Here is a 161,624-nt window from a genome sequence, read left to right as displayed (position 1 = left end):
GGCACCTCAGATTTGCCGTCAAGGGTTTATTGCGCATTTATTACTGTATTGGCACTTTTAGTTCCAATGCGCGGTAACACCGCAGCGACAACAGGGATGCGCAGACACATCAAGACGGCACCGATCAAGGCATACAGGCTCCACTCCTTGAGATCGGCACGCACCACCCAGAGCATATGCAGCAATCCCAACGCCAGGATGCCGTAAACAGCACGGTGCAGTTTTTTCCAACGCCGCCCTAAACGCCGCTGGCTGTAGCGGTTGGATGTCAACGCAAGCGCCAGCAAACCGATGAAGCCAAGTGCCCCCACTATAATGTAGGGCCGCTTGCTTAACTCCACGCCAAGCTGCGCCCAATCAAGCCCCAGGATAAACACGCAGTAGGCTGTCAAATGTAGCGCTACGAAGGCAAAACACCAGAGACCAAGCTGGCGACGGGTAACTATCCAGCCAGACCACCCCGTTAGCTTCTGCATCGGCGTCATTGCCAAGGTAATAAACAGCAACACCAGTGCACCCAGCCCAAGCCGGTCAACCAGGGTTTTGCCCGGATCGGGCCCAAGAGCGAAAGCCCAGGCTTCATACAGCCAGTAAAGCGGCACGGCTGCGACCACAATAAAGACCATCAAGCGAAATAAGGGGAAGCGCATCAGTAGTTAACCCTCAGATCCATACCCGCGTATAGCGATGCAACCTCATCCCCATAACCGTTGAACATCAATGTATCGCGCACATTTGGGCTGAACAGGCCACTGGGCAGTCGGCGCTCGCGCGCCTGCGACCAACGAGGATGATAAACATTGGGATTAACATTGGCATAAAAGCCGTATTCATCTGCTGGAATCGACTGCCATGTGGTTTTTGGCTGTTTCTCGACCAGGCCGATGCGCACAATCGACTTAATGCTTTTAAAGCCGTACTTCCAGGGCACGACCAGACGCAGCGGCGCACCATTCTGATTGGGCAGCACCCGGCCGTACATACCAACGGCAAGTATCGCCAGCGGGTTCATCGCTTCATCAAGACGCAGACCTTCGACATAGGGCCAGTTGATCAAGCCAAAGCTCGACTGCTGCCCCGGGAGATCCTTGCGATCAACCAGTGTTTCAAAGCGAATGTACTTAGCCTTGCTGGTCGGCTGCACTTGTTTAAGAAGCGCCGAGAGCGGAAAGCCCATCCACGGAATAACCATCGACCAGGCCTCGACACAGCGCAGGCGATAGATCCGCTCTTCAAGCTCATAGGGCTTGATGAAGTCTTCTAGCGCGTAGCGTCCAGGCTTTGCCACTTCACCATCGATAACAACACTCCAGGGCTCGGTCTTCAGCGCCGATGCATTGGCTGAAGGGTCGCCCTTGTCGGCGCCCAGTTCATAAAAGTTGTTGTAGTGAGTTGCATCCTTGAACGGGGTGATTGCTTCCCCCTTGAGGGTAACGGCCTGCCACTGGGTCGTCGGCAACTTTTGTTGAAAACAAGCAGCCCCATCAACCGCCTGGACATCGGGGTAACGCAAAGCATCTTGGGCAAATGCAGCACCTGGCGCCGCAGCCAGCGCCAAACCCGCGATAGAACCCCCAATAAAGGCACGGCGGGAAAGGTAAAATTCTTCAGGGGTTACATCCGACTCTTTGCAAGCGGATGCAGATGGGACCTTGATCAACATGAGGACTCCGCAGCTACAGGTTAGCGATGACCAGTAGACCACGAAGCCCCCATGAAATTACATCACGCAGTTCTATTGCGGCGACGTAACTGCAACAAATATTGAATGGGGCCCGAGAAGGCATAAGCGAGGAAGATAATCAGCAGGATACGTGGCGGATCACTGAAGACCAGGGCAAACCCCAGCACCACGGCCAAGATAGCTACAAAAGGTACGCGCCCCTTTAAATCCAGATCCTTGAAGCTGTGATACTTGATATTGCTGACCATCAACATGCCTGCGGCAGCAACCAGGACAGCGACCACAAAGGCCATCTTGGAACCCTGTATGCCAAAATCGCTAAACGCCCATACCGTACCAGCGACTACACCAGCCGCTGCAGGACTGGCCAGGCCGATGAAGTAGCGCTTATCGGTGCTCCCGATCTGGGTATTGAAACGCGCCAAACGCAGCGCAGCACCTGCCACATAGATAAAGGCAACCATCCAACCGACCTTGCCCAGGCTGCCCAGCGCCCATTCAAACGCCAGCAACGCAGGTGCAACACCAAAGGCAACCATATCGGACAGCGAGTCATACTCGGCACCGAATGCACTCTGGGTATTGGTCATGCGCGCAACTCGGCCATCGAGGCCGTCCAGCACCATGGCCACAAACACCGCCGCAGCCGCAACATAGTAATTGCCGTTCATGGCATTGATGATCGCGTAGAACCCCGCGAACAGATTTGCCGTGGTGAACAGGTTTGGCAACAAATACACACCACGGTGACGGACCTTGCGGCCCTGGTCGTCGTGGCCTTCTTCTTCGTGCTCATCAACCGGCAAAAGACTTTCTGCGTCGGGAGCCGCACTCGGCTCTTCTGGGCGTTCGCTCATGGATGTACCTTAGAACTGGGTTAAAAATTCAGCACCTATGTTACAGCGCTGCGCAGATTATATAAGCCTAATCGTGACGCGCTTTATACCAGATGGATACTTGCAGCATAAAAAAACGCGGCCATTAGCCGCGTTTTTTATGTAAGTCGCCAGGACTTAGTTTTTAGTTTTGTCGACGATCTTGTTCGCGGAAATCCACGGCATCATCGAGCGCAACTGCTCACCCACAACTTCGATGCCATGGGCAGCGTTGTTGCGACGATAAGCGGTCATCGAAGGATAGTTTGCAGCACCTTCCTGGATGAACATCTTGGCGTACTCGCCGTCCTGGATGCGCTTCAGAGCGTTGCGCATGGCTTGGCGCGATTCGGCGTTGATCACTTCCGGACCAGTGACATATTCACCGTACTCGGCGTTGTTCGAGATCGAGTAGTTCATGTTGGCGATACCGCCTTCGTACATGAGGTCAACGATCAGCTTCAGTTCGTGCAAGCACTCGAAGTAAGCCATTTCCGGAGCGTAGCCCGCTTCCACCAGCGTTTCGAAGCCCGCTTTAACCAGCTCAACGCAACCGCCACACAGAACAGCCTGCTCACCGAACAGGTCGGTTTCAGTTTCGTCCTTGAACGTGGTTTCGATAATACCGGTACGGCCGCCGCCCACGCCCGAAGCATAAGACAGCGCGACATTCTTGGCGTTGCCCGAAGCATCTTGGTAGACCGCGATCAGGTCTGGAATACCACCACCTTTGACGAACTCGGAACGTACGGTGTGACCAGGCGCTTTTGGCGCGATCATGATCACGTCCAGATCGCTACGTGGCACGACCTGATTGTAGTGAATCGCGAAGCCGTGGGAGAACGCCAGGGTAGCGCCCTGCTTGATGTTCGGTTCGATTTCATTCTTGTACAGCTGCGACTGGAACTCGTCCGGAGTCAGGATCATGACCAGGTCGGCACCGGCAACAGCGGTCGCGACATCAGCAACTTTCAAGCCGTGGGCTTCAGCCTTGGCGACAGTTGCAGAACCTTTACGCAGGCCAACAGTGACATCAACACCAGAATCTTTCAGGTTGCACGCCTGGGCGTGGCCCTGGGAACCGTAGCCGATAACGGCAACTTTTTTACCTTGGATGATGGAGAGGTCACAGTCTTTATCGTAGAAAACTTTCATGTTCTTGGCTCTTTTAGGCGAAAAGGATGGGTGCATAAGCACCGCGACGAACACACTTTAAGTGATCGTCTCCGTTGCGTAAAATGATATATTTGCAACACAACATGCCGATATATGAAATAACCATGGATAGCCACGCGCTTATGCTTTTCCTGTCTCTGGCGGACAATCTGCACTTTGGCAAAACCAGCCGCGAGCAGCACGTCAGCCCCTCCGCCCTCAGTCGCAGCATCAAGCAACTTGAGGACGAACTCGGCGCCCCGCTATTTCTTCGCGACAACCGCTCCGTGCGCCTGACCCGTGAGGGCCAGCAGTTTCGCGAATACGCCAAGGATGTAATCGGCGGCTTGCAAGCCATGCGCCAAGCCTTCAAGCAAGACCAACTGATCCTGCAGGGCGAGCTTTCTCTGTATTGCTCGGTAACCGCCAGCTACAGCTTTCTCTACGACATTCTCAGCAGCTTTCGCCAGGACTATCCGCGCATTGAAATGAAGCTGCACACAGGTGATGCCGCAAAAGCGGTGGAGCGCATCCAGCAAGGCCTTGAGGATCTTGCCATCGGCGCCCGCCCCGACAACCTGGCCAGTGGAATTGCATTCCAGTCCATTGCACGCTCGGAGTTGTGCTTTATTGGCCCGCAATCCCCTCAATTACTCACTGACGAGCAACTTAAAAGCCCAAGCGCAGCCACCTGGCGCGATGTGCCTATGATTCTCTCCGAAGAGGGGTTGGCGCGCACTCGCACAGACCGCTGGCTTAAAAGCCATAACATCAAACCGCGAATCTACGCTCAGGTCAGCGGTAACGAGGCCATCGTCAGCATGGTAAGCCTGGGTTTTGGCATCGGCGTGGTGCCGCAAATCGTGCTCGACAACAGCCCACTGACAGCCAGCATCCGCACCTACGATATCCAGCCGCCGCTGACCGCTTACGACATTGGCCTGTTTGCCCTGGAAAAACGCCTGAAAGAACCGTTGATCAATGCTTTCTGGAATCGCCAGCGTTAAATAATGGCGAAAAAAAACCTCGCAGAAATGCGAGGTTTTTTAAATCCAGCACACTCAGATGCTGAGTACTTTGTCGCCACGGGCAATGCCGGTAACGCCGCTGCGTACAGTTTCCAGGATCGAGGCGGTGCCTATGGCCTGGATGAAGCTATCGAGCTTGTCGCTGGTACCGGTCAACTGAATGGTGTAGACGCTGGTGGTCACATCGACGATCTGGCCACGGAAGATATCCGTTGTGCGCTTGACCTCGGCGCGCTGTGCGCCTGTTGCCTTGACCTTGACCAGCATCAACTCACGCTCGATGTGCGAGCTCTCAGACAAATCAACCAACTTGACCACCTCGACCAGCTTGTTGAGGTTTTTGGTGATCTGCTCGATGACATCATCGTGGCCAACAGTGGTCAACGTCAGGCGCGACAGGGTCGGGTCTTCGGTTGGCGCAACGGTCAGGCTTTCGATGTTGTAGTTACGCTGGGAAAACAGCCCCACTACACGGGACAGTGCACCCGGCTCGTTTTCCAGCAACAGGGAAATAATGTGTCGCATGATTAAGTCCGCTCCGTCTTGCTCAGCCACATGTCGCGCATAGCACCATCTTTGATATGCATCGGATAGACGTGCTCACTGGTATCAACCTGAATATCGAGGAAAACCAGGCGATCTTTCATCGCAAAGGCTTTCTCCATCATTGGCTTCAGGTCTTTGAGGTCAGTAATGCGCATGCCAACGTGGCCATAGGCCTCGACCAACTTAACGAAGTCCGGCAAGGACTCCATATAAGAGTGCGAGTGACGGCTGTTGTAGTTCATGTCCTGCCATTGGCGCACCATTCCCAGCGCACCGTTGTTCAGGTTGATGATTTTCACTGGCAAGTCGTATTGCAAGCAGGTCGACAGCTCCTGGATATTCATCTGGATGCTGCCTTCACCGGTAACGCAGGCAACATCGTCATCCGGAAAGCTCAGCTTAACGCCCATGGCGGCCGGGAAGCCAAAAACCATGGGGCCCAGGCCGCCGGAGTTAATCCAACGGTTAGGCTTGTTGAACCGATAGTACTGCGCAGCAAACATCTGGTGCTGGCCCACATCGGAGGTGACATAGGCATTGCCATCGGTCACTTCACACAGGGTTTCGATTACGGTCTGCGGCTTTATAATGCTGCCGTCGCCCTTGTCATAAGGGAACACGCCACGATCACCACGCCACTCTTCAATTTGCTTCCACCAACTGGCAAGCGCCTCTTTACTTGGCTTCTCGCCAATTTCCTTGAGGATTGCAACCATTTCGGTCAGCACGCTTTCAACCGGACCAACGATAGGCACATCGGCCTTGATGGTCTTGGAGATCGAAGCCGGGTCGATGTCGATGTGGATGATCTTTGCGTTAGGACAGAACTTGGCCGGACCATTGATAACCCGGTCATCGAAACGCGCGCCAACGGCAAAGATTACATCGGCATGGTGCATGGCCAGGTTTGCCGTGTAGCTACCGTGCATACCAAGCATGCCAAGGAACTGGCGATCAGTGCCAGGGTAGCCGCCAAGGCCCATCAAGGTGTTGGTCACCGGGATATTGAGCATCTGCGCCAACTCGGTCAGCGGCTCGGCTGCGTGCCCCAGGATTACGCCACCACCGGAATAGATTACCGGACGCTTGGCCGCGAGCAGGACTTCAGCCGCCTTGCGAATCTGGCCCGAATGGCCGCGCAATGCGGGGCTGTATGAGCGTAGCTTGACCTTCTTCGGGAAGACGTATTCGAACTTCTCCGCTGGATTGGTCATGTCTTTCGGGATATCGACGACAACAGGACCAGGACGCCCGGACTCGGCCAGGTAGAAGGCTTTCTTGAGCACTTCAGGAATTTCAGAGGCGTGCTTGATCATAAAGCTGTGCTTCACGATAGGACGCGAGATACCGATCATGTCGGTTTCCTGGAAGGGATCGGTACCGACCATGCTGCTCGGCACCTGACCAGACAGGACCACCATAGGAATGGAGTCCATGTAGGCAGTGGCGATACCGGTAATGGCGTTGGTCGCACCAGGACCCGAAGTCACCAGCACGACACCAGCCTTGCCTGTAGCACGTGCGTAGCCATCGGCCATGTGTGTTGCAGCTTGTTCGTGGCGCACCAGGATGTGGTTCACCTCTGGTTCTTTGAACAGCGCATCATAGATATGTAGCAAGGCACCGCCCGGGTACCCATAGATATTTTTAACGCCTTCGTCACGCAAAAAGCGCACGACCATTTCAGCGCCGGATAAAAGCTCCACGTTGATCACCTCTAAACGCCAGAAATCGCCCAAGAGGGGGCGATCTAAAATAGGTTTTACTGCTAAGCAGAGCATGAGCGACGGTGGTCGCCGACTACGTCAGCTACAACTGAGCAAGTATTGGGAATGCCCCAAAGTGTTGCGGGGTCTTCCCACCCAGCGCGAGGTAACGCGTTGCGGGTGTTGCTAGGTCGGCGCGGGTGTGCACCTCATCTCTACTGAGCTAAAGCCTGCTTGCGGCTGACTCCACTACAGCGAATGTTGGATTGTTGGGATTGGAAGCCTTTAAGTCAAGCAATCTGTGCATGAATCGACAATCTTCTGCTCCGATCTGGCGCAGGATGACGCCCGGGCATAATTGGTTATAGTAATCTTAGCTTTCGCAGTACTTCACTAAGGAAACAGCATGCGCCGTATGATTCTCGCCACCAGCCTGCTACTTGCTATCAGCTCGACAGCGATGGCCAGCCAGGTCTATAAGTGGGTTGACGCCCAGGGTGTGACCCATTTTGGCGCGCAACCGCCACAAGGCCAGCAAAGCACAACAATCAATACCGCAGTGCCTACCCCATCGGGCAAGCCCGCGGTAGAAGACCCTGCCCCAACCTTCAACGACATCGCCGACCCCGAGCAGGCCGAAATCGATAAAAAGGTCAAGCAGGAAGTAGCCGCCAAGGAAGCCGAGCGCAAACAGTACTGCACGGACGTGCGAACCAGCCTCGCGCAAATTGAGAACAATCCGCGGGTACGCATTGAAATTGATGGTGAAGTTCGACGCATCACCGAAGAAGAGCGCCAGCAGCGCATTGCTGAAACCAAGAAAGCCATCAGCGAAAACTGCCAATAAGCTTGGCAGTTTTCTTGGTTAACCCAGCGCCGGCGCGACTCAGTTCGTGCCGGTCAGGATTTCGTCAAACTCGCCGAGCAGCTTGATCAGCACACGCGCCTGAGCATTCCCGACGCCATACACCTGCTCTGCCATCGGCTGAATGCCAGAGACGGCTGGCAATGGCGCACCTTGCTCAAGCATGATTTTCATACGCGGCAAGAAGATCCATTGCAGCCACTGCTCAAGCGGCATGCTGTCTACGCAAAATGGCTCTGGACTGGCCATTGCCTTATCGCTTGGTGGCAACTCGGTCCACCAACCTTGCGTGCGCAACTCACGCTCAATCAACAGCAACTGTTCGGCAATTTCAACTGTGCGCGCGTCCATTACAGCGCGACCTTGGCGCGCTCACGGGCTTGCGCAGCGCCAGCAGGATCGCCCTGCTTTTCGCGGGCCTGGGCGACCAGATCCCACAGACTCGCCTGCAACTGAGGACGACCGCCGGCATAGCTCAGGCCGCGACGCGCGAACTGTTCCGCTTGTGCAGCATCACCTTGAGCCAGGCGAACCTCGGCCAGGCGATAAAGCACCTGCGGTTCTCGCGGCGCGATGCGCTGGGCACGCTCCAGGCTTGAGGCTGCGCCATCCAGATCACCACCGCCCTGCTGCTGCTGGGCCGTTGTCAGCAAGGCCAGCACCGGGCCATCCAGCTGCTCGTCTGCCGATAAACCGCCCGCCGCACCTGATGGGGTAGCGCTATTGTCGGTTGGCGCTTGTGGCGCGCTGGGCTGCGAATAGATGTTGCTGCCTGCGGAGTCGTTGGTAATGGGGCCGGTGGTGATTGGCCCCGGGGTAATTGGCGAAGTCGTCAATGGCTGGTTGCCACCCCCGGCACCGGGCACCATCACCACTACACCAGAGTCCTGCGGCTGAGCTTGCGGAGCATTAGCCGGTGCAGCGCCACCGCCGACACGATCCATACGGTTGGCGGAGGCTGGAGCGCCGGCGTCGACCACTGGAATCGAGCCATTGGGAACACTGGCGCAACCTGCCAATACTGCCGAAGCTGTTATTACTGGAATCAACCACTTAATCACGTTACGCCCTCTTGCCTTAATTCATCCAGCCACGAACCCAGTCCATGACTGAGTCAACCGGCGCCTGAATACCACATCCAGGCCCTGGTGCTGGCTCGCTGCCACGAATATACGGCATCTGCACGGCATTCGGGCAGCTGGAATCAGAACCTTGGCCGGTCTTTGCATCTATCCATGCCTGCACTACGTTATCAGGCTGCGGCATGTCCAATGGCAAGGGATCTGCTTTAGCCATAAAGCTGGTCCACACCTGCAACGCCCCGGTCGCGCCGGTGAGCGGCGTTGGGCCGTTATCGTCACGGCCCAGCCAAACAACGGCCAGAACATCCTGGCTGAAACCGGCAAACCAACTGTCACGGGAGTCGTTACTGGTACCAGTCTTGCCCGCCAGGTTCAGCGAACGTGGCAGCCTGCTGTAAACCGAACGTCCGGTCCCTTCACGCATCACGCGCTGCATTGCGCTTTGCAGCAAGTAAATCGAACCGGCATCAAAGCGCTGCTGAATCTGGAATGGGTAGCGCTTGAGTGGCTCACCTTCAGCAGTCAACACGCTTCGAATAGCACGCAATGGCGTATTGAAGCCGCCATTGGCGATGGTCTGGTACATGCCGGCAACTTCCATCGGGCTCAATGAACCTGCCCCAAGCAACATCGAGGGGTAAGCCGGCCACTCACGCTCGACACCAAGGCGCGCTAATGTTTTGAGCACATTGGGCACACCCAGTTCCAACCCCAGCTTGGAAGTCGACAAGTTGTATGAGTTGACCAGGCCCTGATACAGATAAATGGTGCCATGGGATTTGCGGTCATAGTTCTGCGGACGCCACACCTGCCCATCCTGGCCCTTGACCGAGAACGCCTGATCCTTGATGAAGCTGGTCAAGGTGTACTGGCTTGGACGCTCCAGAGCAGTCAGGTAGACAGCGGGCTTGACCAGCGAGCCGATGGGACGCACTGCATCAATCGCACGATTGAATCCGGCAAAGTTACGCTGGCGTCCACCCAGCAAAGCCTGGACTTCACCAGTTTCCGGGTTGGTTACGACCATGCCCGCTTCAACCTTGTCGACCCCTTTGCGTCCAGACAGGCGCTTGAGTGTTTCACTGAGTGAGTCCTCGGCCTTGACCTGCATGATCGGATCGAAACTGGTAAAGATGCGCAGGCCTTCTTCGGTCAAATCCTCATCGCGATAGTCCTGGCGCAACTGGCGCTTAACCAGATCAAGGAATGCCGGGAACGAGCCATTAGACATGTTGCCGCGCGTGGTCACCCCCAAAGGCCGGGCCTTGGCTGCGGCTGCCTGCTCAGGGGTTACCACACCTTGGGCGGCGAGCAGGTCAAGAATCATGTCGCGACGCGTCTTGGCGCGCTCGGGATGGCGACGCGGATTGTAGTAAGTGGGGCCCTTGACCATGCCAACCAGCAACGCGACCTGTTCCAGGTGCAGCTCGGACAATGGCTGGCTGAAAAAGTACTGGCTGGCCAGACCAAAGCCATGGACGGCGCGATTGCCATCCTGGCCGAGGAAGACTTCGTTGAGGTACGCCTCGAGGATGTCTTTCTTGTCGTAATGCAGCTCAAGCAGCACGGCCATCATCGCCTCTACGGCTTTACGCGTGAGGCTGCGCTCGTTGGTCAGGTAGAAGTTTTTCACCAACTGCTGGGTCAGCGTACTGCCGCCCTGACGTAACTGGCCTGAGGAAGCATTGACCCAGATCGCTCGGGCAATGGACTTCGGCGATACACCAAAGTGATTGAAGAACTCGCGATCCTCAACCGCCACCAGGGTTTCCACCAGATAAGGCGGAACCTGATCCAGCTTGATCAACACACGGTCTTCCTGATGCGCCGGATACAAGCCGCCGATCAGCATCGGCTCCAAGCGGGCAACCGCCAGCTTGCCACCATTGGCCTTGGACAGGCCGGCCACATAGTCACCCGAGAAGCGCACCCGCACGTGCTGCGCAGGCTCGGCACCTTCATAGAACTGGAAGCCGCGTGAATACAGTTCGATATTGTTACCCGCGACGGACACGCCACCCGGCCCATCAACGGATTTTTCACGCCGATAGCCCAGCGCGTCCAACTCCTTGAGGAAATCGGTTTTCGCCAGTTTCTCACCGACGAACAACTCCAAAGGCCTGGCATAGACCTTGGCGGGCACGGTCCAGCGCTTGCCGGAGAATTTCTCCTGCACCACTGCATCAAGGTAAACCGCAAAGCCTGCAAACACTACCAAGCCAACCAAACCGAGCTTTACAGCCCAGCCAAGCCAGGGACGAGTGCCGCGAGAGCGACGTTTAGAACGGGAACGGGAAGATTTAGGTCGAGTCATGGCGCGGCATTATACGCATTTTGCCTGCCACAAGCAGGCGCTACCCAGCGGTTTGCAGACTGGCATTCAAAGGCCATAATGAGTGCCACTATTTGTCGTTTAAAACCAAGGACCCTCCGTGAGCCAAGCCCTGATTGAAGCCCTGCAGAACCCGGCCTTGTACCCGCACCCGGTCGGCAGTTTCCAAGTAATAGAGACGCATATTTCCTGGGTTTTGCTCACTGGCGAGTACGCCTACAAGATCAAGAAGCCGGTTAACTTTGGCTTTCTCGACTTCACGCAACTGAGCGACCGCGAGCACTTCTGCGGCGAAGAACTACGCCTCAACCAACGTCTAACCGAAGGTTTGTATCTCGAAGTGATACCGGTTTGCGGCAGTGTCGAGGCGCCCAACCTGGCAAATGACGGCCCTGTTATTGAATACGCGCTGAAAATGCGCCAGTTCCCGCAAGACCAGTTGCTCAGCGAAGTACAGGCTCGTGGCGAGCTCAGCGAGGCGCACATCGACGAACTGGCCGAAAAAATAGCTCAATTTCACCTGAGCGCCCCACAGGTTGCACAGGATCATGACCTGGGAACGCCAGAAGCGGTGATGACCCCGGTGTTACAGAATTTCGAGCAGGCACGCCCAATGCTCTCGGAAAAAGCCGACCTGGAACAACTCGACGCGTTACAGGCCTGGGCTGAAACCAGCTATGAACGACTCAAGCCTTTGCTGGCCAAGCGCAAAGCCGATGGTTTTATTCGTGAATGCCATGGTGATATCCACCTTGGCAACATCGCCATTCTTGATGGTCATGTCACCCTGTTTGATTGCATTGAGTTCAACCAACCCTTTCGCATGACTGATGTCATGGCGGACGTTGGCTTTCTGGTCATGGACCTCGAAGACCGTGGCCTCAAGTGCCTTGCGCGCCGATTTGTCAGCAAATGGCTTGAATACACCGGCGATTACGCATCGCTCGAACTGCTCAACTTCTACAAGGCCTACAGGGCGATGGTCCGCGGCAAAGTCAGCCTGTTCCGCCTGGGGCAAGAGCAAAGCGCGGTGCAACGCAAGGTCATTTTGCGCCAGTACCGCAAATACGCTGCGCTGGCTGAAAGCTACAGCTCTATTCCTTCGCGTTTCCTGGCCATCACCCATGGCGTCTCGGCGGTTGGCAAAAGCCAGGTTGCCATGCGCATGGTCGAAGCGCTTGGCGCCATTCGCCTGCGCTCCGATGTCGAACGCAAACGACTGTTTGGCGAACAAAGCGAGGCCCAAAAAGGCCAGCAGGATCAGGGTATCTACGATCAAGACTCCAGCATTGCCACTTACCGACGCCTGCATGAGATTGCCGATGCGGCTCTGCATGCAGGCTTCCCGGTCGTCATTGATGCGACCTACCTCAAGCTGGAACAACGCCAGGCGGCGATGCAGGTTGCAGAACAAACCGGCGTGCCGTTTTTGATTCTCAGCTGCAACGCCCCCACCGAGGTGATTGCCGGCTGGCTCAAGCATCGCCAGCAGGAAGCCAAGGACCCTTCCGATGCGACTATGCAGGTTATCGAAGCCCAGTTGGCCAACCGTGAAGCGCTAACCGCCACGGAACGGGTCAACGAGCAATGCATTGAAACCAATGACAGTGCCAGCCTGGACAGCTTGGTTGCACGCATCCGCCAGCGCTTGCCTGGCCTGTAGCAAGCAGTCGATTACCGGGGCAAGATGCCCCGGTAAGCAGCAACCAGAACCGCCCCTGCCCCTGACACCGGTTACCTCTTCTGCCCCCTCGCCTGCATGGCATCCAATAAAGGACAGATGTCGCCGCGCGCCCGCACAAGCCCCAAGATGTCAATTCGCCACACATTTCTCAGTGTGCCGCTACACTTTCGTTCAAGTACACAAAGGCGATAGCTGCTAATCGCACATGGGCGGCGCCATGGAGGCTCAATGAACGACGAGCTGCAACACTTGAAAAACTTGGGGAAAACGTCTGCCCAATGGCTACATGCCTCGGGTATCCACAGCGCCAATGACTTGCGCAGGCTCGGTGCAGTCAGTGCATACCGGGCGGTAAAGGCACGGGGTTTCAGGGCGTCCAAAGTGTTGCTTTACTCAATCGAGGGTGCACTGCTGGACGTCTACTGGAACGAACTGCCAGAGGACCACAAAGCCAAATTAAATGGCCAACTAGACGCAGGAAGCTCGCGCAATAAGAGCTAGCTCACAACCTCCGCCAAGAGTGATTTACCAAAACGGCTGCCCAGCATATTGTCGGAGGGATGTTCGTGCGTTTATGCCTGCCAAGCCAGTTCAAGGAATCACATTATGTATCTACTCGGGGAGCAACCCGCTTACGCCGACCAGTTGATCAACCGACTGCAGAGTATTCCCAGTCAATTGCTCGAAGGTTTGGCCCCCTCAGGCGAGATCATCCATGTGGAACAAAGCGATGACTTGAGTGAGCATCTACCCGACAACACACTATTTGTCATTGAAAATGGCTTGCTTCACGCACTGGTAGATGAACGCCCCCTGTTCTACCTGCAAGAAGGCGATCTCCTCGGCCTGCGCCAAGGCCTAGACCTGCCAAGCTGCCGCTATAGCTGCGATGAACCCCTGAGCCTGATCCCCTATTCACGCAGCGAAGCCTTCAAGCACATCCATGCCGACCCGAGTCGCCAGGACTTGCTGATCCAATACCTGATCGGCCACACCGCACTGCTGTCAGATGCCCTGGCGCGCTTGAAGCAGCCGGAAATTCGCCCCTCTACCGGCTTCCAGCATTTTGCCGCCGGCGAAGAACTGATTCACCAGGGCGACGAAGCCGAACATGTATTCGTGATTATCGAAGGCCATGCCGAGGCCTTTGTTGACGGGCAAAAAGTGGGGGATGTGCAGAAAGACGAGATATTCGGTGCCATGGCTGTCTTCACTCACGAACCACGCAGCGCCACGGTTATTGCATCTGAAGCCTGCACCGTCATGCTGATTCCCAAAGACCAGTTCCTCAGCCTGATGCAAAGTAACCCGCGCATTGCCCACAGCCTGATAGAAAACATGGCCAGGCGCATCGACCTGCTTAATAAAGAAGTCACCCAGCTGCGCTTAAGCAACGAAGCCTAGTCTTTCAGGCTAAAGCAAAGCCGGCCAAGCGCCGGCTTTGCTGCATCTGGAACATGCAAAAACACCCACGCCCAAAAAACTGATTGCGACAATTGACATGATAATGAGAATTGTTATTATTAACTCAACTGGTCGCGAGATCAGCCGATACGCTCTAGAGGCCTTCAGTCGGACTCTCCAGCTTATCTCCTCATCAGGCTAATCACGGTTATTGACCCGGCACTTTGCCGGGTCTTTTTTTGCCTGCGCAAAGGCCTTTGAAATTAATTTGCCCAGACTGTTGACTTGATAATGAGAATTGTTATTATTCAAGCATCTGGTCGCGAGATCAGCTGATAAGCTCAGGAGTTCCTCAGTCGGACTCTTCAGATTATCTCCTCATCAGGCTAATCACGGTTATTGACCCGGCACTTTTGCCGGGTCTTTTTTTACCAGGGAAAAAGCGCCCGCATCAGGCTAGCCGTTAAGCCATCAAACGGAGCCTGATCAGGGAATGATTGCCTGGTGGGCAAGCTTCGCGTTGTCGCACCCTACATGCGGATCTCCATGCTAGCGCTTACGCATTTCAGCACAATAGTCCTTATCCTCGACCGCAGCGGTATACCAGACGTAATCCGCCTGTTCGGCGCTAACCGCTTTACCCACTTCACTGAAAATCAGTACTGCGCTGGTCGCGGTATCGCCCAAGTCACGCAAATGCACAGGCACGCCCAGGTCGCGGCGTGCATGGAAGGCTCCGGCCAGCAAGATCGTCGGTTTATCTGCCTGTTGCAGGCCCACGGCCATGCGCCGGTCACGCTGCTGTTGCACCGCCAGCATGGCTGGCAACTGGCTGTCGGGAAGCAAGCCGCAATGGGACTCGCGGATTTGCTCAAGCAATGGCTCCCGCACTGCGGCAGAGCTTGAAGCCGAGCCACTGAGTTGCGGCTGCTTGCGGTAGATCTGCATCATCTCGTCGCGGTTCAGGTTGGCGGCCAGCACAGGCGCAGGTTGCGCCAATGCATAACGCACAATGGGCCCGTACATGGACCAGTCCCAGCCGTCCTGCCAACCCAGGGCTTTGGGCAAGTCCGCTATTGGCTGGCCCTCACCTGAAGCAGCTTGTGCTTGATCAACCGCCTGTTGCTGGCCGCTGGTGAGCATTTCCATGAGGACGCTGCCCTGCTTACGTTGACTGGCGAGAGCACGCAATAGCCACAACTCCAATGCGTGATGGTCGGGATTATCATGCTGCTCGCCAACCAGCACCTGGTCGACGCCCGAGAGCCGCTCAACCAGTTCGCTCGCGGTCAATGTCCGTCCACTGCGCAGATCCTCGATCTGCCCCAGGTTGCTGGCGTCTCGCCCTTGTGGACTTTGCCAGTCAGGCAGCGGTGCCAATGCAGCCTGACAACCGGCAAGCAGGCCGATACAGATCAATAGCCCCAATCGCATACCAGGTCCTTATCGTGCAATCACCAATGGGTGGCCCCGTTCTGGGTGCTGTTGGATCAACACCTCAAGGCCAAATACATCACGTAGCGGCCCGGCCTGGAGCACCTCTGCCGGACTGCCAAGCAAGCAGGCCTGGCCACGGTCGAGCAGTAACAGCTGATCACAATAGCGCGCTGCAAGGTTCAGGTCATGCAAGATCACCATTACCGCTGCGCCGCCTTCGGCAAAGGTGCGCGTGGCCTGCAATGTGGTGTGTTGATGCAGTGGATCAAGCATCGAAGTGGGTTCATCGAGCAGCAGGGTTTGCCCTTCAACACCGGGCCACAACTGGGCGAGCACACGCGCCAAATGCACCCGCTGGCGCTCGCCGCCGGACAACGCCAGGTAACTGCGCCCCGCCAAATGCGCAGCATCCGCAGCGGCCAGGGCCTGGCCGATAATTTCCATATCTCGTGCTGCGCCACTGGCATGTGGCAGACGGCCCATTGCCACAACCTCCTCGACCAGAAAACCAAAGCTCAACGTTGAACTCTGCGGCAGCACGGCCAGGCGCCGCGCCCTCTCGCTACCGGACCATTGCGCCAGGCGCTGCTGGTCGAGGTAAACCTCACCCTGCGCCGCCTCAAGTTCGCCGCTCAATGCGCCGAGCAAAGTACTTTTACCCGCCCCATTGGGGCCAAGCACACCAAGCACCTGGCCAGGTTGCAGCTGCAGGGTAATACCGGATAGCACGGTACAAGGGCCGCGCCTGACCGCTAAATTCTCGGCTCGCAACATCAGGCACGTCCTCTCAACAATAAATACAGGAAGAACGGCGCACCGATCAGCGCGGTCACTATGCCGATCGGCAACTCTGCCGGCGCCAGCACCAGGCGTGCCAACAAGTCGGCAAAGAGCAATAGACTCGCCCCCCGCCAGTGCCGAGGCAGGCAAAAACAGGCGATGGTCCGGCCCAGCCAACAAGCGGACCAGATGCGGAACAACCAGGCCGATAAATCCAATCATTCCAGCCGCCGCCACCGCTGCGCCGACACCAAGGGCGGTACAGAGCACCAGTTCACGCTTGACCCGCTCGACATCAATGCCTAGATGCCGGGCCTCGGACTCTCCGAGCAACAAGGCATTCAATGCACTGGCCCGGCGCGGAAGCCACAAGCCAACGCCAAGGGTGACAACCAGCAATGGCCACAGGCGCGGGTAGCTGGCGCCATTGAGGCTGCCCAGGTTCCAGAATGTCAGGGTGCGCAGCGTTGCGTCATCGGCCAGGTAGGTAAACAGGCCAATGGCTGCGCCAGCCAAGGCAGTCAGGGCAATGCCCGCCAGCAACATGGTGCCGACATGGGTAACGCCATCGCGTCGGCCCAGCCGATAGACCATGGCGGTCACCAGCAAACCGCCAGCGAATGCACAGACCGACAACAGATAGGGGGAAATAGCCGCCGGAATCCCGCCGAGCATGGCACCACCGACAATCGCCACTGCTGCCCCCAGGGCCGCACCACTCGACACACCGACTAAACCGGGGTCGGCCAGGGGGTTGCGAAACAGGCCTTGCATCGCCACCCCGCACAGCGCCAGGACACACCCCACTGCCGCGCCCAACAGGCTGCGCGGCATGCGGATCTGCTCAATGATCAACTGCGCCTGCTCGGCACCTGCGACAGGAAACCCCAGCAGATTAAGCAAGGCTTTAGCGGTATCGGCGAGGGACAGGCTGACCGGCCCCAAAGCCAGGGATAAGCTGAATGCGCACAACAGCAACACGCCCAGTGCGATAAGCAATGGACGCGGTTTGACAACTAGATTCATGGGGTCAACTTGGCGTCGGCGGTCAAAGGTTGGCTCTCAGGATAAAAGGCTGCGGACAAGGCCGCCAGTCCATCCGGCAAACGCGGCCCCAAACCACCCACCAGCAGCGTCGGGTCCAGCCCAATAAGACGCCCATGCCGTGCCGCCCGAGTCGCGGCCAATCCTGGGTTTTGCTTGAGCAAGGCTTGCTTGGCCTGCTCGCCCTCAAGGCTACGGTCGGCAATCACTATAACCTGCGGGTCCAGCCCAACCAGCGCCTCGCTGGACAGGGCCTTATATCCCTGGTGACTGGCCAGATTGATGCCACCCGCCTGCTTGATGAGCCAATCTGCCGAAGTATCGACGCCACCCGCCATTGGGCTGCCGCCGCTATGCCCCAGCAGCAACAATACGGTCGGCGCGGCTTCATGTGCCTGCGCCTGACTCACCCACTGCTGCTGGCGTTGCAGGCGCTGTTGATAAGCGTCGAATACAGACTGCGCACCTTTGGTATCGCCCAATAATTGACCAATACGTTGCAGGTTGGCTTGCAATGCCGGTAACTGCGGACTGACCGATACACGCTCGATATCAACGCCCGCAGCCTGCAACTGAGCAAGCACGGGCGGCGGCCCCATTTCATCGCTCCCGAGCAGTAAGTCCGGTTTCAGCGCGAGAATGCCTTCGGCGGCGAGTTGACGTTGATAACCGATGCTTGGCAGTTCTCGCAACGCAGCCGGATGCTGACTGGTGGTGTCGACCCCGACCAGCTTCGACTCACCGCCCAGCTCGACCACCCACTCGCTGATCGAACCACCCGCACTCACCCAGCGCTGCGGCAATGGCTCTGCCTGGGCGATCCCCCAAAACATAACGCCTGCCGCCACACTCAAAACAAACCCGCCAATACCTATGTTCATAAATCCCATGCCACCTGTCCGCTTGAGGCGCCTGCTGACACCGCTGCCAAAAATCAATGGAAACTAGTGCGTTGCCGCTGGTAGCGACTCAACCAGTTCACGCCAGGTTCTAAGTTCCGGGATGCCCGGCTTGCGTGCGCCAAATAGCTGGATGACCAACTCGCCCTCGGCATCGAAGGCTTCAAGGCTGGTGATAACACCATCGCTGCTGGGTTTACGTACACGCCACAACTCGGTGATAGCTGGCGTTTTGAGGTGCAGATTGAACTCCGGGTCCAGTACATTGAACCAGGTATCCATCCACCGTAACTTGCTGATCGGCCCGGAATGAATCTGGATGCAATGACGGTTGCCAACAAACACCATGATGCCGATGTCGCGCTCCCCCGCCAGCTCCAACGCGCGGGTCAACTCGCTCGGGTCCAGAGATTCAGCCCATTCATTGCCCGCTAGGCGCAGCGCCTGGGTCCGCGCAGCACCGTATTTTTTCAACAAGGCAAAAAAATGGTGGGTGTCTTTAAGTGCAGACCAGCCCTGACGTAACCCTTGCTGATCAATCTCGCTGTCTGGCCTTACAACCAACGGCTCAGGTCGCGCTTGCAGCTGTAGCTCGGCACTTTGTTGCGGGGCTCGGAAACGCTCGACCAAAGGCTCCCAGGCAGCGAGTTCACTGGTATCAGTGAGAAATACCTTGTGGATCGCCATGCCTTGATGGTCGAACACCTGAATACTGCGCTGAATGCCTTTGTCAGTCTGCTCGGCGATAGCAAATACACTGTTCCATCCACCCAGAAACAAGCGCAGATCAATATCCGCCGACACCACCAGGCCCATTTGCCCGCCAGCACTCACGGTCACCTCGCGATAAAAGCCTTTGCGCTCATGCACGCAATGCTCGTTGCGGGTTAAAGCCATCACATAACCCAAGTCGCCCAGTGCCGGCAGCAACTGCGCCCAGTCAGGGCGCAATCGCACGGTATCGACAGCCAATCGGCTGGCAACCAGTTCAGCCTCACTGACACTCAAGTGCGCAGCCGCATCGCGTGCGCGCAGTCGAGGCTGAGCGCCACGTAGTTGTTGCCAGTTTCGATATAGATCACAGACCTGTGACGAGTTGAGATTACTCATGACTGAACGGCTCCTAATGAACGGTTTTTCCACTGCCGCACGACGAATGTCTGCGCCAGCAAAGGACGGTTGGCATTTTTTCTTTACTAACTAGATTTGATAATCATTTGCATTAGCATATCAATCTCATTACTGTTTGCGCAAATTCCAACAAGCACTCACAGAAGCTGCCCAACACACCTTTAGGAGTTTTCATGTTTGCTACAGCACCCTTCCCCTTGCGTTCATACCTGGCGCTTATGTTGCTCGGCCCTTCCTTAAGCCTTGCGGCAACAGAACCGGCCAAACTCGCCGACACAGAGGTCACCGGGACACCCATACAAGCGCCTTTGCCGACCACCACACGCACCGATGCCGAAGCGCTGGACAAGCGTTTTATTCGCAGTTTTGACGACCTGGGGCGGCGCTCGGAACCGGGGGTAAATTTCAACCGCAACAATGAGAGCATCAATATTCGCGGGCTTGACCGCGATCGTGTGCTGACCACAATCGACGGGATTCGCGTGCCCTGGATGACGGATGGCGCACGCAGCCAGGGGCCAACTGGCGGTGCCCAGGGCGGCTTGGATGCAATTGATTTCAACAGTTTGTCGGCGGTGGATATCGTTCGCGGCGCCAACTCCAGCCAGGCAGGCTCAGGCGCCCTCGGTGGTGCAGTGCAACTGTTCACCCTCAACCCGGATGACCTGCTCAGCGAAGGACAAGACTTCGCAACCCTGGCCAAAACCGACTACGACAGCGCAGACAATAGCTGGGGGCTCAATGCAGCGCTGGCGGGCCGCTACAACCACACCAAATGGTTACTGCAAGCAGGCAAACGCCAAGGCGACGAGCTCGAAACCTCGGGGAACGACAACCTGCTGGGCGCCGGACGCACCGAGGCCAACCCGGCAGATGTCGACCGGCACAATGCCTTGCTCAAGCTGCAGCAAGGCTTCGATGGTGGTCACCAGCTAGGCTTCACCGCCGAATACTTCAAGCGCGAAAATGACATCGACACCCGCACTGGCCAAGGCAGTACTTATCTGGCCGGTGAAAACAGTACCCAGGAAGACACCAAGCGCCAACGCCTGTCGCTGGACTATGACTTCAAGGCACAAGACAGCGACGGCTGGCTCGACCGTGCCCATGCAATCACCTACTGGCAGAAAATCGAGCGTGAAGACGACCAGGATGCCGTGCGCGCCCTCGATTCCCGTGCAGGTATTCCCGACTTTGTATTCCAGATGTTTGGCTTGCCAGAAAACCCCTACAAATACCCAAGCGGGGTTTTCCAGCGTAACAACCGTATCGAGAAAACCCTGTATGGCTTCACTGGTGAAGTGGGTAAAAAAAAGCAGTTGGTGGGCCTGGATCATGACTTCAGCCTGGGCGGCGAACTGTATTGGATCGAAACCCAGCAAGCCTCAAAAGGCCAGGATAACTGCCCGGCCAACCTGGTTTCACCCTCACCGAGCTCACCCGTCTACATGGGCCCGAGCGCGTGTGATTTCCTGCACACCAACCAGGCCGACAGCCCTGAAGCCAAAGGCCGCCAATGGGCAGTGTACGCTGCAGATGAAATCAGCTTTGCCGATGGGGTATTCAAGCTGACCCCGGGCTTGCGCTACGACGCCTATAAAGTCGAACCCGACGCAGGCGGCGACTACGCCGATAACGTCAACCCCAATAACAACTCGTCCCTTACCGACAGTGATGACAGCAAGCTGTCCGCCAGCCTGTTGGCCACCTGGCAGGTGGCCGAGCAAGCGCTGCTTTATGCGCAATGGGCGCAAGGTTTCAAAGCACCGGACGCCACCCAGTTGTACATGAACTACGGCGCCTCGGGTACTTATCTGCGCGTGGGCAACCCGGATCTCAAGCCAGAAGAAAGCAACGGTTACGAGGTGGGCGGCCAATTCGGCAACAACCAGTTGGGCGGTTCGCTGAGCCTGTTCGCCAACCATTACAAGAACTTTATTGATGAAGGCGTGCTGCTCGACAGCCAGCAAGTTGCCGATCTTGGCCTGGATGCCGCTGATTATCCATTCGGTGTGACCCGTACTGAAAACCGCGACAAAGTGCGCATCTACGGCGCCGAAGCGACCGCACACTGGGGCTTTAGCAAGGACTGGAAACTTTGGGGTGCAGTGGCCTGGGCGCGTGGCGAAGACCGCAAGACCAATCAAGACCTGAACTCGGTTGCGCCGCTGACCACCACCCTCGGCCTGAGCTACGAGCATGAGCGCTTTGGCAGCGACTTGATGCTGACCGCAGCCAGCGCTCGCGACAAGGTCGAGACAGACGCCGACTTTAAAGCCCCGGGCTACGGTGTCGTTGACATGACCGCCTATTGGCAGCCCGCAGCGTTGGACGGCGTCAAGCTGCAAGCGGGTGTCTTCAACATCCTCGACAAGAAATACTGGAACGCACTGAACGTACCAGACGGCGCGCTCGTCCAACCCGATGACTACTACAGCGAAGTCGGGCGCAGCGTACGGGTGTCGGCCTCCTGGCAGTACTAATGAACCGCGAGAAATGGTGGATAGAAAAGCGTGATCCACCCTACCCGGCTCAACCCAAACGCCGTCAGTAGGCTGTGACAACGCGAAGCTTGCCCACCACGGCGCTACCCAGGCTTTCAAATTGCGCAAGGATGCGCACCCTATTCGCCTCCCCGCTAGATGCGTGATAATGCGCACTAATTGTGGAGAGCCTCATGATCTACCTATGCGCCAGCACGGCGCTTGCAGAAAGCCAGAGCCTTGGTTTTGAAGTGGCAGGGCAACAAATCCTGATCGTGCGCAAGGATGCCCAGCTGTTTGCCTACCGCAACAGCTGCCCCCATCGCGGCGTCCCCCTGGAATGGCAGCCCAACCAGTTTCTCGACAGCAGCGCCAGCTTGATCCAATGCGCAACCCATGGTGCCTTGTTCCTGATCGAGTCGGGCGAATGCGTCACCGGGCCGTGCGAAGGTCAATCATTGGCGACCGTTGACTGCGGTGAAGACGCCCAGGGTATCTGGGTCAAGCTGTGACAGCAGGCTGCGCCAAGACTAAAGCCCAATGACGGGCAAGGGCCGCACCAACGTTATCCCCAAGGGGCTGATATCCACCCCATACGCCAGCACTTCGACGCCAGCCTGCCTGGCTTCAAGCAAAGCAGCGGCATAGGCCGGATCGATTTCACTGGCGGCGCGTACTGCGGTAATACCCGACAGATTGACGCAATAAAGCTGCACCGCACGCACCCCATCCCTGGCCAGGGCGGCTAATTCTCTCAGGTGCTTGGCTCCGCGCTCGGTACGCGCATCTGGAAAAGCCGCCACATCGCTATCGGCAAAGCCCAGGGTAACGCTTTTAACTTCCACGAAGGCAAAGCCTGAAGGGTATTGAAGCCGAAAATCAATCCGACTGCGCTCCTGCCCATAAGGCACTTCGCGCTTGAGCGCTGTAAAACCGCTCAGTTCGGCAATCCGCCCAGCCTGCAGCGCCTCTTCAACCAGGGCATTGGCCCGCGCTGTATTGATACAGGCCAGCCGCCCGTGCGGGGTCTCGCCTATTTCCCAACTACCGGGCAGCTTGCGCTTCGGATCACTGGAGCGGCTAAACCAAATCCGCGCGCCTTCGCTCATGCAATTGAGCATTGAGCCGGTGTTCGCGCAGTGGATGGTCAGCAGCTCGCCGCTGCTGGTTTCGATATCAGCCAAAAAGCGCTTGTACCGGCGCAGCAAGCGCCCTTCCTCAAGCGGCGGATCAAACTGCATGGCCACTCCAGCTTTTTAGGCCACGGCCAATACGTTCGACCGCTTCCTGCAAGCGCGGCAGGCTTTGCGTATAGGCAAAGCGCACATGTTGCGTCGCTTGATGACGGCCAAAGTCCAGGCCGGGCGTAAACGCCACGTGCTCGGAATCAAGAAAGTGCTCGCAAAATGCAAAGGCATCGCCACCAAACGCCGAGATATCTGCATATAGATAGAAGGCGCCTTCGGGCTCTACCGCAATTTTAAAGCCCAGCTCCCGCAATGCCGGCAGCAAGAAATCACGCCGTTTCGCAAACTGTTCGCGGCGTTGCTCGAGAATGTCGATAGTCGCCGGCTCGAAACAGGCAAGCGCGGCATGTTGAGCCATGCTCGGCGCGCTGATGTAGAGGTTTTGCGCCAGCTTCTCAAGCTCGGGCACAGCCGCTTCAGGCGCGACCATCCAGCCCAGGCGCCAGCCGGTCATACCGAAGTATTTTGAGAAGCTGTTAAGCACGAAGGCTTGATCATCGACTTCCAGCACGCTGCTGGCATCCACGCCATAAGTCAGACCGTGGTAAATCTCATCAACCACCAGGTGGCCACCCCGTTGCTTCACCGCTTGCGATAAGCCTGCCAACTCATCGCGCTGCAAGATCGTCCCGGTCGGGTTGGCCGGTGATGCAACCAGGGCCCCGACACTGGAGCTGTCCCAGTGCCGCGCAACCAGCTCGGGCGTCAGTTGATAGCGCACCTCAGGGCCCACCGGAACCAACTGCGCCGCGCCTTCGATCAAACGCAGGAAATGCCGGTTACAGGGATAACCCGGATCAGCCAACAGCCAATGCTTGCCTGGATCGACTAACAGGCTGCTGGTCAATAGCAAGGCACCTGAGCCACCTGGGGTAATCAGGATTCGCTGCGGATCGATATCGAGCCCATAGCGCTGGGCATAGAAACCCGAGATTGCTTCACGCAACTGCACAATGCCCCGGGCCGGGGTATAGCGAGTGTGGCCCGCAGCCAAGGCGGCCTGTCCGGCAGCCACGATAGGCGCGGCCGTGGTGAAGTCGGGCTCGCCAATTTCAAGGTGGATGACATCATGACCCTCCGCCTGCAACTGGTTGGCGCGGGCCAACAGCGCCATCACATGGAAGGGTTCGATCGCGCGACTGCGTGCACTATAGGATTGGGCCATGAAGTTGCCTTGGCAGGTAAACAAACGCTGGAGTCTAACCAACCGACAGGAAAAACGGCAGTGACCTGCGCTGAAAAGCCCTAATACGAAATAAAAACACTTAAATCTTCGGTTTATAAGCTTCTTGTTTAAACAAACGGCGAAAACCGCTGGAAGCCATCTATTACAGGCTTCTACTGCGGATGCAAAAGCGGATTACCAATAAAAACAGAGGCATATATGCCCATCAAGCCCACAAAAGCGTGACGTGCTAGACAACCGGGAGTAGCGCGATGGGTATTGATCTGGTAAGTTCGCCCGCTTGCAGCCGCAGGGCCGACTGAAAGTCGGCAAAGGGATATCATCCTGCGCAGTAGAATTGAGAAAGTGAGAGGCGGTCATCCATGCCCACCAAAGCAAAAGCAAAAAGCGGTCAACTGATCCGTGGCTTCGAACCCTACCAAGAGAGCAAGGGTGAAGAGTACATGGGTGAGCCCATGCGTGCGCATTTTACCGGCATCCTCAACAAGTGGAAGCTGGAACTGATGCAAGAAGTCGATCGCACTGTGCATCACATGCAGGACGAGGCAGCCAACTTTCCTGACCCAGCCGATCGTGCAAGCCAGGAAGAAGAGTTCAGCCTGGAACTGCGCGCGCGTGATCGCGAGCGCAAGCTGATCAAGAAGATTGACGAGACCCTGCAGCTGATCGAAGACGAAGATTACGGCTGGTGTGAGTCCTGCGGCGTTGAAATTGGCATCCGCCGACTTGAAGCCCGCCCAACCGCTACACTTTGCATTGACTGCAAAACCCTAGCGGAAATCAAAGAAAAACAGGTCGGTTCCTGATCTGGAAAACGGGGTGCCAAGGCACCCCGTTTTGATTCTCCCCGTGCCGTTTCCGTCGCGCACACTTGCCTGCATCAGGCTGGCTCGCTCCCATGAATAATCCTGACTACATCGGACGCTTCGCTCCCACTCCAAGCGGTTACCTTCACTTCGGTTCACTGGTCGCAGCCCTGGCGTCCTATCTCGACGCGCGCGCGGTGGGTGGCCGCTGGCTGGTACGGATGGAGGATCTCGATCCGCCCCGTGAAATGCCCGGCGCTCAAGCGGCGATCATGACATCGCTGGAGAACTACGGATTCGAATGGGATGGCGAATTAGTGCGCCAGAGCGAGCGCCATGAACACTACCAGCATGTTCTAGAAAGCCTTTTCAACCAAGGCCTGGCCTACGCCTGCACCTGCTCGCGCAAAGAGTTGGAGGCCTACCAGGGTATCTACCCAGGTTTTTGCCGCAATCTCGGCAAGCCACTCGACAATGCGGCAATCCGCTTGCGCGTACCCGAGCTGAGCTATCACTTTACCGATCGCGTGCAGGGTGAGTTTCGCCAGCATTTGGGCCGGGAAGTCGGCGACATGGTGATTCGCCGCCGCGACAGCTTGTACGCCTACCAACTGGCAGTGGTGATCGATGATGCCTGGCAAGGCATTACCGATGTCGTTCGCGGCGCAGACCTGCTCGACTCAACCCCGCGCCAGTTGTATTTGCAGGAGCTGCTGGGTTTTGCCCAACCGCGTTACTTGCATGTCCCACTGATTATCCAGCCCGATGGCCACAAACTGGGTAAATCCTATCGTTCTCCGCCACTCCAGGCCGAGCAGGCAACCGCCCAGTTGCTTCGCGCCATGCGAACCCTGGGCCAGGCAACGCCGGACGATGCCACGGGCTCCAGCCCCGGCGAATTACTGAAATGGGCGACCCAACACTGGGACAGCAGCCTGATACCGCGCAAGCTAACCTTGGCTGAGGCCCACTTGCGCTAGATACGCCCTATATTCTCAACCACCGCTCTGATACATACACAGGATGCCAGATGAAAACCCAGCTCGAAGAATTGATCAGTAAAATTAGCTCGGGTTGCATGCTCCCTGAAGAAGTGGCAAAGATCGCTGATGAAGCGGCGCAAGCCTATGCCGACCCGCAAGCGTTCCTGGCGGCCAACCCGGACATCAACTATGACGAGAGCTTTCCTATTCCACTGGGCGAATGGGTGGTGATCGGTAGCCTGCCGGAAACCGTGCTGTTTCAGGCCGACAGCTACGACGCGCTGTTCCAGCAGATTGTCGACTCGTTCGGGCCACAGGTCAGCTTTGTACTCAAGCCCAAGCAACTGGTGAAAGTCGAACCGCTGAAAGCGCTTAACCGTATCCAGGTGCAACTCGGCAGCCTCAGCCCGGAAACCAAGGGTTATGTGCTGGTTGACTTGAGCGAGCCGCTGGATGACGAGTTACAGGCAGTACTGGTTTACAGCACTGACCTTGAGCGTGTCATGGCCCTGGCGGTTGAAGTTGGGATCTACGCCGCGCCGTCCTATGAAGCACTGAAAGCGGCGCAAGCCGAACAATAGGCAGCACTGCGCCGATCATTGGTCGGCGCAGCGGTATTGCTAGAAAAGCTATAACTTGCCGTCCAGCGCCCGCAAGAACAATTGACTGTATTGCGCCGCGCTGAATGCAATGGGATTGGTGCCTGCCGAAGCATCAGCCTGGGCCATGCTGCCGACACGCTCGATCTGGGTATCGTCGATACCAATCTCGACCAGGCTGTGCGGAATGCCCAGTTCCTCACGCAGCGCCAGCACCCAGTCAAGCACACCGTTGAACCCCTGCCCCGGCAAATCCAGGTAGCGTGCCAGCTTCTCCATTTGCGGCGCGATCTGGGCCTTGTTCGCCTGCAGCACATAGGGCATCAGCACCGCGTTTAGCAAGCCATGGTGGGCGTCATACAGGGCGCCAAGCGGATGCGCCAGCGCATGCATGGCGCCCAGCCCACGTTGAAATGCCGTCGCGCCCATGCTCGAGGCCACCAGCATCTGCAAACGCGCCTCGACATCATCGCCATGGGCAACCGCTCGCGGCAAAAACTGCTGCACCAGGCGCATGCCTTCGAGCGCAATACCTTCAGCCATTGGGTGAAACAAGGGTGAGCAATAGGCTTCAAGGTTGTGTGACAGCGCATCCATGCCCGTTGCGGCAGTGATCCTGGCGGGCAAGCCCAAGGTCAATTCCGGGTCGAGTATCACCACAGCCGGGAGCATTCGTGCGTGGAAAATGATCCGCTTGATATGAGCCTCGGCATCAGTGATCACCGAGGCACGCCCGACTTCGCTGCCCGTACCGGCGGTGGTCGGTACCGCAACCACCGGCGCCATGCCGGCGACATTCACCCGGTTGCAGTTGTCGCCGATGTCTTCAAAGTCCCACAGTGGTCGGTCTTGCCCAACCATCAGTGCAATGGCTTTACCGGCATCCAAGGCCGAGCCACCGCCAAAGGCAATTACCCCGTCGTGCCCGCCGGCCTTGAACGCTGCAACACCAGCCATGACATTGTCCCCGGTAGGGTTGCCTTTAATGGCCGAGAACACGCCGACATTGAGACCGCTGTCACGGCACTGCGCCCTTGCGGCTTCAATCATCGGCAATGCGGCGAGACCAGGGTCGGTCACTATCAGCGGTGCCTGCATCCCCAAGCTGCTGCAGGCCTGCGCCAATTCGGCGATACGCCCGACACCCACACGCATGGCAGGCGGGTAGTTCCAGTTCATCCGGTACTGATCATGACTCATATCAACCTCACAATTCGGTTTTGAAGTGGAAGGATTTTGCCCGGGTCAGGTGCTCGAAGCCGACACTTGACAAGGTGCAGCCACGCCCTGAGTTTTTCACTCCGGTCCAGGCCAGCGCGGGGTCCAGATAATCACAGCGATTGAGAAATACAGTGCCCGCCTGGACTTGATCGGCCAACGCCATTGCCCCGTCTATATCGCGACTGAAAATTGCCGCAGTCAAGCCAAACTCGCTGTCGTTCATCAGGGCCAGGGCTTCTTCATCATCCTTGACCTTCTGCACCCCCACCACCGGGCCAAAAGATTCCTCGGTCATCACCCGCATGCGGTGGTCGACATCGGTCAGCAGTTGCGGCGCCAGGTAAGCGGTGCCGCGTTTATCCATGGCAAAATCTGCCGGATCAATATGTGCAGTGGCGCCCTGGCGCGCTGCCTCCTCGATTTGCCCACGGACAAAATCAGCGGCCTGGGGCTTGACCAAGGGGCCCAAGGTGGTTTCCGGGTCATCGGAACGGCCCAGCTTGTAGGTTTTGACCAACGCCACCGCCTGTTTGACGAAGTCCTCATACAGCGACTCATGCACATAAATGCGCTCGATCGCGCAACAGGATTGCCCTGAATTGAAAAAGGCCCCGTCGATGGTGGTTTCAACGGCATGGCTCAAGTCTGCATCGGCGCGCACATAAGCCGGGTCTTTCCCGCCCAGTTCCAGCCCGGTGCTGATAAAGCGCCCGGCTGCGGCACGCTCGACCATCGCCCCGCCCGGCACCGAACCGGTAAACGCCACGTGCTGCACGGCGGGAGCCTGTATCAACTTTTCTGTGTCTGCATGGCTCAGGTGCAAATACTGGAAGACCCCTTTCGGCAGCCCGGCCTCATGGAATGCCGCCACCATGCGTTCAGAACACAGTGGCGTCTGCGCGGAATGTTTAAGCAATACCGTGTTACCGGCCAACAATGCCGGGAGCACCGCATTTACAGAAGTGAGGTAAGGGTAATTCCAGGGTGCAATGACCAGCGCGACACCCAGCGGCTCACGACGGATAAACCGAATGAAACCGGCTTTGTCGGGAAGCTGGATATCCGCCAATGCCTGCTCGGCGATATCGGCCATATAACTGGCGCGCTCGACAAAACCTTTGATTTCGCCAGCGGCGTAGCGAATTGGGCGGCCCATCATCCAGCACAACTCTTGCGCCAGCAGGCCTTCTTTAGCGCTAAAGATATCGATCGCCTTGCGGGCAATGGCGATTCGCTCGCTCAAGGGCGTCTGCTTCCAGTGCAGCTGGGCTTTGTCAGCCTGTGCCAAGGCCGCCTCTATTTCATGGGCTGTCGCCAGTTCCCGCTCGACATAGACCGAGCCATCAATCGGTGAAATACATTTCAAGCTAGCCATAAAACACTCCAAAAAGAGGATTCTTAGCGACGGGACGTTGACCCAACGGCGCTAGATAATTTCAAAGTAGCGCTCCAGCTCCCAATCACTGACATGGCGGCGGTATTCACGCTCTTCCCACTCGCGACTCGCCGCAAAGTGCTCGACAAAAGCATCGCCAAACATCTCCCGGGCGGCGCTTGAAGCTCGTAACCGCTGAGCGGCGTCCCACAAGGTGCGTGGCAGGGCCAAATGCTCGGGATGCTTCTGTTCGTAGGCGTTACCCACGATAGGCTCGGGCGGCTGCCACTTTTGCATCACACCATACAGGCCCGATGCCAATGCCACGGATAACGCCAGATAAGGATTGGCGTCCGCCGCGCCGAGGCGGTACTCCTGGCGCTGCGACTTGTCGCTGCCGGGAATGACCCGCAGCGCAGCCGTACGATTCTCGACCCCCCAGGTCGCATCGGTCGGCGCCCAGAAACCCGGGATCATGCGCCGATAGCTATTGAGCGTAGGCGCGACCATGCACAAGAACTCCGGCATCAAGCGCTGTTGGCCTGCCAGGAAGTGGCGTTGCACTTCGCTCATGTTGTGCGCTTGGCTCGGGTCGAAAAAGGCCGACTTGCCATTGCTGCGATTACGCAGCGAAACATGGATATGCCCACTCTGCCCTGGATATTTCCCCGACCACTTGGCCATGAAAGTCGCCATCAAGCCATTGCGCTGGGCCAACACTTTCATAAAGGTCTTGAACAGCGCGCCCTTGTCGGCAGCGTCGGCGGCGTGGTCATAGGCAATTGCAGCCTCAAGCACGCCGGGCCCGGTTTCTGTGTGCAGGCCTTCGATGGGGAAATCCATGATTTCCGACATTTCGAGAATCTGATGGTAAAGCTCGGCATGCACCGAATTGCGAACCATCGAATAGCCAAACCAGTCCGGGGTGAAGGGCTTGAGGTTGCGGTAGCCCTTTTCGCGCACCGACTCGGGTGTTTCATCAAACATGAAAAACTCGTATTCCAGTGCTGCAAATGGGTCATAGCCCATGTCCTGGCAACGCTGGATAACCTTGCGCAAAGTACCGCGCGGGCAGACCGCTTCAGCTTGCTGGTCAAACTCGGCAAGGAACAACAGCATGCCGTTCTCGAACGGAATATCGCGGCAGGTCTGCGGCAGGATCCGCACCGGCGCATCGGGGTAACCCGTATGCCAGCCGGTGTAGCTGGCATTGTCGTAGAGCTGGTCTTTGACATCCCAGCCGAGCACCACATCGCAGAATGCAAAACCATGCTCCAGCGATGAGTAGAATTTGCTGCGGCTCATGTATTTACCGCGCATGACGCCGTCGTTATCGAACAGACCGACTTTGATATGACTCAGGTTTCGCTCCTCGATAATGCGCTTGGCATCCTCGATGGTTTTCACATCCCGCGGATTGAGCATGATGCCCCCTGTCTAATTGTTATGACCGACATCCCTGTCGATTTAGCGAACACATGAACTGGATGGATGATGGATTGCTTTGCCTGGAATCGCTGAAAAGGAGTATTCCAAGCAGCGCGTCAACACACTGATAGCTGGTGCAGTGGTTTTTCAGCGCTTCCCTGAACGCACAACGCCCGAGCCCGCTCGATCTCAGGCTCAGGCGTACCGGCCAAACGGTTATCGATACGGCGAACCGGCCTTGGCCATCAGTGCGTTGTATTTTTTGAATATCTCGACCACCTTGGCGCAGCGCGGGCTGGTCTTGGCAATTTCATCCCAGAACACTTGGGCTTCGTCTTCGACCTTTTTCCACTGTTCAGGTGGAATGCTGGTCAATTGCAACTTGCTGCCCTCGACACGCAACTGCGCCTCGCCGCCCCAATACCAGTGCTGGCGGTAGTAGTTTGAGCTGTCCATGCACAGTTTGAACAAGGTCTGCAGATGCTCCGGCACCTCGGCCCATTTTTCTGAATTAGCGAAGTAGGAACCGCACCAGGCGCCCGAAATATTATTGGTCAGGAAGTACTTGGTGACGTTGGCCCAGCCGACGGTGTAGTCCTCGGTGATGCCTGACCAGGCGATGCCATCGAGCTCGCCGGTTTGCACTGCCACCTCGACATCCTCCCAAGGCAGCGTTACCGGAATCACGCCAAAACGTGCAAGGAACTTGCCTGCGGTTGGAAAGGTGAAAATGCGCTTGCCCTTGAGATCATCAAGGCTCTTGATCGGCTCGACAGTGGCGAAGTTGCACGGGTCCCATGCACCAGCGCCGAGCCAGGTCACGCCCTCCACCTCACCGTAGGCTTCCTCCCAGATTTCCTTGAGGCCGTACTGCTCGAACAACACCGGCACATCCAGGCTGTAGCGCGTTGCAAAGGGAAAGTAACCGCCAAACACCGCAACATCGACCGGTGCTGCAATTGAGTCATCATCGCTTTGCACCGCATCGATGGTGCCGCGCTGCATGGCGCGAAACAGCTCCCCTGTCGGGACCAGTTGATCAGCAAAATACAGCTGAATTTCCATCTGGCCATTGGCTGCTTTATTGAAGGCGTCGATGGACGGCTTGATAACGTGCTCGGCCAGTGCGGGGCCTGCGTAGGTTTGCAATCGCCAGGTGATTTTTTTCGGTTCGGCCGCGTAAATATGCGCCGAACCCAATGCCGTGGCGCCAACTGCGCCGGTGGTCACCGCAGCGGTCTTCAGAAAATCGCGTCTCGTACTCATGCTGTGCTCTCCATAGTGTCGATTCAGATGCAATACAACCGCAGATTGGCGTCCACTCTTAAACAACCTCTGACCACTGCATCAGCTAGCGCCCAACTGACGAGCCGCTTACGACAGACCCTTTGCCAGGGTTTTCAGAGATTCCCTTCGGTGGACACGCTTTATAAGGCTGGCGATCACTCGCTAACCTGGCTGTGCGCACAACTGAACAACGCGCACGGTTTATCTGACACGGGCCTCAACGCGCGTAATGCCATTGCGGCAGCCACAAGGCTATTTGCGGGAACACCATCACCAGGATCAGCGCCAGCATCATGATCAACACGAACGGAGTCACGGAGACATAGATGTCACGCAAGGTGATTTCAGGCGGCGCCATGGCCCGCATCAGAAACAGGTTGTAGCCAAAAGGTGGCGTCATATAGGCGATCTGGCAGGTGATGGTATAGAGCACGCCATACCAGACCAGATCAAAGCCCAAGGCTCCCACCAATGGCACATATAACGGCGCAACGATCACCAGCATCGCCGTGTCGTCGAGAAACATGCCCATGAGGATGAACGAGACCTGCATCATGATCAGCACTTGCCAAGGACTGAGGTCCATGCGGTCGATAAAGAAGCTCTCAATCGCCTTGACCGCGCCCAGGCCATCGAATACGGCGCCAAAGCACAGTGCGGCAAGAATGATCCACATGAACATGCAGCTAATCGCCAGGGTTTTTCGCAGCGTTTCTTCCATCACCACCCGATTCAGACGGCGCTTGAACAGTGCCGCCAGGGTTGCAGCCGCTGCGCCCACGGCAGAGCTTTCGACCAGGCTGGTGATGCCCATCAGGAATAGACCGGTCATGCTGAAAAAGATGAAAAGCGGCACTATCCCGGCTTGCAGCAAGCGAATTTTCTGGCCCCAGGTAATCTCCTTGCGCTCCTCGGCGCTGAGCGCTGGCCCGAGGTCTGGTTGTAGGCGACAACGAATCGCGATGTACAACACAAACAACCCGGCCATCAGCAAGCCAGGAAATACGCCTGCCAGCCAGAGCTGGCCAACGGGTTGGCGGGCAATCATGCCGTAGAGCACCAGCACCACGCTTGGCGGGATCAAAATACCTAATGAACTGCCCGCCTGAATGACGCCGGTGACCATGATCTTGTCGTAGCCCCGGCGCAGCAATTCAGGCAGCGCGATGCTTGCACCAATCGCCATTCCGGCAACACTCAAGCCATTCATGGCCGAAATCGCCACCATCAGGGCGATGGTGCCAATCGCCAGGCCACCATTGAGCGGCCCCATCCACACATGGAACATGCGGTACAGGTCATCCGCCAAGCCAGACTCGGAAAGCATGTAGCCCATGAACACGAACAGCGGCAAGGTCAATAACGGGTACCACTTCATCAGCTTCATGGCAGCGCTGAACGCCACCTCCGAGCCGCCATCGCCCCACAACATCAAGGCGGCCACAACAGCGACGAAGCCAATGGCGCCAAATACGCGTTTACCGGTCAGGAGAAGCAACATCATTGAAGAAAACATCAGCAAGGCGATGAGTTCATACCCCATTACAAGGTCTCCCCACGCGCTGCAGCGACATCTTTGAAAAAGGTGGCGATTGCCTGGAGCAGCATCAGAAAGATGCCAATGCACATGACGATCTTGATCGGCGCCATATATGGCGACCAGGCCGAGTAGCTGGTCTCGCTGTATTCAAGGGCGTACTGGGTTGACGAAATGCCGCCATACAGCAAGAACACCAGATAGAAGATCAGCAAAACCACGGTGAATGCATCAACCAGCGCCCGCGTGGTGGGCGACCAGCGACTGTAGATAAGGTCCATGCGCACATGTGCATCAAGCTGCATCGAGTAGGCGCCGCCCAACAGAAAATAGGCCACCATCAAGAATTGCGCGCTCTCCAGCGTCCATATGGAGGGCTGGAAAAAGGTTTTGCTGATTGATGAGTACAACAAGACGCCCAGCATGGCGAAGATCAAGTACATTGCGAATCGGCCTACCAGCCGGTTGATCTTCTCCACTCCCCGCACAAAGCCACAGATAAGCCTACGCATGGCGATCCCTGCTTTCTGATAGTTATTTAGTCAGACTAGTCGAAGATCAAATAAAACCAACTCCGGCCGCTTTATGCCCCCAGCAGCCTGGAATATCCTCGGCACGCCTCTCGCGCCGGGCACAACTGAATAATTCACCCTAGGATTGAATATAGACGCGAATGCCGCTTGGAGGATGACTCCAGCCTGGCGGGAACTTCACAACCCAGCGTCGCGCAGGCGCTGTGCATGCTCCACATAGAGTCGCACAGGGTCCGCCCCCTTACCGACAAGGCCGAAGGTCTGGTTGATGATGTCGAAGTGATCAAGCGGATAATCATCGCCAATCACCTTGCCCAGATGCGAGCTGTAGCGTCCGACCATGCCGTCACACTGGCCGGCTTCGCGGCGAAAGGTCCTGGCAAATATTCGACACACCAGGTTGGGCCCATCAACCCGGTTGCCACCACGATTGGTGATCCCCGGCTGCAGAGTCCCGGACCACGAGTAGTAGCGAACGCCATTGACCTCGCCAGCGCCTTCGCCACCCCAATGTTCGGGCAAGCCTTGTGGGTACTTGCGATTAAACGCCGCAACCCCTTCGCTGGTGAGTGAGCCGTGTGCAGCCGAAATATCAACAGGCAAAGGCGGGCCTTTGTATCCGAGTTCAAGCCAGGCCATGACCCGCGCAAAACCAGCCAGCAGCAACCTCAGCCCTTTCTCGGCAAGACTGCCACTGGCGGCTTTGCGGGCCAGAAAATCAGCGAGTTCCGAACCATGATTGGGCCCTGCGATCGAAGTCACTGAGGCAACCCACTGTGGCTGCAATGCTGCCGCGTAGCGTGCAGTCAATGCACCTTGGCTATGCCCCAGCAGATGCACCTTCTCGGCACCGGTTTTGGCCAGCACATCACGGATATGCACCAGGAGTTGTTCACCACGTACCTCGCTGGAATTAAGCGGCGAAACCTGGATGGCAAAGACCTTGGCGCCGCTCTTGCGCAATGCCCCGACAATCCCATACCAATAGGGATATCCCAGCAGACTCACATACCCCAACATGCCAGGTACCAATATCAAGGGGTAGCGCACAGCCGCTGCATCACTCATCACCTGACGTCCTTGTTTCCACTGGGTTGAAAGACTCGCGGACCAAAGCCGCGCACTGGCTGTAACTGGGTACACTGCACAAGCACTTTTCGCTGAGAACTTAACAACGAACGTGCCCACCCAGCCTGATGCTGTAGCTTAGCCGCCCCTGGAAAAACAGCACCTCACAAGGACTTCAGGCGTTGCCAGCAGTCACCATCAGCGCAGTCGATGAATACTATTAAAGCGCTCAAGTTCTTATTTTTTGCCACATCTCTAGTATTGACTCCCGTAAGCATCACAACCCAATTCGAGGAGTCAGTCATGAAAAGCAAAGTCGCTATCAGCTTGGTCCTGAGCCTATTCGCCGCACAGGCATTCGCGCTGCCCAGCTTCAGCCCACAGCCATTGTTGAGTGAACTTAAAGGCAGCCAGGAACGAATCGAAGTTCTGGAGCCTTTGGCTGAAAATGGTTCGTCGCGCACCCCAGGCGCACAATTTCGTGTCGCCGAGGGTGGTGCCCAGCGCACCCTGGATGCCCGCACAACTGGCTAAGATCGTGCGATAAGGCGAACCACTAGATGACCAACAGAACCCAAACAGGTAGCGTCAGCGCCCCAAGAACGGTAGATAGAAACACCGTGGAGCTGACGCTACGCACATCATCCTGAGTTTTAGCAAAACCGAGAATATTTACCCCACTCGGGCATGCAGCCATCAATACCAGCACACTCCGTGCACCATCGCTCAATTGTGGCAATAACCCACTGAACCACCAGACCAGAGCAGGAAAAAGCACCAGCTTGGTCAACGTCAGCATCAGCACACTGGTGCTTGGCCGCAATCGAAAACGCGACAGGCTCGCCCCCAATACGATCAACGCGCAGGGCAATGCCGCCTGGCCCAACCAGGTGACCATTTTCCACAGCGGTTCCGGCGCAGCCCAGCCCGACAAGTTAAGCAACGCGCCCAGCAACAGGCCGATGATCATGGGATTGGCCAGGTTTTTCAGCAACGCGGCAACATTGACCCGTTCCGGGCTACCGAACGCGGCGTAGAAGCTCTGCATCGAAAACAATGTCAGGCTGTGGAACACCAGTATGGCGAACAGGTACACCAAGCCGTCATGCCCCATCAAGGTGGTGACGATAGGAATACCGACCAGCACATTATTGGAAAACGCAGCAGCCAGGCCCAGCGGTGTCGCCCCGCCGCGCTGGCGATGGACAATACAGTTGACCACGCCAAACACCAGCACCACGGGGATAAAGTAAGCGAGCAACAAGGTAATGGACAAGCCATCGGCCAGCGGTGCTTTGGCGATGCCGGCAAACAGCAGCGTCGGCATAAACAGCTTGAACGTGATATTGGCCAAGCCAGCGGCGCTCTCGACACTCAACCATTGGCGCCAACCCAACAGGTAGCCGAGTACGATCAGGCCAAAGATCGGCAAAATTGCTAGAACAGCAGGCATAGTCCCAAGGCTCCTCAACTACTTCATAACGGCCTGACGCGCCCTGACGTGCCAGCTAGAGAGCCTGCAAGCATACCTGCCGCGCACTTATAATTCGACGGTATACGCGCCCTGGAACACAACTTCTAAAGCGATCTAGAGTCATAAGAGCCATACACTGAAATGATTGCTGACTTTCAACAGGAGAACACCATGAATAAGAACGTTCTGGGCGTTGCCTTTGTTCTAACCGCCCTCGCAGGATTGTCTGGCTGCGCTGGAGACAAGCCTGAGAACCCGGTTGACTACTTCACCTTCAATGACCAGCCACTGGTCAGGGATGTGGTGGATGACATGACTAAAAAGGAAGTCCTGCAGGTCGGCGGCCAACCCTCATCGGTCATTAACCGCAGTTTTGAACCTGGCACCTTTAACAACTCCATCCTCAACAATGATGACCACCAGCAGCCTTACTATGTGAGTTTCAACTCAGCAGACCGGGTCGACAGCAAAGGCTTTATGACCTGCCAGCAAATGGAAGAAAACGCCCGGGCCCGCGCCCGCGTGCTGGGTTATTGATCCAGCACGCGTGGACAATGCGTCACAGATACTGCGTTTAGTGCCCGCAGCAGGTCCAGGCACGCTAGAATCGACGCCCTTGCGAGCCATTTGTTAAAGTGTGCTGCAATCTTCCGGAAGTCTTGACTGATGCAACCTCGCGCCGAACAAAAACTGCAAACCCGCCACGCCCTGATGGATGCGGCGCGCAGCCTGATGGCCGGAGGTCGTGGCTTTTGCAGCCTGAGCTTGCGTGAAGTCGCACGTTCAGCCGGCATAGTACCGACAGGTTTTTATCGGCACTTCCAGGATATGGACTCACTGGGCTTGGCCCTTGTGGCTGAAGTCGGCGAGACTTTCCGCGGAACCATCCGCAAGGTTCGCCACAACGAGTTCGAGTTGGGCGGACTGATCGACGCCTCGGTGCGCATCTTCCTCGACGCAGTGGATGCAAACCGCCCCCAGTTCATCTTTCTCGCCCGTGAGCAATTTGGCGGTTCGCTGCCTGTGCGCCAGGCAATCGGCGCCTTGCGGGGTCGCATAATGTCCGACCTCGCAGCCGACCTGGCCCTGATGCCCAAACACCAGCACCACGATAGCGAAGAGCTGGAACTGCTCGCCGACATGATCGTGAAAACGGTGTTTGCCACATTGCCCGAGTTGATCGACACCCCGACAAAACCACTGCCGCCTCACCTGCAGCCCGCCGCCAAGATGATCGAGCAGCTACGAGTCATCTTTATCGGTGCCAAGTACTGGCATGTACCCGGCACCCAGCCCTTGGCCAAGCACCTGAGGCGCACCAAAGTGGCGCAATAGACCCTGCATCGCACCAAATAAATCCCAAGCTGCGCCTCAACAACTATCACACAGACGCTACAACCCGCACCATTTCAGCGCTTCACAGCATTGGCAAGCCCCTTGCTCTGTAACGCTGCATTGTCTTGCTGGAACCTAACGCATGCTGGTGATTCATCAACGTATCAAGCCTCAGGAAAAATGGGACGCAGAGCTGCTGCTGACCTTTGAGGCCCGCAGTAAAAGCCGCCTACGCTGCTTTACAACAACCGGTGAGGACGTCGGCCTGTTTCTTGAGCGCGGCCACCCCCCCCTGCACGATGGCGAGTGCCTGCAAGCTCAGGATGGACGAGTTATTCGTGTCGGCGCCCGTGCCGAGCAACTGCTGCACGTGACCTGTGACAGCCCCTTTGAGCTGATGCGCGCCGCCTATCACCTGGGCAACCGCCATGTTGCCTTGCAACTGGGCGAAGGTTGGCTGCGGCTACCCGATGACTACGTACTCAAGGCCATGCTCGAACAGCTTGGGGCCAAGGTTGAGTTGATCGAGGCACCTTACCAGCCCGAGCATGGCGCATACGGCGGCGGTCATCATCACTCACATGCCGGTGATGCCGAATTCAGCTATGCACCGCGCCTGCACCAGTTTGGTGTGCGCAAGTGAACAAAGCCTGGGCGCTGTTACGCCTGGCCAGCCCGCAACTGCCGATCGGCGGCTACAGCTACTCACAAGGCCTGGAAATGGCAGTCGAGCAAGGCATGGTCAAGGACGCGGCCAGCGCACAACGCTGGATCAGCGACCAATTGCTATGCAACCTCGCACGCTTCGAAGCGCCCCTATTGCTTGCCCACTGCCAGGCAGCAGAACGCGACGACTGGGAAACACTGAAACTGCTCGCCGAGCAACATAGTGCCAGCCGCGAGACCCGCGAGTTACGTCTCGAAAGCCGGCAGATGGGTTATTCAATCCAGCAATTATTGCAGGGCCTTCCCGAACTGGACACACCCGCTCGCGAGTTCTTCGAAACGCAGCAAGAGCCAGGGTTGGCGCTCGGCTGGGCCTTGGCTGCGCGGGCCTGGCAAATCACCCCTGACGACGCATTGGCCGCATGGCTCTGGGGCTGGCTGGAAAACCAACTGGCAGTGCTGATGAAAACCCTGCCTTTGGGCCAACAGGCGGCACAACGCCTGACATCGACCCTATTGCCGGTGCTGCAACAGGCACAACAACTCTGCAATCAAGCTGAACCCGCCCACTGGGGCAGTGCCACATTTGGCCTGGCCTTGGCGAGCATGGCGCATGAGCGCCAGTACAGTCGACTATTTCGCTCCTAAAAGGAAACTCCAACATGAATAGCCAACCCTTGCGCGTCGGCATCGGCGGCCCGGTCGGTTCCGGCAAAACAGCCCTGACTCTAGCCCTGTGCCTGGCCTTGCGTGAACGCTACAACATTGCCGTCGTGACCAACGATATCTACACCCAGGAAGATGCCCAGTTCCTGGTGCGCAACGAAGCCCTGGCGCCAGAGCGAATCATCGGTGTTGAAACCGGTGGCTGCCCGCATACCGCAATTCGCGAGGATGCCTCGATCAATCTTGAGGCGGTAGATCAGTTGAACAAACGCTTTCCAGGCCTCGACATCATTCTGGTTGAGTCCGGCGGTGACAACCTGTCGGCCACCTTCAGCCCGGAACTGTCGGACCTGACCATCTACGTAATCGATGTCTCCGCCGGTGACAAATTGCCACGCAAGGGCGGCCCAGGCATATGCAAGTCTGACTTGCTGGTAATCAACAAAATCGACCTCGCCCCGCTGGTTGGCGCATCGCTTGAAATCATGGACCGCGACACCAGAAAAATGCGCGGCGAAAAACCCTTTGTTTTCAGCAACCAGAAAATTGGCCAGGGCCTCGAAGACATCATCGCCTTCATTGAACGCCACGGCATGCTCAACGCCGCCTGACTCGAATATCCACAAGGACGCTTAATCATGAACCTGCGTAAATCCCTGTTTAGCCTTGCTCTGTTCCTCACGCCTGCACTGGCATTTGCCCACCCCGGCCATCACGAATCCGGACTTATGGCCGGTCTGGCCCACCCGGTGTTTGGCCTTGACCATCTGTTGGCCATGCTCGCTGTAGGCCTCTGGGCAGCCCAACAACAAGGCGCGGCACGCTGGGCATTGCCGGTAACCTTCGTCAGCAGCATGCTGTTCGGTGGCGTACTGGGCTTTAGTGGTATCGAGATGCCGTTGATGGAAACCGCCATTGCTGGCTCAGTCCTGGCGTTCGGCGTGCTGGTTGCGGTTGCCGCTCGCCTGCCAGCAGCCTTCGCCCTGACGCTAACCGCAGTCTTTGGCCTGAGCCACGGCATTGCCCACGGCCTTGAACTGCCAGCACTGGCAAGCCCTGCCAGCTACGCAATAGGTTTTATTGTGGCCACGGCGGCGTTGCATGCCAGCGGCTATGCGTTGGTGCGCTTTGTGCCACAAGCAGCCGCGCCACTGATACGTATCGCGGGCGCAGCCTCGGCACTGACCGGCGCCTGGTTGCTTGCCAGCTAGCGACAACCTGCCTATCGCTCCTGAACCTACAGCCTTGCGGCTGTAGGTTCTCCCCAATGCCCGCAACTGTGCTCCAGTTCATCAGCCCGTTCGCTTCTACTCTGTCATAGTCAGTAAGCCCCCGGCCCGGACAGAAAAATCATGTTGCGCCTCGCCCGCTTCCTTATTGCCCCAACCCTGCTTATCGCCGTTGCACTGGCAGTACTGGCGCTCACCAGCAAACCTGCAAAAACACCCAAGGTACTCAGCTCATTTGGCCAGCAGCCCCTGGTCATTGCGCACCGTGGCGGCCGTGGGCTGTGGCCAGAAAACAGCCTGTTCGCCTTCCAGCGCGCCAGTGCACTAGGCGTGGACATGCTGGAAATGGATGTGCGCCTGACAAGCGACGGGCAAGTCGTGGTTATCCACGATGAAAGCGTTGATCGCACGACCGACGGCGAAGGCCTTGTGGATAGTTTTACCCTGGCGCAATTGCAGCAACTGGATGCGGGATACAGATGGACTGCCGATGGCGGGCAGAGCTATCCATATCGCGCCCAGGGCATCGACATCCCGCTATTGGATACAGTGCTGCAGGCTGAACCGCAAATGGCCAAGATCATCGAGTTGAAGCTGGCAGACAATAGCCTTGTGGACAAAGTCTGCCAGAGCCTGGACCGCAACAAGCAGCGCGATCGAGTGATCATTGCCAGCTACTACGAATCCAACCTGGTCCGCCTGCGCCACTACTGCCCCGGGGTCGCAACCTCAGCCAGCCCAAGTTCGATACGCCTCTGGCTCGCGATGGAGTGGCTGGGCCTGGGCCGGGTGCTTTCGCCCTCCTACCAGGTATTGCAGATTCCCCCGCGCCACAGTGGCGTTGAGCTTGCCAGCCGAGCATTGATTGAGTCAGCTAAAGCACGCGGCCTCAACGTACAGCTGTGGACAATCAACGAACAGCCCGCCATGCGCAAGCTGATTGACCTTGGCGCCCAAGGCTTGATCACAGACTACCCTGACCGCGCACTCCAGCTACTGGGCCGCTCTACCCGCATTAGCGCCTTGAGCCAATAACCAAGCGAAGCCCAGAAAACTGGTCAAAAAACGTACAACATCGGCAACACTTAGTCTTGCGTGGCTCACAGGGCTTAACACGCAGGTTATCCACAGAAGCTTGCACAGAGAACTGGGATAACTGAGCCCTCGAAAATAGTAAGCCACTGAAATGGCTGAATAATTTCTTGACTCTTTAGCTTTGCCACAGGCTTTTTTTGAACTGACAAAGGCTGTACAAAAAACAACCACCTCGCGTGAAGCCTTGATTTCATTGGGCTGTAACAATGCATACCCTAGTTATCAACAAGGCTGCCCACAGTAGACGGGGACAACTTCAGAGCCTGTCAAAAACCCCAAACAAAACAGCTAAGCCACTGATTTAACAGTTTAATCTTTACTGATCAAAAAACGTACAGCAGCGCACAAGCCTAGTCTCCCGGGGCATTGCCAACTTAGCACGCAGCTTATCCACAGAGCCCTGCACAGAGAAACTGGATAACTCCTCATAACGCCTCGACCAGATTGTAAATAGTTGATTCTTGGCTTGACGAATGGCTGTTTCCCTCGGGGATTTGTCCTCTGAGAACGACTGTTCAAAAAACAATCAATTCTCTATAACCCCCGGTTCAAAAGGCTTTGCTCAATACATACCCCAGTTATCAACAAGACTGCCCACAATTGCCGTGGACAACTTTCATGACGAGATCGAATAGTTCTGAGTGTGGGACTAACTCATTGATTTAACGGCTAATTAATATTGATCAAAAAACAAACAGAAGGCTAAACACCTAGTGTTTAAAGGCTTTGCTGGCTTAGCACTCAGGTTATACACAGAGCGCTCCACAGAGAAGTTGGATAACTGTGCATAGACCGCTTTCCAGGTGCATAAATAATTAACTTATTGCTTGACTAATCCTCTTGAGAACCCTGCTTTTTACACCTCAAGCGGGCTGATCAAAATTCAACCAATAGCCTGCAAGCCTTTGTTTATATGGCCTTCAGCGATACATCCCCTAGTTATCTACAACCCTACCCACAGTAGTCGTGGACAACTCTATTGCGCTGAAAAAAGCAGGTGGATAACGCCTTAATACACAGCAAGCTGCTTTTGATCAAAAAACGTACAAACATCTGTAAGCCCCGGATGACTAGCCACGCAGACTGATACGCCCACCTTACCCACAGCTCACTCCACAGTCTTTGTGTGCAACTGCTGGTGAATACTATTAAGTCGATCAATTAAATCAAAAAGCCAGTGCCAACCCGCAAGGCTAACCTGACTTCATCAATCAGGAGCCACTTTTATGAACAGCCAACAGAATCATCTAAACCAACTCTTACAAAGCCTGCTGGCAGCCTACGCAGGCGGCAACAGCGGTGTTAGCCCATAGAGCCTGGACAGGCCCAGACGCCGCATAGTCGATTTGAATCCCCCAACAAGGCCGACCTGCGCAGGCAACGAACCCTCGATAAAACATTGCGCTTGGTATTGTGCGGCAGCCGTTGGTGCGGCATCTGTTCTGCGACAGCCTTCGGCTGTTACTCACCTTGGATGTTGCACCTTATACTCTGGTCGCTCGCTAGCTTTTCAGCGATTCCCAAATTGTCCAGGAGCAAATCCATGAGTTTGCGTTCGATCTGCGTGTTCTGTGGTGCCAGTACCGGCGCTAACCCCATCTATCAAGAAGCGGCCGTAAAACTTGGCCAGCACCTTGCCCAACAGAATATCCGCCTGGTGTACGGTGGCGGTGCTGTTGGCTTGATGGGCGTTGTTGCAGATGCCGCGTTGGCGGCAGGCGGTGAAGTGATCGGCATCATTCCACAGAGCCTCAAGCGCGCTGAAGTTGGCCACCAGGGCCTTACCCGGCTCGAAGTGGTCGACGGCATGCACGCGCGCAAAGCACGCATGGCTGAGCTTAGCGATGCCTTTATCGCACTACCCGGCGGGCTTGGCACCCTTGAGGAACTCTTCGAAGTCTGGACCTGGGGGCAGCTTGGCTACCACAACAAGCCCTTGGGCTTGCTCGACGTAAAGGGTTTCTACAGCAAGCTTGGCGCCTTTCTCGACCAGTTGGTGGAGGAGCAGTTCGTGCGCGCCAATCACCGGGCCATGCTGCAACTCAGCGAAACACCAGATGAACTGCTCGCATTGCTGCAAAACTGGCAGCCCCTGGAAGCGCCGCGCTGGCAGGGCAGCAAGCCGGACTAGGCCCGCAACGCCCCGTACTCAAACGGGGCACGAGGTTTACAGGCTATCGGTAGTTAGCCCTGCATACAGCCGAGTCATCTCATTGAGCTGACGAAACATCGAGTCGGCATTGATCGCAACAATTGTCGGAACGAAGTCCTTGGAGGAAAGCGCCTTGCTTGCGAACTGCCACTTAGCGTCGGTCTTGCGAAGCGCTTCTGCGATTTCCGGATTAGGCGCTTTGCTGGCCTGAAGCTCCTGCATGATGCTGCCGAATTCCTTTACCGACGCCTGAAATTCGGCATCCAGGTTCGATGCAGTTACGCCCCAGGCACGGGCCATGTAGAACATTGCCGTACGTTGGGTCAGCACGCGGTTCCAGCCACTGCGATTGATTGCGTGCGAAGCCGCATCACCATTTTGCTTCTCCAACAGATCAACCGTTTGCTGGCATTCCTTGACCAGCTTTTCGGCCGTGGCCAACACAAGCGGGGCCTGGGCTTTATCAGGCTGGGCGGTGATCAGTGGCTTTTACTCTGCCCAGATTGCCTCGACCTTCGCCAGTGACGCTCGGCTCTGTTCATCAGTGGCGTAGTCTTTCAGCTGCTGGTGATGCTTCTCGAACAGCGCGATACTCTCGTCTCGCTGGCGTACGGCAGAAGCCACCTTCACATCGGAGCCGATCATCATGTAGTCCTTGGCGATAATCTGCCCAAGGCTGCGCTGCAGGCCAGCCATGTTCATCGCTTCCAGGGTCGCCATCTGCGCCCAGCTGGTAGAACTGATCAATAGACTGCAACCGAGCAGCAACGCACGCATAAAACCTTTCATAAACAGAAAATTCCTTACATCGCCTTCAAGGCGAACATCAAAAGAACATCGATCACAGCGCAAGCAAGGGCGTCGTGAGGACAGAGGGACGCTGTATTGTTCTTATGAATGGGCGTGCGTGAATGAACGGGAAAGCATTCCGACGCTAGCAGCGGGCAGGCATTCTAATTCATCAAGGTGCCAGCAGTTTGCTACTGTTCACAAAGTTTGAAAGCACTGGTGAGATTTCAGCACAGGCTTAGTGAAGGTATCGCCCAGTGGAGGCAAGCGATGGCGAGCCCGTTAGCGTCGATATTTCCCGAAGGATTCCCAGAAAACAGCGAACGGCGATAGGCGATAGGCGATAGGCCAGGATGCAACTACCAGCGCAAGCAACCCCCAAAGGTTGCCGCAATAATACCGAGCGAGGTTACCTGGGGGTTAGCGAGTACCAGCCTGACAGCTACACACTTTTTTGCTGGGAACATACTTGAAAAGGGTAAAAACCTTTAGAGCCTCCGATAACAGCAGCAAGCCAAGCGTAATAGCAATGCTACGGGAACCTTGAGGGCCTAGCACGCCTAAGGTTGTCAGTGAAACCGAAGGCACATAACAAATAAGCCTTAATGGAATTTGGCAATAATAAAACCATTTGAACCCGGGCTTGCGCGCCAACAATAAAAGCGCACTGACGACAATCGATGCCTGCAACACCCACATAAACATCACATAAATATTAACAACAACACCCTGCTCCGACAGCACCCGAAGTGTTTCAGTAAAGTCAGTCACATAAGGTATGCGATGTTCAGAAAGGCTAGTCACGACAAAGCGAGCCACATAAAAAGCATCAAATGCGCCCCACACCAACAGAACTCGATCTTGCCTGACCAACAAAAAAACGCCCCTTATCAATCAGTATTACATAACAATCTCAATCTATATTCGTTGAGGTTAAAATCAGCCAATTACTCAACCGGTGTAACGCGCAAAAATGCCATAGAGCGCAGCCTGAAAACAAGAATCAGCAGAATGACCAAACCAAGCCTTTCCATTGCAGGAATTATACCCAGTCAATACAGCAACTGACTGGATTCGTTATGTTTGCAGCACATCGATTTTACCAACCGTATACGGCACTTCAGGTCGCAGCCGTTGCTGGATAAGATCATTAACTTCTTGCTTTATTTTTTTATCGAAGAAAACATACATCCGCCCTCTTCCTAGTTCTTTCTGCCCTTCGCTAACCGCCAGATACAAAAGCTCGATCATTGTTCTATTTGTACCCAATGTCATCGCTGTTATCTCAGAGAACTTGAAAAACCTATGATAGTAATCAGACTGCATCTCTTGGTAATTTTTAGAATTCAACATCATCCAAGACATCAGCCCTATCGCCCCCGGCCCCAGTATCCCGGCGAGCAGTGCCGAAGGGTTATCACCGGCCAGGCAGATCACCACCAGTGCAGCTATACCCATAAACCAGTTAAGCCCCACCAGCATCCAGCGAGGCAAGTCTTTCCAATTGCAGCACTCGATGCCTGACTCTGACAATCGATAGGCAAAGTTCATTCGTTGATGGGTCATGGAAACATTTGCAGCCAAAAGCACCACAAATGCCAGAACTGCCGCAGTCACCTTGGATACAATATCACCCTCAAACAAACCAATATAAAAAAAGCATGAAACACAAAGTGTTACAGCCAAATAAATCCAAAAAAGAATATTAGCCACAAACGTATTATAGCTTCTTGCTCTTATTGCCCAGTTGATCAGCTCCGGCTCATGGGCATATTCCCATGTAAGCTGACCAGGTATAACGGGAGGTTTAATAAATTTCATAACAGCCATTAAAAAGATTCTGCCAGCGCAAGCGGATCGTCAAGCGCCCAGATCAGTACTGCAGCACATCAATTTTACCAACCGTATATGGCACTTCAGGTCGCAGCCGCTGCTTGATAAGATCATTAACCTCTTGCTTTATTTTTTTATCGAAAAACACATACATATTCCAATCATCGGTCTCGCCATCTTTATTGGTCACATATAGAAGTTCAATCATTGTTCTATTGCTACCTAAGGTCATCTTATAGATTTCTGACCACTTAATGTAGTTATGCCCATATCTTGACTGCATCTCTTGATAGTTTTTAGAATTCAACATCATCCAAGACATTAGCCCTATCGCCCCTGGCCCCAGTATCCCGGCGAGCAGTGCCGAAGGGTTATCACCGGCCAGGCAGATCAGCACCAGTGCAGCTATACCCATAAACCAGTTCAGCCCCACCAGCATCCAGCGAGGAAAGTCTTTCCATTTACAATATTCGATACCTGACTCTGATAATCGATAGGCAAAGTTCATTCGTTGATGGGTCATTGATAAAGCTACAAGTGTGCTAAGCACGAATACAACCGAAGCTAAAATACCACCAAAAAGATGATTATTTTCAACCATAAAATATAAAAAACAAGCAACACCAAATGACATACATAGATTAATAATTGAAAGAATATTCGCCACAAACGTATTATAGCTTCTTGCTCTTATTGTCCAGCTGATCAGCTCTGGCTCATGTGCATATTCCCATGTAAGCCGATCAGGAATAACGGGAGGTTTAATTAAATTCATCACGACTCTTTATTATCAATTAGGAACAGGCAGCGCTAACTGTTGCGTTGAATTATTTGCTAACACAAGCGCTTTATTTAACGCAGCTTCAAAGGCGTTATTTTGCCGATCGGCCTGGTCAACTGAAGTACCTATGGCCAGTTGCAACATATAGCCACGACCATCTCTACGCCGCATCACTTCAGATGGATAAGTCACTTCCAGCTCTAGCACTGGGCCCCTAAGCGGTGTATCGATCCAGGCTTGCCAGAGGCGATGCGTATCTTCCTCGTTATAACGGTAATCCGCAGGCAGTGTATTACCGCCTTCGGTTGTAGGCAGCGTTTGAAAGGTTTTAGGGTCGGCCCAGAAACCATTAAGAAACTGCTCGCTGTACCCAGCAGGAGTGGCGTGCAAGGTATCCTCAGAAAACCAATTTGTGTCGACCATTGCTGGTTGCAACATGACATCATGGCCGGCAACGAGTTTGGGCAGTAATAGCTGGAGCCAAAAGCCCTTAGGAGTAGAAACCGACACGCCACCACCATAAGGTGTGCTGTATTGATGAACATCCTCAACTGCACGGCTGACCAAGGTGGGTTGTTGCAGCGTTTCAACCAGTGCGTTCATCTGTGCGGCATGCCCGGTATCGGTCTCGACCGACCACTCAGGATTTGGTTCACGGCCCCAGTTGCAATGAAACAACCAGCGTCTGACGCCTTCACGGTGGGCATTATTGATCATCATCGAAAGAATCAAATACGCAGCCCCAAGCACAGCTAGGATAATCCCAATTGGCGTAGCCATTACCCATGCAAAACCAAAGAAAAAGCCAGCTAAAGCACCACCCAATTGAACAACTGCAATCAATCCCATAAAAGCGACCACACCCGTTTTTACATATATCAGTGATCTCTCCTGCTCACTGGTCGCATGCTGACTATCTTTATAAAGCTGCCAGGCCTCCAAACCACAGGCGACAGCCCCAAATACAGCCCATGTTGCAGTGCGTAAAATCAGTGCCTTGGAAAAAGCCGCAAACTCTCCTGCGACAGCTGAACCACCTGCTCTGGCCTTTCCAATCCATGCTTTGTATGAAACCTCCGCAACTTTAGCGACTCGGCTATCAAGCTTTGTCGCCATCCCCGCCGCTCGTTCCCACATGGGCGCCACTGCAAAAGTCATCATGGCGTTGGCGGTAAAGGCCGCGCTTGAACCCATATTGCGCCACTCATCTGCACTGAAGCTGCCGTCGTTCGCCGCTTGCTTGCTGACGCTGTAGAAGTTCCAGGCGTTAAGCCCAACCAGCAAGGCCGGTAGGGATTTACCCAGGTTTTGCCCAACCCAGGCTTTAGCCCGCTGGCTATAAGCGGCAGTGTTGAGTGCTTTAAGCCGCAACTGGGCCGCGACTTCAGCTTGCCCCAAGTCGCTGAGCAGAATTTGCACTTTGTCCGGCCCCAGGCTGATGCGCCCACCGCCTTGCACCTTTGCAAAGGTTTCGAGCGGACGTTGCAGGAACAAGGCATTGAGTTCTTCATCCAGTTTATTCAACTGAATACGAGCCGAGCGCTTTTCGCGCGCCAAACCAGGGCGATAGAGCACCTGCTGCAAAGCAGACTTTTGACGGTTCAAGGGTATTACCTTACGCGTCCAGGCTTGAAACTCGCTTGCATAGTTGGGGTTTTTGACCAGTTGCGTCGCACCGGATATTTCCGTGGAGATCAGTACTTGCAGGGCGCTCAGCTTGATTGCATTAACCTCTTTCATTGCAGGTATCAGCAACTGGCTCAGCCCATGCCAGGCTTCGCTGGCGATATCGTTGGCAACAAGACGCAAGGTGTCGAATGCTTGTTTGGCATCGCTGCTCAGGGCTTTGTAAACCGCTGTTTTTTGCAGAACGCCGGTATCGAGCACGCCTTTCAGCTCGGCAACCCGCGTAGACACATTGGTGATGTCGCCCGGTGACGAAGGGTCAAGCAATGGAGAGCTGCCATCACCCTGGCCTTGATCATCCAGGGAACCTGTCGCGGCAAAGTTGGCAGACACTTGTTTGACCATGGCCTCCAACTCCGGACTGAAGTTGAACAGAGCCATGCCCAGCAGGTTATCAGGCGCTTTACCCTGCTTTAGCAGCCACTCCTTGCCTGCTTCGCAGCCCGACAAGGCCACATAAACCGCATAGGCGAGACCAAGCAGCTCGGTCGATTGCGCAGCATTGCAGCTGTCGTAATAGACCGCCTCGGCATTGGGCTTCAGCGCATTGAGCCAGGAGATCAAGTCATGTTCGCTACGCTGGCAATGTGCTTGCAGGCGCAGCAGTTGCTGGGTGGTTTCAGCATAGAAGCTGACGACATCTTCAAAAAACACATCCTCGCGCCACTTGCTCTTGGAGTTCCAATCCTTGAGGGTGGCTTGCCATTGTTGATCGCTGATATGCGCGCCCCATTTGCTGTTGAATGCAGCCTGGGCAGCTTCGGCGATTTGCTGCGCATCAATGAACCGGGTGTCCGGCATCCCATGCATGCCCTGTGCAATGGGGCTCATGCTGTTACGCAGCGCAGTGGCCTTGTCTTCGGCGCTCAGTCGCTGGTAGATATCCTTGGCACAATCTGCGCGCTGCACCGGATCTTTTACTGAAGCAGGTGTAAGCGCATCAGTGTCCACACCGCACAATTGGATTACAGACTGCGCGCTTTGCAGTTTGTGTTGATGCTGGTTTTCATACAGGCTTTGCTCAGCCAGCCGCCCCATCAGGTTCATGTTGAGGTCTTCTACCAGCGCAATCGGGTCGTCAAGCGCAACAAACAGAGCTGTATCCTGGTCTGGCACCTTGCCTCGAACCAGTGCTTCTTCGAATGTCGCCTTGAAAGGCCCGGCGGGCTCATCATCTCCAGCTTGAGTCGGCAGCGTGGTGGTCGCGAAAGTAGGCTTTTTCGGCGTTGGCAGAATATCTGCCAGGCTTTCGCCCAGCGCCCTGATGGGGCCGCCGTTCGCCACCCGTCCGCTCAGGCAAAAGGCCGGCAGGTTGACTTCACGCATCCACTGGCCTTGCTCTTTGGTGCTGCTGCGCATTAGCTCGCAGATTCGCCATGTCCATTGCACGGGTGAAAAGGCGATGCGTAAACGACTGCGACGTGGATAAAGCAGGTAAGGCAGGCTTTCACCCGGATTGTTACGCACATCCTGGTTCAGTTGCTTGTCAGTCCACTTATGGCGGGTGAATTGTTCACCTTTGACTTCATATTCATGAAATGTCTTGTCGATGCTATCCCAGACGTAGACCCAGCCATCGCGCAATTGACGCAGGGTATAGCTACGAGTCTGCAGCGGTGGCAAGGCACCACCCTGCCAATCGCTTGGAAGCGGGTTGGGGCCTTGGTTGGTGCCTTTTTCTGGGGATTCATCAAGCGCATAACGCACAGGAAAGATCGCGACCTCTCCCGCCATTAATGAACATTGGCCATGAGATAAAGGCGTGTCATCAAATGCCTGGTTGCGCTGCGCCTGTTTAATCTGAGGGGTTGTCGCGGGCTGAGTCATGACACGTCCTTGTTAAATTCAATCGCCAAACAGTCGTTGTCCATCTGCTGGATCCGCATTTCCGGGGCAAGTTTGAGTGCTTCCGGAGTACGTTCCAGCCATTGCTGGTAGGGCCCATTGGCTCGCAGCGTGAAACCCTCGCCCCAACGCAGGCTGTACTCGACCCAAATGGCCAGGCTACGCTCGGTGGCCAAACCCCAGGCTTGTGCCTCGTTGAGACGCTGATCAAACCAATGCGTTCGTTGTTCAGGGGAGATTTGAGCGAGCAACTGTGGATAGTGTTGCTGGAGTATCTCGTTGAGTCGCTCCATAAAACGCCAGCGCGCTGCGCTATCGAGCGCGTCCAGCTGCTCCTGGCCTAGCAGGGCATTGTGTTCCTTCCAGTTTTGCGCGGGTTCAGTGCGAGTGAAGCGCTGCCAGGCAATGGGCGCCACTGGCTCCCAACTGTGATTAAACACGGGGGTCGACCAGGCTTCGATTGGCCCCAACAGGCTGTTTAGCTGCTGCTGGGGATAACTGGCGAGCCAATGCTGAGCCACCAATGGGTCGGCAAAACGCAATAGACCCTCGCCGCCCAATATGTCAGGCGGGCTGATCAAATGACGCAAATGATCGGCCAGGGTTTGAATCGGCGCTGAAGACGAAAGAAAACAGGCATCTTGTAACTCCATTGCCCGTGCAGCCCATTCATCAATGAGGCGACGCCCTCCGTTTGCGCAGACCAAAATAGGCCCAATGTCGTGCAACTCAGCCCAACGGGTACCAATGTACAGAGGCTGGATATCCAGCGCCTCGCCACGCTGATAAAGCGTAACCAGCGCGTCAGGGTTTATCACACCATCAACTAAAAGGTAATTGGCCTCTACAAAGGTAGTCACGCAGCGCCTTCCTCAGCCGCCTTTTCACAAATCGCGCAGCGCGGGGCCTTGCGCATCAAGGCCCGACGCTGTGCAGGCACTAGCAATTCCCCCGGCACGGCCTGGTCTGCCGGCTGGCCGATTTTAGGCAGTAGCAAGGCAATCCCGGAGCCAACGCCCGGGGCGCCGCCGGAATTGATCTTGATGGTCGCGCCGCTGAAGGTAATGCCGCTCGGGTCGACTTTGACAAAGCTGCCACCGCCTTTGGCGGTCAGCTCCATGCCTGCATCGATAACGACCTTGCTGCCCGCGTAATAGTGGATTTCGGTACCGGCTTCGACGAACTGGCCCACACCTATTTTTGCATGTTGAGTCACGCCGACATTCAGGTGATCGCTGGCGTCGACCGCAGTCTTGCGGTCTAAGTGGGTCATGCGGTGTTCTTCGGCCTTGAACTCGCTGTAGCTGTTGGCTTCTACTGTGTCGTGGCGCTCGTTGCCAACATGGATTTTCTGGTCGTTTTCGACCCGCTGATCCCAATCGCGCTGGGCGTGGACGAAGATTTGCTCCTGACCGGCCTTATCCTCGATGCGCAGTTCATTGAACCCGGCGCCACCAAGGCTGCTGTTGGTTTTGAAGGTGCTGCGGGTTTTGTTTTCAGGCAGGGCATAAGGTACGGCGTGTTCCTTGTGATACAGGCAACCGCTGACAATGGGTTGATCGGGATCGCCCTCGAAGAAACTCACCAGCACTTCCATGCCGATGCGCGGGATGGTCACCGCGCCATAAGCATTGCCTGCCCAACTGTTACTCACGCGCAACCAGCAACTGGTTTGCTCATCGGCCTGACCGACGCGGTCCCAGAAGAACTGAACCTTGACGCGGCCGTATTCGTCGCAATGAATCTCTTCGCCCTTGGGGCCGGTGACAATCGCCCGCTGCGCGCCTTGGACCTTGGCTTTGCGGTGTTTGAGCGGCGGACGGGAGGTGATGTCCCAGGGCGTGGCGACAAAGCTGTTGCGATAGCCCTGGATGAAGCCGTCTTCTGCCTTTACATCGCTGCTGACCGACTCCTCAAGCACCTGTGGCTGGCGCCCTTGGTGCTCGACGCTGTGGATCAGCCACAGGTCGTTGTATTGCGCACGCGGATGGTTGCTCAAGCTCAGGAAACTGCCGCTGAGCAGGCTTGCATCACTGCGTCCAGCCGCTATTTCATAACCGGTACGCAAGCGCTCCAAAGCGCGTTTGGCCAGGTGCTTGCCGCGCGCACGCTCGGTAAAGCGCCCCGGATATTCATAGACTTCCAACTCGGGGAGGAACTCGGCCTTGTATTCGCCATCGAGGGTCAGCTTGGGCTTTTCGAAGTTGTAGTCACGAAAGCTGGCAGCGCTGCTGCGGGTTTCCAAGGTGACCAACAGCGACTTGACCACCGCATTGGCCGCCGCCATGCCACTGTCGGGGTGATAGGCCAGCGGCGCCAATGTGGGAAATACGGTTTGGTCATCGCCAAACACCAGCACATGGCTGTCGGCACTGTGCTGGAAGTGGAAACTGATGCCTTCTTCTTCGCACAGGCGCTGAATAAAGTGCAGGTCGGTTTCATTGTATTGCACGCAATACTCGCGCTCAGGGTAGACGTACGAGCCAAGCTGGAAGCGATAGGCATCCGCTTGAATCCCGTTTTTGTTGAGCACGTCGCTGATGATTTGCTGCACGGTCATGTGCTGGAAAATGCGTTGGTCGACGCTGTGCATCAAATAGGCGAGTTGCGGCATTAGGCTGATGCGATAACGGGTCAGGCGCTTGCCGGAATCCCCTTGCTGCGCTGAATAAACAACCCCATGAACGCCCTTCTGCTCAGGCCCAAAGCTCAGGTAGGCGGGCTGATTGATCAGGCTGTCGAGGTCAAGATCAGGCGTTTCGCTCACCAGTTCTATATCAAACTGATACAGTTCGTTAAGTGCTTCCGAGCCATCGAACTTCAGTACTTGCAGGTCTGAGTTGAAACCTGAAACCGTCAGCGAAATATGCGCCTGATTGGCATCCATCGAGCCTAGCCTCCGTCCATGGGTTGTCTGAGAGGCTCAAGAGTGCCGCACCCAGCGCTGTAGGACAATGCTTAGGTGCAATTAGCTTGCGACAGATCACCAATATCCATGAAAAACACATCCAACGGACACTAGATCTCCAAGGAGCCGCTGGGAACGGTAGCCAGCGCAGTCGTTTTCAGAGGTTCGCTAAATGCTTGATTGTTGGGCTAAGGTACTGCTCAGATACTTCAAGCTTCGTAGACCAAAGGAATTCCCTAGATGGCAGGCAGTAGCCTTTTAACCCTTTTAGATGACATCGCAACCGTGCTCGACGATGTGTCGTTGATGACCAAGGTTGCAGCCAAGAAAACCGCAGGCGTCCTGGGCGACGACCTGGCGCTCAATGCCCAGCAGGTTACTGGCGTGCGAGCCGACCGGGAACTGCCGGTGGTGTGGGCTGTTGCCAAGGGCTCACTGCGCAACAAGTTGATTCTGGTGCCTGCAGCCCTGGTCATCAGCGCCCTCGCGCCCTGGGCTGTTACACCGCTGTTGATGCTCGGTGGCGCCTTCCTGTGTTTTGAAGGCTTCGAGAAACTGGCCCACAAGTTTTTGCACTCCAAGGAAGAGGACCAGCAAGAAAAAGCCGAATTGCTTGAAGCGGCGAGCAAATCACCTGAGCAAGTCAAAGCATTCGAGCGAGAAAAAATCGGCGGGGCCATTCGCACAGACTTTATTCTTTCAGCAGAAATTATTGCGATTACCCTGGGCACAGTCACCGGGGCGCCAATGACGCAGCAGATCATAGTGGTCTCGGGCATTGCGTTGGTGATGACTATTGGCGTTTATGGGTTGGTCGCGGGCATCGTCAAACTGGATGACGCCGGGCTCTATTTGAACGAACGCCAAGGCGAAGGTTTGTTCACACGTGCTACGCGCAGTTTTGGCCGGGGTATCTTGTTCACAGCCCCTTACCTGATGAAGAGCCTGTCGGTGATAGGCACCGCCGCAATGTTCCTGGTCGGCGGCGGCATCCTTACCCACGGCGTGCCTGCGGTGCATCACTGGATAGAGCAGGCATCCGAGCACCTGGCCACCAGCTCTGGCTTGGAGTTGATGGGCAGTGCAGCACCTGTGCTGCTAAACGGCGTAGCGGGCATTATCGCGGGTGCGATCGCGCTCGTGGTTGTGACGCTGGGGAGCAAGCTCTGGAAGGCGGTCAAAGGCTCATAAGTTGTATCGCCTACTGACGTTGTAGGGCGGGCAACGCGAAGCTTGCCCGCCCTTGTTCAACCGGCTGAAAGGCCAATAGGCCGCTACACCCAGGCTGGATTCAACCGGCCTGCTGCATGATCACCGTTTGCGCGGGCATTGGTGCCGGGAAGCCCGCCTCGCCCAGCGCATCCTTGATCATTTTGTTGGTGTCGAAAAACCCCTGCCAATAGTGTTGGGTGTGGCAAAAAGGACGCACCGCCATCACCGGCCCGACCAGTTTGAATTAAAGGATTTAAACATCCACGGCGGGTTCGGCCAGCACGTTATCAATCCCGGCAATCCGCTCTCGGAGCAGCGCAGCCGCCGCCTTGTAGTCGGTGGCACCTGAAAGCTGGGCCTTGAGGTCCACCCGGCGGAATGCGTTGTGCGAGAAATTCTGGATGTTGTCACTGAAGATCTTGTTGTTGCCCCCCAGCGTCAGCACATTATCAGGGGTGTTAATGGCGGTGACGAACAAGCCAATCTCGGTAACAGTCCCCGTTACACCGCCGGCACAGATGAAGTCACCAACCTTGAACGGACGCAAGATGATGATAAAGCCGCCTGCCGCCAGGTTTGACAGCAAGCCCGACCAAGCCATGCCGATGGCCAGGCCAATCGCGGCGATCAAGGCAGCAAAGGTTGTGGTCTGCACCCCGAAGAAGCCGAGGATGCCAATGACCAGAAGAATATTCAGGGTAACGGTGATGAAGTTGCCAACGTAGCGCAGAACAGTCGGATCAACATGCTGGCGCCCCAGGCCTTTTTGCACCAAGCCCACTGCAAAGCCAATCAGCCAGCGTCCAATCACCCAGAAGGCGACAGCTGATAGGATCTTTATGGCAAATGCGGCGCCGTACTGCGTCACCAGGTTGTACAGCGCGTTCATTTTTTCCGTGCCAACATTAACGATGGTTGTATCGTCCATGGTCGTGCTCCACTAAGGAATAGGTACAGCGGTCCTTAAAAAAGCTAGCACGGGGAAAAAAACTTGCTGGAATATTGCATTCAGGCCTGTGCGATCGCCCCGTCTTCCGTGAGCGGCAGCACTGTCACCTTCACATCCGGGTCATGGCTTCCGCCCCCCAGGATGACACCATGCAATGGCGAGACATCCGCGAAATCACGGCCCCAGGCCAAGGTAATGTGTTCAAGCGCCGGACGAATGTTATTGGTCGGATCAAAGTCGACCCAGCCCTGGCGCGGGCAATACACCGAAACCCAGGCATGGGAAGCATCGGCCCCAATCAGACGCGGCTGTCCCGGCGGTGGCTGCGTCAGCAAATAACCACTGACATAGCGGGCTGCCACGCCCTGCGAGCGCAAACAGGCCAGCATCAGGTGGGCAAAGTCCTGGCATACGCCCCGGCGCTCTTGCAACACCTGCAACAAAGGCGTCGCCACCTGCGTGGCCACTGCATCAAAGGTGAACTCGGTAAAGATCTTGTTCATAAGCGCCTGAACCGCAAGCAACAGTGGCCTGCGTGGCACAAAGCAATCCGCCGAGTACTTGGCGAAATTGTGCTTTACCTGAACATAAGGCGACTGAAAGCGAAACCTGCTGGCATCCAGCAAATCAGCAGGCAACGCCGTTCCGCTATAACTCAGCGCAGCGCATGCATCTTCCCAGGCTGGAGAGTCTTGCAACACCGCAGCCGGGCGCGCCAGCACGTCCAGGCGCATTTGGGCGCTGACTTTCAATGTGTCGTGCGGACGCTCAAACACCAAACGCGTCAGCGGATTGCCAAACACGTCCAAACCGTCATGGCGCATGCAGGGTTTGGGGCTGACTTCAAGCTGGCATTGATGCTTGACCTGCCAGGCACAATCGCGCGGCACCAAATGCGCCAATTGTTGCGCAAGTGATACAGGGGCCGAGTAACGGTAATGGGTGTCGTGAATCACCTGGTAGCGCGCCAGCTTTACCTCCGCCTCGTCATTGATAACCTGTGGCTTGCTCATGATGATTGCGTCCGCTGGCTGGCATCAACATGGACGAAGAAACGCAACGCCAGTTGATCAGATATCTCGGCACTGGCCTGGGCAATACTCTCGAGCAACTGCGCCAACCCATTCAAGACGGCACGCACGCTGCTGGGTCCGAACAGGGAGTTTTCCAGGGTTGCAAGGCTAAAACCGCTGAGCTGACGCTCCAGGCTGGCCAGCTTCGACGAAGCAGGCAGGTCAAAGCGCTCGACCAGTCGGGCTTGGGAATTCAGTAGGGTTCGCAATTGGAACAACACCGCGTGTGGGTTCTGGTCATCGAGCAATAGCAGGTCGAGAACCGGAATGAGTTGGGCAGTCGCAAGGTAACGGGTACGGTAGGTGATGCTACTGTTACCCAACTCCAGCAGCCACTCCAAAGCCGACTGATCATCGACCATCGGGCTGCGAATAAAACTGGCAATACTCTCGCTCATGAACTGAAGACGTTCAATGCAGCGACCTATCACCAGAAAGCGCCAGCCGTCGTCACGCGTCATGTCGCCCAGGGCAAACCCTGAAAGTGCCGCGAGCGACATCACCAAGCCATTGAGGAAATCCAGCGCCTCGCCAAAGTCCGTCTGCTGAACTTCAAGCTCCTGCGCCTCGATCTGCAACTCCAACAAGGCCTGCCAGTTGGCTTGAGACAGCTTGCCGCGCACGCTGCCCGCGGTCCAGATCAGATGCTGCAGGTTAGTTCGCAGGCTGACCGGCCATTCATCGCCGAGCAATGCCTGTTCCAGGCGCTGCTCCAATGTCTGGCCGCCCCCCCCATCCGGCAACAGGCCAAGGCGCTCGCCCAGGCTCAACACGGCCTCAAGCGCGCGCGGGTCATCGTCATCATCGACATAGCGCGACAGCATGATTCGCAACAACCGTGCATTGCCTTCACAGCGAGAGCTATAACGCCCGAACCAGAACAGGTTTTCGACGATTCGCGACGGGAGATACGGGTCACTGCGGACCAGGTCGGCAACGCCCAAAGGTCGCATGCCCTGCCAGGACTCACTGCCCGTACTACGACTGCCCAGTACCCAAGTGTCTTTACTGGCGCCGCCGCGCTGCATCGAAACGACTTCCGCATCAGCTTGCGCGGCAACTCGGCTCAAGCCTCCCGGCATAACCCGATATCCATTTGGCCCGGCAACCGCAAACACCCGCATGCCAATGGCGCGCGGCGCCAAGCAGCGCTTGTCACTCTGCCAGACCGGGGCCTGCGACAACTGCGCAACTTCTTGCGCAACATAGGCGTAAGGTCGATTCCTAAGGCGCTGCTCCAGGGCTTCGCGCTGCGGTTCGTCGAGGTCACGGGCGAATACCGGATCAAAACTTTGCGAGGGGAAACTCGGGCGAATCAACAACTCAGGTAATTTGCCAAGCGCCTCCTCCAGCACTGGCGGCTCTCCGCACCACCAACTGGCAATGCTCGGCAACAGCAAAGGCTCGCCCAGCAGTTTTTCACTGATAGCGGGCAAGAAGCCAGAGAACCCCGGGGACTCAAGCACGCCACTACCCAATGCGTTGGTGACCAGCACCCGCCCCTGGCGCACGGCATCGAGCAGGCCAGGTACGCCGAGCGCCGAGTCGATACGCAACTCCAGCGGGTCGCAGAAATCATCATCCAGACGCCGTAAAATCGCATGAACCCGGCGCAACCCGGCGAGGGTTTTAAGGTACACCGTGGCATCTCGGACGGTTAAATCGGTACCTTCAACCAATGGATAGCCCAGTTGACGGGCCAGATACAGGTGCTCGAAGTAGCTTTCGTTGAGGCGCCCCGCCGTCAGCACCACGACCAGCGGTGTCTCGCCGTCGGCAGGCGCTTGCCTGGCAATGGTTTCTTGCAGTGTGCGGAAGAAACCAGCGAGATGCTGCACCCGCATGTCACGGTAAAGATCCGGAAAGGCGCGTGAAACAATCTGCCGGTTTTCCAGGGCATAGCCCGCGCCAGATGGCGCCTGGGTTCGGTCTGCGGTGACCCACCAACGTCCATCGGGAGCACGCGCCAGGTCAACCGCATAAATATGCAGGTAGGTTGCGCCTGGTACCTCGATGCCCTGACAGGGCCAGAGAAAATTGTTGTGTCCAAAGACCAGCTCAGCGGGCAGCAAGCCATCAGCGAGCAAGGTTTGCGGCCCGTACAGATCCGCCAGCACCTGATTGAGCAACTCGGCACGCTGGGCGATCCCTTTGGCGATCACCTGCCATTCATCCGCAGCAATTACATTTGGCAGCAGATCCAGCTCCCACGGGCGATCGGCGCCTTCCGGGTCGGCATAAACGTTGTAGGTAATGCCATTTTCCTGGATTTGCCGCGCCAGCAAGTCCTGGCGCAGTTGCAACTGAAACGGCGTGTTACGCTGCAATTGCTCGACAATCCGCCGCCAATGAGGTCGTACCTGCCCGTCGGTGTCGAGCAGCTCGTTGTAGGCAGCATCATTGAGCGAATAGTCGGCAAGCAGGTCAGCCATCAAAATCTCAGACAGTCATTAACATGCGCGAACTTTAGCATTTGCGCGTAGGTATTTTTGAAGCATATCCGTAAATGCACCACCGGCCAGCCCTCGCACGACAGCGAATACAGGCTGAGCCCGGAGCTCCACTGGCGCAATAACCCAAGCCATGGTTGCTGATTCGGGTTATTGCGCGCGGATAAGGCGCCATCAAACTAAAGGTTAGTCTTTGCGACCAGAAGGGATCAGACGCAAGTCCAGCGTCATCGGCAATTCACCATTTGCAATCACCGCCCCTGGCGCGCGCTTGCCTGGACTGTGGCCGAGCCTGAAGAAGCGCGCCAAACGCCGGCTTTCAGCCTCATAGGCATTGACCGGCAGGGTTTCGTAATTTCGCCCGCCAGGATGCGCAACATGGTACTGGCAGCAACCCAGAGAGCGGCTCATCCAGGTATCCAGCACATCAAACACCAAGGGCGCATGCACGCCAATGGTCGGTTGCAGGCAGTTGGCGGGCTGGCAGGCTCGATAACGAACCCCTGCAACGAACTCGCCCACCTTGCCGTTCGAATGCAAAGGAACGGGCACGCCATTGCAGGTAATCACGTAGCGATCCGGCGCCATGCCGCGCACCTTGATCTGCATGCGCTCAAGGGATGAATCGACATAGCGAACAGTACCGCCTGCCGTGCCTTCCTCACCGAGCACATGCCAAGGCTCAAGCGCCTGGCGCAACTCCAGGTCGATGCCTTTGACATTGAAATCACCGGCTTTCGGGAAGCGGAACTCAAAGTGCGGCGCAAACCACTCGGCGCGAAACCTGTAACCCTCGGCGTTCAACTCCTGCAAGACATCATTGAAGTCCTGCTCGACATAATGCGCGAGCATGAACCGATCATGCAGCTCGGTACCCCAGCGCACCAGCCTTGCGGGTTGATAGGGCTGTTTCCAGAAACGTGCGATCAGCGCACGCAGCAAAAGCTGTTGAGCCAGGCTCATTTGCGCATGTGGTGGCATTTCAAAGGCGCGCAGCTCAAGCAAGCCAAGCCGCCCCGAGGCTGAATCCGGTGAATAGAGTTTGTCGATGCAAAACTCGGCACGGTGCGTATTACCGGTAACGTCAACCAGCAAGTTACGCAGCAAGCGATCGACCAGCCACGGCGCGCACTCCTTGCCGGGTTCAGGCATTTGTGCGAAGGCCACTTCCAGTTCATAGAGTGCATCGTTGCGAGCTTCATCCACGCGCGGGGCTTGCGAGGTCGGGCCAATGAACAGCCCTGAAAACAAATACGACAGTGACGGATGATTGTGCCAATAGCTGATCAGGCTGCGCAGCAAATCTGGCCGCCGTAGAAAAGGTGAGTCCGCCGGTGTCGCGCCACCAAGCACGAAATGATTACCGCCTCCAGTTCCGGTGTGGCGACCATCTATCATGAATTTTTCACTGCTCAGGCGGCACTGCCGGGCAGTTTCATAAAGAAACTCGGTACGCTCGACCAATTCATCCCAACTCGCGGATGGGTGAATATTGACCTCAATGACCCCCGGGTCGGGCGTGACCCTGAAAAACTGCAGGCGCGGATCACGCGATGGCTCGTAACCTTCGAGCAACACCGGGCAATCCAGCTCAGCGGCAGTGGCTTCAATGGCTGCAACCAGCTCCAGATAATCTTCCAGGCGGGCCAGGGGCGGCATAAATAGATACAAGCGACCCTCGCGGGGCTCAGCACATAAAGCCGTACGCACAATGTCCTGGGCGGATGTGTGCAATGGCATTGGCTTTGCGGGTGTTCTTTGATTGCCTTGCCAGACGCCACGCACCTGATTTTGAACCTGGGTAGCTTGCGGCAACGGCGCCATTGGCTGTGAAGGATCGACCGGGTTGACGTAGGGATAATCTGCTTTGCTGACCCAAGGCTGGGACTCCAGGGGCAAGCGATAGCCCAACGGCGAATCACCTGGAATCAGCCAGCAATGCTCATCGCGCAGCTGCCAACTGCCGGTCTGCCACTCGGTTTCAGCGGCGTTACGCGCCAAGGGCAAGACATGGCCAATAATCTTATCCAGCCCCTGCTCGAAGACCTTGCGCAGGCGTGCGCGATCCAGTGGGTCGGCCAGGCGCGGATCATCCGGGGTCACGTTGCTGGGTAATTTGCGCTCACGCCACAGGTAATAAAAGCTATCTTCATAGGCGGGAAAGAGGGGCTGGGCTGACAGCCCCAGGCGCCCGGCGAGGGTGTGGAGGAATGTGGCGGCCAAAGCTTCATCGGCGCCGGAATCATTGTGTTCATCAGCATACAACCTGGCATCTTGCCAGATTGGCTGGCCGTCACGCCCCCAGAAGCAGTTCAACGACCAACGCGGCAACTGCTCGCCGGGGTACCACTTGCCCTGGCCAAAATGGACCAGGGCATTGGGCGCGTAATGCTCGCGCAAACGGTGAAACAAATCAGCGGCCAGCAACCGTTTGTTCGGCCCCAACGCCGCAGTATTCCACTCGGCATCGTCGGGGTAATCAAGCGCCACGAATGTTGGTTCACCGCCCATGGTCAAGCGTACATCCACGTCTTTGAGCGCTTGATCGATCTGTTTGCCCAGGCTTTTGATCGCCAGCCACTGCGCTTCGGTATAGGGCTTGGTGACACGTGGTGCCTGCCAGATACGTTCAACGCGCATTTCGTGAGAAAACTCGCATTCACACTCATCAACTCCACCACTGATTGGCGCAGCCGACGAAGGCTCGGGGCTGCAGGCCAGCGGAATGTGACCTTCGCCAGCAAATAAGCCGCTGGTAGGATCCAGGCCAATCCAACCTGCGCCCGGCAAATAAACTTCGCACCAGGCATGCAGGTCCGTGAAATCGACATCGGTGCCCGAGGGCCCATCCAGCGATTTCACATCAGCCGTCAGTTGAATCAGGTAGCCAGAGGCGAAACGCGCGGCCAGGCCCAGCTGACGTAACAGTTGCACCATCAGCCAGGCGGTGTCGCGGCATGAACCCGATGCATTCTCCAGGGTTTGCTCAGGCGTCTGTACACCTGGTTCCATGCGGATCAGGTACTTGATATCGCCCGCCAGGCGCTGGTTGATCGCCACCAGAAAATCAATGCTCGGCAATGGCTCGCGGGAAATACCTGCCAGGTACTTCGCAAATAATGGTGTGCTTGGCAAGGTCACCAAATAAGGCGCCAGCTCGCGCTGCTCGCTTTCGGTGTACTTGAACGGGATTTTTTCCGCGTAGGGTTCCAGAAAGAAATCGAACGGATTAAAGACCGCCATCTCCGCAACCAGGTCGACCTCGACCTTCAGCTCGCGCGTTTTTTCCGGAAACACCAAACGCGCCAGGTAATTGCCCTGCGGGTCCTGCTGCCAGTTGATAAAGTGCTCGTCAGGCTCGACGTTCAGCGCATAGGAAAGCACCCGGGTGCGGCTATGCGGAGCTGGACGTAAACGCACAATCTGCGGGCCCAGGTTAACGGCCCGGTCATACCGGTAATGGGTAACGTGATGTAATGCGATATGGATCGACACAGCGGGCCTCCTGCTAGCCTGAGCGATAAACATGCTGCGCAAAACTTATGCCAGGGCCCTACTCCGTGGGTGTTCGAACCCAGGGCCAAGCGTTGAAGCACCAGAATCGCGCAGCCACGCATCTGCCACCGATCATACGCACAAAATAAGGTCCACAACCGGCGGCTTGGCTCGAAACACAAGATTGGCTGATGGCCATTGCAGTTTAAAGATACAACCCAAGCTGTTATTCGTATCAGGCTGGCGCGCCTTGACGATGTTAACCATCAAGCATTCGCAAACTACGCAGCCGCGCACGCATCCGGTAACATCAGCAGACTCACGAAAAGAGATGCGGCATGTATATCTATCGACTCGTGCTGATTCTGGTGGTGGGAATTTACCTGTTTTCCCCGGCCATCATGGATTGGTGGATTGACCCCAACGGTGCCTGGTACCGACCTTATCTGCTTTGGCTGATTCTGATCGTGGTGACATTTATTCTGCAGAGTCAACGAGATGCCGATGAGCTTTAGTCTTGGCCAGCTGATACTCATCAGTGCCGCTTACCTGCTCATGCTGTTTGGCGTGGCCTGGGCCAGCGAGCACGGTTTGATCCCGCGTAAAATCATCCGCCATCCGCTGACCTATACCCTTTCCCTGGGTGTATACGCCAGCGCCTGGGCGTTCTATGGCACGGTTGGCCTGGCCTACCAATATGGCTATGGTTTTCTCGCCAGCTACCTGGGGGTTTCGGGCGCCTTCCTGCTGGCGCCGGTGCTGCTCTACCCGATATTACGTATCACCCGGACCTACCAGTTGTCCTCGCTTGCCGACTTGTTTGCCTTTCGCTTCCGCAGCACCTGGGCCGGCGCGCTGACCACCATTTTCATGTTTATTGGGGTATTGCCGCTTCTCGCCCTGCAGATCCAGTCAGTGGCCGACACCATCAGCATTCTTACCCACGAGCCCATGCAGGCACGTGTTGCGATCAGTTTCTGCGTGCTGATCATCCTGTTTACCATTCTCTTTGGCGCACGCCACATCGCAACGCGAGAAAAGCATGAAGGCCTGGTTTTCGCCATTGCGTTCGAATCGGTGGTCAAGCTGGTGTCGATCAGCGCCATCGGTCTCTATGCACTCTATGCGGTATTTAACGGCCCCCACGATCTGGAACAGTGGCTGGTGCAGAACCAGGCAGCCCTGACCAGCCTGCATACACCGCTGCAGGAAGGCCCTTGGCGCACCTTGCTGCTGGTGTTTTTCGCCTCTGCGATCGTAATGCCACACATGTACCACATGACCTTTACCGAGAATATCAACCCACGGGCAATGGTTAGCGCCAGCTGGGGCCTGCCGCTGTTTCTACTATTGATGAGCCTGGCCGTCCCCCTGATTCTCTGGGCGGGACTGAAGCTCGGTGCGACCACCAATCCCGAATACTTCACCCTTGGCCTGGGCATGGCGGTCAATAGCCCGACACTGGTACTGATCGCCTATGTCGGTGGTTTATCAGCCTCCAGCGGCCTGATCATTGTCACCACCCTGGCGCTCTCGGGCATGCTGCTCAACCATGTGGTGCTACCGCTGTACCAGCCCCCGGCCGAAGGCAATATCTACCGTTGGCTGAAATGGACCCGACGCGCCCTGATCGTCTTGATCATCATGGCCGGCTACGGTTTCTACGCCCTGCTGCGTGCCGAGCAAGACCTGGCCAACCTGGGCATAGTGGCCTTTGTCGCTACCCTGCAGTTTCTTCCGGGGGTGCTCTCGGTTTTGTACTGGCCAACGGCCAATCGACGCGGTTTTATAGCCGGGTTGCTGGCAGGCATCATCGTCTGGGCCGTCAGCATGCTGATGCCATTGCTCGGCAACCTGCAGAACATCTACCTGCCTGTCGTAGAAATAGTTTATGTGCTCAACGACAGCAGCTGGCACCTTGCCGCAACCGGCTCCCTCGCCGCCAACGTGTTGGTCTTCACCCTGGTCTCGCTGTTCAGCGAAGCCAGCGAGGAAGAAAAAAGTGCCGCACAAGCCTGCGCCGTGGATAACGTACGCCGCCCACAGCGCCGTGAACTGCTGGCTGCATCACCACAAGAATTTGCCACCCAGCTTGCCAAGCCCCTCGGTGCCAAGACTGCTCAACGGGAAATCGAACAGGCGCTGCGCGACCTGCACTTGCCCTTCGATGAAAGCCGCCCGTATGCCCTGCGCCGATTGCGTGACCGTATCGAAGCGAACCTGTCAGGCTTGATGGGGCCCAGCGTGTCACAAGACATAGTCGAGACTTTCCTACCCTTCAAAAGTGGCAGCGAAGCCTATGTGACCGAAGACATACACTTTATAGAGAGCCGCCTTGAGGACTACCACTCACGCCTGACCGGTCTTGCAGCAGAGCTTGATGCACTGCGCCGCTATCACCGCCAGACCCTGCAGGAGCTGCCAATGGGAGTGTGTTCGCTGGCAAAGGATCAGGAAATCCTGATGTGGAACAAAGCCATGGAGGAACTGACCGGTGTGCCCGCACAGCGCGTGGTCGGGTCACGCCTGGGCACCCTGGGCGAGCCTTGGCGCAGCCTGCTGATGGACTTCATCGAACTGCCCGACCAGCACCTGCACAAGCACCGCCTGAGTGAAGACGGCATGATTCGCTGGCTCAGCCTGCATAAAGCCGCCATTATCGAACCCCTCGCGCCCGGCAACAGCGGGCTGGTGATTCTGCTCGAAGACATGACCGACACCCAGGTGCTCGAAGACAAATTGGTGCACTCCGAACGTTTGGCCAGTATTGGTCGGCTCGCCGCCGGCGTGGCCCACGAAATCGGCAACCCGATCACCGGCATCGCCTGCCTGGCGCAAAACCTGCGCGAAGAGCGCGAGGAAGACAGCGAGCTGACCGAAATCAGCCAGCAAATCATCGAGCAAACCAAGCGCGTATCGAGAATTGTCCAATCGTTGATGAGCTTTGCCCACTCGGGCTCCCATCAACACGCCGATGAACCGGTGTGCCTGGCTGAAGTGGCACAAGATGCCATTGGTTTGCTCTCTTTAAACAGGCAAAGTGTCGAAGTACATTTTTATAATTTGTGTGATTGCGATCACTGGGTCGTGGGCGACCCGCAACGTTTGGCACAGGTGTTGATCAATCTGTTGTCCAATGCCCGCGACGCTTCATCCGCGAATACTGCCATCCGGGTCAAGAGCGAGGCTTTCGAGCATACCGTTGACCTGATTGTAGAGGACGAAGGGAGCGGCATTCCCAAGGCGATAATGGACCGTTTATTCGAGCCGTTTTTCACCACAAAAGATCCTGGCAGTGGAACCGGACTCGGCCTTGCGCTGGTCTATTCCATCGTGGAAGAGCATTATGGACAAATAACAATCGACAGCCCGGCTGATACCGAACTGCAACGGGGCACCCGAATCAGGGTGACATTGCCGCGGCATGTTGAAGCGACGTCAATAGCGACTTAAACCAGCGACCTGAGACCGTCGAGAGACCGAATTAATGCCTCATATTTTGATCGTCGAAGACGAAACCATTATCCGCTCTGCCTTGCGCCGCCTGCTTGAGCGCAACCAGTACGAAGTAAGCGAAGCCGGATCCGTACAAGAAGCCCAGGAGCGCTTCAGCATCCCCGGCTTTGACTTGATCGTCAGTGACTTGCGCTTGCCTGGCGCGCCCGGCACCGAACTGATAAAGCTCGGTGAAGGCACGCCTGTACTCATCATGACCAGCTACGCGAGCCTGCGCTCAGCCGTGGATTCGATGAAGATGGGCGCAGTCGACTACATTGCCAAACCATTCGACCATGATGAAATGCTTCAAGCCGTTGCCCGCATCTTGCGTGACCATCAGGCCCTCAAGAGCAACCTGGGTGCAACTCCTGAACGCACGACTGGTGCGCAACCGGTCAGCGACAAGGCAACCGACACCAGCAACGGCGAGATCGGCATCATCGGCTCATCACCGTCAATGCTTGAGCTTTACAGCAAAATCCGCAAAGTCGCCCCGACAGACTCCAATGTCCTGATCCAGGGTGAGTCGGGAACCGGTAAAGAGCTGGTAGCCCGAGCGCTGCACAACCTGTCCAAGCGCGCGAAAGCGCCACTGATCTCGGTCAACTGCGCTGCAATTCCGGAAACCCTGATCGAATCCGAGCTTTTTGGTCACGAAAAAGGCGCCTTTACCGGTGCCAGTGCTGCACGCGCGGGCCTGGTTGAAGCCGCCGATGGCGGTACCTTGTTTCTTGATGAAATTGGCGAGTTGCCACTCGAAGCGCAAGCGCGACTGTTACGCGTATTGCAAGAAGGTGAAATTCGACGGGTTGGCTCGGTGCAATCACAAAAAGTCGACGTCCGCCTGATTGCCGCCACCCACCGCGATGTGAAAACCCTGGCCAAAACAGGGCAATTCCGTGAAGACCTTTATAACCGCCTGCATGTAATCGCGCTCAAGCTTCCAGCCCTGCGCGAACGCGGCAAGGACGTACTGGAAATTGCCCAGGCATTTCTCCAGCGTCAATCGGCGCGCATTGGCCGTAGCGACCTGCACTTCGCCGCAAATGCCGAACATGCAATTCGCCAGTACCCCTGGCCGGGTAATGTGCGCGAACTTGAAAACGCCATCGAGCGTGCGGTGATCCTGTGCGAAAGCCCGCTGATTACCGCCGAGCTGCTGGGTATAGATGTTGAGCTCGATGATATGGAGGACGATGACTTCGACAGCAGCATGTCGAACAGCGCCCAGACCAGCAACAACAGCCATGAGCCGACCGAGGACCTGTCGCTGGAGGACTACTTCCAGCACTTCGTCCTTGAGCATCAGGACCATATGACCGAAACCGAGTTGGCGCGCAAATTGGGCATCAGTCGCAAATGCCTGTGGGAACGCCGCCAGCGCCTGGGGATTCCTCGGCGCAAATCCGGTGCGGTCAACGGCTAAGCGCACCAGGCCTGGAGAGACATTCGAAGGCTGACAGGGTTCCACAGACTGTTACCGTTTCAATACTTAGTAACAAAAGCCGGGAGTTACGGTAACGTCACCCCGGCTTTTTTGTATCTGCCCATGACCTTCAATAATCGTAAGTCGTTGATTTTAAAGGATTCACAAAAGCTGGCACGGCAAATGCTTTATCTATTGCACAACAACAATAACAAGCAGCAAAAAAGATAATAAAAATAAAACGTAACGACTCCAGTACAACAAAAACAACAGGACAGGAGGCGCAGAAAACTGATTCTTTTGGAGAGGATGTGCTTTTGGGGCTTGCCCCGCGACCAGGTAGAGAACAACAAAACTGCTTATAAGCAGCACCTGAACTGGTTGGATCACGGAACGATCATTGCAATGTCAGCATCCAAAGAAATCCGTTTGCTACTAACTCCCGACTTGGGAGATTTTCCTCAGGCCTCAGGCCAAAAGGAACGGGCAATTGAACAAAAACAACAAGCCCGAAATAATAATAACAATAAAGCACGTAACCATTTAAGAGGGAGCTTCGGCTCCCTCAGTGCTTTACGCATTTCGACAATGATTCACCTCCCTCCTACACCATATCCCCGCATAATGCTAGAATCCGCGCCAATCCTGCGGTCAACATTAATTCTGGCCGGCCATTTCGCTATACAGTGCATCCCATGCTGAAAAAGCTGTTCAAGTCGTTACGCCCTCCTGTACGCAATGCAAAGCATGCGCACAGCACTCCTGTTGTGCTCAATAGCAACCAACACCCTATCCAGCGCGGGCAAATCAGTCGCTACGCCATAAGTGTCGTCGAGCGCCTACAAAACGCTGGCTATCAGGCATTCCTGGTCGGCGGCTGTGTCCGTGACCTGCTGCTCGATGTCGAACCGAAAGACTTCGACGTCTCAACCAGTGCCACGCCTGAACAGGTACGCGCCGAATTTCGTAATGCCCGGGTTATCGGGCGCCGCTTCAAACTGGTGCATGTGCATTTTGGTCGCGAGATCATCGAAGTTGCGACCTTTCGCGCCAACCACCCACAGGGTGATGAAGAAGAAAACAGCAACCTGTCTTCACGCAACGAGAACGGTCGGATCCTGCGCGACAACGTATACGGCAATCTGGAAGACGATGCCCAACGCCGCGACTTCACCATCAATGCGCTGTACTACGATCCATCCAACGAGCGCATTCTTGACTACGCCAACGGTGCCCACGACATCCGCAACAACCTGGTACGCCTGATCGGCGACCCGACCCAACGCTATCAGGAAGACCCCGTGCGCATGCTGCGGGCGATTCGCTTCGCGGCAAAGCTCGATTTTGACATTGAGAAACACAGCGCTGCGCCAATCTACAAGCTGGCGCCGCTGCTGAATGAAATTCCTTCTGCCCGCCTGTTTGATGAAGTGCTCAAACTGTTTCTCGCAGGCTATGCGGTCTACACCTACGAACTGCTGGTCGACTACGGCCTGTTTGGCCAACTGTTCCCTGCCTCAGCTGCCGCACTCAAGCAAAACCCGGAGTACACCGACGACCTGATCCACAATGCGTTGGTCAACACCGACCAGCGCATCAAGCAGGGCAAGACCGTAACCCCGGCGTTCATCTTTGCCGCGCTGCTCTGGCCTGCACTGCCCGCCCGGGTTCTTCGCTTGCAGGAACGCGGTATGCCGCCGATCCCGGCCATGCAGGAAGCCGCGCACGAATTGATTGCCGAGCAATGCCAGCGCATCGCTATTCCCAAGCGCTTTACCATGCCTATCCGTGAAATATGGGACATGCAGGAACGTTTGCCGCGCCGCAGCGGAAAACGCGCCGATGCACTGCTGGACAACCCTCGCTTCCGTGCCGGTTATGACTTCCTGTTACTGCGTGAAAGTGCTGGCGAACAAACCAATGGCCTCGGCGATTGGTGGACTCTCTACCAGGACGCCAGTGACAGCGAGCGCCGCAACATGATTCGCGACCTCAGCGCCAAAGATGACAGCGCAGGCGCACCGCGCAAGCGTCGCCGGACCAACAATCGCCGCAAACGCAACCCGGCGGCCGACAACAGTCCCGCCCAAAGCAACGACTAACGACTAATGACACGCGTCTATATTGGCCTGGGCAGCAACCTGGCAACGCCGCAACAGCAACTCAATGCAGCGTTGGCGGCGCTCGCCAGGATTGAGCAAACGCAGTTGGTCGCACAATCGAGCTTCTACGCCAGCGACCCGCTGGGCCCAGCAGATCAGCCACGCTACCTCAATGCAGTGGCGGCGCTCGACACTCAACTGAGCCCGCTGCAGCTACTGGACGCCTTGCAGGCCATAGAGCTCGAACAGGGTCGTGAACGCAAAGATCAGCGCTGGGGGCCTCGAACACTCGACCTGGACATCCTGCTGTTCGGCCAGCAAAGGCTCAACGAACCCCGCCTGACCGTGCCGCACTATCATATGCATGCGCGGGCCTTTGTCCTGTATCCGCTCGCCGAGCTTGCCCCTGAGCTGCGATTGCCGGATGGTCGATCCTTATCCACCTTGCTTGCCCAGTGCCCATTCGAAGGCCTTGAACGCCTGCCAGGCACAGGCCAGTCGTCACCGAAGTAACACCTCTTGATAGCGAGCAAAATCGCGGCTTGGAGGCAGTGTTTACGGGCCCGGCAAGCCATCGAGACCGACATCGCAATACAACCTCGGTAACAAGCGGGTAACACCTGCAATTGACTTAGGGCTTCGTCATCAGGACTATAGGCGTCCCGTTGCCCAGCACCGGTGCAAACCGAGGCCAATGCAGGCCAAATTAGAGCAGCTATCTGCTTGATAATGCCTGAGTGAGGACAATCTAAATGCCTGATATCACCCTGACTACTCTGCAAAGCCTCAAGCAAAGCGGCGAAAAGATCGCCATGCTGACCAGTTACGATGCCACCTTCGCCCATGCGGCCAGCCAGGCTGGTGTGGATGTGATACTGGTTGGCGATTCGCTGGGCATGGTCCTACAAGGCCACGACAGCACACTGCCCGTAACCACAGCTGAAATGGCTTATCACGTGGCCTCTGTCAAACGCGGCAACCAGGGCGCGCTTATCGTTGCTGACTTGCCATTCATGGCCTACGCGACCACTGAACAAACCATGAGCAACGCCGCAAGCCTGATGCAGGCCGGTGCGCACATGGTCAAGCTCGAAGGTGCGCTCTGGCTGGCTGAACCCATCCGCCTGCTGGCCGAACGTGGCATCCCGGTGTGCGCGCACCTGGGCCTGACACCCCAGGCTGTAAATGTGTTGGGTGGCTACAAGGTACAAGGCCGCCAGGAGGCCCAGGCCCGACAAATGCGCGCCGACGCCATGGCCCTCGAACAAGCTGGAGCGGCCATGCTGCTTCTCGAGTGCGTGCCGAGCGAACTGGCGACTGAAATCACCCAGGCGGTCAATATTCCAGTGATAGGTATCGGCGCCGGTGGCGGCACAGACGGCCAGGTACTGGTGGTCCATGACATGCTGGGCCTGTCACTCACTGGCCGTGCGCCCAAATTCGTGAAGAACTTCATGGTCGGACAAAATAGCATCCAGGGTGCCCTGACTGCCTACGTCAGGGCCGTCAAAGACCAAAGCTTCCCAGCTGCCGAACATGGATTCTCTGCATGAACACGGTTAAAACCGTTCGCGAATTACGTGCTGCTGTTGCGGCCGCCCGTGCCGAAGGCAAACACATCAGCCTGGTCCCGACCATGGGCAACCTCCATGCAGGGCACGTGGCACTGGTCGAGAAAGCCGCTCAACGCAGCGACTTCGTGGTGGCGAGCATATTTGTAAACCCGCTGCAATTCGGGGCCAATGAAGACCTCGACAAATACCCGCGCACCTTGGCTGCCGATCAAGAAAAACTGATCAAGGCCGGTTGCAACCTGCTCTTCACCCCTAGCGTTGAAGAGATGTACCCACAAGGCATGAACGAACAAACCCGGGTCAGCGTCCTCGGTGTTTCCGAAGGCCTGTGCGGCGCCAGTCGCCCTGGCCACTTCGACGGCGTGGCGACTGTGGTCAGCAAGCTGTTCAACATGGTCCAGCCTGACCTGGCGATCTTCGGCCAAAAGGACTTCCAGCAACTGGCCGTCATCCGCACCCTGGTCAACGACCTGAACATGCCAATCCAGATTATTGGCGAACCGACGGTCCGCTCGGCCGACGGTTTGGCGCTATCGTCTCGCAACGGTTACCTGAGTGACGAGCAACGCAAGGCCGCAACCGTTCTGTACCGCTCGTTGCAGGAGATGGCCGCGGCACTCAAAGCCGGCGAGCGCGACCTTGAAAAGCTGATCACTCATGCACAAAGCCAGCACACAGCGGCTGGCTTTCGCCCGGACTACCTTGAAGTGCGTGAGGCCAATACTTTGCGCCCGGTCACCGCAGAAGACCGTCATCTGGTTATTCTGGTTGCAGCCTTTATCGGTTACACCCGACTGATCGACAACCTGTTGGTCGATCTCGACACGCCCGCATAAGCATCCCGCTCATGGATGAGCCTGCCCCTGCATCAGTGGCGGGTCTCTAGACAAGTTGCCAGGATAAGCGGCTAAGCTAAAAGCTGCTTGTGCGGCTGGTAACAAGGCCCGTTCTAGCAGTAACGTAGCAACTTGCAGTTGGCTGGGGTCAACGCAGGATGCAATGAACCTGTGACCGCAACCCTGGACAAACCTACAATTCTCCATAAAAGGAAGCCCGCGCCAATGCCGTATTACCAGCAGCCTCTCGATGTTACTGCCCAGCCCATTTGGCAAGCGCTCCAGGCACATCGAACCAGCTTGCAGAACTTCAGCATGCGCGAAGCATTCGCCAACGATCCCCAGCGTTTCTCGACTTTCAGCCTGAGCGGTTGTGGCCTGTTCCTCGACTATTCGAAGAACCTGATGACCACTGAAACCCGCGACCTGCTGGTCAAGCTGGCGCGCGATGTTGACCTGCAAGCCGCCATCGATGCCATGTTCCGCGGCGAACATCTCAATGCCTCCGAAGGCCGTCCCGCCCTGCATACCGCCCTGCGCCGCCCTATCGGAGACAAGGTGCTGGTCGAGGGCGTCGATGTCATGCCTCAGGTCCAACAGGTACTCAACAAGATGACCGCTTTGGTTGGCAGCGTGCATGACGGCCTGTGGCGCGGTTACACCGACAAGCCAATCACCGACGTGGTCAACATCGGCATCGGTGGCTCCTTCCTCGGGCCGCAACTGGTCTCCGAGGCCTTGCTGCCCTTTGCCCAGCGCGGCGTACGCTGTCACTACCTGGCCAATATCGACGGCAGCTCATTTCACGACCTTGCAGCCAAGCTGCGTGCCGAAACCACACTGTTTATCGTCTCGTCAAAATCGTTCAGCACCCTGGAAACCCTGAAGAACGCGCAAGCGGCGCGGGCCTGGTACCTGGCCCAAGGCGGCAGCGAGGCGGAGCTCTACCGCCACTTCATTGCGGTGTCGAGCAACACCACGGCCGCTGTGGCCTTTGGCATTCGCGAAGAAAATATCTTCCCGATGTGGGATTGGGTAGGCGGTCGTTACTCGCTGTGGTCGGCGATTGGCTTGCCGATTGCGATGACCATCGGCATGTCCAACTTCAAGGAATTACTCTCCGGTGCCTACAGCATGGACCGGCACTTCCAGACTGCGCCGTTTGAACAGAACATGCCGGTTCTCATGGCGTTGCTCGGTGTCTGGTATGGCAACTTCTGGGGTGCCCAGAGCCAGGCGATCCTGCCGTACGACCACTATTTGCGCAACATCACCAAGCACTTGCAGCAGCTCGACATGGAGTCCAACGGCAAGTCGGTGATGCAAGATGGCAACCCGGTGAACTGCGCGACAGGTCCGGTGATCTGGGGCGGCGTCGGCTGTAATGGCCAGCATGCCTATCACCAACTATTGCATCAGGGCACCCTACTGATTCCGGCAGACTTCATCGTGCCAGTTGTCAGCTATAACCCCGTGGCCGACCATCACCAATGGCTGTACGCCAACTGCCTGTCGCAAAGCCAGGCACTGATGCTCGGCAAGAGCTTTAGCGAAGCCCAGGCCGAGCTGCGTAACCAGGGCATGGATGAGGCTAAGATCGCCGAACTGGCGCCGCACAAGGTGATTCCCGGCAACCGCCCCAGCAACACCTTGGTGCTGGAGCGTATCAGCCCACGTCGCCTCGGCGCGCTGGTTGCCTTGTATGAACACAAAGTCTTCACCCAAAGCGTTATCTGGGGCATCAACGCCTTCGATCAGTGGGGTGTGGAACTGGGCAAGGAACTGGGCAAGGGGGTTTATTCGCGCCTGACGGGCACCGAGCAGAATGACGCAGAAGACGCCTCGACCCAAGGCTTGATCGACTTCTTCCGCGCCAGGCATCGCGGCTAAATACGTCTTGCAGCTCCCCATAGACCCCGGCAATTGCCGGGGTTTTGCTTATCCGCACAAAGATTGTATGCAGAGGTTACCGCTTGGCCTTGAGCGCCATACCTATCGACAATCACTGCTCATGGGGTGCTAACCTAAAACAATCGCGGATAAAAAAATAAGGAGCCCGCCATGTTTGAAGTCACTCGCCACCCGGTTGCCGATGATGTTCGCCAGCTCGCGCACATCAATAACGACGACTACTTGCGCCTGTACCAGCAATCGATCGAGCAGCCTGAAACCTTCTGGGCCGAACAGGCCAAGGCATTCCTCGTCTGGTTCGAGCCCTGGCAAAGCGTGCGCAAGGTCGACATGCGCAAGGGCCATGCGAGCTGGTTCAAGGGCGGCAAGCTCAACGTCAGCTTCAACTGTATTGATCGTCACCTTGCCGAGCATGGCGAGCAAATTGCGCTGATCTGGGAGGGTGACAACCCGGCAGAGTCGGCCAACATCACCTACTCCAAGCTGCACCACAACGTATGCCGCCTGGCCAACGTGCTGAAAAGCCGTGGCGTGGAAAAAGGTGATCGGGTCTGTATCTATATGCCAATGATCCCGGAAGCCGCCTACGCCATGCTGGCCTGCACACGCATTGGCGCCGTGCACTCGGTGGTGTTCGGTGGTTTCAGCCCCGATGCCCTGCGTGACCGGATTCTCGACGCAGACTGCCGCACCGTGATCACCGCCGATGAAGGGGTACGCGGCGGAAAATACGTGCCGCTCAAGGCCAATGTCGACAAAGCACTGCAAAGCTGCCCGAACGTCTCCACCGTGATCGTTGCCCAGCGCACCGAAGGGGACGTGCAATGGGTTAAAGGTCGTGACATCTGGTATCACGAAGCCATGCACGACGCGAGCGCCGACTGCCCGCCAGAGCCGATGGATGCCGAGGATCCGTTATTCATCCTCTACACCTCCGGCAGTACGGGCAAGCCCAAAGGCGTATTGCACACCACCGGCGGCTACTTTCTACAGGCCGCAATGACCCACAAATATGTGTTCGACTACCATCCGGACGATGTTTACTGGTGCACAGCCGATGTCGGCTGGGTCACGGGCCACAGTTATATCGTGTATGGCCCACTGGCCAATGCCGCAACCAGCCTGATATTCGAAGGCGTGCCCAATTACCCCGATGCCTCGCGTTTCTGGCAGGTGATCGACAAGCATCAGGTCAATATTTTCTACACCGCACCAACGGCCCTGCGCGCGCTAATGCGTGAAGGTAACGACTTGGTCAAAAGCACTTCGCGCAGCAGCCTAAGGTTGCTGGGCAGCGTCGGCGAGCCGATCAACCCGGAAGCCTGGGAGTGGTATTTCAATGTGGTCGGGGACAGGCGCTGCCCGGTAGTGGACACCTGGTGGCAGACCGAGACAGGCGCCATCATGATAACCCCACTGCCAGGTGCCACTGACCTGAAGCCCGGTTCAGCCACTCGCCCATTCTTTGGCGTGCAACCGGTGCTGCTTGATGAGCAGGGCAAGGAAATCGACGGCGCCGGCTCGGGTGTCCTGGCGATAAAAGCCAGTTGGCCAAGCCAGATCCGCAGTATCTACGGCGACCACCAGCGCATGATTGATACCTATTTCTCGGCCTACCCCGGCTATTACTTCAGCGGCGACGGTGCACGCCGTGATGAAGATGGTTACTACTGGATCACCGGACGGGTCGATGACGTCATCAATGTCTCCGGCCACCGCATTGGTACCGCAGAAGTCGAAAGCGCGCTGGTGCTGCATGACGCGCTCGCAGAAGCCGCAGTTGTCGGCTACCCGCATGACCTCAAGGGCCAGGGCATCTATGCCTTCGTCACGCCAATGAATGGGGTGGAAGTCAGCGACGCCCTGCAACAGGAACTACTGGCGCTGGTCAGCAAGGAAATTGGTAGTTTTGCCAAGCCGGAGTTAATGCAGTGGGCGCCCGGCTTGCCGAAAACCCGTTCAGGCAAAATCATGCGCCGCATCCTGCGCAAAATTGCCTGCAACGAGCTCGACACATTGGGCGACACCTCAACCCTGGCGGACCCATCGGTAGTCGACGATCTAATCGACAAGCGCCTCAATCGCTAAAGGTCAGGCGCGCGCCCCGTTGAAACCCATAGCCAGGTTTTAAGGGGGCCAAGCGCCATATTGCCGTCTATCTTGTAGCCCTGGCGGATAAACCGCACACTTGCGCCATGGAATATATTCGCCGAAAAATCGAAACTCAGGTTCTAGGGCTCAGCGGCATAGCGCTGGGGCAAATCGACTTTGAGAATCCCAAGGGCGACCCCGGCCTATTTGGCCCCGAATCGATCAGCTGGCAGGTGCATGGCGACTTCACCAGCATGCTGGTCGGCGGTATCAGTGCCCTGTTATTGCAGGCGCTGCATCCATTGGCCCTGGCTGGGGTGTGGGATCATTCGAACTTTCGTGAAGACTTGCTTGGCCGCTTGCGACGTACCGGCCAGTTCATATCCGGCACCACCTTCGGCGCCAAGGCCGATGCCGACTGGCTGATCGAAAAGGTCAAGACCATTCACTTGCACGTCACAGGTGTTGCCCCTGACGGACGCCCTTACGCGGCCAGCGACCCGCAGCTTCTGACCTGGGTTCACGTGGCCGAAGTGCACAGTTTTCTGCAGTCGCACCTGCGCTACCGCAACCCGTATTTATCCGGCGCGGACCAAGATCGCTACTACGCCGAAGTGGCACTGATTGCCGAACGGCTGGGCGCAACCGAGGTTCCGCGTTCACGTGCAGCAATTACCCAGTACCTCGAAGACATACGACCGCAGTTACTGTGCGATGAGCGCTCACTGGAAATTCTGCGAATCCTGCTCAATGCCCCCGCGCCAAGCGTGCTCGCGGGACTTGCCGCAAAGCTCTTTATGCAAGGCGGCATTGACCTGCTGCCGGGCTGGGCCCAGGACATGCTGGGGCAGTCAGTCAGCAAGCGACGAAGCCGCCTGATTCGTCTGGGCATCCACCGCCTTGCGCCTCTGCTGCGCTGGGCTGTACGCAACGGTTCGATACATCGCGCGCGCCGCCGCCTGGGCATTGCCAACTAAGCTCAAGGCTGGTCGCACTTCCAGGCGATGTGCCAACATAGGGCCCATCCACGCACCAGCGCCCACTACGGCACATGCGTAAATCCGAAATTACGGTGAACAAGCCTCGCCTTGTTCACCCTTTGGAAATGAGGACAGAACCATGCAAGACGTCGTAATTGTCGCCGCCACACGTACAGCCATTGGTAGTTTTCAAGGTGCGCTGTCGGGCATTCCAGCGCCAGAACTGGGCGCAGCAGTGATCCTTCGCCTGATCGAGCAAACCGGACTGCCCGCCGCAGAAGTCGATGAAGTCATCCTCGGCCAAGTGCTGACCGCAGCCTCGGGGCAAAACCCCGCCCGCCAGGCCGCGATCCTTGCCGGGCTGCCAAATGCAGTACCGGCGCTGACCCTGAACAAGGTCTGCGGCTCTGGCCTCAAGGCCCTGCATCTGGGTGCCCAGGCGATTCGCTGCGGTGATGCCGAGGTGATCATTGCCGGCGGCATGGAAAACATGAGCCTGGCGCCGTACGTCATGCCGGGCGCTCGCACTGGCTTGCCCACGGGCCACCCAAAAATTATCGACAGCATTATTACCGACGGTCTTTGGGATGCGTTCAACGACTACCACATGGGTATCACCGCCGAAAACCTGGTCGAGAAATATGACATCAGCCGCGAGCAGCAAGATGCGTTCGCTGCCGCGTCGCAAAAAAAAGCAGTGGCGGCCGCTGAAGCCGGACGCTTTGAGGCTGAAATCACTCCGATCATGATTCCCCAGCGCAAGGGCGATCCAATTGCCTTCGCCAAGGATGAAGGCCCGCGTGACGGAGTGACTGCCGAGTCACTGGGCAAACTCAAGCCCGCGTTCAAAAAGGACGGCACGGTAACAGCAGGCAATGCCTCGAGCCTCAACGATGGCGCGGCAGCGGTCCTGTTGATGAGTGCGGACAAAGCCAAGGCACTGGGCTTGCCTGTGCTGGCACGTATCGCCAGCTATGCCAATGCGGGTGTAGACCCGGCGATCATGGGCATAGGCCCGGTTTCGGCCACCCGTCGCTGCCTGGAGAAAGCCAACTGGGCAATTGAAGACCTCGACCTTGTCGAAGCCAACGAGGCCTTTGCCGCGCAAGCCCTCTCGGTTAACAAGGAGTTGGGCTGGGATGTGCAGAAGATCAACGTTAACGGTGGCGCCATTGCCCTCGGCCATCCGATTGGTGCATCCGGCTGCCGGGTGTTGGTGACCTTGCTGCACGAAATGATCAAGCGTGATGCCAAAAAAGGCCTGGCCACCCTCTGCATTGGTGGCGGCCAGGGTGTTGCCCTTGCCATTGAACGCGATTAAGTAACACCCTTCGCCTAAATGCCGGTGCTGTTGCTCAGCACCGGCATTTTTATTGATAAACTAGCCTACTTCCCTTCTTGAGTCGTCGCGCATGTCCGCTCTCACATTGGCGCTGCGCGCCGCACTGGCAACCCGCCAACCCTTGATCGAACAGCTGCACAGCCAGGGCACCGACTGTTATCGCCTGTTCCACGGCAGCCAGGAAGGCGCCGGTGGCTTGACAATAGACCGCTACGGCCCGCAACTGTTGGTTCAGAGCTTTCATCAGAGTCTGGCGATAGAAGAACTCCTGCAGCTCGCGGATACGTGCAATGATTTTCTCGCCCCAGCCGCTACTGCTGGTCTACAACGACCGCTCGAAGGGTAATTCGCGGATCGACCGCCAGGACCCGGTATATAAGGCCCAAGACGCAGCACTCGAAGATCTGATCGGTCACGAATGGGGGCTTAACTACCGGGTGCGCGGACGCCACGCCGGGCAGGACCCGCTGCTGTTTCTCGACCTGCGCAACACGCGCGGCTGGGTCAAGCAACACAGCGCAAGTAAAAGCGTGCTCAACCTCTTCGCCTACACCTGTGGCGTTGGCTTGGCTGCAGCCGCTGGCGGGGCTAAAAGCGTTACCAACCTGGACTTCGCCGAAGGCAACCTGGCCGTTGGCCGTGAAAATGGTGCGCTCAACCCGCAGTTGCTGCCCATGCAGTTTATTCAATCGGATTATTTCCCGGCTATCCGCCAGCTCGCAGGCTTGCCTATTGCCCAGCGCCGTGGACAAAAACTGCCAAGTTATCCGCGACTCGCCCCACAACAATTCGACCTGGTCTTGCTTGATCCTCCCGCGTGGGCCAAAAGTGCGTTCGGCACGGTCGACCTGCTGCGCGATTACCAAAGCCTGCTCAAGCCTGCGATCCTGGCCACTGCCGACAATGGCGTTCTGATCTGCTGTAACAATCTGGCCAAGGTGGCGATTAGCGACTGGCGCGAGCAAGTGCTGCGTTGCGCAAACAAACTGGGGCGCCCCGTGCGTGACTGCCAAGTAATCAGCCCTGCAGCGGACTTTCCATCGACTGACGGCCAGCCGCCCCTGAAAACCCTGATCCTGCAGTTTTAAGCCATCGGCCGGTGCGGGCGAAAAGACGCACCGATTTCATTGAACCCATTCAGGCGTGCCATACTCATAAGCATTTCTTGACGGGACAGATGACGCTTAGCTATGTACAAAGGACTGAAATACACCGCTGGCACCCTTATCTTTGGCATCGGCCTGTATGCCTTGCTGGGTTTTTTGATCATTCCGGGCGTCGGCCTGCGCGTGATCAATCAACAGCTGGCACAGTACGCCACCCAACCGGCCAAGCTCGAACGCATGCAGTTCAACCCCTTCAGTCTGGAACTGAAGCTCTGGGGCATGAGCATTGGCGCCGGAGAAACCAAGCACATTGCCTTCGAGCGCCTGTATGCCAATGTCGAGACCGACAGTGCCTGGACCAAAGCCCTGCACCTGGCTGACATTGAACTGGACAAAGCCCACAGCGAAATTCTTTTCGACAAGCAAGGCGGGCTGAACCTGACCCAATTGTTCAAGCTGCCGGAAAGCCCACAGCCTGAAGTTCAAGAGCCGCCCAGCGAACCCTTTCCAGTGCGTATCGACAGGATCAAGCTGGTTGACGGCTACCTGCACTTCCAGGATCTGCGCCCCAGCGAGCCGATCAATTTCGTATACGATGCGCTAAACCTTGAGCTGAACAACCTCAGCACCCTGCCCGATGACAACGCCGCGATGACCCTCGCGGCCACGGGCCCGCACGGCGGGCGTATCGACTGGACCGGAAAAGTCAGCCTGGTGCCGATCACATCAACCGGCAGCATCAAGGTCACCGACGCTCAGATGCAAGGCTTCTGGCCCTATGTGCGCGATGCCGTGCCGCTTGATCTTGAAAAAGGCGTGCTCAGCCTGTCGAGCGACTACAGCCTCGACCTGTCCAAAAGTACGGAGCTGCGCCTGGACAAGATCAAGCTGAAAGTCTCACCCTTCGCCATCAAGGCGCCAGACGGCCGTCCACTGGTCAACCTTGAAAACCTTGAAGTCAGCGATACAACCCTCGACCTGGCAAAGCAGGAAGTTGTAGTCGGCAAGATTCGTAGCCAGAAACTTGAAACCTGGGCCAGCCGCGAAGCCGATGGCGAGCTCGATTGGCAAAAACTCTTTGCCAGCCAGCCTGCGCTGAAGAAAACCCCGGAAAAACCAGCAGCTGCGCCAACCGCCGAACCAACTGACACGGCGGCGAGCAAGGCAGAAACCGCACAGTCCGTGGCCGAAGTTGCGCCAAGCAGCGAACCCGCCCCGGCAGACAAGGATGCAGCGAAATCCGCCAACACGCCTGCCACCACAGACAAAGCCAGCCAAGGTGAACAGCTTGCTTCCACCCCGCAAACCAAGCCCGCAGCAAAGGCTGACACCCAGCCCGAAGCAGGCAAGCCCTGGATCGTGCTGCTCAAGGATGTGCAGTTACGCGACTATCAGGTGCATCTGGCCGACAAAGTGCCTGAAAAAGACCTGGCCCTCGAACTTGGCCCGCTCAATCTGGACATCAAGAACTTCAACAGCCAGGGCACCACGCCGTTCGATATCAAGCTCGACACCGGCATAGGCAAGCAAGGCAAGCTCCAGGCAGAAGGTAAGGTTCAGCTGACGCCAACCACCGCCTACCTGAACGTCACCACCAACAATATCGACCTGCGCGTTGCGCAAGCCTACATGGACCCATTTGTGCGCCTGGAACTGCGCAGCGGCATGCTTGGCAGCCAGTTGAATGTTGCGCTGACCAGCACCGACCCATTGCAACTGAGCGTTACCGGTAACGCCCAAGTGACCCAGCTGCACACCCTCGACACCATCAAGCAGCGCGACTTTGTGCGCTGGAAAACCCTTGATCTTACCGGTGTTAATTATCAGCACGGCGACAGCCTGAGCATCGACAAAGTCAGCCTGGACAACCCTTATGCGCGCTTTTTGATCAACGAGGACCTGACCACCAACGTCGGTGAACTGGTGATCCCGCAGCCTGCTGATCCCAATGCCAAAGCCGAACCGGCAGGCAAACCGCTGGGTATCCATATTGGCGCAATCAATATTGCCGATGGCTCGGCCAACTTTGCCGACTTTAGCCTGACACCCAACTTCGCCACAGCTATCCAGCAACTCAACGGCCAGATTGGCACCATCGATAGCCGGGCGCCCAAACCTGCAAAAATCAATATTGCCGGTAAAGTCGACAAATACGCCCCCGTTAGCATCAAAGGCAGCCTGAATCCTTTTGATCCGCTGGCCAGCCTCGATATCGCGACCCAGTTCAAGCGCGTCGAGCTCACCACGCTTACGCCCTACTCCGGCAAGTTTGCCGGTTATCGCATTCGCAAAGGCCGACTCAACCTGGACCTGCATTACAAGATCAATAACGGCAAGCTCAATGCCGAAAACAGCGTGGTCGTAGAGCAACTGCAACTGGGTGAAAAAGTAGACAGCCCAAGCGCCGTGGACCTGCCGATCAAACTGGCGGTGGCGCTGCTCAAAGACAGCGATGGCAAGATATCCCTGGCACTACCGGTTCAGGGCGATCTCAATAACCCGCAGTTCAGTGTGATGCCCATCGTCTGGCAGACCCTGCGCAACCTGGTGGTTCGCGCGGCAACTGCGCCCTTCAAGTTCATTGGCGGCCTGGTTGCCGGCGGCAGTGACGTCGACCTGAGCAATGTGCAGTTCGACGCTGGCAGCAGCGAGCTCGACAAGTCCGCGAAAAGCTCACTCGACACCCTGATCAAGGCCCTCGGCGAACGCCCTGCCTTGCGCCTGGAAGTGGAAGGCATGAGCGCGCAAACCGCTGACGGCCCTCTGCTGGCCGAACAGCGACTGCAAAGAGAATATCAATCGACTTACTACAAAATGCTCCAGCGCCGCGGTGATACCGTGCCTGCCGATCCCGACGAGCTTGAGGTGCCAGATGACATCAAAGGCCCCATGCTCGAAGGCATTTACCGGGCTCGCCTGAAAAAGCAGCCCCCCGCGCAGTGGGCTGAACTGGATGACGAACAGCGCACCAAGATGCTCAGCGACGCAGTTCTCGCGCAATGGAGCACCAGCGAATTGTTGCTGCGCAAACTGGCGCAAGAGCGCGCGGCTAGCATCAAGGATTACCTGGCCCAGAATGGCTTGAGTGATGAGCGTATCTATCTGCTGGACGTTAGCTTGGGCAGTGCCGAAGCAGACGGCCGTGTAGCCACACCACTGCAACTGGGTAGCGAATGACTGGAAAGTTGATGCAAAGCCTGATTCTGCTGGCGCTTGCGCTCAGCGCGGGTGTCGTCCATGCCGACGACACCATGCGTTGCGGCAGCCAATTGATCAGCACCGGGGACCGCGCATTCGAGGTCGAGAGCAAATGCGGAGCCCCGGCCTTTCGCGATGTAGTCGGCTACACCCTGGGCCCTTATGAGCGCCGCGAGATGAAAATCGAGGAATGGGTCTATGGCCCCAACAACGGCGTAAACAGCATCCTCACATTCGAGGGCAGCCGCCTGCTGCGTATTGAGCGCAAGCGCCAATAGAACTGCGCCCAATTTCTGGACAAGGAATATATGTGAAGCGATTTCTGGCAGCCTCGGTGTTACTCAGTTGCAGCAACCTGGTCTTGGCCGACAGCCTGCGTTGCGGCAGCGCTCTGGTCACCACTGACGACACGACCAGCGAAGTCTCCGCCAAGTGCGGCGAACCTGTCAGCCGCGACTTTCTCGGCTATAAACAAATCGTCGACTCATTCGGCTATACCAATGAGGTGGCCATTGAGGAGTGGGCCTACGGGCCGCGCAGCGGCATGTATCATTTTATTCGTTTTGAGGGCAACCGCTTAAAACGCATCACCAGTAAACGCGGTAACTGACAGCATAAACAGCTGGTGGTAGGCTCCAAGCCAAAATGCCATCACGGATCGATTGCTGATGCTAATACTCCCCGCTGAGCACCCGCTGGACTGGAAAAAACCTCCGGTCATGACCTTGCTGCTTATCGCCCTTAATGTGCTGATTTACTTCGGCTACCAAGGGGGCGACAGCGCTCGCGAAGCCAAGGCGGTCGACAGCTACCTGCAAGCAGGCTTGCTGAGCCGTGAGCGTCCACTTTTTGTTGAATCTTTCAGTGCCCGGCATGAACTGAGCGCCAGCGAAACCACACAACTCGAACGCGTACGCCGCAGCCAGATGGCGCGCATGGTGCTCTACGACCTTCAGTTTGAGAACGCTATTCACCACAACCCTGACTATCTGGCCGACAGCAACTGGCAAGCTCAACGCAGCAAGGTCGAGCAACTGCGCGACCAAATCAGCAGCATGCGTTTCGGCTTTATTCCAGCGCGCTTTAGCCTTGAAGGCCTGTTCGGCGCCATGTTCCTGCACGGCAGTTTTTCTCACCTCGCGGGTAATATGCTGTTTCTGTTTATCTTCGGCTTTGCCCTGGAGATCGCCCTTGGTCGCTGGCTCTATCTTGGCCTTTACCTGACTTGCGGCGTCGCCTCCCACCTGCTCTGGTGGATCATGGACCCGGCGTGGGTCACCGGTGTTGGCGCCTCCGGAGCGATTTCAGGCTTGATGGGCATGTACCTGGCAATCTACGGCCTGCGCAGGATCAACTTTTTCTACTGGCTGGGGCCATTGTTTGGCTATTTCCGAGCGCCGGCACTGTGGATTCTACCGGTGTGGATGGGCAAGGAACTCTATGGCTTGCTCATGGCCAACGACAACACCAACTACTATGCACACCTGGGCGGGCTGGGCGCGGGCTTTCTGGCCATCTACCTGAGCCAGCTGGGCGGTAAACTCAGGGTTGATCAAGACTACCTGAATAAAACCGATCCAGACGCACAGTTCAAACGTGAGCTGGGCAGCCTCGACAAGCTCATTGCCGACTTTGAACTGGAACGCGCCAGCACCCGGGGCCTGACACTTGTCGAGCAGTATCCTAACCGCCCCCAATTGCTGGAAAAGCTGTACGCACTGGCTCTCACCCGCCAGGATAAAACCTTACTCAGCGCCGTACTGAAGCAGGCTTTCAAACTGCCTGACTCAGCGCAGAGCCTGGCACTCTTCAAGCGGATGGTGGCTGATAGCAGTGGCACGCAACAGCGCTTGCTCAGGCATCCAAGCGTGCAACTGCATCTATTGCAGCGGCTTCTTTGTGTGGATCAAGGCCCTTGTGCTCTTGGCCCCTGGCGCCTGCTTAGCCAAGCCAAGCAACGCCCACCCATGCTGCCGGCGATGACCCTGCAACTGGCAAAACAACTGGGTCGCCACCAGGACCTCAAGGCACTGGCCGAAGTCTCGCAGTTTCTTAATCGTGTCTACCCCGATGCCGAACAAACAATGCAAGTGCATATCTATCGCCAGCATCTGAATAACCAGCCGAGCTGAAACGACAAAGGCCCAGGGCATTCAACCCTGGGCCTTTGTCGCTAGCCTGACTTACAGCTTGTCGCTGAAGTCACGCAATTCTTGCTGAGCTTTTTCCTTGGTCCAGCCATAACGCTCTTGCAGCTTCCCTGCGAGGTATTCGCTGTGACCTTCAGCTACATCAAGATCATCATCTGTCAGGTTGCCCCAACGCTCTTTGATGCGGCCATTGAGCTGCTTCCACTTACCTTTGATTACATCAGAATTCATGGTGTGCTCCTGTTCGAGACCGCTGAAAAAGCGACTGCACTCCCTGCAGCTCCAGAGGTCTCTAAATTGCGAACATTAACTAGCGTTGAAGACAATTGCACTTGGCAACCTGGCAAGCTGAATTAGTCAGCTGTTTTCAGGCCATCAGCCGAAACGTCTTTAACACCGTTGATTTCCTTGGTTTTGGCCACTGCCAGATCACGCTCTGCATCGCTGGCCACGACGCCGGACAACGACACAACACCTTTGTTGGTCTCGACCTTGATATCCAGGGCGCTGAGGCTATCGTCAGCCAGGAAGGTCGACTTAACTTTGCTGGTGATCCAGGTATCGGTTACAACTTCACCGGCTTGGTCCATGGTGTCGTTGGCGGCCAGCATGGTTGGCTGCATGGCGCTTGAGGTATCGGCAAATGCGGTACCCGCCAGCGGCAAGCTCAGGGCGGTCGCGGTGATAGCGGCAAAGGCGAACTTATTAATTGGCGTTTTCATGGGTATCGCTCCTGTACATTTTGATTATTCTGCATGCCAGATCCTAGCTGCAGTCTCACCAGTACTATTGCAGGCCCTGTGCCAACTTTTTAAACAGATAAAAACCCTTTTAAATCATATACTTAACAATCAAACCAATTTTCAGCTTTCGTGCAATGCGCATGTTCGATCAAATTCTACCGGGCATATTGCACGATATAATCGGATCAACCCGGCATGCCGGATAATTTGGCCAGGGTCGCCTCCAGGTTGGCCACCTCGCCGAGCAAGGGCGACTGTGGATAGCGCAGGCGAACGAACTGCAGCAATTTTTGCGCTTGCTCAACCTGCCCAAGCCCTTCGGCAAAAATGCGTGCCGCCAGCAGATAAGCCCGCGGAATTTGTGGGTAATCAGGTGCCCGTTGATGCAGGTTACGTAGCAGGCTCAAGGCCTCACGATTCTTGTGGCGCATAGCCAGGGCCTCGGCAATACGCTCACAGACCAGAGGATCATCAGGCAGGTAATCGGCCTTGAACCGACGGGCATTAAGCAAGGCCGTCGCTCCCAGTGCCGGGTTAAGCCGCGCAGCCAGCGGCATATAATGCTGAAGATGGCGCAAGCAGCGCTCGCCTGAATTGAGATTGAAAAGCAGTTGGTGAAATCGCTCATTGAGCTTGAGATCGTCAGGATGCTTCTCAAGTGCCGCGGTCAGCGTTTCAAGAGCATTATCACTCTGCCCTTCCTTCAAGCGGATCTCGGTTTCAGCCAGCGCCTTGCGCCGCTGGTATTCATCTGCCGCAAACCCTGCCTGGCTATCTTCATCGACGATCACGTAGCCCAATGCACCTTGGTACTGGAACACGACGTAGCCCATCATCGCGCACATCACCACGCCGAAATAGGCGAAGGCAAAGGCCATGACCGGCAGCAAGATCACTCGGGGCAAGCCATGTGCCAGCATATAAGCGACCCAGCCCGGTGACTGCCAGAGGATGAACAGGAATGCGCAAAGAATCAGATAGCGCCAGCCCATGGCGGTGATGACCTGCCCGACCTGCTCCGGACTCAATGCCGAAGAGAGGTCCTTATCCAGCGCCAAACGTATGATGCTCGCGGGCATAACCAGCAACAGGCCGATGTTCACACACCAATAAAGCGCTTCGCTGTTGAAGTCCGCCGCGAGCCAAAGGATCGCAAAAGCGATGAGGAATACCGCCAGCTGCTTGAAAAACAGGCTGAAGCCCTCGCCAGTAAAAGCACTGGTCAAACTTGGCGCAGCCTTTACCGCAAGGCTGTTGGCCTCAATGACGCTGTGAAAATACTTGGTGGCGATACTGAACAGAATCACCCACAAGATAATCGAACGCGGCATAAAGATGCTGGCAACAGCCAACAGCGCGGCAAATGCCAGCGGCCCGGGCTGCAAGGCGTAGAGGAAAAATGCTGGCAAACGCTGCCAAAACGGCTGCGCAGTATTGGCAGCCCCCAGAAACTCCAGCTGGCTGCTGCACATGGGACAACGTGGCGCGTCATCCGGCGCATCCATATTCAACGGAATACAAAAATCGCCATAGCTGCGCTCGCACGAGCGACACAACTAGGTCGCTGGCTGGTCGGGGTGATAGCGGCAAGCGGTCTTTTCCATAAGTTATATTCCTGAGAGCTCGATATGTACTTAGCCATCCACCGCGATAGCCTAATGCCAGCGGGTATTATCTGCACCTGGAAAACACCAGAGCCATGCAGCGCATCACGCTAGGCACTTGGGTTTGCCCCATTACTGCCTGGTGACTTGAACATTATTCCTGATTGTTCTGAACCTTTGCTCCCGACAAACAGGGCGAATATTGCAAGACCTTGAAAGCATCCAGCCATAGCCAGTATGAACAACTCCCCCGCTCCCCCTGCAAAGAATGATCTGGCCCCGCCAAAAACTACCGGAGCGAAAGCGTAGCAACCTTGTGCAGTCGCAACGATCAGCGTCACCACCCGTTGAATCTGCCGGCGAGCAAACTCAGACTGAGCAATAAGCGGTGGCAAGGACGTTGCATTACCAATGCCCAGGCCGAAAAGGACCATGCCGACCCAAAGCAGCTCTGGAAAAGCACCTATGCCCATCAAGCTCAAGCATCCGGCGAACTGGCAGCCATAGCTCATGCCAGCAACCCTACGGCGACTTGCGCTTGGCGATAGCAGCCAGCTGGACAAAAACCTGCCCGCTATCGCGCTTACCGTTGCCAGCCCCATTGCCAACCCCGCCTGTTGTTCCGCGACGTGACCAACCAATAGCAAGAACAGCTGGCTGATCAGCCCAATCTGAGCGAACAGCCCGAGTGACATTGCCACCGTTAACGTGAGGAACTGCCTATTGTTCCATAGTGATATCACTGCCGGGCTTGACGATTGGGCCTGCTCAATTGGCGCATAAGACTCACCATCCGGGTATTGGCCTATCTGTCCAGGCCGAACCCTGAAAACGTAAAAGCAGAGCAGTGCGATAACGAACACCGACAGAACCCCGACGCCAATTGAGGCCTGTGAAAATCCAAACCGGCCAATTAGATAGACCCAAACAGATGAAAAGATGACACCACCGATGCTCGCGCCGTTGTAGGCCATTGCCAAGGCACCTGGGCGCTTGCTGACGAACCAGGGGGCAATAATTGCATTGACCGCTGCAGCGCCCATGGTGACCCAACCGAACCCGCTGAGGATTGCGGCTATGAAAAACTGATACGGCTGGCTGGCTATCGACCACCCGTACACACCCAAAGCAAGGGTCATCGCGCCGAAAAGCGTCGTTAAGGGAATACCTGCACGTTTATATAGAACAGGTAGCTTCACGACTACCAAGGTGCCTGCCAGAAAGTGCAGGGTCACAGCTGCCGAACACAGCGCCAAGGACCAGCCGGTCCTCTGCATCACGGCAAAAATGAATATCGGCGGGCCATAAAAACCAATACCCCAGCCGAAGACAGCCATCAAAAAAGTTGCAGCCACTACCTTTTTGCCAAAAAAACTCGATGCGTTCATCAACCTGTTCCTTCCTATGCTTTTGCCGAAGTATGATGATTTCGCACATGGACACTTCGGGAAAAGCTGAACTATGGATGCTGAATCTGCAGATCTTTCTCTGGCGGCGGTAGCAGGTGCAATCGCTGACCCTGCCCGCTCAAAAATGCTTTGCGCGCTACTGGACGGCTGTGCTCGCACGGCGACTGAACTGGCCGCGCTGGCCGATGTTGGCGCCTCGACAGCAAGCGCTCACTTTGCGCGACTTCGCGAGCAGGGCTTGGTAGAGATGCATGTTCAAGGTCGCTATCGTTATTACCGGCTAAGCAATGCCCAGGTGGCCAAAGCGTTGGAGTCGTTATTGTCGATAACGGACCACCAGGCAATGAGGTTCAAACCCAGCACGCCTTCAGCCTTGAGGCATGCGAGAACCTGTTATGACCATTGCGCAGGCGAGATTGCGGTCGGGTTGCACGATGCACTGCTGAATGAGGGCTGGATTTATCTACAAGACAAGGATTACTGCCTGAGCGAACAAGGAGCAGACAGCCTTGCCCGACTGGGGCTTGATGTAGACAGCGCATTAAGCCAACGCAGGCGTCTGGCCTACCCCTGCATGGATTGGAGTGAGCGATCTCCACACATCGGCGGTGCATTGGGAGCAGCATTACTTAACTTGATGCTTAAACAAGGCTGGATGAGCCGTCACCTCGACTCAAGGGCGCTCACCTTGACCCCAAAAGGGGCCGCCAAGCTGAGCAAAACATTTGGCATTCAATGCTGAGCAGCCGCGCCCACCCGACACAATCAAAACCACAATTATCACAGCGCAAAAAAAAGGGCCCGCAAGGGGGCCCTTTTCTAGACTACAGACAGCTCGCGATTAAACGCCCGATGCCTTGGCAGCGGCAACGTCCTTGATCGACAGCTTGATACGGCCGCGGTTGTCCACGTCCAGTACCAGCACTTCAACTTCCTGACCTTCCTTCAGAATGTCGGTGACCTTCTCAACGCGAGCATCGCTCAACATCGAGATGTGCACCAGGCCGTCTTTGCCCGGCAGGATGTTTACGAAGGCGCCGAAGTCAACAATACGCTCAACCTTGCCGACATAGATCTTGCCGATTTCAGCTTCTGCGGTGATGCCCAGGACACGCTGCTTAGCGGCTTCAGCTGCGTCCTTGGTTTCGCCGAAGATCTTGATCGAACCGTCGTCTTCGATATCGATCGAGGCTTTGGTTTCTTCACAGATCGCACGGATGGTCGCGCCGCCTTTACCGATCACATCACGGATCTTGTCCTGATCGATCTTCATCGCGATCATGGTTGGGGCATTTGCCGACAACTCAGTACGCGACTGGGCGAGAACCTGGTTCATCTGGCCGAGGATATTCAGGCGCGCTTCCAGGGCTTGGCCCAGAGCGATTTCCATGATTTCTTCGGTGATGCCCTGGATCTTGATGTCCATCTGCAGCGCGGTAACGCCTTTGTCGGTACCCGCTACCTTGAAATCCATGTCGCCCAGGTGATCTTCGTCGCCGAGAATGTCGGTCAGGACTGCGAACTTCTCGCCTTCCTTAACCAGGCCCATGGCGATACCGGCAACCGGAGCCTTCATCGGAACACCGGCATCCATCAGCGCCAGGGAAGCACCGCAGACCGAAGCCATGGAGCTGGAACCGTTGGATTCAGTGATTTCCGATACCACACGGATGGTGTACGGGAACTCATCGGCGTTTGGCAGCATGGCGGGGACCGAACGGCGCGCCAGGCGACCGTGACCGATTTCGCGACGACCCGTAGCGCCCATGCGGCCACACTCGCCAACCGAATACGGTGGGAAGTTGTAGTGCAGCATGAACGGGTCTTTACGCTCGCCTTCAAGGGTGTCGAGCAACTGTGCATCACGGGCGGTACCCAAAGTGGCCACGACCAGCGCCTGGGTTTCGCCACGGGTGAACAAGGCCGAGCCGTGGGTCTTGTCCAGAACACCGACTTCGATGTTCAGGCCACGCACGGTACGGGTGTCACGGCCATCGATACGCGGCTGACCGTTAACGATGTTCTCGCGTACGGTGCGGTATTCGATTTCACCGAAGATGTCTTTGACTTCGCCGGCAGTCGGCTGGTCTTCTTCACCGGAGAACTTGGCAACGACTTCATTGCGCAGCTCGCCCAGGCGCGCATAGCGCTCGTGCTTGACGGTGATGGTGTAAGCCTGGGAGATAGCATCGCCAAACTCGCTACGAATAGCGTTGAGCAGTGCAGTGTTCTCGGCTTTCGGCTGCCAGTCCCAAGTTGGCTTGGCGGCTTCTGCGGCCAGTTCGGCAACAGCGTTGATCACGACCTGGAATTCATCGTGGGCAAAGAGCACAGCGCCCAGCATCTGGTCTTCGGTCAGCTCTTTGGCTTCCGACTCAACCATCAGTACGGCGTCTTTGGTACCGGCTACAACCATGTCCAGGCTCGAAGCCTTGAGCTGCTCGTAGTTAGGGTTCAACAGGTAGCCTGTTTCCGGGTGGAAAGCCACGCGCGCAGCACCGATTGGGCCGTTGAACGGGATGCCCGAAATCGCCAGGGCAGCCGAAGTACCGATCATCGCAGCGATGTCCGGATCAGTCTTCTTGCTGGTGGAGATAACGGTGCAGATTACCTGCACTTCGTTCTGGAAGCCTTCTGGAAACAGCGGGCGGATCGGACGATCGATCAGGCGCGAGGTCAGGGTTTCTTTCTCGGAAGGACGTGCTTCACGCTTGAAGAAACCACCAGGGATTTTACCAGCAGCGTAGGTCTTTTCCTGGTAATGCACGGACAGTGGGAAAAAGCCCTTGCTCGGATCAGCGGTCTTGGCGCCAGTTACAGCAACCAGAACAGTTACGTCGTCATCAACTGTGACCAGCACAGCGCCGGAGGCTTGACGGGCGATACGGCCTGTCTCGAGGGTAACGGTCGATTGACCGAATTGAAATTTCTTGATTACCGGGTTCACGGTGTTTTCCTTCTCTATATTGCCTTGGGGGAAACCTGAAGGGGCTGCGAAAAGCGACGGCGTCAGACACGCACATGGGGCTTTGCGAAACCACCTGAATGTTGCATAAAACAATTCGTGGGCAGCTGCGGGAGTCGGCCCGAGACTGTCCAAAATGCATGTAGCTGAAACACAAAAGCTGGAAGTGGGGTAAACCCACTTCCAGCTTCAGCATTCAGCTACGCGCAAGCATCGCTTAGCGACGCAGACCCAGGCGACCGATCAGGGCGCTGTAACGGCTAACATCTTTACCCTTCAGGTAGTCCAGCAGCTTACGACGCTGGTTAACCATACGGATCAGACCACGACGCGAGTGGTGATCTTTACCGTTGGCCTTGAAGTGGCCTTGCAGCTTGTTGATGTTGGCAGACAGCAGTGCAACTTGCACTTCCGGGCTACCAGTATCAGTTTCAGCTTGCTTGTAGTCGTTTACGATTTGGGCTTTTTCTTCAACGCTGAGTGCCATGTTGGCTTCCTCTCATTCAAGCAACCGCAGAGCGGTCGCAATAGGCTGGGAACTGCTTCCCATGTTTTAAAGTGAGGAGTGACCGTGCCTATTAACAGCCATCCTCGGTGTGAGAGCCCCTTATAGCTAAGCAGCTCTCAAATTCTGTCTCAAACTTAGATCACTAAATTCTCTGGCCGCGCATTCTACTACGGTTTGTTCACTCAGCGCGAATCAACCGACGTGGTGCAATACGGCCATCTTCGCTGACTTCGCCAATCCCGATGAAGCGACCGTTGTGATCCTGAACCCGAACCATGCCGAACTTTGGCGCATCTGGAGCGCGTACCGCCTGGCCCTGTAACCAGTAGAACGCGCTGTGCTCGGAAAACTGCAACAGCGGCCAGTGCTCCAGACCGCTATCGACTGGCTGCAAGAAGCGGTCAACGGCTTCATTACCGCCATCTGCATGGACAGCTTCAAGCTCTTCCAATGTGACGGTTTGAGTCAGATTGAACGGGCCGGCCTTGGTTCTGCGCAATTCGGCAACATGAGCGCCACAGCCCAGCAGATGGCCGATATCCTCGACCAATGTGCGGATGTAGGTGCCCTTGCTGCAATCGACAGCCAGGCGCGCAACTTCTGCCTCGCAGGACAACAACTCCAAGTGGGAGATGGTCACGTCACGCGGTTCACGCTCGACGACCTCACCGGCACGAGCAAGCTTGTACAGCGGCTGGCCATCACGCTTGAGTGCCGAGTACATCGGTGGAATCTGCTTTATGTCACCGCGAAACTGCGGCAATAGCGCTTCAATATCGGCGCCTTGGACATTAACCTGCTTACGCTCGATGACTTCACCCTCGGCATCGGCCGTGGTGGTGGTCACACCCAGTTGCATCAGGGTTTCATAACCCTTGTCGGCATCGAGCAAATACTGCGAAAACTTGGTCGCCTCACCAAAGCACAAGGGCAATACACCCGTAGCCAATGGATCAAGACTGCCGGTGTGGCCAGCTTTCTCGGCATTGAGCAACCAGCGCACCTTTTGCAGGGCTGCATTGGAGCTAAAGCCCTTTGGCTTATCCAGCAGGATGATGCCGTTGACCTTGCGGCGAATACGCTTTACCTGAGCCACGCACTTACTCCTTGGCGTCAGTTGCTTCGTCATCGTGCTGACGATCTTCAGTCACGGCACGCTCGATCAACGCCGACAACTGGGCACCACGAATGACGCTTTCGTCATAGTGGAAGCGCAGGTTTGGCACGCTACGCAATTTCATTGCCTTGCCTAACTGCATCCGCAGAAAACCGCTGGCATCGTTAAGCACCTTGACGCTCTGACGAATGCTCTCGGCATCGATCTCGGCGCCCATCACAGTGACAAATACCTTGGCGTGGCTTGCGTCGCGGCTTACCTCGACGGCGGTCACAGTCACCAGGCCACTGACGCGGGGGTCTTTGACTTCGCGAAGAATTAACTGCGCCAGCTCACGCTGCATCTGGTCGCCGATACGCTGGGCACGGCTGGACTGCATCTGGTCGCCGATACGCTGGGCACGGCTGTATTCTTTTGCCATTTTTACTACCTAATTACCCGCCTGAGGCCACATAAGCATCAGACTCAAAAGCGGCAAACGCCCGGCCGTGCTTGAGCAGGGCCGGGCGTTGCATGTTGCAGCAGGCTGCCTTACAGGCTGCGAGCCACCTGGACTTTCTCGTACACTTCGATCTTGTCGCCGACCTTGACGTCGTTGTAGCTCTTGACGCCAATACCGCACTCCATGCCGTTACGCACTTCGGCCATATCGTCTTTGAAGCGACGCAGCGACTCGAGTTCGCCTTCGTAGATCACAACGTCGTCACGCAGTACACGGATTGGACGGTTACGGTAAACAACACCTTCAATAACCATACAACCGGCAATGGCGCCGAACTTAGGTGAACGGAACACATCACGCACTTCGGCAGTACCGAGGATATTCTCGCGAACATCGCTGCCGAGCATGCCGGTCAGGGCCTTCTTGACGTCTTCGATGATGTCGTAGATCACGTTGTAATAACGCATATCCAGCGACTCTTGCTCGACGATCTTGCGCGCACCTGCGTCGGCACGCACGTTGAAGCCGAACAGTACCGCGTTGGAAGCCAGCGCCAGGTTGGCATCGCTCTCGGTGATACCACCGACGCCGCCGCCAACCACACGCACTTGCACTTCGTCGTTACCCAGGCCGCTAAGCGAGCCTTGCAAGGCTTCCAACGAACCACGAACGTCAGACTTGAGGACGATGTTAAGCGTCTTCTTCTCTTCCTGGCCCATGTTCTCGAAGATGTTTTCCAGCTTGCCTGCGTGAGCACGCGCCAGTTTCACTTCGCGGAACTTGCCTTGACGGAACAGAGCCACTTCACGGGCTTTCTTCTCGTCAGCAACAACAGTCATGTCGTCGCCAGCTTCAGGTGTACCGTCGAGACCGAGGATTTCAACCGGAATCGAAGGACCTGCTTCCTTAATCGATTTGCCGTTCTCGTCGATCATGGCGCGAATGCGGCCGTAGTTCGAACCGACCAGAACCATATCGCCCTGACGCAGCGTACCGTCCTGTACCAGCACGGTTGCAACTGGACCGCGACCTTTATCAAGGCGCGATTCAACCACTACACCGCGACCTGGAGCCGACGGAGTTGCCTTGAGTTCCAACAGCTCGGCCTGCAGCAATACCGCTTCAAGCAGCTCATCGACACCAGTACCTTCTTTAGCCGAAACCGGCACGAATTGAGTGTTGCCACCCCACTCTTCCGGCACAACTTCACGGCCTGCAAGGTCGTTCTTGATACGATCAAGATCAGCGCCCTGCTTGTCGATTTTGTTGACGGCTACAACCAATGGAACGCCAGCAGCTTTAGCGTGCTGAACAGCTTCCTCGGTTTGTGGCATTACGCCGTCGTCGGCAGCAACAACCAGAATCACGATGTCGGTCGCCTTGGCACCACGAGCACGCATTTGGGTAAATGCAGCGTGACCCGGAGTATCGAGGAAGGTCACCATGCCACGATCGGTTTCTACGTGGTAGGCACCGATGTGCTGGGTGATCCCGCCGGCTTCGCCAGAAGCCACCTTGGCACGACGAATGTAGTCGAGCAGCGATGTCTTACCATGGTCAACGTGGCCCATTACGGTCACAACCGGCGCACGAGAGATGGATTCACCGTCGTACTTCAACGATGCGGCCAATTGCTCTTCAAGTGCGTTATCGCTGACCAGCTTGACCTTGTGGCCCAGCTCTTCGGCGATCAACTGGGCAGTTTCCTGGTCCAGTACCTGGTTGATGGTCACCGGAGTGCCCATCTTGAACATGAACTTGATGACTTCAGCGGCTTTAACCGACATCTGCGCAGCGAGTTCGCCAACAGTGATGGTTTCGCCAATGGCAACTTCACGAACAACAGGGCCCATCGGGCTCTGGAAACCGTGCTGATTGCGTTTTTTCAGTTTCGACTTGCCACGACCACCGCGACGGTGACCATCGCTCTCCTCGTCGACTGTACGAGGCGCAACGCGTGGAGCCGGTGCTTTCTCTTTAACAGCTGGACGATGCGAACCGGCCTTACGCTCGGCACGACGGTCATCGTCATTGCGTGTTTTATCTGGACGACGAGGCTCGTCTTTCTTGCGCTCTTCAACCACCGGAACATCGACCGGCATCGGAGTCGCAACAGGCTCAGGCACTTCAGCTGCGGCAGGCGCAGGCGCGTCAGCAACAGTTGGCGTTGCCGTAGGAGCATTCTTGGCTTCTTCGGCAGCTTTACGCTTGGCTTCTTCCTCAGCTTTCAGGCGAGCAGCCTCGGCTGCAGCACGCTGCTCTTCGAGCTCACGCTGCTTCTCGGCTTCGATCTCTTCAGCGCTGCGCTTAACGAAGGTTTTCTTCTTGCGCACTTCAACACTGATGGTCTTGCTGCCAGCTACACGTAGCGTGCTGGTGGTTTTGCATTGCAGAGTAATCTTGCGCGGCTCTTCAGCCTTTTTATCGCCGTGACTACTCTTGAGATGAGCAAGCAATGCTTGCTTCTCGTTATCGGTGACAACTTGCTCGGCACTGCTGTGCGGCAATCCCGCCTCACGCATCTGCTGCAGCAGGCGCTCTACCGGTGTGTCGACCACTTGGGCCAGTTCTTTCACCGTGACTTGCGTCATGCACTTCTCTCCTCAGGCCGTAAAACTACTCGAACCAATGGGCTCGGGCGGCCATGATCAGCTTGCCGGCACGATCTGCGTCGATGCCGTCGATGTCGAGCAGGTCGTCAATCGACTGCTCGGCCAGGTCTTCGCGGGTAACCACACCGCGTACTGCCAGTTCCTGGGCCAGGCCTTTTTCCATACCCTCTAGCGAGAGCAGGTCTTCGGCTGGCTGGGCGTCTGCCAGTTTTTCTTCTGTAGCGATGGCGCGAGTCAGCAGGCGGTCTTTAGCCCGCGAACGCAGCTCATTGACGATTTCTTCATCAAAACCGTCAATGCTGAGCATCTCTTCCATCGGTACATAGGCGATTTCTTCCAGGCTGGTAAAACCTTCTTCAACCAGCACCTGCGCCAACTCCTCATCAACTTCCAACTCATCGATGAAGCGCTGCAGAATATCGCCAGTCTCTGCCTGTTGTTTCTCTTGGATATCCGCCTCGGTCATCACGTTGAGCGTCCAACCAGTCAGCTGACTTGCCAAACGCACGTTCTGACCGCCACGCCCAATTGCTTGAGCGAGGTTGTCTTCGCCGACGGCGATGTCCATGGCATGGGCATCTTCGTCGACAATGATTGCAGCAACTTCGGCAGGAGACATCGCATTGATAACGAACTGCGCAGGATTGTCATCCCACAGCACGATGTCGACACGCTCACCAACCAATTCACCAGATACCGCCTGAACGCGTGAACCACGCATACCAATACAGGCGCCTTGCGGATCAATACGCTTGTCTTTCGAGCGCACTGCAATCTTGGCGCGCGAACCCGGATCACGGGACGCGGCCATTACTTCAATCAACCCTTCGGCGATTTCTGGCACTTCAATGCGGAACAACTCGATCAGCATTTCAGGCGCAGTACGCGAAAGGATCAACTGGGGACCACGGTTCTCGGTGCGAATTTCCTTGAGCAGTGCACGCAGGCGCGCACCGACACGGAAGGTCTCACGCGAGATGATATCTTCGCGAGCCAACAGCGCTTCAGCATTGTTGCCCAGGTCGACAATCACGTTGTCGCGGGTCACTTTCTTGACCGTACCCGAGACGATCTCGCCCAGACGCTCGCGATAGGCTTCAACTACTTGAGCACGTTCTGCTTCGCGAACCTTTTGCACTATGACTTGTTTTGCAGTCTGTGCAGCGATGCGACCGAATTCAATCGACTCAATCTTCTCTTCAAGCACGTCACCGACTTTGGCGTCGGATTTCATTGCCTGCTCCATATCTGGAGTCAGTTGATGTGCCGGATCATCCAGCTCTGCATCTTCAACAACCGTCCAACGACGGAAAGTCTCATAGTTGCCAGTGTGGCGATCAATCGCTACACGCAAGTCGACTTCGTCTTCGAATCGTTTTTTGGTCGCCGTGGCCAAAGCCAACTCCAGCGCTTCAAAAATCACACCGGCCGGTACACCTTTTTCGTTGGATACCGACTCAACAACCAGCAATACTTCTTTGCTCATCGTACGCCTCGCCTTTCGCAATCCATTGGATCCGCGGGATCCGCGTCTCAATCAAACCTAGGGATAATGTTGGCCTTGTCGATCATATCGATCGGCAAAAGGAATTCATGATCATCAACCTGCACCACGACATCCTGCTCTTCAATACCGCGCAGAAGGCCTTGAAAGTTACGGCGCCCTTCGAAAGGCGAACGCAGCTTGATTTTTACTTGTTCACCGGTGAATGCAGCAAACTGCTCCAGGGTGAAAAGTGGTCGATCCATACCTGGAGATGAAACTTCCAAGGTGTATTCAGCCGTGATCGGATCTTCTACATCCAGAACACCACTGACCTGCCGGCTTACTTTCTCGCAGTCTTCGACGAGAACACCATCGGCATGATCAATATAAATTCTTAGCAGCGAATGCCGCCCCTGAGACAGAAACTCAATGCCCCAGCACTGATAGCCGAGTTCCTCGACTATCGGGGCCAGCAAGTCCTGCAACTGTTCTAGCTTGCTCGACACTCGAACCCCTCGCGCATGCTGTGCAAATAAAAAATGGGCGAAACGCCCATCCATTTAGCTTACCTCTTCGCAAGGCAAGTAAAGCTGTCTCTCAGCTAGCAAAAAGCCCCTTGGAAAGGGGCTCAGCTACTACTGGTTGCGGGAGCTGGATTTGAACCAACGACCTTCGGGTTATGAGCCCGACGAGCTACCAGACTGCTCCATCCCGCGTCAAAGGTGGGGGCCGGATTATACGGCTGAACCTTGCTACGGGTCAACCAGAGCCCCATCGACAAGAAAGCCCGCATGTAGCGGGCTTTCTTGAAAATTGGTACCGAGAAGGGGACTCGAACCCCTACACCCTATGGGCACAACCACCTCAAGGTTGCGTGTCTACCAATTCCACCACCTCGGCAAATTACGTTTTACTGCTGCTCTGGAGCTTGAGGTACATCAGCGGCCTTATCGACTGCTTGCGGCTCTTCGAGCACCGGCACATCTTCAACTGCCGGTTTGGTCTGAGGCGTTTCCAAGACTGCCGGATCTGGCAAACCTACCTGGGTCAACGCATCAGCTTTTTCATTAGCTAAGTAGCCTAAGCCCAAGCTAGTTATGAAAAAAGCGGTGGCGAGTATAGCAGTAACTTTACTCAAAAAGGTAGAGGAACCTTGGCTACCGAATACAGTAGCTGAAGCGCCCGAACCAAAAGATGCACCCGCATCGGCACCTTTGCCCTGCTGCAGCAAAACCAGCACAACAACGCCAATAGCGCCCAACAGATGAAGTACTACTATGACTGTTTCCAGCATTTTTCAGTTTCCCGCGGCGCGACAGATCGCACCGAATTCATCCGCATTCAGAGAGGCTCCACCTACAAGCCCCCCATCGATATCTGGCATGCCGAATAACTCGGCTGCATTGGCGGCCTTGACACTGCCGCCATATAAAATTCTTACGCCGCGAGCTACTTCAGCGTTTTCTGCTGCGAGCTGTGCGCGTATCGCCGCATGCACGCTTTGCGCTTCATCCGGCGTAGCCGTCAAGCCGGTGCCAATTGCCCAAACAGGCTCATAAGCGATCACAGCCTGGGCAAAAACCCCAACCCCCAGCGACTCAATAACACTATCAAGCTGGCGACTGACTACTTCCAGCGTCTTGCCTGCCTCACGCTGCTCGCGGGTCTCCCCCACACACAGGATTGGCGTCAAGCCACATGACTGAGCCGCTGCAAACTTGCGCGCCACGGCTTCATCAGATTCACCCAGCAACAAACGCCGCTCGGAGTGCCCAACCAAAACCATCTTGCAACCCGCATCATGCAACTGGCTCGCAGCCACTTCACCTGTCAGCGCGCCTTGCAATGGCTCATACGCACAGTTCTGCGCACCTACAACCATCGACTTACCAGCCAGACCTTCAACAACCTGGCTGACGTACAAACAAGGTGGAAACACCGCGACATCCACGCCAGTCGACAACGCCAACTGACGAAGACCCTTGATCAGCTCTGCGACGCTGGCGCGGGTACCGTGCATTTTCCAGTTACCAGCTACCATGGGGCGACGCATGCAATACCTCGTCGATCAAAGAGGGCGCAGATGATACCCAGCGCGGTCGTGACTGGCAAGCTGTTCAACCACATACTTGTGCAACAATTTTAGATAATTCATCGGCATAGCCGCGAACCAGGGCTTCATCCTCACCCTCGACCATGACTCTAACCAGCGGTTCCGTACCCGATTTGCGCAGCAAAACGCGCCCACGGCCTGCCATTTCCTCGATCACGCGCGCGCAGGCATCCTTAACCAATGGATCCTGCAATGGATCCACACCACCCTTGAAGCGCACATTAATCAAGACCTGAGGGCATTTGCGCATACCTTGACGAACTTGCGCCAGCGGCTGTCCACGTCGACGCACAGCGAGCAATACCTGCAAGGCAGCGATAATGGCGTCCCCGGTCGAGGTGTGCTGGAAACACACAATATGACCCGAGTTTTCGCCACCAAGCACCCAATCGCGCTCAAGCAACTCGGCAATCACATAGCGGTCACCGACATTGGCCCGCTCAAATGGAATATTCAGCTCGGAACAGGCCAGCTCAAGCCCCAGGTTACTCATCAGCGTGCCGACCACACCACCCTGTAGCTTGCCCCGCTCCTGCAGGTCACGGGCGATGATAAACAGCAGCTCGTCACCATCGACCAGAGCACCTGTGTGATCAACCATCAATACGCGATCAGCATCGCCATCGAAGGCAATGCCCAAATCAGCTTCACGGGCTACCACCTCAGCCTGCAGTGCTGAAATATGGGTGGAGCCACAGTTGTGGTTGATGTTCAAACCATTTGGCTCGGCTGAGAGCGTGATCACTTCCGCACCCAGCTCACGAAACACACTCGGCGCAACCTTGTAGGCTGCACCATGGGCGCAGTCGAGCACCACCTTGAGCCCTGCAAAGCTGGTGCTGCTGGGCACACTGCTCTTGCAGAATTCGATATAGCGCCCAGCGGCATCATTGATTCGCGACACCTTGCCCAACTTGGCGGATTCAACCACCGTCATTGGCGTATCCAGCAAATCCTCGATCAACTGTTCGACTTCATCTGGCAGCTTGGTACCCTGCCCCGAGAAAAACTTGATGCCGTTATCGTCGTGCGGATTGTGCGAAGCGCTGATTACGATGCCCGCATCGGCATGAAATGTACGTGTCAGATAGGCAATAGCCGGGGTCGGCATTGGCCCGAGCAGCATTACATCGGCTCCGGCAGCAGAAAATCCCGCCTCCAGCGCCGACTCGAACATATAACCTGAGATACGCGTGTCTTTACCAATCAGGATGCGGCACGCCCCCTGCTTGCGAAAGGCCATGCCAGCCGCCCAGCCAAGCTTGAGCATAAAGTCAGGAGTAATGGGATAGTCACCCACACGGCCACGAATACCATCGGTGCCAAAATATTTACGTGCCATAAATCGTCTTCCCTAAATAGTTATTCTGCAGCCTCAACCGCAGTAATCATCCGCACAACATCAACTGTTTCAGCGACATCGTGTACCCGCAGGATATGCGCGCCCTTGGCAACAGCGAGTGCGGCCAGCGCCAGGCTGCCATGCAAACGCCCATCGACCTCGTGCCCTAGCACCCGACCGATCATACTCTTGCGCGAAACGCCCACCAGCAGAGGGCGCCCCAAAGCATGCAGCGACTCCAAACGCTTGAACAAACCCAGGTTGTGCTCAAGGGTCTTGGCAAAGCCAAAGCCAGGGTCCAGCAACAGTTTATCCTGGCCGATACCAACTGCCGCGCAAGCGGCCATGCGCTCAAGCAGGAAGCCCTCAACCTCGGCAACCACATCAGGATATTGCGGGTTCTGCTGCATGGTCGTCGGCTCGCCACGCATATGCATCAGACACACTGGCAAACCTGTTGCAGCCGCAGCCGCCAAAGCACCTTCACGCTGCAATGAGCGCACATCATTGATCAAGCCTGCGCCCAGGCGCCCTGCCTCGATCATAACCTGCGGGGTTGAAGTATCGACCGAAATAATCACATCCAGCTCGGCCGCAACAGCCTCAACCACCGGCGCAACGCGTTCGAGCTCCTGCTCGACAGAGACAGCCTGCGCTCCGGGGCGAGTTGACTCACCACCAATATCGATCAGCGTAGCGCCTGCGCGCAACATTGCCTCAGCGTGACGCAAGGCTGCATCTCGCTGGCTGAAACGCCCGCCATCTGAAAACGAATCCGGCGTTACATTGAGAATACCCATCACCTGGGTGCGAGTCAGATCAAGAAACCGGCCACCACAAGGCAGCGGGCTAAATTTGTGTTTTAGCGTCATGTATAACCCGAAAACCCCGCGAGCGATTCAAGCCAGGCATTTTACCCAGCCTGCATCAGCGAGCAAATTTTCCTGACCAGCAAAACAAAACGCCGGAATACCCCTCATCGAAGTATTCCGGCGCTATAAACCTAACCGCTATGAAACAGCAACCGAGTCTTAGACTTCTGTTGCGGGTCCACCAATCGGCTTCTCAGGTGTATCTGGCTTGTTATCCGCGCCCAGGGACGGATCAACTGGCGTACCTGCATCACCACCGCCTGTCCAGTCACGAGGCTCACGTGGAGTACGACCACTCATGATGTCCTCAATCTGATCGGCGTCGATGGTCTCGAACTTCATCAGCGCCTCGGCCATCGCCTCGAGCTTGTCACGGTTTTCCTCAAGCAATCGCTTGGCCGTGTCGTAGCAGCCATCAATGATGCTGCGAATTTCCTCGTCAATCAGCTTGGCCGTATCGCCCGAAACGTTGCTGCCCTGGCTGCCCATGCTGCGACCCAGGAAGACTTCACCTTCTTCCTCGGCATACATCAGCGGCCCAAGCTTCTCCGACAAGCCCCACTTGGTCACCATGTTCCGCGCCAACTGCGTGGCACGCATGATGTCGTTGGAAGCGCCGGTGGTAACGCCATCAAAGCCCAGTGTCATTTCTTCGGCAATACGACCACCGAACAACGAGCAGATCTGGCTGATCAAGGCACGCTTGCTCAGGCTGTAGCGATCTTCCTCGGGCAGGAACATGGTCACGCCCAAGGCACGACCACGCGGAATGATCGAAACCTTGTAAACCGGGTCATGCTCAGGCACCAGGCGACCCACGATGGCGTGGCCAGCCTCATGGTATGCCGTGTTGAGCTTTTCTTTATCCGACATGACCATGGTTTTGCGCTCTGCGCCCATCATGATCTTGTCTTTGGCCAGCTCGAATTCCTTCATTTCAACCAGGCGCTTGCCAGCTCGCGCAGCAAACAGCGAGGCTTCGTTGACCAAGTTGGCCAGATCAGCACCGGAGAAGCCTGGAGTACCACGGGCAATAACCGCAGCATTGACATCTTCCCCCATTGGCACTTTGCGCATGTGCACCTTGAGAATCTGCTCACGACCGCGAATGTCCGGCAAGCCCACGACCACCTGACGGTCGAAACGACCTGGGCGCAGCAAGGCAGGGTCGAGCACATCGGGACGGTTGGTCGCGGCAATCACGATGATGCCGTCATTCATCTCAAAGCCATCCATCTCGACCAGCAACTGGTTGAGCGTCTGCTCGCGCTCATCGTGACCGCCACCCATGCCAGCGCCACGGTGACGACCGACCGCATCGATCTCATCGATAAAAATGATGCACGGTGCGTGCTTCTTGGCCTGTTCGAACATGTCACGAACACGCGAGGCACCCACACCGACAAACATCTCGACGAAATCAGAACCGGAAATGGTGAAGAACGGCACCTTTGCCTCACCGGCAACAGCCTTGGCCAGCAGGGTTTTACCCGTACCCGGCGAACCGACCATCAGTACGCCGCGCGGAATACGTCCGCCAAGACGCTGAAACTTGCCCGGGTCACGCAGGAACTCGACTAGTTCACTAACCTCTTCCTTGGCCTCGTCGCAACCGGCAACGTCAGCAAAGGTGGTTTTGACCTGATCTTCGGACAGCAGGCGTGCCTTGCTCTTGCCAAAGCTCATTGGCCCGCCCTTACCGCCGGCACCGCCTTGCATTTGGCGCATGAAGAACATGAACACAGCGATGATGACCAGAATCGGGAAGCTGGCGACCAGCAACTGGGTCCAGATGCTCTGGCGCTCAGGCTGCTTGCCCACGATATCGACCTTGTTGTCGATCAGGTCCTTGATCAGGCCATTGTCCTGAATAGCCGGACGCACGGTTTCAAAGGAGCTGCCATCGGTATGCACGCCGCTGATTATGTAGCCATCAACAGTTACGCGCTTGACCTCGCCCTCTTGAACCTGCTGGATAAACTCAGAGTAATTGAGCTTATTCGACTCGTTCGGACTCGAAAAATTATTCATCACGGTCACAAGGACAGCCGCGATGATCAGCCACAAGATCAGATTCTTTGCCATGTCGTTCAATTACCTACCCTCTGAAGCAAGCCCGTGCGCGAGCATGCCTCGCATGACGACCAGTTATGTACCGATCTAACTTACTACACAACGCGCCTTTCTTGCAGGCACTGTCTGTAACCCTTTATGAGCCGCCAACAGCGACTCGCGAAAACCCAATCCGTAAACCCTTGTAATACCTGGGTTTGGTTAAGACTGGCAAGCCCGACCTAGGTTTCATAGCGCCAGTCTCTCAAGCCGATTAATTACCGCGATAGCCACGCCCGAGCAGGTACTGCTCGCGCGAACGGTCACGCGAAGACAACGGCTTGCGCATTTGTACCTTTTCAAACATCTCGCGCACTTGCTTGTGGTATGCATCAAAACCTTCGCCCTGGAAGATTTTGATCAAGAAATCACCGCCAGGCTTGAGCACGCGCGCGGACAAATCCAGAGCCAGTTCGCACAAATACATTGCACGAGCCTGATCTGCAGTCCTTACCCCACTCATATTGGGGGCCATATCCGAAATCACAAGGTCTACCGGATTATTACCGATGGCATCGAGGATCTGCGCAAACACATCGTCCTCGGTAAAGTCACCCTGAATGAAGGTCACATCAGGGATGCTGTCCATTTCCAGGATATCGGATGCTATCAAAGTGCCCTTGTCGCCAATCACCCGACTGGTCACCTGCGACCAGCCACCCGGCGCCGCACCCAGATCGACCACAGTCATGCCCGGACGCAGGATTCGATCCTTTTCCTGGATTTCCAGCAACTTGTAGCTGGCACGCGAGCGATAGCCGTCCCGTTGCGCCATTTTGACGTAGGGATCATCGAAGTGTTCTTTCAGCCAACGCTGGCTGGTTTTGGAACGCGCCACGTGGCACCTCTAATAACAATCGTGAATTTCTGGGCGAGCATTACAGCGCTCGGGTAAACTGGGCGCCATATTTTCACCAGATCAGACGCAGGGATCAGATTATGCCGCTCACTCAAGAGCAGAAGAAACAGTACAAGTCTATCGGCCACCACCTGAAACCGGTAGTAATGATTGCCGACAATGGTTTGACCGAGGGCGTCTTGGCCGAGCTAGAACGCGCGATTAACGACCATGAACTGATAAAGGTACAGGTTCGCATCACCGAACGCGAAAGCCGCATCAGCGCAATTAATGAGCTATGCAAGTCAGCTAACGCCGAATTGGTGCAGATCATCGGCAAAATGGCGTTGATCTACCGCAAAAATCCAAAAGCGAATAAAAACCTGTCGAACGTCAGCCGCTTTCAAGGTTGATGCATAGAGCCCGGTTGCCCACCGCAGCCTGCGGTGGGTGGGTAGAACCTCACCCACCCTGCCTGGCAGGCACCGGCTGCAGCACCAGCAGCAAGCCACAGAATGCCAGCACCATGTAGTTGAACAGCTGCCAGCGTGGCGCCTCCAGCCCGAGCCAGTGCACGCCAAAGTAGCCAGAAACCATCAGCATTGTCGTCAGCAGCAATTGCCCGCGAATATCGCGCCACAAGGCAGGCAAGCCCAGCGCTGCCACCAGCACAAGCGCCTGCAATCCAGCACAAACTGCCGCCAACCCCAGCAGCAATGGCTTGAGCGTCGCCGCCAAATCATCGACCAGCAATGGCGCCAGCCCCAATTTGCTCAGCGCGGGCAACACCAGGAACTGCAGCAACCAGATACCGCCGACCCAGAAGGTCTGGGCGATCAACCAACTGATCGCCCCCGCACTCAGTCGCGAAGCAGCCCCTTGCGGCACTGCACGCGCATCGCCCGACTTAAATATGACGGACTTCGACAATTTCGTACTCAATCAAGCCGCCAGGTGTCTTGACCACGGCCACATCACCTTCTTCCTTGCCGATCAAGGCACGAGCGATAGGCGAACTGACCGAAATCTTGCCCAGCTTGATATTGGCCTCGTCATCACCAACGATCTGGTAGGTGACGCTTTCGTCAGTTTCGCAGTTTGCGATCTCAACCGTAGTGCCGAAGATTACCTTGCCGGTGTGCGCGATGGTGGTGACATCGATAATCTGTGCGTTCTGCAGGCGGCCTTCAATATCACGAATACGCGCTTCAACCATGCCCTGCTGCTCGCGAGCTGCATGGTATTCAGCGTTTTCCTTGAGGTCCCCCAGCTCACGCGCCGTACCGATGTCTTCACTCAGCTTGGGGCGCACGACCTTGGTCAGGTGCAAATGTTCTTCTTCCAGGGCGCGCGCGCCCTGGACGGTCATTGGGTATTTTGTCATGCCTTGATTCCTGCATGGAGATCCTGCAAGCGGCGCACGGTCTTCTCGGGACCAAACTTCAGCGCTTCACAGATCGCCGCACCCGCCGCCAGGGTGGTTGTGCAGCAAATCCGGTGTTGCAGGGCGTTACGACGGATCGAGTAGGAGTCAGCAATAGACTGACGCCCCTCAGTGGTATTGATGATCAAGGTAACTTCATCGTTCTTGATCATATCGACAACATGCGGACGACCTTCGGTCACCTTGTTGACGCGGCGCACAGGCAAGCCTGCAGCCTCGATCACTTTAGCAGTCCCGGCAGTGGCCACAACCTCGAAGCCCAGCGCAATCAGGTCACGTGCAACATCAGCCGCCTGCGGCTTGTCATCATCACGCACGCTGATAAAGGCACAGCCAGAGTTTGGCAGGATTTCACTGGCACCCAGCTGAGCCTTGCCGAAGGCTTCGCCGAAGCTGTCACCAACGCCCATCACTTCGCCAGTGGACTTCATTTCCGGGCCAAGGATAGGGTCGACACCCGGGAACTTGGCGAATGGGAAGACCGCTTCCTTGACGCTGAAGAACGGCGGAATGATTTCCTTGGTGAAGCCGATCTCGGCCAATGTCTTGCCCGCCATTACCCGGGCAGCCACTTTAGCCAGCGACTCGCCGATGCACTTGGAGACGAACGGCACGGTACGCGATGCACGCGGATTCACTTCGATGACAAAGATGTCTTCGCCCTGCACAGCCATCTGCACGTTCATCAGGCCGACCACGTTGAGTTCGAGGGCCATTTTCTTGACCTGATCACGGATCTCGTCCTGGATGTGCGCAGGCAGCGAGTACGGCGGCAGCGAGCACGCCGAGTCACCGGAGTGAACACCGGCCTGCTCGATGTGCTGCATGATTGCGCCGATTACCACTTGCTCACCATCGCTGACCGCATCGATATCAACTTCGATTGCGCAGTTGAGGAAGTGATCAAGCAATACCGGGCTGTCGTTCGACACCTGAACCGCTTCGCGCATATAACGACGCAGCTCGTCTTCCTGGTAGACAATCTCCATGGCTCGACCACCCAATACATAGGATGGACGCACCACCAGCGGATAACCGATGGCTTTCGAGGCCGCAAAGGCTTCGTCTTCACTGCGCGCAGTGGCATTTGGCGGCTGACGCAGGTTCAGGCGCTCAACCATTTGCTGGAAGCGCTCACGGTCTTCAGCGCGGTCGATGGCATCCGGGCTGGTACCAATGATCGGCACGCCAGCTTCTTCAAGGGCACGGCACAGCTTCAACGGGGTTTGCCCGCCGTACTGCACGATGACGCCTTTAGGCTGCTCGACACGGACGATTTCCAGCACGTCTTCCAGGGTCACTGGCTCGAAGTACAGGCGATCAGAGGTGTCGTAGTCGGTCGATACGGTTTCCGGGTTGCAGTTGACCATGATGGTCTCGTACCCGTCTTCGCGCATCGCCAGGGCCGCATGTACGCAGCAATAGTCGAACTCGATACCCTGGCCAATACGGTTTGGACCGCCACCCAGGATCATGATCTTGTCGCGCGTCGACGGATTCGCTTCGCACTCTTCCTCGTAGGTCGAGTACATGTAGGCGGTGTCGGTGGCGAACTCGGCAGCACAGGTATCAACCCGCTTATACACCGGCAGCACTTTGAGCTTATGGCGGTGGCTGCGCAGGTTTTTCTCGGTTACACCCAGCAGTTTGGCCAGGCGCGCATCCGAGAACCCTTTGCGCTTGAGCTTGAACATCACATCACGGTCGATGCTGGTCAGCCCCTGGGTCTTGATCCGCTCTTCATCCTTGATCAGGTCTTCGATCTGAACCAGGAACCATTCATCGATATTGGTCAGGGCAAAGACTTCTTCAACTGTCTTGCCCGCACGGAAAGCATCACCGATATACCAGATGCGATCCGCACCCGGCACTGTCAGCTCGCGCTTGAGCGTGCCTTCGCTTTCCGGGTCCTTCAGGTCCAGCTTGGGATCAAGCCCGACGACACCCACTTCAAGGCCGCGCAAGGCTTTCTGCAGGGATTCCTGGAAGGTACGGCCAATCGCCATGACTTCGCCCACGGACTTCATCTGGGTCGTCAGGCGCGCGTCGGCTTTCGGGAATTTCTCGAAAGCAAAACGCGGGATCTTGGTCACGACATAGTCGATAGCCGGCTCGAACGAGGCAGGCGTACGACCGCCGGTGATGTCGTTCGACAGCTCGTCGAGGGTGTAGCCGACGGCCAGCTTGGCAGCAATCTTGGCAATCGGGAAGCCAGTAGCTTTCGAGGCCAGAGCCGAGGAACGCGACACGCGCGGGTTCATCTCGATCACGACCATGCGGCCAGTGTTCGGGCAAATACCGAACTGAACGTTGGAGCCCCCGGTTTCCACGCCGATTTCGCGCAGGACAGCCAGGGAGGCGTTACGCAGAATCTGGAATTCTTTGTCGGTCAGGGTCTGTGCCGGCGCCACGGTGATGGAGTCACCGGTGTGCACGCCCATAGGGTCAAAGTTTTCAATGGTACAGACGATGATGCAGTTGTCCTTTTTATCGCGGACAACCTCCATTTCGTACTCTTTCCAGCCGATCAGGGATTCATCGATCAACAGCTCGCGGGTCGGCGACAGGTCCAGGCCCCGGGCGCAGATTTCTTCGAACTCTTCGCGGTTGTAGGCAATACCGCCACCGGTGCCGCCCATGGTGAAGGACGGACGAATGATGCATGGAAAGCCAACCTTTTCCAGCACCGCGTAGGATTCTTCCATGCTGTGCGCGATACCGGAAACCGGGCACGCCAGGCCGATGTCTTTCATCGCCTTGTCGAAGCGCGAGCGGTCTTCTGCCTTGTCGATGGTGTCGGCATTGGCACCGATCATCTCAACGCCGAATTTTTCCAGCACGCCGTGTTTTTCAAGATCCAGCGCGCAGTTCAGTGCAGTCTGGCCGCCCATGGTTGGCAGCAGCGCATCCGGACGCTCCTTCTCGATGATCTTGGCCACGGTCGACCACTTGATCGGCTCGATATAGGTGGCGTCAGCCATCGCCGGATCGGTCATGATCGTCGCTGGGTTGGAGTTCACCAGGATGACCCGGAAACCCTCTTCTTTAAGCGCTTTACAGGCTTGAGCACCCGAATAATCGAACTCACAGGCCTGGCCGATAACAATCGGGCCAGCGCCGAGGATAAGGATGCTTTTTATATCAGTACGTTTTGGCATTTTTACTCACTCGAATCCGTTGGTCACAGTCAGCAGGCTTAGCGGCGCTTGGCCATGGCTTCGATGAAGCGGTCAAACAGAGGCGCGACGTCGTTCGGGCCCGGGCTTGCTTCGGGGTGGCCCTGGAAGCTGAACGCGACCTTGTCGGTACGCTCGATGCCCTGCAGCGTGCCATCAAACAACGATTTGTGAATCGCCCTGACGTTAGTTGGCAAGGTCGCCTCGTCCACAGCAAAACCGTGGTTCTGGCTGGTGATCATCACAACCCCGGTATCGAGGTCCTGTACCGGGTGGTTAGCGCCGTGGTGGCCATGGCCCATTTTCAGGGTCTTGGCGCCCGAAGCCAGGGCCAGCAGTTGGTGACCGAGACAGATACCGAAAACCGGGATTTCGGTTTCCAAGACTTCCTTGATCGCCTGGATCGCGTAGTCGCAAGGCTCTGGATCACCCGGGCCGTTGGACAGGAACACACCATCAGGATTCATTGCCAACACTTCGCTGGCTGGCGTTTGCGCCGGCACAACAGTCACACGGCAGCCGCGAGCCACCAGCATGCGCAGGATGTTCAGCTTGACGCCATAGTCGAAGGCAACCACGTGATAAGGCAATTCACTGGCAGGCACTTCAGCGTGGCTGTCGGTTTTCAGGTTCCAGACGGTTGAGCGCCATTCGTACTGCTCGGTGCAGCTCACCACCTTAGCCAGGTCCATGCCCTTCAGGCCTGGGAAACTGCGCGCCAGCTCCAGGGCTTTTTCCTCGGTGGCATCGTCGCCAACCAGGATGCAGCCATTTTGCGAGCCCTTTTCACGCAGAATACGGGTCAGGCGACGGGTATCGATATTGGCGATTGCGACAGTACCGTTTTCTTTCAAGTAATCAGGCAGCGATTGCTTGTTGCGCCAGTTACTGGCGATCAGCGGCAGGTCACGAATAATCAAACCAGCAGCCCAGACGCGGTTCGACTCGGCATCTTCCGGCGTGGTGCCGGTGTTGCCGATATGCGGATAGGTCAGGGTTACGATTTGCTGGGCATAGGAAGGATCTGTAAGGATTTCCTGATAGCCGGTCATGGCGGTGTTGAAAACCACCTCTCCAATTGTGTGGCCGTCGGCACCGATGGCCTCCCCACGAAAAATGCTGCCATCAGCAAGGGCCAAAATGGCAGCTTTAGGGGCTGGCTTACTCAAGAAAACCTCCGAAAATCAAAGCTTGAAGCAAACGCAGATTGTAAAAAAGCGGGATGACGTGTGAACCGTCATCCCGCTTTTTTTATGAATTCATTCTGCGTAACTTTTAGTGGGCACACTAAAGCAGAAAGCTTACAGGAAACTGCATTTTTGGTCCACCCAACTTGAGCTAAAAACCTCAGGATACAGTCAACTTTTTGCCGACCCCGCCAAAGCGCCTAGTTAAGCTCCAGAACATCCTGCATATCGTAAAGTTTTGCCGGCTTGCCCTGCAGCCACAAAGCTGCCCGAACGGCGCCCTTGGCGAAGGTCATGCGGCTGGATGCCTTGTGGGTAATCTCGACACGCTCGCCTTCTGCGGCAAACAGGACCGTGTGGTCGCCCACCACGTCACCGGCGCGCACAGTGGCAAAACCGATGGTTTCACGATCACGGGCACCCGTCTGGCCTTCACGACCATAAACGGCAACCTTCTGCAGATCACGCCCCAGCGCACTGGCGACAACCTCGCCCATGCGCACCGCAGTTCCAGAGGGTGCATCCACCTTGTGCCGGTGATGCGCCTCGATGATCTCGATATCAACCTCGTCACCCAGCACCCGCGCTGCGGTGTCGAGCAGCTTCAGGCACAGGTTCACACCCACGCTGAAATTTGCCGCGAACACAATGGGAATCTGCTTGCCCGCTTCGCTGAGCAATTGCTTTTCTTCGACGCTGAACCCGGTAGTGCCGATGATCATCGCCTTACCGGCCTGGCGGCAGATTTCGAGGTTTTTCAGGGTGACCGTTGGATGGGTGAAATCGATCAACACGTCGAAATCATCAACGACACTGCTCAAGTCGCCAGACAACTGCACGCCGATCTTGCCCAATGCAACCAATTCGCCGACATCAGCGCCAACCAGACTACTATCCGGACGATCGACAGCAGCACTCAGGCTAGCGCCATCAGCCTGCGACACCGCTTCAATCAGGGTTTTACCCATACGCCCGGCGGCGCCCATCACAGCAATACGTTGCATATCCAACCACTCCAAACTGAAAACCTACGAGCCAGCACCTGCGCGGATGCGGCTCAAACGAAAAAGCCGCTTAACCCGCAGTTTACTGGGTAAACCTGCACATTAAGCAGCTTTTTCAATACCAGCGACAGAGTTACAGGTCGCCAAAGAAACGCTTAACACCCTCAAACCAGCCATTGGCCTTGGGGGAGTGCGACCTGTCCCCGTCTATCGACTTGCGGAACTCCTCAAGCAGCTCACGCTGACGGCGATCCAGGTGCACCGGTGTCTCAACCGCGACACGGCACATCAAGTCACCAGCGCCACCGCCACGTACCGGGGCAACGCCCTTGCCGCGCAGGCGGAACAACTTACCGGTCTGGGTGCCTTCAGGAATCTTCAGCTTGACCCGACCATCCAGCGTCGGCACTTCAAGCTCACCACCCAAGGCCGCATCAGCAAAGCTGATTGGCACTTCACAATACAAATGCTTGCCATCACGCTGGAAAATCGCGTGCTCGCGCACATTCACCACAACGTACAGGTCACCTGCCGGACCACCCATCGCGCCCGCTTCGCCCTCGCCCGAGAGCCGGATACGATCGCCAGTATCAACACCCGCCGGAACCTTGACCGACAAGGTCTTGTGCTCTTCGACACGGCCCTGGCCATGACAAGAATCACATGGATCAGTAATCATCTTGCCGCTGCCGTTACAGCGCGGACAGGTTTGCTGCACCGAGAAGAAGCCCTGCTGCATGCGCACCTGGCCGATACCGCCACAGGTGGTACAGGTCACAGGCGTCGTGCCCTTCTTCGCGCCGGAGCCATCGCAAGTCTTGCAGTTTGCCAGCGTCGGCACGCGAATGGTCACGGTAGTGCCGCGCACGGCTTCTTCAAGATCCAGCTCAAGGGTGTAGCGCAAATCGCTGCCGCGCTGTGCACCACCACGCCCCCGGCCGCCAGCTCCCGCCGCACCGCCGAAGAAGTCGCTGAATACATCACCGAAAATATCGGAGAAGTTGGCACCGCCAAAGCCTGCACCACCAGCACCAGCGCCCCCCATGCTTGGATCAACACCGGCATGGCCGTACTGATCGTAAGCGGCGCGCTTGCTCGAATCGGACAGGACTTCGTAAGCCTCGTTGGCTTCCTTGAACTTTTCTTCCGAGACTTTATCGTCAGGATTACGGTCCGGGTGATGCTTCATCGCCAGGCGTCGGTAAGCTTTCTTCAGCTCAGCTTCGCTGGCGCCGCGCTCAACACCGAGCACCTCGTAATAGTCACGTTTAGACATAAATCCTCAACACCTCGAACAAATCGTTAAAAAGCTATCGCACCTGCGTCTCTGATTAACGCCTTGCAAATCATTCCCTCCAGACACGCCAACGCGGGAGCAAGCTCCCGCGCGGCGGATCATACAGGTTGTGACTCACGCCACAACCGGCTGGAGCCTTAACGCATCGTTGAAACCACCAAGGATGCGCCTAGCAAGCTTGCGCTTACTTGTTGTCTTTAACTTCTTCAAACTCAGCATCAACAACGTCATCGGCAGCGCCTTGATCATTGCCTTCTGGCTGGGCTTCAGCACCAGGCTGTGGCTGCTCGGCATACATCTTCTGCGCCAGTGGTGCAGTCGCTTCCGAGAGTGCCGCCACCTTGGCGTCGATCTCTTCCTTGCTGTCGCCTTTGACTGCAACTTCGAGTTCGCCAATGGCTTTCTCGATAGTCGCTTTTTCTTCCTCGGTGGCCTTGTCGCCAGCCTCGGTGATCATTTTGCGGGTTGCGTGAACCAGTTGGTCGCCCTGGTTACGTGCAGTGGCCAACTCTTCAAACTTGCGATCTTCCTCGGCATTGGCTTCGGCATCACGCACCATTTGCTCGATTTCTTCCTCGGACAGACCCGAGTTAGCCTTGATCACGATCGACTGAGTCTTGCCAGTCGCCTTGTCTTTGGCGCCTACGTGCAGGATACCGTTGGCATCGATGTCGAAGGTTACTTCGATCTGCGGCACGCCACGTGGAGCTGGTGGAATCTCGGCCAGATCGAACTTGCCCAGCGACTTGTTCTGCGAAGCTTGCTTGCGCTCGCCCTGCAGCACGTGAATAGTCACCGCGCTCTGGTTGTCATCAGCAGTCGAGAACACTTGCGATTTCTTGGTCGGAATCGTGGTGTTTTTCTCGATCAAGGCAGTCATCACACCGCCCATGGTTTCGATACCCAGGGTCAGAGGCGATACGTCGAGCAGCAGCACGTCCTTGACGTCGCCAGCCAGAACCGCACCCTGAATTGCCGCGCCCATGGCAACAGCTTCGTCCGGGTTGACGTCCTTGCGCGCTTCTTTACCGAAGAAGTCAGTTACCAACTTCTGTACCAACGGCATGCGAGTCTGGCCACCGACCAGGATCACGTCGTTGATCGCACCGACATCAACGCCTGCGTCTTTCAACGCCATGCGGCAAGGTTCGATGGTGCGCTGAACAAGGTCTTCAACCAGCGACTCGAGCTTGGAGCGCGAGATCTTCACGTTCAAGTGCTTAGGACCGGACGCATCTGCGGTGATGTACGGCAGGTTTACGTCAGTCTGCTGGCTCGAGGACAGCTCGATCTTGGCCTTCTCGGCAGCTTCCTTCAGGCGCTGCATGGCCAGCGGATCACCTTTGAGGTTCATGCCGCTTTCTTTCTTGAATTCGTCGACGAGGTAGTCGATCAAACGAATATCGAAGTCCTCACCACCGAGGAAGGTGTCGCCGTTGGTCGCCAACACTTCGAACTGGTGCTCGCCATCAACCTCGGCAATTTCGATAACCGAAACGTCGAACGTACCACCACCCAAGTCATAAACGATGACAGTGTGGTCGCCCTTGGCCTTGTCCATACCGTAGGCCAGAGCGGCTGCGGTTGGTTCGTTGATGATGCGCTTGACGTCCAGACCCGCAATACGGCCGGCATCTTTGGTCGCCTGGCGCTGGCTGTCGTTGAAGTAGGCCGGAACAGTGATCACGGCTTCAGTGACCGCTTCACCCAGATAGTCTTCGGCAGTCTTCTTCATCTTTTTCAAGATTTCAGCCGAGATCTGTGGCGGCGCCATTTTCTGGTCGTTTACTTCAACCCAGGCGTCCGCATTGTCAGCTTTGACAATTTTGTACGGCACCATCTGGATATCTTTCTGTACAACTTCTTCGTCAAAACGACGACCAATCAAACGCTTGACCGCGTACAGGGTGTTGTGCGGATTGGTCACTGCTTGACGCTTGGCCGACTGGCCCACCAGGATTTCGCCATCGTTTGCATAAGCAATGATCGATGGAGTGGTACGCGCGCCTTCGGCGTTTTCAATAACTTTAGCTTTGCCGTTTTCAAGAACGGAGACGCAGGAGTTGGTTGTCCCCAGGTCAATACCGATAATTTTACCCATGTTTACTCTCCCGAAACTTTGATAATTGCGCACTGGCTCTAAGACAGTTGCGCTAGCACTAAAACGCTTGGTTGTTTAATGGGGGCTTAAAAAATAATTTCAAGCCTTTTCATCGATTGATGGTGTCGGAGCGGCGGGCGCCTTGCTCACTACAACCATCGCTGGACGCAACAAACGACCGTGCAACTGGTAACCCTTCTGGAACACCTGGATCACACTGTTTGGCTCCAGGGTCTCGCTTTCCTGCATCGCCATTGCCTGGTGCAACTCCGGGTTGAACGGCTGGCCATGCGGATCAATCGCTTCCAACTGGTAGCGCGACAGCGTGTCACGGAACAACTTGAGGGTTAACTCCATGCCTTCACGCACTGCCTTGATCGCCTCATCGTCCGGGCTCGACAGCTCAAGGCCGCGTTCCAGACTGTCGACAACCGGTAGCAGGTCGTTGGCAAACTTCTCCAAGGCAAACTTGTGTGCCTTCTCAACATCCTGATCTGCACGACGGCGTACGTTTTGCAAATCAGCAGCCATGCGCAGCGATTGATCCTGCGCAGTAGCCAACTGCTCTTCCAGCGTTTGCACGCGAGCAGCCAACTCATCACCCGGCGTGGCATCCACTGCTGCTTCTGCCTCGGGAATCTGCGTATCCAGGGTCTGTTCGTCAGCCATGCCTCATTTCTCCTCTAAATAACCGGCGTAAGTCTTAATTCACGCTTCTGCCCCTTATATGGGGGCGGTTTTTACTGCTTCAAGGGCAAAACGCCCGCAAATACCAAGATTAAACACAGGCCGCACAAGGATATTGCCAGCAGCGAAAAAACTACTGTATAAATAACCATATCAAACACCTCGGAGACCTCACCATGCTGGTGCACCTGTCCGTACACAATTACGCAATCGTTGAACATCTCGATCTAGAGCTGGAGCGCGGCATGAGCGTAATCAGCGGCGAGACAGGTGCAGGCAAGTCGATCATGCTCGACGCACTCGGCCTGACCCTGGGCGACCGTGCAGACAGCGGCGTCGTGCGTCCCGGCGCAGACAAGGCCGACATACTCGCCAGCTTCGACCTTGATGATATCCCCGAGGCCCGCGCCTGGCTGGCAGAGCGCGACCTGGACAATGACGGCCCCTGCATTTTACGCCGGGTGATCACCGCAGAAGGCCGCTCACGTGGCTACATCAATGGATCACCCTGCCCCCAGGCCGACCTGAAGGCCCTTCGGGAGCTACTGATTGATATTCACAGCCAACACGAACATCAATCACTGCTCAAGGCTGAAACCCATCGCCGCCTGCTCGATGAGTTTGCCGGCAGCCAGGAACTGGCTCGCCAGGTATCACTGGCAGCGCAACGCTGGAAACAAACCCGGAACGAGCTGGAACGCATTTCCAGCATCGGCGATGAACAACGCGCGCGCCACCAGTTGCTCAGCTACCAACTCGAAGAACTGGACAACCTGGGCCTGGTCGACAACGAACTGGAGCAGCTTGAGCAGGAGCACAAGAACCTGACCAACGCCGAAAGCCTGCTCAGCGCCTGCCGCCAGGTATTGGAGCTTTGCAGCGAGAGCGACGCAGGCAACGTACTGTCAGCCCTCACAGGCAGCCTCAACCGCCTGAGCAGTTTTCAGGGCCAGCCCGGGGCACTGACAGAAGCCAGTAATATGCTCGCCAATGCCCAGATTCAAGTCGAAGAAGCCGTTGGCGAACTCAATCGCTTTATTGATCATTTCGATGCCGACCCGGAGCGCCTGCAAACCCTTGAAGAACGCCTCGATGCTATCTATACACTGGCGCGCAAACACCGGATCCAGCCCGACCAGCTGCCGCACATGCAGCAACAGCTGTTCGATGAAATCGAAACCCTCAACGCCGACGACCAGGCAGCAGAGCGCCTGAGCGAGGAACTCAGCGCATTCGAGCGCCATTATCAGGAAAAAGCCGCAGAGCTCAGCCGCCTGCGCAACAAAGGTGCCGACAAGCTCGGCAAGGCGGTCCAAAAGGAAATGCAAACCCTGGGCATGCCCGGTGGACGCTTTAGCATCCAGCTGCATGCCAGCAGCAGCCCCGAACCGCAGGTCAACGGTTTGGAGCAGGTTGAGTTTCTGGTCAGCGCCAACCCGGGCCAGCCACTCAAGGCCCTGGCCAAAGTAGCTTCGGGCGGCGAGCTGTCCCGTATCAGCCTGGCCATCCAGGTCATCACCGCGCAAACGTCACGGGTACCAACCCTGGTATTCGACGAAGTTGACGTGGGCATTGGCGGCCCGACTGCAGAGGTCGTCGGTCAGTTACTGCGCCGCCTGGGCGATCGCGGGCAAGTTCTGACCGTCACCCACCTGCCACAGGTTGCGGCGCAGGGGCACCAGCACCTGTTCGTGCACAAGGCGCGTGGCAATGACGCCACTCGCACAGCAGTGAGCAAATTGAGCAACGATCAACGTGTTGAAGAGATCGCCCGGATGCTTGGCGGCGTCGACCTGACCGATAAATCCATCGCCCACGCCCGAAAAATGGTCAGCAGCGCCCAAGCCTGAGTGCACTCAGTCCATAAAAAAGGCGACCAACGGGTCGCCTTTTTTGCATCACGACGCGAACAAATCGCGCCAGGCAAGGAGCTTCAGGGTTGCCCCGGAAGATCTATCAACGTTTTTTACGTACGTAGAGCACTAGATTGTGGTCTACGAGCTCAAAGCCATGCTCGCTTACAATTTCTTTTTGACGCTTTTCAATCTCGGAGTCGACAAACTCGATCACCTCGCCAGAATCCACACAAACCATATGGTCATGGTGGCCGCCATCGGCTAGTTCAAACAATGCATGGCCGCCATCGAAGTTATGACGATCAACCAGGCCTGCGGCCTCAAATTGCGTCAACACCCGGTAACAGTGGCCAAACCAAAGTCCTCACCCGCCTCCATCAGCGATTTGTAGACATCCTCTGCACTCATGTGGCGCTGACCTGCAGAATCCAGCATTTGCAGGATTTTCACCCGTGGTAGGGTTACTTTCAGGCCAACCTTGCGTAGTTCGTTATTTTCAACCATGGTCTGCTTTCTCGAGGAAGCGGTTTCGCAGCTTCCCTTATTACGGGTATGATCGGGGTTTACGTTGCCCAGCCAAGATAGTGGAAGTCACGCACCGATGCAAAAAAACAAGCTCCTGCTGACCAGCCTCACCTTTACGGGGCTCATCGCACTCGCCGGTTGTTCATTCCCCGGGGTTTATAAAATCGACATTCAACAGGGCAATGTCGTCACACAAGACATGATAGACCAGTTGCGCCCAGGAATGACCCGCAAACAAGTGCGGTTTATCATGGGCAACCCGCTGATCACAGATACCTTCCATGCAAATCGCTGGGATTACCTGTACAGCATGCAACCGGGTGGTCGTCAGCGTTTGCAAGAACGCGTGAGTCTGATGTTTGACGACAACGACCAGCTTATAGGCTTAGCCGGCGACTTTATGCCAGGCGTCAGCCGTGACCAGGAAATCATGGGCGACGAGCCTGCGACTACAGTCACGCCTGCTGACGGCAGAGAAGAGCAGCCGCAAAAGGACACGCCGCAAGTTGACGAAGCGCCACCGGCACCTGGCTCGCTCCTGGAGCAGATCCAGAATGACGTCGACAGTGCGGAGCCTGCTGCCGTGCCGACACCTGAGCCACTGGATACCGAATAAGGGTCTCCAGCTGCCAGCAATAAAAAAACCGGTGAAAACCGGTTTTTTTTATTGCTGGGCACACAGGCAAGACTTTTATCATCTCCCCAGGGGCCTGCGTGTCGAGCGCTGACAGGTGATGCCGTACCTAGTCCTTGGTCTTGGCCTTGGCTGCTTTGGCGGCACGCTGCTTGCGCACCTCCTTGGGGTCGGCAATAAGCGGGCGGTAGATTTCAACTCGCTCCCCCTCCTCCATCACACGCTCTTCAGGCTTGGCCACGGCCTTGCCAAAGATACCCAATGGGCTATTGGCTAGATCGAGGCCCGGAAAATGCGCCTGCATACCCGACATCTCCGCTGCCTGGCGCATGGTGGTGCCGTACGGCAGGCTCAATCTCAGCAGCTTTTGCTTATCAGCCAGGGCATACACCACTTCGACCGCAATGGTTTTGCTATCCATGGGACGGATTATCCATATAAGTTCTTGGCCCGCTGGCAGAATGCATCGACCAGGGTGTTGGCGGCCTGGTTGAACAGCGGTCCAAGGGTTGCGCGGACAATGGAGCCCGCGTAGTCAAAGGTCAGATCAAGACTGATTTTACAAGCCTTGTCGCCCAGAGCCTTGAACTCCCAACGTCCATGAAAATGGTTGAACGGGCCATCTTCAAGGTTCAACTCGATCGACTGCCCCGGGATCAGGGTATTGCGCGTGACAAAGCGCTGGCTGAAGCCGGCCTTGGCCACTTCAAGACTGGCGACCATCAGCTCGTCGGTGACTTCAAGTACCTCACTGGCGGAGCACCAGGGCAGGAACTCTGGGTAGCTCGCCACGTCATTGACCAAGTCGTACAGCGCCTCTGCCGGATAAGGCAACAGCGCCGAACGTTGAATATGCGTACTCATAAATCTGCGACTTCATGCAACACGAACATAATTCTCACTTAGTCAGTTCAGCAACAAACACAATCAAAACACCAATAGGTGCCACGACGCGAATCAACCACAAGGCCATGTTGAACAGCAGCGGGCTTTTGATCGATAACTCATCGCGCACCGAGTCGCGAGTCATGACCCAGCCTGCAAACATGGCGAACGCCAGGCCACCGATGGGCAGCAAGATACGGCTGGTCAGGTAATCGATGCCCTCGAAGAAGTTCTTGCCACCTTCTGCGCCCAACTGGAACAGGTGGAAGCCGTCATTGGCAAATACAAAGAACTTGGCATCGGCGCCGATATTGAACGATAGCACTGTCCCCATGCCCACAACCCAGCAGAACACAGCCAGCATGCTGGTCACCGCCGTGCGACTGCGCCCGGTACGCTCGACAAAGTAGGCAACTGCCGGCTCGAGCATGGAAATAGACGAACTCCAGGCAGCCAGGGCGACCAATACAAAAAACACCAGACCCATGACCTGTCCGAACGCCACATTGCCAAAGGCAATCGGCAAAGTGACGAACATCAGCCCCGGCCCACCACCCGGCTCAAGCCCGGCGGCAAACACTATAGGGAAAAGCGCCAGGCCAGCGGTGAGCGCGACCAGGGTATCAAGCAACCCGACCGTGAGCACCGTTGCCCCAATCGAAGACTTTTTCGGCATGTACGAGCCGTACACCATGATCGAACCCACACCCACGCTGAGCGTGAAGAAGGCATGCCCCATCGCGGCAAGAATCCCGCCCTGGACCTTGCTGGGATCAAAGTGAAACAGGAAGTGGAAGCCTTGCATGAAATGCCCGGTGGTAAAGCTGTAGCCGAGCAGGATCAGCAGCAATACAAACAGCATAGGCATCATGATCCGCAAGCTGCGCTCAAGCCCGGCCACAACGACCTTGGCGATGACAAAGACAGTCCCGAGCATAAACAGCGTATGCCACAGCGCCAGCCGCCACGGTTTATCCGTCAGGCCGCCAAAAGCAGCGCCAGCCCCCTCAGCGCTGATGCCGGAGAAATTACCCTGCCCCATGCCAATAATGTAATCCAGCGACCAGCCTGCAACCACGCTGTAGAACGACAGGATCAGTAGCGCCGCAACCATGCCGATCACCGCTGCGACTGACCAATAACGCGAACCGCCAGACTCTTTGGCCAGGCTGCGCATGGAATTGACCGGGCTTTGCCGGCCACGACGACCGATCAGGGTTTCAGCCAGCATGATTGGCAGTCCAACCAGGGCGATGCACACCAGATACATGGCCACAAAGGCACCGCCACCGTAAAGGCCGGTCATGTAGGGGAATTTCCAGATATTGCCCAATCCAACCGCCGACCCGGTGGCGGCCAGAATAAACACCCAGCGGCTGGCCCAGGCGCCGTGAATCGAGACTTTATCGTTTGCCATGTGCGGCTAGCCTGTTGTGCGGATTAAAAAAGATCGCGCATTGTCCGAGATAACGCGGGGCGGCTCAAGCTCACATGGCACGCGCGCCGAGGAATGGATGCAATGCGAGACAATCAATTAATCAATTGTCATGCATCAGCAGATAGCGCGAGCGCGTGTGACTCCCTATAATGCGCCGCCTATGGCTAAACAAAAGAAACAGAGCGAAAACACCATCGCGCTTAACAAAAAAGCGCTGCATGACTATTTCATCGAAACCAAGTTCGAAGCCGGGCTCGCGCTCGCTGGCTGGGAAGTGAAAAGCATGCGTGCCGGCAAAGCCCAGTTGACCGACAGCTATGTGCTGTTGAAAAACGATGAAGCTTGGCTGATGGGTTGCCACATCACCCCGCTGACCACTGCAAGCACCCATGTGATTGCAGACCCGACACGCACCCGCAAGCTATTGCTCAACAAGCGCGAGCTGGAGAAGCTGTTCGGCGCGGTCAACCAGAAGGGCTATACCTGCGTTGCCTTGTCGATCCAGTGGAAGGCCCACCTGGTCAAGTGCACCATTGCGCTGGTGAAGGGCAAGAAAGACTTCGACAAGCGGCACACCGAGAAAGCACGTGATGCCGACCGTGAAGTTCAGCGCGCCATGCGCACCAAGGGCAAAGAGTAAAACGCGGCTCTCAATGACCGCGACTTGCCCGGCTCGGCGCCGGTCTAGGGATGGCGCGTCGAACGGCGCTGCGCCCTGGCCTCGCGCTGAACTTGCTGCTGCACCTCGGCAAGGACTTCCTGCACGTAATCAATGTGCTGATTGGACAACGCCCGCGCCTCATCCGCACGCCCGCCAATAATCGCCTCATACAACGCCCGGTGCTGGTTGATCAGCATGTCCCGGGTTTCGCTGCGCTGCTCATACATTCCGCCGATATTGGTCACAACGTTGCGCTTGAGCAAATCAAACAGGCCACGAATGGTATGCAGCAGCACCGCATTGTGACTGGCTTCGGCGATAGCCAGGTGAAACTGCGCATCGGCAGCCCCCTCTTCGGCCCGGGTCACCTTGCCACTGCGGTTATAGCAATCCTGTAGAGCATCGAAGGCACTCTTCAAGCGTTCAAGGTCGAGTTCGGTCGCACGTAGCGCGGCGTAATAGGCACAGGAACCTTCCAGGGTATGGCGAAACTCAAGCAGGTCGCGCTGCGCCTCGGGATTGCTCTCCATCAGCAGCAGCAATGGATCACTGAAGGTCGAGCCCAGTGTTTGCGCCACATAGTTACCGCCGCCTTGACGACTGACCAGCAACCCCTTGGCAACCAGCTTCTGGATAGCCTCACGCAGGGACGGCCGCGAGACACCGAACCGCTCGGCCAGCACGCGCTCAGCCGGAAGACGCTCGCCAACCTTCAGCGATCCTTCAAGAATCATGGTTTCCAGTTGCGCCACGATGTCGTCGCTGAGGCCACGCTGGCGCAAAGGCCCAACTTCCATAACTAACCCTCAATGGTTTGACCATTCGTCACTTGGAGCAGTGCGAAGAAACAAGCCTATATCCTGGCCCACAGCCGCACAACAGCAGGCCATCCGACCAAAGTCTTAATCTCGCGGTTTGACAGCCAAGCCCACTACTTTTAACCTGAGCGCTACATTTTGTAAATTGGTATTACCAATTTATCGAATTTTTAATAACAATAACTTTTGAGGTTCGCCATGTTTTGCTGCTGTAAACAGCCAGCTTCGCTCGCACCTCCATGTCACACCTACGCGCTACTGAGCGGAGATTACAGATGACTTCCGGTGTACTCGCTTTACTCGCTTTCTCGCCTATTTTGCTCGCTGCCATTTTGCTGATAGGCCTGCGCTGGCCAGCTAAACGGGCCATGCCTTTGGTTTACCTGCTGACTGCCGCGGTCGGTTTGCTGGCCTGGGACATGAGCTTCACCCGCATCCTGGCCTCAACCCTGCAAGGCCTGCTGATCACTCTTGGCCTGCTGTGGATCATCTTCGGCGCGATCTTGCTGCTCAACACACTCAAGCATTCTGGCGGCATCACCGCGATCCGCGCCGGGTTTGCCACCGTCAGTCCCGACCGCCGCATTCAGGCGATCATCATCGCCTGGCTGTTTGGCTGCTTTATCGAAGGCGCATCAGGCTTTGGCACGCCGGCGGCGATTGCCGCGCCACTGCTGGTTGCCATTGGTTTCCCAGCCATGGCCGCTGTGCTGATGGGCATGCTGGTGCAAAGCACACCCGTGTCATTCGGTGCCGTCGGCACGCCGATTATTGTCGTTGTCAGCACCGGGTTGGACAGCCATGCGATTGGCGCACAACTGCTGGAGCAAGGCTCATCCTGGGCGCAGTTCCTGCAGTTGATCACCAGCGAAGTGGCAATCATCCATGCCATTGTCGGCACTGTGATGCCGCTCTTTATGGCGATGATGCTGACCCGCTTCTTCGGTCGGGAAAAAAGCTGGAAAGCCGGCTTGGAAGTACTGCCGTTTGCGATTTTCGCCGGCCTGGCCTTCACCATCCCCTACGCCTTGACCGGTGTATTCCTCGGCCCTGAATTCCCATCGCTGATTGGTGGCCTTACCGGCTTGGCGATTGTTACCAGCGCTGCGCGCATGGGTTTTCTGGTGCCGAAAACAAGCTGGGATTTTGCCCCGGCCAAAGACTGGCCTGCCGAGTGGATCGGCACGGTCGAAATGAAACTTGATGAACTGGCCAGAAAGCCAATGAGCTCGCTGCGCGCTTGGTTGCCTTATGTGCTGGTTGGCGTATTGCTGGTGATCAGCCGCATATTCCCCGAGGTTGGCAACGCGCTTAAGGCCGTGGTGATCAACTTCCCGGACTTGCTGGGCGAAGCCGGCGTCAGCGCTAACTTCCAGCCACTGTACCTGCCGGGCGGAATCCTGGTTACCGTGGTATTGGCAACCTTCTTCCTGCACGGCATGAAAGTACGCGAACTGACGGCTGCGGTAAAAGAGTCCAGCTCGGTATTGCTCAGCGCGGGTTTTGTCCTGCTGTTCACAGTGCCAATGGTGCGTATCCTCATCAACTCCGGGGTTAACGGCGCGGAACTGGGCAGCATGCCAATCGTCATGGCGCGCTGGGTGGCAGATAGCGTTGGCGGGATTTACCCATTGCTCGCACCAAGCATCGGCGCCCTGGGCGCATTTATTGCTGGCTCCAACACCGTCAGCAATATGATGTTCAGCCAGTTCCAGTTTGGCGTGGCCAGCAGCCTTGGTTTTTCCAGCGCATTGATTGTTGCCGTGCAAGCCATAGGCGCCGCCGCCGGTAACATGGTGGCTATCCATAACGTCGTGGCGGCATCGGCTACCGTTGGCCTGCTCGGCCGCGAAGGCAATACGCTGCGCAAAACCATCTGGCCTACGCTGTACTACGTGCTATTGACCGGCATCATTGCCATGATTGCCATCTATGGCCTGGGTATCAGTGATCCATTGTTGGCCACGCAGTAACAGTTGCCATGCGACATGCCCGGCATTTCCGGGCATGTCGCTGCCAGCAACCCCTATATTCCAGAGCGCGCGCAAGGCTGTGCACGCATCGTTGAGGACAGCGCCCGCCTGGCAAGCTCCTCATAATCAACATCACAGGGTGCTTTATTGATGATTATCTCTGCCTCTACTGATTACCGCGCTGCTGCCCAACGCAAGCTTCCACCATTTTTGTTCCACTACGCCGACGGCGGCGCTTACGCCGAGCACACGCTGCGCCGCAACGTTTCCGACCTGGCCGACATCGCCCTACGCCAACGGGTGCTGCGCAACATGTCCGAACTCAGCCTGGAAACCACGCTGTTCAATGAAACCCTGTCGATGCCCGTGGCGATAGCACCTGTCGGCCTGTGCGGTATGTTCGCCCGTCGCGGCGAGGTTCAAGCGGCGCGCGCGGCCGATGCCAAGGGCATTCCGTTTACCCTGTCGACCGTTTCGGTGTGCCCGATCGAGGAAGTCGCCCCGGCGATCAACCGCCCCATGTGGTTCCAGCTGTATGTATTGAAAGACCGCGGTTTCATGAAAAACGCCCTTGAGCGCGCCAAGGCCGCCGGGGTTACCACCCTGGTGTTTACCGTTGACATGCCAACTCCAGGCGCGCGCTACCGTGATGCCCACTCTGGCATGAGCGGCCCGAACGCAGCGGCACGGCGCATGTTGCAAGCTGTGACTCACCCCTCCTGGGCGCTCGATGTTGGCTTGCTTGGTCGCCCCCATGACCTGGGCAATATCTCGACCTACCGTGGCAACCCAACCGGGTTGGCCGACTATATCGGCTGGCTGGCGAACAACTTCGATCCATCGATCTCCTGGAAAGACTTGGAGTGGATTCGTGATTTCTGGGACGGCCCGATGATCATCAAGGGCATCCTCGACCCGGAAGACGCCAAGGATGCGGTCAAGTTCGGCGCCGACGGCATCGTCGTCTCCAACCACGGCGGTCGCCAGCTCGATGGCGTGCTCTCCAGCGCCCGTGCGCTTCCAGCCATTGCCGACGCGGTCAAGGGCGACCTGAAAATCCTTGCCGACTCGGGCATCCGCAATGGCCTCGATGTAGTACGCATGGTCGCCCTGGGCGCAGATTGCGTAATGCTCGGCCGCGCCTTCCTTTATGCACTGTCGGTAGCGGGTGAAGCTGGCGTACGCAATCTGCTCGACCTGATCGAAAAAGAGATGCGCGTGGCAATGGTGCTCACTGGCGCTAAATCCATCAGCGAGATCAGTGCGGAATCACTGGTGCGTGAACTAGGCCGCTGAAACCTTATAAAAACCCGGCACTGGGGCTCATGCCAGCCCCAATGCCAGCGTTCAACTACCGATGACCCACGGAGCTCGCATGAGCCTGCCTGCTGCATTCCTGACTGAAGTTAAACGCCTGATTCCGACCGAGCGCCTGTTTGATGACCCGCTCTCGACACTGGCATTTGGCACGGACGCCAGTTTCTACCGCCTGGTTCCCAAGCTGGTGGTACGGGTCGAGTCAGAGGCAGAAGTCGTCGAGCTGTTGAAGTCTGCCGCCACGCATCAAGTGGCGGTGACGTTCCGTGCCGCAGGCACCAGCCTTTCCGGCCAGGCCCTTAGCGATTCGGTACTGATCGTATTGGGTGACAACTGGAACGCACGGGAAGTGCGTCAGCAAGGGGCGCAGATTCGCCTGCAGCCCGGCGTCATCGGCGCCCAGGCGAATATGGTCCTGGCGCCATTCCAGCGCAAGATCGGCCCAGACCCGGCCTCAATCAATGCCTGCAAGATCGGTGGCATAGTCGCCAACAACGCCAGCGGCATGTGCTGCGGTACGGCGCAAAATAGTTATCACACACTCGCCGGTATTCGCCTGGTATTGGCTGACGGCAGCGTGTTCGACAGCGAAGACCAGGCCAGTGTTGAGCGCTTTCAACAAAGCCATGCCGAGCTGCTTGCTCAACTTAAAGCGCTAGGCCAACAAACCCGGGCCAATACCGAGCTGGCGGCAAAGATCCGCCACAAGTATCGGCTGAAGAACACCACCGGCCTGTCACTCAACGCACTGGTCGACTTCGATCAGCCGCTCGATATCCTCAGCCACCTGATGGTCGGCTCCGAAGGCACCCTAGGCTTTATCAGTTCAGTCACTTACGACACGGTGCCGGATCATCCGCACAAAGCCAGCGCCTTGATCGTATTCCCGGATGTCGAGACCTGCTGCCGCGCGGTCACTGTCCTGAAAAACCAGCCGGTGTCCGCCGTCGAGCTGCTCGACCGCCGCAGCTTGCGCTCGGTCGAGAACCAAAAAGGCATGCCGGAGTGGGTCAAGGCGCTGTCCGCCAACGCCTGCGCATTATTGATTGAGGCGCGCGCCGCGGGCGAGAGCTTGCTGGCCGAGCAACTGAGCCAGATCAGCGCCTCCATCAGCCATTTCCCGGTGGAAAAACAGGTCGAGTTCAGCAGCGACCCACTGGTCTACAACCAGCTGTGGAAAATCCGCAAAGACACCTTCCCGGCCGTCGGCGCCGTACGCGAGACAGGCACCACTGTCATCATCGAGGACGTCACCTTTCCGGTCGAACAGCTTGCAGAAGGGGTTAATCGCCTGCTTGGGCTGTTCGACAAGCATGCCTACAGCGAAGCCATCATCTTTGGCCACGCACTCGAGGGCAACCTGCACTTCGTCTTCACCCAGGCATTTGATTCACCCGAGCAAGTGGCCCGCTACGAAGCCTTCATGCAAGACGTTGCCCAATTGGTGGCGGTGGAATTCGGCGGCTCGCTCAAGGCAGAACACGGCACCGGCCGCAACATGGCGCCGTTCGTTGAATTGGAATGGGGCCGCGATGCGCATCAATTGATGTGGCAAATCAAGCGCCTGCTCGACCCACAAGGCATCCTCAACCCGGATGTTGTGCTCAGCACCGACCCGCAGATTCACTTGAAGCCCCTCAAGCCATTACCGGCGGCCGATGAAAAAGTCCACAAGTGCATCGAGTGCGGTTTCTGCGAACCGGTTTGCCCCTCAAAAGGCCTGACCCTGAGCCCGCGCCAGCGCATTGTTATCTGGCGTGATATCCAGGCCAAAAAACGTGCAGGCCTCGATACCACGGCGCTTGAGCGGGACTATCACTATCAGGGCATCGACACCGCCGCAGCCACTGGCTTGTGCGCGCAGCGCTGCCCCGTAGGCATCAACACGGGCGACCTTGTGCGTAAGTTGCGCGCCGGAGAGGCCACACATGCCCGCACCGCCAATTGGCTTGCCGATCACTTCGAGACTGCACTCAATGGCACGCGAGCCACGTTGACACTGGCCAACGGTGTTCGCAAGCTTCTCGGAGCGCCACGCCTGCAAAGCCTCTCCACTCGCTTGAGCCATGTATCCAGGCAACGGATTCCACAATGGACGCCAGCCATGCCCCAAGCGGTACGCCCCAAACCCGTCCACCCCCCAGCCAATGACGCCCGCCCTCGCGTGGTCTACCTGGCTGCTTGCGTTTCACGCGCCATGGGTCCGGCATTCAGTGACAGCGAGCAAATGCCACTGATCGACAAGACCCGCAGCCTGCTGGAGAAAGCCGGCTATCAGGTTGTGTTCCCCGACGCCCAGGAAAACCTCTGCTGCGGCCAGCCTTTCGCCTCCAAAGGTTACCCTGAACAAGCCGATCGTAAACGAACTGAGCTGGTAAATGCATTGCTCGAAGCCAGCCGTGGTGGGCTTGATCCAAACTACTGCCACACCAGCCCCTGCACGCTACGCCTGATCCAGGACGGCATCGATCCACGGCTCAATCTGCATGACCCGGTGAAATTCATTCGCGAGCATTTGCTTGATCGCCTGGAAATAACCCCACAAGCCAAGCCCATTGCCTTGCACGTGACCTGCAGCACTCAACACCTGGGGGAGGCCCAGGGCTTGATCGACATTGCCAGGCGCTGCGCAACCCAGGTTGTCATTCCAGAAGGCATTCACTGCTGTGGCTTTGCCGGTGACAAGGGCTTTACGACACCGGAGCTCAACAGCCACTCGCTGCGTGACTTGAAAGACGCTGTGCAGATCTGCGATGAAGGCATTTCGACCAGCCGCACCTGCGAAATTGGCCTGAGCCATCATGCCGGAATTGACTATCACGGCCTGGTCTACCTGGTTGACCGGGTTTCCCGACCACGCTCGATTTAAGCCTTTGCCGCACACTTGCGACCACAAGTGTGCGGCTTTATGTGCTCAATCGTCGCCCCCGCAACCAAAGCCTGGCAATTGGAAAAATCTGAACTTTCGATCAGTGGACAGGGTCATTTTCAGTGAGCTCTTGAAAATTGGCTTGAGAATCTCCGTAGGCGTGACTGAGTCAGCTCACGGGATCAACCACTGAAAAGGATGACTATCATGAAACGTATTTCAGCTTTTGTTATTGCAGCCGCCCTGACAGCACCAGTATTTGCAGCAGATGACCTATGTGACGTTAACCTGCAAAAACTGACCGACAACTCAGCCGTTATCAGCACGCTGGGCTCCCCGCTGAAAGAGCAGGTCGAAGAGCATTTGAAAGCAGCCAAGGAAGCCCAGGCTGCTGGCGATTTGAAAGAATGCGGCAGCCATGCGGAACAAGTACTGCAGATGCTCAAAGGCCCCAATGGCGACACCAATACCGACGCAGGCTAAACACTGCGCCACGACAGGTGGCGGGTTACCCCGCCATCAGCGTTAGAAAGCCAGCTTGAGTGCTGGCTTTTTTATGCCAGCGCCAAACACCTTGCACAGCTGCAGCACCTGCATTACAGGGTTCATAAACGAGTTGCTTGATTTACAAGGTGCAGCGACGACAGCAGCAGACGACGCAAGGTCTTGAGTTCCACCGGCTTGGCCATGCACGCCCCGGCACCCAGCACCCGCGCCTGCGCAAAAAGATGCTCATCAGACTGCCCACTAATCACGATGATCGGCAAACCAGTGAACGCCGGATTACCGTGGATACTGCCGAGCAGCTTCAGCCCTTCGCCTGGAGTGGGTAAATCGAGGTCCAACAGCAGCAGGTCTGGCAGCTCTTCATCGAGCGCAGTCAAGGCCTGCTGGGCACTGCTGGCGCCACGCACATTGGCCAAGCCCTGCAAGACATCATTGGCGAGCTGCGCCATGACCAGGTTGTTATCGACACAGAGCACCAGCGGTATTTGCTGTGCCAGCGAGCCGTCATCCTGGCGCTCGCTCGGCTTTCCGGCGCTCGCTCGGCTTTCCGGCGCTCTGTAGATCAATCCAGAAACAGCTGCCCTGCCCCAGCTCGCTGGTAACGCCGATCTCACCCCCCATCAAATGGGCAAGCTCGCGACAGAGCACCAGCCCTATACCTGTGCCAGGAATGTTCGAGCTTTCTCGACCGAGCCGCTGGAAGGGTTCGAACAGCTGCTTGACCTGCTCCTCGCTCAACCCATCACCGCTGTCGCAAACCCACAACCGCACCGAGTCGGGACGCACCTCGTAGCCAAGCCTGATACTGCCCGGCGGAGCGTTGTACTTGATCGCGTTAGACAAGAAATTGAGCAGTACTTGCCTGGCTCTGCGCACATCTGCGAATACGTACAGCGACACATCCTTGTTAATGTCCACATCGATGTTCAACTCACGACGCCGCGCTTCAGGCTGGAGCAATTCAGCGCAACCATGTAGCAGGGCGGAAACGTCGACAGCCTCCATGCGCAATTGCTGGGTACGACTTTCAATGCTCGACAGATCAAGAATGTCATCAACCAGTGAAGTCAGGTGCCGGCTGGCGTTGACGATTTCCTGCGCGTAGTCAGCCTCTTGCTGACGGCCTGGCTTGCCTTGGGTATCGAGTTCAATCAGTTGGGCAAACCCCTGGATTGCATTGAGCGGCGTTCGCAACTCATGGCTCATGCTCGACAGGAACCGGCTTTTGGCCTGACTGGCAGACTGCGCTTCCAATGTGGCGCTGCGCAGCTCTTCCTGGGCGAGCTTGAGCCGCGTCACATCGACATAGGTACCGGCAATACGAGTGGCATGGCCCTGCTCGTCACGTTCCAGCACCTTGCCGCGGCTGAGCAGCCAGACGTAGTTACCCTGAGCATCGGCATAACGGTATTCCGCCTCAAAATGTTCTTGATCACTTTGGGAAAACCGCTCGCGCAAATGACGCAGGCGCTCAACATCATTAGGGTGCAAGCGCTGGTTGAAATCAGTAAAGGTGACCATCTGAGCCGGCAGCCCAAAACGCTTGCGAAACCGCTCGCTAACCCTGATCGTCAGCATCTGCCTGTCTACTTCCCACAAGCTCTCGGTCGTGCTCTCAAGCACTAGCTGCAGTATGCCTTGAGCTTCCTGGCGCTTGATCTCGCTTGCCTGCAGTTGCTCGGCAGTCTGCAGCACTGCGGTTGAGATTGACTCCAGTTCATTGATTTCACTGTGCACCGCTTGCAGCTTGTATTGCCCGCCACCGAGTTGACGCAGCATTCCTACGATTGCATCAATCGGATCAATCAACAAAGCGCTCAACCGCTTGGAGCGCAGCCACATCCAGCCAAAAAACAACAAGTAGAACAGCAGCAAACCGACAATCATCAGGTAGCCGATACTCTGGTAGTGACTGGCGATACGGTTGGTCTCGCGAAAGATATTGACCTCGTCTACCACCAATAGCAGCTTCCAACCCGTTTGCTTGACCTCACTCCATGCAACCAACTGCTTGCGGCCATTTAAATAGGTCTCGGTCACCGAGCTATCCCCCTGCTCCATGGCTGCCAGCAGAGATTGCATATCTTTGCGGCCAGTCAAGCTGAAGCGCTTGGGCTTCAATACTTCAGCACTTACCGCACCACTGTAGGACGCCTCGGTAAGCTCCTCCAGGCCAAAATCCTGCTCACCCGCCTTGGGCAGCACCATGATGGTGTTTTGCGGCCCGATAAGCACGGAATAGCCATTCCAGGGCACAATCAAATCGCTGACTTCCTCGATCAACTCACTGACAGTGACATCCAGGCCAGCCACGCCCTCAAGAAAGTCGCCGCGATACACCGGCGCAATCGCCGACATCACCCAACCCTGGCCCGCAGGATCGAGATAAATATCGGTCCACACCGTCTTGCGCTGCGGGTTGTGTTCGGCGTCAGCCTTGTAATAGAAGTTGAACTTGGTCATATCGAAGTCACGCGGGTATTGCGCAAGCGTATCGATAGAGGGGTAAATCCGGTTGTAGCTGTCCCAGGGATTGAAATAGGCCGCCCCCACGGTCGGGTTCGCCGCATGAATAGAGCGCAGGAGCGGATCAATCTGGGCGAGTCGCAGGACCTTCTCGTGATCTTGTTGCGCCAAGGGGGTCAGGTTTGAGTAAAACGATGCCGCACGATTTTTCAGTGCTTGGGAGTAGTAAATACCTTCAGGGGTCGTTCGGTAGCGATTAAGCTCAAGGGCATCCGGCTTGAAATCCTTGTCCTGCAGCGCCTGCAGGGTTGCATCGCGTAGCAGTTCAACCTGAACCTGCACGCCCCTCAAGCGACTCTCGATCACCTGCCGCTCGCGGTCGACGGAGGTCGACAACTGGCTAAGTGCATTTTCACGCAGATAGCCCATCTGCGCTTCACGTATTGCCGAATTGCTCAGCATGTAGACAGCAATCAAAACACACTCGACCAGCACCAGCGGAATCAGCGAGCTCTGTACAAATGCCCGCCATATCCATTGGCGCAGCGGATAGGGCGATACCCGTGATGACATACCCTTGCCTCTTCCTGAAGACCCAATGGCTAGCAGTCGCCATCATACATGCATCAGAGCGGGCGACTCAGCAATCAAGTATTGGCGGTCGACGCACACAGGGGCTTTGTCGTACACTAGAGCGGTCTTAGAGACGCACCACCGTTTGGGGCCGATTAGGATTCGACGCCGGTAGCGAAACTCGAGGGGCATGCCGAGTGGGTAACAGAACTCGTAAATCCACTGTTGCAAACTTTATAATTGCCAATGATGACAATTACGGTGCCCAACTAGCTGCGTAAGCAGCCTAGTCGCACTTCTGGTAGCTTCGGCTCCAGCAATCATTAGGGGATGTCTGTAAACCCGAAATGATTGTCATATAGAACAGAATCGCCGCGTAGTACGTTGTGGACGAAGTGGCTAAAACTTACACAACTCGCCCAAAGCACCCTGCCCGTCGGGCGGCCAAGGGTTAACTTAATAGACACGGCTAAGCATGTAGAACCGACAGCGGAGAACTGGCGGACGGGGGGTCAAATACCCCCGGCTCCACCATTTAGTCTTCCCAGGAAGACCCAGAAAAGCCGTAAAGCCTAGAGAAATCACAGCTTTACGGCTTTTTTCTTGCCCGCGTTTTCCCACCTAATCCCAGGGCATCCCACGGTTGACGGGGGCATGTAAGGGGGCATAAAACGCTCATCAACTCGCTCGGAGAGGATGTGCCCCCAATGCCTTTAAAAGACATTAATTGCCGCAACGCCAAGCCCCAAGATAAGCCCTACCGCCTCTATGACGCACAGGGCCTTTACTTGGAAGTGCAGCCCAAAGGTGGCCGTTACTGGCGCTTGAAGTACCGCTTTTTAGGAAAGGAAAAGCGCCTGGCGCTTGGTGTTTATCCTGAGGTAGGCCTGCAGGAGGCACGACGCAAGCGTGATGACGCTCGTGTTCAGCTTGCAGGCGGACAAGACCCTTCGCTGCAAAGGCGTATGGCCAAGGTAGTCAGCCAACTCGATCACCAGCACACCTTTGAATCGGTTGCTACGCAATGGCTCAGTGTTCGCGAGTCCTCATGGGACCCCGAGTACACACGCACGGTCCGGCAGCGCCTTGAGCTCAATGCTTACCCATGGTTGGGCAGACTCCCTATCAGCAGTATCAGCACGCCCATGCTGGTCGAAAACCTCCAGCGCATCATCAAGCGCGGCGCTCGCGAGACGGCGCGCCGTGTTGCCCAGATCTACAAACAGATTTTCGAGTTTTCTGAAGCCGCCGGGATCACCCCTCCGAACCAGATAGGTAATCTGTCGCGCACGCTTCCGAGCAAAAGAGTGAAACACTTTGCTGCCGTAACCGATCCTGAAAAACTCGGCGCACTGCTCAAAGCAATGGACAGCTACACCGGCACGCTGCCTGTTTGCTGTGCGTTAAAACTGGCACCGCTGCTGTTTTGCAGGCCTGGAGATCTGCGACACATGGAATGGTCGGAGGTAGATCTGGATATTGGCGAATGGTTGATTCCCGGCCACAAGATGAAAGGCCTCACCACTACCAAACAGGATCGACCAGACCACCTGGTTCCACTCAGCCGACAGGCCGTCGCCGTTCTAAGCGACTTGAAACCACTTACCGGCCGGCATCGATATGTTTTCCCATCAGCACGAGGAGGTGATCGGCCAATGTCCAACAACGCCGTCCTCAGTGCCTTACGCCGCATGGATATCGGGAGCGACGAGATGACCGGACACGGTTTTCGTGCCACAGCCAGAACTGTTGGTGCTGAAGTGCTGGGATTTCGCCCCGATCTTCTCGAACATCAACTTGCTCACACGGTCAAAAATCCACTGGGACGCGCATATGACCGCACTTCATTTTTGCCTGAGCGCCGCGAGATGATGCAGACTTGGGCTAACTACCTCGACACCATCAAAGTAAAAAGCCACAAAGATAAGAGAATTGTGAAAATTCATGTTTGATGGTTGCAATCTTTGGCTTATTGCTGGTAAAAAATACACAACCTATGCATGTGCCATGCACAACATGGGTTCGCCGAACAGGCACTCTAAATTTACCCTTCTGCGATGGCAGAACGGTTTCACGCTTGTCTTATGACTAGCGACAAATACAAAGTGACAGTGACGCCAATAATCCGTCCTGTTGCAGTTAGATTTTCTCACGTCTAACTCCGCGCATTCGCGTTAGCCTTCCCCAGGCTATCTGCCGACCACAAAACTCAGCACCGCCGAGACAAAATAGTTTCCGCGCTATCAACACTGAGTTGGTCAACTTTCTTTCACTCGACATTTCTGCCCATGAGGACGGCAAAAGTGTTATTGCGCGAGAGCCCAAACATGGCAATGCGTAGCACCAAAGACTTTGACTTCGAAGACGGAAAACGCTTCTTGCGCCTCCCTGAAGTTGAATTTGTAGTCGGAAAAAAGCGCTCATCGATCTACAGAGGTATCGCCGCAGGTGACTTTCCTGCTCCATACGAACTAGGCAGCAGCAGGTCAGTCGGATGGCTCAGTACCGAGATAAATGCATGGGTTCTTAGTCGATCGCGTGTACAGCTCCGCAGGAGCACGAACAATGAATAAGACCAAGATGCGCTCGCATACCAACCAGAATCACTATCATGCTCCGACTCAGTGGTTTCACATTTTCAAAGCGATGTTCGATCAAGGGGGCGTAGCCAAAATAGGGCCTTATGCTTTTACCGTGTATGCCGTGATCAAATCACATGCAAATTACAACACTGGAAGAGCGGGGCCTGGCATTGATGTGATCGCTGCAAAAGGCGGTATTAGCCCCTCCCAAGTGAAGCGGGAGCTGGATGTACTCGAGGCTGAGGGCTACATCACAAGGAGCAAAACAGGCCGCTCAAATCGATACACACTCGCAGAAAAAATCCAAATCACTAACGAGGAGGGTAAAGCCAAAGCCATAGCGTCTTGGTCATACAGTCCGAGCAAAACCTCAATCGCGGTTAGTAATCTCAAAGGCGCGATCGAAACTGGTGAACTTGCTAGTACAGAGATCGTGAGTATCCGGCACCTAAAACAGACGCCAACCGTCAAAGTGCAAGAAGAACATATCGACTTTGATGCACTAATGGCCGCCTTAGAGGAACTGCCCACCAGCATGCAAGAAAAACTACGAAGCAAGCTTGAACTGCGAAAGGGAGTTATACACAGCTCAGAGTGATACATGTCAGCCTAGGCCGCAATCGACGTCTAAATGGCTCTCCTTGAACCTAATCACGTCGAAATGCGGCTCAGGCTGAGCCTGTAAAAAGAACTTTTATGAATTAATATAAGAGCGGCCTTCAGCTGAGGAACCGGTCTTTTTCATCCCTCACGCTCAACTATAGCCATGCGGAAAATTGGCTATCTAAATCGCCTTAACAACCGCACATTAGTTCATGAGCAAAAAGTCTTGTTTTTAAACTCAGACTGACGAATAAGGCTTATCCACCTCGCTGGCGGGAATACTCTAAGAGCCTTCGGTATTGGGCGTCCTGAGCCAGCCTTGGATCTACCGCCACAATTGCCTCTAAAGATTGCCTCAACTCACGGGGTGCCCACTGCTGATCCTCGATGATGTTATTCAGCAACCGCAACGCTTCTGCTGGAAACCGGCTGCATAGCCCGGACTGCAGCAATCTGTGTACCACATAGTGCGGATGTTCGATCGGGCGTAACCAGTCTTGGACTGCCCTCAAGGCTGCAGGGAACTCAGCACCCGCAGCAATGCTCAAACGAACGAGAGATTCAGCAATGCGGGGGGTGGCGAGGTCGCGCGACTTGGGCCAGGCGTGCTGCCAGAATGGCTGGATACGGTTCCGCCAGTACTCCTCTCGCTGATCAGCCGCTCCTTCAAGAGCCTGCGAGAGCGCTTGTGCAGACTCCTGGAGCCCCTCCTGGGGCAGCACTCCAATAGCGTCTCGGAATTCCTCCATCGTGTAGCCATCAGTCGGCCCTAATGCTGCGTAGGTCAAAAAAGCGGCGTACTGCTGGGCATGCTCACCCAAATCGGCGTAGTGACGCGCGGTATCAAGGAACTGTGACTTGAATGCGATAAGCAATGGGCGATACAGACGAGGCGACCACAAGAAGCCCTCCCATACAGCCCTAGCCTCTACCCCATCGACCGCCCAATTGAACAGTGGCAGCAGGTGCTGTTCGGTCCATGGGCGATCCACTCGGAAGAGCGCGATCAATCTCGCCCCTAGCAGCACCCTGCCGTGGCGGAACCGATCTACCTGAATATTGCAGAGCTCAGTGAAGAAAGGTTCAATTTCTGCTGGAAGCAGATCGTTATCGCTTGGCTCACGCTCTAACCAAAGGTTCAGCAGAGCTTGTGTAACGTGCCCAATCGGGTGGTTAATTGCCTCGGAAACAGGCTCGTTGATTGGTTCACCGTTTCGCGTCATACCGGAATTAGCCTCAAGCGGTAGACTCAACACACGACGGCATAGGTCTAGCAGCATGGCCTCATCTTGCTTGATCGACTTAGAAACTTCCTGCAACCAGTGCGTCACGCCATGCGTAATTTCCAGTAGCACAGCGTCCGGCATGTTCTGAACAAGCGGTGCAACGTAGCGCCAAGACCGCAACACCCGTCCCTTTTCGCTCCAAACTTGTAGTGCCTCTCGCCAGCGCGCCACAGGCCATAGATCCTCTTGCGCCAAGTCACTCAACGCAAATAGGCTGTTCAGTAAATGTTTTCGACAGACCTCACGCCAGGTGTCCTCGTGGAAGGGGTGTGGACTGGACGCTGGCTGCTTGAGCCACTGGACGAGTTCACGCCGTTTGTGTGGCGCTATATCGACTTCTCGATTGTTTTCATAGTCCGGGTCACCGGTGCCACTCATCCAATGCGAGAACTCGTCGCGCTCATTGGGTGCCAATTGCCACCGCGGATAAGCACGTGAAAGGTCGGCCAAGCGCACTGTGGCGGCATCGCTCAGCGCGAGCCCTGAAGCGTTTAATTTGGATAAATGCAGCCACACAGAATGCTCGACCAAGTCATGCCAACGATCCGGTTCAAGGTCATCTCGGTACATCTCGCGCGGCGGCCCAGCCAAGATAGCCGCCTCCAAAGCCCCCTGGACAGGCTGCTCCAATCGGTGACCTTGCAGTACCAAGAGCCGGAATACCTCTCGCTTCGTATCCGAAGCCCACAACCACCAAGCTCCATCGCTGAGCAGCCAGTCCACCCAGTGCTCAGGGACGATACAGTTATCCTGGCTAGCAGCGAAGAAGGCCAGGCGTTTGAACGTCGGGTAGGGGAGTTCAAACCATGCCCGCGCGATCGTTGTAGCACGGGCAGCATTAACCCCACGAACCGCCAACCACGCATCGCGCAGAAGTTCGATCAGCGAGACCCAGTCACGGTAACCACGGTTTTGCCAGTGTGGGGTTATCGATGGCAGATCCCAATAAGACCGATCACTACGATCATCGGCTTCGCCTAACTCACCCAGCAGGTCTAGCGCATCACGCAGTAGTAGCTGAAAGTCCTCCAGCAATGACGGTAAGGCTGACTCCCACCTGTCGCCTGAAATATCCCGAAGCATAGAGTTAACGTGATCTGCGGCCAGAACCAAGTCCCAGTCCACCAACTGCCTTATGCGTGTGGGCTCATCTGAGGTTTGGGACTCTTCGCCCCAGCGGAATGGCTCCTTCAATCTAACCACAGGCGCAAGTACCTCGCGGAGCTCAAGTCGCAACGTGGTTGTCAGACCATCCCGCTCCAAGCGATCTTTCCAGCGGTATAGATCCGCTTCGCGCCACGGCGACTTTACCCGCCCGCTGAGGAGCAGACCCCACAAGATTCGCATCAGCGGCGCAGGCATGGCATTGGGTGCATTACTACGGATTTCATCCAGCTCGGATGTTTTGCCCTCGCGCTCAAGGCGTGCAAACTCATTCAGCCGATCCTCAATCAGCCAGGGCCAGCGACCATGCAGTTGCCCGCCTCGTTCCGCGATCCAAATGATCAACTGCGGATCATTTAAGTGTCTCACCAACCAGCGGGAAAGTTGAAACATGACAGCGTCCCACTGGGAGGCCGAGGTGCCCCCAGATACCAGCATCATTGTCTGCGTTAGGGTATACGGTGACGGACGACGAACTAAGCTGAAGCGCAGTTTGGTATCAATCTCGTTGCTAGGTGATACGCCGAAACGGATTAGATCACCATGTTGATAGCGCTCCTGCGAAAACGCATCAAATAGCCAGTCCAGCGATGGAGTAGGATTGAACTCCGCGAACTGTCGGGCTGGCAGCCCGGATTTGTCAGACAGAGCCCAAAGCATCCGGCCAACAAAATCATCCTGTCGCGTACTGGCCGATGGCCTTGCAAGGGCATGGCTGACGACAATGCGCTCCTTGCCCAGCACACCATCACGGTAAGTTTCTCCCCAAGCGTGCAAGGTCTTGTGCAGCGCCGAATGGTCATAACTGCCGGCAGGAACATCGTACAAGATTGGGATAACGCCCTTAGCTTCCCACTCGATAGTCTTGCCTTCTTCTTGCCCTGGTTCACAATCGCCCAATGCCCAGGCCTGCGGCGTTATTTCGCCCAGCATTCGATCGGCAGCTAGTGCATCCATCATGTAGCGCAGCACCGGGTCATTGATGCTGTACCCGACGAAGCACACCACATAATTGCGGAAGAGTTCGCTCACAAAGCGAGCGGCCCAGCGTTCCGTGAGGTATGCAAGGCCGAAATCACCGCTGGTCATCACCAGGCGGTTCAATGCAGTGTCATCCGCCTTTTTGGGTAGTAGGCCATGCAAATAGACCAGCCCGTTCCAGCGACTGTTCTTTGGAATGGGTAGCATCGGCGCGGAATATGCCTGGAACGGTTGCCCCGTGCGTTTGGCTGCCGTGTCAAACACGCGATCGAAGTTGGTGGTCACGAGGCGCAAAGCTCCCTCACGATTGCGGGCCAATCTCAACAGGGCTGCATGGGTTTCTGTTGCACCTTGGCGACGCAACTTGGGCTTCAGGACTTGCGCCAAGACTTGCCGGACGGCGAGTCGTTGCCCTGGAAGGCGTCGCTCCAGCAGGTCAAGCGTGGCATCGAACTGGTTACGGGCAAACGCCCCCTGCTCGATGGCGGTGCGTGTTGTGCCAGCTTTCTTATATATCTGCTCCACCAACCCCTTGAAGTCAGGTAGACCTGCGGGATAGGAAATGCCGGCACCGCAGAAAAAAACTACGCGCCCCTCCTCATGAGCCTGCAATAACTCATCGGGAATATCAGGGCCATTAGCGACAAACTGCATTCTTTGCGCCTCCTAAGCTCGGCTGATGCCACGGCTCTATCTTGGGGATAGCTACGAGGCATGCATTAAGGTGTTTGCATATTGGCATTCTGGCCGAGTCAAGTCAGCTAAGAGCCGTGCCAATTATTGCTCCCCCTCCCGGAGCGACTGGAAGTTCAGAAATGTGAATCTTTAACGCACTACAGCAATGTCCTGATGCTTGAGCTGTTTGCTAACGGCTGGTTTAAGTGCACAAAAATGAACTTTTCATCCACCTGAACGCTTTTTAATGAACCGCCCTCGTTCTTCCCTGAATAAAGTTCACAAAAGTGAACCTTTTGTGCACCTAGCACCAAGGGTGTGACCGGCACGCAGCCGGGCCATTTTTCCGCTTGTCAAAAACCACAGTATCGTGGAATTATTGATCCGTACTGACGACGCATGTGCGGCCGTCAACCCGAGCTGGGGCCAGCACTTATCAAACTGTTCACGTGTGAGACCAATCGGCGTGATCACCATCCAAACAAAGATTTTTGCCTACCAAACGGCAATGATGTTTGCACTGCAGAATGCTGCACATGCCTCTCATCTTCGACCTTAAAGTCACAGCATTGTCCTGACGATCGTCAAAGACCATAACTGTTGCCTTGTGGCTTCCCTGAAAAATACCAGTTTCAACAACAAGCTGTTACGACAGCCATTCTCGCCATGGTCTCGACTATCGCTAGAAAATGACTTGCCCTAGACAGAGACGGCCTTGGTCGGGAAAGCTCAAAGCCACGCCGGCTGGGACTTTCACCCATCAGTCCTTCAGACATTTCTACTGACAATCACCAGCTTCTAGCTAGCAAGATGGTGCCAATACATACGCTGCGTCCCCAATGGACCTCTACCTGACCCGTAGACCTGCAGCTATGCAGACCTAAAAAGCTTTGCGGTTGTTTTTGTCACTCAGCCAGCCTTCCCGCCGCCCGTTCGTTAGGGCTTTCAGGGCCATGCATTGCAAATGGGCGCATCTCCGCGCTCCGCAGTTTCTCTCATCAGCCAGTGCGCACATCGCGTTAACACTAAACATCCCCGGCGGGAGTTGGCTGACTGTTTCTGCTCTACCTGAACATCCACTTTCCTTAATATTCGCCTTTAAGTAGGTAAGGAGCATCCATGTCAAAAAATCACAGTTCACGTGACAGCAGAAACTACGGCTTCGGCCGGAAGTTGTATTTCGCATTCACCAATGGCCTCCGTACGCATTTCGGCCAAGGACATTTCGCGACAGTACAGGCACATAGCGAGCGTTGCCGGCTGTTCTGCGACTGGCTGTTGTCATCGCATCAAATTGCAGATGCTCGTCTTATCAACCAAGAGGTTTTCTTTGCGTACGCTGCCCATGTTCGCGGCTTGCTAGAAAACGGTGACATCTCCGTCAGCACTGCAACAAATAGAATTTCCAGCGTAAATGTGGTCATGAAAATTCTTCGTGGCGATACAAAGGTCTATATTTCCAAGATCGGAAAGGTTTTAGGAGAAAAGCGCTGTCACATTCGAACCATGGCCCCTCAAGGAATGGTTTTCGAACAGCTCGACCCATTGATAGAAGAACTGATCAAGACCAATTTTCAACGCGTTGCCGCGATAATCATGCTTACAAGGACTACAGGTATGCGGTTGAGAGAGACTATCCTTGCGGACCTACCCCGTCTGAAGCGTGAGGCCTTGAGGCTTGGGGAGATCAACATCCAAGACGGCTGCAAAGGTGGACGCTCTGGTGCATTTGCACCTCGCTGGATACCCGCAACGGACATGGTACTTTTAGCAATAGAGTTCGCCATTAGTGCCTCCCCGCCAGGTAGTCGAAACCTACTGTCTCCTACCGAAAGTTACGTTGAATTTTTGAGGGGCACAGTTAATGCCTCACGCAATATCCTCAAAGCTCATGGTCTTCAGCGTTTTCATGACCTGCGCGCAGCTTATGCCTGCAGCCGGTATCAAACATTAACTGGGATTCCCGCTCCCGTGTGCGTATCGGACGATGAATCATCCATTCTACCGAAGTCGTGCAATCGAGAGGCACGCCAGATCGTCAGTCGAGAACTTGGGCATGAGCGGTTGGAAGTCACCAATGCATATTTAGGGAAGAAAACCTAATGGCTGTGTGCATGAAAAATTTTCTTGGTGGCGTGCTAAGCGGGTCTGATAACACAAAAAAACGCCACATCGTGCAGGCCACCAACATTCAAGAAGCTATTAACGAACGCTGGAAACGTGACCATCCAACACGGTGGAGGTGGAAACACGTTCACTGGTTTCTCGATGTCCACCTCAAAAATTCATCACAAGAAACTCGATATCGGTACTGGCTGACCCTACGAGTAATATTTTTGCGGCTAGGGAAAGCTCGCGATTGGGAGCCGAGGCTCCAGGGCAACTGGGTAAGCCGTGCCGACTCCAAAATTCTTTAGTCGCCATGGCAACCGTTGCATTTTCAAAAAACCTGGCACGATGACTATGACTTCACACATCACAGCTCATAGGAGATCAGTGCGTGATCATCGTCATTGGTAACAACAAAGGCGGCGTGGGCAAAACGACGCCCGCAACCAACCTAGCCGTAGCCTTTGCAATTCGGATGAACAAGGTGGTGCTCGTTGATGCGGACCCGCGGGGATCCTGCGCTTTATTGGGGCTAAGTACGGCAGCAAAACAACACACAACACTTGTTCCTGCCGTACAGCGACGAGGAAACCTTGTCGATACTCTGAAGGTTTTAAGCCGCCAAAACCAGGTTGTAATCGTTGATGTTCCCGGCAGAAACAGCCCAGACCTGATCAGTGCAATGTCCGTTGCGGACGTAGTTATCTCTCCTCACGCGTGCAGCCAACTTGACCTAGAAACACTGTAAGAATTATAGGACTAGGTTCGCGCTCTTCGCCCGTTGAATCTCGAATTAAAGGTGTTGATTTACCAATCGATGGGGACAACTAAACCTACCAGCCCTTAGGCTCTCCAAACCTCCGCCGTCAGCGGCAACTCATTCAGTTCAGCACGCGCCTCGCGCCAGGTTGGGTAATGCTCGGTGAGGATAGATATAAAGCGCTCGTTATGGGTAGGCTCAAGCAAGTGCACCATCTCGTGAACGACCACGTACTCAAGTAGATCTTTCGGCTTCTTCACCAATTCGGTATTCAAGCGAATGTTGCCGACCTTGTGGTTACAGCTCCCCCACTTAGTTTTCATTCGCTGCAGGTAATAGCCCGACACCTCAACCTGAAGTTTGCGTTCCCATTTCTTGATCAGCACAGGCACCACCGCATGCAGCTGCTGCTTGTGCCATTCATGCACAACCTCAGCGCGCTTTAGTGCATCGCTACCGGGGCGCACCGTTAAGGTGATGCGTTTGTGGTCGAGCATTACCGCAGGCTTAGCATCTTGGTAGTTCACCGCCATGAGGTAGCGTCGTCCCCAGATGTAGTGGCTTTCTCTTTCCACAAATTGACGCGGGGCCTCTCGAGCCTGCGCGTCCAATTTACTCTGCTGATCACGAATCCAGCCCAGTTTCGAAATCGCGTACGCCCGCGCAACCTCAAGCCGTGTGCTTGTTGGAGCAACTAGCGTCACTCGCCCCTCAGGCGGATGCACACTCAGGTGGACATTCTTGATGTCCTTACGGGTCACCAAAATAGAAATTTCGCCCAGCTCAATAATCTCGTTCATCAATAGCCCGATTGGTTCTTGATGATCTCGAATATCGCTTGGGTCGCTACCCGGTCACGGCCCATTAGAGGGTACAAAGCATTAAGAACTTGCGCCTCCCGCGCGGTATCCCCTCGCCAAGATGCAGGCGCCGAGCCGCGCATCGCCAGATCAAGATCCAGGGCCAGCCTCACCTTCTCATCCTCGTCTTGCGGACACTGAAAAGTGCTCGCATCAATGTTATCGAGGTTATTGAACAACACAGTGGCCCCGCGATGACCGTTAAGTGCCGCCGGTGAATTACCTGGCCCCTTATGCCCCAGCAGCCTAACCAACACCTCAGCCTTGCGCAGAAACTCCTCGTATGCTGCTGCATCATCACGGCTCTGCTTGATCAAATCCTCCAGCAAGCGCGACATCCCCTCGTAGAACCTTGGGTCAGTCAACTGTTCGCGGATGATGGTCTTGCGAACGTTATTGATGATGCCTTCGGCAATTGCATCCTTAGAGAGCTGTCCCTTGGCGTTGAGTTTCTTGGCGATAGCATCGTGAACGCCCGTCTGGATGATCAACTCAACCAGCGAGAAGTTATCGACTGTACTTAAAGGGTCAGCGGGATCTGCCTGGATATAGGTATTGAGCAGGTGCCGCATGTCCGCCTCGAACGGCTTGATATCCAACTCTTCACCCGCGTGTTTTTTGATCGCTTCACGCAAGTCGGCATAAAACTGCACTTCAGTTTGCAGCCTGCCCGCTTCAGCCTCCGAGTAACCCGCCTCGGTCAGGTGCTGTGCCAAATCAGCAAACGCACGCACGAATGAAGCTACGGCTTTGTAGAAGGAAATCCGCAGCGCTTCAGTCTCGTCCAGGCCATTGGCATCAGCAGCCATGCCACAGAAGTAATGAATAAACTGCTCAACCTCGCGCGGCGGTGCCACTGGCGCACATAGATAACTCAATGCCTCACGAGCTGCGTCCAGTTGCTTCTTGCCCTCAACCAGCCAGTTCTTCAGTTCAACGTTATTGCTACCACCGCCACCCGTATCGATATCCAACTCGTCGGAGGTGTAAACAGAAATGGCATCCTGCACGTTGCCGAACAGCTCTTTGAAGTCGACGATATAACCAAAGTCCTTGTCATCACCGTCGAGTCGGTTGGTGCGGCAAATGGCCTGGAACAAGTTGTGGTCACGCAGCTCGTTATCCAGGTAGATATATGAGCAGCTGGGCGCGTCGAAACCGGTTAGTAGCTTACTCACCACGATGAGCAGCTTCAGGTTGGCAGGCTCCTCGATAAAGCGACGTTTGGTCTCTTCTTCATAAGCCGTAGTGCTCTCGCCTTGCTTCAGTACATACTGCGTGTAGGTATCGAACTTGTAACGCTCATCGCTTTTCGCCGGCTCACGGGAGATCGCATTGTGGTTCGGCTCATAAGACGTAACGATGCCGCAGTACTGGCCGAACATAGTCCCATCAAACAGGCGGAAATAATGGCAGGCATCGTAAATGCTAGCCGCCACCAGAATGGCCGTACCTCGATCATTGTTCAGCCGTGGCTTAAGGCTGAAGTCCTCGATGATGCTGGCGATGATGCGCTGCTTGCGTTCCTGGGCGCTCATCAGAGCTTCCATGGTTGCCCAACGCTTGCGCAAGATCGACTTCTGATAGTTGTTCAATGCTCTGGTTGCCCGCTCAAACCAGGCGTCGATGGCCTCACGCGAAGTCAAACGTGCAGGCACATCACGCGCCTCATACTTCAGGTCCAACACTACCTTGTCCGCTACAGCCTCGTGGAATTTGTAGGTGTGTATATAGGTGCCGAATACATCGCGCGTGGTCTGTTTGTCTTTACGCAGCAAGGGTGTACCGGTAAAGCCGATGAACAAGGCATTAGCCAGCCACTGCTTCATTTGCCGGTTCATGTCACCACCCTGGGTACGGTGGCATTCATCCACGAACACGTAAAAGCTACCGCGCATGGGTGGAGGCGGCACGCTCAGATCAGGCTCAAATTTATGCAGCAACGCGCACAGCAAACGCGGCGTAGTAGCGGACAACTTTTGCACGAGGTCAGCGCGAGACGTGATGCGCGGCGAAGGTGAGTCACTGCCGATGACACCAGCATTGCGCATCACCCCGGAGATTTGCTTGTCCAGCTCGTCGCGATCCGTGATTACCAGAATGCGTGCATCCGGGTCATGCTCCAGCAACCATTTGGCGATCAACACCATCAGGATACTCTTACCACTGCCTTGGGTATGCCAAATCACCCCGCCCTCTTTAATGCGTACACGCTCCTGCGCAGCCTTCACTGCGGCGTATTGGTGAGCGCGCGGCACTTTCTTGATACCCGCATCGAAGATTATGAAATTGCGGATCAAATCCAGCAGACGCGACTTCTCACACATCTGAGCCAACGGGTTATCCAGCAAATAACCTGATTGCCCAAGCTCTGCCCCAGGCAACAAGTGATAGTTCGCCGGGATCTCACGCTGGATATTCAGCTCATCGGGCTCGGGGTTTACCGCCGTAGCCTTCCACTCAACAAAGAACTCGGCGCGAGTGGTGGCGGTGCCATAGCGCAAGCCCTGCGAGTCGCTGCCGGCAAAAACCAATTGCACCGTACTGAAGAACCCCAGGTTGAAGATTTCCTCCTGGTTGGTGATCAGCTGGTTGATGCCATCCCCCACGTCCACCGAACTGCGTTTAAGCTCAATCACGCCAACGGCGATACCATTCAGGTAAATCACCAAGTCAGGGCGGCGCTCGTGGCCCCCGCGCAGGGTCACTTCCTCGGCGATGGCAAAATCATTACGCTCGGGGTGCTCCCAATCTACCAGATGCACCGTCTCATGGGCCTGGCCAACGGCTACCTGAACCGGCACACCGTAACGCAGCAACTGATAGGTCCGCAGATTGGCCTGGTACAGCGTGATGCCCGTGGCATCCGCCGCCGCCATCAAGCGTTGCAGCGCCGCCGAAATGTGCGCATCGGAATAGCCGCGCTGCTTCAGGTTGGCCTGCAGCAGCTCCGCTTCAATGTTGCGATTTTGCCCGCGCTTGCTCCACTCGCCCAGGTAGTCGTAGTCGAGGCAGTCAGGCCGTGTTTTGTCCGTAAACAGGGCCACAACACGGTTCTGCGTGCGGCGTTCGGAGCGAGGTTGTTGGGTCATCAGATGCATCCTGCTGGGTTTACTCGGTCTCGTGTTTGCTGGTGAGGCTCTTCAGCAGCACGTCCATCATTTGCTGGTAATGCGCGTTTATAGCATGGGCATCCCAAGGCTCAGTTTTCATCATCAGGTGCTGCTTAACGCTGTCGATGCTGTTGTTCTGATAAAATTCTTTCTTCGCCGAGGGCATGAAGTTGCTGAGGCGAGAGTTCTTGTCATGGCTGATCAGGCACAAGTTGCCAAACGAGTTCAGGGGTTCGGCATCGAGCGGCGCATGGCCGGGTAATGGGTGCTGCGGGTAGTAATGCTCCACCGAACTGCGGAAAGTTAATTCGTAGGATTTCACCGGTTCACTCGCACCGTGCTCAAGCCACAACAGGTAATCCAGAAAGTTGAACACCAGGTTGTTTTCGATATTGCCGAAGCTCAAGCGCGGCTTCAGCGTATCGGCCGTTACGTCCTCGCGACGGGTCTGACAGACGCCCTTGTTCCCGTAGATCATCGCGAAGTATTCCAAGCCCGCCTCGGCAGCCAGAAAGCGGTCGAAGACAAATGCCTTCGCGACTGACTCCATGTGCTGCAGGTAGGCCTGAGCCTCAACCTGCTCGACGTGAAACAGGTAATGCAGCGCTGCATTCAGCCAGTGCTTGTAAACCAGCGTTGGGGTGGACAAATGAAAAGCCGACAGCAACATCAAGATGCGGCGATTGATTCCTTCCCTGCCGTCCTCCCCCCCGAAGGTATTTACATAGCTGCCACGACCAGCACGGCTGCGCTCGCCGCCGTCGCTCCACTTGAAGCGTTTAAGGCTCCAACCATCCGCGCCCTTGATGAACTCACGCTTGATTACGTACTGGTCAAACAGGTACTTGCAACGCAGCAGGCTGAAGGTAAAACGCTTCACCGCCGCAGCCGAGTCTGCTTTTCTCAGCACATGTTCTTCAAAGGTATCGAGCAGTCGCTTGTCATCCAGAGGGATGTCCGCTTGCGTATAAACCCTGAGCACATGCAGCAAAAAGTTTGGGAAGTTAATTACCGTATTAAACCGCTCAGGCGCTTCTTCACCGTTGTCGGTTTTTTCCGCACTAACCGGTGGCCTGGCAATGATGTCCGTGAGGGACAACTTAACCCCCTCTTTGTAGTCCACCTCTTGCGAACGATGCAGCGCAACGGTCAGCTCATCAAAGTTCACGAGCTCAAACCGGCCCCAATTCTGCTCACCAAAAATTCTGCTGCGCTGGCCGGGTGTGAAGCCCATCTGCACGTAGCGCTCCATATTCGCGCAGGCTTCCCATACGCTGTGCAGGCAGTTCTGGCTTTGCTGGCAGCCCTGCAGCTTCTCCATCATCCGCGCCTTGAGCACCTCGTGCTTTTCCAGCTGCTCACCGCGGTTGTTCATGATTTCAAAGTAATGGTTCAGGTCCGTATCCGCCGGCACCTTTACCCGCATGATCTGCACATAGCGAAACAGGAAATCCGCAAACTGCTGTGCTGAAACGCCGTTCTCTTTAAGCTTCTGCGGCAAGACCTTCTGGATCAGCCGATAGCCATTAAGGATGCCGGTATTGATCTGCTTTTCAGCCAGCCCCTCGGCAGGGTCATCCTTGAAACGCCCCTCGAAGATGGCCGCAAAGGTTGCCCGCGAATGCTCGCGGCTATCGAAATGGATACTCAGGTTTGCATACCAATCGAGATCGACGACCTTGGTGTTCTTCAGATAGGACGTCAGCAGCGACAGCGTTGTCAGCCGCTGCTGACCATCGATGGTCTCGAAGACCGGTGTTTTGCTGTCCGGTCGCTCATACACCACCAGGCTGCCAATGTAGTAGTTACGTGCTGCATCGCCTGGCTTCGGCAGGTAGTCGATCACGTCCTGAATCAGCTGGGTGATCTCACCCTCTTCCCAGGCGTAATTGCGCTGATACATCGGGATCACGTACTCGGCATTACTACTGAGCAGTCGTTGGATGGACAGCTGGGTAATGGCCTCACTCATAGTATTTCATCGCCTTAAACAGCGCCTCGATTGACCCAGTCTTGGTCGAACTGCTGCCGGTGAGTGATTTAAGCGGATGATTGATAAAATCAGCCGGGCGGGTGGCATCCTTGATCAGCCTGAACAGATTGTTCGCCAGCACGTAGTTATCCATGCTGGCCAGCTGCACCACCTGCATTTGCAGGCGCAGGCTGTAGGCCCAGATAAAAATTTTCTCGATGGCCCGTGACAGCTCCGCGTGGCCGAACTTGTCGATATAGTAGATCAACAGGCAATCGAACATTGCCCGTACGTAGCAATCGCCCGTGCGGGTTCTCGCCGGGTAGCTGTTGAGAACATCCATGATTTTTTCCGCATAGCCATCCAGGCCTGCGGCCCCCACCAGCTCATACCCATTCCAGGACTCGGCGCTGATCCGCGCCACCTTGCTCTGATAATGGCTGATCAGCTCAAAAAAGCGGCGGCCATTGATGATGATCTGGTCCAAATGGAAGGGAAAAGCCATCTTTCGCGCGTCGATCTGGCGCTCATATTGGCCGTTGTAGTTATCGACAAAATGGTGGGCGATCCGCAACTGCTCCACATAGGGGTAGCTGGCCACCGTATCGATATTCACACCCTTGAATAGGTCGCTGTCGTCCTTGCTGAAGTAACGTGCCGACGCCCCTTTTGACCAATTGCGGATGCGGTACAGGTACTGCGAGAACAGCGTGGCCAGCTCCTTGGTATCACTGTTTTCCCAACGCGCCACCGTGGCCACCTTCAATGGCTCGTCACGCGGGCTGAACTCACGCAAGTGATAAGCCTTGAGCAGGTCGTGAGGCTCAAGATCGCGACCGCGCGCATTCTGCGAGTCGAAGAACTGGAAGGCCTCGGACACATCCGTCAGCCCCACCGCTACGACCTGGCACTTGTTCAGGAAGAAGTCGATATGCGCCTCGGTAAAGTCCGCTCGGGAGACGATGCGGGCCACCTCAAGGTAATTGCTGTGGATATTCTTCTGCGAAATCTCGCTGGTAAAACTGGGGTTGACCATTACCTGCTCAAGTTTGAGCAATCGCTCCTGCAGGTCTTTGCGTTCGAGCTTCTTTTCCTTGCTCCGCTGAATCAATGCACGGGCCGCCAGCAGCAGGCTGATGGTGCGCTGCTGACCATCGACGATGTTGTTTTTCTCGCCCTCCCGGTGAAACACGATGGTTCCCAGCCGATAGGCGGACTTGTCCTTGTGGATGACGATATCGGAGAACAGCTGGTTGATATGCTTGCCGGTCCATTTGTATGGGCGCTGGTACTGGGGAATTTCCAGCGCCGTGTCCATGAGCAAGTCATACACACTGATGATCGTGCTGGAGAGTTCGGTGGCCTGCTGCGCTTGTTTTGCATCCATGCCCAAGTCGGTCATACCAAGCGCGTCCTTCCGGTTAGCAGTTCCTGCATCATGCCTTGCTTAAGGGCGCGGGTTTTGGCCAGGCGCTGTTCCAGTGCGACCAGCTCGGCGTCCATATCGGACAGAACGGTGGCGATGGCGGTTTGCTCGGCTTTGGTGGGAGGCAATCGCATTTCGAAAGTCAGAAACGTCGGAAGCCGGAGCGAGTCCACTGTCGCCTTTACGGTGTTCTGCATCGCCCAAGCACCGAAGTTCTTGGAAAGATAGAAGTGGATGAACCGGCCAGAGATGTCTGGGATGAACTTGGTGATAGCGTAAACACGCTGATGTACGTCGAACCGTCCATTGATGTAGTGAAAGATGTCCCCAATCCTGCCTTCACCAGGCACGAGGATGGCCTCGCAGTCATGCGAGTAGCTGTTGATGCGTTCAACAAACTCTGAGCGCACAAAGAACGGATACAGCCCATCTTCAACTTTGTGCTCATTGTTGCGGCTACCGGTTTTTACGTGTGCAATATCCCCGACCAGCTTAACTACCCACTCACCCTGGAAGCCAGGCAAGCGGGTTTGGCCGGTGAGGAGTTGTTGCATGGCGGCCTGTTTAAGATCGCGCTTCTTGGCGATTAGCCGCCCCAGCGCATCCAGCAGCGTATCCACATCACTCAACGCCGTAGCGATGGCGCGTTGTTCGGGGAGGGACGGAAGAGCTACTCGATATTTTGAGAACTGGACGCCTGTAAGCTGGGGGATGCCACCAGTTTCGACAAAAATGCTGACTCTCTCATTTATGTAGGTTGCAAGAAACCTAGCATTGACACGACTTCCAACTAAGAGAACAAGAAGCCTACCGACCGCACCATAGCCTCCTGTTCTAGCGAAAGCGGTACCTAGGCCGACTCCGCGCCCAACAACCGTCAAACTATCGCCCTCGTACTCTGGGGTTGAGTAGAAGCCATACAGACCGAGCCCAGCCACTGTATTTGAGTAAACTGGAAACCTGTAAGTTGAATCACCGAACGTTGAAAACTTATCTTCTTGCAGGTCCCGGCCTACACGAATGTCAGTTATCTCCCCGATTGCGGCAACTCTCCATTCCTCCGGGATGAGGCCCACCTCCGTCTGCTTGTAGCCCGGCGTCACTCCCATACAGCCCCCATCTTTTTTAGATGCTCGTCCACTCGGCTGGCAAGGGTGGCGACCTCATCAGCGAGTTGCGGCAATGGATTGGCATAGCGCTCGCTCAACTCACGAATGCGCCCGGTCAGGGTTTTCGACACACGATTCAATGCACCCTGTACGGCGATGGCCAAGGCGGCCAGCCACTTATCGTCCACCACCAGGGTCTTGATCTCGGTTTCGCTTAGCTGCGGATATTTGCCGTGGATCTTGTTGTCGAGGTCTTCCTCAGCCTTTTTCAGCTTGGCTTTGAGGTTGCTTTGCTGGTCGAGCAGCTCGGCGTAGTCGGCCAGTACCTTGAGTTCATCCTCATAATCCGGGTCGCTATCAATTTCGCGCTGGCGAGCCTTGATGGCTTTGGCGGTGACCTTCTGCTTGTCGCCCTCACCTTCGACCACTTCGCTAAGCGAGCCATCTTCGCCGCTGTGCTCTTCGAGCAGTTCGCTCAGGCTTTGCTCGATGCTGGCCAGTTGCGCTTCCAGCTCTGCAAGGGCAGAGCGCTCAGCGCTGAAGTAGCGGGCAACCACCAGCTCGACCGGAATCAGATCGGACTTGAAGCGGCGCTTGCCTTGGCTGTAGTCGTGCTTTTCCGCCCAGACCAGCTTGCCATTCTTGTCCTTCACCTTGTGCAGCTCACGCACCGCCGCGCCCGCCTTCCAGCCGTCGGCGCTGATCAGGTAGCAGTCGTCCTGCATAGCCTCGGCCCAATAGTCCATCAGGTGCTGGTAGATGTCGTAATGGTCAAGCAAGGGCGCCTCGGCAAAGGCGCTGAGCAGGTCTTCCGAGAGTTTGTAGATCAGCTCCTTGGGGTGGCGGCTGGCGGCATCGGCCGCAAAGCCTTTGAGCAGCGGCGTGCTGCTGGCCAGCCACTGCTTGAACAGTGCATCCACCCCGGCCCTGAACGCCGTGAACCGCGGGTGGCCGAAGATCACCGGCTTGACATCACGGTTGACCAGCTCGAAGTAACCGGCGTGGCTGGCGGGTTTGAACAGCGGGGCACGCAGCTCCGGCATCACCTGCCAGTAGCGCCCCAGGGCATCGATATCGCGCTCGGGAATACCGCCGCGCAGGTGGCCAAGGATGTCCTGAACATCCTCCGCCTCCGTACTGTCGATATAGCGCGGCAGGTTGAGGTTGAAGTCGTTCTTCGGGTCGCTGATCTCGTCGAAGCCGACCATCCGCGCATAACGCGTCACATCGACCATGCGGGTAAATGCATCGACGATCTTGTGCACGTCCTGATCGCGCAGGCGGTTCTTCGGGCCGTCTTTGATAAAGCCTTTGGCGGCATCGATCATAAAGATGCCTTTGCGCGCACTGGCATTTTCCTTGTCCAGCACCAGGATGCAGGCGGGAATACCGGTGCCGTAAAACAGGTTGGCCGGCAGGCCGATGATGGCCTTGAGGTAACCGGAACGCACCAGTTTCTCGCGAATCACCGCTTCGGCATTGCCACGAAACAGCACGCCGTGGGGCAGAATGCAAGCGCCTTTGCCAGTGCTCTTCAATGAACGGATGATGTGCAGTAGAAAGGCATAATCACCCTGTTTGGCTGGTGGTTCACCCCAAGCAAAACGCTGGTAAGGATCATTGGCGGGCGTTAGGCCAACACTCCAGGTTTTAACCGAAAACGGCGGATTGGCCACCACGTAGTCGTAGGTGCGTAGCTGCTCTCCGTCCTTGAACTTGGGATTGGACAGCGTGTTGCCCTGCAGAATGTTGGCGGTCGGGAAGTCGTGCAGAATCATGTTCATGCGGGCGAGACCAGCGGTGGTCACGTCCATCTCCTGCCCTTCCAGGGTGATGTGCTTGCCAGCCTGATCGGCCACCTTCAGCAGCAGTGAACCAGATCCGCAGGTCGGGTCATACACGGTGGTGGCGGCCACCGCATTGGCCGGGCGGATGCCGATGACCTTGGCAATGATGCGGCTGACCTCGGACGGGGTGTAAAACTGCCCCTTGCTCTTGCCGCTTTCGCTGGCGAAGTGGCGCATCAGGTATTCGTAGGCGTCGCCGAGGATGTCGTCGTTGTCGGCGCGGTTTTTCGAGAAATCCAGCTCGGGCTTCTCGAAAATGGCTACCAGATTGCTGAGCCGTTCCACCATGTCCTTCCCTTCGCCGAGCTTGCTCGGGTCGTTGAAGTCAGGGAAGTCACTGCGGGCAAGCCGGGCATTGGCATCGATCAGCGGCTGAATGATCTGCGTGTTGATCTTGTCACCGATATAGGGCTTGCCCTTGAGGGCGACCATGTCCTTAAAGCTGGCACCAAAGGGGATGGTCACCGGCGGCGCGAAGTCATCCGAGTTGCCGTACTTGTCGGAGATGTACTTGATGAACAGCATGAACAGGACATAGTCCTTGTACTGGCTGGCATCCATCCCACCGCGCAACTCGTCGCACGAAGCCCAGAGGGAGGAGTAAAGGTCGGATTTCTTGATAGCCACGGACAATCCTTGCTGGTGTAAAAAATAAGTACGCAGGCGCGCCCTCAACCATCCCCGACGACTCGCTTCAGAGGCTGGCTCAGCATCAGCAGATGCATTGAAGTAATAGGCGATAACTAACTGCGATTAACCTTCGAACTTTAACCTCTACGGCAGCATCGGGCCAGCATGGTTGTGCATTCAGATAAGGTTTTGGTGCCTGCCTTAGCTGCCCATGATTAGGTCGACGAGTTTTGGCTTGAGCAAGGCAAGGTACGGAGCCCAGAGGCAGGATGGAGGTATACAGGACTTACAGGGGTTGCCCGATTCAATGAGGCAGGTAGTAGCAAGCCGAGACAATTGCCTAACCCGACCCACAAACTGGGTCAGATTGGCCACTTTTAGGGTCTCCACTGATGAATTATGAAGTGGCGACGCACGTCGCTAAAACTTAAATATATGGAGAGACACCCATGCAAAATCTCATCGCTGATCAATGCCCCCTAGCAAAACGTAACGCGGACAATGCCCGCCGAGCAGCAAAGCTTGAGCTGAATAAAATCAAATCAGAAATGAAAACCATGGTTGATGTCGTCACGCTCAAAGCTGGTCTATGTCCAAGTATCCTCCTGGCGCTTAACAATGGTGACCTTAAGGTTAAAACACCAAATCTATCCTGGGTCGTCGGCTCAAATCTACCTACCTCGAATGGCAAGTGGCCACAGAGCTTCCGGAGGCTCCATTCACTGCAGGACTACTACAACCCGGAAAAACACTTCATTAAAAATTCTGAGACCACGGCCATTCTTGAGGAGCTCTTTAACAACGTTGAAGAGCTGAACAAACAGGCAAAAGCAGCTTTCAAGGTCGATCGCATGCTGCGCCCAAAGGGCCGCAATAGTAAGTAATATGATCCAACGATTGTCGGCCGTATTATTGCGGCCGGCAATCGGCTTATATGTGAAACTCCGACCAGGTTTCAGTATCTCGAACCACTGGAACTCCGCGCACTTCCTTGAGCCATCGGAAATAGCTCTTCGCTAGACCGAGCTCACGACCCATCTCACCCGAAACATACCCAAACCTCCCTCTCCAGACTTGCATACCCGTAAGCACGTGCTCACATAGTCGTGCGTGCCTGAATGCTTAGGCACACCAGTATGGCGATATGTCTTGATAAAACACGTTATCAAGACTAATCGACTGGACCCGTTTGGCTGTCCGTTGCGGACCCACAACGTCAGTTCTTAGCCCTATAAATGAAGGCGCTCACGATGAAAAATCTATCCGTCCATAACGGACAGGGTGACATCCGCCTGACTGCGACAGAGTTCAAGCAACTGTCCGACGTTCCGGCTGTGGCCGAGTGGTTTGCCAATCTCGACAACCCGCAAACACGACGTGCTTACCGGTCAGATGTAAATGATTTCTGCAGTTTTATCGGGATTGAGCGCCCCGAGCAGTTTGATGACGTCACTCGAGCACACGTGCTCGCCTGGCGTAGTCAGCTAGAAAAACGAGCTTTGGCTGGGGCCACATTGCGACGCAAACTTGCGGCATTGGCGAGTCTGTTCGACTACCTCCTAGAGCGCAATTCGTTAATTGGTGGCAACCCTGTAAGCGGAGTTAAACGGCCAAAAATAGAAAGCAATGAAGGCAAGACTCCAGCCCTCGGTGATCACCAGGCCAAAGCGCTACTCGAAGCACCACCAAGCAACACGGTAAAGGGCCTGCGAGACCGAGCAATCCTGGCTGTGTTTCTTTACCACGGACTACGCCGGGAAGAAGTCGCGCGTTTGAGAGTCGAAGACATTCAAGAGCGACGCGGTATTAAACATTTACGGGTGCACGGCAAGGGCAGCAAGATTCGTTACCTACCGATGCACCCGGCTGCGCTTGAGCGAATTCATAGCTACCTAGAAATGGCTGGGCATCACTTAAAGGAAAGCTCACCGCTGTTCCTGCCACTTCGAGGGCGTCTGACAGGTGCGGGGCTTAGCGCTGATGGCATTTACTCAATCGTAGGTAACTGTGCCAAAGCTGCCGGGATTCATGTAGAAGGGCTCGGCGTCCATGGTTTGAGAGCAACAGCAGCTACGAACGCACTAGAGAACCAGGCAGATATCGCCAAAGTCCAGCAGTGGCTAGGTCACGCAAATATCAGTACTACTCGCCTTTACGATCGACGGCAATCTCGACCGGAAGACTCGCCAAGTTATAAAGTCAGCTATTAGCGCCCCACACGCTTCCAGACAGCTCTTGGGCCCATCTGAGTAGAATAGCGTGCCCCAGTAGGGCCAAGTACAAAAGGCTCTTCGATTTGCCAACTGCAATGGTTACTGACCAGCTTTTGTGCCTGACTTAACCATCTCACGGGCTCACAACGCCAAGACAGTAGAGGTCCAACTGGTGGTCTTGCGTAAGTCGCGACGAACATTATGCAAACTACAGCAGGCGTGATTAGCACCTCCAACCACTAGCTCAGACATAACATGTATTATCGTGAAGATTAGTGCAGACTCCGCGCCCGCTCGAACTCTCGCTCACGGTCTATCCGGATACTGGTTCCCCCACATACTCAGCCACTTCGCTGATAAACAGTCGCCAGCAGAGGCTTCTCGTTGGCTGGGAAAAGGATGACCCCTTGCCAGCCTGATTGAGTATTGAGATATCGAGTAGCATCGTTCGCATGTGCATAGGTTCGGCTCTTATGCTGGACAACATGCGCCGGTAGCAGGGCCTCTTGATCAGCCTCACGCAGAATTCTGCAAACACGTTGAAAAACCTGATCCGCGCGCCCCTCACGATTAGTTGCCTCGTAGTAGCGTTCAACGGCGTGGTGCGTGACACGCACATGACCTAAAACAGGATTTTCTATCTCGGGATAGTCTGGAGGCAAACCATCCCAGCGCACGCATGCAGAAGTGCAGACGTTTGCTGCCCACGCGGAAGTCTTATCTACCTCAATATCGTTCAAGCCGAAAAACTGAGTACGCAGAGCATTGGTGAATGAAAAAAGGTGTGCTTTTGAGCTGCTCTCGCGCAGAAGACGCTTAATCGCCCCGCGGGAAACGATTAGCTTGAGGTTTTTTGCGCTGCGTCCCTGCCCTGCAATCTCAATGCTCATCAGGAAATACCAGATGCCGAAAAGTTCAACGTAATCGAGCGCATCGCTGCCAAAATCGACCGTAGAATGAACTTCTAGCTTTTGTAAACAACGTTCATCACCGTTGAACGCTACTTCGTAACAACAATCCCCTAGCCCCTTGCTCGTGTGGAACTTCACAACTTGATAAGTCACAGGTCGCCTGAGAACGAAGTGTCGTCTAAGCCAAGACCCGTACCCAAAGCCATAGCTGGATCGTTGTCCGAATCAAACATGCCTAAATATGGCGCGCTATCGACGGTTAGGATGCCAACCATTGCGTCGAGCACCCCTTGCGCTGGATCGCTTTTATATGTGAATGGCTCATCCTTCCAATTGGGGTAATCCGTATTCGACAATGCAGACATCTGACCGAGCGCAACGGGCAGCACACAATCCCAACCCTCATCAATATGACCCGTAAGTGCTGGGCCAAAATCAAATTCTTCCGAAGGAGTGTTACTGCTCGCAATGAATACGGGAATCGGACGATGCACAGAGTGCCTGCGTGTGTAGCGCTGCCTGGATGCCCTACCTGAGTGAGCGGGAGAGTCTACAGGCTCTACAGCAAACGTTTCTGATGACCGCCAGCTTGGCTGGTTGGCGATAATCTGCTTTTCAGCCATTTGTGCCCCGGCCTCACAAGCCCGCAAGCAAGAGAGGAAGCGAGTACGCTGCAAAGCATCCGCCGGACTTTTCAGGTAAGCCAACAGAGCTGACTGCAGTCGCAACAGTCGATTACGCTGGGCGGGGTCTACAAATTGTAAATCTAAGGCTGTGAGCCTTGAAATGGCCTCAAGCGCATCAGCTTTTCGCACCATAAAGGAAGCGGTAAGAGCAGTTAAACGGTTTTCGATATCAGGGCTAAAAACACTCATGTGATACACCTCAAGCTGTGTTGTGCTTCCACACAAACACGGCTTTTGGAATATGCAACCCGGGGGACTCGGCTTCAGTTGAGCGACTGATGCCCCTGAAAGTCATCACTACCACGATCAATTGCACGCCCGAATGCTTTCTGGCTCTCATCGGCCGTAGGCCAATTACCTAAAATACGACGGCCAAAGTGACTTCAGTCGTTGCGGCATGCGCGTAAATGCATTGAAACACCAAGCAGATATTGCTCAACCTCAGCACTGTCTAGACCACTCTGGCATCAGCACCACCCGGCTTTGTGATCGCCGCTAAAATCGCGCAATCAACTCCTCTTCATTCTAAGTTCAATATGAACACAGAAAAAATCAGGTCACGGCATCAAAACATCACCCTTGAGTGGGTTGCATATCCAAGAAATCATGCTCACCTGATGACCCACCTATCGAGGTCATCAATGATGTACAAAACATCTGAAGCAGTGCGCGCAGCACTTTGGAGACAGCTGCTCTATAGCAGCCAGTCAATCGTAATAGTCGTCTCCGCTCTGATGCTAAGACTTAGCTACCTGGAATATCCACCCGCCACGTCAGCACCCCAAATAATTGAAATAGCCCTTTGGCGACTCGCCTTGCTCCTGTCATTCCAATCGGCCCCGCTGGCATGGACTCTTTTTATCTTCAAAGGCTACAAGCACAAACGCCTACTTATTCCGCTTCACGAATCCATGAGGTTGCTGAGGCTCCCGCTTGCGACGTGGATATGTGCGTGCCTGCTCACCAGCATCGTTCTATGGCCAATGCTGCGTGCTTGAAAGTTACTCCTCTCATCCATCACTAAAATTTGGTCAGCCAAGGTATGCCATGTCTCGAACTATCCTGATTACCCTTTTCATATCCGTCTTGAGCGGATGCGGCCTGCTCCCCCGAACCGGAACCTCATCATTGGCACTGCAAATAGCAGATGCGATGAGCATTCCCGCCCATGACATATCACGCGCCGAGTACGAAGAAACCTTTGCATTGACTGGGTCTCGAGGTCGCAACCTTGATCACTCACTAAGCGGAGCCGCACAGCTTATTGCGTCAGGAGACCCAACAATGTTGCTGTTGAGTGGATTAACTCCGGGGAGCCCTGCCGCTCGAATACAAATCGCCGCATGGGTGCCTGAAAGCCTGGCATCAACTCCGGAGAAAGCTGTGGCTGTTGCTTCAAAGGCATATATAGAAGCGCGCGCGGATGTTTACGGCAAGGATGAACATGGCCGGGAAAAGTTACTTTCGACCAAGGTTAGGCATGTGCTCGGCCAACCATTCGGTGAAGGTGGTTTGGTACAGACCTATGCCCAACTATTCGATCTGATAACTGACCACTCCCCAAATCTGGCACAGGCGCCTTCATTCATGAAGGGCGAGGGAAATGTTTATGGCCCAATTTTCCTGGATGCTTGGGGGGCACCTGCAAATGCAGACGACATTGTCTTGATTACCAAGTTCTCAGAACAACTTCCCGCATGGTTCTTCATTTATAACCCAGGCCTGCCCGGGGTTAGCGCTCGGTCTATTCTGAACCGAGGACAAAAGCAGCTTTTCGTCGAGCCATAAACGCTCATGGCCATGGCGGGCTGAGGCTCTGCATACTGGCAGGGTTTCGTTGCCAAAGCCCTGCCTTTGAGCGCATTCCCACGCAGCTTGCATTATTAAAATTTCGGGGAAACTGGAACCGTAACCCAAACGGAGCCATACCATGTCACTCGAAGAACAAATCACGTTCACACCTGATCAACAGGTTCACCTGAATGCTTGGTCATCGGTTTACATCGATGCTCAGATACAGCAAAAGCTCGACATTACGCTCTCGCAATTCCTGATAAACCCGGGAAAGTATCTTTTCCTGGCCTGGCTGACAGCCCCTCACATCGCGACCAATGACGGCTTCTTACCGCTGTTACCTGCACGGGTAGCAGCTAGCCGGCGTATTCACCAACGGTGGGCAGAAGAGGACGAGGACGAATAAGTGCAGAACGCGAATATTGGATCTAGAAAAACACCAAAAACAAAGGAGCAAAACACATGTATGTAATCGCTGCGTTCATCATATTCATAGTAGGCTGCGCACTTCTCGCCGATTGGCTCGCAGGCGACCTAAGGAAGCACAAACACGAAGCCTGGCTGCGCTTTCCTAATATTGAAGAGTACGCTCGAAAAACTCAATTGAGCCGCATTCAATGCTGGCACTGTAGGTCATGCAGCCTCCGACAATATGGTCTTGAGGCACGTAATGACCAACGCCGAATCCATGCATGCAACCAGTGCAATACAAACCTATATAGAACGACGCGCGGCTAACGATAAGCAGTTTTCCTCACTGCCCCAGTGCCGGTGGGGAAAAGTTTAAAGGTACCTATGACATTTGAAAGGCCTTCAGAGACTACTCAAGGCTTTTTGCTATTTAGGCTCCGCTCGAGCCGCTTAGCGAACAAAAAACCTCCGGTTCCGATCAAAGCAATCGCCAATACCGTACCCCAAATAAAATACCCAAGAGGTTCCATACTGCCTCCCATGATCCTCTCAACGGATTGTTAATGAGATCAGCATACACCCCTCTCTGAAGAATGCTGCCCTACTTCGCATGCGGCCAACAAAAACCAGCCCAAAAGGCTATTTTCTCAGCCACCGGCAGACACCGCTCGGTCACTTGCGTGACTGCTTCGATTTTGAATTCTTCGGGATAACGTGGATTGCTCATAGCACCTCCTAATGGGCCGTATTATTAGGCTTGGAGGTGTCTATTGGAGCGGGGGTAGTCCAGCAGCCAGTCAAATGCGTCTAGGAAATCAGGGGCGATTCAAGAATCGTCGAGAAAGGCCGACACAAAAGCATCAATACACACTTCCCTGGCAAGGAACGATCACTAAATGCCGGCTTGGCAACCATGTGTTTGGCCAACAAGGAGCGTTACCCAATGCTAGATCTCATTTACATCGTAGAAGATCATTTCGCCTCAGACACCTCACAGCCAAATGACAGCGGCTACACCCCAAACTTCACACTTCCTGGCCAAAATACGACACCGCTGACTGGAAAAACTGCATATTCCGGCGTAGCGGCAGCTACGGCCGCAGCGGCTGCAGCATCGTCATTCCTGATTCCTATTCTGCCTATTTCTATGATTATTGGCGCAGCGGCCACCGCTGCCGGTGTTGCAGGCGCGAGTGCATCACTAATCGCCAAAGATCGCAGCGCCACAACCGATGAATCAGCCCCAGCTCTAGCCATAGCCGAAGAAACACGTTTGCTCACTGCTTACGTACAACGCCATTCGCTTTCCCGTACCCAAGCCAAAGAGGCTGACTATCGTTTCCAGCCAGGGCACCCAGTCGTTGGCAAGGCTTACCGCAAACACCCACTGTCCGACTACTCGAACCCGGATAACAGGAACCTCTACATTCCCAGCGATAGCTACGACGCAATCCTGCTGGAGGAGCGCGAATCGGAACTGGTCAAACTACTGGTTCAACTCGGAGCGACCAAAATCAGCATCACCAAGAAAGTATCCGATAAAACCCGCGGCTCCATCAGCGCAGAAGCATCGGTGCAAGTTGGCCCTATGGGTGGAGGCGCAGTCAGTTACGCAGGTAAAACTGAATGCGATACTGATTCACTCGATACACGT

The 161,624-nt window shown here is 56.0% G+C and carries 129 protein-coding genes, 2 tRNA genes, 1 other RNA gene and 4 pseudogenes (1 of these 136 cut by a window edge); 56 read left to right on the top strand and 80 right to left on the bottom strand.

Going from position 1 to position 161,624, the window contains the following annotated elements; genetic code table 11:
• Positions 1–26: 26 nt before the first annotated feature.
• The 4 genes from msrQ to ilvC form a co-directional block, all read right to left on the bottom strand.
• Positions 27–650 (bottom strand): protein-methionine-sulfoxide reductase heme-binding subunit MsrQ, encoded by a 624-nt coding sequence (gene msrQ, locus PSES9_RS0113400; RefSeq protein WP_010487687.1) that lies wholly within the window; start codon positions 648–650, stop codon positions 27–29.
• The gene (msrP, locus tag PSES9_RS0113395; protein WP_010487686.1) at positions 650–1,663 is read right to left on the bottom strand and encodes a protein-methionine-sulfoxide reductase catalytic subunit MsrP; all 1,014 of its coding nucleotides are present in this window, start codon (positions 1,661–1,663) and stop codon (positions 650–652) included. The genes msrQ and msrP overlap by 1 nt, the downstream gene beginning before the upstream one ends.
• A gap of 62 nt (positions 1,664–1,725) precedes the next feature.
• Positions 1,726–2,541 carry a CDP-diacylglycerol--serine O-phosphatidyltransferase gene (gene pssA / locus PSES9_RS0113390; RefSeq protein ID WP_010487684.1) on the bottom strand — a complete coding sequence of 272 codons (816 nt, stop codon included), beginning with the start codon at positions 2,539–2,541 and terminating at the stop codon, positions 1,726–1,728.
• A 156-nt stretch (positions 2,542–2,697) separates the two neighbouring features.
• The gene (gene ilvC, locus PSES9_RS0113385) at positions 2,698–3,714 is read right to left on the bottom strand and encodes a ketol-acid reductoisomerase (RefSeq protein WP_010487682.1); all 1,017 of its coding nucleotides are present in this window, start codon (positions 3,712–3,714) and stop codon (positions 2,698–2,700) included.
• Positions 3,715–3,839: 125 nt separating this feature from the next.
• Here ilvC and ilvY point away from each other — a divergent pair, with 125 nt between their 5' ends.
• The gene (ilvY, locus tag PSES9_RS0113380) at positions 3,840–4,721 is read left to right on the top strand and encodes an HTH-type transcriptional activator IlvY (RefSeq protein ID WP_010487680.1); all 882 of its coding nucleotides are present in this window, start codon (positions 3,840–3,842) and stop codon (positions 4,719–4,721) included.
• A 54-nt stretch (positions 4,722–4,775) separates the two neighbouring features.
• On the opposite strand, the gene ilvN is transcribed toward ilvY, so the two are convergent.
• Both ilvN and PSES9_RS0113370 read right to left on the bottom strand, forming a co-directional pair.
• Positions 4,776–5,267 carry an acetolactate synthase small subunit gene (gene ilvN / locus PSES9_RS0113375; RefSeq protein ID WP_010487678.1) on the bottom strand — a complete coding sequence of 164 codons (492 nt, stop codon included), beginning with the start codon at positions 5,265–5,267 and terminating at the stop codon, positions 4,776–4,778.
• 2 nt (positions 5,268–5,269) lie between these two features.
• Positions 5,270–6,994: an acetolactate synthase 3 large subunit gene (locus PSES9_RS0113370; protein ID WP_010487676.1), complete on the bottom strand. Its 1,725-nt coding sequence runs from the start codon at positions 6,992–6,994 to the stop codon at positions 5,270–5,272.
• Between the two features lie 406 nt (positions 6,995–7,400).
• On the opposite strand from PSES9_RS0113370, the gene PSES9_RS0113365 reads away from it, so the two are divergent.
• A complete protein-coding gene (locus PSES9_RS0113365; RefSeq protein ID WP_010487674.1) occupies positions 7,401–7,841 on the top strand; it encodes a DUF4124 domain-containing protein in 441 nt (146 codons plus the stop codon).
• 39 nt (positions 7,842–7,880) lie between these two features.
• Here the strand turns inward: PSES9_RS0113365 and PSES9_RS0113360 are convergent, their stop codons facing one another.
• The 3 genes from PSES9_RS0113360 to mrcB are packed head-to-tail and all read right to left on the bottom strand — an operon-like array spanning position 7,881 to position 11,255.
• A complete protein-coding gene (locus tag PSES9_RS0113360; protein WP_010487672.1) occupies positions 7,881–8,210 on the bottom strand; it encodes a YqcC family protein in 330 nt (109 codons plus the stop codon).
• Positions 8,210–8,920, bottom strand: a complete 711-nt coding sequence (locus PSES9_RS0113355) for a tetratricopeptide repeat protein (protein WP_010487670.1) — start codon at positions 8,918–8,920, stop codon at positions 8,210–8,212. The genes PSES9_RS0113360 and PSES9_RS0113355 overlap by 1 nt, the downstream gene beginning before the upstream one ends.
• Before the next feature lie 16 nt (positions 8,921–8,936).
• Positions 8,937–11,255 (bottom strand): penicillin-binding protein 1B, encoded by a 2,319-nt coding sequence (gene mrcB, locus PSES9_RS0113350; RefSeq protein WP_010487669.1) that lies wholly within the window; start codon positions 11,253–11,255, stop codon positions 8,937–8,939.
• Positions 11,256–11,373: 118 nt separating this feature from the next.
• Between mrcB and PSES9_RS0113345 the strand changes: the two genes are divergently transcribed.
• The 3 genes from PSES9_RS0113345 (at position 11,374) to PSES9_RS0113335 (ending at position 14,361) form a co-directional block, all read left to right on the top strand.
• Positions 11,374–12,936: a bifunctional aminoglycoside phosphotransferase/ATP-binding protein gene (locus PSES9_RS0113345; RefSeq protein WP_010487666.1), complete on the top strand. Its 1,563-nt coding sequence runs from the start codon at positions 11,374–11,376 to the stop codon at positions 12,934–12,936.
• Positions 12,937–13,185: 249 nt separating this feature from the next.
• The gene (locus PSES9_RS0113340; protein WP_010487664.1) at positions 13,186–13,458 is read left to right on the top strand and encodes a TfoX/Sxy family protein; all 273 of its coding nucleotides are present in this window, start codon (positions 13,186–13,188) and stop codon (positions 13,456–13,458) included.
• Between the two features lie 105 nt (positions 13,459–13,563).
• Positions 13,564–14,361 (top strand): Crp/Fnr family transcriptional regulator, encoded by a 798-nt coding sequence (locus tag PSES9_RS0113335; RefSeq protein WP_010487662.1) that lies wholly within the window; start codon positions 13,564–13,566, stop codon positions 14,359–14,361.
• A gap of 549 nt (positions 14,362–14,910) precedes the next feature.
• Here PSES9_RS0113335 and PSES9_RS0113330 read toward each other — a convergent pair.
• The 5 genes and pseudogenes from PSES9_RS0113330 to PSES9_RS0113310 all read right to left on the bottom strand — a co-directional run bounded on the left by PSES9_RS0113330 (position 14,911) and on the right by PSES9_RS0113310 (position 19,631).
• The gene (locus PSES9_RS0113330; RefSeq protein WP_010487660.1) at positions 14,911–15,795 is read right to left on the bottom strand and encodes a ChaN family lipoprotein; all 885 of its coding nucleotides are present in this window, start codon (positions 15,793–15,795) and stop codon (positions 14,911–14,913) included.
• Between the two features lie 9 nt (positions 15,796–15,804).
• The gene (locus PSES9_RS0113325) at positions 15,805–16,572 is read right to left on the bottom strand and encodes a heme ABC transporter ATP-binding protein (RefSeq protein ID WP_010487658.1); all 768 of its coding nucleotides are present in this window, start codon (positions 16,570–16,572) and stop codon (positions 15,805–15,807) included.
• Positions 16,572–17,604: pseudogene (locus PSES9_RS23555) on the bottom strand (FecCD family ABC transporter permease). Before PSES9_RS23555 ends, PSES9_RS0113325 begins: the two are co-directional and overlap by 1 nt.
• Positions 17,601–18,455 (bottom strand): heme/hemin ABC transporter substrate-binding protein, encoded by an 855-nt coding sequence (locus tag PSES9_RS0113315; protein ID WP_425439608.1) that lies wholly within the window; start codon positions 18,453–18,455, stop codon positions 17,601–17,603. Before PSES9_RS0113315 ends, PSES9_RS23555 begins: the two are co-directional and overlap by 4 nt.
• A gap of 111 nt (positions 18,456–18,566) precedes the next feature.
• The gene (locus PSES9_RS0113310; protein ID WP_010487654.1) at positions 18,567–19,631 is read right to left on the bottom strand and encodes a hemin-degrading factor; all 1,065 of its coding nucleotides are present in this window, start codon (positions 19,629–19,631) and stop codon (positions 18,567–18,569) included.
• Positions 19,632–19,825: 194 nt separating this feature from the next.
• On the opposite strand from PSES9_RS0113310, the gene PSES9_RS0113305 reads away from it, so the two are divergent.
• Complete coding sequence (locus PSES9_RS0113305) at positions 19,826–22,135, top strand: TonB-dependent hemoglobin/transferrin/lactoferrin family receptor (RefSeq protein WP_010487653.1); 2,310 nt, start codon at positions 19,826–19,828, stop codon at positions 22,133–22,135.
• 194 nt (positions 22,136–22,329) lie between these two features.
• A complete protein-coding gene (locus PSES9_RS0113300; protein WP_010487652.1) occupies positions 22,330–22,647 on the top strand; it encodes a Rieske (2Fe-2S) protein in 318 nt (105 codons plus the stop codon).
• Positions 22,648–22,665: 18 nt separating this feature from the next.
• On the opposite strand, the gene sfsA is transcribed toward PSES9_RS0113300, so the two are convergent.
• Both sfsA and PSES9_RS0113290 read right to left on the bottom strand, forming a co-directional pair.
• On the bottom strand, positions 22,666–23,376 hold the full coding sequence (gene sfsA, locus PSES9_RS0113295) for a DNA/RNA nuclease SfsA (RefSeq protein WP_010487651.1): 711 nt from the start codon (positions 23,374–23,376) through the stop codon (positions 22,666–22,668).
• Positions 23,366–24,547 (bottom strand): pyridoxal phosphate-dependent aminotransferase, encoded by a 1,182-nt coding sequence (locus PSES9_RS0113290; RefSeq protein ID WP_010487650.1) that lies wholly within the window; start codon positions 24,545–24,547, stop codon positions 23,366–23,368. The genes sfsA and PSES9_RS0113290 overlap by 11 nt, the downstream gene beginning before the upstream one ends.
• Positions 24,548–24,930: 383 nt before the next feature.
• Here PSES9_RS0113290 and dksA point away from each other — a divergent pair, with 383 nt between their 5' ends.
• From dksA to PSES9_RS0113275, 3 genes are all read left to right on the top strand, one after another.
• Entirely contained in the window at positions 24,931–25,374 is a 444-nt protein-coding gene (gene dksA, locus PSES9_RS0113285) for an RNA polymerase-binding protein DksA (protein WP_010487649.1), read from the top strand.
• Positions 25,375–25,466: 92 nt separating this feature from the next.
• The gene (gene gluQRS / locus PSES9_RS0113280) at positions 25,467–26,354 is read left to right on the top strand and encodes a tRNA glutamyl-Q(34) synthetase GluQRS (RefSeq protein WP_010487648.1); all 888 of its coding nucleotides are present in this window, start codon (positions 25,467–25,469) and stop codon (positions 26,352–26,354) included.
• Positions 26,355–26,404: 50 nt separating this feature from the next.
• Positions 26,405–26,938, top strand: coding sequence for a hypothetical protein (locus tag PSES9_RS0113275; RefSeq protein WP_010487646.1), 534 nt, complete (start codon positions 26,405–26,407; stop codon positions 26,936–26,938).
• Between the two features lie 48 nt (positions 26,939–26,986).
• Here the strand turns inward: PSES9_RS0113275 and PSES9_RS0113270 are convergent, their stop codons facing one another.
• From PSES9_RS0113270 to PSES9_RS0113240, 7 genes are all read right to left on the bottom strand, one after another.
• Entirely contained in the window at positions 26,987–28,156 is a 1,170-nt protein-coding gene (locus PSES9_RS0113270) for an iron-containing alcohol dehydrogenase (protein ID WP_010487644.1), read from the bottom strand.
• A gap of 7 nt (positions 28,157–28,163) precedes the next feature.
• Positions 28,164–29,552: an aldehyde dehydrogenase family protein gene (locus tag PSES9_RS0113265; RefSeq protein ID WP_010487641.1), complete on the bottom strand. Its 1,389-nt coding sequence runs from the start codon at positions 29,550–29,552 to the stop codon at positions 28,164–28,166.
• Positions 29,553–29,603: 51 nt separating this feature from the next.
• Positions 29,604–30,977: a glutamine synthetase family protein gene (locus PSES9_RS0113260; RefSeq protein WP_010487639.1), complete on the bottom strand. Its 1,374-nt coding sequence runs from the start codon at positions 30,975–30,977 to the stop codon at positions 29,604–29,606.
• Positions 30,978–31,196: 219 nt separating this feature from the next.
• Positions 31,197–32,246 carry a TRAP transporter substrate-binding protein DctP gene (dctP, locus tag PSES9_RS0113255; protein WP_010487638.1) on the bottom strand — a complete coding sequence of 350 codons (1,050 nt, stop codon included), beginning with the start codon at positions 32,244–32,246 and terminating at the stop codon, positions 31,197–31,199.
• A gap of 238 nt (positions 32,247–32,484) precedes the next feature.
• Positions 32,485–33,810 carry a TRAP transporter large permease gene (locus tag PSES9_RS0113250; RefSeq protein WP_010487637.1) on the bottom strand — a complete coding sequence of 442 codons (1,326 nt, stop codon included), beginning with the start codon at positions 33,808–33,810 and terminating at the stop codon, positions 32,485–32,487.
• Positions 33,810–34,316 (bottom strand): TRAP transporter small permease subunit, encoded by a 507-nt coding sequence (locus PSES9_RS0113245; protein ID WP_010487634.1) that lies wholly within the window; start codon positions 34,314–34,316, stop codon positions 33,810–33,812. The genes PSES9_RS0113250 and PSES9_RS0113245 overlap by 1 nt, the downstream gene beginning before the upstream one ends.
• 198 nt (positions 34,317–34,514) lie before the next feature.
• Positions 34,515–35,405, bottom strand: coding sequence for an esterase/lipase family protein (locus PSES9_RS0113240; protein ID WP_010487632.1), 891 nt, complete (start codon positions 35,403–35,405; stop codon positions 34,515–34,517).
• A 303-nt stretch (positions 35,406–35,708) separates the two neighbouring features.
• On the opposite strand from PSES9_RS0113240, the gene PSES9_RS23550 reads away from it, so the two are divergent.
• Positions 35,709–35,939 carry a hypothetical protein gene (locus PSES9_RS23550; protein ID WP_010487631.1) on the top strand — a complete coding sequence of 77 codons (231 nt, stop codon included), beginning with the start codon at positions 35,709–35,711 and terminating at the stop codon, positions 35,937–35,939.
• 22 nt (positions 35,940–35,961) lie between these two features.
• On the opposite strand, the gene PSES9_RS0113230 is transcribed toward PSES9_RS23550, so the two are convergent.
• Positions 35,962–36,858, bottom strand: a complete 897-nt coding sequence (locus tag PSES9_RS0113230; RefSeq protein ID WP_010487628.1) for an AEC family transporter — start codon at positions 36,856–36,858, stop codon at positions 35,962–35,964.
• Between the two features lie 192 nt (positions 36,859–37,050).
• On the opposite strand from PSES9_RS0113230, the gene osmE reads away from it, so the two are divergent.
• The 8 genes from osmE to PSES9_RS0113185 all read left to right on the top strand — a co-directional run bounded on the left by osmE (position 37,051) and on the right by PSES9_RS0113185 (position 44,001).
• Positions 37,051–37,416, top strand: coding sequence for an osmotically-inducible lipoprotein OsmE (gene osmE, locus PSES9_RS0113225; RefSeq protein WP_029529545.1), 366 nt, complete (start codon positions 37,051–37,053; stop codon positions 37,414–37,416).
• Between the two features lie 129 nt (positions 37,417–37,545).
• Positions 37,546–38,214, top strand: a complete 669-nt coding sequence (locus PSES9_RS0113220) for a TetR family transcriptional regulator (protein ID WP_010487625.1) — start codon at positions 37,546–37,548, stop codon at positions 38,212–38,214.
• 142 nt (positions 38,215–38,356) lie between these two features.
• Positions 38,357–38,857 carry an urease accessory protein UreE gene (gene ureE / locus PSES9_RS0113215; protein WP_010487623.1) on the top strand — a complete coding sequence of 167 codons (501 nt, stop codon included), beginning with the start codon at positions 38,357–38,359 and terminating at the stop codon, positions 38,855–38,857.
• Positions 38,854–39,528, top strand: coding sequence for an urease accessory protein UreF (locus tag PSES9_RS0113210; protein WP_010487622.1), 675 nt, complete (start codon positions 38,854–38,856; stop codon positions 39,526–39,528). The genes ureE and PSES9_RS0113210 overlap by 4 nt, the downstream gene beginning before the upstream one ends.
• A gap of 14 nt (positions 39,529–39,542) precedes the next feature.
• Positions 39,543–40,157, top strand: coding sequence for an urease accessory protein UreG (ureG, locus tag PSES9_RS0113205; RefSeq protein ID WP_010487621.1), 615 nt, complete (start codon positions 39,543–39,545; stop codon positions 40,155–40,157).
• A 27-nt stretch (positions 40,158–40,184) separates the two neighbouring features.
• Positions 40,185–40,757 carry a HupE/UreJ family protein gene (locus PSES9_RS0113200; RefSeq protein WP_010487620.1) on the top strand — a complete coding sequence of 191 codons (573 nt, stop codon included), beginning with the start codon at positions 40,185–40,187 and terminating at the stop codon, positions 40,755–40,757.
• Positions 40,758–40,898: 141 nt separating this feature from the next.
• On the top strand, positions 40,899–41,810 hold the full coding sequence (locus PSES9_RS0113195; RefSeq protein ID WP_010487619.1) for a glycerophosphodiester phosphodiesterase: 912 nt from the start codon (positions 40,899–40,901) through the stop codon (positions 41,808–41,810).
• Between the two features lie 1,603 nt (positions 41,811–43,413).
• Positions 43,414–44,001: a TIGR00730 family Rossman fold protein gene (locus PSES9_RS0113185; RefSeq protein WP_010487618.1), complete on the top strand. Its 588-nt coding sequence runs from the start codon at positions 43,414–43,416 to the stop codon at positions 43,999–44,001.
• Between the two features lie 36 nt (positions 44,002–44,037).
• On the opposite strand, the gene PSES9_RS24330 is transcribed toward PSES9_RS0113185, so the two are convergent.
• From PSES9_RS24330 to PSES9_RS0113150, 8 genes are all read right to left on the bottom strand, one after another.
• Positions 44,038–44,466, bottom strand: coding sequence for a hypothetical protein (locus PSES9_RS24330; protein WP_051120968.1), 429 nt, complete (start codon positions 44,464–44,466; stop codon positions 44,038–44,040).
• 45 nt (positions 44,467–44,511) lie between these two features.
• On the bottom strand, positions 44,512–44,811 hold the full coding sequence (locus PSES9_RS24325; protein ID WP_051120966.1) for a type IV pili methyl-accepting chemotaxis transducer N-terminal domain-containing protein: 300 nt from the start codon (positions 44,809–44,811) through the stop codon (positions 44,512–44,514).
• Positions 44,812–45,231: 420 nt separating this feature from the next.
• The gene (locus PSES9_RS0113175) at positions 45,232–45,657 is read right to left on the bottom strand and encodes a hypothetical protein (protein ID WP_138943108.1); all 426 of its coding nucleotides are present in this window, start codon (positions 45,655–45,657) and stop codon (positions 45,232–45,234) included.
• A gap of 231 nt (positions 45,658–45,888) precedes the next feature.
• Positions 45,889–46,641 (bottom strand): hypothetical protein, encoded by a 753-nt coding sequence (locus PSES9_RS0113170; protein WP_010487616.1) that lies wholly within the window; start codon positions 46,639–46,641, stop codon positions 45,889–45,891.
• Positions 46,642–46,684: 43 nt separating this feature from the next.
• The gene (locus tag PSES9_RS24925) at positions 46,685–47,419 is read right to left on the bottom strand and encodes a hypothetical protein (protein ID WP_138943106.1); all 735 of its coding nucleotides are present in this window, start codon (positions 47,417–47,419) and stop codon (positions 46,685–46,687) included.
• Positions 47,420–47,434: 15 nt separating this feature from the next.
• Entirely contained in the window at positions 47,435–50,938 is a 3,504-nt protein-coding gene (locus PSES9_RS0113160; RefSeq protein ID WP_010487614.1) for a T6SS effector BTH_I2691 family protein, read from the bottom strand.
• Positions 50,935–51,816, bottom strand: coding sequence for a DUF4123 domain-containing protein (locus PSES9_RS0113155; RefSeq protein ID WP_010487613.1), 882 nt, complete (start codon positions 51,814–51,816; stop codon positions 50,935–50,937). The genes PSES9_RS0113160 and PSES9_RS0113155 overlap by 4 nt, the downstream gene beginning before the upstream one ends.
• Positions 51,813–53,843: a type VI secretion system Vgr family protein gene (locus PSES9_RS0113150; RefSeq protein WP_010487612.1), complete on the bottom strand. Its 2,031-nt coding sequence runs from the start codon at positions 53,841–53,843 to the stop codon at positions 51,813–51,815. The genes PSES9_RS0113155 and PSES9_RS0113150 overlap by 4 nt, the downstream gene beginning before the upstream one ends.
• 261 nt (positions 53,844–54,104) lie before the next feature.
• On the opposite strand from PSES9_RS0113150, the gene PSES9_RS0113145 reads away from it, so the two are divergent.
• Entirely contained in the window at positions 54,105–55,055 is a 951-nt protein-coding gene (locus PSES9_RS0113145; protein ID WP_010487611.1) for a DUF808 domain-containing protein, read from the top strand.
• Between the two features lie 100 nt (positions 55,056–55,155).
• Here PSES9_RS0113145 and PSES9_RS23540 read toward each other — a convergent pair.
• From PSES9_RS23540 to PSES9_RS0113125, 4 genes and pseudogenes are all read right to left on the bottom strand, one after another.
• Positions 55,156–56,004 (bottom strand): annotated as a pseudogene (locus PSES9_RS23540) (mechanosensitive ion channel family protein).
• A gap of 80 nt (positions 56,005–56,084) precedes the next feature.
• The gene (locus PSES9_RS0113135; protein WP_010487610.1) at positions 56,085–57,038 is read right to left on the bottom strand and encodes a transglutaminase family protein; all 954 of its coding nucleotides are present in this window, start codon (positions 57,036–57,038) and stop codon (positions 56,085–56,087) included.
• Positions 57,035–59,530, bottom strand: a complete 2,496-nt coding sequence (locus tag PSES9_RS0113130) for a circularly permuted type 2 ATP-grasp protein (RefSeq protein ID WP_010487609.1) — start codon at positions 59,528–59,530, stop codon at positions 57,035–57,037. Before PSES9_RS0113130 ends, PSES9_RS0113135 begins: the two co-directional genes overlap by 4 nt.
• A gap of 204 nt (positions 59,531–59,734) precedes the next feature.
• The gene (locus tag PSES9_RS0113125; protein WP_010487607.1) at positions 59,735–63,043 is read right to left on the bottom strand and encodes a transglutaminase family protein; all 3,309 of its coding nucleotides are present in this window, start codon (positions 63,041–63,043) and stop codon (positions 59,735–59,737) included.
• Between the two features lie 338 nt (positions 63,044–63,381).
• Here PSES9_RS0113125 and PSES9_RS24835 point away from each other — a divergent pair, with 338 nt between their 5' ends.
• The 16 genes and pseudogenes from PSES9_RS24835 (at position 63,382) to PSES9_RS0113045 (ending at position 85,239) form a co-directional block, all read left to right on the top strand.
• Positions 63,382–63,558 carry a hypothetical protein gene (locus tag PSES9_RS24835; protein WP_003244646.1) on the top strand — a complete coding sequence of 59 codons (177 nt, stop codon included), beginning with the start codon at positions 63,382–63,384 and terminating at the stop codon, positions 63,556–63,558.
• Entirely contained in the window at positions 63,542–66,496 is a 2,955-nt protein-coding gene (locus PSES9_RS0113115; protein WP_029529543.1) for a sensor histidine kinase, read from the top strand. The genes PSES9_RS24835 and PSES9_RS0113115 overlap by 17 nt, the downstream gene beginning before the upstream one ends.
• Before the next feature lie 34 nt (positions 66,497–66,530).
• Positions 66,531–67,967, top strand: coding sequence for a sigma-54-dependent transcriptional regulator (locus PSES9_RS0113110; RefSeq protein WP_010487596.1), 1,437 nt, complete (start codon positions 66,531–66,533; stop codon positions 67,965–67,967).
• 695 nt (positions 67,968–68,662) lie between these two features.
• A complete protein-coding gene (locus PSES9_RS0113105; RefSeq protein ID WP_010487594.1) occupies positions 68,663–70,069 on the top strand; it encodes a polynucleotide adenylyltransferase PcnB in 1,407 nt (468 codons plus the stop codon).
• A 6-nt stretch (positions 70,070–70,075) separates the two neighbouring features.
• Entirely contained in the window at positions 70,076–70,582 is a 507-nt protein-coding gene (gene folK, locus PSES9_RS0113100) for a 2-amino-4-hydroxy-6-hydroxymethyldihydropteridine diphosphokinase (protein WP_010487592.1), read from the top strand.
• A gap of 239 nt (positions 70,583–70,821) precedes the next feature.
• Positions 70,822–71,622 carry a 3-methyl-2-oxobutanoate hydroxymethyltransferase gene (panB, locus tag PSES9_RS0113095; protein ID WP_010487590.1) on the top strand — a complete coding sequence of 267 codons (801 nt, stop codon included), beginning with the start codon at positions 70,822–70,824 and terminating at the stop codon, positions 71,620–71,622.
• Positions 71,619–72,479, top strand: a complete 861-nt coding sequence (gene panC, locus PSES9_RS0113090) for a pantoate--beta-alanine ligase (protein ID WP_010487588.1) — start codon at positions 71,619–71,621, stop codon at positions 72,477–72,479. Before panB ends, panC begins: the two co-directional genes overlap by 4 nt.
• 225 nt (positions 72,480–72,704) lie before the next feature.
• Positions 72,705–74,369, top strand: coding sequence for a glucose-6-phosphate isomerase (pgi, locus tag PSES9_RS0113085; RefSeq protein WP_010487586.1), 1,665 nt, complete (start codon positions 72,705–72,707; stop codon positions 74,367–74,369).
• A gap of 171 nt (positions 74,370–74,540) precedes the next feature.
• A complete protein-coding gene (gene acs / locus PSES9_RS0113080) occupies positions 74,541–76,478 on the top strand; it encodes an acetate--CoA ligase (RefSeq protein ID WP_010487584.1) in 1,938 nt (645 codons plus the stop codon).
• A 107-nt stretch (positions 76,479–76,585) separates the two neighbouring features.
• The gene (locus tag PSES9_RS0113075; RefSeq protein WP_010487582.1) at positions 76,586–77,458 is read left to right on the top strand and encodes an oxygenase MpaB family protein; all 873 of its coding nucleotides are present in this window, start codon (positions 76,586–76,588) and stop codon (positions 77,456–77,458) included.
• A gap of 142 nt (positions 77,459–77,600) precedes the next feature.
• Positions 77,601–78,782: an acetyl-CoA C-acetyltransferase gene (locus PSES9_RS0113070; protein ID WP_010487580.1), complete on the top strand. Its 1,182-nt coding sequence runs from the start codon at positions 77,601–77,603 to the stop codon at positions 78,780–78,782.
• Between the two features lie 91 nt (positions 78,783–78,873).
• Positions 78,874–79,891 (top strand): annotated as a pseudogene (locus PSES9_RS23535) (class I SAM-dependent rRNA methyltransferase).
• 102 nt (positions 79,892–79,993) lie between these two features.
• The gene (locus tag PSES9_RS0113060; protein WP_010487576.1) at positions 79,994–83,086 is read left to right on the top strand and encodes a DUF748 domain-containing protein; all 3,093 of its coding nucleotides are present in this window, start codon (positions 79,994–79,996) and stop codon (positions 83,084–83,086) included.
• 11 nt (positions 83,087–83,097) lie between these two features.
• A complete protein-coding gene (locus PSES9_RS0113055) occupies positions 83,098–83,385 on the top strand; it encodes a DUF2845 domain-containing protein (protein WP_010487574.1) in 288 nt (95 codons plus the stop codon).
• Between the two features lie 32 nt (positions 83,386–83,417).
• Positions 83,418–83,717, top strand: coding sequence for a DUF2845 domain-containing protein (locus PSES9_RS0113050; protein WP_010487572.1), 300 nt, complete (start codon positions 83,418–83,420; stop codon positions 83,715–83,717).
• A gap of 58 nt (positions 83,718–83,775) precedes the next feature.
• Positions 83,776–85,239 carry a rhomboid family intramembrane serine protease gene (locus PSES9_RS0113045; protein WP_036988207.1) on the top strand — a complete coding sequence of 488 codons (1,464 nt, stop codon included), beginning with the start codon at positions 83,776–83,778 and terminating at the stop codon, positions 85,237–85,239.
• Positions 85,240–85,290: 51 nt separating this feature from the next.
• Here PSES9_RS0113045 and PSES9_RS0113040 read toward each other — a convergent pair whose 3' ends face one another.
• From PSES9_RS0113040 to PSES9_RS0113025, 4 genes are all read right to left on the bottom strand, one after another.
• Positions 85,291–85,488, bottom strand: coding sequence for a CsbD family protein (locus PSES9_RS0113040; RefSeq protein WP_010487568.1), 198 nt, complete (start codon positions 85,486–85,488; stop codon positions 85,291–85,293).
• 122 nt (positions 85,489–85,610) lie between these two features.
• A complete protein-coding gene (locus tag PSES9_RS0113035) occupies positions 85,611–85,979 on the bottom strand; it encodes a BON domain-containing protein (RefSeq protein ID WP_010487566.1) in 369 nt (122 codons plus the stop codon).
• Positions 85,980–86,185: 206 nt separating this feature from the next.
• Positions 86,186–87,472 carry a tetratricopeptide repeat protein gene (locus PSES9_RS23530; protein WP_238530389.1) on the bottom strand — a complete coding sequence of 429 codons (1,287 nt, stop codon included), beginning with the start codon at positions 87,470–87,472 and terminating at the stop codon, positions 86,186–86,188.
• A 242-nt stretch (positions 87,473–87,714) separates the two neighbouring features.
• Positions 87,715–88,992: an MFS transporter gene (locus tag PSES9_RS0113025; RefSeq protein WP_010487562.1), complete on the bottom strand. Its 1,278-nt coding sequence runs from the start codon at positions 88,990–88,992 to the stop codon at positions 87,715–87,717.
• Between the two features lie 73 nt (positions 88,993–89,065).
• Here PSES9_RS0113025 and PSES9_RS0113020 point away from each other — a divergent pair, with 73 nt between their 5' ends.
• Positions 89,066–89,755 carry an ArsR/SmtB family transcription factor gene (locus PSES9_RS0113020; RefSeq protein WP_010487560.1) on the top strand — a complete coding sequence of 230 codons (690 nt, stop codon included), beginning with the start codon at positions 89,066–89,068 and terminating at the stop codon, positions 89,753–89,755.
• Positions 89,756–89,854: 99 nt separating this feature from the next.
• On the opposite strand, the gene pnp is transcribed toward PSES9_RS0113020, so the two are convergent.
• The 15 genes from pnp to rlmE all read right to left on the bottom strand — a co-directional run bounded on the left by pnp (position 89,855) and on the right by rlmE (position 105,420).
• A complete protein-coding gene (gene pnp, locus PSES9_RS0113015; protein ID WP_010487558.1) occupies positions 89,855–91,960 on the bottom strand; it encodes a polyribonucleotide nucleotidyltransferase in 2,106 nt (701 codons plus the stop codon).
• Between the two features lie 235 nt (positions 91,961–92,195).
• Positions 92,196–92,465, bottom strand: a complete 270-nt coding sequence (rpsO, locus tag PSES9_RS0113010) for a 30S ribosomal protein S15 (RefSeq protein WP_010487557.1) — start codon at positions 92,463–92,465, stop codon at positions 92,196–92,198.
• A gap of 199 nt (positions 92,466–92,664) precedes the next feature.
• Complete coding sequence (gene truB, locus PSES9_RS0113005) at positions 92,665–93,582, bottom strand: tRNA pseudouridine(55) synthase TruB (protein WP_010487556.1); 918 nt, start codon at positions 93,580–93,582, stop codon at positions 92,665–92,667.
• 4 nt (positions 93,583–93,586) lie between these two features.
• Entirely contained in the window at positions 93,587–94,024 is a 438-nt protein-coding gene (rbfA, locus tag PSES9_RS0113000; RefSeq protein WP_010487555.1) for a 30S ribosome-binding factor RbfA, read from the bottom strand.
• 110 nt (positions 94,025–94,134) lie between these two features.
• Positions 94,135–96,636: a translation initiation factor IF-2 gene (gene infB / locus PSES9_RS0112995; RefSeq protein ID WP_010487554.1), complete on the bottom strand. Its 2,502-nt coding sequence runs from the start codon at positions 96,634–96,636 to the stop codon at positions 94,135–94,137.
• A gap of 25 nt (positions 96,637–96,661) precedes the next feature.
• Positions 96,662–98,143 carry a transcription termination factor NusA gene (nusA, locus tag PSES9_RS0112990; RefSeq protein ID WP_010487553.1) on the bottom strand — a complete coding sequence of 494 codons (1,482 nt, stop codon included), beginning with the start codon at positions 98,141–98,143 and terminating at the stop codon, positions 96,662–96,664.
• Positions 98,144–98,190: 47 nt separating this feature from the next.
• A complete protein-coding gene (rimP, locus tag PSES9_RS0112985; RefSeq protein WP_010487552.1) occupies positions 98,191–98,649 on the bottom strand; it encodes a ribosome maturation factor RimP in 459 nt (152 codons plus the stop codon).
• A gap of 133 nt (positions 98,650–98,782) precedes the next feature.
• Positions 98,783–98,859, bottom strand: a tRNA-Met gene (locus PSES9_RS0112980).
• Between the two features lie 98 nt (positions 98,860–98,957).
• Positions 98,958–99,043: transfer RNA gene (locus PSES9_RS0112975), tRNA-Leu, on the bottom strand.
• 10 nt (positions 99,044–99,053) lie between these two features.
• The gene (gene secG / locus PSES9_RS0112970) at positions 99,054–99,437 is read right to left on the bottom strand and encodes a preprotein translocase subunit SecG (RefSeq protein ID WP_010487551.1); all 384 of its coding nucleotides are present in this window, start codon (positions 99,435–99,437) and stop codon (positions 99,054–99,056) included.
• Between the two features lie 3 nt (positions 99,438–99,440).
• Positions 99,441–100,196 (bottom strand): triose-phosphate isomerase, encoded by a 756-nt coding sequence (gene tpiA, locus PSES9_RS0112965; RefSeq protein ID WP_010487550.1) that lies wholly within the window; start codon positions 100,194–100,196, stop codon positions 99,441–99,443.
• Positions 100,197–100,260: 64 nt separating this feature from the next.
• Positions 100,261–101,598, bottom strand: coding sequence for a phosphoglucosamine mutase (gene glmM / locus PSES9_RS0112960; protein WP_010487549.1), 1,338 nt, complete (start codon positions 101,596–101,598; stop codon positions 100,261–100,263).
• A gap of 20 nt (positions 101,599–101,618) precedes the next feature.
• On the bottom strand, positions 101,619–102,470 hold the full coding sequence (gene folP, locus PSES9_RS0112955; protein WP_010487548.1) for a dihydropteroate synthase: 852 nt from the start codon (positions 102,468–102,470) through the stop codon (positions 101,619–101,621).
• Between the two features lie 159 nt (positions 102,471–102,629).
• The gene (gene ftsH, locus PSES9_RS0112950) at positions 102,630–104,555 is read right to left on the bottom strand and encodes an ATP-dependent zinc metalloprotease FtsH (RefSeq protein ID WP_010487547.1); all 1,926 of its coding nucleotides are present in this window, start codon (positions 104,553–104,555) and stop codon (positions 102,630–102,632) included.
• A 241-nt stretch (positions 104,556–104,796) separates the two neighbouring features.
• Positions 104,797–105,420 (bottom strand): 23S rRNA (uridine(2552)-2'-O)-methyltransferase RlmE, encoded by a 624-nt coding sequence (gene rlmE, locus PSES9_RS0112945; protein WP_010487545.1) that lies wholly within the window; start codon positions 105,418–105,420, stop codon positions 104,797–104,799.
• A 101-nt stretch (positions 105,421–105,521) separates the two neighbouring features.
• Here rlmE and yhbY point away from each other — a divergent pair, with 101 nt between their 5' ends.
• Positions 105,522–105,833 (top strand): ribosome assembly RNA-binding protein YhbY, encoded by a 312-nt coding sequence (yhbY, locus tag PSES9_RS0112940; RefSeq protein ID WP_010487543.1) that lies wholly within the window; start codon positions 105,522–105,524, stop codon positions 105,831–105,833.
• Positions 105,834–105,882: 49 nt separating this feature from the next.
• On the opposite strand, the gene PSES9_RS0112935 is transcribed toward yhbY, so the two are convergent.
• The 8 genes from PSES9_RS0112935 to grpE form a co-directional block, all read right to left on the bottom strand.
• A complete protein-coding gene (locus tag PSES9_RS0112935) occupies positions 105,883–106,284 on the bottom strand; it encodes a hypothetical protein (RefSeq protein WP_029529540.1) in 402 nt (133 codons plus the stop codon).
• Between the two features lie 43 nt (positions 106,285–106,327).
• Positions 106,328–106,804, bottom strand: a complete 477-nt coding sequence (gene greA, locus PSES9_RS0112930) for a transcription elongation factor GreA (protein ID WP_010487541.1) — start codon at positions 106,802–106,804, stop codon at positions 106,328–106,330.
• The gene (carB, locus tag PSES9_RS0112925) at positions 106,801–110,022 is read right to left on the bottom strand and encodes a carbamoyl-phosphate synthase large subunit (RefSeq protein ID WP_010487540.1); all 3,222 of its coding nucleotides are present in this window, start codon (positions 110,020–110,022) and stop codon (positions 106,801–106,803) included. The genes greA and carB overlap by 4 nt, the downstream gene beginning before the upstream one ends.
• Before the next feature lie 38 nt (positions 110,023–110,060).
• Positions 110,061–111,209: a glutamine-hydrolyzing carbamoyl-phosphate synthase small subunit gene (gene carA, locus PSES9_RS0112920; protein WP_010487539.1), complete on the bottom strand. Its 1,149-nt coding sequence runs from the start codon at positions 111,207–111,209 to the stop codon at positions 110,061–110,063.
• A gap of 218 nt (positions 111,210–111,427) precedes the next feature.
• A complete protein-coding gene (gene dapB / locus PSES9_RS0112915) occupies positions 111,428–112,231 on the bottom strand; it encodes a 4-hydroxy-tetrahydrodipicolinate reductase (RefSeq protein ID WP_010487538.1) in 804 nt (267 codons plus the stop codon).
• Positions 112,232–112,364: 133 nt separating this feature from the next.
• Positions 112,365–113,507 carry a molecular chaperone DnaJ gene (dnaJ, locus tag PSES9_RS0112910; RefSeq protein WP_010487537.1) on the bottom strand — a complete coding sequence of 381 codons (1,143 nt, stop codon included), beginning with the start codon at positions 113,505–113,507 and terminating at the stop codon, positions 112,365–112,367.
• Positions 113,508–113,712: 205 nt separating this feature from the next.
• A complete protein-coding gene (gene dnaK / locus PSES9_RS0112905; RefSeq protein WP_010487536.1) occupies positions 113,713–115,629 on the bottom strand; it encodes a molecular chaperone DnaK in 1,917 nt (638 codons plus the stop codon).
• A 99-nt stretch (positions 115,630–115,728) separates the two neighbouring features.
• Positions 115,729–116,298 carry a nucleotide exchange factor GrpE gene (gene grpE, locus PSES9_RS0112900; protein WP_010487535.1) on the bottom strand — a complete coding sequence of 190 codons (570 nt, stop codon included), beginning with the start codon at positions 116,296–116,298 and terminating at the stop codon, positions 115,729–115,731.
• A 194-nt stretch (positions 116,299–116,492) separates the two neighbouring features.
• Between grpE and recN the strand changes: the two genes are divergently transcribed.
• Positions 116,493–118,166, top strand: coding sequence for a DNA repair protein RecN (recN, locus tag PSES9_RS0112895; RefSeq protein ID WP_010487534.1), 1,674 nt, complete (start codon positions 116,493–116,495; stop codon positions 118,164–118,166).
• Between the two features lie 106 nt (positions 118,167–118,272).
• Here recN and fur read toward each other — a convergent pair.
• Positions 118,273–118,676 (bottom strand): annotated as a pseudogene (fur, locus tag PSES9_RS23525) (ferric iron uptake transcriptional regulator).
• Positions 118,677–118,773: 97 nt separating this feature from the next.
• On the opposite strand from fur, the gene PSES9_RS0112885 reads away from it, so the two are divergent.
• Complete coding sequence (locus tag PSES9_RS0112885) at positions 118,774–119,313, top strand: outer membrane protein assembly factor BamE (protein WP_010487533.1); 540 nt, start codon at positions 118,774–118,776, stop codon at positions 119,311–119,313.
• A gap of 127 nt (positions 119,314–119,440) precedes the next feature.
• On the opposite strand, the gene PSES9_RS0112880 is transcribed toward PSES9_RS0112885, so the two are convergent.
• Genes PSES9_RS0112880 through PSES9_RS0112870 form a run of 3 tightly spaced genes read right to left on the bottom strand, consistent with a single transcriptional unit; the run spans position 119,441 to position 121,633 of the window.
• Positions 119,441–119,752, bottom strand: coding sequence for an RnfH family protein (locus PSES9_RS0112880; protein ID WP_010487532.1), 312 nt, complete (start codon positions 119,750–119,752; stop codon positions 119,441–119,443).
• Positions 119,753–119,760: 8 nt separating this feature from the next.
• Positions 119,761–120,195, bottom strand: a complete 435-nt coding sequence (locus PSES9_RS0112875) for a type II toxin-antitoxin system RatA family toxin (protein WP_010487531.1) — start codon at positions 120,193–120,195, stop codon at positions 119,761–119,763.
• A gap of 34 nt (positions 120,196–120,229) precedes the next feature.
• Positions 120,230–121,633, bottom strand: coding sequence for a sodium-dependent transporter (locus PSES9_RS0112870; protein ID WP_010487530.1), 1,404 nt, complete (start codon positions 121,631–121,633; stop codon positions 120,230–120,232).
• 181 nt (positions 121,634–121,814) lie between these two features.
• Here PSES9_RS0112870 and smpB point away from each other — a divergent pair, with 181 nt between their 5' ends.
• Positions 121,815–122,294, top strand: a complete 480-nt coding sequence (smpB, locus tag PSES9_RS0112865) for an SsrA-binding protein SmpB (protein WP_010487528.1) — start codon at positions 121,815–121,817, stop codon at positions 122,292–122,294.
• A 44-nt stretch (positions 122,295–122,338) separates the two neighbouring features.
• Here the strand turns inward: smpB and PSES9_RS0112860 are convergent, their stop codons facing one another.
• On the bottom strand, positions 122,339–123,112 hold the full coding sequence (locus PSES9_RS0112860; RefSeq protein WP_010487525.1) for an FCD domain-containing protein: 774 nt from the start codon (positions 123,110–123,112) through the stop codon (positions 122,339–122,341).
• Between the two features lie 296 nt (positions 123,113–123,408).
• Between PSES9_RS0112860 and PSES9_RS0112855 the strand changes: the two genes are divergently transcribed.
• From PSES9_RS0112855 to PSES9_RS0112840, 4 genes are all read left to right on the top strand, one after another.
• A complete protein-coding gene (locus PSES9_RS0112855; protein ID WP_010487523.1) occupies positions 123,409–125,106 on the top strand; it encodes an L-lactate permease in 1,698 nt (565 codons plus the stop codon).
• A 150-nt stretch (positions 125,107–125,256) separates the two neighbouring features.
• Positions 125,257–126,402, top strand: coding sequence for an FMN-dependent L-lactate dehydrogenase LldD (lldD, locus tag PSES9_RS0112850; RefSeq protein WP_010487521.1), 1,146 nt, complete (start codon positions 125,257–125,259; stop codon positions 126,400–126,402).
• A 79-nt stretch (positions 126,403–126,481) separates the two neighbouring features.
• On the top strand, positions 126,482–129,292 hold the full coding sequence (locus tag PSES9_RS0112845; protein WP_010487519.1) for an FAD-binding and (Fe-S)-binding domain-containing protein: 2,811 nt from the start codon (positions 126,482–126,484) through the stop codon (positions 129,290–129,292).
• 207 nt (positions 129,293–129,499) lie between these two features.
• Entirely contained in the window at positions 129,500–129,775 is a 276-nt protein-coding gene (locus PSES9_RS0112840) for a hypothetical protein (protein WP_010487516.1), read from the top strand.
• Between the two features lie 122 nt (positions 129,776–129,897).
• Here the strand turns inward: PSES9_RS0112840 and PSES9_RS25330 are convergent, their stop codons facing one another.
• Together PSES9_RS25330 and PSES9_RS23520 are read right to left on the bottom strand one after the other, a co-directional pair.
• On the bottom strand, positions 129,898–130,365 hold the full coding sequence (locus PSES9_RS25330; protein WP_238530388.1) for a response regulator: 468 nt from the start codon (positions 130,363–130,365) through the stop codon (positions 129,898–129,900).
• Entirely contained in the window at positions 130,304–132,838 is a 2,535-nt protein-coding gene (locus tag PSES9_RS23520; RefSeq protein WP_010487512.1) for an ATP-binding protein, read from the bottom strand. The genes PSES9_RS25330 and PSES9_RS23520 overlap by 62 nt, the downstream gene beginning before the upstream one ends.
• A 147-nt stretch (positions 132,839–132,985) precedes the next feature.
• Between PSES9_RS23520 and ssrA the strand changes: the two genes are divergently transcribed.
• The 4 genes from ssrA to PSES9_RS0112815 all read left to right on the top strand — a co-directional run bounded on the left by ssrA (position 132,986) and on the right by PSES9_RS0112815 (position 136,018).
• Positions 132,986–133,372: a transfer-messenger RNA gene (ssrA, locus tag PSES9_RS24620) on the top strand.
• Positions 133,373–133,545: 173 nt separating this feature from the next.
• Complete coding sequence (locus PSES9_RS0112820) at positions 133,546–134,790, top strand: tyrosine-type recombinase/integrase (protein ID WP_010487511.1); 1,245 nt, start codon at positions 133,546–133,548, stop codon at positions 134,788–134,790.
• Positions 134,791–135,126: 336 nt separating this feature from the next.
• Positions 135,127–135,411: a helix-turn-helix transcriptional regulator gene (locus PSES9_RS24615; RefSeq protein WP_338000643.1), complete on the top strand. Its 285-nt coding sequence runs from the start codon at positions 135,127–135,129 to the stop codon at positions 135,409–135,411.
• Positions 135,404–136,018, top strand: coding sequence for a helix-turn-helix domain-containing protein (locus PSES9_RS0112815; protein WP_010487508.1), 615 nt, complete (start codon positions 135,404–135,406; stop codon positions 136,016–136,018). Before PSES9_RS24615 ends, PSES9_RS0112815 begins: the two co-directional genes overlap by 8 nt.
• A 262-nt stretch (positions 136,019–136,280) precedes the next feature.
• Here PSES9_RS0112815 and dsr1 read toward each other — a convergent pair whose 3' ends face one another.
• A complete protein-coding gene (gene dsr1, locus PSES9_RS0112810; RefSeq protein WP_010487507.1) occupies positions 136,281–140,108 on the bottom strand; it encodes an anti-phage defense-associated sirtuin Dsr1 in 3,828 nt (1,275 codons plus the stop codon).
• A gap of 1,140 nt (positions 140,109–141,248) precedes the next feature.
• Here dsr1 and PSES9_RS0112805 point away from each other — a divergent pair.
• Together PSES9_RS0112805 and PSES9_RS23510 are read left to right on the top strand one after the other, a co-directional pair.
• On the top strand, positions 141,249–142,232 hold the full coding sequence (locus PSES9_RS0112805) for an integrase domain-containing protein (protein ID WP_010487506.1): 984 nt from the start codon (positions 141,249–141,251) through the stop codon (positions 142,230–142,232).
• A gap of 397 nt (positions 142,233–142,629) precedes the next feature.
• Positions 142,630–142,986: an AAA family ATPase gene (locus tag PSES9_RS23510; RefSeq protein WP_010487504.1), complete on the top strand. Its 357-nt coding sequence runs from the start codon at positions 142,630–142,632 to the stop codon at positions 142,984–142,986.
• 95 nt (positions 142,987–143,081) lie between these two features.
• Here the strand turns inward: PSES9_RS23510 and PSES9_RS0112795 are convergent, their stop codons facing one another.
• From PSES9_RS0112795 to PSES9_RS0112770, 6 genes are read right to left on the bottom strand one after another with little or no spacing between them, the layout of a single operon-like run.
• The gene (locus PSES9_RS0112795; RefSeq protein WP_010487503.1) at positions 143,082–143,798 is read right to left on the bottom strand and encodes a M48 family metallopeptidase; all 717 of its coding nucleotides are present in this window, start codon (positions 143,796–143,798) and stop codon (positions 143,082–143,084) included.
• A complete protein-coding gene (locus PSES9_RS0112790) occupies positions 143,798–146,950 on the bottom strand; it encodes a type I restriction endonuclease subunit R (protein ID WP_010487501.1) in 3,153 nt (1,050 codons plus the stop codon). Before PSES9_RS0112790 ends, PSES9_RS0112795 begins: the two co-directional genes overlap by 1 nt.
• Before the next feature lie 19 nt (positions 146,951–146,969).
• Positions 146,970–148,943: a GmrSD restriction endonuclease domain-containing protein gene (locus tag PSES9_RS0112785; protein ID WP_010487498.1), complete on the bottom strand. Its 1,974-nt coding sequence runs from the start codon at positions 148,941–148,943 to the stop codon at positions 146,970–146,972.
• Entirely contained in the window at positions 148,936–150,345 is a 1,410-nt protein-coding gene (locus PSES9_RS0112780) for a DUF262 domain-containing protein (protein WP_010487496.1), read from the bottom strand. Before PSES9_RS0112780 ends, PSES9_RS0112785 begins: the two co-directional genes overlap by 8 nt.
• Complete coding sequence (locus tag PSES9_RS23505; RefSeq protein ID WP_010487494.1) at positions 150,342–151,478, bottom strand: restriction endonuclease subunit S; 1,137 nt, start codon at positions 151,476–151,478, stop codon at positions 150,342–150,344. The genes PSES9_RS0112780 and PSES9_RS23505 overlap by 4 nt, the downstream gene beginning before the upstream one ends.
• Positions 151,469–153,952 carry an HsdM family class I SAM-dependent methyltransferase gene (locus PSES9_RS0112770; RefSeq protein ID WP_029529539.1) on the bottom strand — a complete coding sequence of 828 codons (2,484 nt, stop codon included), beginning with the start codon at positions 153,950–153,952 and terminating at the stop codon, positions 151,469–151,471. Before PSES9_RS0112770 ends, PSES9_RS23505 begins: the two co-directional genes overlap by 10 nt.
• 452 nt (positions 153,953–154,404) lie before the next feature.
• Here PSES9_RS0112770 and PSES9_RS0112765 point away from each other — a divergent pair, with 452 nt between their 5' ends.
• Both PSES9_RS0112765 and PSES9_RS0112760 read left to right on the top strand, forming a co-directional pair.
• Complete coding sequence (locus PSES9_RS0112765) at positions 154,405–154,839, top strand: hypothetical protein (protein WP_010487491.1); 435 nt, start codon at positions 154,405–154,407, stop codon at positions 154,837–154,839.
• Positions 154,840–155,205: 366 nt separating this feature from the next.
• Entirely contained in the window at positions 155,206–156,165 is a 960-nt protein-coding gene (locus PSES9_RS0112760) for a tyrosine-type recombinase/integrase (protein WP_010487489.1), read from the top strand.
• Positions 156,166–156,509: 344 nt separating this feature from the next.
• Here PSES9_RS0112760 and PSES9_RS0112755 read toward each other — a convergent pair whose 3' ends face one another.
• Together PSES9_RS0112755 and PSES9_RS0112750 are read right to left on the bottom strand one after the other, a co-directional pair.
• Entirely contained in the window at positions 156,510–157,232 is a 723-nt protein-coding gene (locus PSES9_RS0112755) for a hypothetical protein (RefSeq protein ID WP_010487487.1), read from the bottom strand.
• Entirely contained in the window at positions 157,229–157,954 is a 726-nt protein-coding gene (locus PSES9_RS0112750; protein WP_010487486.1) for a hypothetical protein, read from the bottom strand. Before PSES9_RS0112750 ends, PSES9_RS0112755 begins: the two co-directional genes overlap by 4 nt.
• An 858-nt stretch (positions 157,955–158,812) precedes the next feature.
• On the opposite strand from PSES9_RS0112750, the gene PSES9_RS0112740 reads away from it, so the two are divergent.
• Entirely contained in the window at positions 158,813–159,553 is a 741-nt protein-coding gene (locus PSES9_RS0112740; RefSeq protein WP_138943104.1) for a hypothetical protein, read from the top strand.
• Positions 159,554–159,695: 142 nt separating this feature from the next.
• Entirely contained in the window at positions 159,696–159,965 is a 270-nt protein-coding gene (locus PSES9_RS0112735; RefSeq protein WP_010487481.1) for a hypothetical protein, read from the top strand.
• Between the two features lie 606 nt (positions 159,966–160,571).
• Here PSES9_RS0112735 and PSES9_RS25530 read toward each other — a convergent pair.
• Positions 160,572–160,697, bottom strand: a complete 126-nt coding sequence (locus tag PSES9_RS25530; RefSeq protein ID WP_010487480.1) for a hypothetical protein — start codon at positions 160,695–160,697, stop codon at positions 160,572–160,574.
• A gap of 216 nt (positions 160,698–160,913) precedes the next feature.
• Between PSES9_RS25530 and PSES9_RS0112725 the strand changes: the two genes are divergently transcribed.
• Positions 160,914–161,624: the 5' portion of a hypothetical protein gene (locus PSES9_RS0112725; protein ID WP_010487478.1), read on the top strand. Its footprint extends 303 nt past the window's final position; only the first 711 of its 1,014 coding nucleotides appear in the window; the start codon lies at positions 160,914–160,916; the stop codon falls past the right edge of the window.

It is taken from the genome of Pseudomonas sp. S9 (assembly GCF_000222125.1).
Taxonomy (GTDB): Bacteria; Pseudomonadota; Gammaproteobacteria; order Pseudomonadales; family Pseudomonadaceae; genus Aquipseudomonas; species Aquipseudomonas segetis.
Note: the sequence above shows the minus strand (reverse complement) of the source record. Positions and strands in the feature narration are given on the sequence as shown.

What these genes read in the sequence shown, in the direction of transcription:
- PSES9_RS0113130 (WP_010487609.1), bottom strand. Translation starts at nt 59,530, where the DNA reads ATGGCTGACCTGCTTGCCGACTATTCGCTCAATGATGCTGCCTACAAC.
- yhbY (WP_010487543.1), top strand. Translation starts at nt 105,522, where the DNA reads ATGCCGCTCACTCAAGAGCAGAAGAAACAGTACAAGTCTATCGGCCAC.
- glmM (WP_010487549.1), bottom strand. Translation starts at nt 101,598, where the DNA reads ATGGCACGTAAATATTTTGGCACCGATGGTATTCGTGGCCGTGTGGGT.
- mrcB (WP_010487669.1), bottom strand. Translation starts at nt 11,255, where the DNA reads ATGACTCGACCTAAATCTTCCCGTTCCCGTTCTAAACGTCGCTCTCGC.
- PSES9_RS0113055 (WP_010487574.1), top strand. Translation starts at nt 83,098, where the DNA reads ATGCAAAGCCTGATTCTGCTGGCGCTTGCGCTCAGCGCGGGTGTCGTC.
- grpE (WP_010487535.1), bottom strand. Translation starts at nt 116,298, where the DNA reads ATGGCTGACGAACAGACCCTGGATACGCAGATTCCCGAGGCAGAAGCA.
- PSES9_RS0112815 (WP_010487508.1), top strand. Translation starts at nt 135,404, where the DNA reads ATGAATAAGACCAAGATGCGCTCGCATACCAACCAGAATCACTATCAT.
- panB (WP_010487590.1), top strand. Translation starts at nt 70,822, where the DNA reads ATGCCTGATATCACCCTGACTACTCTGCAAAGCCTCAAGCAAAGCGGC.
- PSES9_RS0112750 (WP_010487486.1), bottom strand. Translation starts at nt 157,954, where the DNA reads ATGAGTGTTTTTAGCCCTGATATCGAAAACCGTTTAACTGCTCTTACC.
- carB (WP_010487540.1), bottom strand. Translation starts at nt 110,022, where the DNA reads ATGCCAAAACGTACTGATATAAAAAGCATCCTTATCCTCGGCGCTGGC.
- dnaK (WP_010487536.1), bottom strand. Translation starts at nt 115,629, where the DNA reads ATGGGTAAAATTATCGGTATTGACCTGGGGACAACCAACTCCTGCGTC.
- PSES9_RS0112840 (WP_010487516.1), top strand. Translation starts at nt 129,500, where the DNA reads ATGAAACGTATTTCAGCTTTTGTTATTGCAGCCGCCCTGACAGCACCA.
- ftsH (WP_010487547.1), bottom strand. Translation starts at nt 104,555, where the DNA reads ATGGCAAAGAATCTGATCTTGTGGCTGATCATCGCGGCTGTCCTTGTG.
- PSES9_RS0113025 (WP_010487562.1), bottom strand. Translation starts at nt 88,992, where the DNA reads ATGAACGCATCGAGTTTTTTTGGCAAAAAGGTAGTGGCTGCAACTTTT.
- PSES9_RS0113300 (WP_010487652.1), top strand. Translation starts at nt 22,330, where the DNA reads ATGATCTACCTATGCGCCAGCACGGCGCTTGCAGAAAGCCAGAGCCTT.
- PSES9_RS0113270 (WP_010487644.1), bottom strand. Translation starts at nt 28,156, where the DNA reads ATGAGTCATGATCAGTACCGGATGAACTGGAACTACCCGCCTGCCATG.
- PSES9_RS0112875 (WP_010487531.1), bottom strand. Translation starts at nt 120,195, where the DNA reads ATGAGTACGCATATTCAACGTTCGGCGCTGTTGCCTTATCCGGCAGAG.
- PSES9_RS0113335 (WP_010487662.1), top strand. Translation starts at nt 13,564, where the DNA reads ATGTATCTACTCGGGGAGCAACCCGCTTACGCCGACCAGTTGATCAAC.
- PSES9_RS0112805 (WP_010487506.1), top strand. Translation starts at nt 141,249, where the DNA reads ATGTCAAAAAATCACAGTTCACGTGACAGCAGAAACTACGGCTTCGGC.
- PSES9_RS0113340 (WP_010487664.1), top strand. Translation starts at nt 13,186, where the DNA reads ATGAACGACGAGCTGCAACACTTGAAAAACTTGGGGAAAACGTCTGCC.
- PSES9_RS0113185 (WP_010487618.1), top strand. Translation starts at nt 43,414, where the DNA reads ATGAGTTTGCGTTCGATCTGCGTGTTCTGTGGTGCCAGTACCGGCGCT.
- PSES9_RS0113230 (WP_010487628.1), bottom strand. Translation starts at nt 36,858, where the DNA reads ATGCCTGCTGTTCTAGCAATTTTGCCGATCTTTGGCCTGATCGTACTC.
- nusA (WP_010487553.1), bottom strand. Translation starts at nt 98,143, where the DNA reads ATGAGCAAAGAAGTATTGCTGGTTGTTGAGTCGGTATCCAACGAAAAA.
- PSES9_RS0113310 (WP_010487654.1), bottom strand. Translation starts at nt 19,631, where the DNA reads ATGAGTAATCTCAACTCGTCACAGGTCTGTGATCTATATCGAAACTGG.
- PSES9_RS0113325 (WP_010487658.1), bottom strand. Translation starts at nt 16,572, where the DNA reads ATGTTGCGAGCCGAGAATTTAGCGGTCAGGCGCGGCCCTTGTACCGTG.
- PSES9_RS0113170 (WP_010487616.1), bottom strand. Translation starts at nt 46,641, where the DNA reads ATGGCTGTTATGAAATTTATTAAACCTCCCGTTATACCTGGTCAGCTT.
- msrP (WP_010487686.1), bottom strand. Translation starts at nt 1,663, where the DNA reads ATGTTGATCAAGGTCCCATCTGCATCCGCTTGCAAAGAGTCGGATGTA.
- PSES9_RS23505 (WP_010487494.1), bottom strand. Translation starts at nt 151,478, where the DNA reads ATGGGAGTGACGCCGGGCTACAAGCAGACGGAGGTGGGCCTCATCCCG.
- PSES9_RS23520 (WP_010487512.1), bottom strand. Translation starts at nt 132,838, where the DNA reads ATGTCATCACGGGTATCGCCCTATCCGCTGCGCCAATGGATATGGCGG.
- ureE (WP_010487623.1), top strand. Translation starts at nt 38,357, where the DNA reads ATGCTGGTGATTCATCAACGTATCAAGCCTCAGGAAAAATGGGACGCA.
- PSES9_RS0113275 (WP_010487646.1), top strand. Translation starts at nt 26,405, where the DNA reads ATGAAAACCCAGCTCGAAGAATTGATCAGTAAAATTAGCTCGGGTTGC.
- PSES9_RS25530 (WP_010487480.1), bottom strand. Translation starts at nt 160,697, where the DNA reads ATGAGCAATCCACGTTATCCCGAAGAATTCAAAATCGAAGCAGTCACG.
- folP (WP_010487548.1), bottom strand. Translation starts at nt 102,470, where the DNA reads ATGACGCTAAAACACAAATTTAGCCCGCTGCCTTGTGGTGGCCGGTTT.
- PSES9_RS24325 (WP_051120966.1), bottom strand. Translation starts at nt 44,811, where the DNA reads ATGAAAGGTTTTATGCGTGCGTTGCTGCTCGGTTGCAGTCTATTGATC.
- PSES9_RS0113160 (WP_010487614.1), bottom strand. Translation starts at nt 50,938, where the DNA reads ATGACTCAGCCCGCGACAACCCCTCAGATTAAACAGGCGCAGCGCAAC.
- PSES9_RS0113105 (WP_010487594.1), top strand. Translation starts at nt 68,663, where the DNA reads ATGCTGAAAAAGCTGTTCAAGTCGTTACGCCCTCCTGTACGCAATGCA.
- PSES9_RS0112760 (WP_010487489.1), top strand. Translation starts at nt 155,206, where the DNA reads ATGAAAAATCTATCCGTCCATAACGGACAGGGTGACATCCGCCTGACT.
- osmE (WP_029529545.1), top strand. Translation starts at nt 37,051, where the DNA reads ATGAATAAGAACGTTCTGGGCGTTGCCTTTGTTCTAACCGCCCTCGCA.
- PSES9_RS0113115 (WP_029529543.1), top strand. Translation starts at nt 63,542, where the DNA reads ATGCCGATGAGCTTTAGTCTTGGCCAGCTGATACTCATCAGTGCCGCT.
- PSES9_RS23530 (WP_238530389.1), bottom strand. Translation starts at nt 87,472, where the DNA reads ATGTGCAGCAGCCAGCTGGAGTTTCTGGGGGCTGCCAATACTGCGCAG.
- PSES9_RS0113145 (WP_010487611.1), top strand. Translation starts at nt 54,105, where the DNA reads ATGGCAGGCAGTAGCCTTTTAACCCTTTTAGATGACATCGCAACCGTG.
- PSES9_RS0113040 (WP_010487568.1), bottom strand. Translation starts at nt 85,488, where the DNA reads ATGAATTCTGATGTAATCAAAGGTAAGTGGAAGCAGCTCAATGGCCGC.
- recN (WP_010487534.1), top strand. Translation starts at nt 116,493, where the DNA reads ATGCTGGTGCACCTGTCCGTACACAATTACGCAATCGTTGAACATCTC.
- PSES9_RS0112855 (WP_010487523.1), top strand. Translation starts at nt 123,409, where the DNA reads ATGACTTCCGGTGTACTCGCTTTACTCGCTTTCTCGCCTATTTTGCTC.
- rbfA (WP_010487555.1), bottom strand. Translation starts at nt 94,024, where the DNA reads ATGGCAAAAGAATACAGCCGTGCCCAGCGTATCGGCGACCAGATGCAG.
- PSES9_RS0113150 (WP_010487612.1), bottom strand. Translation starts at nt 53,843, where the DNA reads ATGGATGCCAATCAGGCGCATATTTCGCTGACGGTTTCAGGTTTCAAC.
- PSES9_RS23550 (WP_010487631.1), top strand. Translation starts at nt 35,709, where the DNA reads ATGAAAAGCAAAGTCGCTATCAGCTTGGTCCTGAGCCTATTCGCCGCA.
- dctP (WP_010487638.1), bottom strand. Translation starts at nt 32,246, where the DNA reads ATGAGTACGAGACGCGATTTTCTGAAGACCGCTGCGGTGACCACCGGC.
- PSES9_RS0113290 (WP_010487650.1), bottom strand. Translation starts at nt 24,547, where the DNA reads ATGGCCCAATCCTATAGTGCACGCAGTCGCGCGATCGAACCCTTCCAT.
- PSES9_RS0113075 (WP_010487582.1), top strand. Translation starts at nt 76,586, where the DNA reads ATGGAATATATTCGCCGAAAAATCGAAACTCAGGTTCTAGGGCTCAGC.
- pgi (WP_010487586.1), top strand. Translation starts at nt 72,705, where the DNA reads ATGCCGTATTACCAGCAGCCTCTCGATGTTACTGCCCAGCCCATTTGG.
- greA (WP_010487541.1), bottom strand. Translation starts at nt 106,804, where the DNA reads ATGACAAAATACCCAATGACCGTCCAGGGCGCGCGCGCCCTGGAAGAA.
- ilvC (WP_010487682.1), bottom strand. Translation starts at nt 3,714, where the DNA reads ATGAAAGTTTTCTACGATAAAGACTGTGACCTCTCCATCATCCAAGGT.
- tpiA (WP_010487550.1), bottom strand. Translation starts at nt 100,196, where the DNA reads ATGCGTCGCCCCATGGTAGCTGGTAACTGGAAAATGCACGGTACCCGC.
- PSES9_RS0112880 (WP_010487532.1), bottom strand. Translation starts at nt 119,752, where the DNA reads ATGGATAGCAAAACCATTGCGGTCGAAGTGGTGTATGCCCTGGCTGAT.
- ureG (WP_010487621.1), top strand. Translation starts at nt 39,543, where the DNA reads ATGAATAGCCAACCCTTGCGCGTCGGCATCGGCGGCCCGGTCGGTTCC.
- PSES9_RS0113035 (WP_010487566.1), bottom strand. Translation starts at nt 85,979, where the DNA reads ATGAAAACGCCAATTAATAAGTTCGCCTTTGCCGCTATCACCGCGACC.
- PSES9_RS0112820 (WP_010487511.1), top strand. Translation starts at nt 133,546, where the DNA reads ATGCCTTTAAAAGACATTAATTGCCGCAACGCCAAGCCCCAAGATAAG.
- PSES9_RS0112845 (WP_010487519.1), top strand. Translation starts at nt 126,482, where the DNA reads ATGAGCCTGCCTGCTGCATTCCTGACTGAAGTTAAACGCCTGATTCCG.
- pssA (WP_010487684.1), bottom strand. Translation starts at nt 2,541, where the DNA reads ATGAGCGAACGCCCAGAAGAGCCGAGTGCGGCTCCCGACGCAGAAAGT.
- PSES9_RS0113315 (WP_425439608.1), bottom strand. Translation starts at nt 18,455, where the DNA reads ATGTTTTGGGGGATCGCCCAGGCAGAGCCATTGCCGCAGCGCTGGGTG.
- PSES9_RS0113020 (WP_010487560.1), top strand. Translation starts at nt 89,066, where the DNA reads ATGGATGCTGAATCTGCAGATCTTTCTCTGGCGGCGGTAGCAGGTGCA.
- sfsA (WP_010487651.1), bottom strand. Translation starts at nt 23,376, where the DNA reads ATGCAGTTTGATCCGCCGCTTGAGGAAGGGCGCTTGCTGCGCCGGTAC.
- PSES9_RS0113305 (WP_010487653.1), top strand. Translation starts at nt 19,826, where the DNA reads ATGTTTGCTACAGCACCCTTCCCCTTGCGTTCATACCTGGCGCTTATG.
- PSES9_RS0113045 (WP_036988207.1), top strand. Translation starts at nt 83,776, where the DNA reads ATGCTAATACTCCCCGCTGAGCACCCGCTGGACTGGAAAAAACCTCCG.
- acs (WP_010487584.1), top strand. Translation starts at nt 74,541, where the DNA reads ATGTTTGAAGTCACTCGCCACCCGGTTGCCGATGATGTTCGCCAGCTC.
- PSES9_RS0112740 (WP_138943104.1), top strand. Translation starts at nt 158,813, where the DNA reads ATGTCTCGAACTATCCTGATTACCCTTTTCATATCCGTCTTGAGCGGA.
- dksA (WP_010487649.1), top strand. Translation starts at nt 24,931, where the DNA reads ATGCCCACCAAAGCAAAAGCAAAAAGCGGTCAACTGATCCGTGGCTTC.
- PSES9_RS0112790 (WP_010487501.1), bottom strand. Translation starts at nt 146,950, where the DNA reads ATGACCCAACAACCTCGCTCCGAACGCCGCACGCAGAACCGTGTTGTG.
- PSES9_RS0113060 (WP_010487576.1), top strand. Translation starts at nt 79,994, where the DNA reads ATGTACAAAGGACTGAAATACACCGCTGGCACCCTTATCTTTGGCATC.
- PSES9_RS0113135 (WP_010487610.1), bottom strand. Translation starts at nt 57,038, where the DNA reads ATGAGCAAGCCACAGGTTATCAATGACGAGGCGGAGGTAAAGCTGGCG.
- smpB (WP_010487528.1), top strand. Translation starts at nt 121,815, where the DNA reads ATGGCTAAACAAAAGAAACAGAGCGAAAACACCATCGCGCTTAACAAA.
- PSES9_RS0112765 (WP_010487491.1), top strand. Translation starts at nt 154,405, where the DNA reads ATGCAAAATCTCATCGCTGATCAATGCCCCCTAGCAAAACGTAACGCG.
- PSES9_RS0113265 (WP_010487641.1), bottom strand. Translation starts at nt 29,552, where the DNA reads ATGGCTAGCTTGAAATGTATTTCACCGATTGATGGCTCGGTCTATGTC.
- dnaJ (WP_010487537.1), bottom strand. Translation starts at nt 113,507, where the DNA reads ATGTCTAAACGTGACTATTACGAGGTGCTCGGTGTTGAGCGCGGCGCC.
- PSES9_RS0112885 (WP_010487533.1), top strand. Translation starts at nt 118,774, where the DNA reads ATGCAAAAAAACAAGCTCCTGCTGACCAGCCTCACCTTTACGGGGCTC.
- dapB (WP_010487538.1), bottom strand. Translation starts at nt 112,231, where the DNA reads ATGCAACGTATTGCTGTGATGGGCGCCGCCGGGCGTATGGGTAAAACC.
- PSES9_RS0112785 (WP_010487498.1), bottom strand. Translation starts at nt 148,943, where the DNA reads ATGAGTGAGGCCATTACCCAGCTGTCCATCCAACGACTGCTCAGTAGT.
- lldD (WP_010487521.1), top strand. Translation starts at nt 125,257, where the DNA reads ATGATTATCTCTGCCTCTACTGATTACCGCGCTGCTGCCCAACGCAAG.
- PSES9_RS0112860 (WP_010487525.1), bottom strand. Translation starts at nt 123,112, where the DNA reads ATGGAAGTTGGGCCTTTGCGCCAGCGTGGCCTCAGCGACGACATCGTG.
- PSES9_RS0113245 (WP_010487634.1), bottom strand. Translation starts at nt 34,316, where the DNA reads ATGCGTAGGCTTATCTGTGGCTTTGTGCGGGGAGTGGAGAAGATCAAC.
- PSES9_RS0112735 (WP_010487481.1), top strand. Translation starts at nt 159,696, where the DNA reads ATGTCACTCGAAGAACAAATCACGTTCACACCTGATCAACAGGTTCAC.
- PSES9_RS0113330 (WP_010487660.1), bottom strand. Translation starts at nt 15,795, where the DNA reads ATGCGATTGGGGCTATTGATCTGTATCGGCCTGCTTGCCGGTTGTCAG.
- infB (WP_010487554.1), bottom strand. Translation starts at nt 96,636, where the DNA reads ATGACGCAAGTCACGGTGAAAGAACTGGCCCAAGTGGTCGACACACCG.
- PSES9_RS0113365 (WP_010487674.1), top strand. Translation starts at nt 7,401, where the DNA reads ATGCGCCGTATGATTCTCGCCACCAGCCTGCTACTTGCTATCAGCTCG.
- panC (WP_010487588.1), top strand. Translation starts at nt 71,619, where the DNA reads ATGAACACGGTTAAAACCGTTCGCGAATTACGTGCTGCTGTTGCGGCC.
- folK (WP_010487592.1), top strand. Translation starts at nt 70,076, where the DNA reads ATGACACGCGTCTATATTGGCCTGGGCAGCAACCTGGCAACGCCGCAA.
- PSES9_RS0113070 (WP_010487580.1), top strand. Translation starts at nt 77,601, where the DNA reads ATGCAAGACGTCGTAATTGTCGCCGCCACACGTACAGCCATTGGTAGT.
- PSES9_RS0112780 (WP_010487496.1), bottom strand. Translation starts at nt 150,345, where the DNA reads ATGACCGACTTGGGCATGGATGCAAAACAAGCGCAGCAGGCCACCGAA.
- gluQRS (WP_010487648.1), top strand. Translation starts at nt 25,467, where the DNA reads ATGAATAATCCTGACTACATCGGACGCTTCGCTCCCACTCCAAGCGGT.
- ilvN (WP_010487678.1), bottom strand. Translation starts at nt 5,267, where the DNA reads ATGCGACACATTATTTCCCTGTTGCTGGAAAACGAGCCGGGTGCACTG.
- PSES9_RS24835 (WP_003244646.1), top strand. Translation starts at nt 63,382, where the DNA reads ATGTATATCTATCGACTCGTGCTGATTCTGGTGGTGGGAATTTACCTG.
- msrQ (WP_010487687.1), bottom strand. Translation starts at nt 650, where the DNA reads ATGCGCTTCCCCTTATTTCGCTTGATGGTCTTTATTGTGGTCGCAGCC.
- PSES9_RS0113110 (WP_010487596.1), top strand. Translation starts at nt 66,531, where the DNA reads ATGCCTCATATTTTGATCGTCGAAGACGAAACCATTATCCGCTCTGCC.
- dsr1 (WP_010487507.1), bottom strand. Translation starts at nt 140,108, where the DNA reads ATGCAGTTTGTCGCTAATGGCCCTGATATTCCCGATGAGTTATTGCAG.
- PSES9_RS24925 (WP_138943106.1), bottom strand. Translation starts at nt 47,419, where the DNA reads ATGAATTTAATTAAACCTCCCGTTATTCCTGATCGGCTTACATGGGAA.
- rpsO (WP_010487557.1), bottom strand. Translation starts at nt 92,465, where the DNA reads ATGGCACTCAGCGTTGAAGAAAAAGCCCAAATCGTAAACGACTACAAG.
- PSES9_RS0113220 (WP_010487625.1), top strand. Translation starts at nt 37,546, where the DNA reads ATGCAACCTCGCGCCGAACAAAAACTGCAAACCCGCCACGCCCTGATG.
- PSES9_RS0113260 (WP_010487639.1), bottom strand. Translation starts at nt 30,977, where the DNA reads ATGCTCAATCCGCGGGATGTGAAAACCATCGAGGATGCCAAGCGCATT.
- PSES9_RS0113195 (WP_010487619.1), top strand. Translation starts at nt 40,899, where the DNA reads ATGTTGCGCCTCGCCCGCTTCCTTATTGCCCCAACCCTGCTTATCGCC.
- PSES9_RS0112795 (WP_010487503.1), bottom strand. Translation starts at nt 143,798, where the DNA reads ATGAACGAGATTATTGAGCTGGGCGAAATTTCTATTTTGGTGACCCGT.
- secG (WP_010487551.1), bottom strand. Translation starts at nt 99,437, where the DNA reads ATGCTGGAAACAGTCATAGTAGTACTTCATCTGTTGGGCGCTATTGGC.
- PSES9_RS0112870 (WP_010487530.1), bottom strand. Translation starts at nt 121,633, where the DNA reads ATGGCAAACGATAAAGTCTCGATTCACGGCGCCTGGGCCAGCCGCTGG.
- PSES9_RS0113360 (WP_010487672.1), bottom strand. Translation starts at nt 8,210, where the DNA reads ATGGACGCGCGCACAGTTGAAATTGCCGAACAGTTGCTGTTGATTGAG.
- PSES9_RS0113240 (WP_010487632.1), bottom strand. Translation starts at nt 35,405, where the DNA reads ATGAGTGATGCAGCGGCTGTGCGCTACCCCTTGATATTGGTACCTGGC.
- PSES9_RS0113200 (WP_010487620.1), top strand. Translation starts at nt 40,185, where the DNA reads ATGAACCTGCGTAAATCCCTGTTTAGCCTTGCTCTGTTCCTCACGCCT.
- ilvY (WP_010487680.1), top strand. Translation starts at nt 3,840, where the DNA reads ATGGATAGCCACGCGCTTATGCTTTTCCTGTCTCTGGCGGACAATCTG.
- PSES9_RS0113250 (WP_010487637.1), bottom strand. Translation starts at nt 33,810, where the DNA reads ATGGGGTATGAACTCATCGCCTTGCTGATGTTTTCTTCAATGATGTTG.
- PSES9_RS24615 (WP_338000643.1), top strand. Translation starts at nt 135,127, where the DNA reads ATGAGGACGGCAAAAGTGTTATTGCGCGAGAGCCCAAACATGGCAATG.